At 47.2% G+C, this 228,585-nt stretch carries 230 protein-coding genes, 5 pseudogenes, 2 riboswitches and 2 other annotated features (2 of these 239 running past the window's edge); of the genes and pseudogenes, 92 read left to right on the forward strand and 143 right to left on the reverse strand.

Going from position 1 to position 228,585, the window contains the following annotated elements:
* Both hxlB and hxlA read right to left on the reverse strand, forming a co-directional pair.
* A protein-coding gene (gene hxlB, locus ACRRNK_RS21095) for a 6-phospho-3-hexuloisomerase (protein ID WP_433944551.1) crosses the window boundary here: on the reverse strand, positions 1-490 show its 5' portion. It extends 68 nt beyond the left edge of the window; the window shows 490 of its 558 coding nt (coding positions 1-490); its start codon is at positions 488-490; its stop codon lies off the left edge, out of view.
* Positions 491-498: 8 nt separating this feature from the next.
* Positions 499-1,131, reverse strand: a complete 633-nt coding sequence (gene hxlA, locus ACRRNK_RS21100; RefSeq protein WP_433944552.1) for a 3-hexulose-6-phosphate synthase — start codon at positions 1,129-1,131, stop codon at positions 499-501.
* 198 nt (positions 1,132-1,329) lie between these two features.
* Between hxlA and ACRRNK_RS21105 the strand changes: the two genes are divergently transcribed.
* Positions 1,330-1,686, forward strand: coding sequence for a winged helix-turn-helix transcriptional regulator (locus ACRRNK_RS21105; RefSeq protein ID WP_433944553.1), 357 nt, complete (start codon positions 1,330-1,332; stop codon positions 1,684-1,686).
* 45 nt (positions 1,687-1,731) lie between these two features.
* Here ACRRNK_RS21105 and ACRRNK_RS21110 read toward each other — a convergent pair whose 3' ends face one another.
* Complete coding sequence (locus ACRRNK_RS21110) at positions 1,732-2,058, reverse strand: MGMT family protein (RefSeq protein WP_433944554.1); 327 nt, start codon at positions 2,056-2,058, stop codon at positions 1,732-1,734.
* A gap of 168 nt (positions 2,059-2,226) precedes the next feature.
* Between ACRRNK_RS21110 and pepT the strand changes: the two genes are divergently transcribed.
* Entirely contained in the window at positions 2,227-3,462 is a 1,236-nt protein-coding gene (gene pepT / locus ACRRNK_RS21115; protein ID WP_433944555.1) for a peptidase T, read from the forward strand.
* A 239-nt stretch (positions 3,463-3,701) separates the two neighbouring features.
* Complete coding sequence (locus ACRRNK_RS21120) at positions 3,702-4,127, forward strand: VOC family protein (RefSeq protein WP_433944556.1); 426 nt, start codon at positions 3,702-3,704, stop codon at positions 4,125-4,127.
* A 383-nt stretch (positions 4,128-4,510) separates the two neighbouring features.
* Here ACRRNK_RS21120 and ACRRNK_RS21125 read toward each other — a convergent pair whose 3' ends face one another.
* From ACRRNK_RS21125 to ACRRNK_RS21140, 4 genes are all read right to left on the reverse strand, one after another.
* Positions 4,511-5,050 carry a DinB family protein gene (locus ACRRNK_RS21125; RefSeq protein ID WP_433944557.1) on the reverse strand — a complete coding sequence of 180 codons (540 nt, stop codon included), beginning with the start codon at positions 5,048-5,050 and terminating at the stop codon, positions 4,511-4,513.
* A 98-nt stretch (positions 5,051-5,148) separates the two neighbouring features.
* Positions 5,149-6,093 (reverse strand): helix-turn-helix transcriptional regulator, encoded by a 945-nt coding sequence (locus tag ACRRNK_RS21130; protein WP_433944558.1) that lies wholly within the window; start codon positions 6,091-6,093, stop codon positions 5,149-5,151.
* Positions 6,094-6,261: 168 nt separating this feature from the next.
* Complete coding sequence (locus ACRRNK_RS21135; RefSeq protein ID WP_433944559.1) at positions 6,262-7,296, reverse strand: NADH:flavin oxidoreductase/NADH oxidase; 1,035 nt, start codon at positions 7,294-7,296, stop codon at positions 6,262-6,264.
* A 275-nt stretch (positions 7,297-7,571) separates the two neighbouring features.
* The gene (locus ACRRNK_RS21140; protein ID WP_433944560.1) at positions 7,572-8,735 is read right to left on the reverse strand and encodes a GGDEF domain-containing protein; all 1,164 of its coding nucleotides are present in this window, start codon (positions 8,733-8,735) and stop codon (positions 7,572-7,574) included.
* A 210-nt stretch (positions 8,736-8,945) separates the two neighbouring features.
* Between ACRRNK_RS21140 and ACRRNK_RS21145 the strand changes: the two genes are divergently transcribed.
* Positions 8,946-9,989, forward strand: coding sequence for an LLM class flavin-dependent oxidoreductase (locus tag ACRRNK_RS21145; RefSeq protein WP_433944561.1), 1,044 nt, complete (start codon positions 8,946-8,948; stop codon positions 9,987-9,989).
* Between the two features lie 131 nt (positions 9,990-10,120).
* Here the strand turns inward: ACRRNK_RS21145 and ACRRNK_RS21150 are convergent, their stop codons facing one another.
* The gene (locus ACRRNK_RS21150) at positions 10,121-10,498 is read right to left on the reverse strand and encodes a winged helix-turn-helix transcriptional regulator (RefSeq protein WP_433944562.1); all 378 of its coding nucleotides are present in this window, start codon (positions 10,496-10,498) and stop codon (positions 10,121-10,123) included.
* 115 nt (positions 10,499-10,613) lie between these two features.
* On the opposite strand from ACRRNK_RS21150, the gene ACRRNK_RS21155 reads away from it, so the two are divergent.
* Entirely contained in the window at positions 10,614-11,648 is a 1,035-nt protein-coding gene (locus ACRRNK_RS21155; RefSeq protein ID WP_433944563.1) for a zinc-binding alcohol dehydrogenase family protein, read from the forward strand.
* Between the two features lie 125 nt (positions 11,649-11,773).
* Here the strand turns inward: ACRRNK_RS21155 and ACRRNK_RS21160 are convergent, their stop codons facing one another.
* The 6 genes from ACRRNK_RS21160 to ACRRNK_RS21185 form a co-directional block, all read right to left on the reverse strand.
* Positions 11,774-13,639: a zinc ribbon domain-containing protein gene (locus ACRRNK_RS21160; protein WP_433944564.1), complete on the reverse strand. Its 1,866-nt coding sequence runs from the start codon at positions 13,637-13,639 to the stop codon at positions 11,774-11,776.
* 204 nt (positions 13,640-13,843) lie between these two features.
* Complete coding sequence (locus ACRRNK_RS21165; RefSeq protein ID WP_433944565.1) at positions 13,844-14,680, reverse strand: hypothetical protein; 837 nt, start codon at positions 14,678-14,680, stop codon at positions 13,844-13,846.
* 269 nt (positions 14,681-14,949) lie between these two features.
* Positions 14,950-15,477, reverse strand: a complete 528-nt coding sequence (locus ACRRNK_RS21170; protein ID WP_433944566.1) for a hypothetical protein — start codon at positions 15,475-15,477, stop codon at positions 14,950-14,952.
* Positions 15,478-15,560: 83 nt separating this feature from the next.
* Positions 15,561-17,165 (reverse strand): phospholipase D-like domain-containing protein, encoded by a 1,605-nt coding sequence (locus ACRRNK_RS21175; protein WP_433944567.1) that lies wholly within the window; start codon positions 17,163-17,165, stop codon positions 15,561-15,563.
* Positions 17,166-17,509: 344 nt separating this feature from the next.
* Positions 17,510-18,067 carry a hypothetical protein gene (locus ACRRNK_RS21180; protein ID WP_433944568.1) on the reverse strand — a complete coding sequence of 186 codons (558 nt, stop codon included), beginning with the start codon at positions 18,065-18,067 and terminating at the stop codon, positions 17,510-17,512.
* A gap of 191 nt (positions 18,068-18,258) precedes the next feature.
* Positions 18,259-18,600, reverse strand: a complete 342-nt coding sequence (locus ACRRNK_RS21185) for a hypothetical protein (RefSeq protein WP_433944569.1) — start codon at positions 18,598-18,600, stop codon at positions 18,259-18,261.
* Positions 18,601-18,969: 369 nt separating this feature from the next.
* Here ACRRNK_RS21185 and ACRRNK_RS21190 point away from each other — a divergent pair, with 369 nt between their 5' ends.
* Positions 18,970-19,947 (forward strand): TRM11 family SAM-dependent methyltransferase, encoded by a 978-nt coding sequence (locus ACRRNK_RS21190; RefSeq protein ID WP_433946966.1) that lies wholly within the window; start codon positions 18,970-18,972, stop codon positions 19,945-19,947.
* Here the strand turns inward: ACRRNK_RS21190 and ACRRNK_RS21195 are convergent.
* The gene (locus tag ACRRNK_RS21195; protein ID WP_433944570.1) at positions 19,931-20,608 is read right to left on the reverse strand and encodes a L,D-transpeptidase family protein; all 678 of its coding nucleotides are present in this window, start codon (positions 20,606-20,608) and stop codon (positions 19,931-19,933) included. The genes ACRRNK_RS21190 and ACRRNK_RS21195 overlap by 17 nt on opposite strands.
* Before the next feature lie 248 nt (positions 20,609-20,856).
* Here ACRRNK_RS21195 and ACRRNK_RS21200 point away from each other — a divergent pair, with 248 nt between their 5' ends.
* The 5 genes from ACRRNK_RS21200 (at position 20,857) to ACRRNK_RS21220 (ending at position 24,091) form a co-directional block, all read left to right on the forward strand.
* Positions 20,857-21,369: a TetR/AcrR family transcriptional regulator gene (locus tag ACRRNK_RS21200; protein WP_433944571.1), complete on the forward strand. Its 513-nt coding sequence runs from the start codon at positions 20,857-20,859 to the stop codon at positions 21,367-21,369.
* 66 nt (positions 21,370-21,435) lie between these two features.
* The gene (locus tag ACRRNK_RS21205; RefSeq protein WP_433944572.1) at positions 21,436-21,942 is read left to right on the forward strand and encodes a DUF4188 domain-containing protein; all 507 of its coding nucleotides are present in this window, start codon (positions 21,436-21,438) and stop codon (positions 21,940-21,942) included.
* 75 nt (positions 21,943-22,017) lie between these two features.
* Positions 22,018-22,371, forward strand: coding sequence for a DUF4181 domain-containing protein (locus ACRRNK_RS21210; protein WP_433944573.1), 354 nt, complete (start codon positions 22,018-22,020; stop codon positions 22,369-22,371).
* Positions 22,372-22,478: 107 nt separating this feature from the next.
* Positions 22,479-22,850: a VOC family protein gene (locus ACRRNK_RS21215; RefSeq protein WP_433946967.1), complete on the forward strand. Its 372-nt coding sequence runs from the start codon at positions 22,479-22,481 to the stop codon at positions 22,848-22,850.
* Between the two features lie 209 nt (positions 22,851-23,059).
* Entirely contained in the window at positions 23,060-24,091 is a 1,032-nt protein-coding gene (locus ACRRNK_RS21220) for a Gfo/Idh/MocA family protein (protein WP_433944574.1), read from the forward strand.
* Positions 24,092-24,341: 250 nt separating this feature from the next.
* Here ACRRNK_RS21220 and ACRRNK_RS21225 read toward each other — a convergent pair whose 3' ends face one another.
* Positions 24,342-25,790: a DEAD/DEAH box helicase gene (locus ACRRNK_RS21225; RefSeq protein ID WP_433944575.1), complete on the reverse strand. Its 1,449-nt coding sequence runs from the start codon at positions 25,788-25,790 to the stop codon at positions 24,342-24,344.
* Positions 25,791-26,086: 296 nt separating this feature from the next.
* Here ACRRNK_RS21225 and ACRRNK_RS21230 point away from each other — a divergent pair, with 296 nt between their 5' ends.
* Positions 26,087-26,452 (forward strand): DUF948 domain-containing protein, encoded by a 366-nt coding sequence (locus ACRRNK_RS21230; protein ID WP_433944576.1) that lies wholly within the window; start codon positions 26,087-26,089, stop codon positions 26,450-26,452.
* Positions 26,453-26,599: 147 nt separating this feature from the next.
* On the opposite strand, the gene ACRRNK_RS21235 is transcribed toward ACRRNK_RS21230, so the two are convergent.
* The 3 genes from ACRRNK_RS21235 to ACRRNK_RS21245 form a co-directional block, all read right to left on the reverse strand.
* Positions 26,600-27,595, reverse strand: a complete 996-nt coding sequence (locus tag ACRRNK_RS21235) for a sigma-70 family RNA polymerase sigma factor (RefSeq protein ID WP_433944577.1) — start codon at positions 27,593-27,595, stop codon at positions 26,600-26,602.
* 122 nt (positions 27,596-27,717) lie between these two features.
* Positions 27,718-28,122, reverse strand: a complete 405-nt coding sequence (locus ACRRNK_RS21240; protein ID WP_433944578.1) for a carboxymuconolactone decarboxylase family protein — start codon at positions 28,120-28,122, stop codon at positions 27,718-27,720.
* Between the two features lie 170 nt (positions 28,123-28,292).
* Complete coding sequence (locus ACRRNK_RS21245; RefSeq protein ID WP_433944579.1) at positions 28,293-29,402, reverse strand: MBL fold metallo-hydrolase; 1,110 nt, start codon at positions 29,400-29,402, stop codon at positions 28,293-28,295.
* A gap of 204 nt (positions 29,403-29,606) precedes the next feature.
* Here ACRRNK_RS21245 and ACRRNK_RS21250 point away from each other — a divergent pair, with 204 nt between their 5' ends.
* Positions 29,607-30,212 carry a DUF2239 family protein gene (locus ACRRNK_RS21250; RefSeq protein WP_433944580.1) on the forward strand — a complete coding sequence of 202 codons (606 nt, stop codon included), beginning with the start codon at positions 29,607-29,609 and terminating at the stop codon, positions 30,210-30,212.
* A gap of 44 nt (positions 30,213-30,256) precedes the next feature.
* Positions 30,257-30,624 (forward strand) — a binding site (T-box leader).
* A 55-nt stretch (positions 30,625-30,679) separates the two neighbouring features.
* Entirely contained in the window at positions 30,680-31,663 is a 984-nt protein-coding gene (gene trpS, locus ACRRNK_RS21255) for a tryptophan--tRNA ligase (RefSeq protein ID WP_433944581.1), read from the forward strand.
* A 243-nt stretch (positions 31,664-31,906) separates the two neighbouring features.
* Here trpS and greA read toward each other — a convergent pair whose 3' ends face one another.
* Positions 31,907-32,383 (reverse strand): transcription elongation factor GreA, encoded by a 477-nt coding sequence (gene greA / locus ACRRNK_RS21260; protein WP_433944582.1) that lies wholly within the window; start codon positions 32,381-32,383, stop codon positions 31,907-31,909.
* A 201-nt stretch (positions 32,384-32,584) separates the two neighbouring features.
* On the opposite strand from greA, the pseudogene ACRRNK_RS21265 reads away from it, so the two are divergent.
* Positions 32,585-33,447, forward strand: a pseudogene (locus tag ACRRNK_RS21265) (AraC family transcriptional regulator).
* A gap of 345 nt (positions 33,448-33,792) precedes the next feature.
* Here ACRRNK_RS21265 and ACRRNK_RS21270 read toward each other — a convergent pair.
* Both ACRRNK_RS21270 and ACRRNK_RS21275 read right to left on the reverse strand, forming a co-directional pair.
* Positions 33,793-35,481 (reverse strand): methyl-accepting chemotaxis protein, encoded by a 1,689-nt coding sequence (locus ACRRNK_RS21270; protein WP_433944583.1) that lies wholly within the window; start codon positions 35,479-35,481, stop codon positions 33,793-33,795.
* Between the two features lie 281 nt (positions 35,482-35,762).
* A complete protein-coding gene (locus tag ACRRNK_RS21275) occupies positions 35,763-36,602 on the reverse strand; it encodes an undecaprenyl-diphosphate phosphatase (RefSeq protein ID WP_433944584.1) in 840 nt (279 codons plus the stop codon).
* Positions 36,603-37,269: 667 nt separating this feature from the next.
* On the opposite strand from ACRRNK_RS21275, the gene ACRRNK_RS21280 reads away from it, so the two are divergent.
* Positions 37,270-37,452, forward strand: a complete 183-nt coding sequence (locus ACRRNK_RS21280; RefSeq protein ID WP_433944585.1) for a DUF2524 domain-containing protein — start codon at positions 37,270-37,272, stop codon at positions 37,450-37,452.
* A gap of 101 nt (positions 37,453-37,553) precedes the next feature.
* On the opposite strand, the gene ACRRNK_RS21285 is transcribed toward ACRRNK_RS21280, so the two are convergent.
* On the reverse strand, positions 37,554-37,919 hold the full coding sequence (locus tag ACRRNK_RS21285) for a winged helix-turn-helix transcriptional regulator (protein WP_433944586.1): 366 nt from the start codon (positions 37,917-37,919) through the stop codon (positions 37,554-37,556).
* 127 nt (positions 37,920-38,046) lie between these two features.
* Here ACRRNK_RS21285 and ACRRNK_RS21290 point away from each other — a divergent pair, with 127 nt between their 5' ends.
* Complete coding sequence (locus ACRRNK_RS21290; RefSeq protein ID WP_433944587.1) at positions 38,047-39,264, forward strand: MFS transporter; 1,218 nt, start codon at positions 38,047-38,049, stop codon at positions 39,262-39,264.
* 140 nt (positions 39,265-39,404) lie between these two features.
* Here the strand turns inward: ACRRNK_RS21290 and ACRRNK_RS21295 are convergent, their stop codons facing one another.
* Positions 39,405-39,701, reverse strand: a complete 297-nt coding sequence (locus ACRRNK_RS21295) for a hypothetical protein (protein ID WP_433944588.1) — start codon at positions 39,699-39,701, stop codon at positions 39,405-39,407.
* 275 nt (positions 39,702-39,976) lie between these two features.
* Between ACRRNK_RS21295 and ACRRNK_RS21300 the strand changes: the two genes are divergently transcribed.
* From ACRRNK_RS21300 to thiE, 7 genes are all read left to right on the forward strand, one after another.
* Positions 39,977-40,447, forward strand: coding sequence for a ferritin-like domain-containing protein (locus tag ACRRNK_RS21300; RefSeq protein ID WP_433944589.1), 471 nt, complete (start codon positions 39,977-39,979; stop codon positions 40,445-40,447).
* Positions 40,448-40,533: 86 nt separating this feature from the next.
* A riboswitch (TPP riboswitch) is annotated at positions 40,534-40,636 on the forward strand.
* 168 nt (positions 40,637-40,804) lie between these two features.
* On the forward strand, positions 40,805-41,527 hold the full coding sequence (locus ACRRNK_RS21305) for an ABC transporter ATP-binding protein (RefSeq protein ID WP_433944590.1): 723 nt from the start codon (positions 40,805-40,807) through the stop codon (positions 41,525-41,527).
* A complete protein-coding gene (locus ACRRNK_RS21310) occupies positions 41,524-42,342 on the forward strand; it encodes an ABC transporter permease (RefSeq protein WP_433944591.1) in 819 nt (272 codons plus the stop codon). The genes ACRRNK_RS21305 and ACRRNK_RS21310 overlap by 4 nt, the downstream gene beginning before the upstream one ends.
* Before the next feature lie 124 nt (positions 42,343-42,466).
* Positions 42,467-43,492 (forward strand): ABC transporter substrate-binding protein, encoded by a 1,026-nt coding sequence (locus tag ACRRNK_RS21315; protein ID WP_433944592.1) that lies wholly within the window; start codon positions 42,467-42,469, stop codon positions 43,490-43,492.
* Positions 43,493-43,546: 54 nt separating this feature from the next.
* Positions 43,547-44,341 carry a hydroxyethylthiazole kinase gene (gene thiM / locus ACRRNK_RS21320; protein ID WP_433944593.1) on the forward strand — a complete coding sequence of 265 codons (795 nt, stop codon included), beginning with the start codon at positions 43,547-43,549 and terminating at the stop codon, positions 44,339-44,341.
* Positions 44,342-44,445: 104 nt separating this feature from the next.
* Complete coding sequence (thiD, locus tag ACRRNK_RS21325; RefSeq protein ID WP_433944594.1) at positions 44,446-45,270, forward strand: bifunctional hydroxymethylpyrimidine kinase/phosphomethylpyrimidine kinase; 825 nt, start codon at positions 44,446-44,448, stop codon at positions 45,268-45,270.
* The gene (thiE, locus tag ACRRNK_RS21330; RefSeq protein ID WP_433944595.1) at positions 45,257-45,940 is read left to right on the forward strand and encodes a thiamine phosphate synthase; all 684 of its coding nucleotides are present in this window, start codon (positions 45,257-45,259) and stop codon (positions 45,938-45,940) included. The genes thiD and thiE overlap by 14 nt, the downstream gene beginning before the upstream one ends.
* Before the next feature lie 6 nt (positions 45,941-45,946).
* On the opposite strand, the gene ACRRNK_RS21335 is transcribed toward thiE, so the two are convergent.
* Both ACRRNK_RS21335 and ACRRNK_RS21340 read right to left on the reverse strand, forming a co-directional pair.
* Positions 45,947-46,429, reverse strand: a complete 483-nt coding sequence (locus ACRRNK_RS21335) for a GyrI-like domain-containing protein (protein ID WP_433944596.1) — start codon at positions 46,427-46,429, stop codon at positions 45,947-45,949.
* 34 nt (positions 46,430-46,463) lie between these two features.
* Positions 46,464-47,429 (reverse strand): helix-turn-helix transcriptional regulator, encoded by a 966-nt coding sequence (locus ACRRNK_RS21340; protein ID WP_433944597.1) that lies wholly within the window; start codon positions 47,427-47,429, stop codon positions 46,464-46,466.
* A 308-nt stretch (positions 47,430-47,737) separates the two neighbouring features.
* On the opposite strand from ACRRNK_RS21340, the gene ACRRNK_RS21345 reads away from it, so the two are divergent.
* Positions 47,738-48,730, forward strand: coding sequence for a YiiG family protein (locus ACRRNK_RS21345; RefSeq protein ID WP_433944598.1), 993 nt, complete (start codon positions 47,738-47,740; stop codon positions 48,728-48,730).
* A gap of 507 nt (positions 48,731-49,237) precedes the next feature.
* Here ACRRNK_RS21345 and rlmN read toward each other — a convergent pair.
* A complete protein-coding gene (rlmN, locus tag ACRRNK_RS21350; protein ID WP_433944599.1) occupies positions 49,238-50,317 on the reverse strand; it encodes a 23S rRNA (adenine(2503)-C(2))-methyltransferase RlmN in 1,080 nt (359 codons plus the stop codon).
* Positions 50,318-50,584: 267 nt separating this feature from the next.
* Here rlmN and ACRRNK_RS21355 point away from each other — a divergent pair, with 267 nt between their 5' ends.
* Positions 50,585-51,586, forward strand: a complete 1,002-nt coding sequence (locus ACRRNK_RS21355) for a phosphotransferase (protein WP_433944600.1) — start codon at positions 50,585-50,587, stop codon at positions 51,584-51,586.
* Positions 51,587-51,686: 100 nt separating this feature from the next.
* Here ACRRNK_RS21355 and ACRRNK_RS21360 read toward each other — a convergent pair whose 3' ends face one another.
* Positions 51,687-52,058: a DUF423 domain-containing protein gene (locus ACRRNK_RS21360; protein WP_433944601.1), complete on the reverse strand. Its 372-nt coding sequence runs from the start codon at positions 52,056-52,058 to the stop codon at positions 51,687-51,689.
* Between the two features lie 321 nt (positions 52,059-52,379).
* Between ACRRNK_RS21360 and ACRRNK_RS21365 the strand changes: the two genes are divergently transcribed.
* Entirely contained in the window at positions 52,380-53,144 is a 765-nt protein-coding gene (locus ACRRNK_RS21365; protein ID WP_433944602.1) for a hypothetical protein, read from the forward strand.
* 179 nt (positions 53,145-53,323) lie between these two features.
* The gene (locus ACRRNK_RS21370) at positions 53,324-54,211 is read left to right on the forward strand and encodes a TIGR01777 family oxidoreductase (RefSeq protein ID WP_433944603.1); all 888 of its coding nucleotides are present in this window, start codon (positions 53,324-53,326) and stop codon (positions 54,209-54,211) included.
* A gap of 158 nt (positions 54,212-54,369) precedes the next feature.
* Here ACRRNK_RS21370 and ACRRNK_RS21375 read toward each other — a convergent pair whose 3' ends face one another.
* The 9 genes from ACRRNK_RS21375 to ACRRNK_RS21415 all read right to left on the reverse strand — a co-directional run bounded on the left by ACRRNK_RS21375 (position 54,370) and on the right by ACRRNK_RS21415 (position 62,027).
* Entirely contained in the window at positions 54,370-54,852 is a 483-nt protein-coding gene (locus ACRRNK_RS21375) for a DUF2269 family protein (protein WP_433944604.1), read from the reverse strand.
* Positions 54,819-55,166 carry an ASCH domain-containing protein gene (locus ACRRNK_RS21380; protein ID WP_433944605.1) on the reverse strand — a complete coding sequence of 116 codons (348 nt, stop codon included), beginning with the start codon at positions 55,164-55,166 and terminating at the stop codon, positions 54,819-54,821. Before ACRRNK_RS21380 ends, ACRRNK_RS21375 begins: the two co-directional genes overlap by 34 nt.
* 127 nt (positions 55,167-55,293) lie before the next feature.
* Positions 55,294-56,034, reverse strand: coding sequence for a Bax inhibitor-1/YccA family protein (locus ACRRNK_RS21385; RefSeq protein ID WP_433944606.1), 741 nt, complete (start codon positions 56,032-56,034; stop codon positions 55,294-55,296).
* Positions 56,035-56,322: 288 nt separating this feature from the next.
* Positions 56,323-56,481, reverse strand: coding sequence for a FeoB-associated Cys-rich membrane protein (locus ACRRNK_RS21390; protein WP_433944607.1), 159 nt, complete (start codon positions 56,479-56,481; stop codon positions 56,323-56,325).
* Positions 56,482-56,507: 26 nt separating this feature from the next.
* Entirely contained in the window at positions 56,508-58,517 is a 2,010-nt protein-coding gene (feoB, locus tag ACRRNK_RS21395) for a ferrous iron transport protein B (protein WP_433944608.1), read from the reverse strand.
* Positions 58,514-58,741 carry a FeoA family protein gene (locus ACRRNK_RS21400; RefSeq protein WP_433944609.1) on the reverse strand — a complete coding sequence of 76 codons (228 nt, stop codon included), beginning with the start codon at positions 58,739-58,741 and terminating at the stop codon, positions 58,514-58,516. The genes feoB and ACRRNK_RS21400 overlap by 4 nt, the downstream gene beginning before the upstream one ends.
* Positions 58,742-58,879: 138 nt before the next feature.
* Positions 58,880-59,518 (reverse strand): NAD(P)-dependent oxidoreductase, encoded by a 639-nt coding sequence (locus ACRRNK_RS21405; RefSeq protein ID WP_433944610.1) that lies wholly within the window; start codon positions 59,516-59,518, stop codon positions 58,880-58,882.
* 112 nt (positions 59,519-59,630) lie between these two features.
* Positions 59,631-60,728, reverse strand: a complete 1,098-nt coding sequence (locus ACRRNK_RS21410; RefSeq protein WP_433944611.1) for an NADH:flavin oxidoreductase — start codon at positions 60,726-60,728, stop codon at positions 59,631-59,633.
* Between the two features lie 168 nt (positions 60,729-60,896).
* Entirely contained in the window at positions 60,897-62,027 is a 1,131-nt protein-coding gene (locus tag ACRRNK_RS21415; RefSeq protein ID WP_433944612.1) for a glycosyltransferase family 4 protein, read from the reverse strand.
* A 191-nt stretch (positions 62,028-62,218) separates the two neighbouring features.
* Here ACRRNK_RS21415 and ACRRNK_RS21420 point away from each other — a divergent pair, with 191 nt between their 5' ends.
* Together ACRRNK_RS21420 and ACRRNK_RS21425 are read left to right on the forward strand one after the other, a co-directional pair.
* Positions 62,219-63,553, forward strand: coding sequence for a diguanylate cyclase domain-containing protein (locus tag ACRRNK_RS21420; protein WP_433944613.1), 1,335 nt, complete (start codon positions 62,219-62,221; stop codon positions 63,551-63,553).
* Positions 63,550-64,791 (forward strand): annotated as a pseudogene (locus ACRRNK_RS21425) (extracellular solute-binding protein). The gene ACRRNK_RS21420 and the pseudogene ACRRNK_RS21425 overlap by 4 nt, the downstream one beginning before the upstream one ends.
* 57 nt (positions 64,792-64,848) lie before the next feature.
* Here ACRRNK_RS21425 and ACRRNK_RS21430 read toward each other — a convergent pair.
* From ACRRNK_RS21430 to ACRRNK_RS21440, 3 genes are all read right to left on the reverse strand, one after another.
* The gene (locus ACRRNK_RS21430; protein WP_433944614.1) at positions 64,849-65,679 is read right to left on the reverse strand and encodes an energy-coupling factor transporter transmembrane component T family protein; all 831 of its coding nucleotides are present in this window, start codon (positions 65,677-65,679) and stop codon (positions 64,849-64,851) included.
* Positions 65,676-67,382, reverse strand: coding sequence for an ABC transporter ATP-binding protein (locus ACRRNK_RS21435; RefSeq protein WP_433944615.1), 1,707 nt, complete (start codon positions 67,380-67,382; stop codon positions 65,676-65,678). The genes ACRRNK_RS21430 and ACRRNK_RS21435 overlap by 4 nt, the downstream gene beginning before the upstream one ends.
* A gap of 94 nt (positions 67,383-67,476) precedes the next feature.
* A complete protein-coding gene (locus tag ACRRNK_RS21440) occupies positions 67,477-68,043 on the reverse strand; it encodes an ECF-type riboflavin transporter substrate-binding protein (RefSeq protein ID WP_433944616.1) in 567 nt (188 codons plus the stop codon).
* 164 nt (positions 68,044-68,207) lie between these two features.
* Between ACRRNK_RS21440 and ACRRNK_RS21445 the strand changes: the two genes are divergently transcribed.
* A complete protein-coding gene (locus ACRRNK_RS21445) occupies positions 68,208-68,333 on the forward strand; it encodes a hypothetical protein (protein ID WP_433944617.1) in 126 nt (41 codons plus the stop codon).
* Here ACRRNK_RS21445 and ACRRNK_RS21450 read toward each other — a convergent pair.
* Together ACRRNK_RS21450 and ACRRNK_RS21455 are read right to left on the reverse strand one after the other, a co-directional pair.
* The gene (locus ACRRNK_RS21450) at positions 68,310-69,215 is read right to left on the reverse strand and encodes an HD domain-containing phosphohydrolase (protein ID WP_433944618.1); all 906 of its coding nucleotides are present in this window, start codon (positions 69,213-69,215) and stop codon (positions 68,310-68,312) included. The two genes, ACRRNK_RS21445 and ACRRNK_RS21450, sit on opposite strands and share 24 nt — an antisense overlap.
* 95 nt (positions 69,216-69,310) lie before the next feature.
* Positions 69,311-69,991: a hypothetical protein gene (locus ACRRNK_RS21455; protein WP_433944619.1), complete on the reverse strand. Its 681-nt coding sequence runs from the start codon at positions 69,989-69,991 to the stop codon at positions 69,311-69,313.
* 230 nt (positions 69,992-70,221) lie between these two features.
* On the opposite strand from ACRRNK_RS21455, the gene ACRRNK_RS21460 reads away from it, so the two are divergent.
* The 4 genes from ACRRNK_RS21460 (at position 70,222) to ACRRNK_RS21475 (ending at position 74,167) form a co-directional block, all read left to right on the forward strand.
* Entirely contained in the window at positions 70,222-71,118 is an 897-nt protein-coding gene (locus ACRRNK_RS21460) for a phosphotransferase (protein ID WP_433944620.1), read from the forward strand.
* A gap of 61 nt (positions 71,119-71,179) precedes the next feature.
* Positions 71,180-71,524, forward strand: a complete 345-nt coding sequence (locus ACRRNK_RS21465; RefSeq protein WP_433944621.1) for a winged helix-turn-helix transcriptional regulator — start codon at positions 71,180-71,182, stop codon at positions 71,522-71,524.
* A gap of 249 nt (positions 71,525-71,773) precedes the next feature.
* A complete protein-coding gene (locus ACRRNK_RS21470; protein ID WP_433946968.1) occupies positions 71,774-72,994 on the forward strand; it encodes an NAD(P)/FAD-dependent oxidoreductase in 1,221 nt (406 codons plus the stop codon).
* A 144-nt stretch (positions 72,995-73,138) separates the two neighbouring features.
* Positions 73,139-74,167 carry an N-acetylglucosamine kinase gene (locus ACRRNK_RS21475; RefSeq protein WP_433944622.1) on the forward strand — a complete coding sequence of 343 codons (1,029 nt, stop codon included), beginning with the start codon at positions 73,139-73,141 and terminating at the stop codon, positions 74,165-74,167.
* A gap of 123 nt (positions 74,168-74,290) precedes the next feature.
* Here ACRRNK_RS21475 and ACRRNK_RS21480 read toward each other — a convergent pair whose 3' ends face one another.
* A complete protein-coding gene (locus ACRRNK_RS21480; RefSeq protein WP_433944623.1) occupies positions 74,291-74,569 on the reverse strand; it encodes a hypothetical protein in 279 nt (92 codons plus the stop codon).
* Between the two features lie 70 nt (positions 74,570-74,639).
* Entirely contained in the window at positions 74,640-75,521 is an 882-nt protein-coding gene (locus ACRRNK_RS21485; protein WP_433944624.1) for a LysR family transcriptional regulator, read from the reverse strand.
* A 155-nt stretch (positions 75,522-75,676) separates the two neighbouring features.
* Between ACRRNK_RS21485 and ACRRNK_RS21490 the strand changes: the two genes are divergently transcribed.
* The 3 genes from ACRRNK_RS21490 (at position 75,677) to ACRRNK_RS21500 (ending at position 78,989) form a co-directional block, all read left to right on the forward strand.
* Entirely contained in the window at positions 75,677-76,417 is a 741-nt protein-coding gene (locus ACRRNK_RS21490) for an SDR family NAD(P)-dependent oxidoreductase (protein WP_433944625.1), read from the forward strand.
* A gap of 489 nt (positions 76,418-76,906) precedes the next feature.
* Positions 76,907-77,332 carry a MarR family winged helix-turn-helix transcriptional regulator gene (locus ACRRNK_RS21495; RefSeq protein WP_433944626.1) on the forward strand — a complete coding sequence of 142 codons (426 nt, stop codon included), beginning with the start codon at positions 76,907-76,909 and terminating at the stop codon, positions 77,330-77,332.
* 25 nt (positions 77,333-77,357) lie between these two features.
* Positions 77,358-78,989, forward strand: a complete 1,632-nt coding sequence (locus ACRRNK_RS21500) for an MDR family MFS transporter (RefSeq protein WP_433944627.1) — start codon at positions 77,358-77,360, stop codon at positions 78,987-78,989.
* Between the two features lie 74 nt (positions 78,990-79,063).
* On the opposite strand, the gene ACRRNK_RS21505 is transcribed toward ACRRNK_RS21500, so the two are convergent.
* From ACRRNK_RS21505 to ACRRNK_RS21525, 5 genes are all read right to left on the reverse strand, one after another.
* The gene (locus ACRRNK_RS21505; protein ID WP_433944628.1) at positions 79,064-79,222 is read right to left on the reverse strand and encodes a hypothetical protein; all 159 of its coding nucleotides are present in this window, start codon (positions 79,220-79,222) and stop codon (positions 79,064-79,066) included.
* A gap of 17 nt (positions 79,223-79,239) precedes the next feature.
* On the reverse strand, positions 79,240-79,698 hold the full coding sequence (locus tag ACRRNK_RS21510; protein WP_433944629.1) for an EVE domain-containing protein: 459 nt from the start codon (positions 79,696-79,698) through the stop codon (positions 79,240-79,242).
* Between the two features lie 256 nt (positions 79,699-79,954).
* Positions 79,955-80,296, reverse strand: coding sequence for a FlxA-like family protein (locus ACRRNK_RS21515; protein ID WP_433944630.1), 342 nt, complete (start codon positions 80,294-80,296; stop codon positions 79,955-79,957).
* Between the two features lie 256 nt (positions 80,297-80,552).
* Positions 80,553-80,894 carry a zinc ribbon domain-containing protein YjdM gene (locus ACRRNK_RS21520; RefSeq protein ID WP_433944631.1) on the reverse strand — a complete coding sequence of 114 codons (342 nt, stop codon included), beginning with the start codon at positions 80,892-80,894 and terminating at the stop codon, positions 80,553-80,555.
* Between the two features lie 174 nt (positions 80,895-81,068).
* Entirely contained in the window at positions 81,069-82,130 is a 1,062-nt protein-coding gene (locus ACRRNK_RS21525; RefSeq protein WP_433944632.1) for an LLM class flavin-dependent oxidoreductase, read from the reverse strand.
* 118 nt (positions 82,131-82,248) lie between these two features.
* On the opposite strand from ACRRNK_RS21525, the gene ACRRNK_RS21530 reads away from it, so the two are divergent.
* A complete protein-coding gene (locus ACRRNK_RS21530) occupies positions 82,249-82,401 on the forward strand; it encodes a hypothetical protein (RefSeq protein WP_433944633.1) in 153 nt (50 codons plus the stop codon).
* Between the two features lie 51 nt (positions 82,402-82,452).
* Positions 82,453-83,370 carry an aldo/keto reductase gene (locus tag ACRRNK_RS21535; RefSeq protein ID WP_433944634.1) on the forward strand — a complete coding sequence of 306 codons (918 nt, stop codon included), beginning with the start codon at positions 82,453-82,455 and terminating at the stop codon, positions 83,368-83,370.
* 151 nt (positions 83,371-83,521) lie between these two features.
* Here the strand turns inward: ACRRNK_RS21535 and ACRRNK_RS21540 are convergent, their stop codons facing one another.
* Together ACRRNK_RS21540 and ACRRNK_RS21545 are read right to left on the reverse strand one after the other, a co-directional pair.
* Positions 83,522-85,513, reverse strand: a complete 1,992-nt coding sequence (locus tag ACRRNK_RS21540) for a fructose-specific PTS transporter subunit EIIC (protein ID WP_433944635.1) — start codon at positions 85,511-85,513, stop codon at positions 83,522-83,524.
* Between the two features lie 163 nt (positions 85,514-85,676).
* The gene (locus ACRRNK_RS21545; protein ID WP_433944636.1) at positions 85,677-87,638 is read right to left on the reverse strand and encodes a BglG family transcription antiterminator; all 1,962 of its coding nucleotides are present in this window, start codon (positions 87,636-87,638) and stop codon (positions 85,677-85,679) included.
* A gap of 189 nt (positions 87,639-87,827) precedes the next feature.
* On the opposite strand from ACRRNK_RS21545, the gene ACRRNK_RS21550 reads away from it, so the two are divergent.
* Positions 87,828-88,667 (forward strand): DUF4405 domain-containing protein, encoded by an 840-nt coding sequence (locus tag ACRRNK_RS21550; RefSeq protein WP_433944637.1) that lies wholly within the window; start codon positions 87,828-87,830, stop codon positions 88,665-88,667.
* A gap of 172 nt (positions 88,668-88,839) precedes the next feature.
* Here the strand turns inward: ACRRNK_RS21550 and ACRRNK_RS21555 are convergent, their stop codons facing one another.
* Positions 88,840-89,460, reverse strand: a complete 621-nt coding sequence (locus ACRRNK_RS21555) for a histidine phosphatase family protein (RefSeq protein WP_433944638.1) — start codon at positions 89,458-89,460, stop codon at positions 88,840-88,842.
* A gap of 171 nt (positions 89,461-89,631) precedes the next feature.
* Here ACRRNK_RS21555 and ACRRNK_RS21560 point away from each other — a divergent pair, with 171 nt between their 5' ends.
* The 3 genes from ACRRNK_RS21560 (at position 89,632) to ACRRNK_RS21570 (ending at position 91,670) form a co-directional block, all read left to right on the forward strand.
* A complete protein-coding gene (locus ACRRNK_RS21560) occupies positions 89,632-91,029 on the forward strand; it encodes a phytase (protein WP_433944639.1) in 1,398 nt (465 codons plus the stop codon).
* 126 nt (positions 91,030-91,155) lie between these two features.
* The gene (locus tag ACRRNK_RS21565; protein WP_433944640.1) at positions 91,156-91,281 is read left to right on the forward strand and encodes a hypothetical protein; all 126 of its coding nucleotides are present in this window, start codon (positions 91,156-91,158) and stop codon (positions 91,279-91,281) included.
* A gap of 59 nt (positions 91,282-91,340) precedes the next feature.
* Positions 91,341-91,670, forward strand: a complete 330-nt coding sequence (locus tag ACRRNK_RS21570) for a hypothetical protein (protein WP_433944641.1) — start codon at positions 91,341-91,343, stop codon at positions 91,668-91,670.
* Positions 91,671-91,706: 36 nt separating this feature from the next.
* Here the strand turns inward: ACRRNK_RS21570 and ACRRNK_RS21575 are convergent, their stop codons facing one another.
* Positions 91,707-92,555 carry an SDR family NAD(P)-dependent oxidoreductase gene (locus tag ACRRNK_RS21575; protein ID WP_433944642.1) on the reverse strand — a complete coding sequence of 283 codons (849 nt, stop codon included), beginning with the start codon at positions 92,553-92,555 and terminating at the stop codon, positions 91,707-91,709.
* Between the two features lie 354 nt (positions 92,556-92,909).
* Here ACRRNK_RS21575 and ACRRNK_RS21580 point away from each other — a divergent pair, with 354 nt between their 5' ends.
* Complete coding sequence (locus tag ACRRNK_RS21580) at positions 92,910-93,569, forward strand: TetR/AcrR family transcriptional regulator (RefSeq protein ID WP_433946969.1); 660 nt, start codon at positions 92,910-92,912, stop codon at positions 93,567-93,569.
* A 79-nt stretch (positions 93,570-93,648) separates the two neighbouring features.
* Here the strand turns inward: ACRRNK_RS21580 and ACRRNK_RS21585 are convergent, their stop codons facing one another.
* Entirely contained in the window at positions 93,649-95,460 is a 1,812-nt protein-coding gene (locus ACRRNK_RS21585) for a serine hydrolase domain-containing protein (protein ID WP_433944643.1), read from the reverse strand.
* A gap of 165 nt (positions 95,461-95,625) precedes the next feature.
* Positions 95,626-96,387, reverse strand: coding sequence for a GNAT family N-acetyltransferase (locus ACRRNK_RS21590; RefSeq protein ID WP_433944644.1), 762 nt, complete (start codon positions 96,385-96,387; stop codon positions 95,626-95,628).
* 485 nt (positions 96,388-96,872) lie between these two features.
* On the opposite strand from ACRRNK_RS21590, the gene ACRRNK_RS21595 reads away from it, so the two are divergent.
* Entirely contained in the window at positions 96,873-97,721 is an 849-nt protein-coding gene (locus ACRRNK_RS21595) for a copper amine oxidase N-terminal domain-containing protein (protein WP_433944645.1), read from the forward strand.
* Positions 97,722-97,745: 24 nt separating this feature from the next.
* Here the strand turns inward: ACRRNK_RS21595 and modA are convergent, their stop codons facing one another.
* Positions 97,746-98,594 carry a molybdate ABC transporter substrate-binding protein gene (gene modA / locus ACRRNK_RS21600; RefSeq protein ID WP_433944646.1) on the reverse strand — a complete coding sequence of 283 codons (849 nt, stop codon included), beginning with the start codon at positions 98,592-98,594 and terminating at the stop codon, positions 97,746-97,748.
* A gap of 297 nt (positions 98,595-98,891) precedes the next feature.
* Between modA and ACRRNK_RS21605 the strand changes: the two genes are divergently transcribed.
* Together ACRRNK_RS21605 and ACRRNK_RS21610 are read left to right on the forward strand one after the other, a co-directional pair.
* Positions 98,892-99,830: a substrate-binding domain-containing protein gene (locus tag ACRRNK_RS21605; RefSeq protein WP_433944647.1), complete on the forward strand. Its 939-nt coding sequence runs from the start codon at positions 98,892-98,894 to the stop codon at positions 99,828-99,830.
* A 346-nt stretch (positions 99,831-100,176) separates the two neighbouring features.
* Complete coding sequence (locus ACRRNK_RS21610) at positions 100,177-100,821, forward strand: peroxiredoxin-like family protein (RefSeq protein ID WP_433944648.1); 645 nt, start codon at positions 100,177-100,179, stop codon at positions 100,819-100,821.
* 138 nt (positions 100,822-100,959) lie between these two features.
* On the opposite strand, the gene ACRRNK_RS21615 is transcribed toward ACRRNK_RS21610, so the two are convergent.
* Complete coding sequence (locus ACRRNK_RS21615) at positions 100,960-101,721, reverse strand: SDR family oxidoreductase (RefSeq protein ID WP_433944649.1); 762 nt, start codon at positions 101,719-101,721, stop codon at positions 100,960-100,962.
* 171 nt (positions 101,722-101,892) lie between these two features.
* Here ACRRNK_RS21615 and ACRRNK_RS21620 point away from each other — a divergent pair, with 171 nt between their 5' ends.
* Together ACRRNK_RS21620 and ACRRNK_RS21625 are read left to right on the forward strand one after the other, a co-directional pair.
* On the forward strand, positions 101,893-102,510 hold the full coding sequence (locus ACRRNK_RS21620) for a class I SAM-dependent methyltransferase (protein WP_433944650.1): 618 nt from the start codon (positions 101,893-101,895) through the stop codon (positions 102,508-102,510).
* Positions 102,511-102,786: 276 nt separating this feature from the next.
* Positions 102,787-104,337 (forward strand): MFS transporter, encoded by a 1,551-nt coding sequence (locus ACRRNK_RS21625; RefSeq protein ID WP_433944651.1) that lies wholly within the window; start codon positions 102,787-102,789, stop codon positions 104,335-104,337.
* Between the two features lie 78 nt (positions 104,338-104,415).
* Here ACRRNK_RS21625 and ACRRNK_RS21630 read toward each other — a convergent pair whose 3' ends face one another.
* The 6 genes from ACRRNK_RS21630 to ACRRNK_RS21655 all read right to left on the reverse strand — a co-directional run bounded on the left by ACRRNK_RS21630 (position 104,416) and on the right by ACRRNK_RS21655 (position 110,070).
* Positions 104,416-105,231, reverse strand: coding sequence for a TetR/AcrR family transcriptional regulator (locus tag ACRRNK_RS21630; protein ID WP_433944652.1), 816 nt, complete (start codon positions 105,229-105,231; stop codon positions 104,416-104,418).
* 208 nt (positions 105,232-105,439) lie between these two features.
* Positions 105,440-106,672 (reverse strand): Fic family protein, encoded by a 1,233-nt coding sequence (locus ACRRNK_RS21635; protein WP_433944653.1) that lies wholly within the window; start codon positions 106,670-106,672, stop codon positions 105,440-105,442.
* A gap of 126 nt (positions 106,673-106,798) precedes the next feature.
* Complete coding sequence (locus tag ACRRNK_RS21640) at positions 106,799-108,184, reverse strand: MATE family efflux transporter (RefSeq protein WP_433944654.1); 1,386 nt, start codon at positions 108,182-108,184, stop codon at positions 106,799-106,801.
* Between the two features lie 99 nt (positions 108,185-108,283).
* On the reverse strand, positions 108,284-108,769 hold the full coding sequence (locus ACRRNK_RS21645; protein ID WP_433944655.1) for an SRPBCC family protein: 486 nt from the start codon (positions 108,767-108,769) through the stop codon (positions 108,284-108,286).
* A gap of 132 nt (positions 108,770-108,901) precedes the next feature.
* Positions 108,902-109,348, reverse strand: coding sequence for an SRPBCC family protein (locus ACRRNK_RS21650; RefSeq protein ID WP_433944656.1), 447 nt, complete (start codon positions 109,346-109,348; stop codon positions 108,902-108,904).
* A gap of 422 nt (positions 109,349-109,770) precedes the next feature.
* Positions 109,771-110,070, reverse strand: a complete 300-nt coding sequence (locus ACRRNK_RS21655; protein WP_433944657.1) for a hypothetical protein — start codon at positions 110,068-110,070, stop codon at positions 109,771-109,773.
* A 106-nt stretch (positions 110,071-110,176) separates the two neighbouring features.
* Between ACRRNK_RS21655 and ACRRNK_RS21660 the strand changes: the two are divergent.
* Positions 110,177-110,320: pseudogene (locus tag ACRRNK_RS21660) on the forward strand (IS3 family transposase); the annotation flags it as partial.
* A 97-nt stretch (positions 110,321-110,417) separates the two neighbouring features.
* Here ACRRNK_RS21660 and ACRRNK_RS21665 read toward each other — a convergent pair.
* Positions 110,418-110,981: an SMI1/KNR4 family protein gene (locus tag ACRRNK_RS21665; RefSeq protein WP_433944658.1), complete on the reverse strand. Its 564-nt coding sequence runs from the start codon at positions 110,979-110,981 to the stop codon at positions 110,418-110,420.
* A 17-nt stretch (positions 110,982-110,998) separates the two neighbouring features.
* Positions 110,999-111,775, reverse strand: coding sequence for an HNH endonuclease signature motif containing protein (locus tag ACRRNK_RS21670; protein ID WP_433944659.1), 777 nt, complete (start codon positions 111,773-111,775; stop codon positions 110,999-111,001).
* A 469-nt stretch (positions 111,776-112,244) separates the two neighbouring features.
* Here ACRRNK_RS21670 and ACRRNK_RS21675 point away from each other — a divergent pair, with 469 nt between their 5' ends.
* Together ACRRNK_RS21675 and ACRRNK_RS21680 are read left to right on the forward strand one after the other, a co-directional pair.
* Entirely contained in the window at positions 112,245-112,553 is a 309-nt protein-coding gene (locus tag ACRRNK_RS21675; RefSeq protein ID WP_433944660.1) for a hypothetical protein, read from the forward strand.
* 77 nt (positions 112,554-112,630) lie between these two features.
* Positions 112,631-112,828, forward strand: coding sequence for a hypothetical protein (locus tag ACRRNK_RS21680; protein ID WP_433944661.1), 198 nt, complete (start codon positions 112,631-112,633; stop codon positions 112,826-112,828).
* A 46-nt stretch (positions 112,829-112,874) separates the two neighbouring features.
* On the opposite strand, the gene ACRRNK_RS21685 is transcribed toward ACRRNK_RS21680, so the two are convergent.
* Positions 112,875-114,077, reverse strand: a complete 1,203-nt coding sequence (locus ACRRNK_RS21685) for a macrolide family glycosyltransferase (RefSeq protein ID WP_433944662.1) — start codon at positions 114,075-114,077, stop codon at positions 112,875-112,877.
* A 228-nt stretch (positions 114,078-114,305) separates the two neighbouring features.
* Between ACRRNK_RS21685 and ACRRNK_RS21690 the strand changes: the two genes are divergently transcribed.
* The 4 genes from ACRRNK_RS21690 to ACRRNK_RS21705 are packed head-to-tail and all read left to right on the forward strand — an operon-like array spanning position 114,306 to position 118,253.
* Positions 114,306-115,376 (forward strand): iron-siderophore ABC transporter substrate-binding protein, encoded by a 1,071-nt coding sequence (locus tag ACRRNK_RS21690; protein WP_433944663.1) that lies wholly within the window; start codon positions 114,306-114,308, stop codon positions 115,374-115,376.
* Positions 115,373-116,413 carry a FecCD family ABC transporter permease gene (locus ACRRNK_RS21695; RefSeq protein ID WP_433944664.1) on the forward strand — a complete coding sequence of 347 codons (1,041 nt, stop codon included), beginning with the start codon at positions 115,373-115,375 and terminating at the stop codon, positions 116,411-116,413. The genes ACRRNK_RS21690 and ACRRNK_RS21695 overlap by 4 nt, the downstream gene beginning before the upstream one ends.
* Positions 116,410-117,441: a FecCD family ABC transporter permease gene (locus ACRRNK_RS21700; RefSeq protein WP_433944665.1), complete on the forward strand. Its 1,032-nt coding sequence runs from the start codon at positions 116,410-116,412 to the stop codon at positions 117,439-117,441. Before ACRRNK_RS21695 ends, ACRRNK_RS21700 begins: the two co-directional genes overlap by 4 nt.
* On the forward strand, positions 117,441-118,253 hold the full coding sequence (locus ACRRNK_RS21705; RefSeq protein WP_433944666.1) for an ABC transporter ATP-binding protein: 813 nt from the start codon (positions 117,441-117,443) through the stop codon (positions 118,251-118,253). Before ACRRNK_RS21700 ends, ACRRNK_RS21705 begins: the two co-directional genes overlap by 1 nt.
* A 65-nt stretch (positions 118,254-118,318) precedes the next feature.
* On the opposite strand, the gene ACRRNK_RS21710 is transcribed toward ACRRNK_RS21705, so the two are convergent.
* The 9 genes from ACRRNK_RS21710 to ACRRNK_RS21750 all read right to left on the reverse strand — a co-directional run bounded on the left by ACRRNK_RS21710 (position 118,319) and on the right by ACRRNK_RS21750 (position 128,866).
* The gene (locus ACRRNK_RS21710; protein WP_433944667.1) at positions 118,319-118,552 is read right to left on the reverse strand and encodes a hypothetical protein; all 234 of its coding nucleotides are present in this window, start codon (positions 118,550-118,552) and stop codon (positions 118,319-118,321) included.
* A 24-nt stretch (positions 118,553-118,576) separates the two neighbouring features.
* Positions 118,577-120,190 carry a hypothetical protein gene (locus tag ACRRNK_RS21715; protein ID WP_433944668.1) on the reverse strand — a complete coding sequence of 538 codons (1,614 nt, stop codon included), beginning with the start codon at positions 120,188-120,190 and terminating at the stop codon, positions 118,577-118,579.
* A gap of 1 nt (position 120,191) precedes the next feature.
* The gene (locus ACRRNK_RS21720; RefSeq protein ID WP_433944669.1) at positions 120,192-121,067 is read right to left on the reverse strand and encodes an ABC transporter ATP-binding protein; all 876 of its coding nucleotides are present in this window, start codon (positions 121,065-121,067) and stop codon (positions 120,192-120,194) included.
* 127 nt (positions 121,068-121,194) lie between these two features.
* Positions 121,195-122,286, reverse strand: coding sequence for a sensor histidine kinase (locus ACRRNK_RS21725; protein WP_433944670.1), 1,092 nt, complete (start codon positions 122,284-122,286; stop codon positions 121,195-121,197).
* On the reverse strand, positions 122,276-122,623 hold the full coding sequence (locus tag ACRRNK_RS21730) for a response regulator (protein WP_433944671.1): 348 nt from the start codon (positions 122,621-122,623) through the stop codon (positions 122,276-122,278). The genes ACRRNK_RS21725 and ACRRNK_RS21730 overlap by 11 nt, the downstream gene beginning before the upstream one ends.
* 255 nt (positions 122,624-122,878) lie before the next feature.
* A complete protein-coding gene (gene leuA / locus ACRRNK_RS21735; protein ID WP_433944672.1) occupies positions 122,879-124,555 on the reverse strand; it encodes a 2-isopropylmalate synthase in 1,677 nt (558 codons plus the stop codon).
* Between the two features lie 80 nt (positions 124,556-124,635).
* Positions 124,636-124,900, reverse strand: a binding site (T-box leader).
* Between the two features lie 242 nt (positions 124,901-125,142).
* Entirely contained in the window at positions 125,143-127,581 is a 2,439-nt protein-coding gene (locus ACRRNK_RS21740) for a M13-type metalloendopeptidase (RefSeq protein ID WP_433944673.1), read from the reverse strand.
* A gap of 341 nt (positions 127,582-127,922) precedes the next feature.
* Positions 127,923-128,363, reverse strand: coding sequence for an SRPBCC family protein (locus tag ACRRNK_RS21745; protein ID WP_433944674.1), 441 nt, complete (start codon positions 128,361-128,363; stop codon positions 127,923-127,925).
* Positions 128,363-128,866 (reverse strand): MerR family transcriptional regulator, encoded by a 504-nt coding sequence (locus tag ACRRNK_RS21750; RefSeq protein WP_433944675.1) that lies wholly within the window; start codon positions 128,864-128,866, stop codon positions 128,363-128,365. The genes ACRRNK_RS21745 and ACRRNK_RS21750 overlap by 1 nt, the downstream gene beginning before the upstream one ends.
* Positions 128,867-129,089: 223 nt before the next feature.
* On the opposite strand from ACRRNK_RS21750, the gene ACRRNK_RS21755 reads away from it, so the two are divergent.
* Positions 129,090-129,743 carry an NADPH-dependent F420 reductase gene (locus ACRRNK_RS21755; protein ID WP_433944676.1) on the forward strand — a complete coding sequence of 218 codons (654 nt, stop codon included), beginning with the start codon at positions 129,090-129,092 and terminating at the stop codon, positions 129,741-129,743.
* Here ACRRNK_RS21755 and ACRRNK_RS21760 read toward each other — a convergent pair.
* Positions 129,740-130,588, reverse strand: coding sequence for a LysR family transcriptional regulator (locus tag ACRRNK_RS21760; RefSeq protein ID WP_433944677.1), 849 nt, complete (start codon positions 130,586-130,588; stop codon positions 129,740-129,742). The genes ACRRNK_RS21755 and ACRRNK_RS21760 overlap by 4 nt on opposite strands.
* A 142-nt stretch (positions 130,589-130,730) precedes the next feature.
* Positions 130,731-131,699, reverse strand: coding sequence for a helix-turn-helix transcriptional regulator (locus ACRRNK_RS21765; RefSeq protein ID WP_433944678.1), 969 nt, complete (start codon positions 131,697-131,699; stop codon positions 130,731-130,733).
* Between the two features lie 82 nt (positions 131,700-131,781).
* Between ACRRNK_RS21765 and ACRRNK_RS21770 the strand changes: the two genes are divergently transcribed.
* Positions 131,782-132,261 (forward strand): hypothetical protein, encoded by a 480-nt coding sequence (locus tag ACRRNK_RS21770; protein WP_433944679.1) that lies wholly within the window; start codon positions 131,782-131,784, stop codon positions 132,259-132,261.
* A gap of 24 nt (positions 132,262-132,285) precedes the next feature.
* Positions 132,286-132,762 carry a GyrI-like domain-containing protein gene (locus ACRRNK_RS21775; RefSeq protein ID WP_433944680.1) on the forward strand — a complete coding sequence of 159 codons (477 nt, stop codon included), beginning with the start codon at positions 132,286-132,288 and terminating at the stop codon, positions 132,760-132,762.
* Between the two features lie 110 nt (positions 132,763-132,872).
* Here ACRRNK_RS21775 and ACRRNK_RS21780 read toward each other — a convergent pair whose 3' ends face one another.
* Together ACRRNK_RS21780 and ACRRNK_RS21785 are read right to left on the reverse strand one after the other, a co-directional pair.
* Complete coding sequence (locus tag ACRRNK_RS21780) at positions 132,873-133,502, reverse strand: type 1 glutamine amidotransferase family protein (RefSeq protein WP_433944681.1); 630 nt, start codon at positions 133,500-133,502, stop codon at positions 132,873-132,875.
* 320 nt (positions 133,503-133,822) lie between these two features.
* On the reverse strand, positions 133,823-134,719 hold the full coding sequence (locus tag ACRRNK_RS21785) for an AraC family transcriptional regulator (protein ID WP_433946970.1): 897 nt from the start codon (positions 134,717-134,719) through the stop codon (positions 133,823-133,825).
* Positions 134,720-135,252: 533 nt separating this feature from the next.
* Here ACRRNK_RS21785 and ACRRNK_RS21790 point away from each other — a divergent pair.
* The 3 genes and pseudogenes from ACRRNK_RS21790 to ACRRNK_RS21800 all read left to right on the forward strand — a co-directional run bounded on the left by ACRRNK_RS21790 (position 135,253) and on the right by ACRRNK_RS21800 (position 137,538).
* Entirely contained in the window at positions 135,253-136,833 is a 1,581-nt protein-coding gene (locus tag ACRRNK_RS21790; protein ID WP_433944682.1) for a GmrSD restriction endonuclease domain-containing protein, read from the forward strand.
* Positions 136,834-136,856: 23 nt separating this feature from the next.
* Positions 136,857-137,018: pseudogene (locus ACRRNK_RS21795) on the forward strand (recombinase family protein); the annotation flags it as partial.
* Positions 137,019-137,346: 328 nt separating this feature from the next.
* On the forward strand, positions 137,347-137,538 hold the full coding sequence (locus tag ACRRNK_RS21800) for a zinc ribbon domain-containing protein (protein ID WP_433946971.1): 192 nt from the start codon (positions 137,347-137,349) through the stop codon (positions 137,536-137,538).
* Positions 137,539-138,063: 525 nt separating this feature from the next.
* On the opposite strand, the gene ACRRNK_RS21805 is transcribed toward ACRRNK_RS21800, so the two are convergent.
* The 14 genes from ACRRNK_RS21805 to ACRRNK_RS21870 all read right to left on the reverse strand — a co-directional run bounded on the left by ACRRNK_RS21805 (position 138,064) and on the right by ACRRNK_RS21870 (position 153,894).
* The gene (locus ACRRNK_RS21805; RefSeq protein ID WP_433944683.1) at positions 138,064-139,641 is read right to left on the reverse strand and encodes a recombinase family protein; all 1,578 of its coding nucleotides are present in this window, start codon (positions 139,639-139,641) and stop codon (positions 138,064-138,066) included.
* 3 nt (positions 139,642-139,644) lie between these two features.
* Complete coding sequence (locus ACRRNK_RS21810; protein ID WP_433944684.1) at positions 139,645-139,794, reverse strand: hypothetical protein; 150 nt, start codon at positions 139,792-139,794, stop codon at positions 139,645-139,647.
* 258 nt (positions 139,795-140,052) lie between these two features.
* Positions 140,053-142,362, reverse strand: a complete 2,310-nt coding sequence (locus ACRRNK_RS21815; RefSeq protein WP_433944685.1) for a DUF2357 domain-containing protein — start codon at positions 142,360-142,362, stop codon at positions 140,053-140,055.
* A gap of 3 nt (positions 142,363-142,365) precedes the next feature.
* Positions 142,366-144,435 (reverse strand): McrB family protein, encoded by a 2,070-nt coding sequence (locus tag ACRRNK_RS21820; RefSeq protein ID WP_433944686.1) that lies wholly within the window; start codon positions 144,433-144,435, stop codon positions 142,366-142,368.
* A 2-nt stretch (positions 144,436-144,437) separates the two neighbouring features.
* Positions 144,438-145,490: a DNA cytosine methyltransferase gene (locus tag ACRRNK_RS21825; RefSeq protein ID WP_433944687.1), complete on the reverse strand. Its 1,053-nt coding sequence runs from the start codon at positions 145,488-145,490 to the stop codon at positions 144,438-144,440.
* Positions 145,491-145,506: 16 nt separating this feature from the next.
* Positions 145,507-146,700, reverse strand: a complete 1,194-nt coding sequence (locus ACRRNK_RS21830; RefSeq protein WP_433944688.1) for a DNA cytosine methyltransferase — start codon at positions 146,698-146,700, stop codon at positions 145,507-145,509.
* 185 nt (positions 146,701-146,885) lie between these two features.
* A complete protein-coding gene (locus ACRRNK_RS21835) occupies positions 146,886-147,815 on the reverse strand; it encodes a tyrosine-type recombinase/integrase (protein WP_433944689.1) in 930 nt (309 codons plus the stop codon).
* 202 nt (positions 147,816-148,017) lie between these two features.
* Entirely contained in the window at positions 148,018-148,263 is a 246-nt protein-coding gene (locus ACRRNK_RS21840; protein ID WP_433944690.1) for a hypothetical protein, read from the reverse strand.
* 1,082 nt (positions 148,264-149,345) lie between these two features.
* Positions 149,346-149,669, reverse strand: a complete 324-nt coding sequence (locus ACRRNK_RS21845) for a hypothetical protein (RefSeq protein WP_433944691.1) — start codon at positions 149,667-149,669, stop codon at positions 149,346-149,348.
* 347 nt (positions 149,670-150,016) lie between these two features.
* Entirely contained in the window at positions 150,017-150,262 is a 246-nt protein-coding gene (locus tag ACRRNK_RS21850) for a hypothetical protein (protein ID WP_433944692.1), read from the reverse strand.
* Positions 150,263-150,326: 64 nt separating this feature from the next.
* Complete coding sequence (locus ACRRNK_RS21855; protein ID WP_433944693.1) at positions 150,327-150,644, reverse strand: hypothetical protein; 318 nt, start codon at positions 150,642-150,644, stop codon at positions 150,327-150,329.
* On the reverse strand, positions 150,610-150,912 hold the full coding sequence (locus ACRRNK_RS21860; protein ID WP_433944694.1) for a hypothetical protein: 303 nt from the start codon (positions 150,910-150,912) through the stop codon (positions 150,610-150,612). Before ACRRNK_RS21860 ends, ACRRNK_RS21855 begins: the two co-directional genes overlap by 35 nt.
* Before the next feature lie 950 nt (positions 150,913-151,862).
* Positions 151,863-153,419 carry a DNA primase family protein gene (locus tag ACRRNK_RS21865; protein WP_433944695.1) on the reverse strand — a complete coding sequence of 519 codons (1,557 nt, stop codon included), beginning with the start codon at positions 153,417-153,419 and terminating at the stop codon, positions 151,863-151,865.
* 148 nt (positions 153,420-153,567) lie between these two features.
* Complete coding sequence (locus tag ACRRNK_RS21870) at positions 153,568-153,894, reverse strand: hypothetical protein (RefSeq protein ID WP_433944696.1); 327 nt, start codon at positions 153,892-153,894, stop codon at positions 153,568-153,570.
* A gap of 225 nt (positions 153,895-154,119) precedes the next feature.
* On the opposite strand from ACRRNK_RS21870, the gene ACRRNK_RS21875 reads away from it, so the two are divergent.
* The 3 genes from ACRRNK_RS21875 to ACRRNK_RS21885 all read left to right on the forward strand — a co-directional run bounded on the left by ACRRNK_RS21875 (position 154,120) and on the right by ACRRNK_RS21885 (position 155,458).
* Positions 154,120-154,434, forward strand: a complete 315-nt coding sequence (locus tag ACRRNK_RS21875; protein WP_433944697.1) for a hypothetical protein — start codon at positions 154,120-154,122, stop codon at positions 154,432-154,434.
* Positions 154,413-154,769, forward strand: a complete 357-nt coding sequence (locus ACRRNK_RS21880) for a hypothetical protein (protein ID WP_433944698.1) — start codon at positions 154,413-154,415, stop codon at positions 154,767-154,769. Before ACRRNK_RS21875 ends, ACRRNK_RS21880 begins: the two co-directional genes overlap by 22 nt.
* A 137-nt stretch (positions 154,770-154,906) precedes the next feature.
* Positions 154,907-155,458: a hypothetical protein gene (locus ACRRNK_RS21885; RefSeq protein WP_433944699.1), complete on the forward strand. Its 552-nt coding sequence runs from the start codon at positions 154,907-154,909 to the stop codon at positions 155,456-155,458.
* An 80-nt stretch (positions 155,459-155,538) separates the two neighbouring features.
* Here ACRRNK_RS21885 and ACRRNK_RS21890 read toward each other — a convergent pair whose 3' ends face one another.
* The 3 genes from ACRRNK_RS21890 to ACRRNK_RS21900 all read right to left on the reverse strand — a co-directional run bounded on the left by ACRRNK_RS21890 (position 155,539) and on the right by ACRRNK_RS21900 (position 157,114).
* Positions 155,539-155,976, reverse strand: coding sequence for a hypothetical protein (locus ACRRNK_RS21890; protein WP_433944700.1), 438 nt, complete (start codon positions 155,974-155,976; stop codon positions 155,539-155,541).
* 62 nt (positions 155,977-156,038) lie between these two features.
* The gene (locus tag ACRRNK_RS21895; RefSeq protein ID WP_433944701.1) at positions 156,039-156,503 is read right to left on the reverse strand and encodes a hypothetical protein; all 465 of its coding nucleotides are present in this window, start codon (positions 156,501-156,503) and stop codon (positions 156,039-156,041) included.
* Between the two features lie 353 nt (positions 156,504-156,856).
* Positions 156,857-157,114 carry a hypothetical protein gene (locus ACRRNK_RS21900; RefSeq protein ID WP_433944702.1) on the reverse strand — a complete coding sequence of 86 codons (258 nt, stop codon included), beginning with the start codon at positions 157,112-157,114 and terminating at the stop codon, positions 156,857-156,859.
* An 850-nt stretch (positions 157,115-157,964) separates the two neighbouring features.
* On the opposite strand from ACRRNK_RS21900, the gene ACRRNK_RS21905 reads away from it, so the two are divergent.
* Positions 157,965-158,474, forward strand: coding sequence for a type III toxin-antitoxin system ToxN/AbiQ family toxin (locus tag ACRRNK_RS21905; RefSeq protein WP_433944703.1), 510 nt, complete (start codon positions 157,965-157,967; stop codon positions 158,472-158,474).
* A 246-nt stretch (positions 158,475-158,720) separates the two neighbouring features.
* On the opposite strand, the gene ACRRNK_RS21910 is transcribed toward ACRRNK_RS21905, so the two are convergent.
* From ACRRNK_RS21910 to ACRRNK_RS21930, 5 genes are all read right to left on the reverse strand, one after another.
* Positions 158,721-159,185: a phage tail protein gene (locus tag ACRRNK_RS21910; protein ID WP_433944704.1), complete on the reverse strand. Its 465-nt coding sequence runs from the start codon at positions 159,183-159,185 to the stop codon at positions 158,721-158,723.
* A 108-nt stretch (positions 159,186-159,293) separates the two neighbouring features.
* Positions 159,294-159,896, reverse strand: a complete 603-nt coding sequence (locus ACRRNK_RS21915) for a class I SAM-dependent methyltransferase (protein WP_433944705.1) — start codon at positions 159,894-159,896, stop codon at positions 159,294-159,296.
* A 112-nt stretch (positions 159,897-160,008) separates the two neighbouring features.
* Positions 160,009-161,676 (reverse strand): alpha-amylase family glycosyl hydrolase, encoded by a 1,668-nt coding sequence (locus ACRRNK_RS21920; protein WP_433944706.1) that lies wholly within the window; start codon positions 161,674-161,676, stop codon positions 160,009-160,011.
* A gap of 178 nt (positions 161,677-161,854) precedes the next feature.
* Positions 161,855-162,736 carry an AraC family transcriptional regulator gene (locus ACRRNK_RS21925; protein ID WP_433944707.1) on the reverse strand — a complete coding sequence of 294 codons (882 nt, stop codon included), beginning with the start codon at positions 162,734-162,736 and terminating at the stop codon, positions 161,855-161,857.
* The gene (locus ACRRNK_RS21930) at positions 162,737-163,417 is read right to left on the reverse strand and encodes a TetR/AcrR family transcriptional regulator (RefSeq protein ID WP_433944708.1); all 681 of its coding nucleotides are present in this window, start codon (positions 163,415-163,417) and stop codon (positions 162,737-162,739) included.
* Positions 163,418-163,779: 362 nt separating this feature from the next.
* Between ACRRNK_RS21930 and ACRRNK_RS21935 the strand changes: the two genes are divergently transcribed.
* The 3 genes from ACRRNK_RS21935 to ACRRNK_RS21945 all read left to right on the forward strand — a co-directional run bounded on the left by ACRRNK_RS21935 (position 163,780) and on the right by ACRRNK_RS21945 (position 166,499).
* Positions 163,780-165,132, forward strand: coding sequence for an MATE family efflux transporter (locus tag ACRRNK_RS21935; protein WP_433944709.1), 1,353 nt, complete (start codon positions 163,780-163,782; stop codon positions 165,130-165,132).
* Between the two features lie 149 nt (positions 165,133-165,281).
* On the forward strand, positions 165,282-165,629 hold the full coding sequence (locus ACRRNK_RS21940; RefSeq protein WP_433944710.1) for an ArsR/SmtB family transcription factor: 348 nt from the start codon (positions 165,282-165,284) through the stop codon (positions 165,627-165,629).
* 90 nt (positions 165,630-165,719) lie between these two features.
* Positions 165,720-166,499 (forward strand): SDR family NAD(P)-dependent oxidoreductase, encoded by a 780-nt coding sequence (locus tag ACRRNK_RS21945; RefSeq protein ID WP_433944711.1) that lies wholly within the window; start codon positions 165,720-165,722, stop codon positions 166,497-166,499.
* Between the two features lie 20 nt (positions 166,500-166,519).
* Here the strand turns inward: ACRRNK_RS21945 and ACRRNK_RS21950 are convergent, their stop codons facing one another.
* The 7 genes from ACRRNK_RS21950 to ACRRNK_RS21980 all read right to left on the reverse strand — a co-directional run bounded on the left by ACRRNK_RS21950 (position 166,520) and on the right by ACRRNK_RS21980 (position 172,831).
* Entirely contained in the window at positions 166,520-167,374 is an 855-nt protein-coding gene (locus tag ACRRNK_RS21950; protein ID WP_433944712.1) for an ornithine carbamoyltransferase, read from the reverse strand.
* A gap of 137 nt (positions 167,375-167,511) precedes the next feature.
* Positions 167,512-168,726, reverse strand: a complete 1,215-nt coding sequence (locus ACRRNK_RS21955) for an RNA polymerase sigma factor (protein WP_433944713.1) — start codon at positions 168,724-168,726, stop codon at positions 167,512-167,514.
* A 7-nt stretch (positions 168,727-168,733) separates the two neighbouring features.
* Positions 168,734-169,081 carry a YciI family protein gene (locus ACRRNK_RS21960; protein ID WP_433944714.1) on the reverse strand — a complete coding sequence of 116 codons (348 nt, stop codon included), beginning with the start codon at positions 169,079-169,081 and terminating at the stop codon, positions 168,734-168,736.
* 91 nt (positions 169,082-169,172) lie between these two features.
* On the reverse strand, positions 169,173-170,378 hold the full coding sequence (locus ACRRNK_RS21965) for a serine hydrolase domain-containing protein (protein ID WP_433944715.1): 1,206 nt from the start codon (positions 170,376-170,378) through the stop codon (positions 169,173-169,175).
* Between the two features lie 54 nt (positions 170,379-170,432).
* Entirely contained in the window at positions 170,433-170,999 is a 567-nt protein-coding gene (locus tag ACRRNK_RS21970; protein WP_433944716.1) for a TetR/AcrR family transcriptional regulator, read from the reverse strand.
* A gap of 247 nt (positions 171,000-171,246) precedes the next feature.
* A complete protein-coding gene (locus ACRRNK_RS21975; protein WP_433944717.1) occupies positions 171,247-171,843 on the reverse strand; it encodes a DinB family protein in 597 nt (198 codons plus the stop codon).
* Between the two features lie 16 nt (positions 171,844-171,859).
* A complete protein-coding gene (locus ACRRNK_RS21980) occupies positions 171,860-172,831 on the reverse strand; it encodes a helix-turn-helix transcriptional regulator (protein WP_433944718.1) in 972 nt (323 codons plus the stop codon).
* A gap of 203 nt (positions 172,832-173,034) precedes the next feature.
* On the opposite strand from ACRRNK_RS21980, the gene ACRRNK_RS21985 reads away from it, so the two are divergent.
* Both ACRRNK_RS21985 and ACRRNK_RS21990 read left to right on the forward strand, forming a co-directional pair.
* Positions 173,035-173,529, forward strand: a complete 495-nt coding sequence (locus tag ACRRNK_RS21985) for a TetR/AcrR family transcriptional regulator (protein WP_433946972.1) — start codon at positions 173,035-173,037, stop codon at positions 173,527-173,529.
* 263 nt (positions 173,530-173,792) lie between these two features.
* Positions 173,793-174,086, forward strand: a complete 294-nt coding sequence (locus tag ACRRNK_RS21990) for an NAD(P)H-dependent oxidoreductase (protein WP_433944719.1) — start codon at positions 173,793-173,795, stop codon at positions 174,084-174,086.
* Positions 174,087-174,111: 25 nt separating this feature from the next.
* Here the strand turns inward: ACRRNK_RS21990 and ACRRNK_RS21995 are convergent, their stop codons facing one another.
* Positions 174,112-174,999, reverse strand: a complete 888-nt coding sequence (locus tag ACRRNK_RS21995; RefSeq protein WP_433944720.1) for an SDR family oxidoreductase — start codon at positions 174,997-174,999, stop codon at positions 174,112-174,114.
* Positions 175,000-175,200: 201 nt separating this feature from the next.
* On the opposite strand from ACRRNK_RS21995, the gene ACRRNK_RS22000 reads away from it, so the two are divergent.
* Positions 175,201-175,788, forward strand: coding sequence for a TetR/AcrR family transcriptional regulator (locus ACRRNK_RS22000; RefSeq protein ID WP_433944721.1), 588 nt, complete (start codon positions 175,201-175,203; stop codon positions 175,786-175,788).
* A gap of 185 nt (positions 175,789-175,973) precedes the next feature.
* Here the strand turns inward: ACRRNK_RS22000 and ACRRNK_RS22005 are convergent, their stop codons facing one another.
* Positions 175,974-177,434 carry a serine hydrolase domain-containing protein gene (locus tag ACRRNK_RS22005; protein ID WP_433944722.1) on the reverse strand — a complete coding sequence of 487 codons (1,461 nt, stop codon included), beginning with the start codon at positions 177,432-177,434 and terminating at the stop codon, positions 175,974-175,976.
* A 122-nt stretch (positions 177,435-177,556) separates the two neighbouring features.
* On the opposite strand from ACRRNK_RS22005, the gene ACRRNK_RS22010 reads away from it, so the two are divergent.
* Positions 177,557-178,273, forward strand: a complete 717-nt coding sequence (locus ACRRNK_RS22010; protein ID WP_433944723.1) for a TetR/AcrR family transcriptional regulator C-terminal domain-containing protein — start codon at positions 177,557-177,559, stop codon at positions 178,271-178,273.
* Positions 178,274-178,503: 230 nt separating this feature from the next.
* Here the strand turns inward: ACRRNK_RS22010 and ACRRNK_RS22015 are convergent, their stop codons facing one another.
* From ACRRNK_RS22015 to ACRRNK_RS22035, 5 genes are all read right to left on the reverse strand, one after another.
* The gene (locus ACRRNK_RS22015; RefSeq protein ID WP_433944724.1) at positions 178,504-178,974 is read right to left on the reverse strand and encodes a GNAT family N-acetyltransferase; all 471 of its coding nucleotides are present in this window, start codon (positions 178,972-178,974) and stop codon (positions 178,504-178,506) included.
* A gap of 106 nt (positions 178,975-179,080) precedes the next feature.
* Positions 179,081-179,836, reverse strand: a complete 756-nt coding sequence (locus ACRRNK_RS22020) for a glycosyltransferase (RefSeq protein ID WP_433944725.1) — start codon at positions 179,834-179,836, stop codon at positions 179,081-179,083.
* Between the two features lie 11 nt (positions 179,837-179,847).
* On the reverse strand, positions 179,848-180,426 hold the full coding sequence (locus ACRRNK_RS22025; RefSeq protein WP_433944726.1) for a TetR/AcrR family transcriptional regulator: 579 nt from the start codon (positions 180,424-180,426) through the stop codon (positions 179,848-179,850).
* A 186-nt stretch (positions 180,427-180,612) separates the two neighbouring features.
* Complete coding sequence (locus ACRRNK_RS22030; protein WP_433944727.1) at positions 180,613-181,590, reverse strand: diaminopimelate dehydrogenase; 978 nt, start codon at positions 181,588-181,590, stop codon at positions 180,613-180,615.
* A gap of 31 nt (positions 181,591-181,621) precedes the next feature.
* Positions 181,622-182,893 (reverse strand): Glu/Leu/Phe/Val family dehydrogenase, encoded by a 1,272-nt coding sequence (locus ACRRNK_RS22035; protein ID WP_433944728.1) that lies wholly within the window; start codon positions 182,891-182,893, stop codon positions 181,622-181,624.
* A 277-nt stretch (positions 182,894-183,170) separates the two neighbouring features.
* Positions 183,171-183,269: riboswitch (purine riboswitch) on the forward strand.
* 92 nt (positions 183,270-183,361) lie between these two features.
* Here ACRRNK_RS22035 and ACRRNK_RS22040 point away from each other — a divergent pair.
* Positions 183,362-184,531, forward strand: coding sequence for an MFS transporter (locus ACRRNK_RS22040; protein ID WP_433944729.1), 1,170 nt, complete (start codon positions 183,362-183,364; stop codon positions 184,529-184,531).
* On the opposite strand, the gene ACRRNK_RS22045 is transcribed toward ACRRNK_RS22040, so the two are convergent.
* Entirely contained in the window at positions 184,505-185,743 is a 1,239-nt protein-coding gene (locus ACRRNK_RS22045) for an acyl-CoA dehydrogenase family protein (protein WP_433944730.1), read from the reverse strand. The genes ACRRNK_RS22040 and ACRRNK_RS22045 overlap by 27 nt on opposite strands.
* A 139-nt stretch (positions 185,744-185,882) precedes the next feature.
* Between ACRRNK_RS22045 and ACRRNK_RS22050 the strand changes: the two genes are divergently transcribed.
* Positions 185,883-186,440: a TetR/AcrR family transcriptional regulator gene (locus tag ACRRNK_RS22050; RefSeq protein WP_433944731.1), complete on the forward strand. Its 558-nt coding sequence runs from the start codon at positions 185,883-185,885 to the stop codon at positions 186,438-186,440.
* Between the two features lie 210 nt (positions 186,441-186,650).
* Here the strand turns inward: ACRRNK_RS22050 and ACRRNK_RS22055 are convergent, their stop codons facing one another.
* The 8 genes from ACRRNK_RS22055 to ACRRNK_RS22090 form a co-directional block, all read right to left on the reverse strand.
* On the reverse strand, positions 186,651-188,345 hold the full coding sequence (locus ACRRNK_RS22055) for an S-layer homology domain-containing protein (RefSeq protein WP_433944732.1): 1,695 nt from the start codon (positions 188,343-188,345) through the stop codon (positions 186,651-186,653).
* 32 nt (positions 188,346-188,377) lie between these two features.
* On the reverse strand, positions 188,378-190,684 hold the full coding sequence (locus tag ACRRNK_RS22060) for a family 14 glycosylhydrolase (protein ID WP_433944733.1): 2,307 nt from the start codon (positions 190,682-190,684) through the stop codon (positions 188,378-188,380).
* 624 nt (positions 190,685-191,308) lie between these two features.
* Positions 191,309-191,707, reverse strand: a complete 399-nt coding sequence (locus ACRRNK_RS22065) for a MarR family winged helix-turn-helix transcriptional regulator (protein WP_433944734.1) — start codon at positions 191,705-191,707, stop codon at positions 191,309-191,311.
* A 42-nt stretch (positions 191,708-191,749) separates the two neighbouring features.
* Positions 191,750-192,706 carry a quinone oxidoreductase family protein gene (locus ACRRNK_RS22070; protein ID WP_433944735.1) on the reverse strand — a complete coding sequence of 319 codons (957 nt, stop codon included), beginning with the start codon at positions 192,704-192,706 and terminating at the stop codon, positions 191,750-191,752.
* Between the two features lie 246 nt (positions 192,707-192,952).
* Positions 192,953-193,639, reverse strand: a complete 687-nt coding sequence (locus ACRRNK_RS22075; RefSeq protein WP_433944736.1) for a DUF4386 domain-containing protein — start codon at positions 193,637-193,639, stop codon at positions 192,953-192,955.
* A gap of 5 nt (positions 193,640-193,644) precedes the next feature.
* Positions 193,645-193,872: a helix-turn-helix transcriptional regulator gene (locus ACRRNK_RS22080; RefSeq protein WP_433944737.1), complete on the reverse strand. Its 228-nt coding sequence runs from the start codon at positions 193,870-193,872 to the stop codon at positions 193,645-193,647.
* A gap of 1 nt (position 193,873) precedes the next feature.
* On the reverse strand, positions 193,874-194,320 hold the full coding sequence (locus tag ACRRNK_RS22085) for a hypothetical protein (RefSeq protein ID WP_433944738.1): 447 nt from the start codon (positions 194,318-194,320) through the stop codon (positions 193,874-193,876).
* Positions 194,321-194,460: 140 nt separating this feature from the next.
* Positions 194,461-195,669 (reverse strand): hypothetical protein, encoded by a 1,209-nt coding sequence (locus tag ACRRNK_RS22090; protein WP_433944739.1) that lies wholly within the window; start codon positions 195,667-195,669, stop codon positions 194,461-194,463.
* Between the two features lie 228 nt (positions 195,670-195,897).
* Here ACRRNK_RS22090 and ACRRNK_RS22095 point away from each other — a divergent pair, with 228 nt between their 5' ends.
* The 3 genes from ACRRNK_RS22095 to ACRRNK_RS22105 are packed head-to-tail and all read left to right on the forward strand — an operon-like array spanning position 195,898 to position 200,228.
* Complete coding sequence (locus ACRRNK_RS22095) at positions 195,898-198,189, forward strand: EAL domain-containing protein (protein ID WP_433944740.1); 2,292 nt, start codon at positions 195,898-195,900, stop codon at positions 198,187-198,189.
* 1 nt (position 198,190) lies between these two features.
* Entirely contained in the window at positions 198,191-199,834 is a 1,644-nt protein-coding gene (locus tag ACRRNK_RS22100) for a thiamine pyrophosphate-binding protein (RefSeq protein WP_433946973.1), read from the forward strand.
* 1 nt (position 199,835) lies between these two features.
* On the forward strand, positions 199,836-200,228 hold the full coding sequence (locus tag ACRRNK_RS22105; protein WP_433944741.1) for a carboxymuconolactone decarboxylase family protein: 393 nt from the start codon (positions 199,836-199,838) through the stop codon (positions 200,226-200,228).
* Positions 200,229-200,433: 205 nt separating this feature from the next.
* On the opposite strand, the gene ACRRNK_RS22110 is transcribed toward ACRRNK_RS22105, so the two are convergent.
* Entirely contained in the window at positions 200,434-201,177 is a 744-nt protein-coding gene (locus ACRRNK_RS22110; RefSeq protein WP_433944742.1) for an SDR family NAD(P)-dependent oxidoreductase, read from the reverse strand.
* A gap of 321 nt (positions 201,178-201,498) precedes the next feature.
* On the opposite strand from ACRRNK_RS22110, the gene ACRRNK_RS22115 reads away from it, so the two are divergent.
* On the forward strand, positions 201,499-202,842 hold the full coding sequence (locus tag ACRRNK_RS22115) for a hypothetical protein (protein ID WP_433944743.1): 1,344 nt from the start codon (positions 201,499-201,501) through the stop codon (positions 202,840-202,842).
* Between the two features lie 227 nt (positions 202,843-203,069).
* Here the strand turns inward: ACRRNK_RS22115 and ACRRNK_RS22120 are convergent, their stop codons facing one another.
* From ACRRNK_RS22120 to ACRRNK_RS22130, 3 genes are all read right to left on the reverse strand, one after another.
* On the reverse strand, positions 203,070-203,543 hold the full coding sequence (locus ACRRNK_RS22120; protein ID WP_433946974.1) for a phage tail protein: 474 nt from the start codon (positions 203,541-203,543) through the stop codon (positions 203,070-203,072).
* A gap of 18 nt (positions 203,544-203,561) precedes the next feature.
* Positions 203,562-204,041 (reverse strand): GyrI-like domain-containing protein, encoded by a 480-nt coding sequence (locus tag ACRRNK_RS22125; protein ID WP_433944744.1) that lies wholly within the window; start codon positions 204,039-204,041, stop codon positions 203,562-203,564.
* Positions 204,042-204,360: 319 nt separating this feature from the next.
* On the reverse strand, positions 204,361-204,768 hold the full coding sequence (locus tag ACRRNK_RS22130; RefSeq protein WP_433944745.1) for a DoxX family protein: 408 nt from the start codon (positions 204,766-204,768) through the stop codon (positions 204,361-204,363).
* A 58-nt stretch (positions 204,769-204,826) separates the two neighbouring features.
* Between ACRRNK_RS22130 and ACRRNK_RS22135 the strand changes: the two genes are divergently transcribed.
* Positions 204,827-205,792 carry a helix-turn-helix transcriptional regulator gene (locus ACRRNK_RS22135; RefSeq protein WP_433944746.1) on the forward strand — a complete coding sequence of 322 codons (966 nt, stop codon included), beginning with the start codon at positions 204,827-204,829 and terminating at the stop codon, positions 205,790-205,792.
* Between the two features lies 1 nt (position 205,793).
* On the opposite strand, the gene ACRRNK_RS22140 is transcribed toward ACRRNK_RS22135, so the two are convergent.
* The 4 genes from ACRRNK_RS22140 to ACRRNK_RS22155 all read right to left on the reverse strand — a co-directional run bounded on the left by ACRRNK_RS22140 (position 205,794) and on the right by ACRRNK_RS22155 (position 208,895).
* Positions 205,794-206,801, reverse strand: a complete 1,008-nt coding sequence (locus ACRRNK_RS22140) for an alpha/beta hydrolase family protein (RefSeq protein WP_433944747.1) — start codon at positions 206,799-206,801, stop codon at positions 205,794-205,796.
* Complete coding sequence (locus ACRRNK_RS22145; protein WP_433944748.1) at positions 206,798-207,445, reverse strand: GNAT family N-acetyltransferase; 648 nt, start codon at positions 207,443-207,445, stop codon at positions 206,798-206,800. The genes ACRRNK_RS22140 and ACRRNK_RS22145 overlap by 4 nt, the downstream gene beginning before the upstream one ends.
* Positions 207,446-207,447: 2 nt before the next feature.
* Entirely contained in the window at positions 207,448-208,239 is a 792-nt protein-coding gene (locus tag ACRRNK_RS22150; RefSeq protein WP_433944749.1) for a MerR family transcriptional regulator, read from the reverse strand.
* A 65-nt stretch (positions 208,240-208,304) separates the two neighbouring features.
* The gene (locus ACRRNK_RS22155) at positions 208,305-208,895 is read right to left on the reverse strand and encodes a TetR/AcrR family transcriptional regulator (protein ID WP_433944750.1); all 591 of its coding nucleotides are present in this window, start codon (positions 208,893-208,895) and stop codon (positions 208,305-208,307) included.
* Between the two features lie 126 nt (positions 208,896-209,021).
* Between ACRRNK_RS22155 and ACRRNK_RS22160 the strand changes: the two genes are divergently transcribed.
* Complete coding sequence (locus ACRRNK_RS22160) at positions 209,022-209,621, forward strand: HD domain-containing protein (protein ID WP_433944751.1); 600 nt, start codon at positions 209,022-209,024, stop codon at positions 209,619-209,621.
* Positions 209,622-209,720: 99 nt separating this feature from the next.
* Here the strand turns inward: ACRRNK_RS22160 and ACRRNK_RS22165 are convergent, their stop codons facing one another.
* The 6 genes from ACRRNK_RS22165 to ACRRNK_RS22190 all read right to left on the reverse strand — a co-directional run bounded on the left by ACRRNK_RS22165 (position 209,721) and on the right by ACRRNK_RS22190 (position 213,842).
* Positions 209,721-210,101: a DUF6463 family protein gene (locus tag ACRRNK_RS22165; protein WP_433944752.1), complete on the reverse strand. Its 381-nt coding sequence runs from the start codon at positions 210,099-210,101 to the stop codon at positions 209,721-209,723.
* A gap of 35 nt (positions 210,102-210,136) precedes the next feature.
* Complete coding sequence (locus ACRRNK_RS22170) at positions 210,137-210,361, reverse strand: hypothetical protein (RefSeq protein ID WP_433944753.1); 225 nt, start codon at positions 210,359-210,361, stop codon at positions 210,137-210,139.
* Positions 210,362-210,366: 5 nt separating this feature from the next.
* Positions 210,367-211,551 (reverse strand): ArsA family ATPase, encoded by a 1,185-nt coding sequence (locus ACRRNK_RS22175; protein ID WP_433944754.1) that lies wholly within the window; start codon positions 211,549-211,551, stop codon positions 210,367-210,369.
* A gap of 65 nt (positions 211,552-211,616) precedes the next feature.
* Positions 211,617-212,093 (reverse strand): MarR family winged helix-turn-helix transcriptional regulator, encoded by a 477-nt coding sequence (locus tag ACRRNK_RS22180; protein ID WP_433944755.1) that lies wholly within the window; start codon positions 212,091-212,093, stop codon positions 211,617-211,619.
* A 232-nt stretch (positions 212,094-212,325) separates the two neighbouring features.
* Positions 212,326-212,769 carry a cell wall hydrolase gene (locus ACRRNK_RS22185; protein ID WP_433944756.1) on the reverse strand — a complete coding sequence of 148 codons (444 nt, stop codon included), beginning with the start codon at positions 212,767-212,769 and terminating at the stop codon, positions 212,326-212,328.
* Positions 212,770-212,867: 98 nt separating this feature from the next.
* Positions 212,868-213,842, reverse strand: coding sequence for a helix-turn-helix transcriptional regulator (locus ACRRNK_RS22190; protein ID WP_433944757.1), 975 nt, complete (start codon positions 213,840-213,842; stop codon positions 212,868-212,870).
* A gap of 127 nt (positions 213,843-213,969) precedes the next feature.
* Between ACRRNK_RS22190 and ACRRNK_RS22195 the strand changes: the two genes are divergently transcribed.
* Positions 213,970-214,863 carry an alpha/beta hydrolase gene (locus tag ACRRNK_RS22195; RefSeq protein ID WP_433944758.1) on the forward strand — a complete coding sequence of 298 codons (894 nt, stop codon included), beginning with the start codon at positions 213,970-213,972 and terminating at the stop codon, positions 214,861-214,863.
* Between the two features lie 198 nt (positions 214,864-215,061).
* Here the strand turns inward: ACRRNK_RS22195 and ACRRNK_RS22200 are convergent, their stop codons facing one another.
* The 3 genes from ACRRNK_RS22200 to ACRRNK_RS22210 form a co-directional block, all read right to left on the reverse strand.
* Complete coding sequence (locus ACRRNK_RS22200; protein ID WP_433944759.1) at positions 215,062-220,650, reverse strand: cadherin-like beta sandwich domain-containing protein; 5,589 nt, start codon at positions 220,648-220,650, stop codon at positions 215,062-215,064.
* Positions 220,651-220,806: 156 nt separating this feature from the next.
* Complete coding sequence (locus tag ACRRNK_RS22205; RefSeq protein ID WP_433944760.1) at positions 220,807-221,991, reverse strand: MFS transporter; 1,185 nt, start codon at positions 221,989-221,991, stop codon at positions 220,807-220,809.
* 80 nt (positions 221,992-222,071) lie between these two features.
* The gene (locus tag ACRRNK_RS22210) at positions 222,072-222,656 is read right to left on the reverse strand and encodes a TetR/AcrR family transcriptional regulator (RefSeq protein ID WP_433944761.1); all 585 of its coding nucleotides are present in this window, start codon (positions 222,654-222,656) and stop codon (positions 222,072-222,074) included.
* Between the two features lie 266 nt (positions 222,657-222,922).
* On the opposite strand from ACRRNK_RS22210, the gene ACRRNK_RS22215 reads away from it, so the two are divergent.
* Together ACRRNK_RS22215 and ACRRNK_RS22220 are read left to right on the forward strand one after the other, a co-directional pair.
* Positions 222,923-223,285 carry a hypothetical protein gene (locus ACRRNK_RS22215; RefSeq protein WP_433944762.1) on the forward strand — a complete coding sequence of 121 codons (363 nt, stop codon included), beginning with the start codon at positions 222,923-222,925 and terminating at the stop codon, positions 223,283-223,285.
* Positions 223,275-223,429: pseudogene (locus ACRRNK_RS22220) on the forward strand (transposase); the annotation flags it as partial. The gene ACRRNK_RS22215 and the pseudogene ACRRNK_RS22220, both read left to right, overlap by 11 nt.
* A gap of 158 nt (positions 223,430-223,587) precedes the next feature.
* On the opposite strand, the gene ACRRNK_RS22225 reads toward ACRRNK_RS22220, so the two are convergent.
* On the reverse strand, positions 223,588-223,995 hold the full coding sequence (locus ACRRNK_RS22225) for a hypothetical protein (protein WP_433944763.1): 408 nt from the start codon (positions 223,993-223,995) through the stop codon (positions 223,588-223,590).
* Between the two features lie 228 nt (positions 223,996-224,223).
* On the opposite strand from ACRRNK_RS22225, the gene ACRRNK_RS22230 reads away from it, so the two are divergent.
* The 7 genes from ACRRNK_RS22230 to ACRRNK_RS22260 all read left to right on the forward strand — a co-directional run bounded on the left by ACRRNK_RS22230 (position 224,224) and on the right by ACRRNK_RS22260 (position 227,569).
* Positions 224,224-224,466, forward strand: a complete 243-nt coding sequence (locus tag ACRRNK_RS22230; RefSeq protein WP_433944764.1) for a spore gernimation protein GerQ — start codon at positions 224,224-224,226, stop codon at positions 224,464-224,466.
* A 12-nt stretch (positions 224,467-224,478) separates the two neighbouring features.
* On the forward strand, positions 224,479-224,865 hold the full coding sequence (locus ACRRNK_RS22235) for a spore coat protein (protein WP_433944765.1): 387 nt from the start codon (positions 224,479-224,481) through the stop codon (positions 224,863-224,865).
* Positions 224,862-225,998: a zinc-dependent alcohol dehydrogenase gene (locus ACRRNK_RS22240; protein ID WP_433944766.1), complete on the forward strand. Its 1,137-nt coding sequence runs from the start codon at positions 224,862-224,864 to the stop codon at positions 225,996-225,998. The genes ACRRNK_RS22235 and ACRRNK_RS22240 overlap by 4 nt, the downstream gene beginning before the upstream one ends.
* A gap of 30 nt (positions 225,999-226,028) precedes the next feature.
* Complete coding sequence (locus ACRRNK_RS22245) at positions 226,029-226,226, forward strand: hypothetical protein (RefSeq protein ID WP_433944767.1); 198 nt, start codon at positions 226,029-226,031, stop codon at positions 226,224-226,226.
* Positions 226,227-226,239: 13 nt separating this feature from the next.
* Positions 226,240-226,536 carry a spore coat protein gene (locus tag ACRRNK_RS22250; protein WP_433944768.1) on the forward strand — a complete coding sequence of 99 codons (297 nt, stop codon included), beginning with the start codon at positions 226,240-226,242 and terminating at the stop codon, positions 226,534-226,536.
* Between the two features lie 208 nt (positions 226,537-226,744).
* Positions 226,745-227,080, forward strand: coding sequence for a GNAT family N-acetyltransferase (locus ACRRNK_RS22255; RefSeq protein WP_433944769.1), 336 nt, complete (start codon positions 226,745-226,747; stop codon positions 227,078-227,080).
* Between the two features lie 66 nt (positions 227,081-227,146).
* Positions 227,147-227,569 (forward strand): tetratricopeptide repeat protein, encoded by a 423-nt coding sequence (locus ACRRNK_RS22260; protein ID WP_433944770.1) that lies wholly within the window; start codon positions 227,147-227,149, stop codon positions 227,567-227,569.
* 204 nt (positions 227,570-227,773) lie between these two features.
* Here ACRRNK_RS22260 and argS read toward each other — a convergent pair whose 3' ends face one another.
* Positions 227,774-228,585: the final stretch of an arginine--tRNA ligase gene (argS, locus tag ACRRNK_RS22265; RefSeq protein WP_433944771.1), read on the reverse strand. 910 nt of this gene lie beyond the right edge of the window; the window shows 812 of its 1,722 coding nt (coding positions 911-1,722); the start codon falls outside the window, past its right edge; it ends in the stop codon at positions 227,774-227,776.

Raw genomic sequence — 228,585 nt, forward strand, 5'->3', positions numbered from 1 at the left:
AAATCAAGGCATCAAAAAAGATTAGCAGCATCTGCTCGAATAACGAGCCCATCGGCTGAATGCTTCGGCCCGTCCCATCTGCTTTATCCTTCACTACACCTGGAAGCTTCACCGTAATATCAGATAATACGCCCAGCGTGGAATCCGGATTAATTGTAACAGTAACCAGCGTTCCACCAAGCGACTTCGCTTTCTCTGCCATAGGCAGAAGGCTCTTCGTCTCTCCTGAGCCCGATCCGATTAACAGTATATCCCCTTCTTCAAGTCCAGGTGTGGAGGTCTCTCCAACTACATACGCAGGAATACCCATATGCATCAGCCGCATGGCGAAGGCACGGGTCATCAATCCAGACCTACCCGCACCAGCAACGAACACACTTCCTCCAGCTAGAATTCGCTCTGCAAGAAATTCAGTCTCCGCAGCGGGCAGGTGATCCACTGCCTGCTCTAGTTCACGAATGATCTTGTTAGCATAATTGATCATCCTCATCGCTGGTCTTAGCCTTGGCTGATGAGTCTTTTCATTTCGGCAGCTGTGGCCTTCTTGTCAGCTTCTCCGGTAATTCCGCCGCCAACAATAATCAGGTCAGGCTGTGCTTGAATCACTTCTGGCATAGTGCTCAGCTTGATGCCTCCGGCTACAGCTGTTTTGGCCTGCTTGACCACTGACTTGATGGTGCGAAGATCCTCGAATGAGCTTTTGCCAACTGCCTGAAGGTCATAACCCGTGTGCACGCAGATATAATCTACGCCCAGTTTGTCCACTTCTTCCGCTCTCTTGGCAATATCGCTGACATTGATCATGTCGATCAGAATTTGTCTGCCTTGTTTCTTAGCTTCTGCTACCGCACCTTGGATAGTCTCGTCGGTTGTTGCACCCAGAATCGTGATGATGTCTGCCCCAGCCTCAGAAGCCTTCATGACTTCGTAACCACCTGCATCCATAACCTTTAAGTCAGCCAAAACCTCAAGCTGTGGAAATGCGTCTTTAATGGCTTTTACAGCGTGAAGACCTTCGTTGATCACGATAGGTGTCCCGATCTCAACCACATCGATATCCTCTTGAACTTCTGCCACAACTTCCAATGCTTCAGGTATATTTACAAGATCAAGCGCTAATTGTAATTTCATGAATAATTCCTCCCAGGGTATATGATTGTATGATGGCTCTTGATCCACACCTGCTTACTATGTCTTGGATCAGAATCAAGTATTCCAGCAGAACTCAATATAGCATCCTGGGTATCATTGATGTAAGTAGGCACTTTAAAAGCATATAGTGTCGTGAATGATACTGTTATGATATACTCCTGTCATGAGGTGATAGTAATGGCAAGAGATTATGACAGAATGTACAATTGCGAGAAGGAAGTAACCTTGTCCGTCATCGGCGGCAAATGGAAAATGATTATACTATGGCATCTCGGAAAAGAAGGGACCAAAAGGTTCAACCAGCTGAAATCCCTGATTCCGGATATTACCCAGCGCATGCTCACTACACAGCTCCGGGAACTTGAAGAGGATAAAATTATTAATCGGAAGGTCTATCCGGTCGTTCCGCCTAAGGTGGAATATTCGCTTACTGAGTATGGAGGAAGCCTGATTCCCATCCTCGATCTGATGTATGACTGGGGCAAGAATTATATTAGAGATGCAATGGACAATAAAGTGAATATACGGGAGTAGCTCCTATGAAAGATAGACAAGCCCAGCCAAGATGGCCGGACTTGTCTATTCTTCTTCCTGTACATGCTCCGCGTCCCATTGATACACGGCCAGATCCACACGATGGCCCATCAGCAGCTCAACGCCCTCACTCTCCAGCAGCAGCATCTGAAGCGACTTCGATTCGTCCTCCTTCAGAGCAATCTCCCCCGCCTTGTTGACCACCCTGTGCCAGGGCAGCTGATGTGCGCCGCTCATGGAGTGAAGAATCCTCACAACCTGTCTGGCTGCCCGCGGCGAACCCGCACAGGCTGCAATCTGGCCATACGTCATAACTTTCCCCTCTGGAATGGATTGAATAACCTGAATAATCCGGGCCGTGAATGGAGTCATCGAATTTCACCTGGTTTCTGTATTAAAATAAAGGATATCTAATTGGAATGGTAGCCCATTTCCACGGGAAATACCACTTCAAAAGGCGCCTCTAGTTGATAACTTAAGCCACCTTAATTATCCTTAGAGGTATGCTAGACCCTCAAACTACGACTGGAGATGAAGGAAATGAAAGACGAAATCATTGAACGGTTCACTTCCTATGTGAAAGTAGATACTCAATCCAGCGAGGACAATGAGTCGTGTCCGTCCACGCCCGGACAGCTGACCCTTGCCCATATGCTGGTTGATGAGCTGAAATCCATCGGAATGACCGAGGTTACTATAGACGAGAATGGTTACGTTATGGCCACACTCCCATCCAACACCGATAAGAAAGTACCCACCATCGGGTTCCTAGCCCATGTGGACACCGCCACTGACTTCACGGGAGCAGGAGTGAACCCCCAGATCAGAGACAATTATGACGGCGGAAATATCACCCTGAACGAACAGCTGAATGTCGTGCTCTCTCCGAAGGAGTACCTTCAGCTGTCCAATTACATCGGGCATACCCTGATTACCACGGATGGAACTACCCTGCTCGGGGCCGACGACAAAGCCGGGATTGCGGAGATTATGACCGCGATGGCCTATCTGATTCAGCATCCGGAGGTGAAGCATGGCACGATACGGGTGGCTTTTACCCCTGATGAAGAGATTGGCCGGGGCCCTCACCGCTTCGATGTCGAGGCCTTTAACGCGACCTATGCCTATACGATGGACGGCGGACCACTAGGGGAGCTTGAGTATGAGAGCTTTAATGCGGCCGCCGCCAAAGTCACCTTCAAGGGTAACAACATCCACCCGGGTACTGCGAAAGGGAAGATGATCAATTCCGCCAAAATCGCGATGGAGTTCAACCGCCGCCTGCCTGCTAGCGAAGCGCCCGAATTCACGGAGGGCTACGAGGGCTTTTATCACCTGCTGTCCGTGAATGGTGACGTGGAATCAACAACCCTGTCCTACATCATTCGTGACTTTGACCGCGCGAAGTTTGAGGAGCGCAAAGCAATGATTCAAATGCTGGTCGAGGAATTCCGGCAGACGTATGGGGTTGACGGTGTCCTGCTGGATATGAATGACCAATACTACAATATGAGAGAGAAGATCGAGCCCGTTAAAGAGGTTGTCGATATAGCCTATCAAGCGATGGTGAATCTCGGCATCGAGCCGGATGTGAAGCCGATAAGAGGCGGTACCGACGGTTCCCAGCTGTCTTATATGGGCCTGCCTACTCCGAATATCTTCACCGGCGGAGAGAATTATCATGGCAAATTTGAGTTCGTCTCCGTAGACAATATGATCCAGGCCGTCAAGGTGATCGTTGAAATCGTACAGCTATTTGAGGAAAAAGAAGCCTAGCTCTACCCATAAATAGCCACCACTCCGTGTGACTTTCTCTGCTATTTATGCGGGTCACCACTGAACTGCAATAAGCCGCCGGATATCCGGGCGGCTTATTGCTGTCTCAGACGTTGGCATTTCGATGATTCCTCAAAAATACCTGGAACATGCCCAGAACACTGACATACTTGTGTCAGGATTGGCTGCTTATAATAGACATATGAACCATTAAAACATGATCTAAGGGGGAGTCGGGTATGAATAACAAACAAACATTACGGGGATTTGCGACTATCAGTTACTGGGCGGATGATGTGGAGAAGGCAAAAGCTTGGTACTCGGATCTGCTGGGCATCGCGCCTTACTTCGAACGCTCAGGGCCAGATGGTCAACTGGTCTATGCGGAATTCCGCGTTGGGGACTATCAGCATGAGCTGGGCCTGATCGATCGCCGTTATGCTCCTGCTCAGGCAACGGCTGGCCCTGGGGGTGCCATCATGTATTGGCATGTGGATGATATAGAAGCGACTCTTGAGACTCTGAAATCTATGGGGGCGGATGAGTACGAACCGCTGATATCTCGGGGGGATTCAGGATTTATCACAGCTTCCGTCACAGATCCATTTGGTAATGTGCTGGGGATTATGCACAATCCGCACTATCTGGAAGTGCTGAATTCTTAATTAGAATAGGTTGAACTTTTGAGACTTACACATAAGGCAGCCGTGTGAAACGTTCTTACGTTCGCTGCTCTTCCCAGATTTCCTAATTAAATTTATAAGGTGGAGATCCGGGCACAAAGAATATGCTTCCGATACAGCTTTCTTTCAGAAAGCTTGTAGCTGAACGCTTCGCTTCTCCAGAATCATTTCCCACTCTTGCCTATAGGCGATTCTCAAGTTCAACCTATGTAGAGAAATAGAGTCATGGGCTCTCGGCTATTCCCGTGAATACTGAAACAGCGGTAGTCAAGGCTTGATATTCTCCCGCCTGCTGCCGCTGTTTCGATAATTGAACTCATTTTAACTTTGTCTGGCTTGAATGGGTCTGCCATTGAGCACCCGATTCACGCCCCTAACGCTTGAATCAGTCGTTCCTCCTGCAGCAGATGATGACGATAATGCATCTCGGTGAGGGCGAACCACTCCATTGCGGATAGAGCGCCCAACCTTGGATGTGCCGCCTTATGGTAATCGTCGGATTCATTCATCCGTGCCTCAAGCTCCTCCATCTTCGCCGCCGCCTGATGCAGACCCGCGGTAAGCTGCTCCTTGCTCTCAGGCTGAGCAGGTGTATATTGAGGGGAAGGTGGGACCTGGATCTTCACAGGCGGGAAGCCTCCGATTTCAAAAATCTTGGCGCCTGCCTCCGTCTTGGCTGGCTCATCGAATGGATCCCCGTTCCCCGACAGACAACGCTCCGCGTTCTTCAGCTGCATATGTAAAGCGGTTCCGATCAGGTGCATATACATCTGCCCGAGTGACCACTCGCCCTCTGAGGGTATCCACTGGAGCTGCTGCAGACTGAGACGCTCTACATTCTCCAGATAGTGGCTCGTTAACTGCTTCAAATCCTGCACAATGACCGGCGTATTCTTTATATTCATGCGTTAAGATGCTCCCTTCTTTATGAAAGAGCCTGGATCCGGATCCACAGCTCATCTTCCTGATCTAAATATAAATCATTGCTCCTGACAGCATTATGTCAGTAGTGTTTTAGTATTTTTAAAGCCTCTTCACGAACACGGATTCTCAGCATTTCCGGCTCCAGCACGTTCATGTTCCCCCCGTAGCTCATAATCCAGGACAGAACATCCTCTGGTCTTCGGACACGCAGGGTCAGGATCAGCGAGTCCTCCTGCTCCTCTATACGGTCCAGATAGAAATTGCCTGTCTCCTTAAGATGATCCGCAATCGCCGGGCTGGCCTGAACGATAACCACCTGATTCCTGTCATCAGGAGGTGAGTAAGCCTGTAGATCAAATTCAGCGGGCAGATGGAACCTCTCCTCCAGCAGAGTGAGATCTGTTATCCGGGAGACTCTGAAGTGGCGGATCTCCTGCCTGAGCTCACAGTAGCCTAGCAGTATCCACTTGCCTTGAACAAGCATCAGACCGTAGGGCGAGACAATCCGATCACTGCGCTGTTCATGGTGGGTTCCTGGAGTTATCCGCATATACTTAAGACGTACCTTCCGCTGCTGCAGAATAGCGAGGCGAAGCTTCCCAAGTGAAGCATACTCCCCGGATGTCTCCCCCCCGGACTTCGAGAGCAGCCGGATCGTCGCTCTTACCTTCTCGGCTTCAGAGCGTATATTCTCCGGGAGAATGGCCTCAATCTTTCTTCGTGAGGTCTCGGCCCGGCTCCCGTACATATCATCGAAGTACCGTCCAATAAAATCTGTCCCGATCAGAAGAGCGACCGCTTCCTCGGAAGTGAAGCTCACCGGAGGCAGGAAATACCCCTCCATCAGGGAATAACCCATGCCTGGCTCGCCGATTACAGGCACTCCTGCCTCACTAAGTGCCTGCATATCCCGGTAGATCGTCCGGACGCTGGTCTCAAATTCAGCGGCTAAGTCCTCCGCTCTCAGGCTTTTTCTGGATTGAAGGATAAGCAAAATGGCTAACAGACGGTCTGTTTTGTTCACAACTATCCTCCTTGCTCTTTGGGGTGATCGTTCCACTTATATAGTGAAATTCTACCACAAGCAGGATCAAAAAGGCTCATATTTACCTTAATCCATAACCTCCATCATGCAAAAGAACCCTCTATGCCGCATTAGGCAAAGAGGGTTCTTATCTATTGATAACTGAGCTTAGTACGCACGTGTGTACTGCTCAGGAATATGACGATCGTGATCGCCGTGCTGCTTCGCTACGGCTGCGTGGGTCGCCCAGTAAGGATCTCGAAGCAGGCCGCGCGCAATCGCTACAAGATCGGCATCCTCATTGCCCACAACATATTCAGCCAGCGCAGGATCTTCGAGCATGCCTACGGCAATAACAGGAACATTCAGCGCATCCCGAATCTGTCTTGCGAATGCAACCTGGTAACCTGGGAAATTGCCTGGCTTTCTTACTCCGGCAGGACCCTCTCCGCCCGAGCTTACGTGGATGAGGTCGACTCCAGCCGCCGTATAAGCCTTGGACAGTTCAATGGCATGGTCAATATCATAGCCCCCGTCGGCATATTCCACCGCCGAGATCCGGAAGATCAAAGGCATCCCCGCAGGCATCTCCTTCTTGACGGCCTGGATGACTTCGACTCCAAATCTCGAGAGATCCTGACCGTAGATATCCTCTCGCTTGTTCGTTAAAGGTGATTGAAACTGGTGGATCAGATATCCATGCGCTCCATGCAGCTCAATCGTGTCCACCCCGGCCTGAACCGCGCGGCGTGCCGCATCTGCGAAGAGCTGCACCCGATCCTGTACCTCACTCGTTGTCAGCGCACGAGGCGTCTTGTACGCATCTCCCGGGAACTTGATGGCTGATGGAGCCACGGGCTCAGCTGCATCCTCCGCCTTGCGGCCTGCGTGGGCAATCTGAACTCCCACCTTGGCGCCATTCGCGTGGATACCTTGAACAATACGGGCAAAGGCGGGAATATGATCATCCGACCATAGGCCGAGGTCGTAATCCGTGATCCGGCCATCCGGCTCCACATCTGTCATTTCAATAATGATCAGCCCTGTTCCCCCCACAGCCCGGGTTACATAGTGAACATAATGCCAGTCATTCGGAATGCCGTCTTTAGCCAAAACGGAATACTGACACATAGGAGCCATAACAATACGGTTCTTAAGCTGTAAATCCTTAATGCTATACGGGGTAAATAATGAAGTCGTCATAAGTTATCTCCTTTATCTATTGAAGAGTGGGCTATACATGATCTAATACAAGAATGAGTTGCTCATAACCTAATATAGGATTAAGTTACGTAATTACACTCATTATTAATCATTACACACCCTCACACAAGTACGTACATTTATGTAACTAAGTATAATAATTTATACTAAACAGTTATCCACCGCATTTATTAATGTAACCTTAATTTCCGGAAATCAATCAAAGATCGCAATCCGCTCTAACTGCAAGAAAAAAAGCCAGGAGAATATAACTCCTAGCTTGATTTGCTGCAGACAATCCGGTTGCGCCCGCCTCTCTTGGCCTCATATAAAGCCTGATCACTGAGCTGATACAATCGGCTGACCCTTGTATCCTGGGTGGCTAAAACCGTCACGAGCCCCATACTTACCGTGAATTGCAGCGAAAATCCCGTCGCCCGGGCTCCGCTGATACTTGTACGTAGCTGCTCGGCAATATTCTCAGCTTCAATCTCCTGATGACCCGGGAGGAGGATGGCAAACTCATCTCCCCCGTAGCGCCCAAGGAATCCCTTGATTCCCAGGTTGTCCTGAACAAGCTTGCTCATATGCTTCAGCACCTGATCTCCCACATCGTGGCCATATGTATCATTAATGGTCTTGTACTCATCGATATCAAACAATATGAAGGATACCGGCTGACCTTTACCAGCTAATTGCTTAATTTCAGACTCCGCTTGCTGGATGAATGTTCTCCGGTTAAGCACTTCTGTAAGATCATCGTAGCTTGCCAGACGGATCAGACTGTCATCCGCCCGCTCCTTGGAGAGCAGAATGAAGCCCGTATTGCCGAGAATCATAATAAAATACATGGAGATAAACTGAAGGTTCTGATAAAACCCCGGATAGAACAGACTCATCATCCCGAACGCGTCGATTGTCATCATGGCCCGTCCCACCAGCGACAAGCCTACAATCCCATAGAACCAGCCCATCACTCTCATCAACGTGGAGGCTGAACGCTTCGTAATCATCCCGTAAACGGGATATACGATCAGCGCCGCTGTAAAGAGCGAAGCATACACTATACGAACATTCTCATAATTATAGAAATAATAGATTCCCGTAAATCCCGCAATAAACAGGACCGTTAACCAGAAGTAGAATTTCTTCACTTTCCTTGTAAAAGCACCCTGAACCCGAATCAGTGCAATGGTCTCGAATTCATATCCAAGGAATAGGATGGAATTCATCAACAGAATCGACACGCCTCCCGGGAGAATATCCCGGAAAATCAGAGTGCCCCATGCGAGCGACTGAAGGCATCTTGAGACGAAGAACCAGTTTACCGCGATGTCCTTCATATGCTTGTGCCGATATGCACTTACCAGGATCACAGTAAATAGATTCCCAATTACAATGGAGATAAATACGGTTATCATGTCCAGATTGACCTTCATGCTTGCTTCACCATCTTTTAATCATAATCTGGCAGTTCTCGGCTAATTATAGCAAAAAAGATCAAGTTTTGTATATTCGGCTGGTGCGATCTGAAGCTTACTTAGGCTTATGCGGACCGTAAAGGGCCCAAAATGTTTATAATAAAAGTGGGAGCCGGCGGCTTCTGCCGCAAACTCATGGCTCTATCGATGAGGAGGGTACTATAAATTATGCATACAGAACAGCCGGATCATCAGCCATCTTCATCTCGGGACGGCGTCCGCTTATCGATACTGGATCTAGCCCCGATTATACTTGGGGGAACTCCTGCGGATTCTTTTCGCAATTCATTAGATCTTGCTCAGCATGCTGAGCAGTGGGGCTACCACCGCTACTGGCTCGCTGAACATCACAATATGCCGGGCATTGCCAGCTCCGCCACATCGCTGGTTATCAGCCACGTTGCGGCTGGCACGAAGACGATTCGCGTCGGATCAGGCGGCATTATGCTGCCAAATCATGCTCCGCTCGTGATTGCCGAGCAATTCGGCACACTCGAATCGCTGTATCCCGGCCGGATTGATCTGGGCCTTGGCAGAGCGCCGGGGTCCGACCAGCCAGCTTGCAGCGCCCTTCGGCGCGGCGCGGCAAGCGATGGACAGGACTTCCCGGAACGTCTAGCCGAGCTTCGCGCTTATTTTAATCCGGCCCTGGGATCGGGCCAGGCTCTCGTCCGGGCTGTTCCCGGCGAGGGGATGGATATCCCGATCTGGCTCCTTGGCTCCAGCGGATTCAGTGCGCAGCTTGCCGGACAGCTTGGCCTGCCGTTTGCTTTTGCCAGCCACTTTGCCCCGGATTATCTGCTGCCCGCACTGGATCTTTACCGCACGAACTTCCAGCCCTCCGAGCACCTAAGCGAGCCCTACGTTATGGTGGGCCTCAATGCGGTAGCTGCAGATACGGAAAGAGAAGCTCATTTCCTTGCTACCTCACAGCAGCAGCAATTTCTCAACCTGATTCGCGGCCGCACAGGCCCGCTGAGCCCGCCGGTAGAGGATATGGAGCAGCTGTGGAGCGCCCGCGAGAAGGCGGTCATCCAGGACATGCTCCGCTATACCGTGGTGGGAACCAAGGAGACCGTTCGTGCCCGGATGGAGCAGATTGTTCAAGAGACGGGAGCGAATGAACTGATTGCCGCAGCTCAGGTCTATGATCATGAAGCAAGGCTCAGATCCTTCGAGCTTGTTGCAGAAGCGATGCAGCTGAAGGGTTAATTAATAAGGGGTGCCCAAGGTTTCTGAAACCCGGGCGCCCCTTATCTGCTGTATAAGCGCATCTATTTTGTCAGAATCACTTAAATCTATATGGATCGAACTAAAGACTGCCTGTGAATTCTAGCTGAATCCTACACACTAGCTTGGGGCTCTTCTTCGCTTAATGTCTTCGTCCTATATGTCTCGCCCCACTGCTTCATACTCATAATGATAGGCTCCAGTGTGCGCCCGAAATCGGTGAGTGAGTACTCCACCTTGGGAGGAACTTGATGGTAGACCTCGCGGTGAACAATGCCGTCATGTTCAAGCTCTCTAAGCTGCAGGGTCAGCATACGCTGTGTGATGTCCGGACATATTTTGCGGAATTCATTGAATCGTTTGGTTCCGCCAATTAAGTGATACAGCAGTACACCCTTCCATTTACCCCCTATGACATCCAGTGTATATTCAACGGGACAGCCCTCCTTATTAGGACATGTCTCTCCATATCCGGTCTTGCGGTTTCTCATGCCAGTCATCCTCTCATTAAGGTATATAAATTGATACTACATAACATAAATGTGCGTACTTACATATATACCTGTTATCCCATATAATTGTGCCAAAATCAATATAAAGAAAGGAATGAGCTTTATGCCTCAAATGAAAGCTGTAGGACTTCACCGGTACCTGCCTATTGATCATCCAGACAGCCTGTTGGACCTGCAATTGGAGAAGCCGCTCGCCACAGGAAGGGACCTCCTCGTTGAGGTACATGCTACTTCGGTTAATCCGGTAGATACCAAAGTCCGCGCACCCAAGGACAAGACTGAGGATCAGCCCCGTGTGTTGGGCTGGGATGCGGCTGGTGTAGTCGTCTCTGCCGGCCCGGACTGTCAGCTGTTCAAGGCTGGAGACGAAGTCTACTATGCGGGGAGCATTACGCGCCCTGGAAGCAACAGTGAATTTCAGCTTGTAGATGAACGAATTGTCGGAAGGAAGCCGAAGTCCTTGGGCTTTGCCGAAGCTGCCGCCCTGCCGCTGACTTCCATCACGGCTTGGGAGGGACTTTACGATCGGCTGGGTATCTCATTAATTCCTGAAGATAATCACGGCAAATCGATACTGATTATCGGAGCCGCCGGAGGCGTCGGATCTATTGCAACCCAGCTGGCGAGCCTCGCTGGATTAACCGTCATCGGCACAGCTTCACGGCCTGAATCTGCCAAGTGGGTAGGAGAGCATGGCGCCCATCATGTCATCAGTCACTATGAGCCATTCCTCGGTCAGCTTCAGCAGCTGGGACTGCAAGAAGTAGATTATATCTTCTGCCTGAACCACACGAACCAGCATTGGGCTAATATGGCCAGTGCGATTGCCCCGCAAGGGATTATCTGCTCGATTGTAGAGACCCATGAACCTCTGGATCTCAATCTGCTTAAAGATAAAAGTGCAGCGTTCGTCTGGGAATTCATGTTCACCAGGGCTAAATATGAGACCCCAGATATGATCCAGCAGCACCTGCTCCTGAATCAAATTGCCGACTTGGTCGATAATCGCAGCATTAGGACCACTTTAGCCAGCCGCCTGGAACCAATCCATGCAGCCAATCTACGCTCAGCCCACCAGCTTGTGGAGTCTGGAAGCATGATCGGAAAGGTCGTTCTGGAGCATTGGTGACCGAAGAGCATGCTTATACTTGCCGGTTCACCTAACCAATGATTACATGAAATGAATAAACCCCTGTCTGTTCCAATTTCACAGACAGGGGCTTATAGCCATGCTTATTCAGGTGATTCGTGGTGTTATTGCTCTTTGGTACTGATTAATTTGTTCATCTTCAGTGAACCGTCAATGACAACCAGCTTGTACACCGATTTGAACTTCTTATACTTGGTCGTACCGTCATTATAGTTAATATTGTATTCCTCGGCGGTAGTTACTTCATAACTCTTGCTGTCCGCACTGGCCTTGAAGTCGGTCACGGTCTGAGAGAGCAGTTCCTCCGTAATCCCCTTCCCGTTCAAGTAGTCGATATAACTGGAAGACTCCTTATATGCAGGACCTGAAGGGTCAATATAAGAAGCGACTTCATCAAAGCTCCGGTCATTGATCGCATAGACGGAAGTAGTTAGATAATCACTCATGAAAGATTGAATAGCTGAAGAATCGGCTTGTCCCGCCGCGCCCGTAGTATTTACCTCCGTGGAAGCTGCTGATCCGCTGGTGTATACCTTCGGGGATTGTTCCTTTATCTCTTTGATATTCTCATCGCTGTAGCTGTAGGTCTGTTCCTCGGAATCCACCAGCCAAGCCTTCTTAGCCGCGTCATACGTAAGGATGAAGCGCTCATCATGGGTTGCATCCTCCGGTACCGGAATCTCCCCTTCATAGAACGTGTCCTCGTTGTACATACCTTGAACGAGCACCGAGGCATGCCATTTCCCATTGTCGTTATACAGGCTGAATGAATTCATATCAAAGCGGGTTCCCAGATATTTACCTTTATAATAATTCCCGGACTCCATGTTGTACTTAATTCTGGATAGTTCATTCTCTTTATAGCTCTGAGTAGCCTGGGTAAAAGCAGCTGCATCCCCGGACGTATAAGCCTTGAGCCTCTCGCCCGAATGCTTGGCAATGACCTTCATAATGCCACTCTCAAATTCACTGTTCGCGGCCAGATTAACCTCCACATAGCTTCCGTTAATGGTCACTTCATCCGTTCTCATCTTGCCCCATGGGTAATCTCCTTCGACAGCAAGCTTCACAGATCCGTCAGTCATTACCGGTCCGAACGAGGATTGTTTGAACGGGTCGAGGCCCACATCCTTGCCGTTAATGATTAAGCTGCCTTTCAAGCCGGACTCTGCCCCAAGCCCCATGGAGATGGTGACATCCTCCCCTTGAAGCTCAAGATTCTCCGAATATTCACTGCCTGATCCGAACAGATCAACCTCCTCGGACTTCACCAGATCCACGAAATCTGTCTTAAGCCTTGCCTCGAGCTTGTAGGTTCCCGGAACATAGGGACCTACAGTCTTCTCGTAGTACTCCTTATTGGATTTGGTAACTTCCTTCCCATCTACGAGCAGACTCACGTCTTTATAATTCGTGCCAAGCTTCAAATATACCGGTGTTACATTCAGTTCATAATTGTTGTAGATAAGCAGCTTTTTGCCTTCCTTCTCCAGGTGAATGGATCCCGAAGAAGAGGCGTCATCAGACTGCTTCGCTTGGGATTTGAGATCCTGGATCAGACTGTTCTGCTCGTCCGGGTGCTTCGCCAAATAACCCATCAGGTTCTTGACCGAAGCCTCTTCAATGACCAGCTGCTTGTCATTTGAAGTTAGGAGCGAAGCTACCTTCTTGCTGTCTTTCGCTTGAAGAGCTAACTCAAAGCGGCTGACCAGCCGCTCCTTGGACAGCAAATACTCCCCGGTCTTGTAGCCGGCAATCAGCACAATGATCAGCGCCCCTGCCGAAATCAAGGTCCATTTCGTTCTCTTCGACATCGGCTTGGACGGAATTGATTCACTTACCGGCACTGCACTGCGCTGGAGCTGGGCTGGCGCCGAGGTCTCCCGCACCTGACCGACCTGGGTACCGCACTCCTTACAGAAAGCCGCATTCTCTTGAAGCGTTGATCCACATTCTTTGCAAAAAGCCATCGCTGTACTCCCCCACTCAAAAACACCTCCAAAGGCCCCTATTACTGGAGTGATGGAGGTGATCTGATTATTTATTGTGTTGATATGGATTGAACTTAAGAGCTGAATATTACACAAACGGTCTGGACTAGTTCTCCATGGCTCGGTATTACGCAGTCTTTAATTCAATTCACAAAGGTTGGTTATCAAATTATAGTTGTTGCCTTAGAAGAACATGCTGCCAGGAACAACATCATCAAGGATCTTGACTATGGCTTTACCAATGATATCAAGGGTGATGAACGTAGCAATATAAGTCAACAGAACACCATAGACAGCGTCCAGCCCTCTAGCGTCTTTCTTGACCCAGCTGGTGATCACGAGCGGCGGTGCAATGAACAGCATTCCCAGAAAAGCCCCAACCAGGAAAAAGCTAAAGATCTCAAGCTGCAGAATAGACAATACGAAGGCAATGACCATGAGGCCCAGGAAAGGAACCAGCAGGGCGCCAAATCTGGCGATAACATCACGGTAACCGGCATTAATCTTGGCCAGCTTGATTGCACCGAAGCAGAAAGTAGCTACAAGCAGGATTAGAATAGCCAGTGAAAGTGTTGGCTTGATTACAATGTCCAGAAATGGGCTCTTGGAGAGGAACTCTCTAGCCATAGAGCTAATACTGAAGTAGACCATTAGAGGAGCCAGAAGACTAAATAGTACCATAGTAATAATTCCATTGATCAGCTGTTCTCCACCAATGTTATGGATGCTTGAGAAAGGTCTCTTGAGAATCGCTCCGAAATAGTTAAAATAAAGCCGCGATACATTCTTCGCATTCTGTAAATACACATTCGGCTGAGCCGCAGGCTGTCCGCTGCCGGGATACCCCGCATGCTGAGGTGGTGTGTGATATACAGGCTCCTGCTGCTGTGTATACTCAGGCTGAACCGGAGACTGCCCTACATTCTCGGACGTTGCCGCGACTTCCGCCGGAAGCTTGGCTCCGCAGTTCTCGCAGAACTTTCCACCATCATTGTAGTGATTACAATTTGTACAATGCATTGAATCTGTTCCCCCATTTTGTAAAATTATGTAGTCTGACTTTACTATGTAAAAGCAAGTCCTAGATCCTATAAATTTCCTTTGTAATTGCCAATTATAGGTCTTTTTGTCTATGAATCTTTCATTATTATGATATATCTTTTTGGATTAATCAACCACAATTTCTTTTGTGCGTTAAAGGGGACACTTGCATTTTCCATAAAAGGGCATATCACAAAAAAGCGGCCTTATTCCGGGTAAATCCCGAAACAGGCCACTATAGGTCTCTATTAGATTGTAAGAGTATCTTCTTCCAAATGAATGAACTCATCCGGGTGACTCCGGATATACGCAGCAATCCGCTTACAGGCTCCTGGAACAACCGCCTGGTACCTCTCTTCCAGAACTTCTATAGCCGCAAGCAGCTTCGGATGCTGATGCAGATGATCTCTGGAGAGATCGAACTGCTCCAGCTTCAGGGGATGTCCGGTGTCAACAAGTACCTTCTCCGTAGACTCTAGAATATCCAGAAGCTCCTCTTCTCCGAAGTATCTAAGACTGGCCTTCAATCCGGCCCAGCGCTCCCCGGTCGCCAAGAAATACGCACTCCACCAATAATACTCGGTTAAAGATTCGGTTGCATGCAAGTAATAGACTTGGAACACAAATAAAGCCTGCTGTCCCCGGGTAAGTTGATTAAACAAGGTAGTAAAGTCATTTCCCAGAGTCTGCTCCTCTTTGTACCTCTGAATCAGCGGGTCAAAACACGCTTGCCCAAGCTCTTCATCACCTAGCAATTGGAACGTTCGTCTGTTCATATGGACCAATAGAATAAGAATCACTCCTTCGGAATGATTATATAATAAATCCATTCGCGTAATCCATATTTTAACATATTCTCTCAGGTAAAATATTCTGTTGCTTTATTGAAATAGGTACTCAGGTGCAAAGAGGGGTGTTTGAAGAAGACCTTGTCGCTCGTCACCCGTTCCGAGACACTCAGATCATAACCAATCATTCTACGGACCTTGTCCGCGAAGGATTTGCCCTTGACCAGAACGCCCAGCTCGAAGTCGTGACAGGCACTTCGCTCATTAATATTATAGGAGCCGTGGAACACACAATTGGATCTGGCGTCATAAGTGATTTTCCAATGGGAGAAGCGTTCGGTCTTACTGTAATCATAGTAGGAGACCCCTTTGTGAAAAGGGCCGTACATATGGCTCTGGACCGCGGCTTTGTTGGTCGGATGATCGTTCACGTTCAGCGGGTTGCAGATGCTAATATGCTGGGCCTGCTCCTCACCGAGGCTCTTAAGCATCTCCCAGAACGCATTGTCAATCAGATAAGGATTCACAATAATCGTCTCATCCCCCGCATATTTAAGCAGGTCCAGATAGTACTGCTGAATCAGATTCACCGGGTTGCCGGGGAAGCTGGCGAACAGCGTGCACTGCTCTTCTCCAAAGCTGCGATCCATCTCGGGATAGTAAAAGTCATCATCCGGATCGAACATCTCCCCGCCCAGAACCGTCCACTGGAACACAAAAATCTGGTTCAGCGAATAAGCCGCAGCCCCCCGGATGCGGAAGCAGCCATCGTGCCACTCGTCTTCCTTGCTCGGATAACCGAGCTTTCTGCCATCTATCTCCTGGTTCTCTTCAGCGATAACCGGATTCTCGAATAAATATTGATCCCCAATATTAATGCTTCCCACAATGGACGTAACTCCATCTATCACAAGGAACTTCCGGTGATTGATCACATTCAGTCCTACAGTAACCTGCTCCTGAACATAATCCTGGAGGAACAAGCCATGCTCAGGCACCCCGGCTGCGGCAAGCTCCTTTCTCTTGCTCTCCCAATCCACATCGCTGTAGCAGGTTGTAAATGTATTAATAAGCTGACAGCCAGCGGCCTCAAGCTGCTCGGCCAGACTGCCGAAGTCACCAAACTTCAGGTTGCTGTTATACCCGGCGGCAGTAATACCGTAATCCACCATAACCCGTACGATAACCCCTCTAGCCCGCGCGTCCAGCAGTGCCTGGACAACCTTGTTGCCAGAGTTATCGTTAAAGAAAAGCATGACCGACAGGTGAATATACCGCTCCGCCCGGTTAATCTCCTCCAGCAGAACCCGCAGGCAGTCAGGGCCGTTCACATAGGCATCCACTTTATTGTTCTCTGTAGTCCCTGGAAGAAGGGCACTTAGTCTCCCGAGGTCAAGCTTATCCACTAGGTAAGCCAGCTGTTCCAGAAGCTCTATCGTTAAGCCTGGCAGATCCTTCAGCTGCTCAGTTGAGGTGAAGAACCCGCCGAGCTCCTGCCGATAGCGGACTGCAGCCTCGAACGGGATATGGGTATCCGCGAATACTTTCGCCAGCTCTGCTCCTTCTATAACCTTCTCAACCGGGCCGCGGGATAGATAGTAGTTCATGAAATTGATCATCCCGTCCTGCAGCTTCCGATCCCACTGATCGATGGATACAATCCCGCTTTGCTTCATTATTGAACCCTCTCCCCGCACAATTCGTCATCTTGGTAATATATTAAACAGAACTTGCTTACTCTGACCCGGGATGAAAGCAGAAAGAGACTACGCTCTGAAGTCTTGTGACTTTGGAGTGTAGTCTCTCGTAGCTTTGTCATAATTAGTTTTATAACTTTTGTTCAAACGTTATTTGGGTAATTTTTTCCAAACGCTATATGTGTGTACAGGGATATTAGAGAGAAATTACGTTGGAGGCGAGAAGGTTAAGCTCTCTTTTGTAATGTGCCGCCCGATTCATTCGGCACTGGGTGGGGGTAAAAGAAAGACCTTGGAACATTCGCCCCGAGGTCTCAATAGTATTATTTTGAAATTGACTCCAATATCTCTTCATATTTATTATGCCACAATCTAGCTTTCACAACATTAATACTAAATCTCTTTACTATACTGAAGTTTTTTATGAAACTTTCAAAGGAATGATATTCATCGTTTACCTTTGGTTCAGTGAAATGCCAGGAATAATTAGGACTTAATTCAATGCAGATATTACCATTTATGTTGTACATCCATGTTTGAATACCATTAGAACTTGGGGTTGACCACAACCAAAACTTTTCTAATGGATTCTCGTCAAATGGCCCACAATCGGGAATTTGATGTGTAAGAATATTCCAGTGATAACCCGCACCTAATAGTTGATATTCAGGAGCAAGTTGAAGTTCCCCCTGAATTGCTTTATTAAGCATTACACCAAATGTCTCGATTGCACCAAAAGCAATCTCATCCTCATGTAGAACAAACGTTGACTTGGGACTCTGATAATTAATTTTAACAAGGTCTAATGGTGACTCTGTTTGCTTCAGTGTTATCTTAATATCTTCTTCACTAGATACGCTAAATACAAAAACATTTTCCATTAGGGGTTAATCTGCCTCCAAACTCATTAAAAAGGCCCGGGATCTCCATCTCGGGCCTTCTTAAAGTATTTTTTGCTTGTTCTCCGTACCTAATACAGTAGAAACTAAACATCATGCCTTTACATATTCAAATCTACATTTATGGCCCATTAACCCACTATTTAGAGTTTGAGTTGTTCTTCACATCTACCCTACTTCCCTCTCAGAAAGGCTGCTGCGAACTCGATCGCCTGCACGACCTCTTTCACGAACTGGGCGTTCTCTTTCTCCCAGTTGGCTGGATTGTCCATTTCATACTCCTCCACCCAATCTTTGAGCTGAGCCGCAGCCTCTTGGCGCTGAGCAGGCTTCACCGCGCCGCCTTTACCGCGCAGAGACTGAGCCGCGAACTGCATCGCTTTACAGGTATCTTTTACAAACCCATACTCATCTCTGTCCCACGCTTTAGGATTGTTCATATCGTAGAATGAGATCCATTTCTCCAGCAGCCCGGCTGCTTTTACTGGGTCCATTTTTAGCTTGGATTGTGCCATTTCAACTTAGCTCCATTCTTTTGTCATATAATATATAAGATGCAGTTAAGATTTTCACATTTTGGGTACGGTCGTAACTACGGGGAATGCTTGAACTTTCGGCCGCTGTTGTCTCCAGATTTCTGATTTATACTATATTGTGTGTTGAAATCCGGAGACAAAGGCGATCGCTTTCGCTCCTACAGTTCCAACCTTCCCCTCCCTTACGCCTCTCCTGCATGTCATCTTTCTAACTACATCTTATATAGATACAGGCCGCACCTGTAATCGCTCCCCTTAGTGTACCACCCCGGCGGGGAGAATTCGTGATTTTTTTGCATTTTACGGGCGGATGATTTGAAATGTACGTTAGACTATGTATTATACTTGATGCATTCATTTAAGAAGACGCGAAGGAGATTTCATTTGAATAAGACTGAATTTATATACACGTATGCCTATCCGGAGGAGGAAGTCTCGCTGTGCCAATTAGAGATGCGGGCCTTCTTCGGATTTGTGCCTGAGACCAACCTGCTGAAGAGCACCACCGAAATTGACCCCAGCCGCAGTCCCTTCATCCGCGAGCGCATCGATGTGATGTACGAGGGGGATAAGCTTGAGGATATTTTGAAGCAAGTGGAACAGATCGAATTGAATGGAGATACATTCAAAGTCATCTTCGTGAAAACGAACGACCTTACCGGCGATGACCGAATCGAGTATGATGAGCGTCGCGCGATCGAAAGAGAGATGGGAATGCATATTGAAGGAGAGGCGGACGTGAACAAGCCCGACCACTGGTTCGGTCTTGTTGCCATGGGAGGGCGCTGGTACTTTGGCCGCTACCAGAAAAGCACCGCTGTATGGCTCCATCATATGAAAAAGCCGCGCAGCTACTCCATCGCCCTGAGTACGCGGGTAGCCCGGGCCGCGGCCAACATTGCCATTCCGAAGCCCGAAGGCGTTCGGGCCATCGATCCCTGCTGCGGCATCGGGACGGTCATGATTGAAGCCCTGTCCATGGGCATAGACATTATTGGCCGGGACATCAATCCGCTTATCGCCCGCGGTGCGCGGGAGAATATTGCTCATTTCGGCTATAACGCGCCGGTAACTCTCGGTGATATTGCGGACATCACTGAGCATTATGATGTGGCGATTGTCGACATGCCGTACAATCACTTCTCGAAGGCCACTTCGGAGACCCAGAGGTCCATTCTGAAGCACGCCCGGCGGATTGCGGACAAGGTCGTCATCATCAGCGTCGAGTCGATGAATGAGATGATTGCAGAGTCGGGACTCACTGAGCTCGACCGAGGAGTTGTCCGGAAGGCGGGATTTACCCGGCAGATTATTGTGTGCGGGTAATGGTAATCACAGGGGACTGCTTCGGATCAAGCCTGCTCATGACTTTAAGAAGGTTCGCCTCTGACATCGCAACGCAGCCGGCGGTTGGCCTATCTTGACTCCGCCAAATGTGCATGAAGATGGCGCTGCCTTTTCCTTTTACAATCGGATTGTCGTTGTACCTGATTACCACAGCATATTTGTACTGTGGGATATACAGACGCTCGAAGGACTTCCACCTAGCAGCCGGATTGCCCGTATAGTGAACCCATTTGTTATACTGAGCTGATGTAGGGTCATCAATCCAGTAATCCTGCCTGCCAGCCAGAGCATAGGTCAGCTTCAGCCCCGCAGGCTTGGCTGCCGTGCCAAAGGCGTGACCGATCGGGAAGGTGCCTGTAGGTGTCTTCCCATCGCCTTCTCGCGACTTGCCAATCCCATTCTTGCCGAGAACTACCGGAATTCCGCTAAGCGTTGTCTTCCATTCCCCGTTTATTTTCTCGCGCAGAGACAAAGTTCCTTTGAATGAAGAAGTGCTTGCCGCCTCGACCAGAATAACCTGCCCTCCCGAAGTCTCCTGGCGAACCGGAGGCATCTTATCAGATGCGCCTTCAGCAGATACGCCAGCACACAACACCACCATAGTTACAGTCATTAGAACCAAAACTCTGAATACTCTCACCCGTTCTCCCCCTCCGAGGTGCCTATTCTACCAAAGCCCTCTTTCTCTCATTACCCCCTATTTAACGACAGAATTCTAGGCTTTTCTAGACAAAATTTAGGGGATTTCGGTTCCTGGGGAAATTCGTTGGCGAGAGTTTCTTACTTACTTACGACTTTAACTATACATGGAAAAAATTGTTGACAACTTGCGATGGCGCATGTATTTATTAAGTAATAAATAAATAGAATTTTGGAGGGCATCAAGAAGTGGCCAAAGAAGACCGCAAGCAGCAAATTCTCGAAACAGCCATAAACGTCTTTGCCGAGCAAGGATATTACAAGACCACGACCGCACAAATCGCTCAAGTAGTGGGGATTACGCAACCCTATGTGTTTCATTTTTTCAAAACGAAGGAAGATCTGTTCATCGCAGTGCTGCAGCAGTCCGTCCAGCGTATTGCAGGCTTGTTCAAGGAAGTCGAGGCGCCGGCGGAGCAGCTGATGGATCAGATGGGCGCAGCGTTCTATGACTTGTTGGACACACACCGGGACGAAACGCTTCTGTCGATGCAGGCGTTCACGACGGCTGAGCCGATCATTCGTCAAAAGGTCCAGGAAGGCTTTGCCCATATTCATCAGGTGGTTAAGGAAAAATTCGAGCGAGCAAAGATTCCCCAGCCCGGCTTCCAGGCTTCTAGCTTTATTGGACTCGGGATGACTGCGGTAATGTCAAAGGTATTGGAGCTGCCCGAGCTTTCACCTTACTGTGAACAGGATTAACATACCTTCCCTATTTTTGATCACATCCATTAATTATTAACGAAACGTTGAAGGAGATGATTTCCAATGGCGAAAGTAATACCTGGAAGATACACAGCTCGTATGGAGGGGGATTTCGTTGTTTTCCTAATCGGTATGCGTGTCAATCGGCTCTGGGCCGTACACAAATGGCTGCCGGTATTTCTGGCAATGACACCCATGCTGCGGGAGCTTTATACCAATCGCAAGCTCGGCTTCCGTGGCACAGAGTTCATGCTGAGCTGGCGCAGCATCCATCTGCTCCAATATTGGGATTCGTATGAGCAACTGGAAGTGTATGCCCGCGGCGGGCAGCATCTTACCGCATGGCGAAATTTCAACCGCAAGATCGGAACGGATGGAACTGTCGGGATCTACCATGAAACCTATAAGATCCGAGCCAACGAGTATGAGTGCGTATACGGCAATATGCCGGTGTTTGGGCTTGCGAAGGTGTCCGAGCATATTCCGGCTGTTGGCCGGATGGAGACGTCGCGACGTCGTATGGGAGGGGAGAATGAGCCCGCCGTGCCGACCCCGGTTAACCCTCAATAATCATTGCGGCTTATTACTGAATTACATATTATGGTAATATAGTTGTGAAACAGAGACGTTGCAGGGGGTGTTTGAATGGGGAGTGGCGGAGCTGCAATTATAGCTATCATTCTATCTATTTCCTCTTATCTCTTAAGACGGTGGATAGTTGGAACCGTAGAAGTGGATGGGATTTCCCGTGTTGGAAGGAAAGCGGAAATATGGGGCAAGGTTATCCTTTTTCTCTTCGCAATCGCTTCTATTGTTGTAATGGTAATAGAGGATAGACTCAAGGGGGCTACATTAAAATGGCTTATGATTATAGCCATAATTCTGGCGGGCGGTTTTCAGACCTTTGTGGACTGGAAGTATAGAAAAGGCTCCAAAGAGTACCTGGCTTCACTTGTTGTATTGGCTCTTGGTGTAGCTTTAGCGTTTTTTCTTCTATAACTTAGCAGCAGCTGAGTCGAACCTTCTAAGTGGTTTGAATTTAGATGTCAAATATCTAATGTAACCAGATGGCTAATAATTTTTATGACAGTTAGGAGCTGTGTATGATGATAAAAGGCTTTGGAGGCGTTTTTTGGAGAACCAAGAATCTCGAAGCTACAAAAAAGTGGTACAGCGAAGTGTTGAAGCTTGAAATCGGTGACTGGAATGGGACTGTGATCAAACCCCAATCAGGAAATGAGACTATCTTGTCCTTCTTCACCGAGAATGACGGTTACTTCCCAACAGAACAACAAGTGATGTTAAATTTCCAAGTACATAATCTCGACGAGACGATCAAGCATCTTGAACATATTGGAGTACCTCTCGCAAAGGATAAAGAGGTTAGTGATTTTGGAAAGTTTATTTGGATCGAAGATCCCGATGGTCGTCTGGTCGAGCTTTGGGAGAAAGAAGAAGATGGAGCGGGAAGTATTTGATGGAGGCCTCAAGATGTCCTTAGTTAATAAACTAAGAATAGTTAGCTTACTGGTAATGAGTGGAGGAACACTCTACCCCATGGGGTATGCTCCAAAAAGCGTGTACTTTTTTACACTTATACCCGGATTACTGCTTCTCTTTGCATCAACCCATATCGAAAGCAAACGGAAGCGGTAGTAAATGAAGATGATAATAAGGGAGAGATTGGGTGGGACATCGTGTAGGTATTGTAGGAACTGGTTTTGGCGTCCAAGTCCATGCACCAATACTTTTGAAACATCCTGATTTTGAATTAGTTGCCCTGAGCAGTATACGTCCTGGTCGAGCACAGTTAATTTCAGAAGAGCTAAATATTAAATATACCTTTGATGACTGGAAACAGATGATTGATCAAACGAATTTAGATTTAGTAATAATCGCTACAAATCCGGCCCTGCATATGGAAATAACATTATACGCAATTGAATCTGGAGTTCATGTGCTGTGTGAAAAACCTCCAGCGTTGAACTACCTTCAGGTTTATGAAATGAACAAAATCGCGTCTAAACATCACAGTATTGTTGCTATAAACTTTGAATGGAGATACTTACCAGAACGACAAGCAATCAATAAGATTCTTTCCAACAACCAAATCGGGGAAGTTTTGCATGTTGATTGGTCAGAGGCATGGCCTCTATGGCCCAAAATAAAACACGATCCATTTGGCTGGCAATGGGAATTGGATAAAGGTGGGGGCATGCTTGGGGCAATAGGTTCACATATGATCGATGCTCTATATCATTGGTTCGGTCCTTTTTCCAAAAAGATTTCAGGATTTACCAAGAATCATGTTAATGAGAGGATTCACGAATCAGGATATAAACCGACAGACGGAGATGATTCTTTCTTCTTAATCGGGGAATTCGAAAGTGGAGGAACATTCTCATTACAATTTATTACGGCTGCGGTAGCTCGAAAGCCTCGAATCGAAATCTTCGGTTCACATGGAACCCTCATTCTGGAAGGTGAAAATTTGAAAATAGCTACAAATGAAAAGAAGGATTACTCACCTGTCGGCTTAGAAGAGCCAATTGACGCATCATCGTTCCCACCAGATATAAGGGGTTATGTACATGCGCAGTGGAAGCTTTACAACGATTTGTCTGCCATTTTACGTGGCGAAGAAAAAGTCGATTTACCAAATTTGCATAGCGCTCTTATTGTGCAAGAAATTATAGAGCATGTTCGTAACGGGAGTTAACAGCCCCGTTATGACACGGCGGCAGCCGTTTTCAACTAGTAGGCATGGTATATGTTAGTACCGGGAATATTACTTTTCTTTAAGTCAAATTACGTAGAAACCAAACAACGGCAACGTAGTTGAATAAGACAAGGGGCAGTCCAGGACTTTATTTATCTGGTCCACGGCTGCCCTGCTTCTATACACGGTTCGAGTATTACTTTCTGTCCATTCACCACTTACAACTTACTTACCGATCACCGCGTACTCGCTACTTGTTCGCTTTATGCACCTTCAGCTGCTTGCCCTTAATGGTGGTATGCTTCATGACCTGAAGCACGTGCGGCCCCTTGCCGTTGAGAATCTCCACATAGCTTACATTATCCTGGATGGTAATGATGCCGATATCCTCCGCGGTTACGCCTTCAATCCGGGCAATGGTGCCCACAAAGTCCACGGCTCTAAGCTTCTTCTTCTTCCCACCATTGAAGTAGAGCTTCATGATCTCCTTGTTGATCTCTTCGCTCTTCTCTTTCTTAAGTGCGGTCCGCGAATAGATTTTCTGTTCAAAAGCTTCGAGCCCCCCGCTCACTTCCTCTTCGGAAGGAGCCTCCGCCCGTGGGATCTGGAATCCGATATACTGTTCGATCTCGGCCAGATATTTGTCCTCCCGCGGAGTCACCAGCGTGATGGCCTGTCCGGTGCGTCCCGCGCGGCCCGTGCGGCCTGTCCGGTGTACATAGCTCTCCTTGTCCATAGGAATATCATAGTTAATGACATGCGTAATATTCTCAATATCAATCCCCCGGGCGGCAACATCGGTCGCAACAAGATAGCGGAATTGGCCCCGGCGGAATGCATTCATGACCTCGAACCGGTCCTCCTGCACCATGCCCCCATGAATCCGGTCACACGGATACTCCGCGTCTGCAAGCTGCCTGAACACCTGGTTCACCAGCTCCTGAGTCCTGCAAAAGATCATACAGCTGTCTGGATTCCTTGTAATCAGCAGGTTCTGAAGCACTTTCGGCTTGTCCGCCTCTGTGACCTCGATAAGGGAGTGTTCGATCTGGTTCGTCGTAACACCGCCCGTCCCTTGAATTTCGATATATTCCGGCTCATTCATATACTTGTGGCTGAGATTATCGACATCTTGGGGCAGCGTAGCCGACAGCAGTACGGTGACTCGCTCAACAGGTAACGCCTGAATGATCGCTTCCACCTGATCAATAAAGCCCATATTCAGCATCTCGTCCGCTTCGTCAATCACAAGGTATCTTAGGCGCCCAAGCGGCAGTGAACCTCTCTCGATATGGTCCAGCACGCGCCCTGGAGTGCCTACCACAATGTGATTCTTCTGCTTCAGCTCGAGCTTCTGCACCGCGTAAGGATGCCTCCCATATACGGCCGCCGCCTTGACCCGCTTGAAGCGGCCAATATTCGTAATGTCCTCCTTCACCTGTACAGCCAGCTCCCGGGTCGGTGTCAGGACGAGCGCCTGCGGCTTGTTCTCGTTCCAGTCCACGAGCTCACAGAGCGGAATGGCATAGGCCGCGGTCTTACCGCTTCCTGTCTGTGATTTCACTACAATATCCTTGTCCTCAAGCAGCAGGGGGATCACCTGACTCTGCACATCCGTGGGACGGTCGTACCCTAGCCCCTGCAGGGCGCGGACAATCTCTTCACTTAACCTGGCTTCTGCAAAATGTTCTATATTCATCGCTGCAACCTCTTTTATCCTAAGTTATGTTAGCTGGTAATCGGGCCAAATGCTGGCCTAACATCTGCTCAAGCTTATTCTAGCACAGTCCCGAGGAGTCCCGCCCACCATTGAGCTGTGGAGGACGGCCTAAGAGCGTGTTCCTTGGGCAGCTCCCCCTCTTCTGCCGGGTTTGGAATTGCCAGACACTCCCATACTTCTGAATTCCCATCCCGGCTGTCTTAAAGTGAGTCATCTCCTACCGAGCATAATCCTACTCCTTGGACATATGGTAATTACAGAGGAGGAGATGTCCTATGACCATTCAGCTTAGTGTGACGTTGATCGCTGTAGCTTTTGCCGCCCTGGCCGCTTTCGGCATTCTGACCTTGCGCAAGACCATGGCTTCCCTTGATGAGACGAACAAGACGCTCGGGGAAGTACGAAACGCCGTTCACGGACTAACCAAAGAGGCACAGGCACTGATCCATAATGCCAATCAGGTCACTATGGATGTGAAGGGCAAGATCAAGGCGGTCGATCCCATTGTTGAATCCGCTCATGATGTGGGTGAGGTACTGCATAGTGTTACAAGCTCGGTCAAACAGGCGGCTTCGACTATTGGACAGAAGGTGACTGAGCAGCGTGCTCACGGGCAAAAGGTAAATGTGAAGGTGAAATAGCTAGCTGTAAGGATAGGATGAATGGATACAATGAATGTCAGGGCTGACGCCATAAAGAAATTCAGACTGATTGCCTCGCACATAGCGCCCATAGGCCGCCCTTCGCGTAAGGGCAGCCTTATTATTTTACCTAATTGTTGTGCCTGCTTATACCGTGAGTTCCTCGCCCATGTCCGCACGGATATGGCCAAGTTTGTCCGGATTCACCACAATGAATACCCGCTGTATCCGGTCTCCTTGGGGCGTAAGCTCCACGGTGATCATCGCTCTTACCGTATTCTCCTCATGATAGATCAGACTCAATCCTCCATTCATCTCCATCTGGCTCAATTTCCAGATACGCAGCTTCCTGAAGGCGCGTTGTGAGGTCAACAGGGCCACAACCCGTTCCCGGCTGATGATCGGATTGATCGCGGCCCGCACCCGGCCGCCACCGTCGGAGACCAGAACTGTATCCTGAGTCAGCAGGTTCACCATCTCGCCTATATCATAATGCTGAATAGCGGCTGCGAACCTGCTCATCAATGCAGCCCGGCTGTCAGGAGAGGCGATGGTTAGAGCGGGATAAGATGTCCCAGGGCCAAGGTTTTGTTTGGCCCGACTCAAGATTTTACGGCAGCTCACCTCTGACTTTCCAACTATCTCTGCGATCAGCTCATACTCATATTCGAACACTTCCCTGAGCAGAAAGACCGTCCGCTCGGTCGCCGTCAGCCTCTCCAGCATAACCAGGTAGGCATAGGACAGAGTATCAGCTTGTTCAGCCGCTTCATAGGGCCCATCATATTGTGCCCCATAGGCATCCGGCAGCGGCTCAGGCAGCCACTCACCAACGTAGGTCTCACGCCTTCGGGATGCGGACTGCATGAGATTGAGACATCGGTTCGTAATGGACTTGGCTATGTATGCCTTCACATTCTTAACGCCCCATAAGGATCTGCCGTACATCTCCGTGAACCAGTCCTGAACTATATCTTCCGCGTCTGTGACAGATCCGAGCATCCGGTATGCGACCGAGAATGCATAGGATCGATACGTAAGGTACAGCTGCTCCAGATCAGGCGGGTTCTCCTGGGATTGCATGACCCTTCGCTCCTCATTCTCATTCATCTGCGCGCCTGCGCCCGCCCCTGCGTTTGTCATGTTCACACCCCCGTTTGGATATAGTCTCACGCTTTGTCTCCTAACTCCATATATGCCAAAAGGAGCCCGTTTAAGGCTCCCTGATCCATTTTACTTCTCCAGCCCTCTATGCCCTCTATTAGTCAAAAGCATCCCGGATACATTCCGGTGGAAATGACCAAATCGATATACTCCTTCTCGCTGAAGTGCTCGCGAACCCGCTCATAGACAGCCTCGGGAACACCTGAATCTGATATCCGCGCAACATATTCCGTAAGCTCGAGCGCAGCCTTCTCTCGATCTGAATAGGTCGGCATCTCCCTCCATACACTCAGCATCAAAGCCCGTTCCACAGGCTCTCCAAGCTTCAGCAGGTCTTTCACGTGATAATCGATACAGTAAGCGCAGCCGTTGATCTGAGACGTACGAATCTTGATTAGCTCGAACAGCACCTTATCCACCCCAGTGCTGCTCACGGCCTGCTCAAATGCCAGCATTGCTTTCAGCGCGGATGGGTTAACCTCTCTATAATTAAATCTCACACTCATAAGTAACGCCTCCTTAAGATCTCTCATTAAGAAGACAGAGTACCCTCTGAGTTTGTGACATTCATGAACTAATAATTTCAATGTTTTTTGATATTAAAGCGATCCTTGGCCCAGCAGCCAGATAAGTCTCCATGTGCAGGTTGCCCCAAGGGCATGCCTACACGTCCACGCTATTCTGCCTTCCGCCACCAGGCCGTCTGAATATGCTCCTGAGTCCCCCCGACAATGACCGTCTCCCCGATTCGAGGAGTGATCATCTCTACTCCCCGTTTGGCCGCCTCACTTCGCGCACGCTCCACCGGCTCTGTCCATGGATGCAGGGCCAGCGTGAAGGCAGCCCAGTGAATGGGCATCATCGTAGCGCCGCCCACATCAAGATGGGCCTGCACCGTCTGTTCAGGCATCATATGAATGCTGGCCCAGCGCTGATCGTACTGTCCGCACTCCATCAGAGTCAGATCGAAGGGGCCATACTTCGCGCCAATCTCGGCGAAATGAGGCCCGTATCCGCTATCCCCGCTATAAAAGATTCTGGCCTGCCGCCCATGAAGGACCCATGAGCACCAAAGTGTCGTATTACTGGTCAGGCTTCGGCCGGAGAAGTGACGCGCAGGCGTACATACCAGCCTGATCCCTTCAAATTCACCCTCTTCCCACCAGTCATACTCTTCAATTCGCTCCGGACTAACTCCCCACCGCTCCAGATGCGCAGCCACCCCAAGCGGCACGAAGAACCTGCGCACCTTGTCCCTAATCTTCAGGATGGTGACATAGTCCAGGTGATCATAGTGATCATGGGACAGAATTACGGCGTCCAGCTCCGGCAAATCTTCAGCCTCACAAGGAAGCCTATCGCTGTATCTCTTCCCGCCCACGATGGGAGTCGGCGAAGGGGCTCTGCCAAGCATAGGGTCAAGAAAAATCCGCTTCCCGTCAAGCTCCAGAAGCAGCGCAGAGTGGCCGAACCAAGTGACTCTAGCCTCGGAAGTCGGCTCTGATGAAGGTGAGTACGGAACCACATTCAGCGGATGAGGGGGTCTTCGGCCAGGTCCTCCCTTGATCATATCAATGAGAATAGACAGGTTCCCCTTCAAGCTGTGATCGACCGAGGTCTCAATCTGATTCACAAATTTGCCTTTGGCCCGGTTCCTGGAGCGGTTGATGTGTTCCAGCGATTGTGGTGATGGCTTCCCGCCAAAAATCGGATGCAGCAGAATATACAGATAGACAATCATAATTAAGGTTAATATCGCGGAGACCACGTAGATAAAAGCGGGCATTCAGAATGACCCCTTTTCTATAAATTTGCAGTATGTAATATTCTGGATGGTTCCCTATAAATCATACTACTATGCAGATCAGATGCCAAATAGAGCATGTACCACATAAGCAACCATAACAAAGCCAATTTTACCCGGGTAATATTGACATTGTAGTTTTACCCGGATAAAATTACAGTAAACACTCAGAAGAGGAGGTACAGCATGAATAATGACTTAACGCATCCTTACTGCACGGCATTCCTGGGTATGAGGGTCGTCGCCAGCGGTTCGTTGCACCACGTTGTTTCTACAGTGAAGGAAACTCTGGATGACAGAGATCTCACACAGCTGCTTATATTTGATGATTCCACGGGGAGGCAAATAGATGTTGATTTTCGTGGGAATACAGATGACGTACTAACACGATTAGAAGAACCATTTGGTGCCTTGCCCGGTACGGAAGTGAATCACCAGCCTGCACGGCAGGTCGGTCGACCCAAGCTCGGGGTTGTATCCGGGGAGGTTACGTTATTGCCACGGCATTGGGAGTGGCTTAAGAGTCAACCTGGAGGGGCGTCCGTAACATTACGAAAGCTCGTTGAAGAGGCTCGCCGCGCTGGAGGAGAACAGAGCAAGATACGAGAGTCACAAGAAGCAACCTATCGCTTTATGACAGCTATGGCCGGGAACTTCCCTCAATACGAAGAAGCTCTGCGGGAACTGTATGCTGGTGATTTGGATCGTTTTTACCACTTCATCGAAGACTGGGCTCCTGATATCAGAGACTATATTAAAAGATTAGCCGCTAATGCATTTAGTCTAACTTGACTTAACCTTCCCTTCTATGCAAGAATTACGTCAATGAAATTACAGACACGGCTATGAAGAGAAAGAGTAGCTTGCTTGCACTGTTTAAGCGAACCGGCGGTTTGGTGAAAGGTCCGGTACAGGAGAGTAAGTGAATGGGTCTCTTCGCTTCAGCCCGAACCCCCGGTCACGGCAGGGCAGTAGGCGTTGACGGTTCTCCCCCGTTATCCTTAGGAGGCATGATCAGGTAGAGCCGCAAGGCTTCTATCCTCGTCGTGTTAAATGAAATGAACTCAGAGAGGCTGGTTCTCTAACGCCAATTCCTTATGCCCTTGGAATATGCAGATGAACAGCATCCTGGTTCATTTCAGTAGAGAGCGGCCTTTCGTGCCGAAGCTGGGTGGTACCGCGGAGCAGACACTTCGTCCCTTTAGGGATTGAAGTGTCTTTTTTGTCGTACTCACACAAGCCATAGGAGGTAGATTGGAATGAAACGTATTCTATCCGGGATCAAACCCAGCGGGGATCTCAACATTGGAGGGTATGGGGGAGCACTGCATCAATTCGTTCAGCTCCAGCATGATTATGAATGCTTCTTTTTCGTGCCGGATCTTCATGCTGTTACCGTCTATCAAGACCCCAAAGAGCTGCACCAGCGTTCGAGAGAAATTGCCGCCTACTACATTGCAGCAGGTGTGGACCCTGCCAAAGCGACGATCTTCCTGCAATCCCAGGTCTCGGCCCACACCGAGCTAGGATGGCTGCTGGAGACCCAAGCTCATTTCGGTGAACTGAACCGGATGACGCAGTTCAAAGACAAATCCAGCGAGCAGGATGTGGTCAGCTCGGCTCTCTTCACTTATCCGGTGCTGATGGCTGCCGACATTCTGCTCTATCAGGCTACCCACGTGCCAGTCGGGGAAGACCAGAAGCAGCATCTTGAGCTGACCCGCACCTTGGCTGAGCGATTCAATAATCGTTACCGGAAGACCTTCACAGTGCCAGAGCCGGTCATTCAAGAGCTCGGCTCCCGGATCATGAGTCTCGATGACCCTACCAAGAAGATGAGCAAAAGCAATCCGAACCGCAGCAGCTACATCCTGCTTCAGGATTCCGCGGATGACATTCGTAAGAAGCTGGCCAGAGCGGTCACGGATTCCGACATGCAGGTCCGTTATGACTGGGACAGCAAGCCTGCCGTTAGTAATCTGATTGAGATTTATTCCATCTTCTCCGAGGAGCCGATCCCCGAGATTGAACAACGTTATCAGGGTCTGGGCTACGGCACCTTCAAGAAAGAGCTTGCCGAAGTCATCGTGAGCCGTCTGACCCCGATTCAAGCAAGATTCAAAGAAATAACCCAGTCTAGTGAACTGGACCGGATTCTTCAAGCGGGTGCCGAGCGTGCTGCCGAGGCTGCCGGGAAGACCCTGCTCGCCGCGAAGCAAGCTATGGGACTTGTAACATTTTGAAAGGGAGACTTGTCCCAGGGTTCGAGTAACCTCGCAAACGATCCAGGCTTCTTGAAGTGGACTCTGTCAGGGCTCTCCAACCAAAATAATAAGACCACCTGATCCTTTGCTTGCTGATAAGCCGAGGTAAGCAGGTGGTCTTTACATATTTTAAGTAACAAGATCAGCACTTTGCCCTTGCAATCACAAACAGCTCCACCTATGCTAAATTTAGCAAGATGAAGCTGTTCTCCAACCCTAAGTTTAGGCCAAGCCCTTAATCTCCAGCAGCTCGTATTCGATCTGCCCCATAGGAGCCTCTACAGTGATCTTGTCTCCAACGGATTTCCCCATGAGCGCTGCGCCCAGCGGGCTCTCGTAAGAGATTCTGTTCTCGGCGACATCTGCCTCTGCGGGTCCCACGATTCTGTATTCGATTCGTTCGGCGAATTCCACGTCATTTAGAATGACCACGGAACCGACCTGAACGACGGAATTGTCGATATGGTCTACAATCCTTGCATTTTTCAGCATTTTCTCAATCGTAAGCACTCTCGTCTCCATGAAGGATTGATCATTCTTGGCCGAGTGGTACTCACTGTTCTCCTTCAGGTCTCCATAGCTGATTGCCGTCTTGAGGCGCTCTGCGAGCTCTCTGCGCTTGACCGTGGTCAGCTCTTCCAGTTCGCGTTCCAGCTGGGCATAACCCTCGCGTGTCATAATAACTTCGTCTTTAGACATTTCGTACCTCCTGTATAGATTCAACTTAGTGCTACTAATCATTGTAACCGATTTGAAGCTGCCCGTGATGGGTTAATCCGGACTCTGGTGATTTTTAATATAATGGACAGATGGCCCCCAGTCCTATTCACCGAGCGCACGCAAAGACAGGAATTCCGGGCAACCCGGTGATAAGATCATGTACAAAGGAGGTGATGCGGTATGGATTGGCTGAACCGGATGAATAATGCCATTGAAGTCATGGAGAATAGGATGGAAGAACCCTTCGATATCGACGAAGTAGCCAAAGCGGCTTACTCCTCTTCATTCCACTTTCAGCGCATGTTCCATATGCTGACCAGTATGACTGTTGCGGAGTACATACGCAAGCGCAGGTTGACGTTAGCAGCACAAGAACTGGCTATTTCCGGCAGCAGGGTGCTCGATATCGCGCTGAGATTCGGATATGAATCCCCGGAGGCCTTCTCCAAAGCATTCCGAAAGCTCCACGGGGTTCCTCCATCCGAAGCACGTAATCCGGGAGTTACCCTCAAGGCCTTTCCCCGCATCTCTTTCCATCTATCATTGAAGGGAGATCAAGGAATGGACTATCGTATTGTGGAGCAAGAGGAGTATCAAGTTGTGGGGAAGCTAATCCAGGTCACTACCCGGGACGGGAAGAACCTTCGGGCTATCCCTAAGTTCTGGAGGACCTGAACACTGACGGCACTTCTGAGAAGCTGCTAGAGATCGGACAGGACAAAGCCTTGCTTGGCATCTGTCTCGACATGCAGCAGGAGCAGGAGCTCTTCAATTATATGATCGGTATCCGATTAAGCCCGGGGACCCCACTGGAAGATGAGTTCACCGTGCGGACGATTCCCGCTTCCACCTGGGCGGTATTCACTTCGGTCGGACCGATGCCAGGAGCGATTCAGGACGTATGGAGAAGGATCTATCAGGACTGGTTCCCTTCTACAGGATATGAACATGCCGTGGGTCCCGAAATTGAACTCTACCCTGTGGGCGATATTTCATCCGACAGCTACCAGTGCGAGGTCTGGATTCCTGTGATCAAGAAATAACTACTCTGGAATCCTCGACTTGACTGCCCCCGATTCATTCGGAATCACAACAAGGCCGTTCCCCGGCAGACGCTGAATCCTGAATTCCCACATAACCGCGAACTGCGGGCCCAAACAGGATTCTATGGTCCATTCCTCTTGACAAGGTCATATTCCATGACATCCTAGTCCTTCTTCAGGCGCGACACACCTGAACAAATGCAGCTGAATATGCAGAACAGCCAGCTCCCTTGAATACGATCCCATGTGAAAATAATACGAAGGCCTCCTGTTCCACACTGTGGACAAAAGGCCTTCGTATTATGTGGCTGATCGGCAGCCACCCACGCTTTCTCACATTCTGACTTACACTTTAAATTGGCTGACCAAGGCTTGAAGCTCCTGTGACATCTTGCTTAAGGCTTCCGCCGAGGAAGCCACTTCTTCCATGGAAGCATTCTGCTCCTCCGCAGACGCGGCTACATTCTGGGTATTCGCAGAAGACTGCTCTGCGATCAGCGCGATATTCTCCATAATCTCGACCATCATGCGGGCACTTGCATTCGCCTGCTCAACGACACTCGATACGTCACGTGTCTCGGAGGACACCTGCCCGATAGAACTCAGAATATCCGTGAACACCTCTCCTGTCCGGTCTACCTGCTTAATGCCTTCCTGGAACACCTCAGTACCCTCATTCATCGATAACACGGCTCTCTCCGCCTCGCTCTGTACCTCCAGAATGAGATCACGGATCTGTGCAGCGGCTTCCGTCGTCTGCTCTGCGAGCTTGCGGACTTCACCGGCAACGACCGCGAATCCCTTGCCCTGCTCCCCAGCTCGTGCTGCTTCAATTGAAGCATTGAGGGCCAGCAGGTTCGTCTGACCGGCAATTTGCGTAATTAATTGAACGATTAGGCCGATCTCGCTTGATTTCTCACTCAGTGAGTTGACCACTTCAGCTGAGGTCTTGACCGATTGCTGAACCAGGTTCATTTGCCGGATCGCCTCGTTTACAACCGCATTTCCTTGTCCTGCCTTCTCATTTGCCAGATCGGTCAGCCCAGTGACCGCGCGAATGGAGGACTCGGCCTGTTCCATGCCTTTGGAGATCTCGCCTACAGCCTGTGTGGCTTCATGCGCACTATATACCTGCTTCTCAGATCCGGTAGCGGCTTCCTGCATTGAAATCGTGATCTGCTCGGTAGCACGGCCGGTCTGTTCAGCATTGGCAGAAAGCTCCTCAGCAGTTGCCGCCACCTGCTCGGTATTGAACCCCACCTGGGAGATCACATTCCGAAGATTCATTTTCATCTGATTAAAGGACCGGGCCAGATCACCGATTTCGTCACGGCTCTTCACGGTAATATCCTCCTGGTCCAGGTACCCTTCAGCAATTTTCTCTGCGCTTTGAGCCAGCGCCTTCACCGATTGCGAGATCAGCCTGGAGATAATCACCCCAATAATGACGGCTAGCAGGATCGCAATGAGGCTAACTGTAATAAGCGTGGTCTTAACTGAGGATACAAGAGCCGAGGTGTCCTTGCTTCCCTGGCTCATCTCTTGCTTCTGAACCTTGGCGATCTGGTCGGCCATTGCCCGCAGATCCCTGGAAATGGGGAAGACCTTCTCCGCTGCAAATTGTTTCGCTTGGTCAGTCTGACCCGTTCTCATGAGGGCAACGGACTGGTCCGCGTTAATCTTAAACTGTTCATTCAACGAATCCATACGCTTTAACAAATCCTTATTTGCTGCACTATTTATAAGGCTGCTAGTTGCCTTAATATTATCCTTAAGCTCTGTATATGCTGAGGTAGTAGCATCTGCGGCCCCTTCCTCCTGAAGCAAGAGGCTTCTTAAATTACTAATTTCTCGCGAAGCAGCATTCTGCATATCCTTGGTATTAGATAGAATCACAGCCCGCCGGTCGACCAGATCCGAATAAGTATCATCTACCCTTTGCAACTGCATGTAAGAGAGATAACTTATAATACCCAGCAACACAGCAATACTTAAAAAACCGGCAATCAACTTTTGTCCAATCGTTAATTTCATATCATGATGTCCTCCTAGATGATGTTCCTTTAATAGTAATGATATTGGAAAGAAAAAACAATGTCGAAAGCGGATTCAACGTCGTCTCCTCAAACCAAGTTTGGAGTGTAGGGTGTTCTGCTGGTCGGTGAAATTCTACCATACGAGGGTACCTTTGCATGCATATAAAGCCTGACATACCTCCCTGCCCAAGAAACACAAGAAGGCCTCCTGTTCCACCCATTGTGGACAAGAGGCCTTCAAGTTAATATTTCCGGGTTTGAGCTGCAATGCGGTATGAATCAAAAAATCGGGAGTAGGAACACGAAATATATAAGTGCGGCAAGTACAATACGGTACAGCGCAAAAGGAACCAGCTTAATCCGATTGATCAGCTTCAGGAAGAACCGGATGGAGATCAGCGCGAAGACGAAAGCACTGATGAAGCCCACGATGATAAAAGGAATGACCTCAGACGTAATCGAGTCCCAATTCTTAAGCAAGGAGAAGAAGCTCACTCCTGCCATGATCGGAACCGCCATAATGAAGGTGAAGTCGGCTGCAGTCCGGTGCTTCATTCCGAGCAGGACACCTCCCGATATGGTGGAACCGGAGCGTGAGAATCCGGGCCACATGGATAGACACTGAATCAGACCCACAATGAAAGCCTGCTTATATGTAATTTGATCCACAGACACGGTCTTCGGTTCACGAGGTCCGAACCGGTCGGCTATAATCATCAGAATCGCTCCAAGCACGAGCCCAATGACCACCGTCTGGGTGGAGAACAAATAAGTATCGACCAAATCATCTAATAACAGATACAGTACCCCCGCAGGAATCAGGGCTACGATAACTTGTCCGAGATTAAGACGCGGCCCGGTGGTCGTCTGACCGGGAATTTTCTTCAAACCCAGCAAATTCAGGAACCGGTCCCGCATAAGCACGACAACCGCGAGGATAGAGCCAAGCTGAATGACAATTTTGAACGTTACGGCTACCTCGGGAGAGAACATTTTGTTCGTCTGGAATAGGAAATCATCCACAATAATCATATGACCCGTAGAGGACACCGGTGCAAATTCAGTTATCCCCTCAACAAGCCCCAGAATCAGGGCCACAAACGCTTCCCACAAACTCAAGCTATTTCACACTCCTAATCATCATAGTTAATGACAGTGTACCTGCTTAGACAGCTATCTTTCAAATTCCACCCCGGAATTGATCCATGAAGGCGGGATACTGGAACAATGAATAAACTTGCATCAACCCGGTGCATTAGCCCACCCCAATCTGAGTCCTCCTACATACATTACATTAGCCCACTACCTAGAAGGAGTGAAATAACTATGGGATTTAATCCACCACCAGGACCGTTTAACCCTCAGCAGAACCCGCAGGGATCACAAGGACCCTTTGGCCCCCCAGGTCCATTCGGACCTCCCGGATCCTTTACACCCGGACCGCAAGGTCCCGGAGCTCAACAACCGCCCACATCACCTCCCCCACCCTTTATTCCTCAGCAGCAGGTCTCTGCTTTCGCAGTTGACCCTGGGGCAATATCCGGCTGTCTGTTCCGGTTCACCTACATTTGGCAGACGAATAGGGATCAATACTGGTTCTATCCGATCTTTGTCGGACGTACCTCCGTATCGGGCTATAGATTTCTCGGGGGACGCTGGATCTTTTTCGGGGTTGATCTAAGAAGAATCAGTTCATTTACCTGCTTTTGACGATCAGATACGAATAAGAGCAGTGAAATTCTCCATAATAGGGAGGTATACTTTAGGCCCGAATGGAGGATTCGCCATGATTGATAATCTTGAGAGCAGCTACAACTGTGCGAGTGCGGGAGACGATCTGCATCAGCTTAAGCAGGAGCTCGCTTCCTTGCGCGCACAGGGAATACAGACCGAAGAGCAGCAGGAGACCCTCAATCGGCTGGAGAACCAAATTTCGTTCATCCTGAACAAATGCGGCATTAACCATTGATCCGTAAGGCTCATCAGCAAGCATATAAGCCCTCCTTCACCTAATGGTGGAGAGAGGGCTTATTCCAGATGTGAGGAGCCCCGCAACATAGCGGACCCGGTTCATTTATTCAAAATACTATCCTCAAGCACCGCCGACTTATCTCCGTACTCTTTAATAATATGCTTCTCTCCCCAAGAACAGAGGGAATCAAGAATCCCCTTCAAGCTCCAGCCATACTCGGTGAGCTCGTATTCAACCCTAGGGGGAACCTCATTATAGCTGATACGATTCACGATCCCATCGCTCACCAGCTCTCTGAGCTGCTGAGTCAGCATCTTCTGGGTAATGCCTGGCATAAGCTGCTTAAGCTCGCTTGTCCGTCTCTTGCCATGCGTCAAGTGGCACAGGATCACACATTTCCACTTCCCTCCAATAACCTCCAGGGTCGCTTCTATTGAAATATTATATTTCTTGCGGGCTTCCATCCTTTATTCCTCCAATAGTTACTTTTTGGTGACTATATAACTTGAAAGTACGTACTGTTCATTTCAATCCAGTTCATACATAATAACATTTGCCGTTTGGCAATGACTATACTTAGGAGTGGATGAAATGTCTTTAGATAAAAAAAGAAGCACTTTCGCGCTTCTAGCACTGGCAATTAGCGCTTTTGCTATTGGAACGACGGAGTTCATCAGCGTAGGGCTGCTGCCTCTAATCGCAGATAATCTGCACATCTCGGTCACCCTTGCCGGGCTGACCGTTACCCTATATGCGCTCGGAGTCACCTTCGGCGCACCTGTACTAACTTCTTTGACCTCCGGCGTACCGCGCAAGACGCTGCTGATGTGGATTATGCTGGTCTTTATCGCGGGCAACAGCCTTGCCGCAGTCTCAAGCAGTATTGCACTGCTGCTTACCGCGCGGGTTATCTCCGCGCTTGCCCACGGGGTATTTATGTCGATCGGCTCTACGATTGCCGCTGACCTTGTGCCGGAGAACCGCAGAGCGAGCGCGATCTCGATCATGTTCTCAGGCCTGACCATTGCCACCGTTACCGGGGTCCCGCTGGGGACATGGATCGGCCAGCAGCTCGGATGGCGGGCCGCGTTCGTGGCCATTGCTGTTGTTGGTATTATTGCCTTCATCGCCAATGTGATCCTTGTTCCGGCGGGTCTTCGCTCAGGAACCCGGACGCCCGCAAGAGAGCAGCTGAAGCTGATTACCAATGGACGTCTACTGCTCTCCTTCACCATTACGGCACTCGGCTATGGCGGGACCTTTGTTGTCTTCACCTACTTGTCCCCGCTGCTGCATGACATCACCGGGTTCAAGGAAGGAACCGTCGCCTTCCTGCTCCTGCTCTACGGCATCGCTATTGCTATAGGCAATGTGATCGGCGGCAAAGCGGCGAACCGGAACCCGATCTCCGCCCTGTTCTACATGTTCGCTGCCCAAGCCCTGATCTTGTTCATTCTGATGTTCACAGCACCCTTCAAGGCTGCGGGCCTGATCACGGTTCTATTCATGGGCCTCTTCGCTTTCATGAATGTGCCTGGTCTGCAGATCTTCGTTCTGACGCTGGCCGAGCGGTATGTACCGAAAGGGATAGATGTTGCCTCTGCGCTAAATATCGCCGCTTTCAATGCAGGCATTGCGCTTGGAGCTTATCTGGGCGGCATCGTCACCGAGAAGCTCGGTCTGATTCATACAACCTGGGTCGGGGCCTTGATGGTGCTGGCCGCGGTACTGCTGACAGGCTGGAGCCGTGCGCTGGAACGAGGCGACCGTCCAGCTGTGCATACTTCCATACCTGAGCCTGGCTGCTAACTTTGACGGCAACCTAAAGACCCTCCTTGCGGCTTACCCGCAGAGGGTCTTATTTCATATCTGATTCACAGGAGGATGAAGCCAAATTTTGTTCTACCCAAGCAGCAGCTTGTACCAGTCCCTTTGCTCCGATCCGTGGATCAGGTGTTTTTGCGAATAAGAGCATCCAGCAGATCACCCACACTGACATTCCCGAGCTCATCTGCAATTCGATCTGCCTTCGTCTTCCTTCTAATGGACCCTACCAATAAGATCTCCACTCTTTGGTCTTTGTCAAGCAGAACGGAGTTAACTTCGAGCACATTCGTAAGCAAACCGACAACCACTGCGATCTGTTGGGGGGATAATCTGGCGGAGGGATTGTTCTTCTTTTTCCCATTGCTGCCATTGCCATTACTGCTCTTAGTCCCATTTCCGCCGTTACTGTTATTCCTCACGGACCTCTCCCCCAAAATTTACACTATAATTGTAGTTCCAGCCTCCTCACCTGCTTTACCGAGTCCCATTGCGAAAGCGGTGAAAATAACAACTACCACTATCGTAGTTATTATAATTTTACTGTTCTCATCATCCATATCTGGACCACCTTATCTTTAAATCTATCCTACTTCATCATATGACAGCATCTTCAGGAGGTGCACCCCTCCGCCCAGATGTGAATACGCTGAAGCACAACGTAAGAACTATTTTGAATGAGGCGGTGTGATTGATTATGTATTATCAACCTTTTGTGATTCCCCACCCTGCAGCTTTTCGTTCCTTGACCTATTCCCGTAACAGTGACATGGTAATTCAGCTTATCAGGGAATCGATCCAGGGCGAACGGAATGATGAGCTATTCTATGACGCTCTTATAAAAATGGCTCCTACTCAGCAGGAGAAGGACGTTATTATCAGTATCCGTAATGATGAAAGAAAGCATCGGAAAATGTTCCGCACCCTGTACACCCAGTTAACGGGCATGGCTCCTCCAGCAGGACAGAATGAACCGGCGGAAGCGTTACCCGCAAGTTATCTGGAAGGGATCGAAAAGGCACTCATGGGGGAACTAAAAGCATTTGAGAAATACCGTACGATTTATTTAAATATTGACCCGCAGTACCGCGACTGGATATTCGAGATCATGACCGATGAAATTAAGCATGCGTCTTATTACAACTGGCTGTACGCCAAGAACAAGTAATGGAAGTTGAGCGGGTATTTGAGCTTCTTCCGAATTGTGGTATATTTAATGCGTTAATTGTCAACTGAAGAAAACCTCATACATTTGTATTTCACTAGGGGAGCCTGCCGGCTGAGACGAAGCAACCACTTCGGACCCTTGGAACCTGATCTGGATCATACCAGCGTAGGGAAGTGAAGCGCCTATGAATTATTGTTTTGGTTCATGAACTGAACAAGGCTAAGGCCCTTCATCCTTTTACGGAATGAAGGGCCTTTTTAGGTATTCTTCAAAAGGAATTTGTTTGTACAGGAGGTCATCTTTATAAAGCCATTATTATCTCTGAATCATCTGTCTTACTCTTATGAGTCCTCCTCCGTGTCTGGACGGACGCCAATTATTGATCATCTGTCCCTGAAGGTCCATCAGGGGGAATTTGTATCCCTCATCGGCCCAAGCGGTTGTGGCAAAAGCACACTGTTCAGGCTGATTGCCGGCCTGCTTGAGCCGACAGACGGAGTCATCAGCTGGACGGGCGGCGAGGTGTCAAAGCGTCTCGGTGCCATCTCCTATATGCCGCAGCAGGACCTGCTGCTGCCATGGAGAACCGTCAGGGATAACTGCCTGCTGCCCTGGGAGCTGAAGAAGAACCGGGCGGGCGGACCGGAGCAGCTTGCCTTCGTCACGGATATGCTTGAACGGTTCGGCCTCGGCCGCTGGGCGGATGCCTATCCCCATGAGCTGTCAGGGGGGATGCGGCAGCGGGCCGCCTTTCTTCGGACGCTTGCCGCAGGCGGCGACCTGATGCTGCTCGATGAGCCATTCGGGGCGCTCGATGCATTGACCAAGCGGGAGATGCATCACTGGCTGCTAAGTCTGTGGGGAGAGCTGCAGCGAACTATCCTGTTCATCACGCATGATCTAGAGGAAGCCCTCCTGCTGAGCGACCGGATTCTGCTCATGCCGCGCGGAGGAGGCGCTCTGGAGGAGATAATCGTAGATCTCCCGCGTCCCCGTCAGCCCGGAGTGCATGCCACGGCGCGGTTCCTGGAGCTCCGAATGGAACTTGAGCAGCGACTGACAGGAGATGTATTCCGATGACAGCCTTCGTCCATAACCTTCACAAGCTGCTTCGGGGCTACGGCCCGTTCCTGCTGCTGCTCACCTTAATTATGATCCTATGGGAATGGCTTGTCCGCGGCGGAGCTGTTCCCGCTTTTATTGTGCCGGCTCCGAGCTCCATCGCGGCGGCCCTGATTCATAACCGGACGCTGCTGCTGGGTACGCACCTGCCGGTCACGCTGGGTGAAGCGGCGCTCGGATTCGCCCTGTCTGTCCTGCTCGGAACCGGCCTTGGCACCTGGATGCATATGTCCCGCACGGTGGAGAGAGCCGTGTATCCCTTTGTCATTATCAGCCAGACTCTCCCGCTTATTGCCTTGTCTCCCATCTTCATCATGTGGTTCGGCTACTCGATCTGGAGCAAGGTTGCCGTGGTCATACTCACCGCCTTCTTCCCCATCGTGGTGGGGGCTTATGATGGACTGCGAACTGGAGGACAAGGCTACAGTGATCTGCTGCGCACAATGGGCGCGAATCGGCTTCAGCTGCTGCTCAGGCTGCAGATTCCACTTGCACTACCTTCCTTCTTCTCGGGCCTAAAGCTCTCCGTGGTCTATTGTGTCATCGGAGCCACCATCGGAGAATGGCTCGGCGGAAGCAGCGGGCTTGGCTACTACAGCCGCCGAATGGCAGGGAATCTGCAAAGCGATAATCTATTCGCGGCTGTACTCCTATTGTCCTTGCTTGGCTTGGCCCTGTTCCTGGGCGTAGCGCTCATAGAGAGGGCCATTCTCAGCCGGGGCGGCTTTGCTGCCCTGACGGGTCGTAAGAGTACCCGTAAGCGGAATACTTAAATATATCGATTGAACTAAGGATTACATACGCCCGCTCCCTGCTGATTTCACAGAAATAGCAATACTACCTACGTTAATCTCTTTAGTTCATTCCATATAACTACACTGAAAAGAGGTTATATTCATGCACAAATCCATTAAACTTTCCCTTCTGCTGCTCTCCCTCCTGTGGGTGCTTGGCGGATGCAGCTCCGGTTCAGGTACCGGGCAGCAAGTGGCCAATTCATCAGCCTCTCCCAAGGCAAAGCCGCTGCAAAAACTCAGCATCATGCTGGACTGGTACCCGAACGCGGTTCATTCCTTTTTGTACGCAGCCAAGGAGAAAGGCTACTTCGCCGCCGAAGGCCTGGATGTCGATATCCAAATGCCCGCCGATACGAATGATGCGCTAAAGCTGACTGCCGCCGGCAAAGTTGACCTGGCTCTCAGCTACCAGCCTCAGGTCTTGATGGCCCGGGGAGAGCAGATTCCTGTTAAGTCGATTGGAGCCGTGGTCAGACATCCCCTGAACCACCTGATGGTAGCTGGGGACAGTGGCATCACGCGCCCCAAGGACCTTGCCGGCCGTACGGTGGGCTTCTCCTCCATTCCGCTCTATGAAGCCATGGTACGTACAATGGTCAAGCAAGATGGCGGAGATCCCGATTCCGTGAAGCTGGTCGACGTCGGCTTCGACCTGATTCCAGCCCTGTCCACCGGACAAGTGAACGGGTTAATTGGCGGCTTCATCAACCATGAACAGCTTCTGCTTCAGAAGGAAGGGCATCCGGTCACTTCCATAGATCCCACCAAATTCGGTGTGCCGGACTATTACGAGCTTGTCCTCGTTGCAAGTGAATCGGGGCTCGCGAATAAGCAGGATGAGCTGAAGAGGTTCATGAAAGCCGCGGCGGAAGGCCAGCGCTATGTCAGCGAACACCCGCAGGATGCTCTGAACATCCTGATGAAGCACGAAGACAGCACTTCCCCGCTGGATGCGGATATTGAGAGCCAGAGCCTGCATATTCTGCTGCCGCTTATGGACGCGGGAGACAAAGCCTTCGGCTATCAGGATCCGGATTCATGGGCCCGGGTGGAGAAATGGCTGATGGACAATCGGCTGCTTAAGCAGACCGGCGTAAAGGCTCAGGATGCTTTTGTTAACCTATAGACCGGGACTCCCGGTCGGCGCTGTCCGCGCACTTAATCCTAAGGAGGACTTACCATGAGTTATTTATCCAAAGTACGGGAGCAGAACCCCCTGATTCACAACATTACGAACATTGTCGTGGCCAACTTCTCGGCCAACGGGCTGCTGGCACTCGGTGCCTCGCCGTTCATGGCGGACTCTCACGAAGAAGTCTCCGATGTAGCGCAGATGTCTGGGGCAGTCGTTCTGAATATCGGCACACTGAATGAATATGTCATTCAGTCCATGCTGCTGGCTGGAAGATCGGCTAACCAGCATGGTGTGCCTGTGGTGCTTGATCCGGTAGGCGCCGGAGCCACAGCCTACCGCACAGAGGTAACCGCTAGGCTTACCCGTGAAATCAAACTAGCGGCCCTGAGAGGCAACGCGGCGGAGGTCGCGAACGTGGTGGGCCGGACCTGGATCAGCAAAGGGGTAGATGCTGGCGCGGGTGATGGCGATGTCATCGGCATTGCCGAGGAAGCCGCGGCCAAGCTGGGCTCCATCGTAATTATTACCGGCAAGGACGATGTGATCGCGGACGGGAACCACACCTATATCGTAAGCAATGGTCATCCGATATTGACCAAGGTCACGGGCACCGGCTGTCTGCTGAGTGCCGTGGTTGGCGCTTTCCTCGCTGTAGGGGGAGACGCCAAGACCGATGCTGTTGCCGAAGGCATCTCCTTCTATGGCGTGGCCGCCGAGCTTGCATACGAATTAACGGAAGGAAAGGGGCCAGGCAGCTTCCAGAGTGAATTCCTGAATCAGCTGGCGGTTCTCACCCCGGAACAGGTTCAGGCGCGTTCCAGAATTGTTAAGTACAGATAGCAGGGCAAATAACAGACTATAGAATATGGGCAACAGACAACTGACAACACACAACGCTCAACAGCTGGCACATAACAGATAAACAAGAAGGAGGTCTTCAGAATATGAGCATCGCAAAAGCATTGACCATCGCCGGCTCCGACAGCGGCGGCGGGGCAGGAATCCAGGCGGATATCAAGACTTTCCAGGAGCTTGGTGTCTACGGCATGTCCGCCCTTACAGCGGTCACCGCACAGAATACACTGGGCGTGCAGGGGGTCTATCCTCTTGAACCCGAGGCGGTTGCACGCCAATTAGACTCAATTGGCGAGGATCTAAGGCCGGATGCGGTCAAGACGGGCATGCTGTTCAGCCCGGAGATTGTCCGCATCGTGGCGGACAAAGCCGCGCAGTACGAGTGGAAGAACCTTGTGGTTGACCCGGTGATGATTGCCAAGGGCGGAGCCCCTCTTCTACAGCAGGAAGCCGTACGAACCGTGGTTCGTCATCTGCTGCCGCTAGCGCTCGTTGTCACTCCCAATATTCCCGAGGCGGAGCTGCTTGCGGATATGAAGATCACAACCCTGCAGCAGCGGGAGGAAGCGGCAAGAAGGCTTACACAGACAGGCACCCGTTATGTGGTCATTAAAGGCGGACATGCCGCTGAATCAGAGCCTGCGGTTGACGTTCTCTTCGACGGGCATGACTTTATCTACCTGGAGAGCCCGCGGATTCCTACACGGCATACGCACGGGACTGGCTGTACCTTCTCGGCTGCGGTTGCGGCAGGACTGGCACAAGGACACACGGTCACGGGCGCGATTCGTACCGCGAAGCTGTTCATTCAGGCAGCCATTGAGGATGGCCTGCATATTGGCGGGGGACATGGGCCTACTAATCATTTCGCCTATCAGCAAAGAAAGCGGGGTGCGGGAGATGGCGGACAATAACCGGATTTCTTCCTCAGCAATACGGAATCTGCTCAAGGTCTACTTCATCACAGGCAGTGTGAACTGCCGTCTTAGTCCTACCGAAGTGCTGTCAGAGGCGCTTGCCGGGGGGATTACGTTATTTCAATTCAGAGAGAAAGGGAAAGGAGCCTTAACAGGACGCGGGAAGTTCGAACTGGCTCAGAACCTGATGCAGCTGTGCCGGGCACACGGTGTACCTTTTATCGTGAACGATGACCTGGAGCTCGCAATAGCTCTGGATGCGGATGGAATTCATGTAGGCCAGGATGATACTCCAGCCGGCATGATCCGCCGCAGACTCGGGGCGGGCAAGATCATCGGGGTCTCCGTCCATACCCTGCAAGAAGCACAGCAGGCCACCCAAGACGGCGCGGATTATCTGGGCGTTGGCCCAGTCTACCCGACCTCCTCGAAGGAAGATGCCCAGCCTGTGAACGGAACGCGGTTAATCGAGGACCTGCGATTGCAGGGCATAGATATCCCCTTGGTCGGCATTGGAGGCATCACGCTCTCCAATGCCGCGCCGATCATTGCCGCTGGTGCGGACGGCATCTCGCTGATCTCCGCCATTGCGCAAGCAGATCAGATCAGCGAAGCGGCGCGGGGATTTGTGAAGACAGTGGAAGAAGGATTGCGGCTGCGAGGATAAGACGGTTTATTTTACAGCGATATAGATCTGTACTACCGCATCGTCAGGACTCATATTACGCGCGTCATACAGCTCGTAATCCCCGGTGTACGCCCGCTGCTCCTCGGAGTTCTGAAAGTATGACCAGATCCGGCCCCAGGCCTCTACCACAACCTCATTTACCGGCCCCCGGTTCGAGGTGAACACCATGTACTTAGCCGCTGGTACAACTGCTTCTTCCAGTCCACTGAGGTCCGCGGATTCACTGCTGCTCAGCTCATGGCCGATCAGAAGCGTATAGGCTCCAGAAGCGTCGCTCTCATAATCCGTATACAGGGCATAAGTCAAATGGGGATTCTCTGCGTGAATCCGCTCTGCGATCGAGCTCTTGAAGTAGGCATCCCACAGCCCCGGTATTTGGCCGTTAGGCCCGGCCTCCTGGCTGTTGGTGGTTCGGCAGCTGATCCCCGCCAGTCTAAGCTCATGTCCGTGTATGTATTCTTGACTCATCTCTCATCCTCTTTTCCATTGATTTAAATTCATTCTACCTCGGAAAAGTGGACATCTGTGTGTCCGGGTTCGGATATAGGTTGAGAATTCTTTGAACCCGGCTGCGGATTTCCTGCGCGGCCTCGATCGGCTGCTCGATACGAACCTGCTCACCAAAGCTGAGGATCATCCCATAGAACCAATCATCTACCGGATATGAGCCCTCCATCCTTATCGTTCCATCGGGAAGCTGCGTAATCAGCTCAGGAGCAAACATATCCTGAACCCGATACCGAACTTCGGGACTGAAGATCAACACCACTTCCCGTTCGGTATGTCGGGACCATTCCTGATCCCATTCATAGCGATCCAGCGAAGGCGTCTCCCGAGGTACAAACAATTCTTCCAGCAGCTCAAGGTCTTGGATACGGGTTAAGCGGAACATCCGAAATTCACTCCTCAGTCTGCAGAAAGCATGCAGATACCATAAGTGCCCTTTCAGAATCAGGGAACAGGGCTCTACAATCCGCTCGGTCTGTGCTCCATGCATATTACTATACCTGAACCTGATCAATTGCAAACTCTCTATAGCCGACTTCAGCAGGCTGACCTTCGTCTTGGCGCCGGGACCCTGCCCCCAAGGATTGAAGTCAAATACCATCCGGGTGCCATGACCGGACGCCTGCAGATCAGACCTGCTGAGCAGAGTCTGCACCTTCTCCAGCAGATTGTCGATGTTCTTGTCCTCGAAGGCAGTCCCCATACCCTTAATGGCAGCAACAACGGAAGTTATCTCATCCAGTGTAAGGAACTGGCGATGAATCGTATAATGCTCCATGATCTCAAAGCCACCTGTTGTTCCCTGATGTGCGGCAACAGGGATTCCAGCTTGGCTTAACGTATCCATGTCCCGGTAAATGGTCTTGGTCGAGACTTCGAACCTGTCCGCAAGCTCAGCAGCACTGACTCGTCCACGGTTCAGCAGCAGCACGGTTATAGCCAGCAAACGGTCTATTTTCATAGCAATCCTCCTCTATTCCCGCGTTCGATGGTTGGATCTATTTGGGGATTGAAATCTTACTGGTTTCATTTCTACTTTACTTCAGGTTTTTAGTGCGGAGCAATCTTGAATAGACATCCATAACCCTGAAAGAGAGGGCTCCGCGCAGCCCGGAATATGTACTCTAACCTCATTTTGCATCGAAATGACATTGTTCCAAATTTTGCTACTCCAGCCTCAAGACCTATTTACCAAATCATTCTAGAATTCAATAGATATGTTCCACAGAAGAAAGGAACGATAAATTACATAATCGGAGGAATCACTTTTTGAGAAAACTATCATTCTTTATTGCCATTATCATGTTTGGCGCCATGTTGTCCGCTTGTTCCGCCAGTTCATCCACCGTGGATCGAGGGGCTGCGGGCGTTACGCCGGGCGAGAGCAAAAAAATCGAGAAATACAATGCGTATGTGGGGCTCAATAACTTGATGACGGGCCGAATCAATGAGGTTCTGGTTCATTATTTCGAGAAATTCGGAGCTGAAGAGCAGCCTGTAATCGAGAAGAACCTCAGCTTCATCATGCTCGGCGTTGCAGAAACTGAGCGGGAAGTTATTGATAAAGCAAGCAGTTATACCGCAAGCCAGCCTGCCTTTGCGAATGTCGATCCAGTAGTGATCCAACTGACACCGGTCATCAAGGATCTGTTGTCCGTCCTGGACAATATGAAAGCCTACTATGATAGTAAAGGCTACGTGGATGATAATTTTGCAAAAGGAAAACAGCTGCATGCCAAGCTAGTAAGTGCCAATACCGCTTACGAGACTGTCGCCAAACAATACTTCACCGCTTTGCAAAAATTGGATAACGAGCAGCGTCAGGCTGAACTGCAAAAACTCAAGAATTCAGATCAGCAGATCAGGTATAATGCCCTGAAGTTCATGATTGATGCCGAGGCTACGGCCATAGAAATGGATGAGCAGGGAATCACCGCCCGCAATGTGCTGAAGCTTGATATGGAGAAGTTTAAAGCCAAATACGACATTATGACTGAAGACTTGAATGCGCTGTTAACAATCGCAAAGGACAAAAAACGAATACAAACAGAAGGGTTTAACAGCTTCAGTATCCAGAACTATGTTGATTCAGCCACTGAGGCAAAAGCGGCCGCATCGAAAATCATTGAACGCATCCATAAGAAGCAGCCTGTATCTGATTCTGACCTCAATGGCCAGTTCCTGAATACTACGGACGGTACACCTGAGAACTTCTATTATCAGCTAAGCAAGGCAGTAGAAAGATATAATGAAATGAATTAAGCCTATCTATATAAGTTGATCTACTGATTTACATGCTAGTCAGCCGTATGAAATGTTCTTACGATCGCTGTTGTTCTCAGACTTCTTAATTGATTTTTTGATGGTAGAAGTCTAATCACAAAGCATATGCTTCCGATTTAGCTTTCTTTCAGAATCATTTCACACTCTTGCCTACAGGATTCTTAAATTCAACATATATAATGATCGCTCTTTCATAATGGGTCTCGCTAACGAATAAGCCTTATCCGCGTTCCATTCGCGGATAAGGCTTGTTGCGTCCTTGAGCATGCCGTGGGGTACTACCACAGCTTTTAGTCTTAGAGTCTTTGCTGTTCGCAGCAGTGAAGGCTCTATTTAATTTATGCAGACAAGTTCAATATCTTTGCTTCAATACTACCAGCTGTCTTAGAGTGAATTGACAAGACCCGCTATGATTGGTTTGTCCATTAGCCACACACCACATGGGTCAAGGAAGTTTTAGAAATCCATGTCATCTCTAGGTGAGACCTAGCCTACCGTAACCGGGCCCTGGTCCTTCTTGATCTGCTTACTTCTAAGCTGTCCGCAGGCTGCATCAATATCGGTGCCATGCTCTAACCGCACACTGACGCTGACATTCTGCTTCTTGAGCGTATCGTAGAACGCACGAATCGTCTCCCGCTCCGGACGCTGATATTGACTGTGCTCGTCAACCGGATTGTAAGGAATCAGGTTCACATTCGCCAGACTGCGGCGGTCACCGATCAGCTCAGCCAGTTCAAGCGCGTGCTCTCTCTGGTCATTGATGTCCTTAAGCATGATATATTCCAGTGTGATTCTGCGGTTGGTCCGCTCCAGATAGTAGTCAATGGCCTCCATCAGCTGCTCAATCGGAATGGCCCGGTTGATCTTCATAATCCGGGAACGAATCTCATTGTTCGGCGCATGCAGAGAGATGGCCAGATTCACACGCAGATCGGTATCTGCGAATTCCTTGATCTTGTCCGCCAGTCCGCTGGTGGATACGGTGATATGTCTCGCCGCAATTGCAAGCCCCTTCTGATCCTTCACAACTTGAATGAAATTCACCATGTTCGTGAAATTGTCGAACGGCTCGCCAATCCCCATTACCACGATATGGCTGACCCGTTCGCCCTGCCCTGCAGCATCCAGATGCAGCTGGACCTTCATAATCTGCTCTACAACTTCTCCGCCGGATAAATCCCGGCTCTTCTTCAGCAACCCGCTCGCACAGAAGCTGCACCCGATATTACAGCCCACCTGCGTTGTTACACATACCGACAGACCGAACTTATGCCTCATCAGCACAGTCTCAATCAGATTCCCATCCTGCAGTCTGAACAGGAACTTGATCGTCCCGTCCTTGGACTCCTGCTTCACATGCTCGGTCAGCGTCTGAATGACGAAGTGGTCCGCAAGCAGCTGAACGCACTCGGGATTCACCTCCGTCATCTCCGCGAAGTCCGTTACCCGCTTCACATAGAGGTATTCCCATACTTGGGAAGCTCGGAACTTACGATGCCCGCGCTCTTCGAGCCAAGCGGTCAGCTGCTCAAACGTCAAGCCATATATAGTTACTTTATTCATAATTATTGATCCTCTTTCCAAACGCTTGAATTCTGTCTTTCTTCTCTAGAACTACGGCTCGCGCAGTCTATATTATTGTCCCAGACTTTATTTGTGAACACAAGGGCTCCGGCATGATTTCCAGAAAAGTTACGTCCTGAGAACCGGGTTTACCCTCCGTTTACAAAATAGGCGCGGCTTAGCTGATATCCGACCATTCCATCGCTTCTCCCGTGAATAAATTAACTATATAGTATCTGTCCTTGATACAGGGAAGCGAGGTCACGTATGGCACACTCATATACCCAAAAAGAAATACACCGGATTACCCGACGCTTCGGGCTGATTCCGCTAAAGGCCGTACCTGTATCCTCCTTATACCGCAGGAATGCTGTGTTTCAGGTGACAACCGGCACCGGTACCTATGCCCTGAAGCCCTTCAAACGGAGCGAGGCGTCCAGTTCCAATACAATTCAGCAAATAAAAACTACTATACGCCACGTCAAACTTCTTACGAGCAAGAAGTACGCGCATATGCCCCGGTGGGTCCGCACGCGTAACGGCCGATTCTGGATAGAGGTTAAAGGAACTCCCTTCTATATGACTGAATGGATTCAGGGACGAGGAATGGGAGTGGCCCAGGATTATACAGCACTTGGTCGCGCACTGGCAGGCCTGCATCTCGTCCCACTAGCCTCCTCTCCAAAACATAACTCGTCTATCCTTAGCTATATCCCCGGTTGGAAGGCCAGTGCCGGCAGCTTTAAGAAGTATATGTCTGACGAGATCCGTAAGAAAGGCCGTCACTCCGAATGGTACCAGTCACATGGCCCGGCTTGTAACCGTTTGTCCAAGCAAGCCTGGGCCTATTTCAAGCGGCCATCCATGGAGAAGCTTATAGTGAAGGACGCACGTCGTCCCTCCCTGGTTCACAGCGATATTACCTCACTTAATGTGGTCATCTCGGAGAGCGGTCATTTGTATATCATTGACTGGGATCGGGTAAAGGTTGGCTCAAGTTATCTAGACATGGCTAAAGCGCTCAGGAATACATGTCAGTACAATCCTGAATTCATTCGGTCATTCCTCCTCGGCTATGAACAAGTCCGCCCGCTGTCTAGATCTGAACGCAGACTAATCACCCTGTTGTTCAGCCTTCCCCAAGAAGCTTGGAACGGCGCACGATTCCCCAACCGTGCTAAGAATCGGGAGATGCTGGACATTTTTGTAAGAACATGGCCTGAGCGTAAGCAGGCTATCCGGACACTGCAGAAGTGGTCCCATTTCTAATCCCGGATCACGCCTTCTTGTTACATGCCAAAAAAGACGGGAGCTTAGCGCCCGTCTTTTCCATTGGACAGCCTCTCTATTCAAAGGAGAAACGTCCTGTTTATGAGCTTTGTATAACCGCAGCAATCAGGATAGCCCAGCCCGCCAGGAACGCAAGCCCGCCAAGCGGCGTAATCGCGCCAAGCTTTCTGATGCCTGATAGACTCAGAGCATACAGACTTCCTGAGAATAGGATAATCCCCGCGAACAGGAACCAGCCAGCAAGGACTACCTGCGCGGATCCATTCATTTGGCCTGCAAGCACTCCGAGCAGCAATAATCCGACACCATGAATCAGGTGATACTGAATTCCCGTCTGATACACCTTCATCATATCCTCAGACAGCTTCTCCTTCAGCGCATGTGCGCCAAAAGCACCCAGAGCAACCGCAAGGAACATCATAATTCCACCGAGCAGCAGCAGTGTATTCATGTACAACAACACCTCCCAAGACAGATATTACCGGGTCCATCCAGGACCGTCAATTTAAAGAAACCAGAGGGTCTATGTATGACTTGATAGAGTCATGCTCCTCATGAGGTTCTTATTGAAGTCTCTCGATTCGCAAGAATAATTCTGATAGTCATAGAAGTAAGCCGGCATCGACAACATAGTATTTTTGCTTTTTAAGTCGCTTTGTGCAAACGTTTCCATTTTTATTTAGAAAAATTTTCCGAAAAAGTGTTTATTTTTGGAATAATTAGTGGTATTTTTACTTTGTAGTATATAAAAAATATAGGAGATGGTAGAAAAATGGTAAAAGGAATGAAGAAGTATCTATCAGGGTTGGCTTTTTTAGCGATTTTTGCGCTAACGTTTGCACAATCCGCATTTGCAAGTGAGCAACCGGCTCAATTGATTTCAGCCAATCTGTATGCTTACAAGTATGGGTATTTGTCGTTCAGCGGTAATGTCGAAGTAAGCAACCTGGACTATCAAAAAAAGGTAACTATCCATTATACTCCTGGTAACGGCCAATGGTACGATACGCCTGCTTCCTATCAAGGTCCGACAGACTCTACACATGAGAAGTGGAACTTCGCAGTTTCCACCTACAGCGGGGACACTACGAACCCTCAGCTCCAAAATGCCCAAACTGTTCAATTCGCAATCAAGTATGAAACTGGTGGCCAAACGTACTGGGATAATAATAACGGACAGAACTATTCCGTCAGCCGTTATAATTTGAGCTCAACCATTCTTGGTAAGCCGAACGTCCTTAAAGCTTTTGACTCTCTGTCCCAGAACACCTTCTCAGGCGGTGTATACGTTAAGAACCTCGACTACACCAAAACCGTTAAAGTCCGTTACACTACAGATAACTGGAATACAACCAAAGAAGGCACCGCTACCTACTATGCGCCAGCGAACTCCGATGGCAGCGTACAAGAATGGCACTTTAGCTTTAACAATATTGACTCCAGTGTGTCCCAAATTAAATACGCTATCTCTTACACTGTAAATGGACAAACCTATTGGGATAACAATTATGGCAGCAACTACACAGTTAACAAATAATCTGTAATAAACATACGTACGTAACTTATAATCGCCTTCCGGCTGCCTCCTTGGCATATCGGAGGGCGATTTCCATGTTATTTCAAGGAATTTCCAGCCAAGCTTATTCTCTGCTGCCCCCTGTCTTATTCGTGTTATGGTAAAATAAGGTGTGAAATATAGTTAAACGGGGTGTCCGGATGCGTCAAAAGATCGTTATCGCCGGAGGAACCGGCTTTATAGGCCAGTATCTTCAAGAGAAGTTCCAAAGTCTTGGCAAGGAAGTCCTCATCATATCGAGACAGCCTCATCATATTTCCTGGAGCGATCTCCCGGGGATTACGAATGCCTTGGACAACTCCGAAATGCTGATCAATCTTGCCGGGAAGTCTGTGAATTGCCGGTATAATCAAAGGAACAAGGAAGCGATTATGAACTCCAGAACGGAGACGACACAGATTCTGGGCAATGCCCTTCTGGCATGCCAGAACCCGCCTTCGCTGTGGTTGAACTCCAGCACCGCCACGATATATAGGCATGCTGAAGATCGTCCTATGACAGAGGAGGACGGTGAGATCGGTTCAGGATTCTCTGTGGAGGTAGCCAAAGCCTGGGAGAACTCCTTCTTCTCGTTCAAGCTGCCGCGAACCCGCCAGGCGGCCTTACGAATCGCCATTGTCCTTGGAGCGGATGGCGGCGTCATGACCCCCTATCAGAATCTGGTCCGCTTCGGACTCGGTGGCATTCAAGGATCAGGCCGACAGAAATTCAGCTGGATTCATATAGAGGATTTATTCCGTATTATACTGTTCCTCCAAGAAAGGAAAGATTTAAGTGGGGTATTCAACTGCTCTTCCCCTTATCCAGTAACCAATCAGGAGCTGATGCGTCAGCTGCGAACCGCCATGAACCGGGGGTTCGGGCTCCCTGCTGCGAAATGGATGCTGGAGATTGGCGCCCTGCTCCTGGGCACGGAGACCGAGCTTATTGTGAAGAGCCGCTGGGTTATTCCGGAGCGGCTTAAGAGAGAAGGGTTTGAATTTCATTTTGCCAAACTGGAGAGCACTCTTCAGGACATATTACGTTAACTCAAGCTGCCCTATGCCTGCGTACTCTAATGTACAGATCACTAGTATTCATAACTCTAGGTTTCGTATGTACCACTAGGCTCGCATCGCCAGGCTTCAATAACTCCCACTCTACCAATCTCTATAACTTATCAGCTGACAAAAAAATGGCTAATCCCCTACCACAATTGGGGCTTAGCCACCATTAACCATAACATAATTAATAAAATTACAAGATACATCCATACCGAACGGGTAAGCTGCTGTACCAGCCTATTCTTATCGTGGTCAGGCTCCGCAAATTTCCGAAGCTTCGGTGAGAAAGCACGAGCCAGAAATACAATAGAGCCGGCCATAACTAGAAGGGTCGCGACAATCCACGAGGTATCCCACGCGTAACCCGCGGTATATGCCAGCAGGATACCGGATACCACCAGGACATGTCCCATATGCTTAACCAGCCGGGTCGATGACCGGAACATCTGGATGTAGGTACCCAGCTCTGGCCATTCCGCCGCCCGCATCCTCCTTACCATGGAGATAAGAACGAAGAAAGGCCCAATGGAGGCAATGGCACTGAGTATATGAATATAAAGAAGCAGCTTATACAATAGATCCACGTTGGCTGTTAGTCCTGAACGGGGCTGAACTCGTGAACCCACACCCGCATCTGCGGCAGCCAAGGCATTCCTGGGTGATAGGACAGAATTGAATTCTTATATTCCTCCACGGTTGCAAATCCCTCTTGAACGGCATGTTCGTCTGTTAATTCGCCGAGAGTCTGTGAATAGACCTTATTGACGATAAAGCTCCGGCCTTCAAGCGTCATAATCTCACCGACATCGGCATAACGGCCGTTACGGCGAGTAGCGGTCTTGTGCCCTGCAAGAACCTTGTCAATATCCGGCTGCTGTGTAATCAGGCGGTCTATCGTGCATGATTTCGGTGGCAGTGCATCATGATTGGTATGTTCCATATTGAAAACCTCCCTATAGTTGCTTACACAACCCACTTTAACATAAATTAACAACGAAATCACACAAGTAAGACCACCCCTAAAGGGATGGCCTTACTTGTGTTACATGCGTACGAATGAGGCTGGTCTAATCCCGGCTGAACACCTTGGCAAGCAGGCGAAGCATCTCGACATACAGCCACACGAGTGTGACCACCAGCCCAAACGCCCCGTACCACTCCATATACTTGGGAGCACCCTGCTCGGCTCCTTGTTCAATGAAATCGAAATCCAGCACCAGATTAAGCGCCGCAACGATCACGATCACAATGGAAATTCCGATTCCGATCAGACTGTTGTCGTGCAGATAAGGAATGGTAATGCCGAAAAAGCCCAGGATGAAGCTAAGCAGGTATACTAGGAAAATTCCGCCCGTAGCCGCGATCACGCCAAGCTTGAAGTTCTCGGTTGCCTTAATGAGCCTGGTCTTGTAAGCCACAAGCAGGGCAATGAATACCCCCATGGTCAGCAGCGCCGCCTGCAGGGTAATCCCATTATACAGCGTCTCGTACCGTGCTGAGAGTCCGCCAAGGAGCATCCCTTCACCGATCGCATAGATGGGCACCAGATAAGGCGCTGTGGTGGGCACGAAGCTGATAATCAAGGCCAGAAACACTGCAACGATAGCCCCTCCCACCATCAACGGTACAGCATCACGCCCGCTGAAATACATGGACCACGTCCCAAATGCCCCGCCTAATAACATCACCAGTGTAATTATGGTTTTGTTCACGGTACCGTCGATCGTCATCTGATTCTGTCCGGAATAATGCCCGCTTCGTTCAAAAGCCTTGTCATTCAATGTTGGGTTGCCACTGCGCCCGATCAAGGATCATCACCTCTTGGTTAATTTGTCCTAATTCTAATACACATTATGCCCGAACCCCCTATTTTTCCTGCCAAGCAAAGACATGCTCTATGTCTATGCGGCTCTCCCCCAGTTATGTTGACAGCGCACAAAATTTTCTTGAAAAGGCCTTTATAGATCCTATAGGCCTATAAATAAACATGGCAGCCGGTCTGGATTGAAGCATAAGAATAAGGGCACAAATAAAGCCGGCTGCTAGGTGCGGCCGGCTGTCATTATTAACAAGCTCCGTCCAAATGAGGACGGGTATTATTTAGAAGAAGAGGCAATCTCATTACATGCGGTTACACAGGACTTCGCCAGTGAACAGCTCGCGCATTTGCCTTTCTTTGTTTTGCGTATATAGGAGGTTAATGTCCAGCCTGCGTATCCAAAAATAGCTGCGCCAATCACAATACTCGCTACCATGGTATATCACTTCCCTTTGCCCGTGTTTAGTTGTAACCGAGGGCTCTTCCGACCAACATGATGATATAAGAAATTATATAAGCAATGACTAGAGCATACAACACCGAGAACCAGGTCCAACGGGCGGACATCGTCTCTTTACGAATAACCCCTACCGTTGCCAGACAAGGAACATAGAGCAGGATGAACGCCATGAAAGAGTAAGCCTGCAGAGCTGTGAAATGACCTGCCAGCAGCCCCTGCAGCGTGGCTGTATCAGGCGCCGCATAAATGATATTCATCGTTGAGACTACGACTTCTTTGGCCAGGAACCCTGTGATCAGGGCGGCCCCAGCCTGCCAGCTTCCAAAGCCGAGCGGGGTAAGCACCTGTCCGATCAGCCCGCCGATCTTGGCCAGGAAGCTCTGATCCATCGCTACATTGAAGCCCTGCGGACCTGTATAGCTTAACAGCCAGATCAGCACCGATCCTCCAAAGATAAAGGTACCGGCTTTGCGGACAAAGCCCTTGCCCTTCTCCCAGGTGCTCCGGGATAGTGTCTTCCACTGTGGAATCCGGTACGGAGGAAGCTCCACCACGAACATGGATTCCTGCTGCTTCAGAATCGTCGATGAGAACAGCTTCGCGAGAAGAAGAGCCAGGACAACGCCAAGCACATATAGCGACAATACGACCAGCGCCTGATTGGACTTAAAGAAGATACCCACAAATAGACTGTAGACCGAGAGCCTTGCCGAACAAGACATCAGCGGGGTCAATATAATCGTAAGCAGCCGTTCCTTCGGCTGTTCGATCGTCCTTGCAGCCATAATCCCCGGCACATTACAACCGAACCCGATGATCATCGGGATGAAGGTCTTGCCGTTCAGGCCGACCAGCTCCATCAACCGGTCCATAACTGAAGCGATCCGGGCCATATAGCCGGAGTCTTCAATGAATGAAATGATAAAGAACAGGATAAAGATCTGCGGTACAAAGACCAGCACGCCGCCGACTCCGGCAAATATTCCGTCAAAGATAAGGGCTTTAATAAAGTCCTGAGCGCCCATGCTGTCCAGCAGCCATGTAGTCCCGCTGCGCAGAGGGCCATTAATGAAGGAATCCAGCAGATCGGATAGCGGGGTTCCTATCCATTCAAAGGTAAGCTTGAATGTGAGATACATGAACAGCAGAAAGATCGGGATTCCAAGGAACTTATCGGTAACAATCCGGTCAATCTTCTCCGAGAAGGTACGGTAACCTTCCTTAGTATGTCTCACACATTGTTCAAGATAAGTATGAATGTGGTCTGCACGCTGCTTGCGAATGTATTGAGACAGCGTTCTAACTCCAAATGTACGGCTGAGAGCCTCCTCGGTAGTCTTGTACAGCTGATCCAGCCACTTTGGATCAATACTCGCCTCCAAGGTTGCACGAACGACTGAATTCCCCTCGAAGAACTGAACCGCCATCCAGCGCGGGGATAGAATCTCCTCGGGCAGTCGCTCCATAAGCCTCGCAATGGCGTCCTCCAGCAGCTCTCCATAGGAGATAAAATAAGGCTTTAAAGCCTCACCAGACGTAGATCCCGATATAGCCTCAAGCACCTGATCGGTTCCTTTACCACTCCTAGCTACCACTGGAATTACCGTTACACCCAGCAGTTCCGATAAGCGGTTCGTATCGATCTCGAGTCCGCCTTGCCTCGCGACATCCATCATATTTAGCGCGATGACCAGCGGCTTGCCGTATTCCAGCAGCTGAACCGTCAGATTCAAGTTCCGTTCAAGCTGAGAGGCATCTACCACATTGAGTATGGAGTCAAAGGACTCCCCCAGCAGAAACCGCGAAGCGACCTCTTCATCATGGGAGAGGGGGTTAAGTGAATATAGACCTGGAAGGTCTATAAGCGTACCTGCTCCAGCCTTGAGCGTGCCGACCTTCTTCTCCACCGTCACGCCAGCCCAGTTGCCCACATATTCGTACGAGCCGGTCAAACTGTTGAATAAAGAACTCTTGCCTGTATTGGGATTCCCGGCCAGGACGATTTCATTCATACTGCTTCAACTAAAATCTGAAGCGCCTCACTCCGGCGGATCGAGATCCACTGGTTGCTTGCTTCTAAAGTGATCGGTCCGCCGAACGGGAGCCGTTTTATAATCGATATTAAAGTGCCTTCCATGATCCCGAGATCGTTCAATCTTCTGCTTACAAGCTGATTGCTGCAGGCCATATTTATGATGCGGACCGGTTTACTTAGCTCGATCTCTGTTAATTTCATTGGATTCACCCCAAATAATAATGATAACTATTATCAACTGACTAAATTATATGATAACGATTCTCATAATTCAATGCATTTTATATGGAGTAATTGTTACAGATCATCACCAATCCGTTGCACGTTGGACTGTGGGCTTTAATTGGAGATAAATGGCGTCTTTTGTATGTACTGTCTGTCTTCAATCTGCCCAAGTACGAAATCTGCGATATCGTCTGTTCGCATCTTGGTACCCGGCATGTCCTTCTCGTTAACCTTCACTCTACCGGATGCAGATCCCTCTACAACAAAAGGAAGCCTTATCAGGGTCCAATCGGCATCACTGCTCTGAAGCAGAGCAAGCTCCTTCTCCTTATCGGCCACCAGGGACGAATAGAGCACACGGAATACAGCTGCACCCAGCCTGTTGACGAAAGATTTACGATCGCCGGGCGCATTCAGAGAGCCTCCGGTGACACCAATATAACGTCGAATACCGTATATCTTCATCAGATCCAGGATCTGGCCCGTCAATTGAGTGTATATTGGGGATTTCTCCCTAGTTGGCTGACCAAAGGTATTGATCACTACATCGCAGCCCTTTAGCACCTCCGCAACAGCCTGCGAATCCCGGGCATCCCCCTCTACAATTTCCAGGTGTTCCGAACTTACCGTCAACTTTGCCCTACTTCGTACAAGCATCCGTACCGTATAGCCCTCTGCTAATGCATGCTTCACGATACCGCTTCCTACCGTACCGGTACCTCCAATGATTGCAATCTTGTGCCGGGTATTCACTGCTCCATCTCCTCCCAAGTCTCCAAATTGATAATTCCCCCATTAAATACGTACCAAAAAAAGACTCCGTTCCAAAGGAACGAAGTCTCCAAATCCGGCTGGCCATATTAACTTAAGATAAGGTTGCCAAGGCTGCAGTTGAGAAAGGAATCAATTCGTCCAGCTTACCTTCACGAACCTTGATCGCCCAAGCTGGGTCCACGAGCAGCGCACGTCCGACTGCAACCAGATCGAACTCTTCCCGGCGAAGCCGATCCAGCAGTCCGTCAATGTTGGTGTTACTCGCACCTTTCCCTTCTGTAAAGCCACTCATGAAGTCATTATCGAGACCAACAGAGCCAACGGTTATTGTAGGTTTGCCAGTCAGCTTCTTGGTCCATCCAGCCAAGTTCAGGTCCGAACCTTCGAATTCCGGCTCCCAGAAGCGACGGGTCGAGCAGTGAAACACATCTACGCCCGCTTCCACAAGCGGGGCGAGAAATTGACCCAGCAGTTCAGGTGTCTCTGCCAATTTAGCTGTGTAGACTGACGACTTCCACTGCGAGAAGCGGAATACAATAGGGAAGTCCGGCCCCACCTTCTCGCGGCACGCCTCAATTACTTCTACGGCGAAACGGGTGCGTCCGACCATATCCCCGCCGTATTTGTCGGTGCGCTTATTCGTTCTTTCCCAGAAGAATTGGTCGATCAAGTAACCATGAGCACCATGGATCTCCACGCCGTCGAAGCCAATTCTTTTCGCATCCGCAGCAGCCTGGGCATAAGCGGCTATAACCGCTGCAATCTCTTCTTCCGTCATAGGCTCTACTACCTTCTCACCAAAGATGTTAATCCCAGAGGGGCCAATCGGCAGCGCCTCCGGATTAGGAGAGTCTCCAATCTTACGATCCGTACCCACGTGCCAAATCTGTGGAATGATACGCCCACCTGCGCTATGTACCGCATCCACGACTTTCTTCCAGCCGCTTAGAGCATCCTCGCCGTGGAACCTTGGAACGTTAGGGTCCCCTGTTGCCGCAGGGTGATTAATTACAGTTCCCTCGGTCACAATTAGGCCTACGCCATTCTCTGCCCGGCGTCTATAGTATTCCGCAACATTCACCCCAGGTACGCCGCCCGGCGACCCAGAACGCGTCATCGGAGCCATCACGATTCGGTTCGAGAGCTCCAGATTTCCAGCATGAAAAGGTTTGAACAATGGATTAGTCACTTTGTTACCTCCCGTTTCATTAATTTAGTAGTATGGTTAAACATTACTGATGAGGTTGGATTAATCTTCCACATTCCAATTATATCGGGATTTTCCGAAATGTAAAATCGATTGCTCCTTCCCTCGAATTTCACGCCAAAAGCCACTCCTACGGAGCGGCTTCACCTTCTATTTTGTCCTTTGAAGCGTCTGTTCAATCGCCTGCTTCATAAGAAACCCGGCTCGGTTCCAGGTCCATCTAAGCATATCCTGCCTGCCCCGACGTCCCTTCGACTTGCACAGCTGAGGATGTTGGAAGGCAGCTCGCATCTGTCTCTTCAAGCTTTGGATATCCGGTTCGGCCCAGCGTTGACCCTTACCCGCGAAGAGGTGGCGGAACCCGCGTGAAATCGAGTGCCGACTGTTCATGCTCTGCAGCGGGCTGCTTAATTGATATTCAACCAGAAAAGCATTCCTTCTCGTCAGGAAATCCATATGTCCGCCCCATCCCGTAGCAATCACGGGCACCCCGCTGGCTAAGGACTCCAGGAAAGGCAACCCCACGCCTTCCCCGCGTGTCGGTAGAACAAAGACCTGGCCAAGCCTATATATGCTGCGAATGTCACCGGACTTCAAATGTCGTCCGATAATGACTAACGGCGCCGTCGGCTTACGAATGCCCAGCCTTTGCTTGTACTGCCGTATGCGGTCCTTAATCCAATTCTCATTCTCGGAAGGGCCATATCCATTTGTCTTAATGACCAGCAGTACAGGATCCGAGGCAGAGAATTCCTCCCAGTAGGCTCTTAAGAGGGCTTCGGGATTCTTCCGATGCTGGAATCCGAACACCGACACAAAGGTGAATCTTCCCCTTGACTCGGCTAGAGGGAGCTTTCGGTTGCCTGGTCCATATTCTCTAGCATTCACACCATGCGGCACGATGTAGATAGGAACTTTCACACCGCTGTTCCTGAGAGCCTGCTTGTTATGAAGGGAGGGCACGCAGATTGCATCAAATTTATTGATATTCGGGAGCCAGCGGTCTGGGATCCGTGTCGTCTCCCAGACCGTATTGAGAATGATGCAGTCATATTGGGCTCTAGCTATCTTAAAGTTAATCTGACTCGGGGGGTGATGGTAGATTAAGACCTTTTTCCGGGAGGAGTCCCTGGGCGCTTCCACGCTACGCCTATGGCCTATCCTCACATCCACGCCCTGCCGCCGCAAGGCTTGAACATAAGCTCGGCTGGCAATCCCAAGTCCGCTGGCCCGCTGGACAGGGCCTTCCCACACTACTTGATATCGGCTGTTCAAGGGCATACTCCCAACTCCATTTATCCTTTTCTCGCAGTATAGTATGCCGCAATCTTATATTGGGATTGGACCCTAGCAGATCAGATAACGAAATCGTATTTTTGCCTGCTATAAAAGGCCTTTGAATGGTATGATGTAGGTAATTGGTAGACTTGGCTAAACCCAGTCTAATTTTGACAACCGGAGGACAACTTCACTTGAGATTACAACTTCGAAAAAAGCTATATTTCAGCTTCCTCATCATTATCGTCTTGTTCCTGGTTACGGCCTCTATATCCACACTTCTGACCCAAAGGATCGTTCGTCTTACGGGCGATATCCTCGTATCGGAAAAGCGGCTTGAGGTTGTTCAGAGACTTAATCTTTTTGCCCGTACAGCCAATGACAATGGGGCTCACTATTTGCTCGCTCCACTCTATATTGAAGAAGACTTCAGGTCACAGTTTGAAGCTAATGTCAAGTTTCTTAATCAGGAGTTTGATCAGCTTGAAGCTATTACAACCGAACCATCAGACCTTGCCCAAATCCGTCAGTTTAAAGACAAATGGGCGGCTTATGTCGTAGACAGGCGGAATATTATGAACCTGAAGAAGGCTGGGAAGGTAACGAAGGCTCAGGAGAACTATACCAAAGACAGTTATGATCCGATCGCCTATGCTCTTCATGCATTCTCTAAATCCGAGCAGGCCCAAATTAACAGCTATAAGGACACCATTGAGACCAGCGGACGAACGATTCAGTTCGTGAACCTGCTGATCGGTTCCCTGGCTACTCTGTTCTCATTATTGATCGCCGTGGCGCTCTCGAACTCTTTGATCCGCAGGATTCTGCTGCTGCGGGCCAATGCCCAGACCGTTGCCAGCGGCATTCTTCGGGTTCCAAATCTCGACTTCAAGAGCAAAGATGAACTTACGGATCTGGCTAATTCCTTCAATGCCATGACCGAGTCTCTTCGGTCGGTCATTGACTCCAATCAACTCCTGCATCAGCTGTCCCGTAGGGACGCGCTGACAGGAATCGCTAACCGCCGGTGTTATGATGAGTCGCTGGAGCAGGCATGGAACCAATCCACAGCTGAATCACGGCCGATCTCACTAATCCTGTTCGATATTGATTATTTCAAAAAATTCAATGATATCTATGGTCATCAGGCAGGGGACCTGTGTCTTAAGCAGGTCGCTGACATTCTGCAGGAGCAGGTAAGAGAATGCGGGGGCGGGCTTGCAGCCAGGTATGGCGGGGAAGAGTTCGCCGTGCTGCTGCCAGGCAAATCAATTGAGGAGGCCTGCCAGATTGCGCAGCATTTCCAGAAGGCGCTGGCCGATCAGCATATCCCTCATACCGGATCGGATATTAGCGAATTTGTTACCGTGAGCATCGGGGTTTCTACCCGCACAGCTTCGGCTGGGGATAATCCGGGTGATTTGGTAATCGAGGCGGATAAGGCGCTGTACCGGGCCAAAGAGAGTGGAAGAAATCGCTTGTGCATCTCTGAACATGATCAAGTAACCGAAGGTGGTAGTACCCCATGACAAGACAGCTGGCAGCAGTAATAGGGACAATTGCAGTTTTACTCGGTCTGGTGTCCTGCTCAGGCTCAAGTTCTGATGAACAGCCTGTGACGTTGACGTTCTGGACAACCACTACAAGTCCCGAGACGGCGTTCTTCCAGAAACGGATTGCCGCCTTTGAGAAGGAGCATCCGAATATTAAGGTAAATATGGAAAAGCACGAATTTCCTTTTGCGACCAATGAATTCAAAACCGCTGTCCTTGGTGATCAGGAAGTGGATGTATTCCGGGCAGATAATACCTGGATTCCCGAGTATGCGAACTTGAATATTATTTATCCCCTGAATACGCTCGGCCCAAGATCAGACTCATCGGGGTTCATTAGTTCTGCGTTGAACGCAGCTACTTACCAGGAGAATGTCTATGGATTCCCATCTGTCATGGAAGTGCCAGCTCTCCTGTACAACAAGAGAATACTCAGGGAAGCAGGCTTTACCGGGCCCCCTCAGACGATGGATGAGCTGCTGAAGATGGCTAAGGCGCTGACTGGCAAAGGAAAGTACGGGCTGTATGTCACCGAAGATTCCTACTTCTCACTGCCCTACCTGTGAGCATTCGGAGGTGATATGATTTCGGACCAAGGACAGATTAAGATTGCCTCGGATCATTCCAAAGAGGCCTTTTCATTCATGCTGAAGCTGTGGCACGAGGGCGTTACGCAGCCATATGACAACTTTGACAACTGGTACACTACGATGATGGATGACTTCACCGAGGGCACTTCAGCTATGATGATTAACGGTCCTTGGGCCATTCATGATGTATTAAGCGGCAAAGAATTCAAGGACCCGGACAATATAGGTATCGCCCCGATTCCTCGGGGACCTGGGGGGCAAGGATCTCCCATCGGCGGGCACAGCCTGGTCATTAACAAATACAGCAGCCATCCGAAGGAAAGCTATGAGCTGATCCGCTACCTTACAAGCACGGAGACAGAAATCCTTCAAAGTGAAGAGTTCAAGACACTCCCGACGCAGAAAGCCGCCTATACCGATCCAAGGCTGGCCTCCGATCTTCTCGTTCAAGGCTTCCGAACTCAGCTGGATGTGGCCATGCCCCAACCTAAGATTCCGCAGAGCTCCAAATTGTACATGGACTTCACTCCGAACATGAATGCCATGCTCCTCGGGAAGGAATCCGTTGACGATGGGGTACGGAATATTGAAAGCTCATGGAAGGACCTCTTGAAATTGAAATGAGTCTAGCTGTGCGGATGAAATCCCGAGACAAAGGTAATCACTTTTTTTAACTTCTTCTTATCTGAACGGGTTATAGAACCGCGATCCATCGTAAAAGGTAATCAGCGCCGTAGCCACTCCGATGACTACGATCAGGATGAGTGCCGCGTAATCCACCCGGTTAAATGGACGTGACTTGTACCAGGTCCGCCTGGACTTATGCCCGAACCCCCGAAGCTCCATAGCTGCACTGATCTTCTCGATCCGCTCCACACTGGTCAGAATCAGCGGCATCAGGATCGAGATCATGTTCTTGATCCGCCGGGGAAGCTTCTCTTTGCGGGAGATGTCCAGGCCGCGAGCCTGTGCGGAGAACGAGATATTCTGATAATCCCGCTGAATATCGGGAATATAGCGCAGCGCAATAGATACAGAATACGCAACCCGGTAGTTCACACCCACCCGGTTCAGAGAGGCTGCGAATTCGCTGGGATCTGTCGTTAGCAGAAAGAGAAGCGCCATAGGAATGACCGTGATGTACTTCAGCGCAATATTAAACTGGTAGAACAGCTGCTCCCAGGTCACCGTATATCTGCCTGCGATATGGAAGACTTCATGCTCAGTGCCATAGATCCGAACTCCCTCAAGCGGGGAGAAGAGGAAGATGGCAAGATGATTCAGCGCGAAGAAGAATAGTATCAAGTAGAGGACAAAAGAATAATCCTGAAATTGAACTTTAGACACACTGAATGCGACCAGACTAATGAGCAGCATGGCAAGCAGACAACGTGTATCGTATGTAATCATGGCCGTTACCGACCAAATAACGAAGAAGACCAGCTTCGTGAACCCGGTTAACCGGTGAACTGGCGAGTCGAGCTTCGTATAGGTTAGCATTTTGGTATTCATTGGTTCCGCCCCCCCCTGTCATAGGCGATAAACCGGCTTACGAATTGTTCAGGCCGGTCTACCCCCGCCCTTATAGCAAGTTCATGAACCGATGTCATTTTGAGGTGCGCAGCCTCCACAACCCCCGGATTCGTCAGCACATGCACAGGACTGTCGTCCGCAATCTTGATCCCTTCAGACAATACAATGGTACGCTGTGCGTATTCCAGCATTAAATGCATATCGTGTGTAATCATGATGATGGTAATCCCTTGCCGGTTAAGGGTTAGCAGAAACTCCATCATTTCGTTATAGTGCCTGTAATCCTGGCCTGCCGTAGGCTCATCCAGAATAATGATCTCCGGACTGAGCACAAGAATAGAGGCTATGGTTACCCGCTTCTTCTGGCCATAGCTGAGCGCCGACACCGGCCAGCTGCGGAAGGCGTACAGTCCGCATACCTTCAGCACCTCATGCACACGCTCCCGGGTGGTCTCCTCCGGTACACCGCGAAGCTTCAGACCCAGGGCAACCTCATCATAGATGAGGGTCTTGGAGAGCATATGATTCGGATTCTGCATGACAAATCCAATCCGTTCCGCTCTCTCTTTGATCGAATCTGAACGGATATCCCGGCCATTCAGCAGGATCGTTCCGGAGCTAGGCCGGTAGAATCCACATATCAGCTTGGAAATGGTGGATTTCCCGGCACCGTTCCGCCCCGCTATCGAGACGATCTCTCCCTTTCCGATCCGCATCGAGATCTGATGAAGAATCGGCCGATTCTTATCGTAGCCGAACGAGATATCCTTGAGCTCAAGTACCGCCGGGTAATTCGCGGTCGGTGGGGATTCGTCCAAGCTCTTATACCATTCTTGCAGCCGGGGTCTGCAGGAATCAAGCCGAATCGTATCGACATGCTCCGGATGCATCTCCGGTGTAATGGGGCAGCCCGCGTATTTCAGAGCGGTAATATAGAGCGGTTCCCTAATGCCTGTCTCCACGAGAATGTTCGAGCCCAGCAGCTCTGCGGCTGGCAGGTCTGCCGCAACCTGTCCGTTCTGAACCACAATAATGCGGTCCACACTCCGGTGCAGCACATCCTCAAGACGATGTTCAATGATGACGACCGTCTTCCCGGTCTCCAGGTGAATCCGGTCGATCAACTCAATCGTTCTTTTGCCGGTATAGGGGTCCAGGCTTGCCAGCGGTTCATCAAATAGCAGAATGTCCACATCATTAACCAGTACACCGCCCAAGGTCGTCTTCTGCTTTTGGCCGCCGGACAGCGCGTGCGGGGAAGACTCCAGATACTGTTCAATATCGACCTTCCGCGCTGCAGCGGCCAATCGGTCTGTCATCTCAGCTTGAGGGATAGCGTCATTCTCCAATTTGAACACAATATCCTCGGCTACTGTGAGACCCACGAACTGCCCATCCGGGTCCTGAAGCACCGTACCCACCTTATCCGAGAGCTCGGCGATACTTTGTTCCTTAAGCTCTGTTCCCTTAATCTTCATGGACCCACTTATCTCCCCTGTATAGAAGAAAGGGATTAGCCCATTCATGCAGTGGGCTAGGGTGCTCTTGCCCGATCCGGAAGGCCCGACAATGAGCACCTTCTCTCCCTCATATATAGTCAAATTGATCCTATGCAGAGTGGGCTCCGACTGCGCATGGTATTGAAACGAGAAATCAACAAATTCGATAACCGGTGTCTTCATAGATAAACATCCTCTGATTAATTAATAAAATGACTGGTATTTGGGTAACAGAAAAGCCGGTGATGAACACCGGCTTACAACTCGGACGTATTCACTATGCTTCGTGTGACAGGCTTCCCCTCTTCGTACGTGACTTGGAATAAGCAAGGGCCAGCAGAGTTCCAATCACCGCTACCATCACAATGTTGGATGTTCCAGCTATCAGTCCTTGGACAAATACCTTGTTAACTGGTTCCGCATAGATAAGAATATCCAATACCGGAGCAACGAGGAACCAAGCCACTACATTCGCTATAATCTGGGCAAGATTGAACCTTATGATTTCCTTCGCTCCAAACTCTCCCTCATGAATTCGGATTCGGCCCGCGATCAGACCGATAATGAGCCCAACCAACCCGGAAGCAATGACCCAGCTGAACCAAGGCGTACCGTAGAAGATGGCGTCCTTCAGTGTATGTCCGATCAGGCCAATCAGCAGCCCGGCGTACGGCCCGTACAGCAGGGCGAACAAGGCAAGCAGGGCATATGTCGTCTCGATGTTGGTATCCGGTATAACGGATGGGATTGAGCCGAATCTCCCCAGGATGACGAATAAGGCTGAGCCAATCCCAATAGCCACGATCGTTTTGATAGACAGGTTGTTGCGCTTTGTTTGTGCCACTCTCTTATCAACCTCTTTCCCTAAATAGATTTGGAGGATGTGCCGATCCCCATAGTAATTGGTGAATTCTGCCTGTTTTTTGTTATTATACAGTGGAATACTTGGAATTACTACAGAAAGTTAGCAAGATAGCTTGGCCAGATTGCGGAATTCTTCTTGAAATTATGCCTAACGCACACGTAAGGGCCCTACCGCTAATCGGTGCGGCAGAGCCCCATAGTCTTGTCAGCCCATTCCGTAAGAATGAGCTGCAGATCAAATCATATTCAGATACGTCCTTCTTCTCTTAGAATATCCTCAAAAGCATCCACAACAGCCTTATCGTAATGACTGCCGGTAAGTCTTCTAAGCTCACCCATGGCGGTCTGTGCGTCAAAGGCCTTTCGGTAGGCACGATCCTCGGTCATCGCATCGAACGTGTCGCTCACCGCAATAATCCGTGCTTCCAGTAAGATCTCGTCCCCTTCTAACCCTTGAGGATAACCACTCCCATTGAGCCGTTCATGATGCTGCTCAATTATAGGCGCAATCTCTCCGTAGTAGGTCTCCTTAATCATTTCCGCCCCATCTGCCGGATGCTTCTTAATCATTTCATACTCTTCACTGGTCAGCCCGCTTGGCTTATTCAGAATTTCTTCCGGGACATGAATCTTGCCAATATCGTGCAAAATGGAGGCGATAGACAGATTCTCCAGCTGCTCTTTATTCAGCTTCAGCTTCTTGGCAATCTTCACAGCATACTCAGCCACCCGATCACTATGCATATAAGTGTAGCGGTCCTTCTTCTCCACTTCCTTCACTATGCTCATTAGCTTGGAAATATCTTTACTCAGGTGAACGAAGGCCTGCTCCGTAATGACCCAAAGGTACGTGATATCCGTTAGAGCCGTGAAATGAATCGGTTCCTTGAGTCCTTTTGCCGTGTAATAATCATGCGGTCCAAGTTCAATCTTCTGGTCGTCCAATTCGCATACCAGCTGACCAGATAATATATAGAAAAATTCCATTACATTTGGATTATCGCTAGGATATACAAAGAACAATCTATCCTTCTCAATGGTCTGGAGCAGAACCTCTACTCCATCTCCTCGTGAAAGTAACTTGATTTCATTCTTATCGAAGTGTACTTCTTCCAGAAATGATCCTTTCCTTCCGATTCTGAACCCATCCATTATGATCCCCCTTATACGAGAAAAAACGAGCTCGTTAAAAGAACTCGTTTTTTCTCTAGATTATACTATTTCGTGGATGGTAGGAAGAGTCTATCTTAATTTATTCCGACAACCCAAACTGGGTCGATCCATACTTCCCGATCAGCAAAGCGAACCAGCTTCCAGTAGCGCTCTACTACGATGCCCTGCTCAGCAGCCTTATTGATGGCGTTTGTCGCCAATTCATAAGTTGTGTCATAGACATCTGTAATAATCTTGTTCAGATCATCCGTATACTTATTCGTTAGTTCCTCATAATCCCCAGATCTTTGGTTCAACTTGTCCCCAAGCTGCTTAATACGCGCAGCAGCGATGCCTGCATCTTTGATATCAGGGTTGATAAGCTGAGTTGTAACCTGATCAATATCCTGTTTGATCACAAGAATCTGCTGGTCTACTTTGTTCGTCTCTTCTTGAATCTTGGCGTTCACGTCGGCAGATTGACTCTGGTCAGCTGCTTCAGAGTTAACTCCCACCGAAGGCTTAACCTTCTGTTTCTTAAGCAGATCAGCCACTTTATCCTTAACCTTCAACTTGCGGATATCAGACAGATACTTCGCTTCCAGCTTGTCCGCCGCAGCTACTCCATCCTTAATTTTCTCCTCAATCTGAACATTCGTCTGATTTATCAGCTCATAAATGGCGTCAACATCCGATTGGTTGCTTTTTGCAAAGGCACTTGTCCCAAAAGAGAATACCAAAGCCAATGAGAATAGGACCGCTAAAGCTTTCTTCATAAATTCTCCTCCATATCAATATATATTTTGACCACCTGCTAAAATGAAATCTACTAATTTCACAGTTACCAATATACCATTTACACCCAATTTGGGGTAGAAGAAAATTGTCGAATCTGAATAAAAATTTTTATTTAGACTCACGCCCCCCCGGAGCCCGAATAGACTAATACCCACGGAACAATTTTGATGAGAAGCTCTAGACTTAAATTAAGGGAAGTGAAAACAGCATGAGCCTTTGGCCGATCGTCGAGTCCCAGTATGGGATTAAAATTCGCAGCACCACCCAGGTCAAGGATGTCTATAAGGTAGAGACCGATCATGCAACCTACTGCTTGAAATCATACGATTTTCCCGAAGAGGAGGTCCGCTTTATTACACGGGTCTTGTCCTGCTTGGATGAGCACCAGTTCACCCAAAGCCAGAAGGTCCTTCCTGCGATAGATGAGAGAGCTTATATCACCCATGAGGGTGCTTACTATACTTTAACGAACTGGGTGCATGGGCAGCAGCCCAAATTCGCCAGGACCAGCGACATTAGACGAGGGATATCAACCCTGGCCAAGTTCCATCTCCTAGCCACCGGCTTTCCTGCTCTAGAGGCCCCTGAATCTCGAATCCGCTACTCAAGGCTACCGGGTGAATTCTCAGACTATAAGAGTCTACTGCTGCCTCACCGAAGTACAGGACATCTTGTAGAGCTCTGTGATGAAGCTCTGGAGCTCTTGCAGCAGCCCGAAGTCCTGGAGACCATTCAGCAAGAGCAGCTGAACAGCTCATTCATACACGGAGACTATAATTATCCCAATCTGGTCAAGGACAAGAAGAATACCATACACCTGATTGATTTCGAGAATACCTCCATGCATGTCAGGGCCAAGGATCTGGCTCATATTCTGCACCGTAATTCCTTATGGAACGCAGAGGGAATGCTTCGCTTGATCGAATATTATATGCGGTACCGCTCTATGAACACTTCAGAGCTGCACCTTCTTCTTGCTTTGCTGACAGCCCCGTATCACGTGGTCCGCAATATCAGAATTGGGGGATTCCGCTCCGCCAAGCCCATTATTCCTTCAAAAGATCAGCTTCGTAAATACCGACGTGAACTTCGTGCGTTGCTCTAGTGTTCGGATTGGCTGGATTGTGATAATTTTAAGTCGATTCATCATTTCAGGAGGCGTATCCATGGATATTCTAGAGCAGAAACCGATACTGTTAACCAAAGGAACTCCGGGTGAACCTTGCCCTATTGCCAAGACCCTAGACGTGATCGGAACCAAATGGACCTTCTTAATTGTTCGGGATCTTCTTCTCGAGGGCACCATGCGGTTCAGCGAGCTGCTGCGGGCCATGGAAGGAATCAGCCCCAAGACCCTCTCTCTGCGCCTTAGGGAGCTGGAGCAGCAAGATATCATTACAAGAACCGTCTATCCAGAGGTTCCGCCGCGTGTGGAATACTCCTTAACGGATAAAGGAAAAAGACTTGAAAGCATTTTTATCGAATTAAAACGATTTGGCCTCACCTTATAATTGGAATCCAGAGTACAGCAGAAGACCGTCTTTAGCCCATTGGGCTGAAGGCGGTCTTCTTATTTCAAGCGTTCGGGATCCTTGCCAGCGGCTAAACTATCCTCAAGGTAACTATGTGAATTATATACCACTACTTCCCTAATGGAATTAAAGGTATCCCAATCTAAACAGCACACCATAACTTTAATTTGATGTTTTTCTAAATTTAAAGCAGGGAAGACTCTAGAATAGATGCGAAGAATTGGAGGCATGATCGTGAATTTATATAATGGCAAGCTGCTGTGGGCGGAGGACAGCCAGGAAGGCCTATTCGCCCGAAGTGAAGCCCTGAACCACTATGATGTCATCATTGTCGGAGGAGGAATATCCGGGGCCCTAAGCGCTTATTCTCTTGCGGCAGAAGGACTGAGTATTGCGGTGATCGACAGGGGCAGAGCGGGCGGCGGAAGTACCGCTGCAAATATGGGGGTGCTCCAATATTCAAGTGATGTTATGCTTCATGAGTTGATCGATCAGATTGGCAGAGACAAGGCCATTCGTTTCTATAAATTGTGCCAGCAAGCGCTGAATCAACTGCAAGAGATTGCTGATACGCTGGACACTTCTTCCGACTTCACCCGCCGAAACAGTCTGTACTTTGCAAGTGAACCCTCCCATGTGGACCGGCTGAAGAAAGAGTATGACACCCTTGCCGCCCATGGCTTCAAGGTCGATTACTGGACTCAAGAAGACCTGCTCTCTCATTATCATTTCTCGAAGCCCGCCGCCCTGATCACCTACAGCGATGCCGAGGTCAACCCTGTCAGGCTCAGCAGAGGGATTCTGCATAAGTTGAATCCACATCAGGTGCATGTATTCGAGCACGTCGAGGTAACCGGAATTGAAGAGGCTGTTCATCATCTGAAGGTGCACACCTCGGCGGGCCCATTTCAGTGTTCACAGGTGATTTTTGCGACGGGGTATGATTCAGCGCCAGGCCTTACCGGGACCAAAGTGAACCTTATGCGCTCCTATGCCATCGCTACTGAACCTGTTGACGATCTCTCATGTTGGAAGGACCGGGTATTAATCTGGGAGACAAGACGGCCTTATGTGTACTTAAGAACAACTATGGATGGACGAATTATAGCGGGGGGCATGGACGAGGATAACCCTGGGGCGCCTCACAGCGAGGCATTCATTCATAAGCGTGCGGAGATGATCAAGAGAGAGGTCCATCAATTATTCCCGATGCTGAGTCTCAAGATCGCCTTCACCTGGGCAGCGGTCTTCGGGCAGTCCGCGGATAATCTGCCATTTATCGGGAGACACCCTACTAAAGACCGTATTTATTATTTGCTGGGCTACGGTGGTAACGGGACGGTGTACAGTATGGTAGGCGCTCATATTTTGAGAGATTTGATCCTGGGGCGTTCGAACCCGGACGCGGACATCGTGAGGCTTGCACGAAGCACCGATTCCGCGGAGTAACTCTAGCACATGATAGGACCGGTTTAATAGGCAGGACTGGGGCTGGCCAAGCTCTTCCTGCCTATTTAGACGTTACTGACTTTCACATAGTGAATATCCTCTGCCTTAATGAACGCGTATCAAGTATAATTTTGAACTATATGAATGATCAACATGAGGCAGGTGACAGAATTGACAGATAAAGTAGTCATAGGAATCGATGGAGGCGGTACACATACCCGCGTTATGGTGTGTGATCTGAATGGAAAGGTCCAGGCTTACACCGAGAAAGGTCCTGCTTCGATATACAGGGATGCTTCCGCCACGATAAATGTGATGAATGCTATAGAAGAGGCGCTTGGGCAAGCGGGCAAATCCCCGAAGCAAGTGCTCGGGGTCGCTGCCGGGATTGCCGGATATGACGCTGAAAGTGACTTGGAGTGGATTACACCGTTAACCGAGGTACCCGGGTTAATCTGCCCGAAATGGCATGTGAACGACGCTGTGATTGCACATCAAGGTGCCTTAATGATGCAGCCGGGAATTGTCGTGATTGCGGGAACGGGTTCAAATATACTGGCCATTACAGAGAATGGACAGCATCTTAGAAATGATCACTTTCACCATTACGCAGCCAGCGGTGCGCGGTCCATCTCTTATGATGCGGTGTACGAAATTCTCGCCGGGAATAGAGATTCTACGGACGACGCTCTTATTACAGCCATGAAGATACACTGGCATGTAGAGACCCTGTCTGAATTCTACCAGCTGGCGAAGATGGGCTTTGAAGCTGACCGCCAGGCTCGCGACCGTACCTTCGGCAGGTTCACGCCCCGAGTTACGGAGGCTGCTGCTAAGGGAAGTTCTACGGCTATGCGTGTCTGCGATCGCGCTGTAAGCCAGATCAAAGTGGGCGTCGAGATCCTGGCAAGCTCTTTTGCAAGTGAATGTGTTGATGTTGCCCTGATTGGAGGCGTCGCCAATTCCTCCTATGTAAGCGAAGCTCTGACTCGGCAGCTGCACCTTGGGTCTAATCGGCGGTATCGAGTTCACAAGCCGATCTTCTCGCCAGTGGCCGGGGCTATTCTTCTTGCCCTTCATAAGCTTCAGGTGCCGATCTCGCCAGAAATCATCACGAACCTGCAGATGAGCCCCTATGCTGCGGGCAGCAAAGAACAGCCTGCGAGGATTTAAAGCCCCGCAGGCCGGTGATTCACTGCTCCGAGTGCATACTCGGCTGCTTAGGTTCATTGGTCAAGTGCCATATTCGGCCGCTTAGACTCATTGCTTCAAGTGCCGTGACTGGCTCTTAGAGACTCACTGCTCCGAGTGCCGCGCCCGGTTGCTTAGGGAAGCAAGCCGGTGCTTCTCTTCAGTCAGCAGCTCCTCGGCCAATTCTACCCCTGATCGTCCAACGGCCATATCAGCCTGCTGCACCGCCTTCTCGGTGTGCTTAAGGCTGTTCTCGGCCTGTTCAATCATCTGCTCTGTGGGATGGCTGAGGGCCGACGATACGGCATAATGCAGCTTGTTAACTGAGTTCAAAGCCTCAGCTACCGTGCTGTTTGCTTGTAGACTGGAATCATAACGACTCATAAATAAGACCTCTCCCTTCTGAGATGGCTTCAGTTCGGTTCCCTTTTAGCATGGTTAGGGAGAGGCGATCTTATGCGCTTAATTGCTGCACCAGAAATTGATACAGCTTAAGGTCCGCCGCCTTAAGGGAACTTCCAGAGGTACGGCACAGCATGCCGAACGTCATATGGATAAGACTGCCCTCAATCCCACGAATGGCTAAGCCCGCTGGGACCTCATTCATCATAATAGCAGGCACAAGCGCTATCCCAAGTCTACTCTCCACATAATATTTCAAAGCAGTCATACTCCCTATTTCCATCGTATCCAGGGGCACTCCCCCCGATTCCCTCATAACGACCTCCAGCTTGCGGCGATAAGGACATACCGCCGAGGTAATCAACAGCCGGTGACCCCTGAAGTCCCCGGGCGAGAGGATCTCCTTAGAGGCTAGTGGATGATCCTCTGGCATAAGGACCACGAATTCCTCCTGGAACAAAGGCTCAAAGTAAAGGTCTGAAGTCAGATCCGGCGCGGAACAAAGCGCCATACTAATCTCCCCCTGAAGAAGACGCTCACTCAGCACAGGAGTATTCGCAAATTCCACGGATACCCGAATCTTCGGATACTGGTCTAGAAATTGCTTCAAAATGCCCGGCAGGCGGTAGCTTGCTGTCGGCTCTGTCACACCCAGTCTGATATGTCCCGCATTCCCATGCTGAAGTTCGGACATATCCCCCTGCAGCTGCTCCATGCTCTTCACAATCAGCAGACTTTGCTCATAGAAGAGTCTACCGGCCTCGGTTAGGCGGATTTTCTTTCCCCGTTCAAAAAGTTGAATCCCCAGGTCCGACTCAAGCTTCTGGATCTGCATGGTGACGGTAGATTGTGCATAATTCATCTCCTCGGCAGCCCGGATAAAGCTTCCTTGATTCACGATAATCTGAAACGTCTTCAAAGTCTTCAGGTCCATTCTTCCCAATCTCTCCGTTCGGAAGTTCAAAAATATTGAACCATTTATTCACATAGTTCAATTATACAAAATGCACCTAGCCCTCTACAATCTAAAGTAACAAGCCGCCGCAATCCAACCCAGTAACCCAGGCGGCAAATAAGGAGCGATGTACGATGGATTTGACGAATAAAGTGGTGCTTGTTACAGGCGGGGGCACTGGAATCGGCAAGGCAACCAGCCTCTCCCTTGCCAAGCGGAAAGCAATAGTTATTGTCAACTTCTCTCGTTCCAGAGAAGCAGCGGAGGAGACCGTTCAACAGATTCACAGCAGCGGGGGGCAGGCCATAGCCATACAGGCCGATGTGTCCAAGGACAACGAGGTCAGGGCGATGATCAGCCGGATTGTACAGCAATTCGGAACACTGGATGGGCTGGTAAATAACGCGAGCATCACGCGGCACATCACGCTGGATGACCTGGAATCGGCAACGGATGAAGTCTGGAACGAACTTATGGATGTGAACGTGAAGGGAATGTTCAACTGCGCTCGGGCTGCAGCCCCTTATATGAAAGCAGCCAGGGAGGGAGCCATCGTGAACCTGGGAAGCATCGCAGGGCAGACAGGCTCCGGCTCCTCACTTCCCTACGCCGTATCCAAGGCAGCGGTGCATGGCCTGACGAAATCACTGGCGCGAGCACTGGCTCCCCATATCCGCGTGAACTGTGTAGTTCCCGGTGCCGTATCCACAAGATGGTGGGCCGGACGAGAAGAACAAATGAATCTTCTGGCTCCACAGCTTCTGCTCAAGCAAATTTCACAGCCAGAGGACATTGCCCAGCTGATCTGCGCGGCACTAGAGCAGGAGGCCATGACCGGTCAGATCATTACGGTCGACAGCGGTCAGACTTTATAGTCAGTCATAAGATCCTGCGCTCTTGCTTCAGGATATGTGCTGATCAGGCTGTATCTGAAGAACAAGGGCAGCCGCTATAGCCAAATCAGGCATGAATTCAGGTGATACTCTGAAAATAACTAAGGGCAGTGCCACGATAAGTCGTGGCACTGCCCTTTTAGCTGTTCCACTCCAATATAACTGCGCGTCCATTTTAAATGCTCCATGGCGGCTCTTCTCAAATTGCCTTCAGGCGCGGCCTTCGGCTCTTCACATACTTTGCCCCCTCTTTGACTTGCTCATCTACGCTAGCATTGGCTTTCGCCCATACATTTTCATAATCACTTCCTACTCATTAAATAGACTTGACTTCAATTTAATTAAGTGATAATTTATTAAATACTTTTATAGTTTAGCACTAAATTATTTCCCGGTTAACTAACTCATATTCGCCCAGGAACCTGAAGGGTGAGATGATACGAACCTATCGTAGCTCTGGAGGGGGTACTAGTGGCTGAAAGTGAACTGCTCTTCGAGGTAGCAACCATGTTCAGAACTTTGCTAAAGGGAATATCACAGGAGTGGAACAAAAAGAACCAGGCTCTAAGTCTGGCCCAGTTCAGGGTGCTCTATGTACTGAGCAAAGAAGGTCCAAGGAAGGTATCCCAGCTTGCCCATGCGCTCTGCCTCACGCCTGCGGCCATCACAGGCATTACGGATAAGCTGCTCGAGGAAGATTGTATCAAGCGCGAGCGTGCCGAGAAGGATCGGCGTGTTGTCAACATTTCCATTACGGAGAAAGGAGAAGCCATAATTCAAGAAGCACAAGAAGGTCATAGTGAGGCGCTGCATTCGTTCTTCAATCTGCTGCCTGAAGAGGATATGGAGCATTTAAGACGAATTTTTGGCACCATGCTGCAAGCTATAGATAAATAATTTTTTTGAGGTGAAAGAAACTTATATGGAGCATTTATCACATAAACGAAAAGTCACGATCATGTTCGGTATTATGGCCGCCATGTTCTTTGCCGCGATCAATCAGACGATTACAAGCACAGCGATGCCGCGGATTATTTCGATCCTTGATGGGATGGATTATTACACCTGGACCATCAACATTTATTTACTTACGTCTACCATTGCGACGGTTCTCGTCGGCAAGCTGTCCGATATATTTGGCCGCAAGCCTTTTATATTAATAGGGATTCTGTTATTTATGATTGGTGCTTTCTTGACAGGCACCTCCTCTGATGTGTATCAATTCATTATTTACCGCGGGATTCAGGGAATTGGCGCGGGGATTATTCAATCTACGGCATTCACGGCTGTAGGGGACCTGTTCCCTCCGCGTGAGCGCGGCAAGTGGATGGGCTTTATGACGGCGATCTTCGGCTTCTCCAGTGTGCTTGGACCCACGCTTGGCGGTTATCTGGTTGATCACATGGATTGGCACTGGCTGTTCTGGATCTTCCTTCCGCTTGGTATCGTAGCCTTCATCATGATTCTCATGCTCTTTCCTAAAGTTGAACGCAGAGCGTCTGAAGGGATCGACTATCTGGGCTCTCTCTTCATAACAATAACGATCGTTCCCCTTCTGCTTGCTTTCTCGTGGGCAGGTACGGAATATAAATGGGGATCACCGCAGATTCTAAGTCTACTTGGCGCCACCGTGGTGTCCGCCATCATCTTTGTCTTTGTACAATCGAAAGTGAAGAACCCGATTCTTCCCCTTCATCTGTTCAAGAATAGTGTCGTTACGATTTCAAATATCATCGGCTTCATTATGAACTTCGGCTTGATGGGTGCCATGATCTATATTTCGTTCTTTGTTCAAGGGGTACTGGGAATCAGCCCGACCCTTGCCGGCTATGTCACCATGCCTATGTCAATCGTTATGGTAGTCACCAGTGCTATAGCAGGGCAGCTGATTGCCAAGAAGGGCAAATACAAGCGGTATGCTCTGATCGGAGTACCTATTATGATCGCGGGTATGGCCATTATGATCGTGATGAACAGTGTGGGAACCGCGATTCTGAGTATGGCTGTGTTCGGGATGGGCCTTGGGCTTGCTATGCCGGTCTTCTCACTGGCTACGCAGAATGCCGTATCCCATAAAGAGCTCGGCGTCGTTACAGCATCTACTCAGCTCTTCCGGAACCTTGGGGGTACCATTGGGATTGCCGTCATGGGTACGGTGATGTCCAACAACCTGACCACCAATCTGAAGAACGCTCTTCAGTCTCCGGATGCGCCGGATTTTAGCAAAATGGACCCTAAGCTGGCCAAGGAAATGCTCGCCTTCGCAAATCCGCAGACACTTATGAACAAGCCGCTGCTTGAGGCGACCCAGGCCAAGCTTCCAGCAGAAGCACAGCCTTTGTTCGCGCAGATGATTGATAACATTCGCGATGCGCTCGGCACCACATTGTCCACCGTGTTCCTTGCAGGAACGCTCGTGCTCGTAGTTGCTTTCGTCCTTGTGTTCTTCCTGAAGGAGCTTCCGCTTCGCACCACGAACCAGGCTGCGGGCGAATCCACTCCGCAAGACAGCAGCGAAGGCAGCTCTTCGCCAAAGCTGGCTGAGCAAGCTTAAAGTCGGCACCAGCAGCAGTACAAGCGAGCATATTCGAGCTTCATGCTTTGAGCTTTATGTTTCATACTATAAGTTTAAAAATCCATGCTAAGCGCTTCAGGCTTCAATTCAAAAGGCCATGCCCCGGAACACCGCGGCATGGCCTTTTTGATGGCTTGCATAGTTTCTGCATTGAGCAGATTCAACCATGCGGTTCCCCGCTGCTTGTTCCCTCTTGTGTAACCTATGGGCATGGCTAACTCTAAGAAACTTATTGCAGCATGGCCTCCGCGATGGTCAGGAAGTCCTCTCTTTCAATCTCAAGATGGCCAAAGCGGAAGCGGTAGCCCCAATTGGTTACGCCCCTGGTGAAGCTGAGCTGCTGAAGTAGGGTGCTGATCTTCACCTCTCTGCACGGAGAATAGCGAATATCACGCCGGAAGGGAACGAAGGTCTCTGACATGCGGTATTCGTACACCCGTTCATCCACGACTTGTCCAATCGCCGTGAAGGCTTGAAGCGGCTGTCCATTCGTCATATCCGTTCGAGGCGAGTAATAAATAAGCCAGTCACCGGGCCGCATCCGCTTGAGCGGTGCTGACTTGCCGTGGCAAAGCTGGGCGAAGCCGCCCGCGACTCCACGAGCCACATGGGAGGCGGATACGACGCCGATCCAGTAGCGGCTCTCATCCTGCAGCTGCAGCTCCAGCTGCTGCAATTCATTTTGCATGTCTAACGCCTCCTTATTCTTATATGGAATGAACTAAAGAAATGAACGTTTGAATCAAGGCTGATACTTGTTGTGCAAGAAAATCATTCACGCAGTCTTTAGTTCAATCCATATAACTAATCTGATTATATAAAAAGGCTACTGACACCATCCTGTCAGTAGCCTTTTTGCTGTCTCTAAAAATTTATGTCGACCCTCTACAGAAAGTAGCCTGATAGGGATAACTTCAATATCCGAAGTGTATCCCACTTGCCTTTTAGATCAGGATATCTATCGTCCCTGACCCACCAGATGCGCTTCGACTTACTGCGGGTGCACTCTGATCCGTGGATCCCTGCTCATTTGGCTTTGGCTTCGGCTGGCTGCTGTCACCTCCGGCGGATTTCGCCTGCTGCTGGGCTATCCTCTGCTCAATTTGCTTGATCTGCTGCTCCAGCCGCTGCACCTTGGCTTCCTTTGTCTTCGAATCGTCTTTGCTCTCGGACTCCTGCTTTAACTGAGATTGCAGCTTCTGCAATTGCTTCTCAAGACTGGTCGTGTCGCTGGTAGTAGACACTGCACTGTAGCTGCTGCTTCCGGTCACGGATGAAATACCCACTTGTCATTCCCCCTGCTTGATTTTGGAATTCAGACTACACTATACATAGTCAACCTAAATTTAAACTGAATGCAGCAAAAAAAAGGCAATAAACACCGGCCTTGCGGGCTGGGCTTATTGCTCGCTGTGCTACTATTTATTTAGCTAAAAAACACGTTGTCCACATTGTACTTCGCCTTAAGCTCTTGATTAGGGATCTCCAAAGTGCTTTTTGATTCTGGGTCCCAGCTTTCTCGCTTTACCTACGAACGGGTTTCTATATTTTTTTAACAAATTCAGATTTAAGCTTCATTGCGCCAAAGCCGTCTATTTTACAATCAATATCATGGTCTCCATCAACCAGACGTATATTCTTCACTTTGGTCCCCATCTTCAGAACGGATGAACTCCCTTTAACCTTAAGGTCCTTGATTACCGTTACAGAATCCCCATCCTTTAGGGCATTTCCATTGGCGTCTTTGATAATCTTCTGATCTTCACCATGTTCATTCGGTGATCCTGGAGCCCACTCATGAGCGCACTCCGGGCATACAAGAAGGCTTCCATCTTCATATGTATATTCTGAGTTACATTCTGGACAGTTTGGCAAGTTTGACATGATTTGATGATCCCCGTTTCTAATAAATTATCGTTTCATCTTAAAAAGGCACATAAGGAATTTCTTGTCCTTACATGCCTTTATAGTGTCACAGTCTTCACCTATTGACAAGCCACCTGTCAAAGGTCTTGAGCTGTCGTCAATCATGAATGCCTACATGCTCACTGCCAGATCTTAACCATTCACCCCATGCTCCGCTTCCCACTTGGATATCTCCTCACGCACCCGCGGGGCGACTTCGGTACCAAGCAGTTCAATAGCCCTCATTACATCCTTATGTGGCATGGAGCCGACTGGAACGTGCAGGAGAAAGCGAGTGATACCCACGTGCTTGCGCAGGTGAATAATCTTCTCCGCCACCGTCTCGGGATCGCCTACATACAGAGCCCCTTCAAATCTGCGCGCGGCATCAAAGCTGGCACGGGTATACGGCCCCCAACCGCGCTCGCGCCCAAGCTTGCTCATACTGGCCTGTGTGGAAGGGAAGAACTTGTCTGCGGCAAGCTCGGTATTCTCTGCAATGAAGCCGTGTGAATGCGAAGCAACCGGAAGCTTCGAGACATCATGCCCGGCATGAGCCGCGGCCTTCTTATACAGCTGCACGAGCGGAGCGAACTGCAAGGGACTGCCCCCAATGATGGCTAGCACCAGCGGAAGTCCAAGAAGACCCGCACGGACAACGGACTCTTGGTTCCCGCCGCTGCCAATCCATACGGGAAGATGATTCTGAACCGGACGTGGATATACACCAAGGTTATCAATTGCCGGCCGGTGACCGCCGCTCCAGCTTACCTTTTCGGACTCACGAATTTTGAGCAGGAGCGCAAGCTTCTCCTCGAACAATTGGTTATAATCATCCAGATCATACCCGAATAAAGGGAAGGATTCGATAAAAGAACCCCGGCCTGCCATAATCTCCGCACGCCCATTCGATATACCATCAAGTGTGGCGAAGTCCTGGAATACCCGTACCGGATCGGCAGAGGAGAGGACGGTCACCGCACTGGTCAGCCGAATTCTTGAGGTCTGCGAGGCTGCCGCCGCGAGCACAACCGCAGGGGAAGACGCCGCATAATCCTCACGATGATGTTCACCTACCCCAAATACATCCAGCCCTACCTGATCTGCAAGCACAATCTCCTCGACTACTTCGCGAAGCCGCTCTGCGTGACTAATCACCTCTCCGGTATGAACGTCCGGCGTTGTTTCTACAAATGTGCTAATCCCTATCTCCACATGTAACCCTCCTGCAATGTAGTGTCTATATTATGTTCATAAACATCGTTATAGTTACATTATATTATATAGTGACTTACATTTTTATGATAGTATGCAATTTAAGGAGTTATTATAGTTGAACTTAAGAACTCTCATAGGTAAGAGCATGACCGATTCTGAAGAAGCTAAGAATATGCCTTTCCCATCAACAATTTTGAGATTCCCCGGCGTTTATGATAACGTTTACAGTGTTGGCATTAGCGCCGATCCTGCCGTTGTTGTTACATAGTTAAACACTTATTATTCAATTATCACCCTAACACCGAGGAGGAAGTCTATCATGAGAACGATCAAGCTTGGAAGCAGCACTTTGGAGGTACCTGTCATCGCGGTCGGCTGCATGCGCATTAATTCGCTGGACAAGCCGGAGGCTGAGCGCTTTGTGCAGACGGCATTGGATGAAGGAGCTAACTTCTTTGATCATGCCGACATTTACGGCAGCGGTGCATGTGAGGAGATCTTCGCCGAGGCGATTCATATGAATGCGGATATCCGGGAGAAGATCATCCTTCAATCCAAGTGCGGAATCCGTCAAGGGATGTTCGATTTCTCCAAGGAACACATTCTGAATTCCGTTGATGGAATCTTGAAGCGTCTGAGAACGGATTACCTCGATGTTCTGCTGCTGCACCGTCCTGATACTCTCGTAGAGCCGGAAGAAGTTGCCGAGGCTTTCAATCAACTGGAGTCCTCCGGTAAAGTACGCCATTTCGGAGTATCGAACCAGAATCCGATGCAAATTCAGCTTCTCAAGAAATTCGTGAAGCAGCCGCTTGTAGCTAACCAGCTGCAGCTCAGCATCACCAACTCTACGATGATCTCCAGCGGATTCAACGTAAATATGGAGAATGAGGCAGCGGTTAACCGGGATGGCGGCATTCTGGACTACTGCAGACTGAACGACATCACCATTCAGCCTTGGTCTCCCTTCCAATACGGATTCTTTGAGGGCGTATTCCTTGGAAGTGACAAGTTCCCCGAACTGAATCAGAAGATTGAGGAAATTGCAGGCAAATACGGAGTTAGCAATACGACCATCGCAGTCGCGTGGCTGCTGCGCCATCCTGCCCGCATGCAGCCGGTGATCGGGACGATGAATATAGAGCGCCTGCAGGACTGCTGCAAAGCCAGCGAGGTCCAGCTGACCCGTGAGGAATGGTACGGCATTTACCGGGCCGCGGGCAATGTGCTGCCTTAAACGGCTGCCAAGTAGCACGGGATACAGGAAAATCGCGGGCAATTTTGAACTATACCTGATTACCTTGACCCCGCCGTCAATCCAAAGAGAGGCTCCCCCGAATCAGCGGGGGAGCCTCTCTTTATGTCTCCAGCTAAGACCCAGCTGGAGATTAATGCACCTGATCCAGCAACCGGTAAGCTTCTTCCTTCGTCTTCACAGCAAGCAGCGCTTCTCTGAATGGATCGTCCATCAGCTTGCGGGACAGCATCTGCAGCACCTTCAGGTGTGCGTTCTCTTTGCTGCTGCGCGGCACGGCGATCATGAAGATCAGCTTGGCCTCACTTCCGTCCAGACTCTTCCAGTCCACTCCGTCCTGCTTGATGCCAAATACCACGCTCGGCTTAAGCACGGCGTCCGACTTGCCATGAGGAATCGCGATATTTAGGCCGATACCCGTCGAGCTTTCTTCTTCGCGGGCCAATATGGCCTTTTTGAAGTCACCGGCAGAGCGTACGGCTCCATTTCTCTCCAAGATTCCAATCATTTCATCAATTACAGCATCCCGGGATGCTCCCGCAAGATCCAGGTCAATTAAATCCATGGTCAATATATCCGTTAATCTCTCGATATGAACGGCTGACGCCTCGTCCCCGGTTCGTTCCTGAGCCGAAGCCGCGGACGCGGTTGTCGTTACAGGTTCTGTTCCCGCATCCTCTGCGGCAGTGCCTGCTGGAGATCCAAGCGCGGCTGCTCCAGCCACGGCCGGAGCGCCGATATCCTTTTTCAGCAGACTGATAAGACCAACGGTCACCGCCGCGCCTACGATAACGGCGATGAAGAACATGAGCACATGGTCAACCGCGCCAAGCACAGCTACAATCGGTCCGCCATGGGCTACTCGGTCACCCACATGTCCGAGCATCGCGATCACAGATCCGGTCATCGACCCGACCATGATACTTGGAATAACCCGGAGCGGGTCCTGTGCGGCGAAAGGAATCGCGCCCTCCGTAATCCCGAACAGCCCCATCGTGAACGAAGCTTTACCGGCTTCCCGTTCAGATGGTTCAAATTTACGTCTATTTATCATTGCCGCAAGTCCCATACCAATTGGCGGGATACAAATAGCCGCCGCGATTGGACCCATAATTTCATAGTTGCCTTCACCGATCATAGCGGAACCGAACAGGAACGCCACCTTGTTCACCGGACCGCCCATATCGAAGGAGATCATCGCGCCTAGAATCAGAGCCAGCAGAATGGAGCTGGTTCCCTGCATACCCGCAAGCCACGATGTCAATGCCTCGAACAGCTGTGCAATGGGGGATCCAATCACGAATACAAAGATTAATCCTACAATTAATGATGCGAGTATGGGGATAATAATAATAGGCATAATGGGCTGCAGCGCTCTCGGAACCTTCAGCTTTTTGATGCCAAGTGCCACATAACCCGCCAGGAATCCGGCGATAATTCCGCCGATGAAGCCAGCCCCCGCCTCACTTCCATAAAAGCTGCCGTTAGCCGCGATAAATCCGCCCACCATACCTGGGGCAAGACCAGGTCTGTCCGCAATACTCATCGCGATGAAGCCTGCCAGTATCGGGACCATGAACGTAAAAGCCGCTCCGCCGATGTCCTGAATCGTCTTCCAGAAGGAGCCTTCCGGGATGACTAGACCGCCCGGCGTCTTCTGTCCACCGAGGGTCAGCGCGATGGCGATCAGGAGACCGCCGATGACGATAAACGGCACCATATAAGATACCCCGTTCATCAAATGGCGGTACACCGGATTTTGCTTCGATTTCTTCTCCTGCTTGATATCCTCAGCCGATCTGAGCTGTGCCCGGTAGACGGGGACATCTCCGCTGATCACCCGCTGGATCAGCTCTTCTGGATGGCGGATGCCTTCCTGTACGCCAACCACAAGCAGTTTTTTGCCGACAAACCGGTCCTTCACCACCGTCTTATCCGCTGCAATAATAATCCCGTCCGCTTCACGGATGTCCTGCTCAGTCAGCTCATTCTCCACACCGATAGAGCCTTGGGTTTCGACCTTCATCTCAATGCCAAGCTTGGCTGCCGCCCGCTGAAGGTTCTCAGCCGCCATATACGTATGTGCAATTCCGTTAGGACAAGAGGTAATCGCTAATATCTTCATAGTCATTCTCCTTTGCCTTGATGTTTCCGCTTACATTTTAAGTATAAACATCAGAAGCGTGGTTATCGGACTAATTTTTTACCGGAACTTCCGGAAAAAATGTTTTTTTCTTCCCACAAAAAAAGCAGGACCCCCTGGGTCCCGCCTGCTGCTTCATCTATAACTACTCTGAATCTGATTCACCCTTCAGCCTGCTTAGGAATTTCATTACGTCAGTCTCTTTGGACAAGACGCTCACATGAGCCGGCCGCTCACTGATCAGGGACAATTCCCTGAACAGCTGACGCACTTCCTCCCGCTCCTCATTCTGCACGGCGAGCATGAATACAAGCTGCACCTTCTCACTTCCCCAGGCAAGCGGGTGCTCTAAGGTGGCGATCGCAAGCGCTGATTGCCGGATCAGCTCCGGGCTGCCATGAGGAATAGCAATGCCTCCTCCAATAGTCGTAGCTGACATCTTCTCTCTGGCCAAGGCGCTCAGCGAGTACCCCGCTTCGACATACCCCTTGTCCGTCAACACCTGAGCCAGCTTGGTGATGATCTGTTCCGGTGTCTTGGCCTCCTGCTGGAGAAAGATGAGAAACGGTGTAGTGTACTTCAAGAATGCTGATTCTTCTCTGACGCCCGGTTCATCCAGCTGTCTGATCTCCTGCTCCAGCCTGCGCTCGTCCCTGGTCTCAAGCAGAGGGGACACCAGAACGTGAGGGATCTTCAGTTCAGGAAGATGAACCGTAGAAATAACCAGATCCACCTCATGATCCGTCAGATAGTCCTGAACCTCCGCTTTGGCCATAGAGGCTTTCACCTGCACCAACGGAAACTTCCGTTCTATCTTCGACCTGAGCAGCTGGGACATCCCAATGCCCATATGGCATACAATGATCACCTTCTTGGGATGGGCCCTGTCTTGATGAAGACGTTCAATAGAGGCCTGAAAGTGCAAGGCCAAGTAAGCGGCCTCCTCCTCGGGAATTGGGACGGGAAGCATTTCACCAAGCTCCCCCAGCGCCAGGATAACCCGGTCGAACATATAAGGATACATCCTCTTGATCTCGGCCAGCATAGGATTGGCTACGGGCAGACCATAACGAAGACGGTTCAGTGTCGCATACAAGTGGACCTTCAAGCCATTCATCAGCACATCGTCTTCGGAGAATTGAACCCCGCTTCGCTCCGACATTCTGTGAATCAGCTGATTGACTAGACCGGGCAGGTGTGAATCACGGTCCATCAGTGTACCCTCTCGTCCCCCGCCGTTCTCCTCGCGGTAATGAAGCTTACCACCAAGCAGATGCAAGGCTAGATAAGCGGCCTCCTCCCGGGGAAAAGCCACAGCGAACACCGGTCTCAGACCTCGCAGCAGCTCCTCCGCCCAAGCAAATTCCACCTTTTCCCGCAATAATTCAATTTCCTGTTCCGGGAGGGAGATCGGCTGTTTGAGCTTGGTCCGTTTGATCATCAGCAGAACATGCAGAATCAGACTCTCGAAGGCTTCATCCGTGAACGGAAGGGAGTGCCGCTTCTGCAAGGCTCTTAATTCATGGTAGACGGCGGAGACCTCGTGAGGTTCAAACTGCTTCCTCACCATCTGCCCGGTAAGCTCCGGGCTGTCAATCAGCTGGTCCAGGCGGGCCAGAGCCATCCTTTTGTTCTTCTCGGAACCTCCAACTACAAGGCCCACTCGCTGCTTGGAAATTAAGGATAAATCAAAGCGCTGCAGCCATTCCTCAATTTTGTCCAGGTCCTTGCGAATGATCGTTTTGTTCACGAAATACTCCGCGGCCAGCTCCTGAATAGCAACAGGCCTCGTATCCATCAGCAGCTGATAAGCCAGACGCAGAACTCTCTCCTCGTCAGACTCATGAAGTGACCTAACGTCCTCCGCGTACAGATCATGGAACAGCTCAGTCCGATCCGCTTCCTCAATCTCCAGATAGATACCCAGACCAGGTTTTCTCACGAGACTGGCCCCCGAGTTCCTGTTCATATATTCCTCGATAACTTTCAGATCGCTCCGGATGGTCTTCTCTGAGCATCCTGCCAGATCGGCAAGATCCTGAACTAGCCACAACCTGCTCTCTTCCGTTAACAGCGCATATAAAATCTCTTTTTGCCTATTGTTCATCCGCTTCACCTGTTATCCACTCTTATTATGGAGAGTTCACCCTTAGAAGGGCAGTCATATCATGTATAATAGCCCAAGCCGCCGCACTAATCTATCCATTTAAAACGAATTAAAGCGAAGCCTTCAGTGAAAATTCAGGTTGGACCTATATGCTATTGGCCATAGAACTGATTAGGCGGGGGCAGATTAATGAAAAAGGTAACTTATGTAAAGTTTATTCTGGATATTCTAATGGCACTTACATTTGTGCTGCTATTCAATAAGAGAGTGCTCGGGGGACTGGCCTTCCATGAGATCGCGGGGCTGGCCATTTCGGTGGCCTTCATTACGCACATCCTGCTGAATCTGAACTGGGTGGTCAAAGTAACAGCCAAGCTATTCGACCGCAAATTACCCGGCATGACCCGGTTTAGTTATCTCCTGAACTTATTATTGTTAATTTCGATGACCTTTATTGTGATAAGCGGCATATTGATCTCGGAGATCGTATTTCCGAACCTTCATATCGGCAACACACCCTGGTTCAAAATGTCCCATATCTCCGTCTCCTTCTTTGTACTGATATTAATCGGGGTTCACGTCGGTCTGCACTGGAAGTGGGTCGTCAATGTCACGAAAAAAATAGCAAGGATCAAGTCCTCAAAGGCACCGCTCGGGATCATCGCAAAAGTACTGGCCGCTCTTATTCTTTTATTTGGCGGCTATCAGATGTATTCCACCCAATTTGTCTCCAGAGTTCAGGGTATTGGGACCGTATTTAACATGACCAACTCAGGAACACCACCCGCCGGCTTCAAGCAGCGCGGAGGTGACATGCGCGGCGAGAACCCGAACTCTGGGGAGCGCCCAAATCGCATGGAGGGGGGTCACCGGGAAGGTGGTTTTGGCGGCGGCAGTCCAAATGCGCTTGGGGTTATTCTGACTTACTTCGGTATTATGGGGGTATTTGTCATTCTCACTTATTACTTAACCAAGCTGGGCAGCCGAAAAAAACGCAGAAACGCAGCAGCCGCAGAGCTGGATTCCTAATAACACAGAAGAAGTCCCCTGTTTAGAACAGGGGGCTTCTTTGTGGCAGACTATAAAAATGGGTTCCTAATCTCCCCTACCTAAGAGCGTAACAACAGTCCTTTCTTGCAATCAGGGCGGCGCTCAGCGTGCGGTCTCTAACGTCAAGGTAGACTCATTCAGACTCAGCAGCTCATTCAAAGAAATTTGATCTACAATACTCGTATCCTTTGCCCGGTCCCCTCGGTCTTACTACGACTGTACCCAGGTTCGTGATATCGCCAAGCCCCACTCCCTTAGGGAAGCTGTGGGCAAAGATGACCTTATTGGTCCCCGAAGACTGAGTTTTCTCCAGTACAGATGTCAGGGCAGCAAGCGTGCTGGCCTGCTCAGCCGGGGTTACTTGTCCGCTTAATTTATAAATTTGCACCCAGAAGGGATCGACCTGAACATTTCCCCTGCCAAAAGCCAGCTCCGCCGATTCTCTTGTTCGGCAGAACGGACTGGCCTGAACCGGAATCTGAACAGGGATTCTAAGGCTCCTCAGCACTTCCCCGTACAGCTTAGCCTGTCTTCTGCCTTCTTCTGTGAGATTCTTCTGAGTCCTGCAATTCCCGAAGTCAAGATCGGGCTGATCTTCACCCACTCCAGCCTCCCCGTGCCTGACGTATAGAATATATCCCCCTTGACGAAGAGAATTTAGCAGCGCAGGGTTCACCGGATTCCCCTCCGTCTTACTCCCTTCGGCGCCAATGATAGGCGCTGGAATCATAAGCAGCAGCATTAACAAGCAAATACCTAGCAACTTTCTCATTCACATATCTCCTCCCGCAGGCAGCACATTTTGTAGGTATCGTGTGCATTTGGTGGAACAAATAAACATGAATAGTAGACATCCCAGTCTATATTTTTAACACTCCTCATACATTATGAAAACATTCACCTCCTATACTTGGTAAAAAAGTATAAAGGGGATTATGTCTACATGTCTAAGGTTAAAGTTCTGCTCGCTTCTACTCTAATCGCAGGGATGCTGGTGCCTGCCGCGAGCGCTGCTACAAGTAATTCAGATTACGTTGGGCTACGCCAATCACTTGAGAATATTGGGGCTAGCATCAGCTGGGATAATGAAGATGCAGCTGCCTCCTTCAAGCTATCCAACGGCATCACCGGTCTCGTTACCATCGATAAGTCGAAGTACCGCCTGGCTGGACAAGAAGTTAAGCTGGCTCAGCCAGTCAAGCTGGTTAACGGGAAGACGCTCATTCCGGCTTCACTCCTTCAAAGCATCCTTGCGGAGAACAACAAGTACCGGGATGCCAAGGACGCTATTCCTACGTTCACCGTGAAGGCTCAAGGGGAGACTGAAGCCGTGGATTCCAAATCCGGCGAGGATGCGGCTGACGATCCGGCGATCTGGCTGGATCCGCAGAATCCTGCCGGGAGCAAGCTCGTGGCTACGAACAAAGCCGGGGGTATCCTCGTCTATGATATGAACGGCAAACAGCTGCAATCCTACCCAGTCGGCAAAATGAACAATATCGACCTGCGTTATGATTTCCCGCTTGGCGGCCAGAAGGTAGATATCGTGGCAGCGACCAACCGGACTACGAATACAATTGATGTATTTACCATCTCCGGTGCAAACGGTGAGCTTAAGAACGTAGTGGCAGAACCGATTAAGTCAAAAATGGGCGAAGTCTACGGCTTCAGCTTGTATCACAGCCTGAAGACCGGGAAGTTCTACGCCTTGGTGCTCGGGAAGAAGGGTGAATTCGAGCAGTACGAGCTCTCAGATAACGGCAGCGGCAAAATAGCCGGTAAGCTGGTTCGCGAGTTCCGCTTGTCTTCCCAATCCGAAGGTATGGTCGCTGACGATGAGTATGGCAATATCTATATTGCCGAAGAAGACGTGGCCATCTGGAAATACGATGCAGAGCCGGACGGCTCCAACAAGCCTAAATCGAAGGTCGACATTGCAGATGGACGCCGCCTGCAAGACGATATCGAAGGATTGACTTTATATTATGGTAAAGATGGATCCGGTTATTTGATTGCTTCCAGCCAAGGCAGCAACAGCTATGCCATTTATAACCGCACAGGAGATAACGCCTACATCAGCAATTTCACCATTGGAGATGGCGATCAAATCGACGGAACCAGCGAGACCGACGGCATCGATGTGCTGGGTGTGAACCTCGGGGACAAATACCCGAACGGTGTCTTCGTATCCCAGGATGACGCCAATATGCAGGATGGCAAGAAGCTGAACCAGAATTTCAAAATGGTGAGCTGGGACCAAATTGCTAACGGTCCTGCCAACAAGCTGGAATCCGGAAACGGTGCGGATCCTAGGCAGCTGGTGAACCGCAACACGAAATAACCAAGACCGGCAGAACCCGGCTGGGATCAAGAAGAACACATACTCCAACCGCCCGAATTAGTACTAGAGATTCGGCGGCTGGAGTATTTTATTTACAGATATCAGATCATCCTAAGGAGAGATTCAATGCTTAGCTCAAGCAACAGGTTAAAAGAGCTTCTTCTGATGCTTATCCCCGTACTTATTGCCCTACTTGGATTCTTAGTTCTGTATGACTTCCCCAAGGAAGTCGATATCGAATACCCGCTGTAGAATATATAGGTGGTGATAAATTATCTTCTACAAGTACAAATATCCGAATTAAGGGGACTTTGAGGAGACCTCTTCTGCGAGATTCCAGCTTTCGTGGACAAGTAATTATTGATAAATATAAATTTACTGAGAGCTATGACCTCATTGATATTGTATTCAATAGGAGAATCTTGAATGGGATAGGTTCCCTGTCATACACTCGGGTCAATAACGGCAAGCCTGATCTGCAAATGCTGGGTACGATTTGGATTTCAGGCAATTTTGATCAATTAAATATTTGGGTTAGTAGAAAGACTGGTGCAGCGGATCAATCGGCACCGCATCCAACTATTTCAGCGCCAGCTTGGACATATGAAGAAGCCGTATCCATTAACAGCTTGTTTCACTAGTCTGGGAACCGCAGCCGTGTGTTAGTTATATAGCTCTCACCGAATTGTCCGCCCTGCAAGATCAGATTGATTACCTGTATTCTTATAATTATGATTACCAGATCCTCCGCTTGGACGAAGCATGCCTCCAACAAGCCGAAGACCCTGCTTGCGTGTTATGAATCGCGATAGTTGCGCCCCGATATAATTCTGCACACCCGGAACGAGGTACACTTTTCCTTCCCTAAGCGCACGGAGGGCACCTTCTACGACTCTTTCGGGCGTTTCTTTCTTTCCAACAGAAGCATCTTCCGTTCCTACAACATCAAAGAAGCCGGTATCCGTCGCACCGGGACAAAGTGCGAAGAATTGGATACCCCGGTCGCGGTTCTCCCACCATAACGCCTCCGTAAACGACAGGACAAAAGCCTTCGTCGCCCCATATACAGCCATGTAGGGAAGCGGTTGAAATCCGGCGGTTGAAGCCACATTGATCACAGTACCTGAGTTTCTGCGCAGCATATCCGGTAAGAATAAGTGAGTCATATCCACAACAGCGGCGACATTGAGCATAACTTCCTCATGCTGACGCTCACCAGACACTTGTTCAAAATATCCATGTGTAGCAAAGCCTGCATTATTGACCAACAGTTCGATATCCACCTTCAAACGCCGACATTGCTGATATAACTCGCTAGGCGCGCCTTCTTTCGATAGATCCATAGATATAACCTCCGCTTTGATCCCATACCTCTTGTGCAGCTCTGCTGCCAGGCTCTCAAGCTTGCTCACAGACCTGGCCACGAGTACCAAATGACTGCCTTGCTTGGCTAGTTGTCTCGCGAATTGTTCTCCAATACCGGAAGAAGCTCCCGTGACGAGTGCCCATTTTCCTTGAAAATTCATAGTGTAGCCTCCTTTTCGTTACATGGTTATGTATTGGAAACGACGTTACCAACTGGTTAAAGGCACTCCTTTATCACCAAGAAAATTAAGATCTTTCCGAGATCGGTAACAGCGTTTCCTTTCGAACTCATTGTAACTACGCTGTTTTAGAAAGTCAATGCGATTTTGGAACATCCCACGTCTCATTGACAACGATCTATTCACTGTATAAGATTCTTTGTAAGAAAATAAGAAACATTGTTTCCAATATGGAATGAACTAAAATTCAGCAAAAGGCTTACAGAGCCAAGAGTTCGTTCACGCAGTCTTAGTTCAATCCATATATCGAAAACATGATAGCCGAAGGTGACGATGATGAGTGACCAGGATAACTCCGTTAATACGGACACAAGAGTGTTAAAAACTTATAAAGAGGCTCGCTTAGAGAATACTGAAGCTCTACGCAGACTCGTTGTTGATGCGGCAGCCACGCTCTTGCAAGAAGAGGGACCGGAAGCCGTTACGGTGCGTAAAGTAGCGCAGAAAATGGATTGCTCGACAAAAATCATATATAACTTATTTGTCAATAAAGAGGGCTTGGCTCAGCAGCTGTATCTGGAAGGCTGTAAGCTTCTCGCTAACGAATTTGAGAGGACGCCGCAAGCCGCTGATCCGGTGCAGCATTTGCTGAATCTAGGGGAGACCTTTTGGCAATTTGGGCAGCGTTACTCCAGTTATTATAAGCTGATGTTCGGAGGAGCCTTCGCAGATTTCAAACCGGACGAAGAAAGCCTGCATGGGACCGTAACCGCCATGCGGCAGTTATTGACCTTGATCAGCAATGCCCACGAGCAAGGACTAATCCCCCGCCAGTACGACACGGAATCCGCTGTACGAGCAGTCTGGGCCTCGCTCCACGGCGTTATTCATCTTTACATGAGTGGACACTTGGGAGATGTGCAATCAGCTCATGCCGTATACAAGCAAACTCTGTCCATGATAGTCAGTTCGTTGTTGCCAGATCAACGCGCCTAAGTGCACTCCAGACAAATTCACGCAAAAACAAAGTGGCTTGACGGTACTCCGTCAGCCACTTTGTTTTTGATTACCCCTTTTAGACGCTAAAGAAGTTCCAGCTGTACAAGTAAATCACAAGGCCCGCCGCTGCGGCCAGGTATAGAACCTGCATAACCGTGACGCGCTGTTTGCGGACAATCCTGACTATCAACCTCGCGATCAAGACGAATAGCAGCAGGACTGGCAGGTAGAGGAACAGGTAGGACCATGAAGGTATTCCATTAACGAACAGCTCTGAAGTCGATATGGCAAACAAGAAATAGACTACGAATAAGACAGAGACCAGGGTGCTAAGCCAATCGAAACGCGCCTTCTTATGACGCAGAATCCCCACAATCCATAAGATCAGAGCAAGAATCACCTGCAAAGGATAGACCAAGGCGAGGCCAAGAAGAATGCCAATATTCAAGGTAGGATTATAGATTGGCGAATTCTGGCGCTCGTACTCCATCGTTGGAATGGAGCTTAATGCCAGGGTGTGATTCTTCGCATCCACATAGAGCAGCTCCTGGGAGCTTTCATTCCGAAATAGATCGGGTCCAATCTGCAGATAACGCTGATCGTTCATGGTAATTACACCATCTTCCACAGCTTTCAAGGGAACTGCAGACAAGTTCTGCCCGAAGTTGAACGGGCCATGAAGATGTGCGCGGTTGGGAATATAATAGCCTTCAATGCTCTTTAATTCTTGGACGGTTGCCGGATTCGTTGCTCGCGTTAGCTTAGGGGTATCAGGGTAGAATCGATTCAGATAAGCCCCGATAAGCTGCTCTATCACGTTGGTCCCTTCCCCTGAATTGGTCGATATGAAGATGCCTGTATGCTCAGAAGGAAGCAGATACATATACGACTCGAATTCGTCAATGCCTCCGTCATGCTCGATCAGCCTAAGACCATTCTGATAACGTTCATAGAAGCCATAGGCCATCCCCGGCATGTTCTTATTGATAGTGAACTGCGTCTGATGCATGAGCTCGGCAGTCTTGTCCGAGAGAATACGGCTGCCCTCATATTGCCCCTGCTGGAGATGGGCGATCATATAATGGGTCATGTCCTCCGCCGTTGAGTTCAGCGCGCCGGCAGGGAGGTGATGAATATAGGAATAGGGGGCAGCCTTGTAGGTCCCACTGTCATAAGAATAGCTTCTTGCCAAGTTAGGCTCCGACTCTTCAAAGTGGAAGCTGGAATGGTTCATTTGAAGCGGCTTGAAAATGCGCTCACGAATTACATCCTCAAATGGCTTACCGGATAACTTCTGTACCAGGTAACCTGCTAGCGAAAGCCCCTGATTGCTGTATGCAACCTGCTCTCCAGGCTTCCGGCAAAGGCTGGGCAGACCTGTCTTTATCGCATCCTCAAGTGATACCTGCCTATCCTTATCTCGACCTACAGCATAGATGGACTCACAAAAGCCCGCCGTATGTGTCAGAAGATCATGCACGCTGATCGGACGATGATCGATATAAGATAAGTTAAGGTCCGGGATATATTGTTTGATATCCTTGCGAAGGTCAATCTTCCCTTCCTCATACAGCTGCATGACCGCCGTAGAGGTGACAGACTTCGAGATAGACCCGACACGGAAGATCGTCTTGTAGGGATCAGCGGGCACCTTTTGCTCAAGATTGGCATATCCATAGCCCTTCATTAGGACAGCCTTACCATCCCGCACCACCGACACCACCGCACCAGGCACATGATATTCCTGCATCTTGCTATTCATGAACTCATCCAAAAAAGTCTCCAGCTGCCCCTTGTCCGGAGCGGACGCGCTTACGGAAGCAGGAAATACGGAGCATAACAACGCTGCGAGCAGCAGCAAGCGTACATATCTTGATTTGATTAACAAGAGAAAGCCCTCCCATAGATGAACCTCGAAATAATTAAGTTCAGTCTATCAGAGCGGTCTTTCCCGCAGCTGTCAGAATTCTTAAATCTACCTTAAGCTTAGTTGCGGGACCGGTTCCTCTTCAGCTGGAGTACGAACAAGTGATATCACATTTAGGGGGCATACTCATTCTTCTATTCGCTGCTTCATCAGGAATTGGCTGAATTTATTAGAGCTCCATATCTCATGAGTAATGAATTTGCCATTATAGAACAAACCAAAGGTAGTCCATACAGTCGGCGCGTTCTTCGCCTCTTCCCTCGTGGTAATCCTGTAGGCCTTAAAGGGAATGCCCTGATCCTCTGCTGCTTGTCCCAACTCTTCCAGCATGCCCACAGCAAATGGACACTGAGCGGTATAATAGATGGCTATACCATCATGGTTAGGAGAGGATACTGCCTGGTTAGTAAAAGACGGGACATTCGCCTGCTCATTCCACGTCCATGCCGCTAATTGAAAGTAAGGTTCAGCTTGATCTACAATCTTGAACCCCATATGTTCAAAGAAACGTTTATCGCTTAGATACGGGTAATTCTTCTTCCCTACGATATGAACAATCCCATCCATACCACGTTCTATAGCATCTTCCTTGCAATAGTTCAGCAATTGCTTGGCATATCCTTGATTCTTATATCTGCCGGAGACCCACAAACAGTTGATATACATGTAATTGGGGGCATCAATAGGAACCCATGCGCTCTCGGCAGGTAGATATTCAATAAACACCTTCGCCCGTTCATCCAGGCGATGAAATACCAACCCCTCATCCATTCGTTCCGACAACCATTTCTTCTTCTCATTAACTGCATTCTCATACTGTTTGGCACCTAACGCGCAGCATATATGCTCAGTCCCGATATTATGCTTGGTAATTTGAATAAACCCCATGTCTCCTACCTCCAATGGCTATCATTTCAGTCGGGTGGAAGCCAGTTTGTACGCGCTGGGGAGCTATGGCTTGTGCCGTTGCAGCTTCCTTCTTTTCTCATACATCGATCGACAAAAAGCCCAAAAAAGTTTCACGTGGAGCAAATTTATTGTCTTATCTTCCAAATAAATCGAAGAAAAGGAGCTATATAAGACGCAATTAAAAATTGACTTGAGGGTAAGGTGTAACGGAGGGGAAGCTTGGAACTGTAGGAGCGAAAGCGATCGCCTTTGTCTCCGGATTTCATCCGCCCTGCGGTATAAATCAAGAAATCTGGAGACAACAGCGGCCGAAAGTCCAAGCATTCCCCGTAGTTACGACTGTACCCACAAATGTGAACATTTTAACTGCGGCTTATATAATTATTTCAGCCCTCTTATGTAACAACTTTTCCCAACATAACGTCTAGGTAGTAAATACCAAAAAAAGGAGCGAGTTGCAAGAAATGAGATTGAAAAAACGGCTATCATTTGTGGTCACTTTATCATTAATGTTGCTAACAGCTAATAGCAGCTATGCGTCAAGCCCTAAGGTGAAAACACCGATCATTCTAAAAATGAATGATTATTATGTTGCTTATACTTATCCTAAAGCGCCTTATATCGATAAGCAGAACCGACTCATGCTGCCTTTGAGAGCAGCAAGTGAGTTGTTAGGCGCCTCTGTTGCTTATGACAGTGCTTCACGTTCAGCCACGATTAAACAAAATGATAACGTAGTGAATATCCAAGTTGGTAGTCATATTGCCGTTGTAAATGGGGAAAAAGTAGAAATGGATACACAGCCTGTAATGGAAAAGGGATATATGATTATTCCTGCACGTATTCTATTTAATTCATTTGACTACAAAGTAAATTCAATTAACAACGTGATCACACTAAATGATGAACGATTGCTAAAACAAGGGCGTCTGAAATATCTTCTAGACGATGACCGTGTAGCTATATCAAGAACGTTAAATTCAAATGCGTTCCAGCCCTTGTATTACACACTCAGTACATCACTTAAAAAGAACACTACAGAACTTAACTTTAACCTTGTAGCCAAAAACATTTCCGGAACAGATATCCCGCAAGGAGAAGAGGATTTATCTACAATGATTTATTTTAATGAAGGCGGCTTATTGGACATTCCTTATAGATCCGTCGATATTAAAGATAGAGATAGACCATCTGTAAAAAAGGACGCACTCATGACTAAGCATATTGAAAATACTGGCGGGGTCGTAACTTCACAACCAAATGAATTACAGTATATCTTGATTGCAGGAAGGACCATATCTTCAGAGCATTAGTAACCTTTGCTGGTGCCGCCGCGATTAATTCAGGATGGAGAATCCGTATTTAACGAAGACATCAAGTGCCTCCTTAGACTGCAAATATGTGTAAAAGCTTTCTGCCTCTTTACTATGCTTTGTCGCCTTTACAATTCCGATGGGGTACTCAATCGGCTTATACGTTTTTGGATCTACTGTGAAGGCGACTTTTACCTTTTGCGAGGTCAGGGCGTCTGTCTTATAGACGAAACCGACGTCTGCATTTCCCGTCTCCACATATTGAAGAACTTGTCTTACGTCTTTCCCTTGAACCATCTTGGACTGCAGCGAATCCCAAAGCTTCAAATTGGTGAGCGCTTCTTTGGCATAGCTTCCTGCGGGCACACTCTCAGGAATGCCTATTGCGATGTTCTTCACATCATCCTTGGACAAGTCTATCACGTTCGTGACCCCCACTTTCCCATCTGTGAACACCACAGCTGCAAGCTCGTTACCCAGCAGCTTTTTTTGCTGATTGGTATCGATTAACTGCTTATCTACAAGGGCCTTCATATTCTTGGCGGCAGCGGACAGAAATAAGTCGGCAGGCGCTCCCTGTTCAATTTGATGCTGCAGAGCGCCGGATGCGCCAAAGTTAAAGTTCAATTTGATATTAGGATTCGCAGCCTCGTAAGTCTTCTGGATGTCCTTAAGGGCATCGGTCATACTGGCAGCCGCAGACACCGTCAATTCAACGGTTTCAGCCGGGGTAGAGGCTGACTTACTTGCGCTTTGGGCTTGATTATCCGTGCTGCTCGTTGCAGCCGTATCCTTACTCGTACAGCCTGATAGTGCTGCCATCAAGACTATGATGATAGACAAAAGCACACTAATCCTCATTGTTTTTAACATGGGCTCCTCCAGAATTATAATTAGTTATAATTATATGGATTGAACTAAAGACTGCGTGATCGATTCTTTTGCATAACAAGTGTTAGCCTTAATCCATGCGCTCATTTCTTTAGTTCATTCCATATAGTCACTACTTCATGAATTCTACACCGCAAGCTTCCGGGCAGGTGAGCGCCTCGTCACACCTTCTTCAAAGTCCAGACGTGACGGCCCGTATTCGACCTTCCTATTTTCAACTATGATATAATTAGGCTCTGAAACTAAGCGACTTATGCAGCCAGCTAGGAGGGTTCTGATATGTCGAGCGACATGTCCTATACAACCGAGGAAATCGCCAAACTTTTAAAAATATCCAAGCTTACCGTCTATGATCTGATCAAAAAAGGGGAGTTACCCTCTTATCGGGTTGGCAAGCAAATGCGGGTAGACGCTTCCGACCTGGAAGCTTACAAGCAGCGGGCAAGAATGGTCCCGGCAGCAGATCGCCCTGTTCCCGCGTATGTCCAAGCAGCAGCCCCTGCCAGCCCCAGTGGCTCGGTCGTGATCACCGGTCATGACATTGGACTCGATATTTTGGCCAAACATCTGGAGAAGCAGATCCCTGGCATTCGCCCTCTACGCTCGTTCGTAGGCAGCCTGGACAGTTTGATTTCTATGTATAAAGGCGAGGCCGACATCGTCAGCACCCATCTGTTAGATGGAGATTCGGGTGAATATAACATTCCCTATATTCGGAAAATACTCGTAGGATCATCTTATGTAGTCGTCAACCTGCTGTCCAGAAATGCCGGATTGTATGTCAAGCAGGGGAATCCGCATGAGCTTAAGAAATGGTCCGATTTAGGCCGCCTTGGACTGCGATTCGTGAATCGGGAAAAGGGCTCCGGAGCCAGAGTATTGCTCGACGAGCAGCTTCGCATTCACGGAATCAAGCCGGGGCAGCTTGCCGGATATGACAATGAACAGACCAATCATCTCGGTGTGGCCACGCAGATCGCGTCGGGTGAAGCTGATGTGGGCGTAGGTATCGAACAGACCGCCTCTATCGTCGGGCAAATCAGCTTTATCCCATTAATCCAGGAACGGTATGATCTTGTCATGCTCAAGACCCCGGCAAATCAACTCTGGATTCCTTCTCTACTGCAAATCCTTCAGTCAGATAGCTTCAAGAAAGAGCTTCAGGCGATTTCAGGCTACGATCTGTCTCGTACGGGAGAAGTCTTATTTGAAACTTAACCAACTCCTTTTGAATATATTTAGTTATAATTAGATTTATTTAGTTATATTTAATATATATCGTACCGCATTTGAATTCAATATATATGGAATGGACTCTATTTAGTTCATTCCATAATTAACTCAAAGAACCTCTTCACCTTGAAGAGGTTTTTTCCTTTCCTACTACTCCTTTAGCAAGAAATATACTAGACGGATTAAACCAAATATTAAATCCTTTTCATGTGGAACCTCTATATGTTACACTGAAGATACCGATCGGTATCTTTTATTCAGAAATCTGCCTTACCCGTGCGAGTAAATGTTATTGAATGAAAGTCCCACAATGAGAAGGAGGAGAATAGACATGCTATTGAATCAAAGCTTGGACGAAGCCAAGAAGCAATTTGAAGTCAAAACAACGGAGGACTTTCAGGAGGGAATATTCCGTTTGATTCAGGAGCAGCAGCAATCTGGTATCGTGTACGGCTTGCAGGAGGGACAACAAGCCGCAGATTTTACCTTAAATAATTCTACAGGCCACCCTATAAATCTGTCCGAACAGCTCTCACGTGGTCCTGTCGTGTTAACGTTCTACCGCGGAGGCTGGTGTCCCTTCTGCAATATACAGCTGCGAGCATACCAGAGCATTCTGCCAGATATACAGGCGGTAGGCGGCCAGCTAATTGCCATAAGTCCGCAATCCCCGGATCACACGCTCTCTCAGCAAGAGAAGGAAGACCTTAGCTTTGAGGTCCTTAGCGATACAAATGGTCTCGTAGCCTCCTTGTATAAGGTGTTATTCGAAGTTCCGTTATATGTGCAGGAGGTTATGACGAAGCGGCTCAGCCTGAGCCTGGCAGAATACAATGCCACCGATCGCTGGATCCTTCCTGTTCCCTCCACCTTCATCATTGACCAGTCGGGCGTTATCCGCTTGGCTTATGTTAACCCGGATTTTATGAAACGGCTTGAACCTCAGGAGATTCTGGATCAGTTAAAGAGAATGTAAGCCTGAAAGGCACGCGATCCGTGAACCAAATGAGGAACTAACCAACTAGTCAGACCTAATAAGAAAAGTCAAAAAACAGGCTTACAATTAAGCCTGTTTCTTCATTACGAATATGTTATTTTGAGAACATATCAGCAGTTATTCAATTGAGTCTTTCATTGCCTTGTACATATTCTCTACGTGTTCATCGACTTCATCTCTCGACATACGCAAGCGATTTACAGAAGTACCATATCCAATCTCCTTCTCACCCTCTTCCAGCCCTTTGAAAATTCCATCTGCGAACGCATCGAGTGGTTCTCCGTGCGTATGCAGCCCCGCGCCGCCCAAGTCGGTATTCACCGCCGGAGGAGCAACCTCAATTACTTCTACAGATGTACCTGACAGCTGGTGTCTCAGACTCATTGTAAAAGAATGAAGCGCCGCTTTTGTCGCTGAATAGATCGGAGCAATAACCATCGGTGTAAAAGCCAACCCTGAGGTCACGTTAATGATCGCCGCCTCTTCTTTTGCTGCAAAAAATGGAGCGAACAGCATGGAGAGATGGACAGGCACCTCCATATTGGTTGTGATCTCATTATTGAAATAACTCCAATTGTCCTTCGCGTCCGCCTTGAGAATATTGAAGCGCTGCTGGATTCCCGCATTATTCACCAACACATTCACTTCCGGATAGTTCGCGGTTACCCAATCAAACAATGCTGCGCGCTCGGATTCAATACCCAGATCACTTACACGAGTGATAAGGCCAGGGAACTTTTCCTTTGCCTCTTGAAGTGCGGTTTCACGCCGTCCGCAAATGATCACTTGATTCCCAGCCTTTAAAAAGCGCTCCGCAAAAGCTAAACCTATTCCCGTACTTCCGCCGGTGATAAGTATTGTATTTTTTGAAAGTTTCATTGCCATCCTCTTCTCCATTGTTTTATATGCGCCAGTCACCCATTTTCCATCTTATTATTCTTCTTTTTTACCCAGAGTATGTTCTGTGACACATAGACTACTTGCCATTTCACGTCCGTCCTTGGTAAGTTTGTAGCACACTTCAAATTTCCACGTTGGGGAGGACTGGGCATGTATAAGAAGATATTCGCCAGGCATCTAAGGAAACCAGATGGTTTTTTGGGCAAAATAGTTGCACTTGTGATGAATAGAACTAACGATGAGATGAATTTATTTGCAATCCATCAATTACAGATTCAGCCCAGTGATACCATCATGGAGATTGGCTTCGGAAACGGAAAGTATTTCTCTCATGTTCTAGGGCAGTCTTCTACAGGAAAGCTGGTTGGAGTCGATTACTCCGAGACCATGGTGAACCAGGTGAGAAAGAGATATGCCGATTATATTCAGCAGAATAGACTTGAGGTTATACAAGGTAGTGTGAGCCGGATCGATTATGGTGATAACACACTCGATAAGATCTATACCGTTAATACCCTATACTTTTGGCCGAATCCGACAAGCGATATTCAAGAAATATACCGTGTCCTAAAGAATGAGGGATTACTCGTAATAGCATTTAAGTCTCGGGAAGGGATGGAGAAATCAAAATTCGCGCCGCATGGGTTCACCCTGTATTCAGTTGAAGAAGTTATTGAGATTGTCAAATCCGCTGGTTTTAGACAGGTATCGCCTATACATGCACCTACAAAGAAAACCGGGATATACTGCGTGACTGCAGTCAAATAACCGTACCATTACACTGTTCATTTGGATGGTAGCAAAAAAATAACATGGATTCGTTTGAAGCTGTCTTCAATGCCCAATTGGCATGGAGGGCGGCTTCTTTTTTTACAAGAGCATGGAGACCCATGAGCGCAATTCATAATGTTTGAATCACCAACCAGAGTATTCGTACCTAGCCGCGAAATTAAAATAATTTATGTGTTGACCATATACTGTTTATTGTATATACTGTGTTCATAAGTTACAGTTTACACAATAAACAGTAAGGAGTGGTATTCAATGATTACAGCAACCCCTACTGCAACTAAGCTCGCAGGCCGCAAGGAATGGATCGCGCTTAGTGTGCTGTGTCTTCCCTTAATGGTCGTGTCGATGGACGTCTCCGTTCTTTTTTTCGCCGCACCGGACATTGCCGCGGACTTGCGTCCGACCGCTACTGAGCAGTTATGGATATTTGACATCTATGGATTCATTCTGGCCGGTCTGCTGCTGACAATGGGAGCGATCGGCGACCGAATCGGACGCCGGCGCTTGTTGATGATGGGCTCTGTGGGATTTGCCCTATGCTCGCTGTTCGCCGCTTTCTCCCAGACAGCCGGATCCCTGATCCTGGCCCGCGGCATCCTTGGGATTGCGGGTGCAACCCTCATGCCGTCAACACTGGCCCTCGTTCGCACGATGTTCCAAGACGCTAATCAGCGAACCAAAGCGATGTCGATATGGAGCGCCGTCATGGCCAGCGGCGTCACGGTCGGGCCAATTATTGGCGGCCTGCTCATTCAAAACTTTTCCTGGGGATCTGTGTTCCTCATTAACATCCCCGCGATGGCGTTGCTGCTTATTATTGCACCCTTCCTACTCCCCGAGTCCCGCAGCACGGCTCGCACCCGGATTGACTTGCTCAGCTCTCTTCTTGCTCTCGCTGCCATCCTGCCCGTTACTTACGGCGTCAAGACACTCGCCGAAGACGGATGGGCCATGACTCCTGCCTTCATTCTTGCGTCAGGTCTGATCGCCGGAATCGTATTCGTACGGCGGCAGCTGACTATCCCTAGCCCTTTAATCGATATCCATGCGCTAATGGAGCGGCGAACCGGCGGTTCGATCTTCATTAACCTGATTGCAACGTTCGCCCTTATGGCCAGCGCACTGGTCAATACTCAATTCCTCCAGTCGGTGCTTGGTTACTCCCCATTCACTGCCGCCCTGTGGAGTACGCTGCCTTCGATTGCCGTCGGTGCAGCGGCGCCAATTGCCGCCAAGCTGTCGATCCTATACGGAAGGCCGCGCATCATGGCTGGAGGCTTCGTATTGTCGGCGATTGGATTCATCATCCTGACCCAGGTACGGCTGGGAGGCTTCTCTCCACTGACCGTTATGCTTGTCGGAGCCGGATTGGTCGCCGCGGGAATCGTATCGGTCATGACTCTTGTCACTGATTATGTTGTGGGTGTGACCCCAGCGGATCGGGCGGGAGCAGTCGGGGGCCTCATTGAAACCTCCAGCGAACTTGGAGGCGCCTTCGGCATCGCGCTCCTCGGCTGCGTCCTTACAGCGGTCTACCATAATAACATATCGCCGCTTCTGCCTGCGGGCCTCTCACCAGAAGCAGCCTTAGCTGCCGGCCAGACTATTGCTGGCGCATCCGCCGCTTCGCAGCAGCTGCCCGCCGCATTATCGTCCCAGGTCATAACTGCATCCCGGGAAGCCTTCATGACCGCTATGCACGTTACGAGCCTCACAGCCGGCATCCTTCTGCTGATCACCTCAGTAATTACCGTGGTATTGCTTCGCGACAATAAAAAAGCTGCTGTCAGCAGTGCCGCTTAGACTACAGCAATCAAATAAAAGGCTATTTTTAAGGGTCTATGACCTTTAAAAATAGCCTTTTATTATTACGTAATAACCTTATTTGTCGGTTCCCCCGGACTTTCTACTGGATTGTATCCGATCCAGATACTGCTCAATTCCGTCCAGAATCCGCTGAAGTCCGAATTCGATATCATCACCGACGTTACTCTCACTTTCATTCTCTCCGGTATACGCCCCGGACGTGACAACCGGATGCAGATACGGGTATTGCTCCGGCTTGACCAATGCCTTAAGCGCGGCAGAGTAATGGAGCCCGCTGAACGTCTCCAGGCTGGAACCGGCCTGAACTGCCCGGTTGATGTCCCGCTGCAGCATCCCGCTGGACCGGGCATAGCCGCTAAGCAGAAGGACGATAGACATTTTCTCGTAATCATTCAGCGGCAATTCCCGCAAAGGCCGAAGCGCCCAATCCACGATGCGCAGATTGTTAGGTCCAATAGGTATACTCGAGATCGGAATGTCACCATACCAAGGATGCTTGCTAAAAATATTAATCGTCCCGATCACGTAATCCCGCAGCCCCTCCCTCCATTCGTGAGGGGGTCTCTCCGCGGGCAGCTCAATATCACACGCCGCATCCTGCATGAGGAGCAGCAAATCCTCTTTACTCGGAATATAGCGGTATAGAGACATCGCGGTAAACCCGAATTCCGATGCCACCTTATTCATCGAGACAGCTTCCAGACCGTGCTTGTCCGCGATGTCGATAGCCTTCGCAACAATCTGATCTATACTCATCTCGCGCTTTGGGCCTCGCTGAGGCGGCTTCACAAGCCCCCAGCTGAGCGCCGCACCGGCCGGGAGCAGCTTCCCCAATTCAACTTCTTCTGGTGTGATGTCTCTCTTCGTCATCTGCTCTAAACCTCCCTGTTGTTCAAAGCCGGCTTCTGAAGGTGATCTGCAGATCAGCCCGCTCACAAAATGCTTATGTAGTAAACAGTATATCACAAATAAGAGCAATTAGACAAAGAAACGGCCCTGTTCCGGGTATTCGAGCGCGGCGGTTTGAACCACAAATTAAAAAGCACTCTAACCATAGAGTGCCCTGAGGAGGCAATCATTAGATAACCAAAATACTTTCTAAAAACTCATCAGAAACTCTATATTCCTTTGGTCTGCGACTGACTAATTTGACATATCCCCCCATTTCTAACTTACTCAATATTTGATCTACTTTATATCTCGATTTACCAGAAAGCCTTATCAACTCGCTAATAGGAAAGTTTGCTTCTTCATTAACAAATACACTTAGATAAGTCATTATTCTTAATATATCGGATTCTTCCACTTTATCTTGCCAGATACTTCTTTTAAAAGATTCTTGAATTCGTTCGATTTTGGATAAATTGATTTCTAAGTCTTCAATAATACCTTCCTGCCCTGAAATCAGTAGTTCTAGCATGTCTATCAAATAAAAGGTCGTTTCCCCTTTATTTAATGGGGAGGGAATCTCCTCAAGAGCCTTATAATATTTTGTTTTGTTCTTATTTACTGCATAAGAAAAAGTAATTGCTGAGTACCTCTCTAAATATCTAGATAAATAACTACAAACTAATAAACGCCCTGTTCTTCCATTTCCATCATAGAAAGGATGTATATATTCATAATAGTAATGTGCAACCATAAACCGGTATAATTCCGAATGATGTTCATCATCAAGAAATTTTACTAGTGCGGTTAATGATTCAATAATTTTCACTTCGGAAAGCACACCTATATGGGTTGTGTATGGTCCATCCGTTATTTCTACGTACCCTTTTCTAAATAGTTCACCATCAGGTTCATCATCTTTATCTATTTCATCGGAGACTAAATCATCAAAAAGCCTTCTGAAGTCTGAAACTTCTGTAAAAGGTTTAATCTCATCAATAAACAGATACGTTTTCATTAACCCTGTAAAACGTTTTTGTTTCTTTTCAGATTTCATTACATCCTCTAAAACTTCTTTTAGTTCTTTTTTTGTACTACGTATACCTTCTATTTCATTATTGCTTTGAGCTTCATTAATAATTAGCTTATGGAAGTATGGCTCTATTACGAACATGGGGAGCTTACTTATCAGGGAGGATATCTTTGAACTATTCATTAACACGTTGTTATTTAGAGACATTAGTTGATGAGTATTTACATAAAATAGCTGGTAGTCTTCGTTTATTATTTGCCCTTTTTTGAATCCTCTTATGGTTAAATTCGTTAAATAACTACCATAACTATTTTTTCTCTTTTCTATCTCTTTATTATAATCTTCTATTCCCCTTTTATAAAAAACCTTTGATAATTTCTCATAATTCACACATATCACCCCTTTTATTTTAAATTATTGCCTTTTTTTAAATTATATAACCGGCACTTTTTTATTTCAAATTAAAAAGCACTCTAATCATAGAGTGCCCAGCTTGCAGATTGCGATATCTCTAAGCTATGCCCCAATACCGCTTTCCGGAACGGCGGCTGGCTTCACGAGCGCTTTCTTCTCCCATGCCCGGCTTCTCCAGCGAAGCAGCATTAGAATTCCGCGCAGCCATTCATCCACCGCAAACGCGATCCATATCCCAAGCAGCCCGATTCCAAGGTGAACGCCCAGGAAGTAAGCCAGCGGCACCGAGACTCCCCACATGGAGATCACGCCCATCAGCACGGGGAAACGCGCATCCCCGGCAGCACGCAGCGAATTGATAATGACGATATTGAAGGTTCGGCCGGGCTCGAGTACGATAGACAGTAGAAAAATACCGGCTCCGGCGGCAATGATATCGGGGTTCACTGTGAACATACCGATGATCTCATATCGGAACATCGCCGCTATACTGACGACAGCGAGCGTCAATACGAAGCTGATCCTCACGCTTCTCATCAGCCTTCGATATGCCGCCTTCATCTCTCCCGCGCCGACCATTTGCCCAATGATGATTTCGGTCCCCGCCCCGATCGCCATCGCGAACGCCATGAAGTAATTGGATACATTCATGACATAGACATGGGTGTTCAGCGCCGTGGGCCCGATTATATTGACAAAGCTTATGACCATAAGATACTGCGAGTGCCAGGAGAGATGCTCCCCCGCAGCAGGCAGGCCAACACTCATAATCTGCTTCACATACGGGCCATTCCAGGTAACATAATCCTTACGGCGAATTGGCGCAGGAATTCTGCGATATAGAATAACGAACAGAACAAGGATGCCGAGCAGGCGGCTGACGACCGTCGAGATGGCCGCTCCTGTAATGCCCCACTCCGGAAAGCCCCAGTTACCGAAGATAAGAAGGTAATTCCCTGTTACATGAATCAAATTGACCCCTAATGTCACGTACATCACGCTCTTCGTGTGTCCGCTCGACCGGATAACAGATGATACCGCGTAGGAGAGCGCTTCGATCCAAATAAATCCACCGATGATCTTTAAATAATGGCTGGCCATGCCGACCTGTTCGGGACTGAGCTTCATCAGCCGCAGGAGTGGTTCTCCGAAATTAACGAGCGCAATGCTCACAAGGATCCCGAAGATCAGGTTGATCGTAATAGCCAGTGCGGAGATTCGGCTGGCTTCCTTCTCCCGTCCGGCACCAATGTATTGGGAGACCGCAACGCTCGTACCGATTCCAACAAAACCGAACATCAGAATACAGAAGAAAATAATTTCGTTGGCTAACCCTACCGCCCCTGTCGCCTTGTCGGATATGCGGCTTAACATAAATACGTCAACCGTACCCAGCATCATGCGAAGCACGGAATCGATGAAGATTGGCCAAGTAACGGCAAAAAGACTAAGTTTTTTCCACGATGGAATACGATCTGATATGGTCACGTTGTGTATGCTCCTATTATGCCTATTAGCTGTCGCTTCCCCTAGTGTAGCGCCCGTGAGCAAAAACGTCTATGCCGCTGGCAATGATTTTGATGCCGCTTAGTTGTTAGGGAGACCCTCAATAAGCAGAGAGTATTCTGCATAACGTTTTTCCCATTCTTTTTTACGAGATTCCACTGTCCGATTCTCCAGCAACGCTTGGATGACATCCAGACATACATGCCAGCCCGTAAGATCTTTAGGTGTGTGATCTGTAATCGTATTCATCTTCTCAATCAAGCTCAACCGGCACCCACTCGCTTCAGGATACAGTTCAAACCGAACTCGGTCTTCTCCTCCCCACGTATATTCCAGTACGGAATGCAGCTTGAACTCGATAATTTTAAGTTCCTTGAATGTACCATCTGGCATGTTAAACTTGATTCCCCCTCCTTCACGGAGATCGTCTACCTCCAATTCAGAGAACCATTGCCGCAGCTTGTCATTTTCCGTAAGCATGGCCCAGGTATCTTCAACAGAATGCTTAAGGTGACGCTCAAAACATGCTACATATGTATCCTGAGTCTTCCTTATCACCGCTAACATTTTTCTCCTCCCTCTAACTGATTAGAATTAAGGACTATTATACCCCTTGTGAAAGAGGTATAAGTAGTCCTCCTGCAACTGACTATATTGCTGCACAAATAGATAAAGCCTCTATTCCGCGTCTTATTCCAGCTACTGCGGACTTCCAGCCAGCAAGGCGTTTATCCGATCAAGATTCTGCTCATTGGCTTCGGCACACATTTTCTTGGATTGCTCGAAATCAGCGGGATCCATAAAAAGTTGGCGAAAAGTAACTCGTGTCCGGTTATCCAGCTCCTCGAAGGTAGCCGTGATCTGAAACTCATGACCGGACAAATGCCTGAGCACGATGCGCTCCAGCGGTACGATCTCCTCAAAGACATTATGGTTCGGATAGTCATTCCCATCAGGCCCGTGCATGGTAAGCCGCCATGTGCCGCCAGGCCTCAAATCGAACTCGTGAAATGTATTGCTGAAGCCATTCGGCCCCCACCAGCGTTCCAGCTGGTCGGGATTCGTCCAAGTTTCGAAGACCCTCTCACGTGGAAAGTCGAACACACGCGAAGAAATAAGTTCATTGTTACCTATGATAGCAGCCATGGTGATACCTCCCTTAGAGTGTTTTACCTAGTGTATCAAGCATCCCTTTCGTGCCGTTCTGGATCGGGATGGACCCCGGAACGTTGTGAGCGATACAGAGATGCGGGTCTCATCCTAGTCCAAGGAGCAGCTATAGGCGATGCGGTGTTCCGGCTCCCTCGTTAGCGCTAACTGTATACCGGCAGCTTAAGTATAAAAGATGACGTTACGTCAGCTTCAAGCTAAATATTTTAATTAGGTCTACAAAACTATTAGAGTAAAGTTCCAGACGAAAGACGGGCGCGCTTAACTCTAAAAAATGATCTAAGCTTCCTCATCAGCGATCATACTCGCAGCAAGGCAAAAGAAATATTGCCGCTGCTTATGTACTTCATAAGGCAAGACTTCGGCAGGTAGCCTCTTCTGGTTGATCCACCAAGAGGCTACCCAGCTTGCTTTTCCGTCTTGATTGATGAGTTTTTTGCTTCTTTAAGCAGTGCATCCTTTGTTTGTTGGAAATTACGAACTGCCTTACTCAAGACTGCATAATCATCTGGATTGGACATCAGACGCGGCGGCAGTTCAAAATTCTCCACACAGCTGAAAGCCTTCAGAAGCTTCAGGTTGTTCCAATCAAAATCATGCTCTGTCGCTTTAACGATCATGACATCAATCTCATTAAAGGTAGACTTTGCTGTACCATCTTCTTCATAGGTCAGCTCGTAAGCACGGCGAACTTCCATGTTGTAAGCCGGCGAACCGACCAGTCTTCCCCATCTACATGTCTGATCGGCCACAAGTGATTTTTACTAACCATTCAATGAATTTCAACTTAAGGGAAACTGCTGGGAAAACGCATGTATGGAGAATTTCTTCATTCATTTTAAAACCGAGTGTTTCTATCTCCATTACTTCCGTTCTGCAGAGCAAGTGGAGCATGCCGTTCAAAAATATATCCGTTTCTACAACCATGAACGCCTCAAGCGAAACTAAACAGCCTGAGTCCTTATGAATACAGGACTCAGGCTTCATATAGCTGTCTACATGACAGGGGTCACTCCATGAGCAACCTTTCTTCCTTTATTATAAATCATTCGAACCCAGCTAGCAGCCAATCTTTGACCTTCAATTCAGGTTCATCAATCGTTCTATAAACCATTAATGGGGTCCAATCCCAGAAGCTGCAGCCATTTGCCATTATTAGAGCATTAATCCACTCTGTAAAACTCATAGATAGGAAGTTGAACTCAGAAATTGATTCCGTGAACATGTATTTAGTTTTTCTGGATAAGTCTATATATATTAGACTTGATGGATTGCGAGCAATTGGTAAGAATTGCGGAACAATTTCGGGCATCATTGTTGCTGCAATTTCATCTACCTCTTCGATACTAAAAATTTTAGTAAACTCACCGTAGCCAATATCAAATAATTTTGCTCCATTATGAATAGTTAAAAAAGACTTATACTCTCGAGGTAATTTTATTTGATATTGACTTTCTAACATTCTAATGTCTTGAAGAGTAGCTGGAGGTGAGAGTTCAAAGTTGGCTGAGTTTACTACCCCATCACTACCTTGAATTTCGAGGACGCCTCCGCTTGATTCTCTACGCCGCGCCAATCCATCTAATATTAACTTAATTTCATTGTCCATTAAATTGAGTTTCCCCTTTAGTATCCCTTAAACCATGAAGTAAATGCTGTGTGAATCTGATTCGGCAGTGGTATAAGATTTGAGTTTGCATTAGTCCCACCATATTCTCTAGGTTGTATATGATGAATATCTATATTAGTCCAATTGAAATTTGGGAGGTTATAAGTTTTCTGGTACCAATCTCTAAACGCTTTTCTCGTTTTATCATTCCACTCAACTGGTTTCACGGTTTTAACCCAATCTGCCCTTGGTTCTCCAACTGACTTACCAGAATGAGGATCGGTATAATTTGCTGGATAAGGTCTCGCCATTCTATTCAACAGAATAGTGGATGAGGTTGAGTGATAAGCTTTTGAGGTATCACCAGGAAAAAGAACACTTATAGTAAATTCAACCTCATAATAACCAGTCTTACTTATACTTATATTCTTAGTCGCAGTACTTCCAACCACTGGCAAAATTTTAGAGTCAAATGCAACCCCTGCCTTAGATTTAGTACTATTTCTCGTCACGCCTCGTTTCAATTCATAGCCAATAGTCATTGAAATAGCAGGTACACCTTGTGCCATGACAACTTTATATCCTACTTTGACTGACTTCGAACCAATATCTGACGTGACTAGTGGCTGAATGAGTAGGGTACCAGTCCCCTTTGTTCCAAGTGATTCTTTTTGGTCCTCTAATTCCTTTGGATCTAAAGCTTGGAAACTCCCAACTTTTCCTTCTTCGTCAAAATCTAGTTTTAAGTAAGGAACATCAAAACTTTGAGTAGGGAGTTGTTGTTGTTCCATCACATCAAAATACAGATTCCCTGCATTAAACTACTATATTTATACATTTATATCAATAAAATAGAAATAAATGCGACTTTTAAATTATCTAAAATATAAGATTCACCTAAAGTCTGGTTCCTTATTCCTATAAGAACATATAGAAAAGACGGGAAGAGTTACGCCCCGGTTATATGCCGCATTTGCAGCCGTGCGTGTCATTCCCGCTATTTCTACGTTACCAATTTATCATGGAAAAACCGTCATATGGTGTTCAACTTAGGTTCACATGAAGGTCAGGTTGTGTTCACTTGAAGTTCAAATAACTTGCTTTCATTCATGTTAAAATGATCTCTAATATAAATGTGCTTATTAAGCTGAAGGTTAGATTAGTTGAGAAGACTCCCTCCCTAAATAGAAGACAAAACAAGTCATCTATTTTTGTGCACATCATAGACTAAAATGTACTTGCTGTATATGGGAGGGGTTCGAGGTGAGATTGTTGATTCTTTTGGTAGGTGCGATATTACTTACTCTGCTGTGGACAAATCCTGATAGGTCCGATTTCGAAAAGTGGGTGCTAAAGAAGGAAGTCAGTAATTATCAAAGAGGAACTCCTTTACAGCCTGTTAATTTTCAAAGCAAAAATTATCTATTTTTCTCAATACATGAACTATCAATTGTAAGACAACAGACTGATTTTATGACTGAATACGATACCTATATGGGTGTGGGTATACTCGGAATGATATTTACAATTTTGGATCCTGCTATTGATGGCAGGCAGTCCCCATCATTTTAAGTTCGTTTCCTGCGCCAACACGGAACTTAGTTCAATAATGATGCAGAGGGTTGCTGTGTCCGTGATGGACCATTTTCATGAAAAGGATATTGAACGCTTGCCGGATGGACAGCTTATTGTGCGTAACGACCTACTCAAGCGAGCGTTGGCTGATCCGTACTGTACTCCATCATCTAACCGATGTCATTGTGCTTGAGCCTGCTTATGTTGCCGCAAAGGTGAAGCAGACCGCTCTAGATATCGCAGGTCAATATGGCATGTTGGATAAGGAATAGGGCAAGACAAGTTTTAGGCCATCCTCTACAGGATGGCCTCTCGCTTTTAAATATGATATGGACTAGTAAATTCAAGAATCTCATCGGCAGCCTGCTGATACCCGCCTGATTTTTGAAAGGATTCTCTCATACTTGCAGCGGCCTTCTTGTAAGAAGGGAGGCTTAACACATGATCTACGGCTTCGCGCAGCTCATTTGCGGTCAAGCTTGGCATTTGCAGTTGGGTGCCTGCTCCGATACTAGCGACTTGCCTGGCAATGATCGGCTGATCCGCGCTTAGCGGGATTACAATGAGCGGAACCCCATAATAGAGGCCCTCATGAGCACTGTTCATTCCACCATGTGTAATAAATAAATTGGCGTATTGCAGTACTTCCGTCTGCGGAACATAACTTTTGACGATGAAGTTATCAGGAATCTCCCCTAAATCAGAAATCTGTACCTTATCTCCAATAGACATGACCACCGTATGTTCCGTATTCCCCAATGCCTCAAAACACAGCTTATAGAAATCAATAGCTTGGTTGAGGACTGTGCCCAGTGAAATATAAATCGGGTTCTTCCCCTTGATTGCGGTAAGGTCGAAGTGATCTTCAGTGAATCGCGTAGAGATGGATGGGCCCACAAATTTATACGTTTGGTCGAACACTTCTCCATGGGGTTGGAACTCCCTTGTTGTATACACGAGAGTAAGCGGTGCCGGATTGCAGAACACCTCGTATGGGGAATGAATCTGTACGCCGTATTTGTCCTCCACCATAGCTGTCAGGCTTTGAAATTTATTATTTATAGTTTTAACTATTTCTTCAGGGGCCTCTATAAAAGATCGATCGAGCAATCTTTCGAAGGATACAGTTGTATGCGCAAAGGAAGTACAAGAGTTGATTGCAGGAAGCTTAAGGATCTGGGCAATTAGACGCCCGCAGCCAAACATGGAATCATGAATGATGTAATCAAAATGCTCATCCTTGATCTGTTCAAGCACGCTCGGTATGACAACATCAGCCGTAAGCAGCAGGCCATTAACCCTTTCGAGCAGATAATTCCTTCCTCCTGAGATAAAGGCTTTAATGAATCTTTGATCGTCAAAGGTTCTAACGGTGGCTCCCGTCTTCTCAATCCGCTCCCGATAAGCTTCGATGCAGAAGTACACGACCTCTTCCCCACGCGCAATTAACCCCTGCACTACCCCAATAGTAGGATTAATATGTCCCTCTGATCCGCCATTAATAAATAGAACACGCGCCATTTCTAGCCCTCCTTAGCGATGCTATTTGACTCTAATCACTATATCTCTCTGCTATTCTACCCGATATATGAAATGAACTAAAGAAATCAGCTGGATAAATTCCATTATGACCATAACCCAAAATTTTCATTGACAATCCGTCAAAGTTAACTATATATTAAGTGACAATGATAATCATTATCAAGTAATGAGATCAAAAATACTCTCAATATAAGAAAGGGTGCACACATGAATACCAAAAGAAGGTCCTCATTTAACACACTACTAATCTCTATTGTATTGATACTGGCACTAGCTGGTTGCTCAAGTCAAAAATCTGGTTCAACACCTGCATCAACTCCCGCTGAGGGAACTTCAGCAAGTACTGAAACTCCTACTGCAAATGCGGAATATCCAATCAAGATCAAGCATGCTTTTGGTGAAACGGTAATTGAGAGCAAACCAAAGCGGGTAGTCACCATTCAATGGGCGAATCATGATGTCGCTCTCGCGCTCGGAGTTGTACCTGTAGGCTTCTCTGCTGCAAATTACGGCGTTCAGGATGGCAGTGGACTTTTACCTTGGACAGCCAAGAAGCTCAAGAAACTGGGCGCGGACAAACCGAACATTTTCCAGGATATGGACGGCCTTGATTTCGAGGCGATTTCGGACGCCAACCCGGATGTCATTCTAGCGGCTTACTCCGGTATAACCCAGGAAGACTATGATACTCTTAGTAAAATCGCTCCGGTTGTGGCCTATCCGACCACTCCATGGTTAACCACGTGGCGCGAGCAAGTCCTGTTGAATGCAACAGGAATAGGCATGAAGGCAGAAGGTGAACAGCTCATTAAGGATACCGAGAAGTTAATTCAGGATAAGGTAAGTGCCTACCCTCAGATTAAAGGCAAAAAGGTGGTCTGGGTCAACTTCTCGGCTAAAGATATGTCCAAACTACATATTTATACACCTGCAGATCCCCGCGGCTCTTTCCTGCAAGAGCTTGGCATGGTCTACCCGGAAAGTGTGACAAAGGAGATTAAGGATCCTACCAGCTATTCCATGAATCTGAGTGCTGAGAACGCGGACATCCTTAACGATGCCGATATCTTGATCGGGTATGGCGGCGAAGACCTATATCAAGCGGTGAAGGCTGATCCTCTGCTTGGTAAAATTCCAGCAATCCAGCGGGGATCTGTTGTATTCATCGGTGACGGAACGCCCCTAGCGGCAGCTGGGAACCCGAATCCTCTCGCAATCGCTTATACCATTGATGAGTACCTCAAATTAATCGAAGGTGCTATTAACAAGATCAAATGAGCAGCAATTCAGTGTCAGGAAAAAGGGAGCTGCGCCCACACATTCCGAGAAATTTCACACGCGTAATAGTGATTTGCTTAGTTCTGCTGGGACTATGTGTGGTAGCCTCGCTGGTCTTAGGCTCTCGGCTGGTAGGGATTCATGAACTGCTCGACGGTTTATTTCGTCAAGATGTGGATTCCTACGGGGTAAACGTAGTCCGCAAGCGGATCTCCCGGACTGTGTTTAGCTTGATGTGCGGTGGGGCACTCGGAGTATCCGGCGCACTCATGCAGTCGGTCACCCGCAACCCCATTGCAGACCCGAGTATACTGGGAGTTAACACAGGCGCGTCCTTGTTTGTTGTGTGCGGAATTGCATTCCTCAATATAAGCACCGCTAACGAATACATATGGCTGGCTTTGGCCGGAGCTGCGATTACGGCTGTATTCGTGTTTGGAATCGGCTCGGTGGGGCGTGGTGGCGCCACGCCCATCAAGCTTGTGCTGGCAGGAGCGGCCACAACTGCCGCCCTGTCCTCTCTGGTCACCGCCATCATGATTCCACGCTCTTATGTCATGGACCAGTTCAGGTTCTGGCAAGTCGGAAGCGTCGGTTCGGCTTCTTGGAGTGCAATTGCTATATTTGTCCCTTTTCTGATCATCGGGGTCTTAATCGCTATCATAACTGCCCCGGCATTGAATGCACTGGCGCTTGGAGACGAGGTTGCGACCGGACAGGGCGTTCGAACGGGAACCCTTAGATTGGTAGCGGCTCTTGCGGGTGTTCTACTGTGCGGCGCGGCTACTGCGCTAGCGGGCCCTATTGGCTTTGTTGGTCTCCTGTCCACGCATGTCATACGCCTTATTCTTGGTCCTGACTTGCGATTTGTTATCCCCATGTCCGCAATTTCAGGGGCCATCATTTTGACGATATCTGATATATTCGGCAGGCTCCTCGGCAGCCCTGGAGAGCTTGAAGTCGGCGTAGTTACCGCGTTTATTGGAGCTCCAATTCTCATCATTCTAGCTATGAAATCGAAAGTGCGATCATTATGAACAATCAATCTATTGAATTTATTATGGCGGGCCGTCGCCAAAGACGCCGCCGCTGGATACTAGTTACCAGCCTCCTTGCGGCACTTGCATGTCTGCTTTGCTGCGCGATGCTTCTACTCGGGAGCACCATTTACCCGGTTAGTGATGTAATCCGTGCCCTTACGGGAGAGCACCTCAAAGGTGTGTCCTTTGCAGTGAATACGATACGTCTGCCGAGAATGCTGGCAGGTCTTTTTGCCGGATTTGCCTTCGGCCTTGCCGGCTACACTTTCCAGACCATGCTGCGCAACCCCCTTGCGAACCCGAATGTAATCGGGATTACCTCCGGGTCTAGCGCGGCAGCTGTTTTTTGCATCATCATTCTTCATGCCAGTGGAGCTGTGGTATCCGTCGCATCTGTGATTGCCGGCCTGGCTACAGTGCTGCTAATTTATATATTGTCCAAAGGAAAGACCTTCTCGGTCGGGCGGTTAATCCTGATTGGAATTGGCATACAAGCCATGCTTGACGCGGTAATTTCCTATCTTCTGCTGGTTAGCGCACAGCAGGATATTCCCGCAGCACTCCGATGGCTCACCGGGAGCCTCAATGGCTCCGGGATGCAAGAACTCCCGCCCCTGGTTATCACCGTTATTGTCCTGGCGCCTATCGTTATCGTGCTGGGACAACATCTAAGTATATTGGAGCTTGGAGAACAATCGGCTTCATCTCTCGGTGTGGACACGAACAAAACAAGGATTGCGTTAATCTTAAGTTCTGTCTGCATGATTGCTATGGCTACCGCGATCACCGGGCCCATTGCCTTTGTCTCCTTCCTTTCAGGGCCGATCGCAAAAAGACTAGCAGGAACCAGCTTCTCGGGCGTCATTCCAGCGGGTCTGGTTGGTGTTAATTTGGTTCTGGCATCAGATCTGATTGGCCAGTTTGCCTTTGAGTACAGATTCCCGGTAGGCATCATAACTGGGCTGCTCGGAGCGCCGTATCTGATCTTCTTGCTCATCCGAATGAATCGTAGGGGAGAACTATAATGAAACCGACTCATCTTTTTCAAGCCGAACAAGTCACCTCGGGCTATGATCATAAAACGGTCATTAAAGGAGTAAGCCTGGTTATACCTAGTAACAAAATTAGCGTGATTATCGGAGCCAACGGCTGCGGAAAGTCTACGCTTCTCAAAACCCTGGCCAGACTGATCAAGCCCGCATCCGGCACAATCACGCTGGACGATAGGCCCATCGGCAAAATTCCGCCAAAACAATTAGCACGAATCTTAGGACTGTTGCCGCAATCCCCCGTCGTACCGGAAGGAATCTCCGTTGCCGATTTGGTTGGGCGGGGAAGGTTCCCGCACCAATCCTGGCACAGCGGATGGACCAAAAAGGATACTGAAGCTGTTGCAGAAGCGATGAGAATTATGGATATTACGGAGCTTGCCAATCATCATATTGATGAGCTCTCCGGCGGTCAAAGACAGCGCGTATGGATTGCCATGGCGCTGGCGCAGCAGACAGACATTTTATTTCTGGATGAGCCTACAACCTTTCTGGATATCACCTATCAAATCGAAATTCTTGACCTGCTCACAGACCTTAACCGCAAATATGGAACTACGATTGTCATGGTGCTTCACGATATCAACTTGTCCGCGCGCTATGCAGACCATATCTTTGCCATGTATCAAGGAACACTGGTAGCTGAGGGTGAGCCGACCAAGGTGATTACAAGCACATTGGTTAAAGACATCTTCGGGCTTGACTGTACAGTGATCGAGGATCCCATCTCGGGCTCTCCGTTGGTATTGCCCAAAGGACGACATCACGTTAGTGGTCTTAACCCCTAACGCTGCATGCCGATCAGGTAGTAATCCGCAAGCGCCCTAAGAATTATCGATAAGAGGCGCAAGGATTATTCTCCATTAGATTTATTGGTAAAAAGCGTACTGATAAACCCAATTAAGATAATTGCGATCGGTGAACTGATCAACAGAAAAAGTGAAGCCGTCAATCCTTTATAGGTGGTTGTTCCGATCACAATCGGCACCTCAAACACGGTCTGCGTCAAGATGAACAAGACAACACCTACACAAATGCCAAGGAGCACAATCTTTTTCATAGTACTGGCAAATGATTTTGATTTCATCCTTATCCCCTTCCTTTCCTACAGCTAAGCTTTATACGCTAACCGTTGTCTCGACATATACGCGACTATGAGTAATCCAATGCTGATTGCCACATAAATGGAATTCATCACCCAGAAGGGGCCTCCTTCTGCCAACCTTGTACCCAAAAAATCAAGATAGGGTGTTTGGTTAAACGGGCCCAAATACCAAATGATCATGTAGATAACCTCAAAGGTTCGATTTGTTTTGGTCAGCACCCCGCATGCGAGAGAGAGACTGGGAATCAAAACAACGGCAGATACCCAGTACATGAAATGCTCTGCATCTCCTTCGAGGATCAGTCGTACGAGCATGCCGCCTCCTGTTACACAGGCCAGCATAAAGCCGGATACCCATACCGCAGATAACTGACGAGCAGCAAATCGCGGGCTTAACGCTACAAGATATTGCGTCTGGTAGCGTGACTCCCGACTTCCCATTCCGGACCAAAACAACAGCGGCCATATCCAGGTTATAGGCCATATCATCCATTGTGCCGAGACAGTAACGGGAATGACAAGGCATAGGACAAACAGAAGACTAGCGACGACATACCAACCGAGCGAAGCACTCTTCATCATCAAGCTCCACTCTGCATGCACCAGGGACAGAAAGGAATCACGAACGGTCGCAGGGGTAAGCGAGGACACTCGGACCGTGGAATCCATGCGCTCATACTTGACCTCTGAATCAGCTACGACGTTATTCCCATCAAGGAGCGTCTCTGAATGAGTTGAATTGCTAGCTGGTTCCTGCCGTTTCGACCTTTCGTTCATTCCTTCATTCCTAAATCCATGGAACCATAAAGCCGCCACAAGAATGAACAAAAGCGCCAGTAGAATAAGAGACAGCTGCTGCAGCAGAAGGGCTCTTGTCCATTCTACGCCTTGCCATTCAAACAACTCCAGCGGTGTATCCGGAACAAGAATGCCAATACTGTAGGTACCGGAAAAATCAGGTTTAATTGAAATGAGCCCCTTTATCATAGAAGACGTGATGACGTTTGGACCAAATACGATGGAGCTTGATCCAATACTATAGAGAAGGAAAAGGACGAAATAAATCACATTGCCTAGTCCCCCTTGCAATTCCTGTCGGGTCTCAAACAACACAGCCAGTGCGGCAACGACAGACATGGTGGGGAGCGTCATGATTAGAAACGGGGATAACAGAGGCCACAATTCGACCCGCATCTGCTCACCCCGTATCAACTGCATGATGATGGCGACTAGAATGACGACCATGACGATGATAGTCAGAATTGCATAATTACTGATCCACTTACCGATCAAATAATGCCGCTTTTTTATTGAGGTCGATGCAATGATTTGTCCAACTCCGGATCGTTCATCCAGCCCAATACTGTTCTTCACCAAGTAAAAACCAAGCAATCCCAAACAGAAGGTGGTGGAGATCGCCACCGATCCTCCAACCCAAGCGGAGTTGTAGATCCCCCGGTACTCAACCAAATACAAGGTGACATACCCCGCTTCCACAGGGGGAACGAAGAAATAGGCCGCCAACATGGTAATCCCCAAGGTGACCAGAAAGGAATATTGTCTGATTCTCTCGAGCAAATCAGCACGAGCAATTTGATAGATTATATGGAGACGGCCCACGCTATGCGCCCTCCCCCAACGCTCTGACGTGCAAGTAAGCATCCTCCAGGCTCGGTGGTACCGCAAGCGCTTGGGGAAGCGGCGGCTCGTTGGACACAATGCGAAGCTGCAATCCATCCTCTCGACGAATCGCTCCGCTAATAGCCCATTTGGTACGCGCCTCCTGTATGTCTTGATCTGGGATGGTGACCGACCACACCTTTCCCTTCACATTGCGCAAGAGCAAGGCCGGATCCGAGTTGGCTAGCAGCCGCCCCTGGGATATAATCGCAATCTGGTTGGCAGTCGCTTCAATATCCGAAATAATATGTGTTGAAAAAAGGATAATTCGCTCCCCGGACAAGTCCGTCAGCAGGCTGCGAAACCGCATGCGCTCTTCCGGGTCCAAGCCAACAGTCGGTTCATCAATGATGAGCACCTTGGGATCATTGAGCAGCGCCTGCGCAATGCCAATCCGCTGCCGCATTCCTCCGGAGTAACCGCCGATCGGACGCTTCAAGTCATGTTGCAAATTCAGAAGCTCGAGGATTTCCATGATTCGAGCCTTCATCTTCCGGCCGCCCAAGCCTTTCAAAGCAGCTGCATATTCCAAAAATTCGGTGGAATTCAGATGAGGATACACCCCAAAATCTTGAGGCAAATAACCCAATGCGCGGCGCAGCTCATCGGGATTCTTGCGAATGTCTGCCCCATTCCAGGTGATCATCCCACTCGTCGGTTGTGAGATCGTCGCCAGAATACGCATAAGCGTTGATTTGCCCGCGCCATTGGGTCCAAGCAAACCTATGATGCCCGGCTTCAATTGCAAGTTAATATCTTGCAGTGCCTGAACGGCTCCCTTGTATTGTTTACTGACCTGATGTATTTCCATAAGCATACGCATCCCCCTTGTCTACCCCCAGTCGTCAGCCATGCGCAACTTTAACGACAGCTGAGCCCGGGCTCACATAGAACACTGTAGAGCATGAAAGTATACAGGAGGTAAACGGAAGACAAATTACAGCCTAATTACGCAGAGGCAATTTGACGGATATAGAGGTGCCTTGATTGACACGGCTAGTCACCTTGATGTCTCCACCGTGCGCCAATACCAACTGTTTGGCTATAGCCATACCCAGCCCGGTACCCTCTGAAAGGAGGTCGGTTGCGGTTCCGCGGTAATATTTATTAAAGAGTTGGTCCACAGCCTCCTCGTCCATACCTATTCCGTCATCCGTAATTACGATGTGCACACTTGTATTAAGCATAATTTGAATGGTAACGTTGGTACCTGCAGGATTGTGAAGGATGGCATTAAGCAATAAATTGTGCAGCGCCCGCTCTAGCAGCTTGACGTCCAGTAAGGTTTGGATATGCGGTACATTCGTTTCGAGAAATATATTATACTGGTCAGCTCGGGGGTCATTGGTCACATCTACCACGATCCGCCGAACAAATTCAACCAGATCGATTTGTTCCCACTTTAAGGGAAGCTGTTGTTCGTGTTCGTCTAAGCGAAAGGATAAAGTCAGGTCGCCGATAAGATCCTCCATATGTTTGGCTTTTCGCTCGATCTCCATCAGAAACCCTGTTTTCTCCTCCTCTGTCCAGTCATATTGGGGGGAAAGCATCATGGAGGAATACCCTTTGATGTTGGAGAGCGGAGTCTTTAAATCATGGGAAATGCCGGCGATCCACTCCTTCTTCATTTCGTCTATCCGGCTTCTTTCCTTCTTGCTATTCTCCAAAACGTCGGTTAGGGTTTGCAGTTGGGTAAACAGCTCCTTAAACAACCGGTAGGGTCTTTTTAGCCTCCTCGTCTTAGTCGAGTAAATATTCGAGCCATCCTCTGGTTCAACATATATCCCATCAGCCAGGCGGTTAATCCACCCGATCATATAATAAATCGGCCTTCCTATCGACCAAACAAAAACGATAAAAAATCCGGAAATAATGATGTACATGCTGAGTAATCCCAACGAATCCTGCTTATCTCCCTCTTGCGGGATAAGCCATTCCGTAAGCGATATGGAACCAATAATGGCTAAAGCAAGTAGAACAAGACTAATAAAGACATGGAGTAAGAGACGAAGGCCCATTCGGTAATTAACCTTCATGGGCAGCCTCCTTCCGGGGCGGGACGAACTTATAGCCAATATTGCGCAAATTCACAAGCCCCATTAATTTATCAAAATTACCCGAACGGGCAGTCAGAAACAAAATAGGAACCGATGTATGCCTGCGGATTTGCCTACACAATTCGAATCCATCCGTGTCTGGAAGCATCACATCAAGTACAATGAGGTCGTAAGAGGCCGCCTCTATCCTGCTAATCGCTTGCTTCCCCGTGGTTGCTGTAGCCACTCTTTTGAATCCTTCTTTTTCTAATAGCTTTTCCAGCATTGCCAAAATATCTTTATCGTCATCAACTAACAAAATTTGCTCGTTACGCAACCTTCCCCATCACCTTTGTACTCGTAATCTTGAATAAACTAAAAAGCTTTCTTCTTATTTAAATATACTATAACCCAACAATTACCTTATTAGGAAATTCGCCTGTTATCCTTAATTGTAAGATTAGAGGCCACTTGTTTTGATTAGCTGCATACCCCCAAGATAAAACTTGCCGTGACGTATGATCACGGTTCTGTACAGCAACAATAAGGGCCATCCCTATTCGGGATAGCCCTTATTGTAATGCGAATTAAATTAATTGTTCTTTTTCACACTACGGCTCATTTGATTCACCGCACTGAACAAAGCTTTTATCGACGAGGTCATAATGTCAACGTCAATGCCGCAGCCCCAATATACGCTGCTATCTGAAGCCGTGATCCCGATATAAGAGACCGCCTGCGATTTAGAGCCGATCTCCAAAGCGTGCTCCTTATAGACCAGATCGCTATATTCGAGTCCGAAATAGGCTTGCAGGGCATTGCTGATCGAATCCAGTCTTCCGCTACCCGTACCTTTAATCTCCTGAACGCCGTCATCTGTCCGCAGGGTTGCAACGGTCTCAAAATCATCCTCATCGTTAATGCGGTATTTAACCAATTCGATAGGCGTATTCAGATTGACATATTCCTTAATGAAAATGTCGTATATCTCATCCGGAAGCAGCTCTTTCTGCTGATGATCGGATACGTTCTTCACACAATATCCAAAGTGCTCGCGCATCTTCTGCGGAAGATCGAGGCCATACTTCTGCTGCAGGATATAACCAATTCCACCCTTGCCTGACTGGCTGTTGATGCGGATAATATCGCCTTCGTATTGTCTGCCGATATCCAGCGGATCGATCAGCAGATATGGAACCGACCAATGCTGCGGCTCCTTCTCTTCGCGCCACTTCATGCCCTTGGCAATCGCATCCTGGTGCGAACCGGAGAAGGCTGTAAATACAAGTTCGCCGCCGTAAGGGTGTCTTTCGCTCACTCTCATTTTGGTCAGGCGTTCATATACGGACAGAATCGTTGGTAGATTCTCAAAATTCAGCTTCGGATCTACCCCGTGCGAATACATATTCAGGGCCAGCGTAACAATGTCCACATTCCCCGTCCGCTCTCCATTGCCGAATAACGTACCTTCTACACGCTGGGCTCCGGCCAGCATTCCCAGCTCGGCATCAGCTACACCGGTTCCCCGGTCATTATGCGGATGAAGCGATAGAATAACGTTCTCCCGGTAATTCAAATGATCACTCATATACTCAATCTGGCTGGCGTAGACATGCGGCATCGACATGGACACCGTTGCAGGCAGGTTGATGATAACCGGATTCTCCGCTGTCGGCTGCCATACATCAAGCACCTGGTTGCAAATATTCAGCGCAAAATCAATCTCCGTACCTGTGAAGCTCTCCGGCGAATACTGGAACTGGAAGTTTCCTTCCGTCTCCGATGCGCACTCTTTGAGCAGCTTGGCGCCACTCACAGCGATGTCGATAATCTCCTCTTTCGATTTGCGGAATACCTGCTCCCGCTGAGCTACAGATGTTGAGTTGTACAAATGCACGACTGCTTTTCTCGCGCCCTTCAATGATTCAAAGGTTTTGCGGATAATATGCTCCCTCGACTGGGTCAGCACCTGGATGGTTACATCCTCCGGGATCAAATCCTGCTCGATTAATGTCCGCAGGAAGGTGAATTCCGTCTCCGACGCTGCGGGGAATCCGACTTCAATCTCCTTGAACCCGATCTCTACCAGCATTTTGAAATACTCGAGCTTCTCCTCCAGATTCATCGGAACGATCAGCGCCTGATTTCCATCACGCAGGTCAACGCTGCACCAGGTCGGGGCTTCCGTAATATACTCCTTCTGAGTCCATTTGAGGCTTGCCTCCGGCGGCATAAAGTATCCTCTGGCGTATTTATCAACGTTTTTCATAGGTATCCATCCTTCCATCATTTTTGACACTCAGTCATTACAAGGCAGGCATAACACAAAAAAAGCCTTCCATCTCCGTTAACAGAGACGAAAGACTGTGAAATCTTACGCGGTACCACTCCAAATTCATGCCATAGGCATGCACTCTACGGATATGGGCTCCCCAAATTACAGATAACCACATATCCACCTGATGATAACGGTCAGGATTCCGGCTCCGCCTACTTCCCTTGGTTCAGCGGGCAACTCCAAGGCGAGTTCCATTCTTCTTCGCGGCTGCTTCACACCAACCAACAGCTCTCTGAGCGCTTAGAAAAGCGTACTATTCCTTATCAACGTATTAGGATATTAAAGTCATGCTATAACACCTGTGACTCATTGTCAATTGTCTTTTTTCAGTTTAATCGCTTCAGGCCGCCACATATGTAGCTGTGACTGCTTAGATTGTTACCCGGCCTGCCGGTGACTCCCCGGTCGCTAAGTACTCTCCACCTGCAAAGAAGCCTATGATGTTGATCCCCCCTAAGAAGGTCAAGATACAAGAGGCATCCAACTGGGTGCCTCTATCATGGGTAAGCTTGCGTTCATTACCAGATGGAGATGCGCCGATCCGGTGGCAGGTACATCCCGTCTTTGTCGGTGATATTATATACCTTGTAAAATGAGTCAAGCATTTGCACTGCAAAATTCACCCTCACTTTGTACGGAGCATGAGGGTCGGTCTGCAAATATCCAACATTCAGCTCTACTGGCATCCATGCCGCAAATGCGCGAGCGAATCCTTCGTACACTTTGGAGAGGTCCGCGTTCGGGTTATCGTCCGCAATATCAAGCACACACGATAATCCACCCATATCCGCAATCGTCTCCGCAAGTGTCAGCTCTCCATTGACTTTATGGCCTGGCACGAATTCAATTTTGGACAGTTCTTCTGCCACTTGTGCCGTGCGCTTGTTGAATTCGGCATAATCGGCCTCCGTCCACCAATTGGCCAAATTGCCGTCTTTGTCGTACTGGGCGCCGTTCACATCGAAAGCATGGGAGATTTCGTGGCCGATAATCGTACCGATGCTTCCCAGGTTCTGCTCGCGGCTTGCCTGTGGATCATAGAAAGGCGCTTGCAGGATTGCAGCCGGGAAAGTAATACTGTTGGTTGAAGGCTGGTAGAAAGCGTTCACCGTCATAACCGGAAGCACACTCCATATATCTATGGAATACGGTTTTTTAATTGCTTCTCTCCCCGCGGCTTCTATTGCGATCTTCTGGCTCATTAGCGCATCAAACAGGGTACCACCCTCCGCTTTGCTTGTGAAGTGGTAGGAAGGTGCCGGTGTCCATTCATCGGGATAGCCGATGTTAACTCTAATGTTCTTCAGCTTCTGAACAGCCTTGGCCTTGGTTTCGGCGCTCATCCATGTAAGAGCGTTGATCCGAACTTCGTATTTCGCGATAATCTCGTTCACGATATCTTTCACATCGTCTTTGCTGGATTTAGGAAAATACTTGCTGACAAACACTTTGTCAAACGCTTGCGATTCCATGCTTTGAGCCAAGGCAGCCGCCCGTTCCTCCACTGGAAGCTTCTCAGGCACAATACCCATTGCCGCTTTCGCCAAATCATCCTGGAATCCTTGTGTTGTTTCTGAAAATGCAGCTTCATACGCTTGGAACGTGCTTATAGCAAGCAAATCCTTGATCGTCTGCAGATTTTGATCCGTGATGAGGCTGTCGGCAAATTTAATATAATCAAGATCCGGAGTGTAAACTGTCATATTGGCCGGAAGACCGTACAGCTTAATGACCAATTCAGCCAACCCGGAGTTCGGTGTTGCCTTCTTCATCTCGTCCCAACTTGACTTCTTGAGCAACGCCTTAGGGTCTTGCATTTGTTCCGGCGGCTTAGCCTTGGCGGAAAGCTGCCTTTCAAGCTCCAATATCGCTTTTGCGCGTTCGGGAAGCTTATCCTTTTCGCCGCTATAGCGCAGTACCCGTTCAATATATTCAACGTATGCCTTCTGGACATTGGCCATAGTTGGATCGTTAGAATAATAGAGCGCCGTGCCCAAGCCCAATCTAGTGCCTACGAAGGCGGCTGCAAATTTCGTTCTGTCGCCCAATGTGTCTTCAACAGGCATGAATCCGATAAAAGGAGTGAGGTTGAACCGATCCGAGTACTTCTCGGCAATCGCTCTCAGGCCTGCAGTATCTTTGACGGCATACAATTCATCTAAATAAGGTCGAAGCTTCTGAATGCCGCCTTCACGCGTATGTATATCCGTATACATCTGATAAATTTCAGCCGCTCTCCATTCGGAGGATCCGCTGGCCGCGGCATCTTTGTTCTGCAGCAACTGCTTCATGATCTCCGATCCGGTGTCGCTCACCTTCTTCATGACATCCATGAATGTTCCAGCCATCGGATAACCGGGATGAATAACCGGATCCGCAACGTATTTCCGGTTCATATAGACGTAGAAATCATCCTTGAGTCCAACCTGTTTGGCCCCGTAGGGATTGTTGTTGGCCGCTGCTTGTACCACATAAGACAGCTTCTCCAAAAATTGCTGTGCCTGTTCGGCGGTGACATTACCGGCGGGAAGCCCCAAATCATCCAATAGTCCGAAATCTTCAAGCGCCGCATAGTATGGCGCTGCCCATGCCGGGATGTTCGCATTCTTGCCGCCTGCCTCTATACCTTTCCAGGAAAGCAGATTACAAGCGATTACGACCAGCTGCGGTCCAGTAACATTGGAGTCAGGCTGGAATTTCTTTGCCCCGGTACCCTTCATATATCCCGCAGTTACAGCGATTGCGATATCTTTTGCGTTCGGACTGCTAGAGGGTACATCAGAGAATGTTTGCTTTGGCTTGTCTACCTTAATCTGAAACGTCTGATTGATCAGTGCTGTCAGTTGGCCCCTGGTTACCAAATGATCGTTGTTTGCTGCGTACGCGCTCGTGAGCCCCATGCTAAGAGACAATAATAGAGCTAGCATAATTGCGATGGAACGTTGTAACTTTTTCAATAGAGCACCTCCCAAGTAATCTATCATCATTTATATGTTAACATAAATGGATATATAAGGATATAAATGACACACTGTTCCCTCTCAAGAACACGATAGAAGATGATATGTACAGTGCCTGCATATGTGAATAAGGGTAGCTTTTGATGAGTTCAGATGATTGTTCATCAATCAATTCAGGTACATGAGCGGAGTGAGCACGATTTGTACCTATCCATAAACAAGACAAAGACCCCTTGCCAATATGGGGCCTTTGTTTGTAAAGCGGTATTGTTTATCTGTTGATATTATATGAGGGTCTTACAGTGGGATTGGTAATTATCGTCATTAGAAGCTGATTCCTATCCCTCTTCTACCATCTTGCCCAGTGCGTCCAGCATAATGTTTGTTCCATGTTCTCGTACTTCTAGTGTATCGTGCCCGTCAAAGAATGCGGCTTGCTCCGTGAAAATTAGCTTCGTGCCTCCCTCTACCTTGATAAGCTCGATTGTTGTGATCGAGACGGAGATACGTGTGTCTCCTGAGTCCAATGTATATGTATAGACAATGCGCTGCTCTGGAACAAGCTCCTGGTATTGGGCGTCGAAGGTAAAGATCGGCCCTTCTGGCGGACCGCCGCTGCTGTACTCTCGCCCGCCAACCCGGAAATCGAAGGCGTCTGCCTTCGAGAACCACTTGGCTTTGGCAATCGGATCAGACCATGCGTGATACACCCTCTCTGGCGAAGCGGCGTACGTCTTCTCGACAACGAAAGTCCCATGCTTGATGAATCGTTCGCTCATTAATTTTCCTCCTTATGTTCGGAATCCCGGTCTTCCTCGGCAAGAAAGTCTCCTAGCAGGTCCAAATGCCGGTTCCAACTCGTTTGCCGTTCAATGACCGGCTTCTCAAATTCCATCTTCATTGCCTGAAGAAGGCTCGTGAAATCTTCAACCGTTAATTCCGCCTTGCCCTGCATAAGCTTGGATGCATATCTAAGTTGATCTAATAGTTTCTGCTGTAGCCTAATCTGTTCTTTAACTTGATTGATCTGCAGGCCTACAATCTCAAGTGGACTGATCTGCCCGTCACTTAAGGCCAACTTAATCTCCTCGAGGGTTAGCCCCAGCTCCTTAAGCGATAATATCTGATGCAAGCGCGCCAAGTTCGATTCGCTGTAAAGTCTGTGGCCCGATTCCGTCTGCCCGGACGGAGATAACAAATTGATTTGATCATAATAACGTAGGGTTCGTACGGTAAGCCCCGTCAGCTTGGCGAGGTCCCCGACCTTCCATTGTCTCTTCATTAACCATCTCCACTCTTTGGCGCTAGCTATGTACCGATAGCTCTATTGTAAAACATGACGTTACGTAAGGTGCAAGCGAAATTACGATGCTCTAACTTTTCACATTCAAAGGGAGCAGCAGAAGTCGACGAAACCAAAAGTTGTATGGCTCCGAAATTACGGAACTTCTGTAAGCTGCTTATGCTTGATAAGCTAAGATCAATAACAAAGAGGAGTGATAATCATGAAAATTTCGGTTATGGGAACAGGCAATATGGGTAAAGCTTTGGTGAAACAATTGAGTACTCATGGTACTAATTCAATCTATTGGGGTTCTCGAAATCCGGAGGAAGCACAACAGCTGGTGCAGCAATTTCAACTTTCAAACGTTATTGTATCCACGAACGAGGTAGCGCAGCAGGCGGATCTGATTATTCCCGCTTTCCATGCGTCTACATTGAAGGAATGGGCAACCGCTCATAAGGAAGAGCTTAAAGGCAAGATCATTGTTGATATTTCGAATCCGTTTAACAACGACTTCAGCGGATTTACAACGGCCTGGGGAGAGTCTTCTGCCGAACAGCTCCAGTCTTTGCTGCCGGAGTCAATCGTCATCGGCGCATTTAAGAATACCTTCTTCAAAGTTGTTGATGAGCCCATGCACCAAGGTCAAATAAGTGATGTACTCGTCACAGGAAACGATGATACTGCAATTCAAACATTTATGGAGTACGTCAAACCGCTCCCGTTTCGATTCCTTCATGCAGGCAAGCTGGAAAATAATCGAACAATCGAACGCTTCACACTCCTTGAATTAGAGCTTGCTGTTCGATATAACACCTATCCCTATATTTCTATGCAAATATTCGGAATCCATGAACCCGTAGCGGCGCACTAACCAATAAGTCGCAGAATGCGCTGGCCCTTCGAATGGTCCATGCTAGCTACGGCAATGGTCCGATGGGCATCCGGGTGATTTAAGCGTCTATACACTAGCCGATCGGAATACATCTGTGAGATTAGGGCTTCAGGCAATACCGTAACCCCTGAACCATTCACCACATAACCGAGGATGACTTCACTGAAGCCAACCTCGGTTTTTATGTTCATGGGCTCCTTAATGGTGGCGAACATTTGAGTCAGAGTGGCCCGAATCGTACATCCTAAGTTATATAGGACGAGAGGCTGGCCGCTTAACTCTATCAACGTAATTTCTTGCTGAGAGGATAGAGGGTGGTCCTTCGGCATCACCACATAAAATGCCTCTTTACTAATGTCCCCACTCCAAATGGATGGATGCATGGAGAAACGCTCAGCGACGGTTAGATCCACTTCACCTTCTAGCAACAGCTTATAGACCTCTTTTGTTGACTGTCGATACACAATCTCAACTTCATGCCCCTGTTCTTGGAGTTTGGAGAGCGACGATACCAAATATTTTGTTGCGATGTCCGGAACGGATGCGATTTTAACACGCCGCCATTTTTTATAAGGCTTCAGCCTATCTTCCAGGTCAGACAACTGATCCAGCAGACTTTTCGAGGAATCGTATAAAATCCTTCCTGCATCCGTGAGTTCAACGCCTTGTGAGGAACGTACAAAGAGCTGAACATCGAATTGCTTCTCCAAGCTTCTTAACTGCTTGCTTAAAGCAGTATGCGAGATATGCAAAACTTCACTTGCCTTAGCTATACTTTTCATGTGGGCTGTTTCTATAAAACCAACCAAGAACTCGGTATTCATACTTATCCTACTCCCCTTTTCTCAGGTAACATGTCCCATAGGGTCCCCACTCACAATTAGCTTAATTGGATGCTGAACTTCATAAGTCATATAGATACTTCCGCCTTGGAGCCAGTTCGTTGCCGGATTGGATAGAAAGAATTCAAGGGAATTTTAATTTTGCTAAACGCTCTTCCAAAATCACGCGCAGTTCATCAGGAATTCGCTCAAACTCAGCCCCTTCCCCCAAAAACAAAAGCCAATCCGCATAATACGCCAGCGCCTCAACATCGGACACGTCCAATTGAACATTAAATATCCCACTGGACTGGAACATCCCGGTAAGGTACAAAATAATCCCCGGCGGGTGCATACGCTTAAAGCGACGAATCCCGGTCGCATCCAGCTTCACAACAAGATTGGACTCCCGTTCACGAAGCAGTTTTTTATTGATAATCTCTTGCTCAGAACATTTCATCTTCAGCTCGGAAATTGCCGAGTCCCGCAGCATCTCCACTGGCAAATAACGAAACTCATCCGTATCAAAATCATAAATCTCAACCAGCCACTGAGCATTCGAGTTAAAAATATGCAGCAAAAAAACGTCCATCAGCTGCGGCCAGCCAGGATTCACCTCAAAAGTCAAGCGCAAGTGCTTATCCCGCACAGCAAGCGAAATCAGTTGGTTCAGCTCAGGGGGCGCCGCATCATCGAGCTCCAGAAGATTCGGATTGGCAGGATTCGTATTTTCAAAAAGCACGATATGATTCAGCTCGATCAGCTCGTCTTGCTGGGTTTGCGATGCGATGCCAATAAGTTTTTCAGTGATAGAGCGGCGATTTTGCAGATAAGGCAGCTGTGAATTTTTCGAGGCGATAAAGCTGATAAAAATCGCTTTCAGCTCTTCTGGCGTAAAACGGACGGCGGGCAGATACTGGTTCTGCAGTACATAATAACCGCCACCGCGCCCAAGCTCAGTCGTCAGCGGAAAACCCATCGCCTGAATCTCGTTAATGTCGCGAATCGCCGTCGCGCGGGAAATCTTGAACTCCCGCTGAAGCTCAGCGATCGTAAAATGCGCGCGGTTATTAATGTAGCGCATGATTAGGTTAATTCGTTCTGTTTTCTTCATGGTCCATAAAGTGTATCATTTTTTGATACATTTGAACAATAGAATCAATCTTGTAAAATAAAAACTTAAGGGAGCGAACAAAATGACTAACTACTCCATTCAAACCATATCGGAAAACTACAAAATGACGGCTTTCGGTGTAACACTTGAAGACTACAATGATTGGGCGGGTAATGCGGCAAAAACGGCGGCGAAAAAAGCTGAAATCACGGAAAATAGCAAGCTTGCTGAACTTCTCGCGCTCGCCGACGGGCAAGAATATCAAATCAACTACAACCTTGGCGGTAAGGCCTGGCGGGGCTTCGGTGTGATGGGTGAGTTCGACGTGGAAGGCGCGGTCGTCCTCGATTTCCTCGCTGGCGACTACCTCGTCGTGCCTGGTACAGGCGCTGACAAGGACCGCCTTGCTGACGAAATCACAGGCAAAGTTTTCGGCGGTCTGTTGCAACAAGTCACAGACTACAAATACGTAGGTCCGGGTAACTCCACCTTCGTCAAAGCAGCTGAAGATGGTACATTTTACGGTGAAATGTGGCTTCGTGCAAAAAAGGTCGAAGGCTAATCTCTCGGATAAAGGAGCGCTCGTATGGCAGATTACACGCTTGAACATAAAAAATCATTCACATTGACCGCTTATGGGTTCTCAATCCGGTCGAACTTCCAAGATATGACGGCTTTGCAAAAGGAAAAGGCTGAGTTCTGGGGCAGACTCAAGGCGGATGGACGTTTTGACAAGCTCAAAGACGCCGCAAAAGACGATCGTGAATGGTCGGTCAACGAGGTTTATCAAGGCAAACCGTGGAATTATTTCGCGGTAGAAGCTGGGAAATCCGTGGCTGATGCAACGCGCATCATCGAGTTTCCAGAGAGCGAGTACATCGTGGTCGCAGGAAACGGGGAGAAGGAAGCTTTGTTTGATCAGCTGACTTACCTTGCTTTTGGCGAGGTTTTGTCCCAAATCACGGATTATGCATATATTGGTGGTCCAAATGCGACTTATCGCAAAGATAACGGTGACGGTACTTTCTACGGCGAGTTTTGGGTGCCTGTGGTAAAAAAATAAGGATTCGGCGTTCTTTGATGTTAACAACAAGCTATTTGTGGCGGTAAATTTGGGGCCATCCTTTGCGGGATGGCCCTGTCTAATTAATTGTGTTTTGGTGTACTTATCAGCTATTTAATAGAATTCATTAACTCAAAGAAGTATTTAGGTTCATGAGTCTGATAAAGATTGAACCATGCATGTAATGTTTCCGGTGCAAATACATCTAGCACCTTCAATACATGCATCGCAAATTCCAACGGAGCTATTCCTGATGCAGTAACTAAGTTCTCATCAGTTACTGCTGGTTCCATCTCATAATATTTTTCTCCCATATAATTAGGACAAATCATTTTCATATATTCTAGATCATTGCTTGTATGCCTTCTTGAATCTAGCAATCCCATCTTTGCAAGTCCCGCTGTTGCACCACAAATCGCCGCAACAACAGTACCTTCTTTTAAGGATTTAGAAGCTTTTTTCAATATTGGTTCGTGAATGGCTTCTAACCAGGTATTTCCCCCTGGTAGAACTAAAACATCAGTACTTTCCAAAATACAATCATCAATAGAAATACTAGGTAGTATTTTCAATCCTCCCATTGTAGTAACAGGATTTTTATCACCGCCTACCGCAACCACCTCTAAAGGCGCTAATTCCTTTTTAAAATACCTGCCTGAGTTTAGTTCCGCAATTAAATAACCTACCTCCCAGTCTGACATCGTATCAAATACATAAAGATACACTTTTTTTGTATGCATAACACACTCTCCTATTGTTAATTAATCGACACACCCTATTATAAAAAAACTTTACTGACATCTTCCGTCAGTAAAGTTTTTAACTTGATAATAATGAATTAGCTCATATAGAACTTTAATATGTTCTAGCTTCAAACTAATAGATTCAATGACTTGAATAGATTTGCCATAAAGGCATAAGTCCTTGCTTATCTATCACGGACCGATCGACTTGCTGGAAGCAGACGGTGCTGCACAACCTGGACAACGATTACCTGATAATGTTCTTCCAAGCAAGCCGGAGCACATGATGATAGCCTTAATTGAACACTCCACACCCACTACACTTTACGAACCGCAAACCATAATTCGACATAGTTGAGGCCGTCTTTCGTCCCATACATTTCGAACTCGATCCCGTCCACCTGCTCATATCCAGCCGTCGGCAACCATTCGGTGTAAAATCGCTTGTAGAGCGTCTCGATTGTCTCGTCAAACTTATCCCACGGATGGGGCTCCGACGGGAAGATCGCCCATGTAAGCGCCGGAATTATTACCGTGGTGTACCCGTCCGTGTTGCTGCCATCGCCTTTGAAGGCGCTCAGCATGTAGGGGAATGTGTCCGGGTTGGTTTTCCGGTAGCTGCATACCGCGTGTACGGGGTACAAATCCCCGCTGACGAATGAAGGTAAATCGCCTGCACAAGCTTCAAGCCGTTTCACGTCGCCGTTCGCATGGCTCTGCTCCCACAGCTTCGCCGGTGTCTGCGGGGCCTCCCCACCCCCATCGGCGCGGAATATCCCTTCAATGCCGAACACTTCAAAACTTTCTTTCGTTTCGATTCTATAATTCATTGCCTCTGCCCCTTTGATCGTGATAAGAAAGGACAGACGGGGATAGGCCTTCAAAGCAGCTCCTTCTTGACGAGCCATGGCCGGCGTTATTCCATGCAACGCCTGAAACGCCCGTGCGAACGAGACTGGCGATTCGTAACCGTACTTCAATGCGACGTCGATCACCTTTGCCGCACCTCCGTTCTGTAATTCAAGTGCGGCTAACGTCAGCCGTCTTCGCCGTATATATTCTGCCAGTGTCACGTCCGTAATAAACGAGAACAACCTCTGGAATTGATACGATGAACAACAAGCCATACGGGCCGCTTCCCCCAACTCGATTTCCCGGTTCAGGTTTGTTTCGATATAGTCAATCGCCCGATTCATCCTCTCCAGCCACTCCATCTCCATCCCTCCTCTCGAATTCAAGTATAGATGGGGCGGAAAATTGCTTCGCAACGATTTGTGCCCAAAGAAGTTGCTAAAAAACTTGCCCTTATTTATGATACGTTTCAGCGTAATGTATCTAAGCACAAAGTTAGATTTGACCACAAAATCTATATCAGCATATAACGACAAAGCCGCTCCTTACAACGTTAATGGAATGGCTCCTTTTTCTAGAACAATCTTTTTATCGAACCATATAATTGAAGCCCTTAGTGATTGTTTGAATAGTAAAAAGACGATAGCTATACAATATGCTTATCTTTAAAGTATAGTAATATATGGATAGTTATTTTCCTTTGTCATCGTTATCATGAAACTAACAAAGGTGTCAAGATAAATGTGTCATTGTCGGTTTGTGAACGGTAACATAGGATTAAGATTACTGAAAATTTTATTGGTACGCCCTCTAAATATGAATATTTTTTTATTCACTAAAACAGTTTTGCACCAATGCTTTCTATTACTGGCTATTTAATTAAGGGGGGGTTATTATGACTAATGGCGAACTAATAACAGGTTCAATTAGTATTGATAGATTAAGAAATAAAATTATAGAAGGGGAAATCAAAATCCCTCCATTTCAACGGGTGTTTGTTTGGAAAAAGGAACAAATCACAGACTTAATGGATTCAATTTATAATGATTACCCTATAGGTAGTGTATTACTTTGGGAAGTAAACGAAAATCTACCTGCTTTGAGAAATATTGGAGGATATAAATTACCCAATAAAACAGATGAATTTCCACTAAATTATATTTTGGATGGTCAACAAAGAATAACTTCAATCTTTGGTGCATTTGTTGGGGATGAAATAGAAGCTGAAGATGAAACTAAAACTGAAAATTTTAATATATATTTTGATTTAGAAAGTGAACGTTTCGTTCACTTCGAAGACATTAATACTGCTCATCAAAATTTAAAAAGTAGCATATTATTTAATGTTAATGAATTTTTTGACGAAGTAGTTAAACTACCTTCTGAACTAAGAGAAAAAGCACGGAATCTGCAATCAATATTCCAAAATTATGAATTACCTACTGTAACAATTAAAAAGAGAAATAAAGGAGAAGTAGGAACTATATTTGAACGTATCAATAATACAGGAACCCCATTGTCAGCTTTAGAGCTGATGATTGCATGGACTTGGTCAGAAGATTATCATTTGACAAATGTTTTTGATCAAGTTTATAAGCTACTAGAAGCAAAAAGTTTTGAAGATATAAAAGAAAAAGTTATTTTACAGTGTTTCGGAGCTATTATTAAGAGCACTACAGTTACTAAAGATATTTTAGAATTGAATCCCGACAGCATAAGAGATAACTCTGAACTTCTGATCAAGAGCATAGAAAAGTCATTGGATTATTTACAGCAGGAATTTAACGTAATATCCGAGGATTTTTTACCCAAACAACAAATACTGGTTCCCCTTAGTTTCTTATTCTCGAAAATTCATAGCCCTACAGCTAATCAAAATAAAATTATTAAACAATGGTTCTGGAGAGTTGCATATTCAGACCGTTATTCATCAGGTACTGATAAGAAGATGGACGAAGATATAAAGTTTTTTGAAAAGATTTTGACTAATGATTTTAGTGGTATTTCGAAGTATTCCATTTCAATTAATAGTGATTTCTTCAAAACACAAAAACTTTCTAAATCTAACTCATATGTCAGAGCAGTATTATTAATGATGAGTAGAGAAGTTCCACTAGATTTAACTAATGGAACAAAAATAGATACAGGCGTGGCATTGTCTGTATACAACAAAAAAGAGTATCACCATATTTTCCCAAAAGCATTTTTGAAAGGTGAATTTAATTTAGATGATGATAAAGTTAATGTTATTGGGAATTTTTGCTTCCTGCCTTCAAATTCTAATAAAATAATTTCTGATAAGAAGCCTAGCAATTATTTTAAAAACATTATTCCACAAGAACATATTATAAGGATTTTAGAGAGTAATATTATTCCTACCGATATTACCATTTATGAAAATGATCAATACGAAGCCTTCTTAGAAGCAAGAAGTCGATTATTAATGGAGAAGGTAGAGAAATATATCTCAGAATAAAATAGAACTTAGTTTCTTTCCTTAGCATCAGTGAAAACACTGATACTTCTACTTCATTTGGTGAGGCAATGCTTCAAATATTAGGGAGTTTCGCTGAACTGGAAAGAAACCAAATCATTGAAGATGTCAAGATGGGTATGAATGAACGGGCAGAACAAGACAAATGGAATGGTGTTATTCTATAAGGCTATAACTCAGTAAACAAGCTTGTTATTGATGAAAAAGAGGCCTCTCTTGTACGGTATATCATTGACCTCTACATCAATGGTAAAGGCTATAAATCAATTACTTTGAACCAAAAAGGGCTACAAAACCAAAAAAACCTTTTCACTATCCCAACAAAACGGAAATTATCACTAATCCTTTGGATACAGGCTTCATTCGGTTCAATCAAGTTCAAAATTGGAACGAAAAGAGAAGAGCAGGTAAAAATGAAAACTTTATGCTTGTCCAAGGTGAGCATAAACTTATAATTGACCTGGCTGTTGCGAGAAGGCTAAATTAATGAATGACATGAAATCCCACAAGCCTACAGAGATCTTTCACGGTCACTTTCCACTTACTACCCTATTGCGTTGCCCGAAGTGTGGACAGGGTATGATTGGACATAGAACGAAAAACTCTATAGGTGAATATATCCGTTATTATCAATGTGCCGCATTTTACGCTCTAAAGGTTCTGCTGTGTGTAAGACCTATTTGGTAAGAACGGATGAAGCTGAAGCCTTCGTCTTTAAGAGAATCGAGCAGATTACATCCAATCCTGATATATTAGAGAAAATTTTAGGAAATGTAAACGGTAAGTTCAGAACATTAAAATAACCCCTCCAAGATCAACTTGAATATATTCAGGAGCAACTTCTCAATATTGAGAGACACATTAAGCGCTTAATTGATGTGTGATCGTAACTACAGACAATCCCCCCTTTATCAGTAGTGGAGAAGTTGGTTACGTTGGAAGATGAAAGAAAAAGCTGATTGAAACAAAGAAGGATACAGAGTATGAAATCAATAGACCAACCATTAAAGAGGTGTCTTTTGAGCAGGTTCATCAAGTCTTAACGGGCTTCTCAAAAGTAATAACGAAGGTTCAACCAGTGAAACAAAAAGACTTACTACACTCAATCATAAATAAGATGAATGTTAACGTTGGAAACAACCCCGACGAAAGAAGCGTCAAGGACATTGAAATGTTCTTTGACGCTTCAATTAACGATGACTTTGCCCTTATTTATGATACGGTTCTCCACAACTCATTATCTGGTAAAGCGGGTGTAAAAGCATTGTGTTCTGAAAACCAGAACACAATGCTTTTGATATCCGTTCTATTCGATTCCATCTCAATGGTTTTGATTAGAGCCCTTATTAGTTGTCTTTTCTCTTCGTTAGCCGCGTCTTCATAAAGAGGTATGAAATTGGACAACGCTTCTTGGATTAACGCTTTAGAAAAAGACATCTTATTACTTTTTTGAATGTGTAATTCTAACTGACTCATTTCTTTCATAATCCGTTCAATTTCACTCTCTGTTTCGTTCCGGTCTTCTTCATACCTTCTGGCAGTTAATTCACCATCTTTGTAATCTCTCTTGATCTGATCCAAGTACCTTTTTTCTTTATTCAAATTTGATTTCAACCGTGTGATTTGATCTGTAACATCGCCAACAGAATCAGAAAACTCATCGTTTAGTTTAGACAGTAACTCTTCGACTACCTGATTGTTATTTAACAATCCCTTTATAACCTTGATTACCTTCTCCTCAACTATCTCTTTCTTTATTAAATTTGAACTACAAGCCGTTTTTCCTTTGCTATGATAATTTTGGCACATGTAATAAAGGTGATATCCACTCCCGTCCCTTTTTTTCCTCTTACTCATTACTGTACCTGCCCCACATTCTGGACATCTCAATACACCTGCAAGAAAGAATTCACCTTTAAAATTGCTTGTATAGATTTGTTTTTCTTGCTGTACCTTATTTACTTCTTGAACTTTATCCCACAGATCCTTATGAATTATTGCATTGTGAGACCCCTCGGCTAAGATTGGGGTCGTCTTCCCTGACCTCCGTTTTGTATCCCAATTACGCATTTCCCCCCATTTAATTTGGCCAATGTACGCTTTTCTATGAAGGATATCTCTGACGGCTGTAACTGTAAACTTATTATTATTCTTCGTTTTATAGTCCTGACCGTTTATGATATTTACAATACTTTTATAACCTCTTCCTTCGGAACGAAGTTTAAATATCTTCTGTACCAGAGCGCTCTCTTGTTCATTGATTACCAACTCTTTATCTACAGCGTCATATCCAAGTATTTTGCCACCATTGTAAAGCCCCTTTTCAGCGCGCTTAGTCATGCCTGAATTTACACGTTCAATTATGACTGTCCGTTCATACTCAGCGAATGTTCCCAACAAAGAAATGAACATATAACCGTTTGTCGTTGAACTATCAATGTCGCAGGTGGTTATTAATAACTTTGCACCTCTAGAGTGCAACTCATGGTCGATAAACGTTAGAACATCTTTATTACTTCGTGATATCCTGTCAACTTTCCACGAAATTACTGCGTCATATTTATCTTCTCGAACATCTCTTAGTAATCGCTGTATTTCCGGTCTGTTGAAGTTTTTACCGGAATATCCTCCATCAATATAGATTGCAGTTGGATATACCTCATATCCCTTTTGTCTTGCATACTCTTTAACAAGAGTTTCTTGGGCTTCTAGAGAAAAACCGTTTCTTTGTTCTTCCGTCGATACCCTGACATATATGGCCGCACGCATTTGCTTAGATTCTTTTGTCATATTTTACGCCTCCCCATTTTTATTTTTCTTCGCTGCATATGCCTTCACTAATCCAGCAAGCACAGTCAAAACCTCTTGCCTCTTAATTTCCTCAACCGTTTTGATGCTCAAGTCATTTTCTAACGTGATTGTTTGAGTTATCTCTTTCTTCATCGATAACAGCCTCCTTAAGATTTTACTAACCCGCGGCTGTTTTGTAAGGTCCTGTATTGGTTAACAAACACAAAATATATGTTCGTCATAGTTATGTTCTGTTCTTCATTTAGGTTGTTGCCCCCAGTATATATCAAAACTCAAAAGACGAAAAAAGGATTATTAAACATAAGTAACAAAAGAACAAAAAACTTTAAAAACAAAAAAAGCGAGAGCGGAAATATATCCGCATTCGCTTTTTGACTAGATGTTTCAGGCCTAACTGTTACCTTGAGTGAATTTCTGTATGACCCTATCTAAATTGTACACAGATATTTGTTCAATAATCTCAGAAAAATCCCACGAAACATTCTTGTACCTTGTATCGACTTCAACATTGAAAACGGCATACATATAATCGCCTTCAATATTGGGGTGATTTAGTGATTTCATTTTCTCTGAACTTGAAATGTGTGGTCCGCTGCTTACTTTGTAAATCCCTAGTGCTTCCTTATTCCACGATCCTATTAAGACAATCGACTCCACACTAAAAAACGCAGGGTTAATATCTAATTCACCATCAACGAGGCCTAAACTTGAAACAAATTTGCCCTTAGATTGGACCCAATCAAATTCATCTTGTGTTTTCACTTGAGCCAAAATCATTTTGATGCTATTTACCGGCTTTTCTCTCTCTTCTGAAGCCAAACTTTTTTCTGGAATATTGGAGTAAACAGCCTGAACACTTTGTTCCTTATGAACTGAGTAATTATAATAGGAATAGTACTCCCTCATAGTTGAACGATTACATAAGTGATCAACTACACTATTTAAGAAATCAGATAAGCCCGCAATGCCAAATGCTTCACCTGTCTTTCCGGGAGAGATAGCAAACGCTCCTACACCAGGCAATAACTCATGATAACCATTCCATGTTTTATCTTGTGTACCTGGATATAAAACATAAGCACCTTCTGAACGTTTTATCGCATCTCTGTAAGAGTGCATTTTTAATAAATCCGCCCGCTTATATATACCTTCTCTTTGTCGCTCTTTCTCTTCGTCTAAGTCCTCTTCAGGTCTTCCAAATAGGCCTTCGACATTATCCACTTTATATTTAGCGTCAAAGTGAATGTGCACCATAAGTTCTTGTTCCTCAGCATCAGTAATAGAAAAATCTGCTGGCCAAAAACTTAAAGTGTAATCTGGTCTCATTTGCTGTGTCCAAGAACCTTGATCGCCTCGATCTGGTGTCCAGTTAAAGGTCTTATTATATGAGAACTGAACACGCAATTTTCGCCCCTTATTATCCCATATACCATCAATAACCAATTGCTTTCCTGACTTTAGTTTCATATACAAACCGTCAGATGACATCTCAATTAGTGATTTTACAGGTGGCTCACTTAATTTGAACTTTCTAGCCACCAAACTTAACAGTTGAAAGAATAGCCAGTATTCATATAGTAGAGGCAAATCACGCTTTCCAGAATTAAAAACATCTTCGCCACCTTCCCATATTAGTCTTGTGGCTAATTGAAACCTTAACCATGATTGCATTAACTCACGATATCCTGCTTTCCTTTGAAGAACCGTACTTCCATATGGAATATATGTCGGCTCTTGTATCCCCCTAAAAAAGTCTGCAGAAAGGGTTTCATAAAGATACTCATTAAGACCCCTAACCTCCGTCAGTAGCCTCTTATCGGCCATCCTCCGCTTTGTAGAAAGCACCTTTTCTATCTTACTCAAGAAATCAGAGTACGCTTGAAGTGAAAATTTAATAAATCGATTCTCTGGCGTATCATTCACTTCAACTTTTTCAGTAACCGTGATGGAAATAGGAATTGATGGACTATTTATACCTTTTGAGTGAAACAGTTGATGTAGTCCATGTGAAGATGGGATCGGCATTCGTCTAGGATTTCGAGCAATTTGCTTTATCGTTTCGGACGTATGCCTTACATTCTTTCTGATATCCCGATTAACTCTTTCGTCAGTCAAATATGTATGTCCGGTTGAAACAATCCTATGGACTGCATCTTTAAATTCCTTAGATTCAATTATCGATTTTAAAAAGGCAAATCTTTGTTGTATTGTATCGGGATCTTTGCCTGGATCAGTAGCAAGTTTTAATTGTGTAGGAGATTTAATATCAAGCAACAAATCATTACATTTATCACCAATGTATTGCAACATCGAACGATAATCTTCCCTGTAATTAATTTTTGTTGACCTGATTTCTAGACTCGCCCTACCGACCACTTCTCCATCGCTATTCTCTAACAAGAGTGGGAATAATCCATTAAATGAACCCGTTTCAATACGCCCTTTTTGTAATGAACCATTAATTTTACTTGGAATCACTACAGAATTGGCCCTAATATTAACCCCTGCACGGATGTCTTGAAGTTCATACTCATATACGCCGTTCTCGACCAACTGCACCCGTTCTTCATTGTATAATCGCTCTTCTGCTTGATTTAGAATGAATAACGAATTTCTTCTCTCGGCATAAATGACAATCTTCCCACAGTACTTTCTTGATTCGCCTTCAAAAATAACCTCAGTTACCTCGACTGTCTCCATATACTAAGCCTCCGCAAAACTGGTAAAACCATTTTGCTCCAACTGCTTTAGCATTCTTACAATCTTTTCGTAACTTAGCCTTAAATATGCTGCCTGCGGATTTTTTATATATTTGCCATCATCACCAACAGATAATGGATGGTCTTCTAGCATATCCATATATATTGCCTTAGTAGCCAGTTCTTTAAGTGAACCTTCATTTGAGAGAATTGCTTCTTGGTCCATACCAACTTCCCACACATGTTCGTTGTAACAAACTGCTGCCAAGGCACAAAGCAGTGGTTCTAGTTTCTTCCTCGAACCATGCAATTTAGGTAAAACCTTCTGTAGCACCTGTGCATCAAGTGCCTTTTCGAACGCAAAACCACTCGGTGAAATCAATTCAAAATAATAAATAAAACGAGCCATTTCTTTAACAGTTCTAAAACCGAACTCAGCACCATTTTCACTCAGGATATCAAAGAACAGTAATACTTCTTTCTTTAACTTGCTCCGGTTCAATGCATCATTATTCGGGCTTAAACTCGATGCTGCTACAAAGGCCCCAGCAAACCTCTTCCCTTTTCCACTCAATGCTTCTACTTGAACTTGACTTGGACTATCCATATATAAACTAATATCTTCACGGTTTACTCTAAACTCAATTGTATTAGCCCTGTCCAGCACCTTTGGAGAGAACATATATGTCGTTTCATCGACATTGACTGTCCCAATAATAAATAAGTTCTTAGGTAATCCATCTAGGGTTGGAGGCACACCATCCCTTGCTAACGAATCACTATGGAGGAATATCTGCTCATTTGACTCAATAGCAGAAAGGATATCGGCAAAATAACGTTCAACATGTGATAAATTCATTTCATCGAGAAGTAAAAAATAGGGATTCATTGAATCATTAGTTGCATTTAAAATAACATTTAACGCTTGTGTCCTAACGTATTTGTTTCCGTCCAAAGCATCTGCATACCCAAGAATATTATCCCTACTTGTCCAATCGGCGCCTACGGAAACTAATTCAAAATTGCTGGGGGTATCTGTTTGACTTGCTGATATCCACCTAGCGAATGCCTGAGATAACTTAGTTTTACCTGAACCAGACAATCCAGTGAAAATTACAAATGGTTTCGCCAAACAACTTGCAATAAATCTCGAAATAAACTCAACACTATAGTTAAGTCCTACAGCAGCAAGATCCTGATGAAATGCGGAAATAATATCGGAAATTGAGTCAGTATCGTACTCATTGGTTATCGCAGCGTCACCAATATAATAAGAGAACCACTCCTCTTCATTTTGCGCCTCGAAGTATTTGGGAGGGTTCTGAATTATTTCTTTAATAGCAGGTATGGAAGTGGATGTGAGGTGACGGTACCCTTCGCTATCAGCATTCTGACTAATAATTAGCCCGCCCCACCCTGCAAAGGAGTACCATGGTGCAATTCGAGCGGTCGGCTGATCTGTATGGACAGGCTCACCTAACAAATCGTGTAAAACATCCTCGCTTGTTGCTGAATAACTTGTGATTTGTTCCCTAGCATGTTTTATCTTTTGAATTGCCTCATCCAGGTCTTCCATTTTCGTTATCCGTAAAATCACTCTATTCATTTCTTCGAAATGAAGTTTGTTATCTAAATTGTACATAGCCTTCCAAATACATATGCATGGAAGAACATCACATGTTTCTGGCAGGCCATAGTTATCTGACGGGTTACGAAGTTGGTAGCGCGACAAGATACTTATTGCAGTCTTCGCCACCTGACTAAAAATTCTATCCCGTTCCTCTTCTAAATTGCCTTCCATAGAACGAATTCCTGTACCCAGTCTGGAAAGTCGCAATTTGTTTTCACTGTCTTTGAAAACCAACCCTAGTTTTTCATACATTTTTCGGTATGATCTAATTCTTTGGTCGGTTACCCCCCAGTCGGTAGCATCTGCTTGACCTCTATAATCATTCCAGTCATGACCATCTAATTGGGTGAATTTTTGTAAGTGCTCACGTAAATCTGCGTTTACCTGAATTTCAAGAGCAGGAAATTCCGTTGTATCTCTTGCACCACTAGGCCAATGTTCCATGATTATCGGTCACCCTCCGCTAACAATATCTCTTTAATTCTGGTAGCAATTGCCTTAGCAAGCAAAGGAGGTACGGCATTCCCAATTTGTTTTGCTGCTTGGACTTTTGTACCAAAAAAAACATAATCGTCTGGGAAAGTCTGCAGTCTTGCGCCTTCCCTCAGCGTAATTGTTCTGTCTAATTCTGGATGCCCAAATCTGCCCCTAGAGAAACTATCAAATCTCGCAGTTATAGTCGGGCTTGGTTTGTCCCAAGCCATTCTTCCATAGACGTCCAAATGCCTATGTGTGCTATTGTTTTTATGACAATCCAACTGTAAATGTTCTGGGAGCGAGTCTCTACCTTGACCTTCAGTAATTGACCTGATACGTTCAAGATTAATTGGTGAAAGTTTGTCTGCTTTATGATTATGGATTTTTTCGTCATCAGTAAACATTAGGTCATAGATTGCTTCTCTCACTGTTGCCGGTGTAGTAGCAATATTCCTAGTGGGTTCAGGAAACGTAAATTTAGTAAAGGGACCTTCCGTTTTTTCTCCAACGATAAACACACGCTGTCTACCCTGCGGGACCCCATAATTAAACGCGTTTAACTTCTGGATATGAAGCACATAACCAGCCTTCTCGCACTTCTTCTCCAATTCTCGCAAGACCGGCTTACCTCTTGTAGACAGCAGGCCTGCAACATTTTCCATTACAAAAAACTTTGGCTGTGTCTCTAAGACAATACGTATATATTCCATAACTAATTGATTGCGGGGGTCATTATCTTCGCCCCTTCTTTGAACACTAAAACCTTGACATGGTGGTCCTCCGAAAACCACATCAAGGCCATCAATTTTTCTTTTAACTTCTTCTTCAATAACTGTTTTATTGATTTGATAAATGTCTCCAACATGACCATGATTGCCGAGGTTATTATTGTATGTCTCTATACACGCCGGGTCATTATCAAGAGCATAGAGTATATTAAATCCCGCCATTGTAAATCCTAAAGACATTCCTCCAGCACCGGAGAACAAGTCAATAGCGGATAAAGTTGAATTGTTGCTCATTTTTACCTCCAAATATTCAGTTTCTCTGTTGCTTTAAATGAGCAATAACGCTGCTATACGATTGAAAGAATGGTTCTTCAATATTTTCTTCTTCATTAGGACGATTCTGACCAGCCATCATTGTAAGCACATGTGCTGCTAAATGAGTCGAGAACACAGGCGGTACTGCATTACCTATCTGCTTGTACTTATCGTCAAATGGGCCCTCAAAAATGAAATCTTGAGGGAAACTCTGTAGTAAGGCTGCTTCTCTTATAGAGAGTCCCCTATCCTGTTCTGGGTGTGTAAATCTGCCGCAGGAAGGGGTCCTACACCTAGCAGTCATTGTTATCGCAGGTTTATTCCAAGCAAGTCGACCGTACACATCATAAAAACCTTTAACTTTATCTAAACAAGCAGGTCCCACTCCAGGTGGACGTGAGCCACCATCCTTTGGAATCTGTTTTAATATTTCCACTGTTTCTTTTCTATGATTTGAAGTCTTATGCATTGGGTCATCCTTACTTGCTTCACCCGCCTTTAAAGGAGGAAGATGTCCAATTGCATCTTTAACCGTTTTGAATGATTCCCTTGAATATACAGGTGCTGGAACCCTTGGACTGAATTGTTTCGAAGCCAATACCACTGCACGATGCCTTTCTTGCGGAACACCATATTCAGCCATGTTTACGATACTTGAGGTGACTTGATATCCCTCTGCTTCTAATACGGTTTTAAATGCATTAAAATGATGCCAATGCTTCTTTGCTAGTAAATCTGGCACGTTTTCCATAATTATAAAATCGGCTTTCAACCCAACAGCGATTTCTGCAAATCTCCCTACCAAAGAGTTCCTTGAATCCTTCCTTGGATCCTTTTTGCGATGGGATGAGAAACCTTGGCAAGGCGCACAGCCAATTACAATGAGTGGGTTACTTTTATTCCTATTAGCCTCTAAAAGTTTTTCAATATCTGATATCTCCGCATTACCTAAATCTATTTGGTGTGAAGCAACACCATAATTAGTTTCATAGGTTTTATTAGCATGTTTATCGAAATCAAAGGCTCCAATATTTCGGAAATAACCCGTCTCCTCACCGACCTTATGGAACCCATATGACATTCCACCTGCACCCGCGAAGAAATCTACAAAGTCAAAGGTTTGTTGTTTAAGGGATTTACGAATTCCAAGCCAGTCTATATAATTCAAGTGGTCTTTTAGTACACTCATTATGAATTCACTTCTTTCTTTGTAGAAATATCGTATTTAAACTCGAATTCGGGCAAAATATAAAATTCTATATATCTCACAAAAAGTCCTGCTTGTCAACCAATATCCCCATTATAGCAAATATGTGTTCGTATACATAGAGAACAAAAAAAGGAGCGGCTTTCCGCTCCCTCCGGGTCTATTCTCTATCCCATAAATTCTACGCTTTCAATTGCTACTTGCATTTCTCTCATCGATGGGGTGACATATATTCGACTGACATCTACAGAACTATGCCCCAAAATATCTGCTATGAGTTCTAGCCGCGGCACCCGTTCCGCCAACTGTTTCGCGAAAGTATGTCTTAGCATATGTGGTGTTACCAAAACCCCCGTCATATCACTGTATTTTTTTAAAATGTGTTGAACTGCCCTAGTGGTTAATTTGCTCCCACGTGATGTATAAAACAAATATTCGGTATCGCCTTCATGAATACGAAGCCATTCCTGAATTGACCTATATGTATTTCCTCCTATTGGGATTATTCTTTGTTTATCACCTTTACCACTCTGTATTAGCAATGATCCTTCGGAAACATGGTTTACTTTAATATTAGTTAGTTCAAAATTCCTTACACCACTGTTCACCAGAACTGATAATATTGCTTTATCCCTAACTCTCTTTAGTTGACCAGCATGTTGCTGTGTCTCTATCGCATGAAATAACCTGCCTACTTGTTGTCGTGACAACCATTTTATTTGGTTTTGGCGTTGAATTCGTTTTACAGTGATATCTGCAGCAGGATTTATTGGTATATAACCCTCCTCATTTAAAAAGGAAAAAAACGACTTTATTGCAGCGATTTGACGGTTAATAGACGATGCCGCCAATGGAGTATTTGTTTTCCAGAAAGAAACCAAGTCGCGGATATCTGTCTTTGTCACGTTTGCTATGCACAAATCCTGTGTTGTCCCAGAATCCACCCACCTGACACTCAACCATTCAACAAATTTTTTAAGGTCCTGCTTACAATATCCTTCAATTGTCCTTTCACTTTTACCCTTTTCGCGTAAATGATCCCTGAATAAAATAATTGCATTCTCAATAGACAATGTAGAACCCTGATCGTTAGACATATTATCTTCTACTCCTTCTCTTTGTAGTGTTATGCGACAAAAAATCCCCATGCATTTAACGTATTATGTGACGAAACTTTATGCCGCTAATTGTAATATTCGTCGCCCAATTCATATTGAGCGACATAAATTTGGGTTCTTCTTTATGACCAATTGCAATTCTGGATTGGTGTTGAGGATGAAACTATTTGGACTAATAACTTCACATAGCCAGACACACATATAATTCTTTTATGAACAATGCCGCAATTAAAAACAATCCGAGTATGAACAGTATGTTTAGGACATACTGTCCGACAAGCCACAATTTATTTTCGGTTGTTTCATTTTTCCAGTTGTTCTTTATCTGATCCCATCTTTCTATGTTTCTCTTTTCAGTCTTTATATACGATGGTAGCGTCAGAACAATTAGAATCACAACCAAGAGCACTACTCCGACATAATTCATGCAATACCTCCGAATAAATATATTAGAGAGGCTCACTGACCTTGTTGTCTAAGTTTAGTTTGAAATCATCGCAAATCGTCATCTTCCAAGTACTCCCCTCCTGTGCGAGTAGTAAAACGAACTATCAAACAAATAGAGACCTACCAAAATAAAGGGCATTATCCCTTATATCTTTGGTAAGTCTCTCTATCCTTAGCATGACGGTTCCTGCTCTATCTTTTCCACTTACAGAGGCCAAGTCCTTTTTTCTTCTCCAGTTATATTCCCCTTACTTTCGATAGTGCTATCTACGCTGCATTTTAGTTATACTATGAGAACAAGCCCTATTCATTTCTCCTGCTATTTTCTCCTATCTTAATTTGAGACGATTTGCAGTCAAATAATTTTTATTTAACCCATATGGAATAAAAGACTAATGGATATCTATTTTATTCTGCCGTTTAGATTTTAATTGATTTTATTACGAGTTCTTATTCCTTATTAGGATTTTAAGGATTAATGGAAAAATATAAAATAATCCTCTCTATCGCGAGAGAAGAAATGCCCCTTTTTATGTACCACTGGACATGCTTATTGTTTCAATTTATCTAATCACAAGCCGAAAGTAAGTAAAAACGAAATCAGTTTTCATAAATTTTAATTTTCATCATTATCAGCCAAGTTTAATTAAGAATGGATATGAACAGTTATTAAAAGTATTGAAGTAACTGTAAAAGAGTTTCGAACTACTTACAAAATCAAAATGAAGAACCTATTATTCTGTTAATAGCGGTTATGAATAGATTTATTTAATACTTTCATATATGAGCCGCTAATAACACCACCTTATTATTACTGAGTTTACTATTGCAAACACTATTTTGCTGTGTTCACTTATATTTACGAATATCGTGTAAGTTTTCATCCTTTTTCATCATCTACTTGGAATCGGTTATATGGAATGATGTATGTGTTGGAATTTAAAGTTTATTTCTTGCTGATCAGTAAATATAATTAGCGAAAAACAAAAATAAGACCCTCCAAACCGTTGGAAAGCCCTATAACTTATAATCTTTTTCGTTTTTTGATAAGTGTCGTAAAAATTAGTTCCCGAATTCCGTTAACACTATGTAATCTCCACACCCGCGGCAATCAATTCGCACTTCTTCCAACTGACCTTCTGTATCAATATTATACTCGATATTATTTTCTAGAATTTCTTTTGTTTCTTCATCAGTTCTCGATTGAGTTAACTTATCAACGAAGTCCATATAAAGATTTGGACTAATCTCCAATCTCATATTCGTTTCAAAAACATACATTTTCTTTTTGATCAATTTCCGATGTAAATAAGCATGCTGACCTACCGTCATTGGTGTTAATTCGACTTTCGTTCCGCAGCGTTCACACTCAATACTCACCTTCATCCAACTACACCCCAAATTTACAAGATAATAGAATCATAACATGCACTGTTAGGAGAGAAAAGTAATGCGGCTTCAAAAGTAATACCCCTCTGTTACATTGATACTAGAAGCCCTATTCTTTCGTCCATTGTTTTTTTGATAAATTGCAAAGGGGACATCCACTATATAAAAACAGACCAGTCACCCCTACCTATTGCGAGTTAAACTAGTCTGTACTTATTATTATCCGTCTTTTGTGTATTACTGAAGCCGCATAGCCATCGTAACAAGAAGAGCATCCCCGAACATAATTCGGTATATATAGCATTCGATTTTCCGTAAGGAATCCCTTTATTATTTTGCATAGTTTATCTGAATCCTAAATCTTCAATATCTCGCTGCTGAGCAAAGGTTCTCACAATACGATACGAATTTATTGCCAGGACAATCATGACCACAATCATTAAAAAGACAAAAAGAGGAGTAGATGCGGCGTTCCAGCCTACATACCTAAATGCCCAAAAGAACATCCCTGCGAGAATTGGTAAAGTAACAACATAGTTTAAAAGCAAAAAAAAGAAAAAAGAACGATAGTCTGTACTATATCTAAACATATTAGAATCGCCTCCAAGCCTGACCCGTCTTTATCAAAAAGAAGCAGGGGAATTGTTCCACTGCTTAAGATATAAGGCCATTGATTTCGAGCATCATTGCTTCAATAAATTGATCGTCCGGTTCAGGTACAAAATTGATATGACTTACTAAAACATAACTCCATACTTCGTCTGGAATAGTCGTATAAAAAAAGTCTGTAACTTCCTCAAACAATAGGCCATCCACCGTCTGTACCATATTAGTTAAAAAATACATATAGTTTGTTTCTATTGCTCGTAGAATGTTCTGGCTCTTCACTATGTATATTTTATATTTCTGCATTGAAAACTCCAATACTTTTGTTCTGTTAAAACTCCCAAACCGGTTCACATCCATATTCATCAATCCATGCCTCCCTGATTTCTTGAATAACTTCTTCCAAGGTTCCAAGTTCAAACGTTTTATTGTATTCTTTGTAGATTTTTACGAGCACCATCATGGAGGGAAGGACTTCCCAACTTCTAATATTAATCAGTTCGTCCCCATTTGGTGCAACCACACGATTTATGAAAACCGAATGCGTTGTAAAGTGTTTTACAGTTATATAAAGTGTGTGTCCCGATGCTGTAAGTTGTTCAATCTCGTTGCTTTCTTGCACAAGTTTAGCCATGCAGTTAGCCACCTTCCGTTAGATAAATGTATTTATATCTAATTTGGCGACTAAATGTTTATATCCTGTTTTTCAGGAATTACACCTTTAAGAACTCAAATAATCCTCCAAAAAAGAAACGATTTCAGTCGCACTCTCCATATACCATACGATAGGAGGGATCATTGAGGCGATCCATGTTTCGCTACCTTCATCAAAAACCTCTACATGGTCTTTGTATAGGTTGTAACCTCTCCTAGATACCTCATGGACGATTATCCCGTTAATACGGTTTTGCTTGGTGATTGTGGACTGCTCCATTCGTTGTGTAGCCTTGTATACTGCGAGTGGGAAGATAGGAGTTTGTCCGGTTGCACATTTATAACACATGCTATGTTCACTCCATTTCATTAGAAAATATCGTTGATGTATGATAACGTGCATCTAAAATAATGACAACCTCAAGATATCTTCATTACAAGATGGAGCATGGGCAGGGACTATAGTCCTATTTTGTGTTGTGCTGTAATTCTAGAGATATTTTTAACATCTTCTTTTCATCGGAATCTCTACCAGGAAAACCGGAAATTCAATTCCAGGGTTTCTTCAATCCTCCAACTTTACTTCCAGTCTAAAAATATGGGTAAGAAACTAAAAAACCTTGTTTATCTAAGGATTGGGTAATTCAATTCCAGACTTCCAAACTTTTAATACCTTTAATAGAATGAAACGAATATTTGAATGTATAGATACCAGACACGAGAAGAAACAAAAAAATATCCTTAAATAAATCATCTAAACTTGGAATTTTGGAAATGGTGTTTTAAATCCTTATACAACGGGCTTTTTTCCCTTCCAGAGTTTGTTGCAACTTTGGTATGAGTCTGGAATTTGGAATTGATTCTTGGAATGCAAACAAAAAACAGTGGGTTATTTCCCACTGTTGATGAAAAGACCTTCTGACGCCCTAATTATTTTTCAACATATGCAATGCCGTACAGAGTTTGTTTCTGGTCTCCGTTTCTCCCCTTCTTCTTAATGACTCCGTAATGACGTTCCAAGTAACTGTAGAACTTACCGGATTTAAGATAATCTTCGGAAGTATCGATATTTATCTCAAGATCATTTACACAGAAGCGGGTATACAACTCATGCAAGAAAGTCGAATGAATGGTCGCATTTTTATCGAGTATACAATTTTCATGAACGAACTGTGCAACTGTATCGTCCTTTAGTTTATAGTTCTCAACCGCACTATTTACTTCATCACTTTCGGTAAATACGTAATTGTTCCTGTGGAGTCTCATTAGGCCTTCCATCATCCACATGAAGATGTAGTCTTTCTCTTTTAGAAATTTATCAAAAAGAGCAGTGTCCTTCTCTTCCTCACGAACTCCGTATTTGAAAGGTATAATTAGCAACCGATTAAAAAACGCGGCTGATTTATCTCCATGATTAGCAGGTAGTTCATTTACTGAGAACAACAATTTTGCTTTACTCTTAAATGTAACCGGTTCCTGAACATGTTTGATATCTGCATCAATTTCATCGTCCCCGGACAGAGCCTTGATTAAAGAAGCGTCTGGGATAGAACGGTTGTCCAAATCTGCAAATGTGTTCAATAATTTATTTTGTAACCGAGCAATCTTAAATCCAAACATATCTTGCAGTTTCACGTGACTGATATTGCTGCTATCTAAAAAACTCTCTAACAATCCGAAAACCTTACTTCTACCGTTGTTTCCCGCACCTTGAAAGATAAAGAATTTCTTTGCATCTACAGAAGAAGTAATGCAGTAACCCATGACTTCCTGAAGCACAGCCTGAGTCTTTTTATTTGGCATTACATAGTCCAAATATTTGTGCCAAGTGATTCCGTCTTCTTTAGTAAAATCAGCATAATAGTTTGCATGTATTCTATAGGTCATGAGTTCGTCGGGACTATGGCCTTCGCGGAAGGTATTAGCCTTAAAATCAAATACACCGTTATTAAGATTAAGCAGATAAGGATTTTTATTCACTTCACTTCTATGTTTATGTAATTTATGGTGGACTCTCCATTGTTCAAATACATCGAGCATTCTACTAAAAGTTCTAACAGATGGTTCCATGTCCATGGATATAATACGAATAGCATCATCCCGGTTTATTTGTTGATAGAAACCGTCTTTATAAACATAAAGTTTGTTATCAATCGTTATTGCTTGATAATCATCAACCATGTGTTCAGCAAACAATCCCGTGTTAACTTTTACGATTTCGTCATTTTCTCCGTATTCATAATAATATTTGCGATCAATGGAAGGAGGCTCTTTCTTTTCCTTTTTAGATTTGTTATTTGTACTTTTCATTGCTGTGTTTATGTCAATCACATTATCTTGCGGTTTGATTTCTTCTACAGGCACTTCCTCCATGGGGTTTACTTTAGGGGCAGAAATTAATCTGGTATTAAAATCAACACCTTGAAAATTGGACATTTTCTTCTTGGGCATTTCGTCCTCAAATGCTGGCAAACTAATTTTATTCATATTTCGCTCTCCTTTCGAAAAGGGAGAACCTGCTATATTGTACGACTCCGTTGTTTCTCCTCACGGTGGCTATGCGTTCCACCTGTTCTATCTAATTAATGCGGACTTCCGCTGAAAACTTAAAACCAATCCATATTTTCAAAAACAATTATCTAACCTGTAGCGGTTCAAGATAATTCACAAAGTTTGCATGAGTTGCTATTGGTTTGCCGACCTCCTTTATCAATTCCCATTCTTCGAATTCTAGATTTCGGAATGTTTTTCTTCCGTTCTTACTTACAAATTTGAACTCCCAAATATCTAAGTCTTCAGAATATCTCCGGTAAACATTATATCCTTCTATTTTTAATGCCTTGCCATTCCGTGATTTCACTTTTACCAATCCATATTCTTGAAACATAACTGTTTCTGATAAGGAATGAAAATCTTTGGCTTGTGCGAGCAGTCCTTCTTTTTTAGAAGTATATCCAATCATCGTTATCACTCCCTTCTGTAGAACAGAACTAGATATGTCCATCGCTGTGAACAAGAATATCTGTTCCAATTACACGTACAATTTGTACATTTATGTCTACTATCCTGCATATTTCTCCGAAATTTTTTTATTTCTGTCACAGCCCATTTCACTTATTTCTTCGACGTTTTGCGCTATGGACCGAACATTAGTTCTCGACCTATAATTATTTAAGGGAGGTGCTAGATGAATGTTGTTGGGTTTTATCCCCTTTGGAATATGAGAAAAAGTGAAATTATAAAACTGAAGGAACAGTTCGCCTCGAAGGGATTTCGGTATGTAGCAACCGCCCGTTCGGTAGACAATCTGAAATTAATCTTGCAGGAGCAAGATATAAAGGTTATTGCCATTAAAGACTTTCATGCCAACTGGAGCCCACTGGACAAGTTGCGATTAGTTATGACGGTTGGCAGCAGAAAATGGTATCACGTAGGAACCGAGGATATCCGTCTACTTGACGAAATAAGGGAGGAATTAATGTGGGAGCAGCAGATGAAGTAATTTTCTTTATACCGCGTTTGCCTGATAAAGAATTGGCAAACGTCAGGAAGATGGCCGGGGTGTGGGGGTACAAGATTAAATCTTTTGCTCATTCAGTTGAGGAGTTGGAAAAACAAATATTGTCGGAAAAACCTTTCTTATTACTACTGTGGGACGATACCAGTCTGGAACATTGCAAAGACGATTTTTATAATTTAATGATACGGTTTCAACAACAGTTTTATCTCTTTGGTAAAGGTGAAATGCACTATCCAACAGGGAATTGCTTTATGACAGATTATCATGTGAATCGACTTATTGGGGAGAACAAACCACCGCAATATTATCGAATTTAAAGTAGGCGAAAGCCTACTTTATTTATTAGTACATGGACTTGAAACTCAAGATTTATTTCTGTAGTCTCACAAAAGACCATCTACTATTTTATGTTAGACTCAGAATAATAATTGCTATTACATTGGGGGGAGATCCTGTGGCTTACACTAAACGTCATCGAGACATTTTTAATAAAGGCGAGTATCTTGAGAAAGAGAAAATTTACTTTCTAGGGAGGACAGGTGAATACGGGACAATTGCCAAACTATATAGATATGGCATTGATGCTTTTCTGACTAATGGAAATAGAAAAGCCTTTGATATTATTGCAACAAAAAATCATAAAAATGCCTACATACAAGTAAAGACATCTAAAGAGCAGTCCTTCCCTACCCGTTTTTTTCAGAAGTACTATGACAACGAGATCCCCTCACCAGATTTTTGGGTATTCGTTTATTCATTCCCTGAAACGAACTGGGTGTACAAGGAACGCTATTTTATTTTAGCACATGAAGAACTAAAGCAAATACAGGGACAATTTGTACTACCCTATTTTAAGAAGGAAGGCGCTTCAACAATTGAAGATGTGATGAGAATAGAAAAAGACAAAATACTTAATAAAAAACCAGTCGGTGTCGACAAGATTCCTCTGAATTTAATTTCGAGTTATGAAGATAGATTTGATAAGATATGGAACTTTCTTAACTAAGAAAAACGCGTCCTAAATTAGGACGCCTGAAATCCAAAATATTCTCTAACTTTATATCCAGATAGGTGCTTTGTTAACTCTTAAGTTAATTTAAGCAAGTTTAGTACCTGAAGAACCTCCGCAGGGCATTCTATCTCTACAGACTTATCCTCACTGACCCATAGTCTTATAATACCGAGTCTATCTAATGCAAGAGACACTCCATTTAACCTATCTTTAATTCTAGGGATATTTGGGTTTGCGAGCATTATTAAAGTGTTCTCGGAAGAGTACTCATACTGCTTTAATACATACAGTATTTGATCACCTAGATGTGACTTAATTTGCCCGTGCCCAAATACATATTCGTTTTGATTATTTGCCATCATACCTTTTGATTCCACAATGATGGAATAACCGCCTTTTATTCCATACACGTCATATCCTTTTTCTTTATCAACTGCAACCTTCTTAATATCCACATCCTTAGACATTAGGAAATGTGCAACTGCAGCATTCACTTCATTTTCGTTCATCATAAAGGGATCAGGGCACTTATGTATAGGAATTCGGTCTCCCATTATTTAATCACTTCTCCAGACTAGTATCTTACCTCTCTCTGTGATTCGAATCCTTCATACTTGGGCTTTAGCATACAATGTAGCGCTGCTTCAACAAAATTTTGAACAAATACTCCAGCACATTCATCAATTTCTATATCAACGCGTTCCACATTTTTCTTTATCCATAATCCAACATTTTCTTTTGTGAGATTATATTTTTTCATCTCATTATCCTGGAGAAGAGATAATGCTAAGTTGCTTTGACTACTTGCTGGATTGTAGTGGTGACTCTGTAATCGTGCCTTACTCCTTTTCCCCGCTTTACCAACCTTTAAATATTCAGAAGCAAATTTAAAGGTGTACACGTATAGTTTATCCGCACTAAACGGGACTATATGTGGATTCCCCCTATTAATTATTGATATTTTATCTTCCTCTAATTGGACTCCCACTTGTCCTAATAAATGAAGCAAATGACCCTTCATATCTAATAGTGAATTCATAAAAGTAAACCTCAACTTTCAACGTAAGGTTCAATCGTGGCACTCAAATCCCCTTAAATTAAGAAGTCCTGGCCACCAGGACTTCTTCACAAGACGTTAAAAGGTCACATAAATGCCCCGAAGTATTAATTCCATCTTTAATCGAACTTTAATCCTTTAGTTTCTTCACCACAATCAGGGCATACAGCGTCGCACTTCCGTTCATAATTTATCTTTTCTTCACCATTTAGATTGGCCGGGTACTTTTCCACCTCTTTAACAAGAAGTACTCCCCCACATTTACAAAAATACATGCTATCACCCCAATTATTTAATGACTAATTGCAATTCAGTAAGTTTAAGTGTGAAAATTTTTAATAGAAAAAATGCTCTGCAATAAACTTTTCGTTGGGCCCATTTCCTATCAATATTTTTGTGACTGGTTGTCTCTGTAGGATCAATGCGCAATCTGACTCTGTTAATTGCATTATAAAATTATTTGAATCTATTTCTTTAACATATCCAGTATCTGAGATATGAACTCCAATTTGAGTCTCTCTTATCGGAGTGTCGCTCCCCATACTTTTCAAAGCCGCATGCATTTGGGTATAACCCGCTAGCCTATCATACATTGTTAATTAACTCCTTTCAGGATTCGTAAATCCAACTACCAATATATATATATAATACAACCTTTTCTCACGTAATCCTCTACTAGATCATATCTATTACCTTGCCCTTTATCTGCTAATTTGGGTTCAATTTTAAGCGTACAAATTGAATGTAATATTCCCTACTGGGGTAACATAATAATAAGCAGCGGCATATACTGAAATGTGAAATAAAAATGAGTTTAAATTTTGACGAGTTTTTTTTTCTATGTTATTATCAACTTACAGGTGATTCCATACCGCTAAGTTGGAGCCTTAAAAGTTGGTGATTCCACACCGTTAAGTTGGAGCCTTAAAAGTTGGTGATTCCATACCGTTAAGTTGGAGCCTTAAAAGTTGGTGATTCCATACCGTTAAGTTGGAGCCTTAAAAGTTGGTGATTCCATACCGTTAAGTTGGAGCCTTAAAAGTTGGTGATTCCACACCGTTAAGTTGGAGCCTTAAAAGTTGGTGATTCCATACCGTTAAGTTGGAGCCTTAAAAGTTGGGTGATTCCATACCGTTAAGTTGGAGCCTTAAAAGTTGGTGATTCCATACCGTTAAGTTGGAGCCTTAAAAGTTGGTGATTCCACACCGTTAAGTTGGAGCCTTAAAAGTTGGTGATTCCATACCGTTAAGTTGGAGCCTTAAAAGTTGGGTGATTCCATACCGTTAAGTTGGAGCCTTAAAAGTTGGTGATTCCATACCGTTAAGTTGGAGCCTTAAAGTTTGGTGATTGCTTGAATATAGGATTGTTCGAAGAGCAACTAGTTGCTCTTTTTTTCTTACGTTTTTAAAAAATTACATATGTCGTATTGGTATAGGGGATCTAATGGACGTTAAATTTTATACAGTAACTGATGCTTACATTGATTATCTTCATTCCTTTGATAAGCGGGTACAAAAGCATAAAGATGATGGGTACCCTAAACCCTACGTAGGCATAATAATGTCAATGGGAGGTTTTAATTATTTTGTTCCTTTATCATCTCCTAAAAGCAAACATGCTACTATGAAAGAGAATATAACATTTATTAAAATCTTGGATGGCCAAGACTTAAAAGCAGTTATTAACGTTAATAACATGGTTCCTGTACCAGATTCCGAATATGAATTATTAAAATTTGAGGATTACAAACAAGAACATCAAGATCTCCTTAACAAGGAATACAACGAAGTAAAGCGAATAGCAACTAAGATAATTCGAAATGCAACAAATCTATATAGGATGGTAACTGTACAACCCGAGGAAAACAGTGGTTATGTGAAACTTTGCTGCGATTTCAAAATGCTTGAACAAAAGTCTCAAGAGTACAAACAACCACAAAAACAAGCAAATTAGAAATCAGGGGTGCTGTGCCCCTGATTTTCTTTATTCCCCCATGAAATTACTTGGTAGGGAACCAATATCAACCCTAAACTCTCCTTTTCGCTTTACCACTATTTGTGATACGGTTCACCGTATCACTATTGCCGCGAATCTCGAAATCGAAGGAACAGTTGCTTGGCTGGGGAGTATGCAAGCAGACAAAGCCTCTATTCCATCACTCGGAATAGAGGCTTTTATTTTCCATTGAGCTTACCTGCTTTAATATTCTCCTTTAATCACAAAAAAAGAGCCCCGAATTGTTCCCGCTAGTTTGGACTTCTGCCTGGCAAACTTGAACTTCGCTTCTAGCTCCTTGGGTATCTCCATCCCCTCAGAAAGCTTAAAACCAACGGCCCGCTTCTTAGGATCATCCACCGTATACATGACATTGAGCGCGAGCCCGTCCTCATAAAAGACATATGTAAACTTAATATTTTCTACTTGAAAACTCGATGTCTCAAGCGGGGTGGCCGCGAACTCAATATCACGTTCTTCTTTCAAAATCCGCTTCACGTAATCAAGGCTCTCCTGGCTCTCACTCGCGGGTACAACCGTGAATTCATGCTTGTATTTGTTCATAAAGTAACGAGCCTCATTCGCACGTAGCCCAGCAAGTGCTTCTGCTACAGGTGATGACTCTAAACCAACTGTTGACACATCTTTGAAATCAACGATATAGGACATTGCAATCCCTCTTTTCTCACTTTATTCCAAGCTTTATTTTTAACGAGTGCCTCTTTTCAAAAGATACGACGTTATGGCGCCAAAACCCTGCATTTCGGCGAATTGAGGTTACTTTTGAGAATCCAGAATGAACATCGATGCATCTTGTCCCATGAATATTTTACTTCCGCTATAAAAAGTTCTGGACGTAACTTCCCTGTACCCGATTTGGGTCATAATTTTAGTCAGCTCATCTTGATCAAAGCCGTTATGAACGAGGTCTGAAGCTATATTCTCATTCTTATCGAAATCGACGATTAGTAAATGTCCTCCCTCGTTCAGAACCTCGTATAGCCGGGATAGGACGAATTCAACATCCTTAATATGAAGCAGAACCTGAGCCATAAAGATATAGTCCGCCTTTAAACCCGTGAGACCGCCCTGTTCAAAGTCAAAGCATAACGTATCTGCATTCTGAATATTCATTTCAGAAATTTTCAGCTGAACTTGATCAATCATGTTCGGTGATGTATCCAGAAAGAGCACAGAACGAAACTCGTCTAATAAGTTCATTCCGACAAGGCCCGTTCCACATCCAAAATCGATAGCATTCTTGCCTTTAGCGTCAACTAACAATTCCCGGATCGCATCCGATGATACCTTGGCGATTTGAATTCTGCCAGGAGAGTCATACTTATCCGCAATCATTTCAAACTTATCCGTATTTCCCATTAGTCTCTCTCCTTTAGCCTGGTTCTAAGCAAACTACGGTCGGATCAAGACATGACCGCCCTATATCCTAAGGACATCCATTTAGGCTTTTATGTCGATACGGTACATTCGGCTAGCTCCCTTCATTCGTGTAGTCATCCACTTTATATATAATGGTCTCATAGCTGTCCGCCCATAATGCTGAGGGAGCATTCCCCGCGTGAAGGCTGCTCCGTCCCGTGCGGTAGAGCAGATTGCTTGGATTTGTTATAAATTCTTCTGCCAGGGAGTCTGTATCAAACTGAACGAGCACAGATTCCGCGGACAGATTCACGATAATTAAAAACTTAATGCCATTATGCTGCCTTATGTACGATAACACCAGCTCTTCCGAATTACGTATGAACTCTAATGTCCCCGCCCAGAATGCCGGCTGATTCGTCCTGAGATGGATCAGGAATTTATAGTGCTCGAACAAGCTTGTATTGAACGACTTCCAGTTGAGCCTATACTCATCGAATAGGGACGTCCATGTGGCCATCGTATTCTCATTGAACTCCTGTCCCATCATGATGAGGGGAACACCTTCCAGCGTTAGTAAAATCGAAGCCGCAGCTCCTGTATAATCCGTACCCAGGTACTCCGATATTCGGGTCTGCTCTTTATCCTCCAGCCAATTCATTCTTAGGGAATGCTTGGGGAAGCTGTACTTGTAAGAGTCATATATCGCGATAAAATCTGCCTGTATGATCGTTCTGTCCATCATCTGACGAATCAGAATGCGGGGATTCCCATTGTAGGTCAGATCACAGGATTCAAGATGATGATACTCATCGTAAGACTGGGAGATCAGGATTAGATCTGTTTTCACTACCTGCAAGGCCTGCTTGATCTCCGTGAGGAAATCATAGGGGGTAATATCCGAATCATCCAGCCTTATTCCATCAAAATCAAACTCGGTAATCCAGTATTTCATAGCTTCAATTACATATTCCCTCATGCCCCGGCTGCTGAACTCCAGACCGGCAAAATACTCACGGTGGGGCACATCATAGCAGATCTCACCTTGTTCATTATGCGTAAAATACTCGGGATGACTTCCCGTTAGAATATGGTCCACGCTTGTCCGATTCAAGACCCAATCCAAGATGACTCGGATCCCATTCGAGTGAGCTGTGCGCATAAAATACAGCAGATCCTCTTTGGTTCCAAACTCCGGATCGATCGAATAGAAGTCTTGGACCGCATAGGGGTCCCCGTATTGGCCAATTCTGCGTTCTTGTCCCACTTCGTTAAACGGCATCAACCACAGCGTATTGATTCCCATATCCTTAAAGTAGCCTATCTTATCAGCCAATCCCCGGAATCCGCCTTCTGTAAACGCGCGGAGATGCAGCTCGTAAATGACCGATCTCTTAAGCCACTCGGGACTTGGGAGAGCTGTAAAGTTCTCATACATATAGCCTAGGCTGCTGCTCGAAATCTCATTTGTGCGGATGAGTACATCCCCATTCTCCGTTACCGTAATCGAGGAATTATTCTGTCCGTCCTCCGATATGCTCGGATTGAGCGGGTCTACAATCCACTTGGTATCATTCAGCACAAATTTATAGAGGTGCCTTCCCTTCGGAATAGGCAGTTCAATCTCCCAACCTGTCCCATCTTCCATACGGTTCATATAGTGTCTATCGCCATTCCAATTGTTAAAAGTTCCAGCTACAGCAACACGATCAACAGGAGTATCCGAATAATAAATAAAGCGTACGCCCTCAGATCCCTTTGTTGGAAATTCGTCCAGCATGGCAGGACCTCCTTAATTGCAGATTCCCTTCTATCGTATCTGTAACGAGACAGGCTTCCAATATCCAATACCACTCCATCATTATGCTATTCTGTTGTGTTCATCCGATCGCTTTCGCTCTACAGTTCCAAGCTTCCCCTCCGTTACGCCTTACCTAATGTCACTTTTTAACTATGCCTTATAGAACGGTAACGTTAGCTCTGGCAATAATTGCGTCTTTAAAGCTCTTCGGGGAACAATGATGGACTCGTCTAAACAGCTTGTAGAAGTGTGACAGGTTCGGCAGTCCGACCTGTTCGGCAATCTGGGCAATGCTGAGATCTTCGGTCAACAGCAGGCGTTCAGCATATTTAATTCTGCGATGAATGACGTAGTCCGTGAACGTAATGCCCAGGGTCATCTTGAAATATTTGAGGAAATAGGTATAGCTGAAATTCACGAGATTACAAGCCTGCTCCACCGTGATTTTGTCAGACAAGTGAGCTTCCACATAATCGAAGACTAACTTCAGCTTGGCATAGTTCATCGAACGATTGTGTTCTAACAATCCCTTATGATCATGACGTAACAATAGAAAAAGACATTTCTTCACCAAATAGTTAATGGCCATCTCATAGCCTCTTTGCTTCTGCTCGTGTTCCTGCTGAAGTTCGATTATTGTTGTGTAGAACCGCTGCTGTAGTTCTGAGCTATCCCTGAACAGCGAGTTTAACTGCACCAGCGGCAGCAAGGATTCCTGAAACAAATACAGGAATGGAAGCATATTGGAATCCAGGAAGGCTTCCAGCTCAAATTGGATCACCACATAATCAACCACTTCGTTCGGCTTCCTCAGATCGAGATGGGGCTCACGGGAGCCCAATATGAGCACATCCCCCGCTTGCAAGTGATACACTTCTGCTGGTGTATGGATTTCCATTCTTCCAGATCGTACAGCGATGATCTCCAGCTCCGGATGGAAATGCCACCCATGCTGACATATTGCCGCACTGTGAAAGCTGCGCACTTGAATACGAAGCAGCGGATCGTTGTATAGAATCGGCTCTTCAAATAATTCCATCTACTTCATCTGCTCCTCGATTACCTGCTGGGTCCCGAGCAAAATCAGCTTCAATCCGAACTCAAAAGCTCTATCGGTCCCCATTAGCTCGAACAGTCCGTTCGTGAACATCCTCCGGAACAGTCCCGCTTCCGACTCACTCATAGAGTCCAGGAGCTGAGTCATCTCCTCACCCGGAAGCTCCTTCTGCTCCTTAAGAACAGCGGAGACATTGCGCTGATGCTGATAATCATCCAGAACAAAATAGTAGACATAATTCACTAGCGTAACAACGACTTGCATCTTCTGCTCTTGATCAAGTGGCGTCGATTCCACACAGAGCAGCATACGGTTGGTGAACCGGATGATGTCCGGTTCGTGGGGCAGTGTCATCATCATGAGCTGCGTGGAACAGGGGTACCTGCTGAGCACACTCCGTATTGTTACCGCAAGCCCTATCAGCTGCTCCTTCCAGTCCCCCTCGGAATGGAACTCCTCCAGAATTACCTTCGATACCTGGCCCGCCAGACGCTGGTAGATATTCTGCTTGCTCTTGAAGTACCAATACAAAGAGGGAGCCTGAATCCCCAGCCGATCCGCTAATCGCCTCATGCTGAATTTCTCGATATCCCCCTCTCCAAGAAGCTCCCAAGAAGCTTCCAGAATCTTATCCTCCGAAATCTGAGGCTGCTGCTTTTTCATCCGTATCCGCCCTTTTATCTATATAAGTTGAACTAATGATTTACGTGCTAGGCTGCCGTGTGAAATGTTCCTACGATCGCTGTTGTTCTCAGACTTCTTTATTCATTTTCTATGGTAGAAGTCTAATCACAAAGCGTATGCTTCCGATGTAGCTTTCTTTCAGAAAGCTTTCAGGCGAACGCTCCGCTTCTCCGGAAGCATTTCACACTCTTGCCTATATGTAAACCTTAAATCCAACTTATCTAACAGTGTAAGTTTATGCTTTACAGGTTCATAGGTTCATGATATCATCTAACACTGTAAGGTTCAAACTAACACTGTTAGATGGAAATTCAAAATTAAATCAGAAAGTGGTGACCCACATGGATGCAGAAAACCTCCATTACTTTGAAAAAGCACCGATCGCCAAAGCCGTTGCTCATTTCGCTGTACCGATGATGCTAGGCACGTCAATGAGTGTGATCTATTCCATCTTGAATGCCTATTTCCTTGGAACACTCCACAATACCGCCATGTTAACCGCACTCGCGCTAACCTTGCCGTTATTCGCGGTCATTATGGCATTGGGCAATTTGATGGGTATCGGCAGTGGCACATTCATCTCTCGCCTGCTGGGAGAGAAGAAATATGAGGACGTCAAGCACGTGTCCGCCTTCGCTTTTTACAGCAGTCTAATTCTCGGTCTTATCGTAATAGCCGTTGGCCTCCCGTTAATCGATCCAATCGTTCATGGCCTGGGGGCGACGCCTGAATCTTTCGGATTCACGAAGGACTATGTCACAGTTATGCTTATAGGTTCACCATTCGTCGTACTCTTCTTCACACTGGAGAATATTGTGCGCTCGGAGGGTGCAGCGATCACATCAATGGCCGGGATGATTCTCAGTGTTGTCGTGAATATTGTTCTTGATGCGCTGGTCATCTTCGTGTTCCACTGGGGCGTGATCGGCGTTGCGTCGGCTACGGTCATTTCCAACCTCGCAGCGAGTGCATTCTATGCCTTCCATATGGGATATAAGAGCCAATTCCTAACAGTCTCCGTGAAATGGTTCAAGGTGACCAGAGACATTCTGGGCAATGTATTCAAAATCGGAGTTCCCGTCTTTATTATGAGTATCTTCCTCGGTGCGATGTCGCTTATCTTTAACCATTTCCTTGTTGAATATGGGGATCCGGCCGTAGCGGCTTACGGGATTTCATCACGTCTGCTGCAATTTCCCGAGTTCATTCTGATGGGATTATGCGAGGGGGTCGTGCCGCTCATTGCTTTCTCTTTTACAGCTAATAAATTACGCATGAAGCATACGATTGGATTTACGATCAAAGTCATTGTGGCGCTGGCCGTCCTGTTAGGCGTCATTGTCTATCTGATCTCAGACCACCTTATCGGTCTATTTACGAATGACCCGCAATTAATCGAAATGGGCAGCTACATTCTGCATGTAACGTTCTTATCCTTGTTCATTACAGGAATGACCACATTGTTCACGGGGATCTTCCAGGCAACAGCGCAAGGAACCGCAGCCTTTATTATGTCAGTTATTCAAGGGATTACTCTGATTCCTGTGCTCTATATCGCCAATCGGATGAATGGCTTCCATGGGGTGGTCTGGTCACTTGTCATTGCGGATGCGGCCACGTTCCTACTTGGCGCCATTATGCTGTATGCTCTGCGGACCAAATTGCAGCCGGATTTGGAGAGTTTAGTACATTAGGTTGTTGAGAACTTTAGTACTCTAATATTGGGTAAAATGTAGATAGAATGAATCACGCATTCCCTTGACAACTGCCGCAAATCGAGATTATGATTAAATAACCAAATATTTAGTTGTTTGGCTGATAACGAACTGGAGACGATGCACCCATGCAGACCCATAACTCGACACAACTTGAGACACTCGTCCATCAGCAGCTAAGGGAATGCAGTCCAGTCTTCCTTGCTTTGGCCGATCCTATCCGGCAGGATATTATTATGATGCTTACGAAGCACGACTCACTCAACGTTGCTCAGATCGTTGAACGATCACCGATGTCCAGGTCCGCCATTTCCCATCATCTGAAGATATTAAGACAAGCCAAGCTCGTCACTTCAACCAAAATAGCCACCGAGATTTATTACAGCCTTGATATTGAGGGACCCGTACTGCTGCTGAAGGAATTCCTCGCAACAACGGATCGTATTATCGAGATGAAGACTGCCGGGGCCGAATAAGGCCCTCTCTTCTCACACTAAATAACCAAATAATTAGATATTTAATCATTTGGTCTTTAGATATTTTATAATTTAGGGGGCTTAATCCACATGAAGACTGTCCTGATTACAGGCGCGTCCAGCGGCATTGGCAAGGCATTCGCCGAATTGTTCGCCAAGAAGAATTATCGCATCATTCTAGCATCTCGTAATGAAGAGAAGCTTGACCGTATTGCACGGCAGCTGGAGATCAGCTATGGCGTCTCTACGATTACCATTCCCGTTGACCTGGCGCAGAGTTCGGGTCCCGTCCTCCTGCACGAGCGGCTGCAAGAATTAGGCATCCAGATCGATGTCCTCATCAACAATGCAGGGATCGGCTCCTTCGGGCCGCTTCATGAGATGGACGTAAGCTCCGAGCTTGAGATGCTGCAGCTCAACGTCCATTCGCTCTCCCATCTTATGATGCTGTTTCTTCCAGCCATGGTGCAGCGCGGTAGCGGGCACATTCTGAACGTAGGATCAACCACCTCGTTCTATCCTTGTCCGTTCAGTGCCAACTATTCCGCTTCCAAGGCATTCGTCCTCTCGCTCACCGAAGCCGTCGCGAATGAGCTGCAAGGGACCGGGGTCACCGTCACGGCATTATGCCCCGGGCCTACCGGGACTGAATTTTTCCGCACCTCCAAGATGGATGGGCAGAAGGTTGCCAACCCAAAAGGCCTCATGAGCCCGCAGGCTGTTGCCGAAATTGGATACAAGGCGTTGATGGGCCATAGAACGTTCATTGTCCCCGGCTTCCAGAACTGGATACTCACGCAGGTGCCGCGCTTCTTTCCAAGAAAGCTCGTCACCCATGTTACGCGAAGTGTATTGGAGCAAAAGCTGTAACATGCATGCAACTCAGTAGTTCAACTTATATAGTTAGAAAGACAATACAATAGGATAGCTTGATGTACATGAACCAGGTTCTTTTTGAATGAATGACCAACAAAATAGTCTGAACATATTACGTCCTCGCTTACTTCTTCATTTCTGAAAAATGGAGGGCAAGGGTTCAACATGGAATTCCTTTTCGTTAACATCATTCTTTCTAAGGTTATTTGATATTTGCGAATATACTCATCGGTTCGAAATGGATTTGGCAATGAGTCCGTCAAAACCACATCACTATACTTCAATACCTCTTCAAGTTCTGTATGGAACCTATAGTTATGCGACTGTTCTGTAATTTCATTGCCGGCTGAACTGACGTGGTTGAAATTCAGATTCATTACTTTCGCCACGTCTGTCCAGGACCTGGAGATATTACCCGCAGGACCGACGAAGGTATACACTAAATCCCTATAGTTGCTTCTTGCCTCACTGATTGAGTATAAGTCCGCTAATATTTCGCATGGATGGTTAACCGAAGTCATTGCGTTGACAATGGGAATCGTTGAGTGCTTCGCCATTTCTTTAATTTTCGCAAAATCTGAATGCCTGACAACTATACCGTCTGCCCAATTCTCTATGTATTTGATCGTATCAACGAGCGCTTCCCTGCGGTCTAATGTCTCTGGAGAGAACACAATACACTCCCCTCCCAAATCCTTTATTCCTTTCTCGAAAGTAATTCTTGTTCTTAGGCTGCTCTCGGGGAAAAATAGAATAAAGTTCTTACCCTGCAGTAATCGCTGGCTGTTATGTTCCCGCAATCTTCTGGTTAGATCAAAGATCTCCTCGATTTGGATAGAAGAGAGTTCATCCACGTTCAGTAAATGCAAATTCACCAACTCCTCCGAATGGAAAGTGATATACTCGTTGTATGATAATACGATGTTATGTATTTTTATTCAACCATCAAAAAGATACAGACCAAATTAAAAGACACCCTATTCGGGTGCCCTCCAAAATCCTTGTATCAATGCCGCACTTCGATCTCGGAAGCTTGGCGACTTAAAAATTGTCTAACCGAAACATCTACACTCAGTCCTATAGCACGGCTATAAGCCGAAAGAGCATCTTCTACTCGATTCGTCCGCTTATACAAATGACCAGCAAGCGCCCAATAAGGCTGATAGTTCACTACCTCCGCGGGGGGAATAGCCTCCAGCAAGACAATGCCGCTTTCCGGTTCATAAGCCTCTGCGACTGCAGCGGCTCGGCCGACCCATGCCCCAACTCCAGGGTGCATCCGAATGAGCCCCTCATATAGCTGTGCAATCGCCTCCCAATGGGTACGCCCGGAGCTTGAACGATGTGCATGCACCGACTGAATTGCAGCCATAAGTTGAAAGCGGCCGATCCTGCCTGCCCGCGAGGCTGCATGAAGATAACTCTCCGCTTCCATGGTCAAATCTATATCCCATCGCGTGCAATCTTGCTCAGAGAGAGGAACGTAGTTCCCCTCTTCATCATGCCGTGCCTTACGCCGCGCCTCACAGTGCAGCATGAGTGCCAATAGACCGTAAATCTCCGGCTCGCGGGGAGCGAACCTAAGAAGCAGCTTCCCTAAATATATGGCCTCCTCCGCCAAGCTCCCGCGATCGTCCCACCCGCTTCCGTAAGCTGCATATATGGTCTCCAGAACGGAATCGAGGCGATCCGGGATTTCTTCCTCATCAGGCATTTCAAAAATGAGGCGTTCGGCACGGATACTTGCCTTTATCCGAGTAAGGCGCTGGCTCATGGTGGAAGGCTTGGTGATGAATGCAGACGCAATTCGGGCTGCATCGATTCCAAGCACTGACTGCAGCATAAGTGGTGTGCGCATCACAGGATCAATTGCAGGGTGAGTACAAAGAAACATCATCCTTAGGCGCTCGTCTGGAAAAGCGGTGCTTGAAGAAGTCAGACGCTGTGTATCCTCAGACATCGCAACGATTGTAGGCAATGCACTTTCGGATACACGATTACGACGGGCACGATCGATAAGCTTCCTTCGGGCGGCCGTAACTAGCCATGCTTCAGGCTTATCCGGAACACCAGCTTTGGGCCAAGTCTCTAGCGCGGCAAGAAAAGCGTCCCCGATGGCATCCTCAACAGCCTGCAGGTCCCGCCAATTTACAATTAAATAGGAGAGCACACGGCCGTAAGCATCACGTGCGATTTCTTCAATGACTTGATTTGTGTACATAGAATGATTACTTCAACGCGGGAATGTTCTGTCTGACCTCAACCGTATCGACGGGTCCTCGGGCGGCCCACTCTAATGCAGTATCAAAGTCTGGAACATCAATCACGAATATCCCGCCGAGCTGCTCCTTCGTCTCGGGAAACGGTCCGTCTTGAACCACCATCTCACCACCGCGCCGCTTCATCGTCGCCGCTGTCTCCGGAGCATAGAGTCCTGAACCGAACACCACAATTCCAGCCTCGCTCAAAGCATGCACATAGTGTGTCCAGCCTGCTAAGTATTGTTGTTGTCTGGCTGGATCCGTTCTTGCGGCAAAGTCCTCCTGACTCTCGTAGAACATCAAAGTGTAATTCATAAAAGCTCCTCCCTTATAAACTATTGGAATTTGATCTCGCTATAATGACGTATCAGCTATTCCGATTTCTACATTATGAAAAACTTTTTATTTAAAGCTTGCTTGCTATGCACTGATAGAATGTCTTTCTAACTTCATTTTCCCTTGGATTATTATCCATATATCCGCCAATTTTGTTCATAACATAAGCATAGCCAACAGCGCAATCGGGATCGGCAAAGCAAAAGGACCCCCCTGCACCTGGATGACCGAACGCATGTGGACTGCTGCCGAACATGCGACCTGAGATCGGTTTCCAAAAACCGAGAGAATAGCCAACCTCACATCTATTTACATGGTCATACCAACCATTTGAAGGAGGTACAGCAGGCTTCATCATCTCAATTATCGTAGTCTTAGATAAGTTTAGCACCTTCCCCCCGGTTGCGAACTCACTATATATGTTGGCCATGCTTCTTGCATCTCCGACCCCATTACCTGAAGGAAACTCAATGGAAAGCATCTCTCTTCTATTAAAGTTCTCATGGGCAACTAACTTATTGGGATCCACCATGCTTCGTGAGGTGAGTGATCTTGGATTAAGGAAACCCATGAGCAGCGGCCTGGGGATCTCATGTAGGTGAAACAATAATTGGAGCGGGCTATTCATTCCTTGTACAGCGGCAAGTCGATTTTGCGGAATATCATCAGGGAGGCCAATATAAAACTCTGCATCTAAGGGCTGTGCTACCTCCTCATGAAAAAACCTTCCCAGTGTTCTCCCCTTAGGGTCCACTCTTCTAATGACTTCTCCAATGAACCACCCGATCGTCCAAGTGTGGTATGCATGCATACTTCCTGGCTGCCACTCAGGCTTTAGCTCTGCAAGCTGCGAAGCAATCTGGGAGGTGTCTAAATCCGAAATTTGATGAATATGTAATTGATCAAGCGTACACAAACCAGCTTGATGTGCTAAAAGCTGCCGGATTGTAATATCCTCTTTCCCACTATTTCCGAACTCTGTCCAGTAACTCGATACTTTGGCATCATAGTCAATCCAACCTTTGGAATGAGCAACCGCCGCTGCAAGGGCGGCAAAACCTTTTGTGCTCGAGAACACGGGCACCAGCGTATCCTTTTCCCAGCATTTATTTAGACGGGGCTCAGCTGAGCCTCCCCATAAATCAACTACCTTTCTACCTTCATAATAAATTGCACAGGCTGCCCCGATCTCCTTTTTATCAAAGTTATGTTCAAAAGCATCCCTTACCGGTTCAAATCCCGCTTCTACGTACCCACTAGCTTTCATGCGAGTCATATTAACCCTCCTAAAAGGAAACAATAGTTTTCTTTTGCTAAAAAAATAAAAAGCTTACAAGAAGCTTCTAAAAACAAACAAAAAGTATTGTGTTAGGCCATTCTTAATGTCTTCCTTATCTGAATGATTACGCAGTACGTCAATCCACCCTGATACAAGGCCTACGGCAATTGTTCTTACAAGGACCTCAACATCCGGCACAGCAGGTATATTGAAGTCTGAGAGATGCTCTTGCAGGTTCAGCGAGACCATGGCGATTAATTCCTCGTAAGTACTCCGATATTTGGTGCCTTCCGAAGCATCAATAAGCAGTAACATTTCATCCCGGTAGTCGCTCATCAAGTTTACGAACACTTGAAGCTGCTCATGTGCCCTGGGTGTCTTGTTGCTTCCGGCTTCATGTTCTTTAATAAAGGAATATAATTGTACTTGTACCTCCGAGACCAGGTGCTCGAAGAGCTCATCTTTACTTTGAAAATATTTGTACATATTTCCAATCGTAGTTCCCGCGCTGGCCGCAATTCTCCGTGTAGAGGATAGCTGAAATCCATGCTCCATAAATTCATGCTTAGCCGCCTTTAGTAAAGCCTCTCTTATTTGAGGCTTCTGAACTTGAACCATCTAACCACTCATCTCATAAGAAATCACGTGTTTTCTTTTATAGTAATGCAAACTAGATGCTGTCGTCAATCGAATGATCGAATCTTTTGCCTGGTACCGGGTAAAGTCATTACCTTCTTCATCACACAACAAAAGCCGCTAATATAGCGGCTCATAGGGGGAGGCAATTTTTTTGATGAGTAGTGATTCTATCAAAACCTCTCTGAAGCTGTTGGAGCATGGCCGATGGGGTCAGCGAGAGAGTGATTCACCTCTGACTTTCCCTCTGCTCCACTAGGTAAAACATATAATCGGTTGGGACCCCGGTATATCCTTGCTGCCTTAGCATCGCAGTCACATTGCCCCGGTGATATGTTCCATGGTTGACCACATGCCGCAAGATATCGGAGAACTGCGTATCAAGGCGGCCGTACTTCGGATGCTCGATCGTCATCGCCTTGTCAGGGTCAGACGTACACCGAAGCAGATCACGGAACTGGGCGGCAGCTCCGGTGAACAGCTGATGCATCTCGTCCACGGTTTTGCCCTGCGCTTCCTCTGTCCAGCCTGGAATCCTCAGGAAAATCTCTCCATTTGGAACCTCCGCGAGCACAGACATATATAGCTGTTCGAACAAGTACATGTGTCCGAGTGTTTGCGATATGGACGGGAACACGCTCTTGACCTCCGCATGGAACACGTCCTCCGGAAGTTGCTTCAGGTGGGCGAACAACTGGTTGTTCGCCCATACATGATATTCGTACAATTGATGGGCGTGATGAAGCATGGATGGATTCACCCTTCCTTTATTATCATCATTTGGCTGCGCAGCCTTGTCTCTATTGTATACCGGGGGTGATGACAAAACCTGTCAGCAATGTTCAATCGAGGTCATTGTCGTAATGTTTAGCGATTTCATATGCTAATTCCCGGACCCGAAGCTTGAGCTCCAGCGGCTCCCGAATGCTAATAGCCGTGCCGAACGTCATTAGATACTTCGGAAGGTACTTGTTCATCGTGGGGACGTCGATCAGAAACCGTGCCTCCCGATCAGTCCGTTCGGTTAAATAATGGCGCAGATGCCAATGGCCGCAAACCTCGCTCAGCGTGTCCGGCTCTCCCTCAATGAGGATGACCGTCATCGGCCCGTCCGCCTCCCGTTCCCGCTCCGACTGGTCGCGGAAGTAGGCGGATGCGGAGAAACGCTCCGGCTTCTCGAACCGCGCATCGGTTGGCTCCAGCAGCCCGATGCGGTCCACGCGGAATATCCGCTCCGCCTGAGAACGGTGGCAGAACGCGACAACGTACCATTCGTTTCGGTCATAAGCCAAACCGTACGGATCAATATCACGCTCGCCAGTCTCCTCCACGTTCGCTTTGCGGTAGCTGATGCGGACCGTTCGCCCGTCCTGCGCCGCCTGCTCTAAGTCCCGCAGCAGCGGAACGACAGAAGACGGACGCGCCGGAGAGATCACATCCAAACCGCTCGCCTGAAGGGACAGTTCATGACGCTGCTCTTCGTGCAGCCCGTTCTCCACCTTCTTCAGCGCGCTTTCCAGCTCCTCCGTATACGGGTAGCCAGCCCCTTCCGCAAATTTAAACGCGTCAACAAGTGCCTTCATCTCTACGGAGTTGAAGAACAATGGCGTCTCTTCGAAGCTTTCCAGAATGCGTATCCCGCCGTCATGACCCGATTCCGCTACTACCGGCACACCGCTGGCGCATAATGCGTCAATATACCGGTACACGGTACGGACGCTGATCTCCAGATTATCCGCGATCTGCGCGGCAGTGAGCTTCCTTCCGAATCGCAGCATCCAAAGCATGGACAGCATATTATCCCATTTCGCCATCTAAAACCTCCCTCTTTTCCTCGTGAAAATGAAATTGAAATCGAACTAGCATTAAAATGAAAGTATCAAGCTAGATGGATGCTTTTACGTGTCCCATTGTCATAACGTATAATGTAATAAAATTCTATGCAAGGTGTGATAGCATGTCTCCCCGTACAAAGAAACAGAACAAGGCCATTTGAGAGCAGCGCAAACAAGAGATTCTGCAGGCAGCCATTCACGTATATGTGGCAAAGGGCTATGCGGCAGCGAACTTGAGCGATATTGCGGATCAAGCGGGTCTTGCGCATGGATTGGTCTATTACTACTTCAAAAATAAAAGGCAGCTTTTTCGGGAGCTTTACGAATATATGAGGGACCAATCGCTTCAGTATACGGCGGCATATTTCGAACAGGATGCACCGGTACTCGAACAATTCAAGAACTACGCCGTGCTTGTCTGCGAGCGTGCCATCAAAGATCCTAAGACCCAGCGTTTCTATATGCGAATCAGCCTGGATCTCCATCATCTATATGAGCCTGGTGAATTGTCGCCCTTTGACTGGATGAAGTGCTTTATTAAGCCGATGGCCCAAGCGATTGACAAAGGAATCAAAAATATAATCGACTCAAGGAGTGTGATTATTTGCCAACAATTCGCAAGGAAATTTGGATTGATGCCTCACCCAAGCAAGTATGGGAGGCTGTCAGCGACGTAGGTGCCGTTCATTACCGTCTTGTCCCCGGCTATACCGAGAATACCCTGATCAACGGTCACGAAAGAACACTTATTCTGCCCAATGGCGGGATAACACGCGAGTTCATCCTTTCAAGTCTTTTCTGATGGCGGCAATGGCGCGAAGCTCGTCTGGATCACCGACTTCCTTCCGGAGCATCTCGCTCCCGAGATTCAAGCACGTGTACATCGGGGAGCGGAGGTTATGAAAGAGACGATTGAGGCCGAAGCAAAGGGAGCCGCGCGATGAGAATTCTAGTCGTTGCGGCTCACCCGAATATCGAACAGTCTCGCGTTAATCAACGCTGGTTGGCAGAATTGCGTGGATACCCCAATCAAATAACCTTTCATGAACTATACAAAGCATACCCGGGCTTTGCCATCGATGCGGATAAGTTTTATGGCGCGGTCAAGGCGAAGGATGACCAGATCAATCATAGCGCCTCTTCTTATGTGGAGCACATCACATCTCCCGATCTTAACCCCATTATCGTTCGAAACCGTATGCTAGCCGAAATGAGTAAGAACTATTCAAATTAAGACCACCCGAGTAGATTAGTGGCTTCTAGCCCCTAGTCACTCCAAAGAGATCTGAAGGGAGAGCAAGTGATTCCTTCAAGACTTCTCTGAAACTTGTTGGGGCATGACCAATGAGGTCACCGAGAGTCCCGCTCGCTTGCGTGAAATCTCCGTTCCGGCTTGCTCGGAAAATGCCCAGCAGCATGTTAACAGCCGCTTCAGGCATGCCTTTGGACATGAGATAATCCCGGTATTCGTCATCGGGCACCACTACTCTGCGAATAGGGCGGCCGGTCAGATCCGAAGTCATGGACGCAATATCATCCATACGAATGGCTTCGGAGGCAGTCAGATTAGGCGTGGGGCCATCAAATTTGTGTTCCATAAGAATTGCCGCAGTAGCTTTTGCCAAATCAGCGTGAGTTGTCCAGGCAATCGGGCCGTCCTCCGGAGCGATCAGTTCCCCTGTCTGGATGGCCTCGCTAAATAACGGTAACGCTGACGCGGCGTAAAAGCCGTTTCGAAGCGACGTGAACGCAACTCCTGAATTGGCAAGCAGCTCTTCTGTAGCGGCATGGTGAATCATAGGTGGAAAGTACGACACCGGGGAGACCCCCATGTGGCTTGTGTAAAGTATTCGCCCGGCACCAGCTTTCTTTGCCGTATCGATCGCCGTCTGGTGATGGCGAATGCCTGCCTCTCCAAGGGTGCCTGAAGATACGATGAGCACCTGGGACGCTCCCTCAAAAGCGTGGAGAAGACCCTCGCTATCTTCGAAATTACCCTGCCGCACACGAACTCCCTGGTTCTGCAGGCCCTGCGCCTTAACCACATCGCGAACACTCACACCAATCTCCCCGGCTGGCACGCGCTCAAGCAGCTGCTCTACGACCGCCCGGCCTAATTTTCCATTGGCTCCTGTAACGATAATCATTTCACCAATCACCCTTTCCCTTTTTTACTGAAGATCAAACAGAGTTGCTTAATATCCAGTTTTTGTGTAACGATAAGTGGGATAAGATCAGGATAAAAGGCTTGAGTCTTGCGAACAACCAACAGTACGCTGAGAATGTCGCTTTCCTAACAATTGTGCTTTTTTGTCTGTTTTAGATCCCATGAGAAAGCGTGGTATAACATGCCGGTTAACGCTAATGATCCGCGTGTAAGGAGAACCCGTCAATTATTAACAGAGGCCTTCTATAGTCTTCTGGAAGAGAAGAAAAATATCTATTCGATCTCCGTGTATGATATTGCAGCTCGGGCGACAGTGAACCGGGCAACCTTCTATGCTCATTTCGAAGACAAGTTTGCCTTTCTTGAGTATTGGATGACAGAGAAATTCGAATCGATCATACATAAAAGAATACCGGTTGACGCGAAGCTCACTTCGGACAATCTGCAGACCCTTGTTCAGACCCTATTCGATTTCCTCTTCCGGTTTCGGCAGTACATCACTTTGGGTGACAGACAGTTTGAGCCTCTGTTTGAAACTGCTATGCAAAAAAAGCTTTACCAGCTCCTGCTCCAGTGGCTGTGTGAAGCCGATGTTGAAGGTATTTCACAGGAGAGCATGGAAGCAACGGCTAACGTCATCAGTTGGGGTATTTTCGGTTCAGCCGTGCAATGCAGCCGGGACCCTCAACAAGAGAAGAGCGACATATTGATCAAGAACGTGTTAGAGGTTGTGACGTTGAATTTGGCACCCTATCTTGAACCGACATAACCGATAAAGATAGCGTAGAAAGCTCCTCCTGAAGCAACGCCGCAATCATTCGCCCGAAAGCTTATAAAGCAATTTTAAGAATAGCCACCTCCTCAGCTTGCTTCTGGGGAGGTTTTTTATGTCCAAATGCCGGAACAAACCGATTCTGATCAACTAGCATGTACGACTGAGGCTCATTATTGCTACTACTTATTGGCATTCTTAAGCGCCGCGATCACATCGGCAACCAGCCGGTCGGCACCAGCGATAAGGCCGTCCGGGTGGTGGGCCATACCCAGTCGTACGACGACCAAGTGCTCTGAGGGGACAATCACAACATGCTGCCCCATGTTGCCCATGGCGAAGAAGGCATCATGCGGCACATGGGGCATACCCCATGGAAGGCCATACGGCGCATTGCCGCTTACTGCTCGGTTAATCCAGAATCCGGCTCCATATCCGGTATTCAGCGTCTGTGAGGAAGAGTATTTGACCCACCCCTCCGGGAGGATGCGCTCCGAGCCTGCCATCCCATCGTTCAGATACAAGAGCCCAAAGCGAGCCCAATCGCGCGCTGTGGCCAGCATCGACATGGCGCCGTTTGGCGTGCCGGTAGCATCGAACTCCAGAGTTACGTTCTTCATCCCCGTCGGCCCAAATAGTTCACGCTGCGCCAGTTGTCTTACATCCGAGGCACGACCGCCGGCGGCATCACGAATAATGCGTGAGAGAAGAATATAATTGCCGTCCGTGTATGCCCACTCGCTTCCAGGCGCAGCGGTTAGCTTGGCCTTCTCGGCGAAGCCCGCCATGTCTCGTTCGATAAAGACCATTCGGGATGCAGGGTCGAAGCCGGAACTGGTCTCTTTAAGGGCGAGACCGCTTGTTTGGCGCAGCAATTCATCTATTGTGATGGCGTGGCGCGGGTCTTGTTCATTGCGCCATGCTGCAATGGGGGCCAATTGCCCGACATTCAGCTTGCCCTGACGGACCAATATGCCGATCAGTGCGTTGGTGACGGATTTGGTCGCCGAATATCCGAGCAAGGGTGTGTTCACCCCTACGCCAGGAGCATAACGTTCGGCTACCACCTTACCGTCCTTAACCACGACAATGGCCTGGGTGCGTTTAAAGGGGGGCTTCTCTCGCTCAGCAAAAGCCCGGTCCAGCGCGGCACGCAGCTGCTCGTTCTTAGGCTCCACCACACCCGGTCCAGCGATCTCGGCAGCCTGTGGCTTCACTTGGTCAGCAGGGGCTTTAAAATCAGCGGCTGCAGCCAGATTGGCATCTTCTGGGCTATAAACTAATGTGCAGCCTATCCCCTCGCCGTACACCGCCCGAGTTTTGTACAATCCCGCGATGGTCGTCGTGACTTCACGTTTCTCACGGTTAACGTTATAGTCCATCAAACCGCTAATGTACTTAATGGCCCCTTCAGGCTCGATCATATCGCTGTACACCTGATCCGGGTTAAGGCCTGATACAAACGTTCCGGAGCAAATCTCCTTGCTGGCAAAGCCCGAAGCAACCTTCAATGGCTGATCAAGTACAGCCAACAAGCAGGCGAATAAGGCAAGCAGAACTCCGATAACAAGCAGCGTTAATCTGCGTTTACTCCTGAGAAGGGCCCGGAAAGGATTGACTCTGCTGAATTTCCCCGATTTCATTGAAAACAACTCCTCACACCCCTTGTATACACTGTATACTAGGTATTATAAGTATACAGTGTATACCCGTCAACTTCTTTGCGGTATACTAGGATTATCTTATTTTTCAGGAGCGTTGAACTGTGAACTCTAATAAAAGTAATGACACACCAAAAAGTACCCCTCCCCGTAAAGGTTCTGTTCGCCTTAGCCGGGAGGCTATTGTTGAGCTTGCACTCCAGATTGGGGATACGGAAGGAATGGGTGCTGTGAGCTTTCGGCGCTTAGCCCAGGATTTCAAAGTAACACCCATGGCTGTCTATCGGCATGTAAGCAACAAAGAGGATCTATTGGAGGCCATGACCGAACGGATGCTGGCCTCTTTCGATATTTCAGCCGTGCAGGCGGTCGATTGGCGGGAACAAGTACGAGGCTTTCTATACGCTCTGCGTCAGGTATTGATCATTCATCCCTCAGGCAGATCATTACTGTCCAGACGTTCCCTGCCTTTGACCAACAGGCTCACTCTCTTCGAGACCTCGCTTAGCATTCTTCGTAGAGCTGGCTTTTCGCCTCAGCAAGCGTTCTATATTTTCGAGCATCTTCTGAATCAGGTCGTGTCGCTCGTTATTACTGGGGATGGTTACGTACAGGGGTCGGAGGAGGAACGTAAAGTGTGGGGGGCTAAATTGCTCGAATTCTACGGTGGCCTTCCGCAGGAGGAATATCCCTCACTTGTAGAAGCAGCCCCGAGTATCGCCGCTTGCGTCGATACAGATCTTCACTTTAAGTTCGGTGTAGACCTCCTGCTCGCTGGACTTGAGGCCATGTCGGCCTCCTCACAATCAAGGAGCCTGTAGGGAGATTAGCCATGCTGTTCAGTGGTAATAACTTAGGGCCGCCTTTACAGGCAGCCCTATCGACAAGCAGGGAAAACCCGCTATTCAAATTTTTGCTGTCCCAGCAACTTTGCAGACGAGCTTCATTATTCTTAAGGATCGCCTCCCGATTGGGGCTGCGAGTACGTGGCTTATCTTAAAAAGATCATACATGACGTTGCGACATTCGGGCTCTTCTCTCTGTATTAAGGTTATCCGTTCAATACCAACTCCATTGCTGAACTCTTGAGTTTAAACCCTCTCTTTTCATAAACTGGCTTCCCATCTGCAGAAGCGGTTAGTATTATTCGACCGGCGTTATTACTTTTTGCATACTCAATACTCTTGTCTAATAGGGCCGTTGCGATTCCCTTTCCCCTAAAGTCAGGAGTAGTGTACACATTCATTATGTAAGCATCCATTCCTAAGAGATTATGTAAATATGGTGGACGATTGATTATAATTAATCCGATTGTTCCAATAATTTGTCCTTGAGATTCTGTAACAAACGAGATGTAATCTCCACTTTTCAAATGTTTCTCATAATACAGCCTGTTAGCATTCCTGACCTCTTCCAGCTCCTCCTTATTTCCCATCTTTCCAACCTCTTGAAGCAGGGCTATTCGAAGCTCAACAAGATTCTCCAAATCGGAGTATTTCGCACGTCTTAAATCAAACTCCATATTTGTAACGCTCCCCCCTGAACAATGTATAATTGCTTCTACACCGAACAATGACTGTACGACCATGCGCCTGAGCTAGGGCTCAATCTCTCGAGGGTCTCTTGGCCTACCTCACCTGATTCTCATAATAGGCTTTATCCGCCGCTTTGCGACTTTTACCTCCAGTCCAATAACCTAGAATTACATGGGGGCTTCTGAACAGCACCCAATCTCCCAGCTTGTCGAACTTCCTGGCGGAGGTGAACAGCTTTGCTGTACGTATAGTACCGAACCGTCTTCCGCTCTTTTTGCCGTACTGCTTCAGACGTTTCGCAAAGTCCGCATCCTCCGTCATCAGCATTTCTTCGTTAAAGCCTCCGATGGCGATAAAATCTGCTTTCCGGCACCAGAACATCCCGACCGAGATATTCCCGTACTTTAGCATGAGCGGCAATAAAATAACCAGCAGTGAGCAAATAATCCCGAGCGATATCCGTTCCATCTGGATGGCTCCTACTCCTCCGCCAATAGTACTTTCATCTGACAGCAGCCTTTCCACCTCGGATAACATATTCTCCGACATACGGCTGTCAGCGTCGATAGACACAATCCACTCCCCTCTTGCAGCCTTCACACCGGCATTGCGGATGACAGACAAATTTGGGGTATCCTCCTGGATCACTACACATTCATAAGCGCGGGCAATCTCCTCTGTCCGATCCTCGCATCGGTTACTAACCACAACCACCTCAATGGTTCCACTAAATGACTTCGCCGCCCTCTGTATCGATTCCAGGCACTCTCCTATATACTTCTCCTCATTATGTGCCGGAATAATGACGGAAAGCTTAACCCGCCTGGTATCATCCGCTTTAATAAACATGTTATCTCCTCCTATTGGCGCTTAATGCCGGTTAACAACAGCTCGGTAGACTTCCGAAACAGCACCTTCATCTCTTCTTTGGTCATAAAAGCATAACTGTCGCTCAAACCGGAGTAAAAACTTAACACAATAAAAGCCAGCGTTTTGGAGTCCTCGTCTTTCAAGTACCCCGCGGCAATTCCTCCTTCAATAAAATCCTCAAAATTCTTCATATAGCTATTCATTACTCCGACAAACCTGGCTATAGTCTCGCTGCTGGCACTGGTACGTAGAAAATCCTCCGCCGCCTTCGACAACGGTCTTTGCAATGTATCCACGAAATGATCCGCAAATGCATAGAGCTTCTCTTCCATTCCGATGATTCCATCTGACCGTCTTGACCAATCCTCCCAGGACCCTGTGAATACGCTTTCCGCAATGTACACGAACAGATCTTCCTTGTTCAGGAAATGGTGGTATACTCCGCCCTTGCTGCAGCCTGCTGCACGACAAATATCTTGAATGGAAGTGGCGGCATACCCCTTTTGGGAGAACAGAACTTTCGCACAGTCTACAATACGCTGCTTGGTTACCTTATTATCTTGATTCACATCCTACATCCCTTTCTTATCTACATACCGACCGTCCGGTATGTAGATAAATTTACCATTTATTTATACTGGTGTAAACCCATAACGCAAAAAAAACCGCCCTTTGGTGATGCGGCAGGGTCAACCCACCACATCCAAAAGGAACGGTTTCTTTGTACATTTACTATACTATGGACCAGCTTAACGCTACAGCAGTTCTTTGCGCAGCTGCTCCGGCGATTTCGGTGACAGAAGGCCGAACGGGATATCGAATACGGTATATGCGCCGGACTCTCCCTTTTGTGCCAGGCGGTAAGCCGCGCGGGCATAGGCAACCAGCACGCTGGCGGTAAATTCCGGATTGCTGTCCAGCTTCAGGCCGAACTCGATAATCTGCGTATTCCCCGCTCCTGTCTTTCCGCTTCGGATAACATGACCGCCATGCGGCATTGCGCTATGTTCTGCGGCCAGCGTCTCTTCGCTTACGAAATGAACCACAGTCTCGTAGTCTGCAAAATAATTCGGCATGCTGCGGATCGTCTCCGCAATTGCCTCGCGATCTGCGCCTTCCTCAGCCACTACGTAACACTCACGCAAATGCTTGTCACGAGTAGATAGCTCAGGGTTCTCCCCGCTGCGTACGCGCTCCACTGCTTCTTCACGCGGAATGGTGTACTGGATGCCGTTCTTGACGCCGGGTACACGGCGAATAGCGTCGGAGTGTCCCTGGCTCACGCCTTTACCCCAGAAGGTGTACTCGCTTCCTTCCGGCAGCATGGCTTCTGCCAGCAGACGGTTCAGCGAGAACAGCCCCGGATCCCAGCCGGTAGAAATGACACTGACAGTCCCCGCCTTACGGGAGCTGGCTTCCACTTCCGCATAATACTCAGGAATTCGCGCATGGGTATCGAAGCTGTCGACCGTATGGAACAGCTTCGCCAGAGCAGGGCCCTGTTCCGGCAGATCGGTTGCGGAACCGCCGCAGAGGATCAGAACATCGATTCTCCCCCGGTAAGATTCGATATCGTTAATGGACACCATCTGTGTGCCGGCCTCTAATGTGTTAGGATCGCGGCGCGTAAAAATCGCTTCCAGTCTAAGATCAGGATTCTGCCGGATTGTCGCTTCAACGCCACGTCCGAGATTGCCGTAGCCAACGATGCCGATGGAAATAGGTTGAGTCATAGTTGTGTCCTCCATTTCAATATATGCTGGATCAGATCCAGCCGCGGGCGCTCATCGCTTCACTGATCCGTTTGATGGAGATCATGAAAGCCGCAGTCCGCAAATCTGTGCCGTGCTCACGGGACAAGGCGCGAACCTCATCATAGGAAGCGTACATCCGCTGAGACAGACGCTCAAGCACTTCTTCCTCCGTCCAGTAGAAGTTAGCCAGGTTCTGCACCCATTCGAAGTACGATACGGTTACGCCGCCAGCATTAGCCAGAATATCAGGAATGACGAGCACGCCTTTTTCCTGCAGAATTTTGTCTGCCTCTGGAGTAGTTGGGCCGTTAGCCGCTTCAGCAATGATCCGTGCCTTGACGTTCGCTGCATTGGCACCAGTTATCACATTCTCAAGTGCAGCCGGGATAAGGATATCAACATCCAGCTCCAGCAGTTCTTCGTTCGTAATGATGTAAGACGCACCGTAGTCGGCCAGCTTGGCATGGTCCTTAAGCTCATAAACCTTCTGCAAGTCAAGACCTTCCGCCTGATACAATCCCGTTCTCGAATCGCTGACCGCAACAACTTTACAGCCTTGTTCAGCAAGCAGTCTAGCCGCAATCCGTCCGGCGTTGCCGAAGCCCTGCACCGCAACTGTTGCACCTTCTGGAGAGATGTTCAGCTCCTTAAGCGCAGCGAGCACGGTGTACACGCAGCCTTGCGCCGTCGCTTCATTCCGGCCTTTGGAGCCGCCGAGGATGAGCGGTTTGCCTGTGATGATGCCCGGCGTGTTAACGCCCTTCAGACGACTGTATGTATCCATCATCCAGCCCATAACCTGAGGTGTCGTGTAGACATCTGGTGCTGGAATATCTTTATCAGGACCGATGAAATCAGCGATAGCTTCCATAAAGCCGCGGCTGACACGTTCCAGTTCGCCCTTGCTCATCTCACGCGGATCACAGATAACTCCGCCCTTGCCGCCGCCGTATGGCAGACCTACTACACCGCATTTAAAGGACATCCACATGGACAATGCTTTAACCTCGTCCAATGTAACGTCGGGATGGAAACGAATTCCGCCCTTTCCTGGACCAACCGCATCGTTGTGCTGGGAACGGTATCCTTCGAAGACGACAACTCTACCGTCGTCCATCTTAACTGGAAAGTTAACGGTCAGTACACGTTTCGGTTTCTTCAGGATATCGGTAATATGTTGTGGAAGCTGCAAATAGGCAGCCGCTTCATCAATCTGTTTTTGCACGATTTCAAAGGGGTTCAAGGTCTCTTGCGCCGACCCTACGTTTTCTTTAATGCTCATAAGCTTCAGCCCTTTCTCCATATAATTTTGCGATTCACCGCTTTAAAGAGGTCAGAATACATCTTACATCATACGTCAGTTTTGTAAAAGACTTTTTTCGAAGAAATCAGTGAATTTTTTCCATCGGGTCGATACAAAATATTTATCAAGCGCTTGAAGGAATGGTGCATGTAATGCCGATTTCAGTGTTAAATCCACCCAAGTCAGGACCGATGAAGTGATTTTCACAGTTGAAAAATAGAATATGGGATTGTAAAATCAGACAAGTGATCGCTTTTAAAACTAGATATGAACCAACTGTATAACCTCTGGAATATGGCTGGAGGGTATCTACCAGGAACCTAAAATCCTGACTACAGAAAATGAATTCATTCGTTTTTTGTAGTCAGGATTTTTTGCTGTTATCTGTAAAGGTCCTTAAGAGCCATTTCTTCTAATCTCAACTAAGAAAGGACATGAAACAGTAGTATGAATTTGAAAGTTATTATATTGGCATTATCGACCGTTGCGGTTGGTTTGGTTGAATTAATCGTTGGCGGGATACTGCCGGCGATCTCCGGCGATCTAAACATTTCATTAAGCACTGCGGGGCAGCTTATCTCGGTGTTTGCGCTTGTCTATGCAATTGCCGGGCCTGTTCTGCTGGTCTTGACCAGCAAGATTGAACGCAAGAAATTGTATCTTACTTCCTTGTTTATCTTTTTCATCGGCAATGTATTGACATACTTCAGTCCAAACTTTGCTTTTATGATGGTAGCTAGAGTGTTGACGGCAACTAGCACAGCACTTATCGTTGTGCTTTCTTTAACGATTGCTGTTAAAATTGCTGCTCCTGCCCACCAGGCAAAAGCTTTGGGACTCATTTATATGGGTATTAGTTCGTCACTTGTGTTAGGTGTACCACTCGGAATCCTGATCTCCAATATGTTTGGATGGCGGGTAATATTTCTTGGAATCGCTGTGTTATCGATCGGATCCATGGTGCTTATTTCATTATTTTTGGGGCATATTCCTGGGGAGAGGACAATTCCACTTTCACAACAATTGAAGGCCTTAGGAAATGGGAAAATAATCAGTGCCCATCTTGCTACGATGTTTATGCTAGCAGGGCACTATACGATTTATGCGTATTTCACACCGTTCCTAGAGACAAATCTTCATCTTGATTCCAAATGGATTAGTATCTGCTATTTTGTATTTGGCATTGCAGCTGTAGGCGGCGGGGCATTTGGCGGTACACTTTCTGATTGGATCGGTGCTCGCAAGAGTATCATCATCGTGATCAGCGCATTTGCTGTTATATTGTGCTTATTACCATTAACAACTTCTTCAATCTTCTTATTCATCCTAACGATGATCATTTGGGGGGCACTCAGTTGGAGCTTGGCGCCCCCTCAACAAAGCTATTTAATTCACACCGATCCAGCTACGTCTGATATACAGCAAAGCTTTAATAATTCCGCATTGCAAATTGGTATTTCACTTGGGTCAGCAATTGGCGGATTGGTGTTAAACCAAACTGGCTCGTATTCCAGTACAGCTTGGTTTGGGAGTGGAATTGTCATGATTGCGTTACTATGCGCAGTTTTTTCTTTTACGAGACCGACAATATCAAGAGAGCACAAGGCTTCGGACTAAGATAGGGAAAAACTGTGGAGGCACACCCATCAGTACTCTTCCGTATAGCTCTAGTCCAGTCGATGCTGTAGTCAGCGCATGATTGGAGCCGCCTCTGATGTCCCGGAATATTTGAGATAAGCGATTGGAATCGGCAATAACACTTCCTCCGCTCTCTGCCATTAGCATATCTACGGCTTCCCAGCACAGCATGGCTGCATAGGTCATATCCGTCTGCACCTGTGCCATCTCCTTTAGACTAAACGGTGCTGTAATCTGCACATGACGCTCCAAATTGTCAATGGTTCGACTGATATGAAGATGAGCGGATTCGACCTTTATAGCCGCAAGTCCCACTTTATACTGGATATGACCCACTGCAGCTTGAGAGCTATGGACAGTCATTGCAATTCCCTTGTGAGGTGCTTTCTGGGCAAAATACTCGACAGCCCCTCTAGCGAGTCCGAGAATCGCGCTTATTCCCGTTGTGATGCTGATAATAAGCTGTGCGTAAGGCTTGTATCTGTCACGCCCTTCCAGTTCGGCGGGCTGCCGGTCTCCCTGTTCGGTGATGGTGATGACATGTTTGTCAGGTATAAACACATTTTTGAGTTCCAGACTATTACTCGCTGATCCTTTCAGGCTCATCGTATACCAATCGTCAACGATTGTGACCTCACTCATGGGTACAACGGCCAGCATCATCTCCAAATCCATGCCTTCTTGCATGGATTTGGCGTCCTTGAGGCTCAACAGGGCATGGGTTGCATGCTTTGAACCTGAACCGAACCCCCAAAAGCCCTCCTCTACCAAATACCCTCCGTCTACTTTCTTCACGACCGCTTTACGTGCCAGCAGGACAGAGCAGAAACGTATCTCCTCTACCTGGTTATAGATCGACTCTAATACGTCCGAAGGTAATGATAGGGATGCGTTATAGTTATTTCCGTTGATGATTTGAGCGACCCAGCCAACAGAACCATTCCCCCTAGCCAACTCGGATATAATCTCAATCATAGCTCGGATACTAACCTCATGCCCCCCGTACTCCTTCGGTGTGCCAAGCTTAAACAGCCCCGCATCCGATATCTTCTGAATTACTTCATCAGGAATATGTCGTTCTTCATCAATCGTAGTGCCGAACTTCTGCAGATAGGGAACTAACTCGGTAGCACTCTGAAGCAATTGCTGTTCAAAAGCAGTAAGTTGGCATTCTGTACTTAAGTTGGCCATTGAAATCCACTCCTTAATTAATTATACATCTGTATATTTAAGATGCATTTATACAGTAAATGGTATAATGTATAATTAATTTCAACAACCGATAAAATCGTAAGTTTGTCGATAAACGATACAGAGAGAGGAATCTGTCATGGATAATACAACAACTGAAGACCTTCGAGTCCGAAGAACTCATAAGCTCTTATACAATGCTCTGTTAGATTTAATGGAGAAACACCCGTTCGGGAATATAACGGTGAAGCAGATCTGTGATCTAGCGATGGTACATCGAACTACGTTCTACACGCATTTTCAGGATAAATTTGATCTACTATCACGCGCTATGCAGCAAATTGCGGAGGAGGAGTTTAAGGGCATTGTCGATGTATCTTTTTCCCCATCCGATAATTTTAGAGAGTTATTTTCTTTGGCAACCAAACATAAGAAGCTGTTCTCCATTCTGTTGGCCGAAGAGAGGGACTCCTTGAGGAATCTGCTGCGAAGAGAGATGGGGAGGGGTATCCGGGAATACTTGGCCAAGTATAATTCGATTGAAGAGAATTCCATCGATATGCAAATTAAGATAGAGGCTTACATCGGAGCCGTGCTTGGTGTGATAACTTGGTGGATTGAGAGCAACATGCCGATCGACCACGAAGAATTATATGCAAAAATGAACATCTTCTCAGAGTGGAAGTTCGCGGATTAACCCCGTATTCCCTTACTGTGAGTGACTGTTCTATCCTCCGTACTTCAGCGGGCAGTGGCAGCCGATGGATGCCGGCTTCCGCTTTAGAAGGATTGACTTAGAACTGGGCCTTCGTATTCGGCCTATCGTCTTCGTAGTGAGCTCGGTAGATAGCAACTTGAAAAGGACTCCCTGAGCAAATAGCTCAAGAGAGTCCTTGACGTTTGAAGCCTATTCGTTAATGAATTTAATCACTTTCAGCATTCTCTCCAGCATAACCGTTCCTTCGGCGCGAGTCGCAGGGGCTCCAGGATGAAGCAAACCGCGCTCATCCCCTTTCAAAATCCCGAGCTGAACTGCGGCCGAGATCGATGGAGCGGCCCAAGCTGAAATGCTGCCTTTATCTGCAAAGGATAAAGTCGTTGTTGAACTTGGCACGGAGGTTCCGGCAAATTTCAACGCACGTTCAAAGATAGCAGCCATCTGCTCACGGGTAATGTTATCGCCAGGCTTGAACTGATCACCCTCGCCTTTAATCAACCCCGCGGATACAGCAATACCTACTTCTTTGTAGAACCAATCTGACGACTTTACATCCTTAAAGGATGTAGTTCCGGTACTATCCGATAACCCGAGCGCTCTAACTACCAAACTAGTAAACTCGGCACGAGTTATGTTCAGTTGAGGCCCGAATTTCGTATCCGTTATACCATTAACAAGTAAATGGGAGGCCATCTTGGAGATATTTGCTTCGGCCCAATGACCTTTAATATCCGCAAAGGATTTAGTCCCTGACACAACCGCATACGTGCTGTTGCTCGTACGATTAATTACGGCTGAGATCCCCGTTGAGTCTTTAGTGAAATAGGTTGGAACCGGGATCAGGCTGCCATCCTCATTCACCTTAACAGCTACAGTATGAGAAGTATCGATCGTTGCACCAAGATGAATAGAACGCTGCACATAGATATTGTTGAAGTTGTCGATTTCTTGTCTGGTTCCGTCAGCCTTTACCAACTCCACGGTGAAGGTTGTCGGCGAACCAAGCAGCGTTAACCCTTTCCGGGCCGTCTTCTCGCGAATTTGGTTCTGCTTCTCGTCATTGACCTGAGATACGGTTACCACAATCGTATCAAGTTGGCTGCTGCCCAATGCTTTGAGCGGCAGATTATAACCTCCAAATGGAGTCACAACCAGGATAGAAGCCTCAGCACCACCCTTTTCCACAATGGCCTTCGACACATCTGCAGGAATGGACACGGCCACTGCCTTAGATCCTTTTACCTCAGGAATCGAGATGACAAATGCCTTAGCGTTATCTTTGCCGCTTTGAATACTTGCAATCGCCTTCTTACTATCCAGGACGACTTGAGACAATCCGGCAGCATCCGTTTGAACAGTCACTGCTGAGGAGAGGTCGGTAACAACCGCACCTGCCGGAAGCATTGGATTATTCTGCTCCGTAGCGGGCGGGTTGGTACTTGTCCCCGGATTCGAAGGCACGTTGGTTGAACCGCTTCCGTTACTGCCTCCGTTTCCACCTCCGTTATCACTTCCGCCTCCGTTACTAGGTGGCGCAGTCACGTTAAAGTTGGCTGTTTTCACATTCGTTCCTTGCCCTACAACTACCGTATATTGACCTACCGGCCATTTTGAATCATTTGACGGAATCGTAAAGGTATCTTGATAGGCCCCATTTACAACATCCAGGACATCGAAAAATAAGTTCAATTGGTTAGGTCCGATCACTTTAATGCTGACTGTGGACACAGGGGAAGTACCGGAAATAAGCAGTGAGCTTCCCTGAACAACACTCGCCGGAACTTGGACGCTGAGATCCATCGCCGACTGCTCTACTGGAGTCGCATACGCCGCCGAAGCGCTTGTCATAGCGACCGCGAGGGATATCGATAAAGTTGCTAGCATTTTTTTAGGCACGGCAGATTTCCTCTACTTTCTTAATTTTTATTTTGAAGCACTAGCGGTTCTGCCAACACGTTCCCAATATCAGTGGTGCTGCTGATATTGTAGTTATCTACAACGAATACTTTCAGCTTGTAATTGCCACCGGTGACATTAAAGAACGTAGAAACATCTTGAGCTGCCGAGCCGGATGCTCCAACTGCATTAATACCTACAGGTTTGTTGCCGTCCATCAGCATGAAAATAACGACCTTATTCGCTACGTCTATCCCTATCGGAGTTTGCGCCACATTTACGGTTGCCGTTACACCAGCTGTAGTGCTAAACGACTTTTTCGTAACTGCGAGAGCGTACAAATCTGGAACTTTGTCGATAAGCTTTTCACCAGAAAGCGTTTGGGAATTCGCCACAACGGTCGTCTGTACCGAATGATCTCCATTAACAACCTTTAAGGTATAGGTGCCTCTTGGTACCTCAAAATAATAATGTGCTCTAGAGGCATTATCTGCATTTGCAATTAGTCCATAGCTGCCATAATCGGATTGCTTTTCATCGCCATAAGCAGCGGTTAACACGTTGCCATTTTCGTCTGTCAAACTTACAGTAATATCTGTTTGTGCTGATCCGCCTAATACGACATCTCCAGTAATGTAGTGCTTATGCGTATTGTCTTGATCGCTTTTTTGCACATCAGCTTTAAACACTGCTGTGCCGCCTGGAATATATGGAACGGTCCAGGTCAAGTTAGGATCTGCTCCCCAAATCGTAGTATTCGCCGCATCTTTCCGGATTGCTTTGAATTCATATGTTGAAGTTGCTTTCAAGTCCATATTAACCTGCCAGTAGCCATTGCCTAGATACTCCGCGGGAACTGCATTAGCTGGATTCCAACTTCCGATCGAATTGCTGTTACCAACAATAAATACCCTCGCGTTAACCGGATCGGCCTCTGGATCGTAAATATTCATAGAAACATGCTGCTTAGGCAATTCACCTAACGTAAGCGTTGTTACAAATGGATCCAGCAGTTTAGTCGGTTGCCCATTTGCTTGTACAACATCCTGCATACGCAGCAGTGTAAAGATATCATAGTTATATTTATTCACAACATTATAAATCGTTTGGTAGTCCTCGGCATTGCCAACAGGCAGCGCATTCTCGCCCTCCAGCGTAATGCCTTTATCTACAGCCAATTGCGAAACCTCATCGATCAGAGTCTGAGGTTTACTGTAATTTGGAGCCTCACCATTGCCGTTGGCCTGATTCGTCATTTCCAACATGGTGAAAGTCAGATCAACGTTATTTGCCTTATACAGATCGAGCAGTCTGGAGTAATCATATAGTCCTGTTGCATGTTCAGCGGAATGAGGCGCATCTGGGTTGCTATACTGCCAGTGAATCCCCGGTACCTTTGCACTTAAAGGAACGCCAAATTCAGTATCAAGATCTGCGTGAGCTTTAGTGATAATGCTTGTAAAATGGTTCTCAAGTGTGCCCTGATACCATGTCAGGAAATCAACCCCGTAAGGTTTCTTATAGTCACCGCTAGAATAGAAATCGTCGCCATTTGCAGGAGGTTGAACTTCAGAGAAAGATGTGAGACTAGTTCCCCATGCTGTATTTAGTGCATCAATGTCAGTGTATTTCTGCTCCATCTTGCTCTGGAAGTCAGCAACCGCGGCCTCAGAATAAGCCTGGAAATAGCCGTTATCTGGATACTGCCAGCCATCAGCAAAGTTGTAGCTCGGATATCTCAGCTCACCAGCAGGTCCAAGTCCGATATGGAACTTTTCGAAGGAAGTCTTGAATTCTGTCATGTTCGCAGCAAACGATTGGAAAGCGCCATCATATAGATTAACGGCTTTATCATACCAAGGTGCGATATACTCTTTGTCGTAATAGCCCGACTCCGATTTGAATTGCATTTGCTCTTTGTCGTCCAGATCCCACACCCAAGTAGGGATTGGATAGTTACATGTGTCTCCTACGTTACCGCCGCATTGGTGGAAGGAGAAGATTGGAGAAATTTTCAGGCCAGCATCTTGGATATGTGTAAAGAGATTTTTGTAGTAGCTCCAGTCATACTCCCCTTGCGCAGGTTCAAAGTGGTTCCACCACATGTCCACTTCTACCCCATAGACACCCTTGCTCTTCAAAGTAGCCATCTGCTTATCGAATGCAGCAAAGTCAGTTACATCCTGCAAATTAAGCATGACAACAATCTTCGCATTGCTGCTTGCGTTGGTGACAGGCGCCATTTGGGTACTGCCAAAAATCATTGCGATTGTTAAAAGGAAGGCCAAGATAAACTTGACGGGGTTCAACCGCCGGGTATTCTGCATTAACAACTCTATCATCTCCTCATTTTCAATTGTGTTACCGTTTAAACCAGTCAAACTTCATATGGTACGCGATGAATAATGTTGGTTATCCCCCCTAGACATAATTGAAGCAGCCTATTTGTTTGAAGTGTCTCACTGCCTTGGTTGTATCTTATCGTCGGGCTGCCGCAATCGTTTGCATAAATAGGTAGCCTAAAGAATGAGAACGCATTCAAAAAGGTCTTACGGTTTATACCACAAATTTAGCATGGTACATGATGAATCATGTTCGTTGTCCCCCCCTAGACAACATATGGAGCAACCTATTTGTTTAAAATGATCGCTGTCTATTGGTATATCTATCTTCGCCAGGACATGCAATCGTTTTCACAAAAAGGTTGCCTACTGTAATGAAAATCTTTTAAAAAGGGACTTGCCAGATGAAAACGCATTCAAAAGGTGAATTATCTTCACCCTAGGGGCAGGAAATATTTACCCCTGTTATCCGAATTATATGAGAACTATTTTCATGTGTCAACGAAATTTTCCTAAAGCCAAACAGCCCCCACCTAGCGGTGGGAGCTGTGACTAAAAGATACTTATAGCGGCTCAATAACCAGGCCCGAATCATAGATGGAACAAAGTCTAATCAAACTTTTTCATCGATTCAAATAATCGTCTTAAATGATCTAGCAAGTCGCTTCTTTCCTCTGGGGACCAATCGGCCAAAGCTTCGCGCATAATACGCTCACGGGTGAGGTTAATCGTGGAGATTACTTCCTCCCCGTATTCCGTCAATTCAGACACGCGAATGCGGGAATCTGAACTTGATGGATAAGTGTGAACCAATCCGGCGGTCTCTAACTTGTCGATCTGCCGACTGACGCTCGAATAGTTCTTCCCCATCATGGCAGCCAAATCGCCGACACTTGTCTGGCTTAGATGCCCGATACCAACGAGGATGCGAAAGGTTGCAGCTTCCAAATTCACGCCGGCACTGGCAATCATCTTCTTATCACGATCTGGCCGATTGATTAGGGCCATTAAATCAATGAGTGCTTTAAAAATTTCATTTTCTATCATTCTCTATTTCACCTTTACAACTGGACGAGGCGTCAGCGGGGCATTCCAGGCCTCTTCGATCTCTTCAAGAGCAAACTCTGCTGTGGCAATAGTTATCTTCCCCTCAGCAGCCATTTCAAAAACACCTTTAACAGCGGATAGCATATCCGCTTTAGAGACACTTTTGCCTCCGCTGCCTACGAGTTCGATTGTGGATGAGCGTAAGATAGATGAAGGTAAGTGAAGGCTTTCTTGGCCAGATGAAGTTCCGATGCTTACAAAGCGGGTTGCACGATCGCTATTTGTCTTAGCAAGAGCTGACATAATGGCGAGTGCGCTGTCGCCCCAAAGGTAATCCAATACTACATCAACACCTTCAGCAATAACTGGCATTAGGGAGTCTTCAAACACCTTTTGTCCATTGTCGGCTGTCATATCAAATGCAATGGCCTCATCGGCATCAAGAGCTTGCAGCTTTGATTCGTTACGTCCCGTTACAATGACCTTCTTAGCCCCTAGGCCCTTAGCAATCTGAACTGCTAAACTACCAGATGCACCCGTAGCGCCATTAATCAATACAGTTTGACCCGATTTGAAGCCAGCTCGAAATACCAATGCAGCCCATGAGGACATAGCCGGGTTGGCGATAGCGGCTGCAGTGACATCATCAAGGCCATCCGGCAAACGAACAATCAGTTTTTCCCCTACCATTGTCTGCTCAGCCAAGCTGCCATAAGGTCCTGTTGGCATCGCAAAGTAAACACGCGACCCATCTTCCGTAGTTCCAACACCATCCATACCAGCTACAATTGGAAAGTTAACTTCAGATGAGTAGTGCATGCCCATGGATCGGAACTTGCTAACCCGGCTCAAGGCCGCCGCCGTAACGTTAATTACAAGCTGTCCGTCTGTCGCAACGGGGGAATCAAAATGACCCATTACGGGAATGGTCCCTTTTTCCTTAACGATTGCTGCCCTCATAGTTATTGCACCCTTCTTTCACTTAAAATTATGTGCATTATGCACATAACTGAGTATAACATGAATTGAGTGCATTATGCACATTTGTTTCGGGTCTTCTTAGAGCCATGCTGACCGACTCAGACCCACATCGGTCCCCCGGGCTTCATTAATGAATTTTGAAAACAAGAGGGTCTAGGAAATAGGGAGTGGAAGAACCACGACAATAAGTGGATATCTTCTTCCTAACAATTAAAGAACTCTATGTTACTTGACCGCAGGTAGACGGAAGCCCTTCGCAATGAGCCACACGGCCAGAATCATTTCATTGGCAAAGACGGGAACTGCCAAGATTCCTCCCCATGTAGACAGTTGATCAATGACCCCGAACATTTCCAGCAAGGCAGCAAGCATAATGAGTACTGACCCTGTTATGCCCACCAAGGGGATGAACCTAGGTACAAGTCCGGACTTATAAAAGATATAACTGTACATCATCGTATTAATTCCCAGGAAGAAGTTGGGCCCGAGCAAAAAGGTCCAGTCATGAATGGCTTTTAGCAAGCTGCCCGACACATGATACATCGCGGTATCCGGTGCGCCCGCGGCTACATACTCCTGGCTTAAGGTAAGCAGGGACAATACGCTGATGACTCCGACCGAAATGACAACGGCCTCCATAAACCGGAAGCACACGTGCCATATCGCTATAGTCCGGTTATACGTCTTCAGGAACGGGAACATGACGGTGGCCGTACCTACCGCAGACACGACAAGCAGCAGCTCCATAACCGCCCCCAGGACCACCTGACCCGCATGCGCAGGGCCTTGAGTTAGATAATCCGCATCGTTCAGAAGCGGTTTATACAGAATAACTCCTACTATAGCTGTAACCGCAGCAATAATGAACAGTACCCCTGCGATTCTTGATGCAGTTTTCGTCTTGAGATCCATAGTTCTCAACTCTCCTCTGAATTTTGTCCGTAAAAGAAAACCTCTTCGAGCGGCAAGTTAAAAGCGTGCGCAATCCGAAATGCCAGCTCCAGTGACGGGGAGTAATTTCCCTTTTCGAGAGCCACGATTGTCTGTCTGGTTACCCCTACCTTGTCGGCCAGCTGCTGTTGGGTCATTTCATTATGATTGAACCGTAATCTCCTTATGTGATTACCAACAAGAACTTTACCCATCTTAAACTCCTCTCCTGTAGTGATACATCCTCGATACAGAGCCGATTACGTCTGAAAGAAAGCCGGCAGCGATGAGGACGATGAACATCATCTCTAGGGGCTGGTCAATAACCAGAGAGCCCATAGCTAGAATAAAACCGATGACGAAGACAAGGAATGAATTCCGGAAGGCTAGCAAGTCAATCCGCTTATCCAGCTCATCGGCGAATGCAGGTTCCTTTTCCCCAGTCGTTATCCGGAAGATGATGTTGAAAATAATGCTGATCACGATGTGCGCTGCAATGGAGACAAGCGTCAATACAAGGACGAAGGAGCCCCAATAATGAAGCATTTCCTTTGAATTCGCTGCTCCCCCTGGATACAGCGGGTACCTGTACAAGCAGTACACCACAAAAATGAGAATCGAGCTGATTAACGAAACGATGCTTTTCTTTTCCTGATAGGTCATGGACATTACCGCCTTCACAAGTAAAATATATTAAACATAATGTATACTAAACTATACATTAAGTCAACTTTATTATACAAAAAGACCGACCACCACCTGAATAGGTCGTGATCGGTCTAAAGTAAAAAACAACATTTCAATCAGTAATCGCGCGCCGCATTGAACCAGCGCACAGCCATTTCTTCCGTTATACGCTGGCCAATCAGGTGATCAGACTGGCTGAGCTGCCACACTGCTTCAGCAAGGTCTTCACGTTCCGTGGTCTCAATACCTTTGAGCGTATTGAATCGCACTGTAAAAGCGGTAATAACCGCCTGGGCATCGGCAAGGCTGCGGGCCTGAGCTAAGTTTGCTTGCGCAGCGTCGTAAGCTTCGTTAGCCAGCTTAGCCAGACGCTTGGGCCAAGACGAGAATGGGCGTCCGAACTCGGTCGACCACCACTCCGGCTTACGCAATTGGCTCACTGAAGCATGTCCGGTCCACGGACGGGCTTTGGCTCGTGCTTTCATTTGCTGCTTCAGACGCTTACCCGTGAACTCCTCCACATTGTATGCGATACAACTGTCAAGCAGCGGCCACACATCCAAGGACGGGAGGTCCGCCAGATCAGGCATGAAACGCAGCTCCAGATTCGTTAACCGGGTATGATGGGCTAACAAGTCCAAGCCGCAGAAGTTCCCCCACAAACTCAGTGAGCTTAGGTTCGGGAACCGGTTCAGACACTCTAGCGAGACAGGCTGCCCCAGCGGTGCGTTCTGCAGCGTCAGGCTCGTCACCTGGTGCAATTCACCCAGATCAGGCATCAAGAAGGGAGGAACATTTTTGCGTCTGCTGGTCCGCGGCGCAAGTAGCAGAGAAGACGGCAGATCGCCAGTGGCAGAGAAATGCGTCAGATCCCCGTATACACCCAAAAGGAAGCATCGCTTCGGAAGCTTCAAGCTTAGTCGCCCATTAGACAGATGCAATTTGATATGGAGACTATGCAAATCAGACAGGCTGGCATCCACTATCGTGTCCTCAGATAGGATCGGAGTCCACGTCATCTCTTCAATGGGACGCTTCTGTGCCCAGTTGAAGAAGCCCGTGTCACTTCCTGTATAATGAAGAAATCTAGGCCAAGGTGAGCCCGCCGGTGTGGAAAAGGCATCGAATACAGTCCAATCAATGGGCGCATCCGGCTCGACGTGAAGGTCTGCCTTTTTCCCCAAGTCCGAGGGGCCAATCGATAGACTGCCCGCACCGATTTGTCTAACAAGAGTGTGGCTGCCCGGGCCTGTCAGGTCGATGGGATAACGGCCATCCTCTCTAATAGAACCGACAGGGGGACGAGCTTGGTTATCTTTTGGCATTCCTATCATCCTTTCTTCCAAACCATAGTAACATCATCGTGTAACTGAAGGCTTTTCACTCGATATTTCTCATACGGATTTATCGAATAATAGTCACCCTAAAATCTGTATTAAGTGTTGCAGGACGTCTTATTTTGTCGAATAATAGAATATGATGACTAGAATCCTTACAATATCCAAAGTGCTTACAATTCTCCAAAATGGTTATGCAAATATTAAAGAGTGGGGGTGATTAAAATCATACAACCAACCGAAGAACAGGATTATATTGTTGAGTCAAAGCGGAAATGTATCGAAGCAGGAATGAATCCAAATGAAGTTAGAACACCAAAATGTTCGATGTCAGACCAGGAATTGTTAGAAAAAAGAAACACATACAGTGAGATTTTATCCGTTGTTGATTTCTTCTCAAAAAAGATCTTAGACTCGCTAAGCGGAACCCCGGTGCTGATTGTAATCTCGGACGAGAATGGATACTTGCTGCATATGGTTGGCGATGAAACCATAAGAGCTACAGTTCAGCAATTAGGTATACAAGTAGGGGCACAATTTACCCAAGAAGACATGGGCACGAATGTTGTAAGTTTATCTCTTCAACAAGGCCATCCGGTGCAAATCGTAGGATCAAATCATTATCATACGGTCCTTCATGGCTCAGCATGCTACGGTGTAGCCTTTCATTATACAGATAACAACGATTTACTCGGAAGTATATGTATTATGACTGCAACTGAATTGCATAATCCCTTTTTCTTAACCATGTTGTCTACAGTAGTTGACTCTATTGAGAGAGAGCTCCTGCTTAGGAAACAGAATAGAAAATTAAATATGCTAAATCAGATTATGATTAATAAAAATAGAAATGGCATTATAATCACAAATGCCGATGGCACCATTACTGCAGTGAATAATTTTGTCGCCGACTCCTTCCATATTCTCAAAGATACCAACATTGTTGAGAGAAGTACACAGCAGCAAGAATGCCTGATAAGCAGCCACATGAGTCAAGTCATAACTAATAAGGTCAGTTTTGATAATGTGCAAATGATTTTAAGGACCGTAGATGATCAAAAAGTAGTCTGTTTGTTCGACGCTCAACCCCTCTATGATGAAACGAACAACTTTATCGGTGCATACTCTCAGCTTAGAGATATTACGGAACGTTATTTGAGTGAAGAACTGAACAATTATTTGGCCTATCACGATGAATTAACATCTTTACTCAATAGACGCTCACTTCGCGAAACATTACATGAGTACATTTCCTCTTCTCCAACTTCTGGTGAAAACATTGATCTAGTACTCATGTTCCTGGATTTAGATCACTTCAAAACCATTAATGATGCTTTTGGACATTCTAATGGGGATATTATACTAAAGCAAGTCGCTGATAGGCTGACCAATTTCCTGGGGGACAAGGGCAACGTATACAGAATGGGCGGGGATGAATTTATTCTCCTGTTTCATGGCCTAAGTGAGCAGCAAGAAGTCACTCAAGTAGGTGAGAGAATTATTGAGATATTCAACACTCCCTTCACTATCAATGGTTCCATGTTCCACGTAACTGCGAGTATTGGTATAGCCATCTATGATGGGACTGACGCTGAATCGTTCATGATCTACGCAGATCATGCCATGTATAGGTCGAAATCAAAGGGAAGAAATAACTATACCCTGTTCGATTCTAACATGAAGTCCAATTCTAGCGAAAAAGACAAACTATCCTTGGAGCTTGCATTAAGAGGGGCTTTGGAAGCTAAAGAATTTATCGTGTACTATCAACCACAAGTTGACTTTACGACTAAGAAGATTATTGGTCTCGAAGCCCTTCTAAGATGGAATAGACCAGGATATGGCATTGTAGCGCCCGATGCATTTATTCCCGTCCTGGAAGAAACTGGATTAATCTCTCAAGTTGGTGAATGGGTATTAAGAGAGGTTTGTAATCAAAGTAAGCGGTGGGTTGAAAAGGGGCTTCCCAAATTCAAAATGGCGGTTAATCTTTCTTCCAAGCAATTTCTTAATGATAACCTGGTTGAAGTCATCTCCAATACCTTAAGGGACACGGGGATGGATCCTAATTATTTAGAACTGGAAATTACAGAGACGATGACCATGGATGTGGAGCGCGCGATTACCGTGTTAGACCAATTGAACGCTTTAGGAGTAAGGATTAGTATTGATGATTTCGGAACGGGTTACAGCTCGCTAAATTATTTGAAGAAGTTCCCTATCCATACTCTGAAAATAGATAAATCTTTTGTCAGAGATATCATGTCAGATCAGAATGATTTGAATATTGTGAGCACCATTATCTCGATGGCGCACAATTTAAATTTAGATGTTGTAGCAGAGGGCGTAGAAACAGAAGATCAGCTCCATTTTTTACAAATGAAGAAATGCGATACTGTTCAAGGATATTACTTTAGTAAACCTCTCTCTGTTGATGAATTTGAACAATCGTTCTACCAACTAAATGACGATATAAAATTCAAATCCTCAAGCGGAATGGGTGACTAAAGTGAAAAAGGTTTCTGAAATACTAGCAATACACTTTAAAAAATGGGGTATCAACCACATATTTGGCATTCCAGGAAAGCCGGTTACTCCACTCATTCTGGATCTAAACAATATCGGTATCGAGTTCGCATTGTCCAAACATGAGTCGGGGGCTGGATTCGAGGCGGCTGGTTATGCATTAATGAATAATAAGCTGGCCGTTGCTATTGGAACATCGGGCCCAGGCGGTACTAATCTTTTAACAGCTGCCGGTCAAGCCAAAGCATCTCATCTACCTGTTTTATTTATTACTGGACATCCTTCGATCAAAGATTCAGGCAAAGCTTTAGGTCAAGATTCAACAATGTTCGGAACAGACCTTGTTAAAATGTTCGAACCTGTCACCAAATTCAGCGCCAGAGTGGAGAGAGCGGAGACTTTCAAAGCTTATTTTCAGCATGCCATAGAAAAAGCTTACTCCGGAGTGAAAGGTCCGGTTCATCTATCCATAGCCGCAGACGTGTTAGCTGAGCGTATAGCTGAGTTTGAAATGGATCTGCCAGAGGTGATCCACCCTGTTGCTCCAAACTTAGATCAGTGTTTAGATTTAATTAATCGTCCTGGCAAGAAAGTTATTTTCGTAGGCAAAGGCGTACATTCGAGCAGGGCATACCTGGAAGTGAAAATGCTTGCCGAGATTTTTGGTATTCCAGTCATGACCACGCCGGGAGGTAAGGGGGCTTTTGAGAGTAACCACCGCTTATCGTTGGGGGCTTACGGGCTTGGAGGAACTGAGGAAGCTAGCGCCTACGTTGAGTGCGGTTTAGATTTGATGATCGTCCTTGGAACTAAACTTTCCGATATGTCACTTGCTGGTCTGAACGCTTCCAATTATCCGAAAAACGTCATTCAATTTGATTATGATCAGACTTTCATAGGTAAATCTATCGAAGTAGAAACATTATCCATTGTAGGCGATATCAAAACAAATCTAAATGCGTTATTTGATCGACTTCACTCTAAAGAGGCAATTAAGATGCCCTTTAATATAGATGATTATAAAATGACGGAACCTTTCGAGGAGGGCAATTCCAAGGGAAGTACATCTCCAATGACTGCAGTTGAAGCTGTTAAAGTGATGAACACAGCTTTAGATGAGGATACGATCCTTTTTGGCGATGATGGGAGTCATACGTTTTATGCTATCAAATATTTTGACGTTAAGATGCCCGGCACTTTTTATTTTGATGATGTGTTCGGTACCATGGGCCATGCTATAGGGTATTCTATTGGAGCCCAGCTCGCCAATCCCCATGCCAAGGTCGTCTGCTTAACCGGGGACGGATGCACCTTTATGCATGGAACCGAGATTTCCACTGCGGTGAACTACGGGGCTAATGTCATTTTTGTCGTATTCAATAATGGGAAAATCGATATGGTCGATACCGGAATGTCTCTGCACTTAGGAAAAGCTGTGGGGACGGTGTATAACACGATGTTAGATGCTCAAAAGTTCGCAGAATCTATGGGCGCTCTTGCATTCAAATGCTACAATGCCCGGGAACTGCAAGACTCGATAGAGAAGGCTAAACTTGCCAATACAACGGTTGTGATCGAAGTGATGCTTGATCCATTCGAAATTCCACCAACCACGAAGAGGGGATAATATGAGTAGAAATCCAGAGCATTATAACAAAGGAATCGAAGTTCTAAATGAGATGGTCGGAGCACCAGGGTTAAATGCGATCGAAGCATTTCAGAAATTCTATCCCGACTTTGCGGATTTTCTCGTTTCATTTGGCTTTGGAGAAATTTACTCCAGAGAAACATTGGACTTCAAACAAAGAGAAATGATCACTCTGACAGCGTTAATTTCACAGGGTGCTTTTGAGCAATTGGGTTTTCATCTTAATGCGGCCCTCAATGTCGGAATGAGCCCTAAGGAAATCGTTGAACTCGTCATCCACTGTGCCGCTTATGTTGGTTTTCCAAAAGCATGCAGTGCTATGGGACAAGTCATGCTTGTATTTGAGCAAAGAGGTATCGCCGAAATTAAATGATTTGTCAGGTTACATGGAAGGAAGAACCCTTGCTCGTGAAGGGTTCTTCCTTTTTCATATTCGATAGCCTCTTATTTAATCTTGCCTTATGATCGTCCGTGTATTGAACCATCAATTCAGACAGCAGCTGCCTGATTCCTGCACGCAGCTCCTGCGGCTGTGAAGGGTCTTGTCCAGCTTATTTCACATTTTGCTTCAGAATCTGTTAGTGCGCAGTGTAGCCGCCATCAACAAGAAGTGTTGTCCCGTTGACAAAGCTAGCGTCATCACTTGCTAAGAAAAGAACGGCCTTCGCGATTTCTTCGGGTGTTCCCAGTCTGCCTTGCGGATGAAGGGAAGCTAAATATTCCTTAGTTTGAACATCAACCTTAGTTAGTAAAGGAGTGTCAACATAACCAGGACAGACAGCGTTAATACGAATCCCCTCTTTTGCATAAGCCGTACATAAGTTTTGGGTTAATAGCTTCACCCCGCCTTTTGCAGAGGAATAGGCTGTTGGATTCGGCAGGGAAACAAAGCTATGAATAGAACCCGCGTTAACGATGACACCGCCTGTGCCCTGTTTAAGGAACTGTTCAATTGCATATTTATCGGACAGAAACACGCCTGACAAGTTAATATCTATGGTTCGCTTCCATTTGTCATAGGATAGTTCATGGGCTGGTGCATCATCAGCGACTCCGGCATTTGCATACATAATGTCGAGCTTACCGTATTTGTCCACGGTCTCATGAATCAGCCTTTTGATATCTTCCTCTTGGGTTACATCTGTTTTAATAAATAACGTATCATACCCCTTCGCGTTTAACTCTTCAGATAGGTCTTTACCCCGTTCCGCAAAGTCGGCAATGACCACCTTCGCTCCTTCTTGAGCAAAAAGGCGAACGGTCGCTTCACCAATTCCGCTTGCTCCGCCGGTTATAATAGCTACTTTACTTTCAAGTCTCATTACAAATACACACCCTTTCACTTTAAATCATTCATGCTGGCAAACTTTATCATTGATCAATGATACTCAAAAAATTCATCGATCCAGCCGCTGCTGTAATATATTTATACCCGCGGGTCCTTAATTGGCCAGTATGGGCTTAACCTCTCTGGCAACCCCTCTAAGACTTCTTCCGGTATCTCCTTGACCTTGATATCTACAGCAGCCAATCTGTTATCTGGTCCATTTCTTCTGAATGGCCCCTTTCTTCCCCAACTTCCTTCTTCCTAAAATTTTACTATTGATGTAACATAACACAAAGAATAACTTAGGAGGACTTACATGATAAACAGATTCCGTTGGATTAGATGCATCATCATTCTTATTGCCCTTATCGTTGTACCTTTTGGAGCTATAACAAGCGCCGCCAGCGGTGCAGCCCCGGCAAAAAGCAACTATTATTTCGTCTACAACAGCACGAAAGTCGACGCTAAGGATCTCGCAGCTATCAAGCAATATGTTGCTAAGTTCAAGAACACCAATAACATCTTGTTCGACGCAAATACATATAAGGAAGCCACCAAGCTCTATGACGCCCTGAAAGCCGACCAGAAGAAGCGTGGCGGCAAGGTGGCCGGGATCCAAATCTTCGGCTTGGCCAGCGATGTGCCTTCCTTCACCTACACCCACAAGCTGAAGTTCTTCTCAGCCAAACCTGAATGGGACGGGGTCGAGGAGAACAAGAAAGAGAAATACGTTTCCGACTTCCTCTATTCTAACTTCAAGAACGACAGCAAGTACCTTAAGGACGTCTCCGTCTACGGTATCGTGCAGCAGAATCTTCCGATCAGCGTCATTCCGGAGTGGCCCGTCTCCCGCCTGCCGCTGACGAAGGGGGAAATCGCCAAGTACATCGGCAATTACGACGCCTACCGCAAGCAGATCAATGGCAAATCCGTTCCGACCGTTGCCGTTTCGGCCCCGTACCAGTTCCAAGACGGGCTTGCTCAGGATGACATCGCACTCTTCATCAAGCGCCTGAAGGAAGATAAAGAATTCGGTCTCTTCAAGAATACCAGTCAGCGCGCCTACTATAAGGACCTCGCCGCGAGCTTGACGAAGGAGAATAAGGCCGGAGTTATGGATCTCGTGGTGGGCGGCCGGGGCGACAAAAGTGGGGCAGAACAGAACAAAGTTCTCTTCTTCGACCGCAAGAGCGTCATCGGCCTGAACACGAACTACTATACGGCCTTCCTCTGGGGCTTTGATGCCGCTAATGGCCTGGATGCGAACAGCGTCGTCCATGACGGCCTGGCGAAGGGTAAATTAATCAACCCCATCGCTCATACCGTCCCGACGTTCAACAGAGCAGCCAATAATTACTTGTGGCTCCATGTTCCCACCCCGGAGGGTGAGACGGGCGACGACTGGAACGACTACGTCGCATTGGACAAGGAACATCTGGAGTGGGACACTCCGTTCTTCTTCGTCTACAAATATTACGAAGCGATCGGAGACGGAAAGTCCCGCCTGCAAAGCTTCTTCGAGGCGAACGCCGCCTATGCAACCCTGACCGTGGCCAACAAGAATACCACGCGATTCTTATTCGGATTTAACGCCACGTATTCAGCGATCGGCTTCGGAAATCTATTCTCGCTGCACTACCTCGGACTGGCCGACTACTAACGGGATCACGCCTATACTAGGTCATTGGGGCGGCGACCTCCAGTTCCACGCCGTGGGACGTTTAACCCGTGGCTTATATTTGTCCTCAAAACCCTACATAGGCCAAATATCATTAGAGTTGTCACGTCAATTTTTCACTTCTGTTAATAGAACAGAAAAGAACCCGAAGGCATCAGCGGAACCAGCTGAAAACCCTTTCCATTATGGAAAGGGTTTTGCCTTATGCTTCAATATTCTCCTTTAATAACGAAGAATGTTCCTCGAATTGTCCCAGCCAGCTTGGACTTCTGCCTTGCAAACTTGAACTTCTTCTCTTCCAGCTCCTTAGGGACTTCCATCCCCTCAGATAGCTTAAATCCAACAGCCCGCTTCTTAGGATCATCCACCGTGTACAGGACATTAACCGCTAGACCATCTTCATAGAAGACGAAGGCCCATTTAATATTTTCAACTTGAAAGCACGATGTCTCTAGAGGCCTAGCCGCAAACTCAATACCACGTTCTTCTTTCAAAACTCGGTTCACATAATCAAGCGTCTCCTGGCTTTCGCTGGCGGGTACGACCTTAAATTCGTGCTTGTATTTGTTCATGAAGTACCGGGCTTCATTCGCCCGTAAGCCAGCTAGCGCTTCTGCTACTGGTGAAGACTCCAGACCAGCCGTAGACACATTTTTAAAATCAACGATAGGCGACATCCTCATTCCTCCTGCTAATCTCATTTACTTCTGCACAACCGGAACCCACATTTCACCATATACGAGGCCATCCCGCTGCCCCATCTCAACTGTTGCATTGGGTCCGCCAACATAGGCGTAATGATCGGCTGCTGGCAAGACTTGACCAAAGGCAACACCCGTAAGCATACTACTGAGCTCATCAGCCGATTTCCCTTCACCTTTAACAACGAGGTATTGCCCCTTTGGGAATTGGATCACTCTATGTTCTTCCGGTATCGATGAATCTGTCATGACGCCAGTATAATACATCATCTTGTGATTGACCGCTTCGCTCACGGCAAAAATATAGTCGTTCGCAGCAATAGCCTTTAATGTGTCAAGCCTTCCATCCTGCTCCACTGCCCGCCAGAAATTCTCCTTCTCCTTGTTGATGCCAGCATAATCCGTGTAATCACTCTTCAGCTCCGTTCCAACACCAAGAACGATAAAACTATCTTTTTCCTCATAAGTATATGTTGCCATGATCCCAGCTCCTCTTTTAAATTGATATTTTGATTTGTTTGTTCACTTGATAGATTAGACGCAGTTAAAAAAATGACATGTAGGTAAGGCGTGAGCGGAGGGGAAGCTTGGAACTGTAGGAGCGATAGCGACCGCCTTTGTCTCCGGATTTCAACTACCGGGGATACATCAGGAAATCTGGAGACAACAGCGGCCGAAAGTCCAAGCATTACCCGTAGTTACGACTGTAACCACAAATGTGAACATTTTAAATGCGTCTTATATAGATCTATCTTAACAATAAATCGTGTCAAAATATGCCACTGTTTTTCACTTCCCACTAGAGTTTGCGGCTTTTCGGACGCAGCGCCCAGGAAGCGATGCCAAGCGCGGCATAGACAAGTGGAAGAATAACATGGAACCCATAGTCGCCATAATCATTAGCGAACACATGAGATAAGGCCGCACCCGTCATTAGGAAGAAGATACCGCTATAAGCCCATTCCTTGAGCCGGGGGAACCCTGGCATTACAATTGCAATGACCCCAAGCAATTTCCAAACTCCGAGAATGTTCGTGACATATAACGGGAAGCCAATATTCGTCACTAGATCGACATTGCCACCATATCGCATCAATTGCCCGATACCGCTTAATGCAATAGAGAATGCGAGAAATGCTGTGACGGTCCAATAAGCGGCCTTCCTTCCAATTCCTCCTTTAATTGATTCGATTATTTGTTTTTTCACTTGCTGGGTTTATAATAACCTTAAATCATGTCAAAAAATGATACTGTTAAGAGGGCCTATGAAAAAAGTTGAACGGATTAACATCATTATGCGGTACATCAATAACCGCGCCCATTTCACCATTTCGGAAATCATGCATGAGTTTAACATCTCCCGCTCAACGGCAATTCGAGACATCCGGGAAATTGAAGCGATGGGAATGCCTCTAGTCGCCGAGGTCGGAAGAGACGGGGGTTATTTTGTGATGCAGAACTCCGTCCTGCCCACTGTCCGATTTACTGATAATGAGATCAAAGCTCTTTTTATCGCTTTCATGGCCACACGAAATCTGCAACTCCCTTATCTCAAGAGCCGCCAATCTTTAGCGGAGAAATTGCTCGGCCTCATCTCTGAGAATCAGCAAGACGACCTTGTCCTATTAAATCAAATCTTGCTCTTTGAAGGGACCAACCCCCACAATCCTGACCTGCTTGATCTATCGGATCTGCCCCATCCTATGTTAGAGCAACTCATCCAGATCCTGCTTGTGGACAGCTACCTAGTGGTTACCGCCGAGGAAGGAAGAGTAATGAGGTCGTACCCCATCTATCTCATGCACCTATATCGTGAGAAAAGCTCTTGGAAAATTGAAGGCTACGACCTGGAAGAGGAGAAGAGGCGGATTATTTCCGTCGACAATCTAACCGATGTCAAACCATACCCGGAGAAGAAAAGAATAAGCAAGAAGAAGATTATAGAACAACTAAGCAAGCAGGAAGAAGCCTTCAACGTAGTCCTCGAACTTGGTCCTAAGGCCATTGCCCAGTTCAAAAAATACCATCCAATAAAAATAACAATTTCCTACACGAATCCTTACCAAACTACGGCTATATTGAAGACCTTCATCAACGTTCATCATCCGGATGAATTGGCCGAGATCACAAATTGGCTGCTTTTCTTAGGTGAAGATATCAAGGTGAGGGAACTACCGACAGAAGTTGTAGAAGGATTACAGATGAGGGTGGATGTTTTGGGGAACAAGTAGGTTATTCAAGTCTCGCAAGGAATTGCTCTATTTGATCCATATAACCTGGCACCGTGATTTGCCGGGGTGCGAATAGACTGATCATGAATGCCCGAAGGTCGGAGTCAGCGGTCTTCTTGCTGAGCATCGAATGCTCTGCGTCAGGGAAGACCGCAACCGTCAGCAGTTCCGGCTTTATTTTATTGCGATATACACGCTCCGTCTCCTTCCAATCCACATGAATATCCTCTTCGCCTAGAAGCAGGAGTACCGGCGAATTGAAATGATGAAGATCTTCCGCGGCGTCCGACAAGAAGTTTTTACTGACAAAAGTCCATCTGTCCTTCGACATCACATCATTTCCCTGCGCGATCTGGAGATATTCGTCATAGCCAGCCTTCTTAATTAAGAGCTGCCGTACTCGGTCGTCATATGCTTCTTCAGCTTGAATGTCTTGTTCCGAATAACCGTCCTGGATCATCTGCTCGCGCGTATGATAGGCTCCTTGCCGCAGCCAGTTAATAGCCGGTGATACAAGGATGCTAAAGGCTAGCTGCTCCTTCCCGGCAAGCTTAGGAATGACCCATCCCGCCTGGCTGGCGCCCCACACCCCGATCCTGTTCGGATCGATCATGGGCTGCCGCCGGGCCCATGCAATCGCCTCGCGAGCCTCATCTACCCGATCATCCATGCTCTGCTCTAACCAGCTTCCTTCAGATCCGCCGATCCCTCTTTTGTTCAGGGACAAGGAGGCATAGCCCAAGCTGGCTAATCGCTCCCATAGTGGCTTATACCCATCATCGTGTGCTGCATCAATCGCCCCATCCCCATGGATAAAGAGGACTAAACCCCGCTGATCCCCAGCATTCCTCGGCAGCACCAAAGTTCCCGTCAGCTTGCCTGCGGACGATGGGATCTCAACCTGCTGCTCTACCATGTCAAAACGGTTTTGCTCTAAAATATAAATTCCTGTGCCTCCAATTAGCATTACGAAGATCACCACATAAATCCATACTTTCTTGTTCCTCATGGTCTCTTTAAATACCCTCCCTTCCTTTGTACCATATAGTCCCACCTGGATTCGTTGAACAACAGATGCAGTATATATCGCTTCTCTCTGGAATGGGTTTGGAACGATAATTGGTCATATAGCTGCTTAGCACGCGGGTTACTGCCAGAGACATGCAGGCTTAGACGGTCCAGCGCCGGGTTCATGGCTACAGCTTGCTGTGCCCATTGCAATAGAAGCTTTCCTACACCCTTACTTCGCTGGTCCGAATGGACAGCAAGGTCTGCAATATAACATTCGTAAGGCTCGGGCTCATGATCTAGTACATACAAGCCGATTAGCAATTTGATCAGGTTCCATCGGCCAAATTGGCTGAGAATCCTCCATGGCGGCAGCCTTTGCTTGTTCCTTTTGATGCCATGATCCGGTCTCCATTTAATCGCAATGCTTCCAATTACCTCTCCCTGATGCAGAGCAACCATTCTTTGAGTTGATGGTTCAGCCCGGACGTATTCCAGCAGTTGTTCGAAAAACAGAGCCAGATCGTCCTCATTCATGCTCGTCAGCATTTGAAACTTTCCATAGAATGCTTGAGCCAGTAATCGTCCAACCTGCCCATTATACTGGGCCTGCATGGGCTCTATCGTAATCGGTACCTTCCCCATGTTCAGCCCTTCCCTTCTGAATTGGCAACCGACGTGATCAAGGCTTGCAGCTCATAGTGCAGCTGGTGGGGACTAAATAGAGATAAATAAGATCTTTCAATGACAACGAGGGGCCCCTGTAGAGGGATGGATTGTGCAGCGGCATAGTCGAGGAATTGCTCAATAAGGTGCTCAAGCTCTTCCTCATGGATCAGACATTGCAGAGTAAGATACTCCCCTTGCGGTAAGGAAACATCTCCCGAAGCTTGCGATTCCAGATATAAGGTAACGGTATTCGAACCGTCATATAAGTAATGGATATCTAACTCAAACAAGTTCGGGACGCGGCCCGCCTCCTCAGCCAGCCGTGCCGCATCAAGCCTCGTATGGGAATCCAGCTCAATGAACCGTCTGAGAAATGTGAGATCACGCTTCTTCACTTGGAATTGGTTAGGCTGCAAGCTGAAGCTTTGCTCCTCATGCAGCACTTTGAGGATGAACCGCTGAAGTTCCTGAAGGCGCTGCAGCTCCGCTTCGATACCCTGCAAGGAATGATGAAGCAGCTGCCGGTGCTGATCCGCTGAATAGGAAGTCATGCAAGCTTTAATGGACTGAACAGGTACCTCCAATTTGCGGAGCAGCAGGATGCGAGCCAGCTCGTAGATTTGGTCCATACCATACTTCCTATACTGATTCGTATCCGTGTAAGCAGGCTGAAGAATACCTTTCTCTTCAAAATAACGAATTTGATGAACCGACACGTTCATCAGCTTGGCTAGTTCACTAATCGTAATTTCGCTCTTGATAACAATCACTCCTAAGGATGAAGCTTGGAATATCTCAACGATACACCCTAGGTCTGACCTAAGGTCAAGACATATTAGAGTTGATAAGCCCTCAGGTAATTAGACAAATGCTCCTTGCCAACAGCCACATGCCGGTTATCCCCTTCCAGCTTGCTGGCCATAATACTCCCCTCCAGAATTGAAAATATAAAGGAGGCCAAAGAGCTCGGATCCAGATCTGGGCGCAGCTCTTTGCTTTGGATCCCCTCCAATAAGATCTGATGAATGGTGGCCAGAAAGCCATTCATGGCTGTAGATGCCTTCTCCCGTAAGGAAGGATGCGTATCATCGCTTTCCACGGCCATGTTCAGTACAGGACAGCCGCCTTTTACTGGCGGGTGATGCACAACATCCGCATAGACATCGAAAATCGAAATGATTTTGTCTATGGCTGACTTCTTCCCCTGGGTAGCAAGGGCAAATTGTTTCGCAACAATCTCTAGTGCATAGGCGAAAGCCTCCAAGGCAATTTCATCTTTACTGCTAAAGAAACGGTAAATTCCGCCTTTCGTAAGTCCTGTTGCATCCATAATTTCATTTATCGAACAACCTGCAAACCCCTTCTGATTAAATAGTTCAGCAGATTTAATGATGATATGCTGTTTCGTTTGTTCTCCCTTTTTCATGACAATCCCCCGCTAAAGTGTTGGTGTCTAAAATGTATCATATTGGTCTTGTTAAAAAGAATCCTATCCGTTATTATATCAGAGACCGATCGGTTTCTAAAATTATATCATATCGGAGGCGACTATATGTATACCATGACGATGCCAGATAGCAGTTTAGCTAAAAAGGCTGCACAGCTTGTCAGCGAAATATCTCCTGAATTTCTGTACAATCACTGCATGCGCACCTATGCATTTGGGGATTCCTTAGGCAAAAAGTACGGTCTCAAGTATGACCAGGAGCTGTTCTTTCTCGGTGCTGTCCTGCATGATGTTGGATTGACGGAACACGTGTGCCGTAAGCATTCATTCGAGCATGAGGGTGCCGACCACGCCGAAAGATTTCTATCCAGTCATGGAGTTTCTCAAGAGAAAATCGATGTAGTGCGTGAGGCCATTATTTTACATGCTTCCGAGATTGCCGCAGAGAAGCAGCCCGAGATCGCTTTAGTACATTTTGGTGCCGGAATGGACATATTAGGCTTACGTGCAGAGGATATATCCGAGGAGATTGTAAAGTCAGTTCTGGAGCTATACCCGAGGCTGGGATTCAAGAAGGCCATTATAGAACTCATCAAATACGACGCCGAATTGAAGAGTAACCATCAGCAGCAGAGTAACTTAAGTGCAGCATTGCTCCAAGCGGGGTTTGAGCGGTGGGTGCTGCATTCTCCTTTTGCAGAGTAAGGACCACCCCGGCTTCGTCTTATTTGTGATCATGCCTCCCTTAACCAGACTAACGCAAAAAAGGCGCCAAAAAGGCGCCCTCTCCAACAAGTCTCCTCATTACCCTCCCGCCAGTGTATCCTTCCGTGTGAGGATCCAGGCCTGAGGCAGGCCTATCCAGAAGCCCGAAACCGGCATAATGACAACCCCCATCACACACAACGCAAGCAGCATCCATCCTAAAGCCGGGGGCGGCGAAATTTCTCTTTTTTTGATCAACCAATCCGTTATATATCCGAGCATGATAAACAGAAAACCGAACATCATGAACCAGAACGAGGTTTCCCGTTCCCACTGCCCCCCCTGAACAGTATTCCACACACCTTCGGAGAAAATCGGCTGTAGATGTTTCATAAAAAGGGCTAAACCGACTACGGTATGAAGCAGTCCGGTCAACATGATCAGAACTCCGATCTGCTGTTTACTTTTGCTTACTGTCATATGCTCACTCCTCTTGATCAATTTGGCTGGAACGGTCATTCATTCGAAATGCTTATCTTACGAGCGGTTTTGGTCGGAGTACTCGGCTCCTCCAGCGTATCGATCGCACTATCAATGACAGCCCGTGAAGCCAGCAGCCATTCCTTCATAGCATTCCGTATATGCCTTTCGGGTTGGTTGTGCTCCAGCTGTTCCAGGAATCGTTCTGCCAGAGACAAACCCTCCCGAGCCCGCTCCAGACCAAGAGTGCTCTTTCTCATGTTCATCACCCCTTTTCCCTAATATCCCGCTCACCGAAACGGATAATTAACCGGTCCTCTGCGTACTTCGCACCCGCCACCGGCCGTCCCATCAATAGTCTTGGCAGAATCACCTTACGCTTGTAGGCACCCGCATTCACGGTCAATTCGTCACCCGCCTGTGTTAAGTCCAGATCAGCCTTATCAACAAAAGGAATCGGGAGCTCAAGCAGCAGCTCTCCGTCCTCCTCCCGGATCGTCTCCGTTCTGCCGCGGTACAGCATCCCGGAGGGATCAAGAGCCCCGAACACGATATCCGCCAGCTCCTCAAGAACCGGTATTCCGACCACCTCCTGCCGCATCATAGGTGCCTTCAGAATCGGCAGCGGCTGGAAGTTCATCACGATCTCTTCCTCATATTTCTTCTGAAGGTTTCGCCAATCTGCCAAAAAGCCTTCCCCCGCTTCATCCGGCAGTATCCGGTTGACAATTACCGCATCCGTATTGAACCCGAACAGATTCAGATAAGTGAACGAGCGCTTCGCTTCAGCAAGCACTATCTTCTCGGGGTTCAACACGATTCTGACCGATGTTGTCTCCGGGTCCAGGACAATCCTCTGCATATCTCCCAGATCCCTTGCAAAACGCTCGATGCTGTCCAGCACATGGTCGGAAGGAAGTTCAACATGGTTAACCAGCTTCGCTACCGGCCGGACGAACTTAACTAACTTGCGTTCATAAGGGAATATCTTCTCCAGCCACCAATTCAGCACGTTGGGATAACTGAGCAGGCGCAGAGTCTCTCCGGTTGGGGCGCAATCCACCACCAGCACGTCGTATTCCCCGCTTTGAGCATGCTTCTTGATCTGCAGTAAGCTGAACAGCTCCTCCATGCCGGGAAAGACCAGCATTTCCTCTGTCGTAATATCCTTAAGCTGAGCCTTATCGAGCATGGCCGATATCCAGCCCTGCACCGCCCCCCAATTGTTCTCCGTCTCTCTTAGGCTGTTCACTTCCTGACCCCACAGATTCTCACTAATCTGTACCGGATCGGGCCCAATAGATACCGCCAGCGAATCCGCCAAGCTATGTGCCGCGTCCGTGCTGAGTATCAGTGTTCGCTTCCCCTGCTGAGCCAGCTTGACTGCAGTGGCTGCAGCAATACTTGTCTTGCCGACGCCGCCCTTACCCGTGTAGATAATAATCCTCATACCGCTCACTCCCTTTTAGTACGATTTCGTAGTATTTGCTTGTAAAAAAACCGGTGTATAACCGGTCATTCCTCAATGTTAATTTTTCTCGCTGAGGTCTTCTTCACATCCTGCCTTACAGGACCTTCACTCTGGAATACCTTGGCTGCCTTAAGCAGGAGTCTCGTAAATTCATCTAATTCCTCGGGTGTAAAAGCCGATTCCAGCCTTCCGAGCATTTCTTGCATGATGTGCTCCCATTCCTTAGCTAGCCGCCGTCCTTCCTGTGTTAGCGTGACAAGCCGCACCCGTTGGTCTTGCGCAGATATAGCCCGGGCGATGAGTCCCTTGCGTTCAAGCCGCGTGGCAATGCTGGTCATCGAGCTTAGCGGCGCTCCCATCTCGGAAGCAAGCTCCGACATCGTCTGGTCTCCTCGAAAGAGCAGAATCAATAGCGTTGACAAATCTGAACGGGTTACCTTTTGTTCCAACTGCAAGGTATCCGTCATGAAAGCGAACGGACGTAAACCGGTCTTAAGGAAGAGGTCATAAAGCTGCTGCATACCGGTAACTCCTTTGTAATACGATTTCGTAGTAATTTCTGTTTTTATATTAATACGATATCGTATTAATGTCAACGAACTCTGTTCTAGCAAATGTCCGCGTCTACACTCCTACCAGATGAAGCCTGTCCGTGGAGTGCTTATCCAATACCTGCAAGTTACCTAGAATACGGTTCTGCGGGCAAGCTGTACCGGCAGATTCAAGACCATCCCGCAAAGGATGGTCTCGTCATTAAAACGTATTATATACACTTTCACATTCTTCCGCGGTTGGTTCATAAAAGCAGTGCTTCTTCCATCGTCCTGCGAGCGGCTGATTATACCAAGTATCCGGGCAGGGTCCAGGATTTTCGAACGATCCAGGGCGGAAATACCATAGGGAGAATTTGGCCGGCCAATTCCGCTCCCCATTTACAGACCGCTGCGCCAACCGGCGTTCCCTATCTCTTGCCTTTTGATAGTACAAACCATGTTGCAGTGCTTCGAACGCGTGCGGCTGATTGATCATTTGGGGAATTGTCCGGATTCCCTTAAAATCGGAGCAATTCGCTCTTACTCGGTTAATGCCGACATTTCCAACAAGGAGCATGCCTTGTTCACCTTCGGTCTCCGCTTCAGCTCGAAGCAACCTTGCCAACATATCAATATCCTGTTTCCTGGCTTTTACAACTGACATTCTGCTCACCTCTTTAGATTTCTAGACTCATCATATTGTAGGCGAAGCGGTTATGTTACTCTGACAGGATAGAAAGCGATAATAAAAAGCCTAGGAGACTAGAAGCTAGGCGCATTATACTCTTCGAGAGCACAGGCCAGCTTCTTTCTGACCGCCTCTCTGAGCTCCCCCGGCTTCAGCACGATCGCTTCAGCGCCGAACGAGAAGAAATATTCGGCAAAGAACGGTATTTCTGAGGGGGTGATCCCCATCTCAAGTGTGCCTGTGCCGTCATTGGAGTGATGTACTTCTCCCCAAGGGAAAATCCAGCTCTTATTTCGGAATAACTCCACCCCTTTTGCCGTTAGCTTCACTTGAACACCTACTCTTTCCCGTTGGCTGTAGAAGTGATGACCCCAGTTCGTTAAATCCACCTCTGAAACATCCACTGTAGACGATAACGCTTCAACATCCGCCAAAACGGCTGCCTCTATCCGATCTACCCGGAATAACCGAAAGGCTTCTTGCAAATAGCAGTAAGCTGGGCAAAACCAATATCCCTCATGGGCATATATACCGATAGGTTGAATCGTTCTCCTTCCAGTCTCACCCTTTCGGGATCCGTAACTGATGGTTACAGGCAGCTTCCTAATGGACGCTTGGAGCAATATCTCAAGGCAGTCAGCCTGTTCTGAACGTGTATGCGTGAAGAAGTCAATTCGGTTCCGCATCTCATCTATCTGACTTTTCACATCTTCCGATAGATACCTGTAGAATTTGCGAAGTGCGGATTCTGCAGATGCCTCGAAGGGCAGTGAACTGAAGTGCCGAAGAGCGTGGGAAGCAAAGAATATGGAGAAGGCCTCATTTTCCGTAAATGAAATCGGTGGAAGGGTTCGCTCAGCAAGCACCTGGTATCCACCTCCCGCACCGACTTGAGAGTATAAAGGTACTCCCATTCCACTCAGCTCCTGCAAATCGCGCAGCATCGTTCGGGTAGACACCCCGAATTCTTCAGCAAGCTCCTTGACGGTGAATTTCCGCTTTCGGTTCACGGCCATCATCAATTCAATCAAGCGCCTCGACTTTCCCATGATATTCACCCATCCCCCCAAATTATTGTGACAAGTTTTGTCATAATTGTATTATACGCTATGAATAAGCCGGATCGCTGGAAGAGGTTACGGCAGAATACGATTAAAAAAGGAGATGGATTGTTCTATGTCTAGAGAACAACGTAAAATGCTGGATGATCTGCTGCGGCATCGTGAACCCGCCAAGTCACAAAGCGTTCAGGAGATGCGCGCGAACTTCGCTGCCATGATGGCGGCAATGAAAGTACCTGCGGACGTGCGAACCGCACCTACGAATCTGGGCAATCGACCAGGTGTGGTCGTTGACCCCCTACAGGATGCACGCCCGGGAATTATTCTCTATTTCCATGGTGGTTCGTATATTATGGGATCCCCTTACACGGCTATGTGCCTTACCGCGAATCTCGTCAGCAAGACCCGTGTCCGGTCCGTCTCACTCGATTACCGCCTGGCTCCGGAGCATCCGTTCCCTGCGGCGCTTGAAGATGCCCTTGCAGCCTATCGCGAGCTTCTGGAGGGCGGCGCTCAGGGAACGTCTATCGTACTTGCTGGCGATTCTGCCGGTGGCGGTATTGCCCTCTCAACTTGCCTGATGGCTCGGGACGCAGGCCTGCCGCTGCCAGCAGCCGTAGTCATGTTCTCCCCAGGATTGGATAGGACACACTCTGGAGCAAGCATAGATAGCAAAATAGGGCTCGACCCGTTCTTCACGCGTGAAAGCTTTACATTTACGGATACCATGTACCTTGCTGGACAAGACCCGAATCATGAACTCGTGAGCCCCGCCAGGTTCGCCGACCTAACCGGATTCCCGCCGCTCCTGCTACAAGTCGGTACTAACGAGCTGCTCCTTGACGATTCCACGCAGTTAGCCGACCGTGCGCGGGCAGCCGGCGTGGATGTAATCCTTGATGTTACCGCCGACGTCCCGCATGTTTTCCAGGCTTTCACCGATATTATCGATGAAGCCGATCAGGCCCTGGATCGTGCAGCGCTTTTCATTACACAGCATCTCATATGAACATGACGTGTATTGCGTTCAGTTAACCACCAAATATATATCAGGGATATGAACAACAAGCCACTCAGCTGTCTGGTGTGGACATCATAGAAAAACTCCCCTTCAATCAGCCGGTTTATTGAAAAACCCTCGCTGTTTGAAGGGGAGCATATTAACAAGCTTTGAAACATCCCTTGCTTATGGCTGTGCTGTTCAGGTTCACTTCCAGACCTCAGTACCATTCTGAAGCAACTGGTAATTATGTGCCTGAGTCGCTTCCATGATGTCGGCGTACCCCCAGAAGTTAGAAGTAACATCCGACCACAGGGATGGCCCGTCGATGTGCTGCACACGGCGCTCAAGCACACGGTTCATGATGACGACCGCTTCGGCACGGGTCACTGCTTGGCCCGGGCGGTAGGTGTGGTCCGGATAGCCAGTTACATAACCGGCAGATTCCGCCTGAGCGATGAATGTGCGCGCCCAATGGCTGCCGATGTCAGAGAACTTCGTGTCCGAGGCAGCCCGGAGCTGCTTAAACTTCGCCACCACCACCGCCATTTCGGCACGGGTGACTTCGGCATCCGGACGGAAGGTACCGTTCGGATCACCGATCATGATTTTCAGGCCAAATACCTTCGCTACGGATCTGTAAGCCCAGTGGGAAGCTTTCATGTCGGTAAATTTCGGGCTTGCCGAAGCGCTTGTATCCTCCGGCAGCAGGCGCGCGAGAATCGCCGCCAGCTCTGCGCGGGTGAGATGCTGGCCGGGACCGAACGTGCCATCCGGGTAACCGTAGATGTACGGTTTGTGGGTGCCCGAAGCGACAGACGCTTGGGTCATGCTGAAGTTATACTGTACAATCGTCTGTCCGACGTGAATCAGACCGCTCCGGATGTAGCTGGTATCGCCTTGCGCTTCATCCCGGAGGTCATTGCGGCTGTCATAGAGAGAATAGCCGTCTTTCTCCGCAACGATGTAGTAATCGGCGTCAGGGTAGACCATCCAACCGTATTGACCCCCGTCACGGGTAGTCTGCGGGTTATGGTTCTGGTTCGGAGCCATGTCCGGAAGCTCCGGAAGGACGACCGGTGTGTCCGGCGTGCGGCCATTGTCGCGATTGAGCTTGGTATCCGCCCAGTACAGCGTGGTTTTGACACCGTCAATCGGTTGATGCGTGATCGAATCGGTGATGACGCCGTACGGGTCGATGAGCTCAACCTGAATGGATGCAGAGCCGCTGCTGTTGACAGTCAAAGTGGCCTTTTGACCAGCAAGCTTTTGACCGTTTGGAGCAACTACATTCAAGACCATCGCATAGGTGCCAGCTGGCACGTTCGGAAGTTCAAACGTACCCTTACTGGTGATTGGAATTTCCGGCAAGTTCAGCGGGCTGCCGTTCGCACCGAAGATTTTCGCGGACATGGTCAGATCCGAGCCGACTTTCTTCATCAGGTCCTGCATTGATGAGCCCTTCGTGGAATCATTATTGCTGGTAACGACTACGGTCACCTTACCCTGGGTGGTGGTTCCCGGAGCTGTACCTCCGCTGTTCTGCACAGGAGTGCGGGTCACCTTCAAGGTGTACTTCTTGGTAGTTCCATCTTGTGCGGTGACTATGACGGTGATCGGATTCTCACCGCTGGTCAGCGAGATTTCAGAAGAAGCGCTGCCGCTGGTGACGACTTCCCCGTTGACCGTTACGGTCGCGGTGGAATCAGCCACCGTTGGAGTCACGGTCACTTTGCTGACCGAGCTCCCCACCGCTGCGGTATACACGGTCGTAGTGGAAGCGAAGCCCGGCTGCAACGGACCACTGCTCAGCTGCAAATGGCTCAAGTCTGCATTACTGGAAGGGGCCCGATGAACGGTCAGTGTATACGTCTTCGTTGAAGTCTGGTCCTCAGCTGTGACGACGACGGTAATGATTGTGTCGCCGACAGCGAGTGAGATCGGTGCCGAAGCGCTGCCGCTGATGACCGAAACGTTGTTGACCTTGACCGTCGCGTTCGCATTATTAACCGTCGGAACGACAGAGAGTTCCGAGACAGCGTTGCCTACATTCACGGTATATGTGGACGTACCGGCCGAGAAGTCCGGATTCAGATCGCCTTGGCTGATTGCCAAGCTGCTAAGAGTCGCATCGCTAGATGGAGCGCGGTTCACGGTAACCGTATACGTCTTGACCGAACCATTTGGCGCCGTAACCTCAACCGTAATAATGTTGGTACCAACGTTCAGATGCTGATTTGACGAAGCAGAACCGCTCGTCACATCTGCCTCATTCACCCTTACAGTCGCATCGGTGTCTGCAACGGTCGGCGTGACGGTGACATCGGTGACTTCGCTGCCGACATTGACTGTGTACGAGGTAGTCCCCGAAGCAAAGACCGGACTCAGCTCACCAGAGGAGATCGTCAAGTTGCTCAGATTGTTGTTGCTGGATGCTGCGCGAATGACGGTTAGCGTATAGGTCGTAGATGAGCCGTCTTCAGCTGTCACCTGCACAGGAATGGTGTTGGAACCGACAAGCAACGGAATGGAGCCTGAAGCTGAGCTGCTGGCAACTGTCGTTCCGTTTACTTTCACGGTTGCCGCGAGGTCAGATACCGCTGGCGTAACGGTCAAGTTGGTCACAGCGTTTCCTACATTCACCGTGTAATCGATAATGTCGGACGAGAAGCCTGGATTCAGTGTGCCCTGGCTGACGCTCAGAGAGTTAAGACTGGAGTTGCTGGAAGAAGCCCGATTGACGGTCAAGGTGTACGTCTTGGTAGTCCCGTCTTGTGCGGTGACTATGACGGTGATCGGATTCTCGCCGCTGGTCAGCGAGATTTCAGAAGAAGCGCTGCCGCTGGTGACGACTTCCCCGTTGACCGTTACGGTCGCGGTGGAATCAGCCACCGTTGGAGTCACGGTCACTTTGCTGACCGAGCTCCCCACCGCTGCGGTATACACGGTCGTAGTGGAAGCGAAGCCCGGCTGCAACGGACTGCCGCTCAGCTGCAAATGGCTCAAGTCTGCATTACTGGAAGGGGCCCGATGAACGGTCATTGTATACGTCTTCGTTGAAGTCTGGTCTTCGGCTGTGACGACGACGGTAATGATTGTGTCGCCGACAGCGAGTGAGATCGGTGCCGAAGCGATGCCGCTGATGACCGAAGCGTTGTTGATCTTGACTGTCGCGTTCGCATTATTAACCGTCGGAACGACAGAGAGTTCCGAGACAGCGTTGCCTACATTCACGGTATATGTGGACGTACCGGCCGAGAAGTCCGGATTCAGATCGCCTTGGCTGATTGCCAAGCTGCTAAGAGTCGCATCGCTAGATGGAGCGCGGTTCATGGTAACCGTATACGTCTTGACCGAACCATTTGGCGCCGTAACCTCAACCGTAATAATGTTGGTACCAACGTTCAGATGCTGATTTGACGAAGCAGAACCGCTCGTCACATCTGCCTCATTCACCCTTACAGTCGCATCGGTGTCTGCAACGGTCGGCGTGACGGTGACCTCAGTGACTTCACTGTCGACATTCACTGTGTACGAAGTAGTCCCTGAAGCAAAGACCGGACTCAGCTCACCAGAGGAGATCGTCAAGCTGCTCAGATTGTTGTTGCTGGACGCTGCGCGAATGACGGTTAGCGTATAGGTCGTGGATGAGCCGTCTTCAGCCGTCACCTGCACAGGAATGGTGTTGGAACCGACAAGCAGTGGAATGGAGCCTGAAGCTGAGCTGCTGGCAACTGTCGTTCCGTTTACTTTCACGGTTGCCGCGAGGTCAGATACCGCTGGCGTAACGGTCAAGTTGGTCACAGCGTTTCCTACATTCACCGTGTAATCGGTAATGTCGGACGAGAAGCCTGGATTCAGTGTGCCCTGGCTGACGCTCAGGGAGTTAAGACTGGAGTTGCTGGAAGGAGTCCGATTGACGGTCAAGGTGTACGTCTCTGTTGTGGTGCCATCTTGCGCAGTCACCAGCACAGTGATCACTGTCGAACCAACCGGCAAGGTGATGGAAGACGAAGCGGTTCCGCTTGCAACCGCAGCTCCGTTAACCTTCACCGTGGCGGTGCTGTCCTGTACCGTCGGCGTCACCTGGAGAGAGCTGACCAAATTGCCAACATCCAAGGAATATTCGTGCGTGCTGGACGAGAACACCGGTGACACCGTCCCTTGCGAAGTCGTCAAATTGCTCAACAGGGCATTGGACGATGCAGCCGCGCGGGTCACCGTCACTAGGTACGACTTGATCGTCGTGCCGTCCTGCGCTGTTACATCAACGGTGATCGGATTAGCTCCGACCGAAAGTGCAATGGTGCCGGAAGCCGTGCCGCTCGGCACGCTTGCGTTGTTAACTTTAACCGTCGCATGCGACTCATTCACCGTCGGTGTGACGGTGAGGCCCGTAGTCGTATAAGGCACGCTTGCGGTATAGTTCAGCTGGCCCGCCGTAAAATCCGGATCTAACGTCCCTTGGCTCAGCGACAAATTATTGAGGGTCGCATCGGACGAAGGAGCGGCCATTGCACGGGTCGCCGTGATGGTGTATACCGTCTGCGAAATACCGTCTTGCGCGGTGACGCTAACCGTAATTGTATTTGTTCCTGGGTTCAAAGGCACCGTCAGATAGCCATTGTATAACGGAACATCCGTCCCGTCGATCTTTACCGAAGCTGCACTGTCTGAAAGTGTAGGTGTGACTTTAAGATTCGAGACTCCGCTGCCTACGCTGACCGAATACGAGGTCGTACCGGAAGCAAACACCGGTGAAACAGAGTATCCTTGGTCAAGCCCTAGTGCGGTCAGCTTGGAATCATTGCTGTAATCTTTCGTCCGAAGGACTCCCGCAGTGCCGACCGTTACGAACCGGTTGTGGGTGTCACCGGCAACTGCATATAATTCCTCCGTCGTGTTGGCGTTCCCGAGAGCGGACCAAGTGATGCCGTCACGCGAGGTTGTGACTGCACCGCCCGCACCGACTGCGACAAACTGATTACCCGCATAAGTAACGCCGTACAGAATAGAATTGGACGACATCCGCCGTGCCCATGATACGCCGTCTGCCGACTGATAGATGCCGGAATCCGCCGCAATGACATAAGTCGGCAATCCGTCAATGACCGCGTACGCAATCATGTTAAGAGTTTCATAAGAAGGACCCGGTGGGGACTGTTTGGTCCATGACGAACCATCTGGGGATGTCCAGATGTTAGCGTTGGTTCCAACCGCAACAAACTGCGGGTTCCCGAGCGTATCAGAGCCGAACGCAACTGATCGGAAGTTGGAAGCGCCGCTCTTATGGATGCCGCTCCAATTAATCCCGTCCGTTGATGTGGCTATCGCGGCGTTGTCCCCTACCGCAACATATTTCGGGCTGCCATAAGTGACTCCCCAAAGCGTATCACTCGGCGTTAGACCGGGAACGATACCGCCATGCCAGGAAGAAGCGTTATCGGTGGAGTACAGCATCTTGCCGCCGAACGCCGAGAACACCCATTTTCCGCCCGCATAGAGCGGTGTCATAAGCGTGTACGCGATTGAACTCCAATCCGTTGCGTTCCATGTCTGCCCGTGGTCGGACGAGACAACCACGTTCGGCGAGTCATCGCCCGCAACGAAGATTCCGTTGCCGTACGCCACACCGCCGAAGTAACCCCCGGTATTCGAGTCACGGGACGTCCATAAGGCGGCAGCCTGGGCCGTGTTGGCAAAGTCGCCAGCTCCGCTGCTGACAAAAATCAGGATAAACGTCATACAAGCACTGAAAAATCGAAGAACATTTTGTGATACAAACCTTTGCGGCACTTGTGGCCCCCCTATTAAATAGTAAGTTGTCGAAAAAGATCGAGAATTTTCGATAGATTCCAATTTAATAGTAGGGGATAGGAAAAAAGTTGTAAATATTATTACTTAAGAAAAATTAAAGGTTGGGGCGAAAGCACCGAAACTTTCTTTATCTTATTAGTGATCTGTAATCCCCTTCTTTGTTTTCACATCACTGGCCAAAATACCGCTGAATATAAAAGATAACAACGAACCAGCAAAGCAAATTGCCGCAAACATGCCTACGGCGGAAAAACCGTTAAAAGCCGCGTAAATCATCCCTGCGATCCAAGAACCGAGCGTTGTCGCAGCATACATGATCGAATTGGCCAAGCTGGAGATCGTGCCGCGGATGGCCGGATTTAATGAATTCAGCATTCCCAGTATTAGTGGAAAAACGATCCCCATGTTTACAAATATGAAAAAGTAGACACTTTCGAAAACTGCAACCGATGGCAAGTAAGGCAAAGCAATATAGCATGCGATAGAGACAAGAAAGCCCACAACCAGCGTATTGAAGCGGTTTAGTGTTTTGATCACATAGGCACCGCTGAAGCTGCCGATTATATTCCCGATACCTAGAAAAAACATCACGCCCCCCGCTTGGTCAATGGAGAGGTGAAAGCGATCCGTCACCCATTTTCCTATGAATGAAAAAGCTGCGAAGAATCCGCATTGAAATAAAAAGTGAGCGAGGAAGGCCACTCTAGCTGTCTGACTATTCAATAGAGGGATATATCTGCTGAAAATCGGAGTCTTGGTTTTTGTGTCTTGATTCGGCTTCATTTCGGGCAAAGCATAGAAGATGAATACCGCCACCAATAATGCACATGCTCCGATTGTAAAAAATGAATAAGACCAATGAGTTGAGGCAAGCAGGCTTCCAATAGGAATGCCGAACGCTTGGGAGGCAGCCACACCCGCCATAACGATTCCGGATACCTTGGCGATCTTGGGAGCTTGGAACAGCACAGGGATTGAGGCCCACACTTGAGGCGCCGTAAATGCCGCGCTGACTCCGGCTAGAAAACGGAATAAGAGCATGGACCAAAAACCTGTAGCCAAACCGCATAACATCGTTGAGACCGAGAAGCAGACCATGCCGTAAAGCATTACCTTTTTGCGGTCCCAACCATCGGAAAGCGGTCCGGCAACCAGCGCAAATATGGCATAACCTAAAGCATAGGCTCCAACCATCCAACCCGAGTACTCAGTCGGGATATGAAACAAATTTTGAAGTGTGGGGATGAGCGGAGAAATCAGAAAGGTATCTGTGCCGATAACGAACATGACGAGGAAGAATAAGATTGTTAATCTAAACACGTTATTTCACCCTTTCATTTAGTTTCTTACGGGAACGATCGTTCTAGAAAAGGCAGTATTTTATTAGGAGGGAACAACTATCACTTTGCGATAAACTTCATTGATATTTTAGCTAAACGCTGAAGCTTTTCTTTCGGAACCGAAGTTCTTGACATTACTCTTATTCCAATTAATACATTATGCAGATATTCCGCCAAATCTTCAGCTTCGTACTCAGACGTGAATTCATCGTTCTGCTGTCCCCAAAAAATGATTTCTTTAAGTTTCTGCTCTGATGATGTAAATGCTTGAGTAGATTTTGCATCAACCTCGGAATCACGAGTTGCTAATTCCACCGCCGAATTCACTGTTAAACAGCCTGAAGGCAAGTCCTCATCTACATGAAGTCGAATCATAAAATCAAAACAAAATTGAAGTGCTTCCGTTGCAGTCTTTGATCGTTTAATTCCACTATTAAGAGCAGCGCCGATCTTGTCTTCATAACGTTGCATTGCTTTTAGAAACAACCTATGTTTATCGCCAAATGTGTCATACAAGCTTCTACGATGGATCCCCATATGGTCAACCAATTCGGTCATCGATGTCTTCTCGTAGCCCTGTTCCCAAAAGAGCATCATCGCTTTATCCAAAACCTCAGATTCATTAAACTCCTTGCTTCTAGCCATTTTGATCCCCTCCTGATCAAGAGGATAACATATTGAGAACGATCAGTAAAGAATTGATGAAACTACTTATGATACGGTTCAGCTTAACATCGCTATCAGCGAAATTGCTAAAGGAGCTGCCGTCGACAGCTCCTTCGATCTGGTGTGCGCGTATTGTCATTTTCCGACCTGTTTGCCCACTGGAATAATTCCCATTTGGACAATCATCCAATCCCATCCTATCGCAGTGAAATATACTGTCGTATATATGATCTGGAGGTGCCAGAATGCTCCAACAACTAAACGGAATTGTCGGCGGGAATCAGCCGATTAAGCTATCACCCGGAAAAAGAGTTGATGTGCAAACCATTGTGATAGACGTGCCTAACAGGAAGAAGCTCGTGTTGAAAAGTTTGAATTTTCTGTTGTCCAATGATGCATTCATCTTCAAGGTTGAGGCATTACCCTCAACCGGGACGTTCACGGTTCGCGGCGGCTCCGGCGATCTGCAACTGAACAAAGTCCTGTTCAACAACCGGACCGGGGACACAGTCCGTATCTTTCTAAATATCGCCGTCATCAACAGCGCTCGAAATACCCGTACGCTGAACCGCAGTTCCTGCTGGCTTTTGAAGCTTGCGCGCGTTTGAGCGACTGCGGAGCGAGGAAGGCTAGGAGCTATCCATCCGTGGCATGATTGAGCCGGAGAGTGTATTCGGCCAGATGAAAAACAACCGGAGATTCCCGCGCTTTCTGCCTCGGGCTTGGACAAGATGAGCCTGGAGGCCGGATGACTTTGCCTTGCTCCTAATCTGCTCAAGGAAGTAACAACAGACCTAACACAAACGGGACGAAGCAGGTAATTCCTCTGTTTCGTCCCGTTTGGCTATTTCGACTTAATTTCAGCTTTTTGCTTCAACTTCAAAGGGCTTTGGGACAGCCCCTGCAGTTCCTATTCCTCATCCTCATGTTCGCACACGACTTCAGTGAACTGATTTAACGGAAACAGAGTAGGAACTCTCCGGCCTGGCATCTTGATAAACTCGACAAAATTCCTCCCAACACGGATTAGTCTCCCTTGAAGCTCTCCGATATCTTCTGCGGTGGCCGTCAAATCAAATGGCTTTGTCTTTTTAACAGGCTCGTTAAGGACAATATAGAAGGAGGTTTGGGTATTCACTACAGTTGATCCCACTGTAAAAGAGGACGAGGTCACATTGGAGAGCTTTCCTGTTGTTCTTGTCAGCTGCGGAAAGCCAGGTTGGAACACCGTTACCGTCCGACCTACAATGGGCTGCAGGCGCTGAGCCAACGTGATGTTCTGGGGAGCAGGACAACCATGAATGTTTTTACTGCTCAAAGATACACCCCCTGTAAAGTATTGTTGACTCTCTATATATTCTGTTCCCGTGACGAGGTTTGGACACACCGTGAAAATTGGCGAGGGGAACAGACCGGATTAGGCTCTTAGCTGACCATTTAAAGTATGGGGGTAAAAAAACAAAAATGACCCAGGCAATTTTTATTATAAGATCCGACGAAGTCGGAGAATCTAACGTTCATGAGAAAAGGAGGGAATAAGGTCTCAATGAATACGCCAACACTAGCGCCGCACGAATCGATGGAACTGCATGAAGCGTTAAACTTCAAAACGCTCTGCCTCGCTAAGTCAAAACTTATGCAAGGCCTGGTCTTTGACCAAGAGCTAAAAGCGTTAATGCAGAAAGACGTAGTTCAATCCACACAACAGATCGCCGAGCTGCAAGCACTCTACGCAAGAGCTCCTTTCCAAGCACCCGTTCCGAATAACCCGACACCAATAACACATTAAAGGGGAACGCCAATGAATACCGATTATTTAGACCCGATTAACTCATTAAACATGCCGGAAATGGCAGATATGACTTTTGCAATGGACTTCCTTCTTCGTGCCAAAGAGGGGGTGCGCAATTTATCTATCGCCCTGACGGAAACGGCCTCTCCTGACGTTAGAGCGCAGCTGCGCAATCATCTTATGCAGGGGATTGAATTGCACCAAGAAATCTCGGAACTCATGATTCGCAAAAAATGGTTCCATCCTTACGAGTTGAACGAACAATACCAACTCGACCAGCTTTCCGCGAATAATACGGTGATGATTGGACAGATGGATTTATTCCCGGATGATACATCGCGTAAAGGGATGTTTGATCGAACCCCAGATGAGCATATTGGAGGACATGAAGCATGAAGGCGGTAACGTATCAAGGGATTAAAAATGTCGTGGTCAAAGAGGTACCGGATCCCAAGATTGAGAAACCGGACGATATGATCGTAAAAATCACCAGTTCCGCCATTTGCGGTTCGGACCTTCACCTGATTCACGGGATGATCCCTAACCTTCAGGAGAACTATGTAATCGGGCATGAACCGATGGGGATCGTAGAAGAAGTAGGCCCCGGCGTGACAAAGGTAAAGAAAGGCGACCGTGTAATCATCCCGTTCAACATCGCATGTGGAGAATGCTTTTATTGCAAAAATCAGCTGGAAAGCCAATGTGACAATTCAAACCAACACGGGGATATGGGAGGATTTTTCGGCTACTCCGGAACGACCGGCGGATACCCTGGCGGGCAAGCCGAGTATTTACGAGTTCCGTTCGCAAATTTTACCCACTTCAAGATTCCCGAAAACTGCGAACAACCGGACGAAAAGCTAGCCTTGATCGCCGATGCCATGACGACGGCATTCTGGAGTGTAGATAACGCAGGCGTAAAAAATGGGGATACGGTCATCGTGCTCGGCTGCGGTCCGGTCGGACTTCTGGCCCAGAAATTCTGCTGGCTGAAGGGAGCTAAGCGGGTCATCGCCGTTGACTATGTCGATTACCGCTTACAGCATGCAAAGCGAACGAACCATGTGGAAATCGTAAACTTCGAACAGGATAAGAATATCGGCAACCATCTCAAGGAAATGACCAAAGGCGGTGCCGATGTCGTCATTGATGCGGTAGGAATGGACGGCAAGATGAGCGATCTCGAATTTCTAGCCAGCGGTTTGAAACTGCAAGGCGGGACCATGAGCGCATTTATCATTGCTTCTCAGGCTGTGCGCAAAGGCGGGACTATTCAAGTCACTGGGGTATATGGTGGACGTTATAACGGATTCCCGCTGGGCGACATCATGCAGCGCAACGTGAATATTCGTTCCGGACAAGCTCCGGTCATTCACTATATGCCGTATATGTATGAGCTGGTTACTTCGGGCAAAGTAGACCCTGGAGACATTGTTACGCACGTCATTCCGCTCAGCGAGGCCAAGCATGGCTATGAAGTGTTCGATACAAAAACAGACAATTGCATTAAAGTCATCTTAAAGCCTTGAAGATAGATTAATAATTGGGGGAAATTTAAAATGAATTCTAATTACGCCTTACATGAGACGCTGGAGGTTCATGAAATAGCTGCGTTCAAGACCGTTTGTATGACCAAATCAAAAACGATGCAAGCGCTGGTAACCGACCCGGAGCTCATGCAAATTTTGCAGCAAGACGTGCAGTTATCACAGCAGCAGCTTCAGGAGCTCGGTGGAGTGCTGTCTAAAGCGACCTAAAGGAGATAAGAACATGAACACAATATTAGAACACATGACAGGGCTTGATACGCTGACCGACGAAGTCATCGCAATGGACTTTTTGATGAACGCCAAGAGCGGAGTCAGAAACTACGCCATGGCAGTGACCGAATGTGCCACCCCCGAAATCAAGCAAATTTTGTTAAGACAGCTAGGCGAAGCCATAGATACCCATGAAAAGATAACAAACTACATGATGCAGCGTGGCCTATACCATCCCTACCATATTTCCGAGCAAATTCAGCTCGATCTGAAAAATATTCAGACCGCTGAGAACATTCCTTCCTGATACCATATTCGTTCCGTCAAAACGCGCACAGCCACCTTAGTTGGTTTGGGCGCGTTTTTGATTTTAGTCTTTATATTCTCCACTACAGTATATACTGCACGGCCCATCGAGGCGACGTTGATCGTGCGCGAGCCCTTACTAGCCTGTGTTTGTATTTTTATTCGTATAATTGTATAATCATGAAAATATGAATGCTGGGGGTGTCGCTATGTCAGCTTTGGTAAGACCCGCAGAGCTTGAGGATTTAACAGGTTTGACCGAATTAATGTATGATTATATCGTCGGTTTTGCCACACTCTACTTTACATTTAGCACGATGAAGGCGGATAAAATTGCTGTCATGAACGACCTCTTCGTCATAGAACCCTTTAGAGATTCAGAATTGGAATCCCGGCTCTACATGACATGTAAAAATTACTGCATTGATCAGGGATTCGCCAACATGACTTGGATAACCTCAATTAATAACACAAGAGCACAATCCTTCTTCAAAAAAATGAATGCAATCCAAGGGAAGGATTGGGTGCACTTCTCTATTAATTAAGCCGCTTGTATGGCGTCTCCCAGGCTGAAATTCATTTATCCAATCGAATAGACAGGAGAGATCGCGTTGCAGCTCTCAGATTCCACTTATTCAGCAATTAGAGCCCTATGTAAACAAGGCGATGACTTAGTGAAGACAGGCGACCTTGATGCCGCCAAGCAAAAATATATTGCAGCCCTCCGTTTATTGCCTGAACCTCATCAAGAATGGGAGGCCGCTACCTGGATATATGTAGCTATAGGGGATGTCCACTTTTCATTGAAGAATTACGATAAGGCCTTCAAGTGCTTTTTTAATGCCGTTCAGTGTCCGAAAGGGCTCAGTAATCCGTATATTCATCTTCGGCTGGGGCAGTTATATTACGAACAGGGGAACCTTGAAAAGGCAGCTGACGAGTTAACTCGGGCTTACATGGGCGCCGGCATAGAGATTTTTATGGAAGACGACCCCAAGTATCTTGAGTTTTTGGAGACAAACATAGAGATTTGAAAGTTTAGGTTACGCAGGCAGCTGGAAATTGCCCATAGGGTAGCTTCCATACTTGGCAAGCAGCTAATATTAGAAATTTCGCCGTCACTTAGGGTACGGGTCTCCGCGCTGTCAGTAACGGCAAGTTTTAGGGCCATCCTTTGCGGGATGGCCCTGTCTATTTAGAGATTCTTTATTATGCTATGGCTCCCCGATTACTCTCAACTACATACGTACCGGAGCCCCAACACCAAGTAGCCCGAGTCCTATTCTGAGAACCGCCCCGATAGCCGCAGTTAACTGCAACTTTGTTGCCGTCTCCACTGGGTCGTTTGTCAGAATGCGATCGCTCCGGTAAAAGCGGTTAAAAGCCTTTGCCGTATCCAGCAGATGACGTGCAACCACCGACGGCTCGTTCAACCGAACGGCCTCACGCACGGCATCTGGGAAGCCGTCCACCGCCTTTAAGCAGGCCCATCCGCTCGATCCAACTGAAGCAAATACCTCCAGTTCTTTAAAATCGAGGGGATTGACCCCTGCAACCTTTCCCTTCTCGATCAAACTGGCAGCCCTCGCATAGGTATATTGGACGTACGGGCCGGTATCCCCATCAAATCGAAGCATCTCGTCTAGCGAGAAATCGATCTCCGACATCCGACTTCCTCTGAGATCATCAAAAATTACCGCGCCGATACCAACAGCCTTCGCCACTTCAATGGCTTCCTCTGGACTAAGACCGCCCCCCGAAGCCACTTCATGCGCCTTTTGCACAGCCTCGTCTAAAACCTCGTCCAGGAAAACGACTTTTCCTTTTCGAGTCGACATCTTCTTCCCTTGCACCTTAATCAAACCGAACGGCACATGCTCGCAAGAATCGGCCCACTCATGGCCCATCAGACGAAGGACAGCGAATACTTGGTTGAAATGTAGCGTCTGCTCCGCTCCTACGACATAGAGGATTCGATCCGCACCCATTGCGGACTTCCGGTAAATAGCCGTTGCCAAATCCCGCGTTGGGTAGATTGTCGTACCGTCCG

It is taken from the genome of Paenibacillus sp. SN-8-1, from assembly GCF_050995535.1.
Lineage (GTDB): Bacteria > Bacillota > Bacilli > Paenibacillales > Paenibacillaceae > Fontibacillus.

What these genes read in the sequence shown, in the direction of transcription:
- ACRRNK_RS21940 (WP_433944710.1), top strand. Translation starts at nt 165,282, where the DNA reads ATGCAGACCCATAACTCGACACAACTTGAGACACTCGTCCATCAGCAG.
- ACRRNK_RS22140 (WP_433944747.1), bottom strand. Translation starts at nt 206,801, where the DNA reads ATGAGGAACAAGAAAGTATGGATTTATGTGGTGATCTTCGTAATGCTA.
- ACRRNK_RS21615 (WP_433944649.1), bottom strand. Translation starts at nt 101,721, where the DNA reads ATGAAACTTTCAAAAAATACAATACTTATCACCGGCGGAAGTACGGGA.
- thiM (WP_433944593.1), top strand. Translation starts at nt 43,547, where the DNA reads ATGAGTTATTTATCCAAAGTACGGGAGCAGAACCCCCTGATTCACAAC.
- ACRRNK_RS21930 (WP_433944708.1), bottom strand. Translation starts at nt 163,417, where the DNA reads ATGAAAAAGCAGCAGCCTCAGATTTCGGAGGATAAGATTCTGGAAGCT.
- ACRRNK_RS21160 (WP_433944564.1), bottom strand. Translation starts at nt 13,639, where the DNA reads ATGGCTTTTTGCAAAGAATGTGGATCAACGCTTCAAGAGAATGCGGCT.
- ACRRNK_RS21185 (WP_433944569.1), bottom strand. Translation starts at nt 18,600, where the DNA reads ATGGCACAATCCAAGCTAAAAATGGACCCAGTAAAAGCAGCCGGGCTG.
- ACRRNK_RS21695 (WP_433944664.1), top strand. Translation starts at nt 115,373, where the DNA reads ATGAGCAGCAATTCAGTGTCAGGAAAAAGGGAGCTGCGCCCACACATT.
- ACRRNK_RS21210 (WP_433944573.1), top strand. Translation starts at nt 22,018, where the DNA reads ATGGGGAGTGGCGGAGCTGCAATTATAGCTATCATTCTATCTATTTCC.
- ACRRNK_RS22065 (WP_433944734.1), bottom strand. Translation starts at nt 191,707, where the DNA reads ATGGCCCTAATCAATCGGCCAGATCGTGATAAGAAGATGATTGCCAGT.
- ACRRNK_RS21835 (WP_433944689.1), bottom strand. Translation starts at nt 147,815, where the DNA reads ATGTCTAACGATCAGGGTTCTACATTGTCTATTGAGAATGCAATTATT.
- ACRRNK_RS21970 (WP_433944716.1), bottom strand. Translation starts at nt 170,999, where the DNA reads ATGGTTCAAGTTCAGAAGCCTCAAATAAGAGAGGCTTTACTAAAGGCG.
- ACRRNK_RS21820 (WP_433944686.1), bottom strand. Translation starts at nt 144,435, where the DNA reads ATGGAACATTGGCCTAGTGGTGCAAGAGATACAACGGAATTTCCTGCT.
- ACRRNK_RS21355 (WP_433944600.1), top strand. Translation starts at nt 50,585, where the DNA reads ATGGCACACTCATATACCCAAAAAGAAATACACCGGATTACCCGACGC.
- ACRRNK_RS21290 (WP_433944587.1), top strand. Translation starts at nt 38,047, where the DNA reads ATGTCTTTAGATAAAAAAAGAAGCACTTTCGCGCTTCTAGCACTGGCA.
- ACRRNK_RS21470 (WP_433946968.1), top strand. Translation starts at nt 71,774, where the DNA reads ATGATCGTGAATTTATATAATGGCAAGCTGCTGTGGGCGGAGGACAGC.
- ACRRNK_RS21590 (WP_433944644.1), bottom strand. Translation starts at nt 96,387, where the DNA reads ATGGGGTTTATTCAAATTACCAAGCATAATATCGGGACTGAGCATATA.
- ACRRNK_RS22040 (WP_433944729.1), top strand. Translation starts at nt 183,362, where the DNA reads ATGAATTTGAAAGTTATTATATTGGCATTATCGACCGTTGCGGTTGGT.
- thiE (WP_433944595.1), top strand. Translation starts at nt 45,257, where the DNA reads ATGGCGGACAATAACCGGATTTCTTCCTCAGCAATACGGAATCTGCTC.
- ACRRNK_RS22245 (WP_433944767.1), top strand. Translation starts at nt 226,029, where the DNA reads ATGAATTCTAATTACGCCTTACATGAGACGCTGGAGGTTCATGAAATA.
- ACRRNK_RS21955 (WP_433944713.1), bottom strand. Translation starts at nt 168,726, where the DNA reads ATGTACACAAATCAAGTCATTGAAGAAATCGCACGTGATGCTTACGGC.
- ACRRNK_RS21625 (WP_433944651.1), top strand. Translation starts at nt 102,787, where the DNA reads ATGATTACAGCAACCCCTACTGCAACTAAGCTCGCAGGCCGCAAGGAA.
- ACRRNK_RS21245 (WP_433944579.1), bottom strand. Translation starts at nt 29,402, where the DNA reads ATGCCCGCTTTTATCTACGTGGTCTCCGCGATATTAACCTTAATTATG.
- ACRRNK_RS21230 (WP_433944576.1), top strand. Translation starts at nt 26,087, where the DNA reads ATGACCATTCAGCTTAGTGTGACGTTGATCGCTGTAGCTTTTGCCGCC.
- ACRRNK_RS21175 (WP_433944567.1), bottom strand. Translation starts at nt 17,165, where the DNA reads ATGAAGCAAAGCGGGATTGTATCCATCGATCAGTGGGATCGGAAGCTG.
- ACRRNK_RS21535 (WP_433944634.1), top strand. Translation starts at nt 82,453, where the DNA reads ATGAGAACGATCAAGCTTGGAAGCAGCACTTTGGAGGTACCTGTCATC.
- ACRRNK_RS21105 (WP_433944553.1), top strand. Translation starts at nt 1,330, where the DNA reads ATGGCAAGAGATTATGACAGAATGTACAATTGCGAGAAGGAAGTAACC.
- ACRRNK_RS22165 (WP_433944752.1), bottom strand. Translation starts at nt 210,101, where the DNA reads ATGACAGTAAGCAAAAGTAAACAGCAGATCGGAGTTCTGATCATGTTG.
- ACRRNK_RS21390 (WP_433944607.1), bottom strand. Translation starts at nt 56,481, where the DNA reads ATGGTAGCGAGTATTGTGATTGGCGCAGCTATTTTTGGATACGCAGGC.
- ACRRNK_RS22035 (WP_433944728.1), bottom strand. Translation starts at nt 182,893, where the DNA reads ATGAGCATTAAAGAAAACGTAGGGTCGGCGCAAGAGACCTTGAACCCC.
- ACRRNK_RS22145 (WP_433944748.1), bottom strand. Translation starts at nt 207,445, where the DNA reads ATGGGGAAGGTACCGATTACGATAGAGCCCATGCAGGCCCAGTATAAT.
- ACRRNK_RS21500 (WP_433944627.1), top strand. Translation starts at nt 77,358, where the DNA reads ATGGAGCATTTATCACATAAACGAAAAGTCACGATCATGTTCGGTATT.
- ACRRNK_RS21980 (WP_433944718.1), bottom strand. Translation starts at nt 172,831, where the DNA reads ATGGCGAAATGGGATAATATGCTGTCCATGCTTTGGATGCTGCGATTC.
- ACRRNK_RS21205 (WP_433944572.1), top strand. Translation starts at nt 21,436, where the DNA reads ATGGCGAAAGTAATACCTGGAAGATACACAGCTCGTATGGAGGGGGAT.
- ACRRNK_RS22085 (WP_433944738.1), bottom strand. Translation starts at nt 194,320, where the DNA reads ATGACCTATCAGGAAAAGAAAAGCATCGTTTCGTTAATCAGCTCGATT.
- ACRRNK_RS21995 (WP_433944720.1), bottom strand. Translation starts at nt 174,999, where the DNA reads ATGATTATCGTTACAGGAGCCAATGGAAAATTAGGCCGGGCGGTCGTA.
- ACRRNK_RS21575 (WP_433944642.1), bottom strand. Translation starts at nt 92,555, where the DNA reads ATGAATTTTCAAGGAAAATGGGCACTCGTCACGGGAGCTTCTTCCGGT.
- thiD (WP_433944594.1), top strand. Translation starts at nt 44,446, where the DNA reads ATGAGCATCGCAAAAGCATTGACCATCGCCGGCTCCGACAGCGGCGGC.
- ACRRNK_RS21825 (WP_433944687.1), bottom strand. Translation starts at nt 145,490, where the DNA reads ATGAGCAACAATTCAACTTTATCCGCTATTGACTTGTTCTCCGGTGCT.
- ACRRNK_RS21780 (WP_433944681.1), bottom strand. Translation starts at nt 133,502, where the DNA reads ATGCATACAAAAAAAGTGTATCTTTATGTATTTGATACGATGTCAGAC.
- ACRRNK_RS21580 (WP_433946969.1), top strand. Translation starts at nt 92,910, where the DNA reads ATGAGTGACCAGGATAACTCCGTTAATACGGACACAAGAGTGTTAAAA.
- ACRRNK_RS22230 (WP_433944764.1), top strand. Translation starts at nt 224,224, where the DNA reads ATGAATACGCCAACACTAGCGCCGCACGAATCGATGGAACTGCATGAA.
- ACRRNK_RS22015 (WP_433944724.1), bottom strand. Translation starts at nt 178,974, where the DNA reads ATGGAGTTTGATTTAAGACGTGCGAAATACTCCGATTTGGAGAATCTT.
- ACRRNK_RS22190 (WP_433944757.1), bottom strand. Translation starts at nt 213,842, where the DNA reads ATGGGAAAGTCGAGGCGCTTGATTGAATTGATGATGGCCGTGAACCGA.
- ACRRNK_RS21720 (WP_433944669.1), bottom strand. Translation starts at nt 121,067, where the DNA reads ATGCTTATGGAAATACATCAGGTCAGTAAACAATACAAGGGAGCCGTT.
- ACRRNK_RS21830 (WP_433944688.1), bottom strand. Translation starts at nt 146,700, where the DNA reads ATGAGTGTACTAAAAGACCACTTGAATTATATAGACTGGCTTGGAATT.
- ACRRNK_RS21870 (WP_433944696.1), bottom strand. Translation starts at nt 153,894, where the DNA reads ATGATTGGATATACTTCTAAAAAAGAAGGACTGCTCGCACAAGCCAAA.
- ACRRNK_RS22115 (WP_433944743.1), top strand. Translation starts at nt 201,499, where the DNA reads ATGATAAACAGATTCCGTTGGATTAGATGCATCATCATTCTTATTGCC.
- ACRRNK_RS21805 (WP_433944683.1), bottom strand. Translation starts at nt 139,641, where the DNA reads ATGACAAAAGAATCTAAGCAAATGCGTGCGGCCATATATGTCAGGGTA.
- ACRRNK_RS21865 (WP_433944695.1), bottom strand. Translation starts at nt 153,419, where the DNA reads ATGAATAAAATTAGTTTGCCAGCATTTGAGGACGAAATGCCCAAGAAG.
- ACRRNK_RS21850 (WP_433944692.1), bottom strand. Translation starts at nt 150,262, where the DNA reads ATGTTTAGATATAGTACAGACTATCGTTCTTTTTTCTTTTTTTTGCTT.
- ACRRNK_RS21460 (WP_433944620.1), top strand. Translation starts at nt 70,222, where the DNA reads ATGAGCCTTTGGCCGATCGTCGAGTCCCAGTATGGGATTAAAATTCGC.
- ACRRNK_RS21340 (WP_433944597.1), bottom strand. Translation starts at nt 47,429, where the DNA reads ATGAAAATAGACCGTTTGCTGGCTATAACCGTGCTGCTGCTGAACCGT.
- ACRRNK_RS22215 (WP_433944762.1), top strand. Translation starts at nt 222,923, where the DNA reads ATGCTCCAACAACTAAACGGAATTGTCGGCGGGAATCAGCCGATTAAG.
- pepT (WP_433944555.1), top strand. Translation starts at nt 2,227, where the DNA reads ATGAAAGACGAAATCATTGAACGGTTCACTTCCTATGTGAAAGTAGAT.
- ACRRNK_RS21450 (WP_433944618.1), bottom strand. Translation starts at nt 69,215, where the DNA reads ATGGATGGGTTCAGAATCGGAAGGAAAGGATCATTTCTGGAAGAAGTA.
- ACRRNK_RS21465 (WP_433944621.1), top strand. Translation starts at nt 71,180, where the DNA reads ATGGATATTCTAGAGCAGAAACCGATACTGTTAACCAAAGGAACTCCG.
- ACRRNK_RS21790 (WP_433944682.1), top strand. Translation starts at nt 135,253, where the DNA reads ATGACTAATGGCGAACTAATAACAGGTTCAATTAGTATTGATAGATTA.
- ACRRNK_RS22250 (WP_433944768.1), top strand. Translation starts at nt 226,240, where the DNA reads ATGAACACAATATTAGAACACATGACAGGGCTTGATACGCTGACCGAC.
- leuA (WP_433944672.1), bottom strand. Translation starts at nt 124,555, where the DNA reads ATGAAAAACGTTGATAAATACGCCAGAGGATACTTTATGCCGCCGGAG.
- ACRRNK_RS22080 (WP_433944737.1), bottom strand. Translation starts at nt 193,872, where the DNA reads ATGGGTAAAGTTCTTGTTGGTAATCACATAAGGAGATTACGGTTCAAT.
- ACRRNK_RS21920 (WP_433944706.1), bottom strand. Translation starts at nt 161,676, where the DNA reads ATGCTGGACGAATTTCCAACAAAGGGATCTGAGGGCGTACGCTTTATT.
- ACRRNK_RS21705 (WP_433944666.1), top strand. Translation starts at nt 117,441, where the DNA reads ATGAAACCGACTCATCTTTTTCAAGCCGAACAAGTCACCTCGGGCTAT.
- ACRRNK_RS22235 (WP_433944765.1), top strand. Translation starts at nt 224,479, where the DNA reads ATGAATACCGATTATTTAGACCCGATTAACTCATTAAACATGCCGGAA.
- ACRRNK_RS22105 (WP_433944741.1), top strand. Translation starts at nt 199,836, where the DNA reads ATGAGTAGAAATCCAGAGCATTATAACAAAGGAATCGAAGTTCTAAAT.
- ACRRNK_RS21815 (WP_433944685.1), bottom strand. Translation starts at nt 142,362, where the DNA reads ATGGAGACAGTCGAGGTAACTGAGGTTATTTTTGAAGGCGAATCAAGA.
- ACRRNK_RS21860 (WP_433944694.1), bottom strand. Translation starts at nt 150,912, where the DNA reads ATGGCTAAACTTGTGCAAGAAAGCAACGAGATTGAACAACTTACAGCA.
- ACRRNK_RS21520 (WP_433944631.1), bottom strand. Translation starts at nt 80,894, where the DNA reads ATGTCAAACTTGCCAAACTGTCCAGAATGTAACTCAGAATATACATAT.
- ACRRNK_RS21335 (WP_433944596.1), bottom strand. Translation starts at nt 46,429, where the DNA reads ATGAGTCAAGAATACATACACGGACATGAGCTTAGACTGGCGGGGATC.
- ACRRNK_RS21560 (WP_433944639.1), top strand. Translation starts at nt 89,632, where the DNA reads ATGTCTAAGGTTAAAGTTCTGCTCGCTTCTACTCTAATCGCAGGGATG.
- ACRRNK_RS21480 (WP_433944623.1), bottom strand. Translation starts at nt 74,569, where the DNA reads ATGAGTCGTTATGATTCCAGTCTACAAGCAAACAGCACGGTAGCTGAG.
- ACRRNK_RS22045 (WP_433944730.1), bottom strand. Translation starts at nt 185,743, where the DNA reads ATGGCCAACTTAAGTACAGAATGCCAACTTACTGCTTTTGAACAGCAA.
- ACRRNK_RS22110 (WP_433944742.1), bottom strand. Translation starts at nt 201,177, where the DNA reads ATGAGACTTGAAAGTAAAGTAGCTATTATAACCGGCGGAGCAAGCGGA.
- ACRRNK_RS21845 (WP_433944691.1), bottom strand. Translation starts at nt 149,669, where the DNA reads ATGAAGGTGAGTATTGAGTGTGAACGCTGCGGAACGAAAGTCGAATTA.
- feoB (WP_433944608.1), bottom strand. Translation starts at nt 58,517, where the DNA reads ATGAATGAAATCGTCCTGGCCGGGAATCCCAATACAGGCAAGAGTTCT.
- ACRRNK_RS21280 (WP_433944585.1), top strand. Translation starts at nt 37,270, where the DNA reads ATGATTGATAATCTTGAGAGCAGCTACAACTGTGCGAGTGCGGGAGAC.
- ACRRNK_RS21855 (WP_433944693.1), bottom strand. Translation starts at nt 150,644, where the DNA reads ATGAATATGGATGTGAACCGGTTTGGGAGTTTTAACAGAACAAAAGTA.
- ACRRNK_RS21990 (WP_433944719.1), top strand. Translation starts at nt 173,793, where the DNA reads ATGAGAATTCTAGTCGTTGCGGCTCACCCGAATATCGAACAGTCTCGC.
- ACRRNK_RS21270 (WP_433944583.1), bottom strand. Translation starts at nt 35,481, where the DNA reads ATGAAATTAACGATTGGACAAAAGTTGATTGCCGGTTTTTTAAGTATT.
- ACRRNK_RS21595 (WP_433944645.1), top strand. Translation starts at nt 96,873, where the DNA reads ATGAGATTGAAAAAACGGCTATCATTTGTGGTCACTTTATCATTAATG.
- ACRRNK_RS21165 (WP_433944565.1), bottom strand. Translation starts at nt 14,680, where the DNA reads ATGCATTGTACAAATTGTAATCACTACAATGATGGTGGAAAGTTCTGC.
- ACRRNK_RS22055 (WP_433944732.1), bottom strand. Translation starts at nt 188,345, where the DNA reads ATGCTAGCAACTTTATCGATATCCCTCGCGGTCGCTATGACAAGCGCT.
- ACRRNK_RS21550 (WP_433944637.1), top strand. Translation starts at nt 87,828, where the DNA reads ATGAAAAAGGTAACTTATGTAAAGTTTATTCTGGATATTCTAATGGCA.
- ACRRNK_RS21630 (WP_433944652.1), bottom strand. Translation starts at nt 105,231, where the DNA reads ATGACGAAGAGAGACATCACACCAGAAGAAGTTGAATTGGGGAAGCTG.
- ACRRNK_RS21150 (WP_433944562.1), bottom strand. Translation starts at nt 10,498, where the DNA reads ATGAGAAACCGCAAGACCGGATATGGAGAGACATGTCCTAATAAGGAG.
- ACRRNK_RS21435 (WP_433944615.1), bottom strand. Translation starts at nt 67,382, where the DNA reads ATGAAGACACCGGTTATCGAATTTGTTGATTTCTCGTTTCAATACCAT.
- ACRRNK_RS22000 (WP_433944721.1), top strand. Translation starts at nt 175,201, where the DNA reads ATGCCGGTTAACGCTAATGATCCGCGTGTAAGGAGAACCCGTCAATTA.
- ACRRNK_RS21110 (WP_433944554.1), bottom strand. Translation starts at nt 2,058, where the DNA reads ATGACTCCATTCACGGCCCGGATTATTCAGGTTATTCAATCCATTCCA.
- ACRRNK_RS22030 (WP_433944727.1), bottom strand. Translation starts at nt 181,590, where the DNA reads ATGACTCAACCTATTTCCATCGGCATCGTTGGCTACGGCAATCTCGGA.
- ACRRNK_RS21155 (WP_433944563.1), top strand. Translation starts at nt 10,614, where the DNA reads ATGAGCTTTATGCCTCAAATGAAAGCTGTAGGACTTCACCGGTACCTG.
- ACRRNK_RS21605 (WP_433944647.1), top strand. Translation starts at nt 98,892, where the DNA reads ATGTCGAGCGACATGTCCTATACAACCGAGGAAATCGCCAAACTTTTA.
- ACRRNK_RS22210 (WP_433944761.1), bottom strand. Translation starts at nt 222,656, where the DNA reads ATGGCTAGAAGCAAGGAGTTTAATGAATCTGAGGTTTTGGATAAAGCG.
- ACRRNK_RS21445 (WP_433944617.1), top strand. Translation starts at nt 68,208, where the DNA reads ATGCCTAACGCACACGTAAGGGCCCTACCGCTAATCGGTGCGGCAGAG.
- ACRRNK_RS21610 (WP_433944648.1), top strand. Translation starts at nt 100,177, where the DNA reads ATGCTATTGAATCAAAGCTTGGACGAAGCCAAGAAGCAATTTGAAGTC.
- ACRRNK_RS22125 (WP_433944744.1), bottom strand. Translation starts at nt 204,041, where the DNA reads ATGGCAACATATACTTATGAGGAAAAAGATAGTTTTATCGTTCTTGGT.
- ACRRNK_RS21415 (WP_433944612.1), bottom strand. Translation starts at nt 62,027, where the DNA reads ATGCCCTTGAACAGCCGATATCAAGTAGTGTGGGAAGGCCCTGTCCAG.
- ACRRNK_RS21475 (WP_433944622.1), top strand. Translation starts at nt 73,139, where the DNA reads ATGATCAACATGAGGCAGGTGACAGAATTGACAGATAAAGTAGTCATA.
- ACRRNK_RS21905 (WP_433944703.1), top strand. Translation starts at nt 157,965, where the DNA reads ATGGACGTTAAATTTTATACAGTAACTGATGCTTACATTGATTATCTT.
- ACRRNK_RS22050 (WP_433944731.1), top strand. Translation starts at nt 185,883, where the DNA reads ATGGATAATACAACAACTGAAGACCTTCGAGTCCGAAGAACTCATAAG.
- ACRRNK_RS21510 (WP_433944629.1), bottom strand. Translation starts at nt 79,698, where the DNA reads ATGCAAAATGAATTGCAGCAGCTGGAGCTGCAGCTGCAGGATGAGAGC.
- ACRRNK_RS22175 (WP_433944754.1), bottom strand. Translation starts at nt 211,551, where the DNA reads ATGAGGATTATTATCTACACGGGTAAGGGCGGCGTCGGCAAGACAAGT.
- ACRRNK_RS21840 (WP_433944690.1), bottom strand. Translation starts at nt 148,263, where the DNA reads ATGAATTATGTCGGAGTAGTGCTCTTGGTTGTGATTCTAATTGTTCTG.
- ACRRNK_RS21785 (WP_433946970.1), bottom strand. Translation starts at nt 134,719, where the DNA reads ATGGAGTGGCTGGAGAGGATGAATCGGGCGATTGACTATATCGAAACA.
- ACRRNK_RS21235 (WP_433944577.1), bottom strand. Translation starts at nt 27,595, where the DNA reads ATGACAAACGCAGGGGCGGGCGCAGGCGCGCAGATGAATGAGAATGAG.
- modA (WP_433944646.1), bottom strand. Translation starts at nt 98,594, where the DNA reads ATGTTAAAAACAATGAGGATTAGTGTGCTTTTGTCTATCATCATAGTC.
- ACRRNK_RS21300 (WP_433944589.1), top strand. Translation starts at nt 39,977, where the DNA reads ATGTATTATCAACCTTTTGTGATTCCCCACCCTGCAGCTTTTCGTTCC.
- ACRRNK_RS21315 (WP_433944592.1), top strand. Translation starts at nt 42,467, where the DNA reads ATGCACAAATCCATTAAACTTTCCCTTCTGCTGCTCTCCCTCCTGTGG.
- ACRRNK_RS21800 (WP_433946971.1), top strand. Translation starts at nt 137,347, where the DNA reads ATGAAATCCCACAAGCCTACAGAGATCTTTCACGGTCACTTTCCACTT.
- ACRRNK_RS21215 (WP_433946967.1), top strand. Translation starts at nt 22,479, where the DNA reads ATGATAAAAGGCTTTGGAGGCGTTTTTTGGAGAACCAAGAATCTCGAA.
- ACRRNK_RS21135 (WP_433944559.1), bottom strand. Translation starts at nt 7,296, where the DNA reads ATGACGACTTCATTATTTACCCCGTATAGCATTAAGGATTTACAGCTT.
- ACRRNK_RS21455 (WP_433944619.1), bottom strand. Translation starts at nt 69,991, where the DNA reads ATGAAGAAAGCTTTAGCGGTCCTATTCTCATTGGCTTTGGTATTCTCT.
- ACRRNK_RS21505 (WP_433944628.1), bottom strand. Translation starts at nt 79,222, where the DNA reads ATGCCCATAGGTTACACAAGAGGGAACAAGCAGCGGGGAACCGCATGG.
- ACRRNK_RS21645 (WP_433944655.1), bottom strand. Translation starts at nt 108,769, where the DNA reads ATGTTAGCGGTGATAAGGAAGACTCAGGATACATATGTAGCATGTTTT.
- ACRRNK_RS22070 (WP_433944735.1), bottom strand. Translation starts at nt 192,706, where the DNA reads ATGAGGGCAGCAATCGTTAAGGAAAAAGGGACCATTCCCGTAATGGGT.
- ACRRNK_RS21725 (WP_433944670.1), bottom strand. Translation starts at nt 122,286, where the DNA reads ATGAAGGTTAATTACCGAATGGGCCTTCGTCTCTTACTCCATGTCTTT.
- ACRRNK_RS22255 (WP_433944769.1), top strand. Translation starts at nt 226,745, where the DNA reads ATGTCAGCTTTGGTAAGACCCGCAGAGCTTGAGGATTTAACAGGTTTG.
- ACRRNK_RS21890 (WP_433944700.1), bottom strand. Translation starts at nt 155,976, where the DNA reads ATGATGAACGAAAATGAAGTGAATGCTGCAGTTGCACATTTCCTAATG.
- ACRRNK_RS21400 (WP_433944609.1), bottom strand. Translation starts at nt 58,741, where the DNA reads ATGAAATTAACAGAGATCGAGCTAAGTAAACCGGTCCGCATCATAAAT.
- ACRRNK_RS22180 (WP_433944755.1), bottom strand. Translation starts at nt 212,093, where the DNA reads ATGCAGCAGCTTTATGACCTCTTCCTTAAGACCGGTTTACGTCCGTTC.
- ACRRNK_RS21750 (WP_433944675.1), bottom strand. Translation starts at nt 128,866, where the DNA reads ATGAAGAGACAATGGAAGGTCGGGGACCTCGCCAAGCTGACGGGGCTT.
- ACRRNK_RS21370 (WP_433944603.1), top strand. Translation starts at nt 53,324, where the DNA reads ATGCGTCAAAAGATCGTTATCGCCGGAGGAACCGGCTTTATAGGCCAG.
- ACRRNK_RS21430 (WP_433944614.1), bottom strand. Translation starts at nt 65,679, where the DNA reads ATGAATACCAAAATGCTAACCTATACGAAGCTCGACTCGCCAGTTCAC.
- ACRRNK_RS21760 (WP_433944677.1), bottom strand. Translation starts at nt 130,588, where the DNA reads ATGAATACCGAGTTCTTGGTTGGTTTTATAGAAACAGCCCACATGAAA.
- rlmN (WP_433944599.1), bottom strand. Translation starts at nt 50,317, where the DNA reads ATGAATAAAGTAACTATATATGGCTTGACGTTTGAGCAGCTGACCGCT.
- ACRRNK_RS21140 (WP_433944560.1), bottom strand. Translation starts at nt 8,735, where the DNA reads ATGAAGGTCAATCTGGACATGATAACCGTATTTATCTCCATTGTAATT.
- ACRRNK_RS21285 (WP_433944586.1), bottom strand. Translation starts at nt 37,919, where the DNA reads ATGGAAGCCCGCAAGAAATATAATATTTCAATAGAAGCGACCCTGGAG.
- ACRRNK_RS21915 (WP_433944705.1), bottom strand. Translation starts at nt 159,896, where the DNA reads ATGGGAAATACGGATAAGTTTGAAATGATTGCGGATAAGTATGACTCT.
- ACRRNK_RS21960 (WP_433944714.1), bottom strand. Translation starts at nt 169,081, where the DNA reads ATGAATTACACTTTGATGTTCTACGAGAGTCAGGAGGACTTTGCCGCA.
- ACRRNK_RS21765 (WP_433944678.1), bottom strand. Translation starts at nt 131,699, where the DNA reads ATGAAGAAAACAGAACGAATTAACCTAATCATGCGCTACATTAATAAC.
- hxlA (WP_433944552.1), bottom strand. Translation starts at nt 1,131, where the DNA reads ATGAAATTACAATTAGCGCTTGATCTTGTAAATATACCTGAAGCATTG.
- ACRRNK_RS21240 (WP_433944578.1), bottom strand. Translation starts at nt 28,122, where the DNA reads ATGAGTGTGAGATTTAATTATAGAGAGGTTAACCCATCCGCGCTGAAA.
- ACRRNK_RS21180 (WP_433944568.1), bottom strand. Translation starts at nt 18,067, where the DNA reads ATGGAAAATGTTTTTGTATTTAGCGTATCTAGTGAAGAAGATATTAAG.
- ACRRNK_RS21945 (WP_433944711.1), top strand. Translation starts at nt 165,720, where the DNA reads ATGAAGACTGTCCTGATTACAGGCGCGTCCAGCGGCATTGGCAAGGCA.
- ACRRNK_RS21125 (WP_433944557.1), bottom strand. Translation starts at nt 5,050, where the DNA reads ATGAATATAAAGAATACGCCGGTCATTGTGCAGGATTTGAAGCAGTTA.
- ACRRNK_RS21250 (WP_433944580.1), top strand. Translation starts at nt 29,607, where the DNA reads ATGAATAATGACTTAACGCATCCTTACTGCACGGCATTCCTGGGTATG.
- ACRRNK_RS21925 (WP_433944707.1), bottom strand. Translation starts at nt 162,736, where the DNA reads ATGGAATTATTTGAAGAGCCGATTCTATACAACGATCCGCTGCTTCGT.
- ACRRNK_RS21685 (WP_433944662.1), bottom strand. Translation starts at nt 114,077, where the DNA reads ATGGCGCGTGTTCTATTTATTAATGGCGGATCAGAGGGACATATTAAT.
- ACRRNK_RS21895 (WP_433944701.1), bottom strand. Translation starts at nt 156,503, where the DNA reads ATGAATTCACTATTAGATATGAAGGGTCATTTGCTTCATTTATTAGGA.
- ACRRNK_RS22020 (WP_433944725.1), bottom strand. Translation starts at nt 179,836, where the DNA reads ATGTTTATTAAAGCGGATGATACCAGGCGGGTTAAGCTTTCCGTCATT.
- ACRRNK_RS21365 (WP_433944602.1), top strand. Translation starts at nt 52,380, where the DNA reads ATGGTAAAAGGAATGAAGAAGTATCTATCAGGGTTGGCTTTTTTAGCG.
- ACRRNK_RS21490 (WP_433944625.1), top strand. Translation starts at nt 75,677, where the DNA reads ATGGATTTGACGAATAAAGTGGTGCTTGTTACAGGCGGGGGCACTGGA.
- ACRRNK_RS21120 (WP_433944556.1), top strand. Translation starts at nt 3,702, where the DNA reads ATGAATAACAAACAAACATTACGGGGATTTGCGACTATCAGTTACTGG.
- ACRRNK_RS21700 (WP_433944665.1), top strand. Translation starts at nt 116,410, where the DNA reads ATGAACAATCAATCTATTGAATTTATTATGGCGGGCCGTCGCCAAAGA.
- ACRRNK_RS21545 (WP_433944636.1), bottom strand. Translation starts at nt 87,638, where the DNA reads ATGAACAATAGGCAAAAAGAGATTTTATATGCGCTGTTAACGGAAGAG.
- ACRRNK_RS21965 (WP_433944715.1), bottom strand. Translation starts at nt 170,378, where the DNA reads ATGACTCGCATGAAAGCTAGTGGGTACGTAGAAGCGGGATTTGAACCG.
- ACRRNK_RS22160 (WP_433944751.1), top strand. Translation starts at nt 209,022, where the DNA reads ATGTATACCATGACGATGCCAGATAGCAGTTTAGCTAAAAAGGCTGCA.
- ACRRNK_RS21225 (WP_433944575.1), bottom strand. Translation starts at nt 25,790, where the DNA reads ATGAATATAGAACATTTTGCAGAAGCCAGGTTAAGTGAAGAGATTGTC.
- ACRRNK_RS21665 (WP_433944658.1), bottom strand. Translation starts at nt 110,981, where the DNA reads ATGGACAATGAAATTAAGTTAATATTAGATGGATTGGCGCGGCGTAGA.
- ACRRNK_RS21540 (WP_433944635.1), bottom strand. Translation starts at nt 85,513, where the DNA reads ATGAAGATATTAGCGATTACCTCTTGTCCTAACGGAATTGCACATACG.
- ACRRNK_RS21810 (WP_433944684.1), bottom strand. Translation starts at nt 139,794, where the DNA reads ATGAAGAAAGAGATAACTCAAACAATCACGTTAGAAAATGACTTGAGC.
- ACRRNK_RS21565 (WP_433944640.1), top strand. Translation starts at nt 91,156, where the DNA reads ATGCTTAGCTCAAGCAACAGGTTAAAAGAGCTTCTTCTGATGCTTATC.
- ACRRNK_RS22185 (WP_433944756.1), bottom strand. Translation starts at nt 212,769, where the DNA reads ATGTCAGTTGTAAAAGCCAGGAAACAGGATATTGATATGTTGGCAAGG.
- ACRRNK_RS21145 (WP_433944561.1), top strand. Translation starts at nt 8,946, where the DNA reads ATGCATACAGAACAGCCGGATCATCAGCCATCTTCATCTCGGGACGGC.
- ACRRNK_RS22170 (WP_433944753.1), bottom strand. Translation starts at nt 210,361, where the DNA reads ATGAGAAAGAGCACTCTTGGTCTGGAGCGGGCTCGGGAGGGTTTGTCT.
- ACRRNK_RS22090 (WP_433944739.1), bottom strand. Translation starts at nt 195,669, where the DNA reads ATGCCAAAAGATAACCAAGCTCGTCCCCCTGTCGGTTCTATTAGAGAG.
- ACRRNK_RS22005 (WP_433944722.1), bottom strand. Translation starts at nt 177,434, where the DNA reads ATGAAATCGGGGAAATTCAGCAGAGTCAATCCTTTCCGGGCCCTTCTC.
- ACRRNK_RS22240 (WP_433944766.1), top strand. Translation starts at nt 224,862, where the DNA reads ATGAAGGCGGTAACGTATCAAGGGATTAAAAATGTCGTGGTCAAAGAG.
- ACRRNK_RS21935 (WP_433944709.1), top strand. Translation starts at nt 163,780, where the DNA reads ATGGATGCAGAAAACCTCCATTACTTTGAAAAAGCACCGATCGCCAAA.
- ACRRNK_RS21485 (WP_433944624.1), bottom strand. Translation starts at nt 75,521, where the DNA reads ATGGACCTGAAGACTTTGAAGACGTTTCAGATTATCGTGAATCAAGGA.
- ACRRNK_RS21910 (WP_433944704.1), bottom strand. Translation starts at nt 159,185, where the DNA reads ATGTCCTATATCGTTGATTTCAAAGATGTGTCAACAGTTGGTTTAGAG.
- ACRRNK_RS21770 (WP_433944679.1), top strand. Translation starts at nt 131,782, where the DNA reads ATGACTAACTACTCCATTCAAACCATATCGGAAAACTACAAAATGACG.
- ACRRNK_RS21775 (WP_433944680.1), top strand. Translation starts at nt 132,286, where the DNA reads ATGGCAGATTACACGCTTGAACATAAAAAATCATTCACATTGACCGCT.
- ACRRNK_RS21690 (WP_433944663.1), top strand. Translation starts at nt 114,306, where the DNA reads ATGAATACCAAAAGAAGGTCCTCATTTAACACACTACTAATCTCTATT.
- ACRRNK_RS21655 (WP_433944657.1), bottom strand. Translation starts at nt 110,070, where the DNA reads ATGGAAGTTCGCCGTGCTTACGAGCTGACCTATGAAGAAGATGGTACA.
- ACRRNK_RS21310 (WP_433944591.1), top strand. Translation starts at nt 41,524, where the DNA reads ATGACAGCCTTCGTCCATAACCTTCACAAGCTGCTTCGGGGCTACGGC.
- greA (WP_433944582.1), bottom strand. Translation starts at nt 32,383, where the DNA reads ATGTCTAAAGACGAAGTTATTATGACACGCGAGGGTTATGCCCAGCTG.
- ACRRNK_RS21875 (WP_433944697.1), top strand. Translation starts at nt 154,120, where the DNA reads ATGAATGTTGTTGGGTTTTATCCCCTTTGGAATATGAGAAAAAGTGAA.
- ACRRNK_RS21620 (WP_433944650.1), top strand. Translation starts at nt 101,893, where the DNA reads ATGTATAAGAAGATATTCGCCAGGCATCTAAGGAAACCAGATGGTTTT.
- ACRRNK_RS22060 (WP_433944733.1), bottom strand. Translation starts at nt 190,684, where the DNA reads ATGCAGAATACCCGGCGGTTGAACCCCGTCAAGTTTATCTTGGCCTTC.
- ACRRNK_RS21745 (WP_433944674.1), bottom strand. Translation starts at nt 128,363, where the DNA reads ATGAGCGAACGATTCATCAAGCATGGGACTTTCGTTGTCGAGAAGACG.
- ACRRNK_RS21170 (WP_433944566.1), bottom strand. Translation starts at nt 15,477, where the DNA reads ATGAACAGACGAACGTTCCAATTGCTAGGTGATGAAGAGCTTGGGCAA.
- ACRRNK_RS22195 (WP_433944758.1), top strand. Translation starts at nt 213,970, where the DNA reads ATGTCTAGAGAACAACGTAAAATGCTGGATGATCTGCTGCGGCATCGT.
- ACRRNK_RS22135 (WP_433944746.1), top strand. Translation starts at nt 204,827, where the DNA reads ATGAAAAAAGTTGAACGGATTAACATCATTATGCGGTACATCAATAAC.
- ACRRNK_RS21555 (WP_433944638.1), bottom strand. Translation starts at nt 89,460, where the DNA reads ATGAGAAAGTTGCTAGGTATTTGCTTGTTAATGCTGCTGCTTATGATT.
- trpS (WP_433944581.1), top strand. Translation starts at nt 30,680, where the DNA reads ATGAAACGTATTCTATCCGGGATCAAACCCAGCGGGGATCTCAACATT.
- ACRRNK_RS21900 (WP_433944702.1), bottom strand. Translation starts at nt 157,114, where the DNA reads ATGTATGATAGGCTAGCGGGTTATACCCAAATGCATGCGGCTTTGAAA.
- ACRRNK_RS21710 (WP_433944667.1), bottom strand. Translation starts at nt 118,552, where the DNA reads ATGAAATCAAAATCATTTGCCAGTACTATGAAAAAGATTGTGCTCCTT.
- ACRRNK_RS22120 (WP_433946974.1), bottom strand. Translation starts at nt 203,543, where the DNA reads ATGAGGATGTCGCCTATCGTTGATTTTAAAAATGTGTCTACGGCTGGT.
- ACRRNK_RS22075 (WP_433944736.1), bottom strand. Translation starts at nt 193,639, where the DNA reads ATGGATCTCAAGACGAAAACTGCATCAAGAATCGCAGGGGTACTGTTC.
- ACRRNK_RS21190 (WP_433946966.1), top strand. Translation starts at nt 18,970, where the DNA reads ATGCATTCATTTAAGAAGACGCGAAGGAGATTTCATTTGAATAAGACT.
- ACRRNK_RS22155 (WP_433944750.1), bottom strand. Translation starts at nt 208,895, where the DNA reads ATGAAAAAGGGAGAACAAACGAAACAGCATATCATCATTAAATCTGCT.
- ACRRNK_RS21680 (WP_433944661.1), top strand. Translation starts at nt 112,631, where the DNA reads ATGAAAAGGATATTGAACGCTTGCCGGATGGACAGCTTATTGTGCGTA.
- ACRRNK_RS21650 (WP_433944656.1), bottom strand. Translation starts at nt 109,348, where the DNA reads ATGGCTGCTATCATAGGTAACAATGAACTTATTTCTTCGCGTGTGTTC.
- ACRRNK_RS21755 (WP_433944676.1), top strand. Translation starts at nt 129,090, where the DNA reads ATGAAAATTTCGGTTATGGGAACAGGCAATATGGGTAAAGCTTTGGTG.
- ACRRNK_RS21380 (WP_433944605.1), bottom strand. Translation starts at nt 55,166, where the DNA reads ATGGAACATACCAATCATGATGCACTGCCACCGAAATCATGCACGATA.
- ACRRNK_RS21360 (WP_433944601.1), bottom strand. Translation starts at nt 52,058, where the DNA reads ATGAATACACTGCTGCTGCTCGGTGGAATTATGATGTTCCTTGCGGTT.